Raw genomic sequence first — 177880 nt, 5'->3', positions numbered from 1 at the left:
CTCTCAAAGGCTTCGACAATTTCACGCTTAAATTCCTGCGAATACACCCGATGTGTACTGATTATTTTTCCTTGTGTTCTCATAATTTTTGTTCCCATTTTTGGGCAACTTATATCAGGGACATACATGCGCAGAACCCCACACCGTCATCCCCCCCTCTGGTCATTCGGAGCGTAGCGAAGAATCTAACAATGGATCCCGAGTCAAATCCTTCCGCCGCTCCGCTCTGTCTGGATGACTTTAAGGGGAACCACGAACCATGAATCATGAGTCAGGACCTGGGCGCAGAACCACTCATTGAGATTAAAGAAAAAAGAATAATGAAGAAAGACCGGTGCGCAGAACCCCACACCGTCATCCCCCCCTCTGGTCATTCAGAGCGCAGCGAAGAATCTAACAATGGATCCCGAGTCAGATCCTTCCGGCGCTCCGCTCTGTCTGGATGACTTTGAGGGGAACCATGAACCAGGAATCATGAGTCAGGACCTGGGCGCAGAACCCCTCAGTGAGACTAAAGAAAAAAGAAAAATGAGGAAAGACCTGGACGCAGAACCCCACACCGTCATCCCCCCCCTCTGGTCATTCAGAGCATAGCGAAGAATCTAACAAAAGATCGCAAGCCAGATCCTTCCGCCGCTCCGCTCTGTCTGGATGACTTCAAGGGGAACCAAGAGCCATGAATCATGAGTCAAGACCACTGCTGCCTAACCCCTCAAACGCCCTGTCCGGCTGAGGGGTTAGGCACCCTGTCTAAATACTAAATACGAATATCCATATACTATTCCAGGACTCAAATCTCATATCTCAAATCTCCACTAAATACGAACTACGAATATCTAAATACTATTGAACCAGCTAAATGTTGATTCAAGTAATCTATCCGCTTATCTTTGGTTAACTATCAACACTGACCAATGGGAGACAACCTGATTGAAACCGAACATTTCATTACACAAAGCGAAGTAAACAAATTGCTGCTGACCGTACTTTTGTGCGGCCTCATAGGTGCTGAACGTGAGTACCGCAGTAAATCTGCCGGCCTTAAAACTATGATCATGATTGGCCTCGGCTCCACCTTATTTACCATCCTTTCTGTTAAGATCGGTGTAAACAGCCATGACCGTATTGCGTCAAATATCGTGACCGGTATCGGTTTCCTCGGTGCCGGCGTGATCTTTAAAGAAGAGAACCGGGTTAAAGGACTGACAACCGCCTGTGTCATCTGGATCGTGGCGGCCATCGGCATGGCAGTCGGCTCCGGATTTTATGAACAGGGAATCGGCGTTACCGGCGCCGTGCTGCTCGCACTCTTCTTTTTTCCGTATTTCGAGGAAATCGGCGACCGCCGTTTCACCAAACGCGTTTACCGCATCGCGAAAAAGTATGAGCAGGAGAGCCTGGATACGTATGAAGAATACTTCAAACTGCACAAGCTTAAGCCAAGCCGCGGCAAGCAGGAACTGGCTAACGGGATAATCTCGGGTACCTGGTCCGCCACCGGCCGGCCAACCAACCATAAGAAATTCGTGGAACAGATGCTTCGCGACGAAGCCATCATTGAGTTCGAGTTCTAGAGATTTATCGCGAAAAACATCTTAGCTTTGTAAAATGCAAAGCGAACAAATTTCGGTTTTCGATATCTTTAAAATTGGCATCGGTCCATCAAGTTCCCACACGCTTGGTCCGTGGCGCGCTGCACAGCAGTTCACCGCTGCGGTTGCCGGACTGGGTGCTGCCGGGCAGGTTGTGCAGGTAAAGATCCTCCTGTATGGTTCGCTCGCAAAGACGGGGCGGGGCCATGGTACAGATGTAGCCGTGCTGCTCGGTTTGATCGGTGCAGACCCGGTTACCTTTGATGTTGGCGCCGTTACACCAACCGTTGATCAGATCCGTGCAACAGGAAAACTGAACTTCGGAGGCAGCCACCTGATCGATTTTGACTATGCCGAAGACCTGGTGTTTTTGTTCAATGAAAGCCTTCCTTTCCATCCAAACGCCGTAACATTCCAGGCTTTTCTGAATACCGGCAAAGCGTTCTCTGCAACCTATTACTCCATTGGCGGCGGTTTTGTTGTACGCGAAGGTGAGGCGGGCAGCGGTAAAGAAATGGCGGATCTTCCTTTCCCCATCGACAAGGCCCAGGACCTGCTTCACTGGTGCCGTAAAACAGGCCTGAAAGTCTCGGAGGTTGTTATGGAAAACGAACTCGCCTGGCGCAGCGAAGCAGAGACCCGGGCGGGCATGCTCCAGCTGTTTGCTGTGATGCGCGACTGTATTTACCGCGGATGCCATACTGCGGGATTTCTTCCCGGCGGACTTGATGTGGCGCGTCGTGCTGCCAGCCTGAACAAAAGACTGATTGGCGCGCGGAGTTACAATGACTATACCACCTGGATCGATGCCATCAGGCAGGGCGGAAACGGATTCAATTATATTCTCGACTGGGTAAGCTGTTTTGCGCTCGCCGTGAATGAAGAAAATGCATCGTTTGGCCGCGTTGTCACTGCACCAACCAATGGGGCCGCGGGCGTGATCCCCGCAGTACTTCAGTATTTTATTGTCTTCTGCGATGGCTTTTCTGAAGAGAAGATCCTGCAGTTCATCGCCTGCGCTTCAGAGATTGGCAGTATTTTCAAAAAGGGAGCAACCATTTCTGCAGCCATGGGCGGCTGCCAGGCAGAGATTGGCGTTTCGTCGGCAATGGCTGCTGCGGCGCTTACAGAATGCCTGGGCGGCTCGCAGCGGCAGGTCATGATGGCCGCCGAGATTGCTATGGAGCACCACCTCGGGCTCACCTGCGATCCTATTGGCGGCCTCGTTCAGATTCCATGCATAGAGCGCAATACGATGGGCGCAATAAAGGCCATCACGGCAAGTCAGCTGGCCTTACAAACCAATCCGGATAAAGCAAAGGTAAGCCTTGACGCGGTGGTCAATACCATGTGGGAAACCGCATTGGACATGAACGCCAAATACAAGGAAACTTCAGACGGCGGCCTGGCTACCAACATTCCAATCAGCCTGCCTGAATGTTAGATCCGGTTACGGGCTTTGATAGCCAGGTATTCATTAATAATATTGACCGTTAAATTTTGAGGTGCTGTCAGCAATGACAGAATGCCGTGCTGCTTCAGCTCCTGAACCATGAGTTTCTTTTCGTACAGGAATTTTTCGGCGATGGTCTGATTGTAAACCCCTTCTGTATCTGCACCTGGTTCAGAGGCCAGGCTTTTTAATTCAGAATTTTCAAAGAACACCACCAGCAGGAGGTGAAACGCTGACAGGCGGCGTAAATGCGGTAACTGTCTGCGCATGGCAGAAAGGCTTTCAAAATTTGTAAAGAAGACCAGCAGGCTGCGCTGTGTAAGGCGTGTACGGATGGTGGCGTAAAGCGCATCCAGGTTGTTTTCCAGGTAACGCGTTTTCTCGCGGTACAGCACCTGCAGGATGTTGTTTAGATGTCCGGCTTTCCTATCGGCCGGGACCATGGCGCCCATCTTTTCTGCAAGGGTGATCAGGCCGGCCTTGTCATCTTTCATCATGGCTACTTTCGCGAGTGCTACGGATGCATTGATAGCATAATCGAGCAGGCTGAGTCCGTCAAAAGGCATCCGCATGACCCGGCTTTTGTCAACAATACAATAAATGTGCTGAGCGCGTTCATCGATATAATTGTTCACCATCAGGTCGCCCTGCCGGGCAGATGCTTTCCAGTTTATCTTACGGATGTCATCACCATTCACATAACTTTTGATCTGCTCAAACTCCGAACTTTGACCGATTTTACGTACGCGTTTAATGCCCAGTTCGCTCAGGTGAGGCGAAATAGCCATCAGCTCATACTTCCGCATATGCAGGAAAGAGGGGTAAACGGGCAATACGCGGCTGCCTTCAAAATTGAAACGCCGTACAAGCAGTGCCAGCGGTGAGCGCACGAATACCCGCGTGTAGCCAAATTCGTATTCGCCTCTTTTTACAGGTCGCACTTTAAAATGAATGGACTGCAGGCCATATGCCGGTATGGTGGTACGAAAGTCCTTATCGCGCAGCTGGAACTGAAAAGGCAGCTCGTCAATTACCCGTACACCGGCGCGGAAAGGATAGTTATTCTGCAGCTGAATCACAACCGGGTTGTCATCGCCGTTGCTAAGCCTGCTGCCGGTTTCGCGCTGCGCTTCAAACGGTTGCCTGGTTCGGTACAGCAGCCAGAGATCAAGAGCAGTGAACAGTACAAAAACCCCAAATGCAATTTCAGGAATATCACCCAGCCAGCTGAAAAAGAACTTCAGCAGGAAAAGACACACCAGCAGGCCGAGACAGACGAAGAACCGGTCGCCGATAAAAAGATTGAGGTAAAAATGTCTGATCGATTTCAACTGCAGGCGCTTAACGTGGCACTTCTATCTTTTTTACGATCGCAGCAATTACTTCGCGCGCAGTGAGCCCTTCCATTTCTTTTTCCGGTGCTACAAGGATGCGATGGGCAAGAACGGGCTGGGCCACAGCGATGATATCGTCCGGCGTGATAAAATCCCTGCCCTGTATGGCTGCGAAGGCTTTTGATGCATGTACAATGGCCAGCGAGGCCCGCGGCGAAGCACCGAGGTAAACCGCCGGGTTATTGCGGGTCTCGTGAACAATGCGGGCAATAAATTCAAGCAGGTGGTCTTCCACATGAAAGTTTAAAATGGTTTTCCGGGCAGCAATAATTTCGTCGACAGACAGGACGGGTTCCAGCCCGTCCAACAGGCTTTTGGCATTGTTGTTATGCTGGGCCCGCAGAATGGCAGTCTCATCTTCAAGCGCCGGATAGGGTACCTCGATCTTGAACAGAAAACGGTCCAGCTGTGCTTCGGGAAGACGGTAGGTGCCTTCCTGTTCAATCGGGTTCTGTGTTGCCAGCACCATAAATGGCTCCTGCATCTGGTAGGTCTGCCCGTCTATGGTTACCTGGCGCTCTTCCATCACCTCAAAAAGTGCGGCCTGTGTTTTGGCGGGTGCACGGTTAATTTCATCGATCAGGATCATGTTTCCAAATACCGGTCCTTGTCTGAACTCAAAAGCAGTGGTTTTCGGATTAAAGATCGGTGTTCCAAGCACATCAGAAGGCATAAGGTCGGGCGTAAACTGGATGCGCGAGAAAACGGCATCAACAGATCTGGCCAGCAGTTTGGCACTCAGTGTTTTGGCAACGCCGGGCACGCCTTCTATCAGAACATGGCCGTCTGCAAGAAGGGCTACAATTAGAAAACTGATGGTTTCCTGCTGGCCGATCACAACCTGCGAAAGCGAAGTCCTGATCTTATTAACCGCGGCACTAAGCTGTCCAAGGTCTGTACGGGGCTCAAATTGTTCCTGCTCCATTATATTTTTCGTGTTTGTGTATAAAATTGGTCGACCGTTTCACTAAAGGCCAGCAGCTCACCCCCGGTCATTGCGGATGCCTGCTCGACATCCTGCATTCGTCTGAGCAATAGTTTGGCCGTGGCTGGTTTAACCCCGGTTTTTACTTCGAGGAGCTCTGATGTAAGTTGCTGTGTATCGATAAAGAACCGTGTACGCAGGTAATCTTTCAGATAAGTGAGCCTTTTCCTGGCAATGTCAAGATGGTTCGCTTCATGAAAGTACACCGAACCGACCACTTTGCTGAAAGCTACGGATGAATTTTCAAGCGGATCGTCGATCGGAATGATACGTTGCCTGCGTTTGGTCTCAAAAAGGACAAAAAGCAGGATGCCGGCAATGGCAAGGTAATACGCATGCCGCAACGGGGCGTATTTGAAGAAAACACGCATAGGGCTTGACTCGGCCTTAATTCCTTCGCTGTAATACGTGTCAAAAATAAGCGCGCGGCTTCCGGAAAGATAAGACAGGCTGCGGGCAGCATAGTCCGCACCGTCTTCTTTGAGCAGCTGGTAATTGCTGAAAAACGAGGGGTCGGGAAGCAGGTAAATTGAACCTTTCTTAATGGGGTACCGTACAAAATTCACTTTATTGTTTTCGGTTGTACCCAACACAACAGCCTGTGCAGAATCTATTTTTGAGAAAAACTGATCGCCGATGCGTTTGTCAAAATTGTAAGGCTGCGGGGCTCTCAGCGCGGGATTTGTAAAATTAACTGCGTCGCCCATGCCTGACAGGTCTACATTCAGGCGATATGAAGAGGTTATTTTCAGCTCTTTGTCCAGCACTTTACCGAAACTGTAACTGGCAATGAAAACCGTGTTGCCGGCGGCGGCAAAAGCTTTCAGCTCGCGCCAGTCCTCGCGGCTCAGCTCAATTGATCCGGCTACGATAAGGTATGAAGTATTCGATGAGTTTTTGTTTTTTAAGGTATTGTAAACCGGCGTATTGCTTTTTATGATCTGAGCACCGGGTACAATAGCCTTGAGCTCGCGCGATAAAATATAGGTGCCGAACGGAATCTTATCTACGGAAGAAAAACTTCTGGACCAATTTGTCGGAACGGGTTTGTTGTATTGCGCGACCAGGTAAATAACGAGCAAAACGATGCCGATGGCCATATAGATCCTGTATGCTCTCATTTGACCAGCCGGTTAAATTCATCAAAAGAGGACCTGATCGGCTCAAAACTCTGGGCATCGACGGGAAAATCACCATACCAGATATAATCAAACTTGCGCGTCAGCAGGCCAAAGGGATTTTTCAGCGCCGGATCTGCCAGTTCTTCCAGGTAGACCGAATTGGTTTTGCCCGGAGCCCAGTTGATCAGGCTTGCATCGGTAAGCCGTTTCAGGCTGCGCAGGTACAGCAGGCGCACAGCAAGGCGGTATCTGCCTTCATTGATCAGTTTGCTGATCTCAGTTTCATAGTCAATCTGGTGGATATCTTCATTCAAGACGTCGTAAGACAGGGCAGCACGCTCTGATTTTTTAGCAAACAACCGGTGGGAACCGAAAATTTTGATCGCCACATAAACAACCAGGGCAGCAAGCGCCGCAAGCAGGAGTGTTCTCACGAGTTGATTTGAACCGGCAGCGCCGAGTATCCTGGAAATCTGTTGCCAGAACCAGCCCCAAAACCGGCTCCAGAGACTCCGTTCCGTCTCGAGAACCTGCTCCCGGTATTGAAAGTCTTTCAGTTTTTTATATTGTGCCAGTTTTTGCTGATCAAATTGCCGGGGTTTTACTTTCACCGTATCGAGCGTGAGCGTTTTGACCTGCAGCTGGATGTTTGCAGCCGAGGCGTTTAATCTGCCCGCAGTAAATAAGATGAGCAACAGTATCCCGTAGAAACGCATGTTAATAGCTTTCAGGCCTTTCATCATGAGCGGTTTTATCGCTGAACTGGCTGATGCGCTCCATCAGACCTACGCCGTCTTTGCCTTCTGAAAGGCTGTAATAAGACAGGCAGCTTGCAATAACCGGCAGGATCAGGAAAACCTGGCAGAGGTACTGCAGCACTGTTGCAAGGATAGTAAAGGTTAATGAAAGCTCAGGTTTTCCCTTACTGAACAGTCCGATCATATTGATGATGGTAGCCGGCAGCGTGATGACCGTCGTGCTAAAGTAGGCCACGAGGTACATAATAAATAATACCCCGAAGGTAGTCCACCAGTTATTTTTGATCAGCCGGAACGACTTGTTCCATGCCTCCCCAAAGCTGGATTGTTCTATAACGAGCACTACATAAAACAGGCTGCAGACCGGAAACAGGTAAATACCCGGAATGACACACATTAAGGATCCGATTGCCAGCAGAATAAACCAGATAACGGAAGCGCCCAGTGTAGCCGTAAAAGTGTTCTTTACACGCAGCCACAGTTCTTCGTTACCCGGAACCACACGGCCTTTTTCCACATACAAACCGATGAAGGCGATTGTCGAGACAGTCATCAGTGTATACGTAAACCACATGCTGAGCAGCGCCCCGATATATTCCAGTCCGAACTGTGAGAATGAATCAAACACTCCCGGGCTATCTTTTTTGGTGATGATGTCGTTGTAATACTGAACGGCTTTGATCTGCTGAAAAATCATACTGATCATGCCGGCTACGACAAAGATGCCGCAATACATAAAAAACACGCGTACGAGCGCTCTGAAATTTTGCCTGATAAAGACAAAGGTGTCGTTTACGATCTCACCGAAATCGCGTGTTTTTTTTAACTCAACTCTTGGTGCCTGCATGCGTTTCAGTCAGATGATTTTTATAAAGCCGGGCAGGGTAGATGCCGGCATACCAAATAATAAATGCGGCTGAAGCGGCCAGAATGAGCACACTTAACCACATAGGCATCTCTGTGTGCCTTGTAACAAAACTTTCAAAAAAAGCCGCGAGGATAAAAATAGGGATAAGGCCTATGATGATCTTCATTCCATCCCGGGCACCGGCCTTCAGCGAATCCATGCGGCTGTATGTTTTCGGAAAGAGGAAACTGTTGCCCAGTATGAGCCCCGCTGCACCGGCAATCACAATGGCCGATATTTCAAGCGTTCCATGGATCCAGATGACCAGTACAGACTGAAGCCCAAGGCCCTTGCTGAAAAAATAATATTGAAATGAGCCCAGCATAATGCCGTTTCTGAAAAGTGAAAAGACTGTGCCCAGCGAAAAAAATGCACCCAGGGCAAACGTGTAGAAAGAAACGAAAATGTTGTTCAGTGCGATATAGGTGAACATCATCAGTTCGTTTTCCTGTTTGTATACGCCAAAAGGATCGCCTTTCGCAATGTTTTCATTCGTCATGTTGACGTACGCATTACCCATGATGAGGCGCACGAACGTATCATCATATTTTGCCGAAAGGGCGCCCATGGCACAGGCAATGACAAAAAAAACCAATGCGTATAACAACTGGCGGCGGTATTTGAAAAAGATAAATGGCAGTTCAGTTTGCCAGAAGTTTAAAAACCTTCCGCGGCGTTCTTTCCGGTTGCGGTAAAGGGACTGATGCAGCTTAAAGGCAAGCCCGTTCAGGTACGCGGTAGTTTTTGATTTAGGGTAAAATGTCTTTGAGAAAGCCAGATCATTTGTGATTTCGATGAAACGGTCTGCAAGTTCATCCGGAGATTGATGCGGAAGGGCATCATACCGTTGCCATTTTTCCGAGTTTTGCTTTACAAAGACCGCTTCGCGCATAGAGGTTAATTTCGAGCCCTTAAAATAATTACAAATTTTTTAAATGACCATTAAAAACAACAATATCTTTGAAGGGTATGCATACCGTTACCATCCAGACTGCACAAAATGTAGACATCGCTTATGATCTTGCCGGACTGGGCGAGCGTATCCTTGCCAGACTGATCGACTATGCTGTTTTTCTTGCGCTTTATCTCATTTTCATTATAACCGGCCTGGCCAGCGGCGTTGAGAACAGCACAGCCTTCATTGTGTTTATTGTGGTGGTGGCTGCAACCTACGTATTTTACGACCTGGCCTGCGAAGTGTTCTGGAACGGCCAAAGCCTTGGTAAAAGGGCTATGAAAATCAGGGTAATCAGTCTTGACGGAACCGCACCGCGGCTAAGCCAGTACCTGCTGCGCTGGGTGTTCAGGCTTGTTGATTTTACCCTTACCGGTCATATTTGCGCGCTGATTATGGTTGCGGTTTCAGACAAAAATCAAAGGCTTGGTGATCTCGTAGCAAACACGGCGGTTATTAAAACCACACCACGCACCGGCCTGGAACAGGTTGCTTTCCATCCCGTGGCAGATACCTATGAGCCGGTGTTCAGCGAGGCGGTGAACCTGAGCGATGAACAAATGGCGCTGATTCATGAAGTACTGACAAGTTTTTATAAAAACGGGAATGCCGCGCTTATCTATGCAATGGCCGGCGAAGTTCAGAAGTTTCTTCATGCAAATGTGCCGCAGGGCATGAATGAGCTTGTATTTCTGCAAACCATTCAAAGGGACTATAATGCGCTTGTAAACCGGATGGCTTAGTCTGAAGCCAGGTACTGGAAAGGGGTCAGGGGGATGTTGCGTAATATCCAGAACAATACGACGATAACAAAAATTATTCTGGCTGTCGCCGGATGCCCCACCACACGCCAGGAATAAGGTCTGCGGGTAATTCCGGATACCGTTTTGTGGTAATAATGCACAGCCAGAAATGGCAGGCTCATAACCAGCAGCAGGTTATTGTCTGCGGCCTGGCCAATGTTACCGTGAAGCAGCGCATGAATAGCGCGCTGTGACCCGCAGCCCGGACAATCGAGCCCGGTAAAGGTATGAAAAGGACATTTGGGAAAATAAACAGACCTTCCGGGATCATATCTGTAATAGACCACGGCAAGCGCGGCTACGACGATCAGTATTCCCGGAAGGTACCATTTCTTATATCGCATTAGCGGCCAAGCATTGCCCCGCCAACACCTAGGATAACGACAACTACGAAATACAGTATTCCTACAACCAGGCCGATAATAAAGCCGAGTTTGGTGTATTTCCAGGCATCTTTTGAAGCTGCCTGCGCACCCGCATAATCGCCTGCATCATACCGGCTGTTTACGTTTGCTGCGTTGACAATACCAGCAATGCCAAGGGGTAGACAGCATAAGATTGTAACCAGGATCGACTCTACAAGGTAGTTCTTTGGCCGCGGCGTAAGCGGGTTGTTAAAATTCGATTGTCCGAACGGCGGCTGTTGTCCGGGGGGCTGGCCGAAAGGTTGGTTTTCTTCCATAACAGTGGTTTAAGAGGTAAATGGTAATTTTCTGCCTAAGATAACAGAATAACTGATAAACTGTTCGAAAGAAGTTAAACTTAAAACTGCCGTAAAATTTTAGGAAAAACGGCTGCCACCCAGCTGCTGTACATCTTCTGTGAAGGATGAAGGCCATCTTCAGCAAGCAGCGTCCGGTCTGATGCAGCGTTTCGCGACGCGGGCGTGATATCGGTGAAATCAATACCGCGAATGGTACATTCTTTTTGTGCGATAGCGTTGTATGCATCAATTTCAGTCGCGATGGTTTCTTTGTTTCTTCCTGATGCTGCTGCAAAAGGCGTTACGCCCCAGTCGGGGATGGAAATAACAAAAACCCGCTCCTTCCGACCGCCGGCATAAGCAATCGCCTTTTGCAGGAGTTCGCTGAATTCTTTTTTATAGACATCCGGCGGGTAGCCGCGATACTGATTATTTACACCGATAAGCAGGGTTACGAGGTCATATTCGTTTCTTACAGGAGGCTTATGCAGTGCGCTGAGCAGTTCGCCGGTTGTCCAGCCGGTTTTTGCGATTACCTCGGGCGGGGCAAAACGCGCTGATCCGGAAGCAAGGCTGTCGCGAAGCTGGAAAGGGAAGGACTCTTCCGGTTTTACCGCTTCGCCGATTGTATATGAATCGCCTAGGGCCAGGTAGTAAAATTGTTCCTTAACGGGAGGAAGGGTTGCGTGTGTGCTCATAGATTGCCTGCAGTTTAGTGCCAGCAAACATAATAAACTCTGCAGGATCAGTTTCATACCTGCATGTACGAAACGGGCGGGTCAGGGGTTTTCTGTGATGATCTGCATGCCAAAGATCTCAGACAGGTGTTTTTTCATTGTTTCTTTCACCTCAGCAAGCGGGACCTGATAACCGAGTTCCTGCTCCATTGACGTTACAGCCTTGTCATCGATACCGCAGGGCACGATGTTATTAAAATAGCTTAAATCCGGATTTACGTTAAAGGCAAAGCCGTGCATGGTTACCCACCTGCTGCACCTGACGCCCATAGCGCAAATTTTCCGGGCGCGGTCTCCCTCGGGTTCTATCCACACGCCGGTATAGCCCGGGTAACGCCCGGCAGCAATGCCATAATCGGCCAGGGTGCGGATCACTGCTTCTTCCATCTCACGAAGGTACAGGTGGATATCGGTAAAGAAATTTTCCAGGTCGAGGATGGGGTAGCCGACCAGCTGTCCCGGTCCGTGATAGGTAATATCGCCGCCCCTGTTAATTTTGTAGAAGCTGGCCTGTTTAACGGCCAGGCCCTGCTCGTCGAGCAGCAGGTTTTCTGCTTTGCCGCTTTTACCAAGCGTATACACGTGCGGGTGTTCGCAAAAAATCAGGTAGTTTGGAGTAGGAAGTTCTGTCTGCTCAACCCGGTTCTGCGTTTTCAGCGAAACAATCTTGTTCAACAGCGCTTCCTGCCGGTCCCAGCCTTCCTGATAGTCGGTCAGGCCCCAATCTTCGAAACGTACCGAAGTGTTTTTCATCTTATCCAATTACATAACCGAGCATATAGCCGTCGGCTGTTTTAAAATAACTGACTTCCAGTTCACGGCGGCCCTGCTGAAGGTCGACTGCAATATCAAGTTTACCGCTGTCTGCGGCTTCAAACGGACTGATGTGCATATCTTTCCTGAATTCCAGGCCTTTAATGCCATTCCATTTATAGACCGCCTCTTTTGCGCACCAGCAGGCATACAGGGCATCTACATCCGTATCTACCTGCAGGTGCATAAGTTCATGCTCATTCAGGAATTTTTTTCTGATCAGCACGATCTTTTGTTTGATGAGCTCGATGTCGATACCCACCTTTCTGTCTTTGCCGATCATAACGGCAGCATAATCATATGAATGACTAAGCGAAATATGGTAATCGAAGTTTACAAGAAAGGGTTTTCCATGCTCATCCATACGGCAGTCGATGTATTCTTCGGTGTTCAGCATTTTGCGCAGCAGGACCCGTGTGCTCAGCCAGTGGATAAGGCGTTTGCTGTTGCCAAGGCTGTTAACCGTTTCCAGTTCATGTGGTTTGAGTTGCAGACTGCTGAGCAGTTCTGAAGCAGTTTCCTCTATCTTCCAGAGGGCTATGGCCGTTTGGGCATCGATTTCCTGCTGGTAAACTATGGGCATGTTCTAATTTGGAAATTCGGTACAAAACTATCTTAAATTAATCATAAATTCGTTGCCTGGTTCTCATAAAATGATACTTTCAGACAAACGGATACTTGAAGAAATTGAAAAAGGTACGATCATAATCGAGCCTTTCAGACCCGAATGCCTGGGTACCAATTCTTATGATGTGCACCTTGGTAAATACCTGGCAACTTACAACGACCGGGTGCTCGACGCGCGCAAGCACAACGAAATCGAGCATTTTGAAATTGGCAAAGACGGCTTCGTGCTTCAGCCGGGAACGCTGTATCTCGGCGTTACACTCGAATACACCGAAACACACGGTCATGTGCCGTTTCTGGAAGGCAAAAGCAGTACCGGCAGGCTTGGAATAGACATTCATGCTACAGCGGGTAAAGGTGATGTGGGCTTCTGCAACACCTGGACACTTGAAATTTCGGTAGCGCAGCCCGTTCGTGTTTACGCAGGCATGCCGATCGGGCAGCTGATCTATTTTGTAGTTGAAGGACAGATTGAAACGCTGTATAACTCAAAGGGAAATGCAAAATATAACCGCAAGACGACCAGGCCAGTAGAAAGCATGATGTGGAAAAATAAATTCTGAGAAATTTTGCTAACTTCATCGGAACTTTTCTCCAGCACATTTTATGAGAACCCGAATCTTATACCTGGCTGTCTCTTTACTGACGCTAGTAACGCTTGGTGCCGCTACGTTTATACAGGACGACCCCTTTGCCGCCATTCTAAAAAAACTTGAACAGTTTACCGCAAGTCATCCGCAGGAGAAAGTACACCTCCATCTTGATAAACCCTACTATGCCGTTGGCGATGACATCTGGTTTAAAGCCTATGTTGTAGATGCGCGCTCTGGCGAACCCACCATGCAAAGCCGTATTCTTTACGTTGAACTTATCAATGAACGCGATTCGCTCAAACAGCAGCTGAAGCTGCCCATGACAGCCGGAATTATCTGGGGAGATTTTAAACTTACCGATTCGCTCAGCGAAGGGAACTACCGGATCAGGGCCTACACGCAGTTGATGCGTAATGCCGGACCGGATTTTTTCTTTGACAAAACCATCCGTATAGCCAATTCATGGACCAATACCGTTTTTGTAGATACCCGTTTCGAGTATGGTAAAGGCGAAGGGGCGCAGAACCGCGCCATTGCCAGTTTTAAAAATAAGGCCGGCGAGCCGTATGCCAACCAGAATGTGAGTTATGATGTTCAGATCGATTACCGGAGTATCACAAAAGGGCGGACAAAAACAGATGCCAGCGGCAATGCGGTCATTCCGTTTGCCACACCGGGGCCCGGGGGGTTGAAAGCCGGGCGGATTGTATCCAGCCTGGCGCTTGAAGACGGCAAGCGGGTTACAAAGGTGATCCCAGTTCTGCCCAGGGCTGCCGAACTGGATGTGCAGTTTTTTCCTGAAGGTGGGTACCTGCTGCAGGACCTGCCCTGTAAAGTTGCCTTTAAGGTTTCTGATGCAAGTGGAAGGGGACAGGCTGCCAGGGGAGTTGTCCTCGATGAACAGGGCAGCCAGATCAGCAATTTTGAGAGTAATGCCCTCGGGTTCGGTAACTTTATCATTAACCCGCAGGCAGGAAAAAATTATAAAGCGCGTGTTACTTTCGCAGACGGTTCTGAAAAAACCATGAACCTTCCGGCAGCGAAATCCGCCGGGATTACCCTGGCTGTAAACAATAGCGATCCCGCGAAAATTACACTCAGACTGTATACAACAGCAGATGCTGTAAATGCGGGCGAAATAAAACTTGTTGGCCAAAGCGGCGGCGTGGTTTATTTGAGCCAGCGTATCAACATAAGTAAACAGCTGACCAATGTGACCATTAAAAAAGAGGACCTGCCAAACGGCATTCTCCAGCTCACGCTTTTCTCGGCAGACAACATGCCGCTGGCTGAGCGTCTGGTCTTCGTGCGCCGTGCCGACCAGGAAATAGCGCTCGATTTTGGCAGTCCGGCTCAAACAGCTGCCGCCAGACAGAAAATGAAGTTCGATTTTTCGGCAAGTGCGGCGGGTAAACCGGTGCAGGGAAGTTTTTCGGTTTCAGTAACAAACGCAGCAAAAGTTGCACCTGATCCGGATAATGAAACAAACATCTTCACATCGCTCCTGTTAAGCGGCGACCTTCCGGGTTATATTGAAAAACCGAATGCATATTTTAAAGACTCTTCCCCTGCGACTGTTGAGGCACTGGACAACCTGATGCTTACCCACGGATGGCGGCGGTTTGTGTGGAAAAATATCATAGCCGGCGTAAATGCGCCACTCGTATTCAAACCCGAAAAATCGATGCGCATCAGCGGTGTGGCGAAATCATACGGCGGAAAACCGGTTGTGAAAGGTAAAATCTCGCTGTTGGCCACACAAGGCGGATTGTTCATGTCTGATACACTTACAAATGACAAAGGCGAATTTGTTTTTGATGACCTTGTGTTTGGCGACAGTGTGAAATTTGTTGTGCAGGCACGTACAGACAAAAACCGTAAAAGTGTGGATATAACGCTTGACCAGCAGAACGGACAGCTTGTTACAAAAAATAAGAATACCGGCGATATTGAAGTGAATGTAAACACATCACTTGCCGGCTACCTGACTGCGAATGAACGGTACATACAGGAACTTGAGCGGTCCGGCAGGCTGCAGCGTACCATTACACTTGATCAGGTGAATATTGTTGAGAAGAAAAACCCTGCGAGAAATTCTGCAAACCTCAACGGACCGGGTCGGGCAGATTTTGTGCTTACCGCAGATAAACTAACGGCCTGTGCAACGCTGAGTCAGTGTCTTCAGGGCAGGCTGCCGTTCGTTTTGTTCAGAAACGGAATTCCGTACTCAACCCGGACCCCGAACACACCGATGCTGATTGTTCTGGATGGTATGCAGGTTGAAGGAGACTTTCTTGATAACATCAATCCGAATGATGTGGAAACCATCGAAGTATTGCGTACAATAGGGAACCTGGCAATTTATGGCAGCCGCGGCGGTGGCGGCATTCTCGTCATAACCACCAAACGCGGCGATGGCGCACGTACCAATACCTTCGTCCCCGGCATCGTAACCTTTACGCCGAAAGGATATTCTATGGTCAGGGAATTCTTTTCGCCTGATTATGACAAAACGAAAAACGAGCGTCCTGACCTGCGCAGCACGGTTTACTGGAACCCGCACGTGGTCACATCGGCCGAAGGCAAAGGCAGCTTTTCATTCTTTAATGCGGACGAAAAGGGAACTTACCGCGTTGTAGTAGAAGGCATCGATGCTTCAGGGCATCTGGCCAGAAAGGTATTTACATACGAGCTGAAATAATAATCACATGAACACCATAGTAGTAAATGTTAAAGACAGGCTGGCGACCATTACCCTTAACAGGCCGAAATCAAATGCGCTGAACGGGGAGATGATCGGCGAGATCAATGATATCCTGAACAGCATTGCGGCTGATGATCAGATTGGTGGGGTGATCATTACAGGAAAGGAACCTTTTTTCTCTGCCGGGCTGGACCTGGTAGAGCTGTATGGATATAATGAACAGGAGGCAGCCGGCTTCTGGCGGCAGTTTATGGATTTTGTACATACGCTGGTCGCTTTTCCAAAACCGATGGTGGCAGCTATAAGCGGGCATAGCCCCGCGGGAGGCTGCATCATTGCCCTTGCTGCCGATTACCGGATTATGGCTGAGGGAAAATTCATTATCGGGCTGAACGAGGTTCCGGTCGGCATTATTGTACCTGAAAGTATTTTTGAGCTGTATGCTTTCTGGATTGGTAAAGCCGCTGCCGCGCGAAGTTTGCTTGAAGGCCGTCTTTTCCAGCCTCAGGAAGCGCTTGCCGCCGGGCTTGTTGACGAAGTGGTAAGCCCTGCCGGACTTCTGACTGCTGCCGACCGCAGGATCAGAAAGTATATGCAGCTTGAGCGTAATACCTGGCAGCAAAGCAAACTGAATATCAGGCGCAAGCTGATCGCAGCCATGGCTGCAGACCAAAGCGATATGCTTGAAAAAATGCTTAAACAATGGTGGTCGCCGGCAACCCGGCACATTCTTGAAACCATCTTAAAGAATCTACAGAACAAATAAATCAGACCTTCCTGTATGATGTACAACCAGCCTATGCTTCGTGCAGATGCACTAAAAGATAAAACCGTAGTCATAACCGGTGGTGGCACCGGCCTGGGTAAAGCAATGGGTACCTATTTTCTTAAACTGGGCGCCAACCTGGTCATTACAAGCAGAAAATACGATGTTCTTGAAAAGGCTGCTGATGAAATGGAAAACAAGACCGGCGGGAAAGTATTGCCGCTGGTGTGCGATGTTCGTGATCCCGAACAGGTTGAAAAGGTTCTGCATCAAACTATTGAAAAGTTCGGTACACCCGATGTACTGCTGAACAATGCTGCAGGGAACTTTATTTCGCCCACAGAACGGCTTTCTGCAAATGCATTTTCATCTATCATCGATATCGTACTAAAGGGAACGGTGAACTGCACGCTTGCTTTTGGAAAACACTGGATAAAAGAAAAGCACTCCGGCACGGTGCTGAACATCATAACGACCTACGCCTTTACGGGCTCTGCCTATGTTGTGCCGTCTGCCTGCGCCAAAGGCGGTGTACTGGCACTTACCCGGTCGCTGGCCGTAGAATGGGGCAAATACGGCATCCGGACTAACGCCATTGCTCCGGGCCCTTTTCCTACAAAGGGCGCCTGGGAACGCTTGCTTCCCGGTGATCTGGCTAAAAAATTCGATTTTAAGAACCGTGTTCCGTTAAAAAGGGTGGGCGAACATCAGGAGCTTTGTAACCTTGCGGCCTTTCTGATAAGCGACTTTTCCGGTTATATAAACGGTGAGGTGATCAGTATTGACGGCGGCGAATGGCTGCAGGGTGCCGGTCAGTTTAACGGGCTCGAAGCCATTCCGGCTGAAATGTGGGACATGCTTGAGCAAATCACCCGCAATGCAAAAGGCAGTTAGATCTGTTTAATTTAATACCATGTTGCCCGCCGGCAAGCTTTACTGCCCTTTCCAAAACGCAATGAAGTCCTGGTAAGAGTCGCTTATCGGTAGTACATCGCCCGATGACAGCTCTGCTTTGCGGTTATTGATTGCCTTTACGCGGGCCACGGGCACGATAAAGCTGCGGTGAATGCGCCTGAACTGGTCTGCAGGCAATTTCTCGAGCATTTTTTTCATCGACATGAGTGTCATGAGGGTCGGACCGTTATCGAAGTGAATCTTGATGTAATCTTCAAGGCTCTCCATGTAAGTAACATGCGCAAGCTCAATCTTTGTCAGCTTGTACTCAACGTAGACAAAGATCTGTCCGCCATCAGCAAGCCCCTTTTGTTTCTGGTATTCTACATACTCAACCGCTTTTTGCACGGCTGTTTTGAACCTGGACTGGTCAATGGGTTTGAGCAGGTAGTCGATCGCGTTTAATTCGAAACCTTCAACGGCATAATTGCGGTAGGCGGTGGTAAAGATAACCATGGGCTTTTTCTCAAGCGCGTGCATCAGGTCGATGCCGCTGATGTCTGGCATGTCTATATCTAGAAAAAGAAGCTCGACATCATGCTTGCGGATAAATTCTGCAGCGGCAATGGCATCTTCGAAAGTCTGCAGAAGCTCGAGTTGCGGCAAGGCACCGATATAGTTGCGCATCAGCGCCAGTGCAAGCGGCTCATCGTCTACAGCCACGCATTTGATAGGCATAGGGTTTAAACTTTGATGGTTAAATTTACGGTAAAATATCCATCATCGGTTCTGATATTTAAAAAATGCCGGTCAGGGTACAGGTCTTCAAGGCGTTTGCGTATGCTGGCCAGGCTGATACCCGTTCCGCCAAGCGAGTGTTTATTATAAAAGATCTTGTGGCGCGTAGTAAACAGGATCTGGCCCTCCATAGCGGTCAGGTGGATATCAATATTGCTTTCTTCATGGTTGCTGACACCGTATTTGAATACGTTTTCGGCAAAAGCCATAAGCAGCAGCGGGGCAATCTTTTTGTTCAGTGTGTCGCCTTCAAAGCTGACGTTCAGTTTTGTCTTCCGGCTCAGACGCATGGCCTGGAGATCTGCATAATGCTGCAGACAGCTCAGTTCATCGTCAAGCCTGGCCTCGGTCAGCGCAGCCTCGTCAGTAAAATACCGCATAATGGACGATAGCTTCATGAGCATTTCGGCTGTGCGCGAATCATTGATGGTTGCCAGGGTGTAGATGTTATTAAGCGTATTATAAAGAAAATGGGGATTTACCTGCGCTTTCAGGAAGGAGAGTTCGGCCTCGGCGCGGTCTTTTTCGGCCTGCAACACACGGCGCATAGCCAGGTGCAGCTGCCGGTTCGTTTCAAATGCAATGCCGGTAGTAATGATCACGAAAAAGATAAACATGCTGATGATATCTACTTTCGGACGGATTACCGCCGGGCCGGAAACAGGGTGACCATAAGGCCTGATGGTTGTCCGCTGTGCCATTTCCCTGGCCGACTGTTTACGGTGCTGCTGGTTCAGCCTCCCAAAGGGCCGGATCCATAAAACAGCCAGCAAAAGCAACAGAACGCTTGCCGTGTACAACAAAAACCGGCGCCGCCTGAACAGGCCGGGCAGCAGCCACATGGTGTGCACATAATAAAGAACCAGAAAGGCGAGCACAAAACAACAGTAACCTGAAGACAAAAGAAGTGTTTCCGGCTTCACATCAAATATAAGCAGTGGCACAGCCATCAGGCCCAGCCATCCGGCCAGGTGCAGTGTAACGCGCAACTGCTTTATTCTTCTCATGATTTTTCGTGTCGTCTTTCACCAGCTTGCCGGGCAATATGCTTCATCTCCAGCGTAGTGTCCTGTTGACGGCTGCAAAAGAAGACCAAATTGAATCGCTGCCGGCGAATGTGCCGGCCATCTGCCCGAATGTATGGATGGATCAGGATTAATATCGAATGCAAGATAGTCGATATTAAAAATATATCTGTAATTTTAGCGGCTTAAACTGCCAAAAAGGCCGGTAAATTCCGGTGGCCTGGTTGTTGTAACACCCAGGTTTTGAATATAGAACACTAGACGAATAAAAAATATAATGTTAGAATTTTTAACCAAGATTTTCGGAAGCAAATCAGAACGGGATATAAAGGGGATACAACCGCTGGTCAATAAGACCAACGAGGAATATGCAAAACTTGGTTCCATCAGCAATGATGAATTGCGTGATAAAACGACATCATTTAAAACGCGGATTGCAGCGTTTCTTGAAGACATAGACAAGCAGGTAGCCACGTTAAGAACTGAGGCTGAAAGTGAGAGCCTCGATCTTCAGCAAAAAACAAATATTTACGATCAGATCGATAACCTTGGCAAGGAGCGCGATAAAGAACTTGAAAAAGTCCTTCTCGAGATCCTGCCTGAGGCTTTTGCTGTTGTGAAAGAGACCGCGCGCCGCTTTACGGAAAACCAGTTCATTGAAGTGACTGCAACCGACTTTGACCGTGAAATCGCAGCACGCAAAGACAATGTCAAAATTTCAGGCGATAAAGCGCAATGGGCAAACCACTGGAACGCAGCAGGTACAGATGTGGTCTGGAACATGGTTCATTATGATGTACAGCTGATTGGCGGTATTGTGCTGCACCAGGGCAAAATTGCGCAGATGGCTACCGGTGAGGGTAAAACCCTCGTGGGTACACTTCCTGCTTATCTCAATGCGCTTGCCGGACAAGGTGTGCACATTGTTACCGTGAACGATTACCTGGCACGCCGTGACTCGGAGTGGAACGGACCGCTGTTTGAATTCCACGGCTTAAGCGTGGACTGTATTGACAAACACGAACCGAATTCAGAGCAGCGCCGCAAAGCGTATCTTGCAGACATTACCTACGGTACGAATAACGAGTTTGGCTTCGATTATCTGCGTGATAACATGTCGCAGACGCCAGATCAGCTGGTGCAGCGTAAACTTCACTTTGCCATGGTCGATGAGGTTGACTCAGTGCTTATTGACGATGCCCGTACACCACTTATTATCTCAGGCCCGATTCCATTCGGCGATCAGCATGAATTTTACGACCTGAAGCCACGTATCGAACGTCTGGTAAATGCACAGAGAACATATGTTACCCAGGCGCTGAATGAAGCAAAAAAACTCATTAACGACGGCAAAGCCGGTCCGGAAGAAGGGCAGGGTGGTATTGCCCTGTTGCGTGCGCACCGCGGTTTGCCGAAAAACAAGGCACTGATCAAATTCCTGAGCGAGGGAAATGTGAAACAAACCCTGCTGAAGACAGAGAATCACTACATGCAGGACCAGTCGAAAAACATGCCTAAGGTAGATGAGCAGCTGTTTTTCCATATCGACGAAAAAAATAACCAGGTTGAACTGACCGAGAAAGGTATCGAGCTGATTACACAGTCAGGAGAAGATCCCGGATTTTTTGTGCTTCCGGACGTGGGTACGGAGATCGCCGAGCTTGAGAAATCAGACCTTTCGGGAGAAGAAAAAGTATTGCGTAAAGACGAGCTGATGCGCGATTACGCCGTGAAGGCAGAGCGTATTCACTCAGTTAACCAGTTACTGAAAGCCTATACCCTGTTTGAGAAAGATGTAGAATACATCATTGATGAAGGGAAGATCAAAATTGTAGACGAGCAAACCGGCCGTATCATGGAAGGCCGCCGTTATTCTGACGGACTTCACCAGGCTATCGAAGCAAAGGAAAACGTAAAGGTGGAAGATGCCACCCAGACCTACGCTACCATTACGCTGCAGAACTATTTCCGCATGTACCACAAGCTTTGTGGTATGACCGGTACGGCTACCACCGAGGCCGGTGAGTTCTGGCAGATCTATAAACTTGACGTTGTTGAAATCCCGACCAACCGGGCCATTTCGAGAAAAGACGAGCAGGATTTTGTTTACCGCACCATGCGTGAAAAATATAACGCCGTTGCAGACGAAATTGTAAAACTGACCGAAGCGGGCAGGCCGGTTCTGGTGGGTACGACTTCAGTGGAAATCTCCGAATTACTGAGCCGCATGCTTAAACTTCGCGGTATCAGGCATAACGTTTTGAACGCCAAATTGCACCAGCGTGAGGCCGACATTGTTGCCGAAGCAGGAAAGGCCGGTACGGTAACCATTGCCACCAACATGGCTGGTCGTGGTACCGACATTAAACTGGGGCCGGGTGTTAAGGAAGCCGGCGGTCTGGCGATTGTTGGTACCGAGCGTCATGAATCGCGCCGTGTAGACAGACAGCTGCGCGGACGTGCAGGCCGCCAGGGCGATCCGGGTTCATCGCAGTTCTTTGTATCGCTTGAGGATAACCTGATGCGTCTGTTCGGTTCTGAGCGAATTTCAAACATCATGGTACGCATGGGTATTGAAGAAGGTGAAGTGATCCAGCATTCAATGATCACAAAATCTATTGAACGTGCGCAGAAAAAAGTTGAGGAGAACAACTTCGGTATTCGTAAGAGACTTCTTGAGTACGATGACGTGATGAACTCTCAGCGTACCGTTATTTATGCCAAACGTAAGAATGCCCTTTTTGGCGAACGTCTTGACGTAGACATGAACAACATGGTTTTTGATGTGGCAGAAGATATTGTTAACGAATACAAAACCGAGGGCAACTTTGAAGGCTTTAAACTTGAAGTGATCAAAAACTTCTCTGTAGATACAGCCATTACCGAAAAAGAATTTTCTTCGCAGAACGTACAAAATTTGACCGAAAAACTTTTCGAAGAAGCCACTGCATTTTACGCCAGAAAATCTGATGCGGTCATTAACCAGTCTATGCCGGTGCTGACACAGGTGTTTGAAGAACGGGGCGCACAGATTGAGCAAATCATTGTTCCTTTTACAGATGGCATTCGTGGTATACAGGTTCCTGTATCACTGAAAAAGGCAATTGAGAATAAAGGCCGTGAGGTGGTAAAAAGCTTCGAAAAAACGATCGTCCTTGCACTGATCGACGATTCCTGGAAAGAACACCTGCGCGATATGGACGAGCTGAAACAATCGGTTCAGAACGCCGTTTACGAACAAAAAGATCCGCTGGTTATTTACAAGATGGAAGCCTTCACCTTGTTTAAGAACATGCTGAATGCAGTGAATAAAGAGGTTGTAAGTTTTCTCTTTAAAGGTGGTATCCCGGTTGCACAGGAGGCAGAAGACATCCGTCAGGCACCGGCGCCTAAACGCCAGCCGCAGCTTCAGACAACAAAACAGGAGTTTAGTCAGGAAGAACCGGGAGCAGAGTTCGCCGATACGCGCGAAGCAATTCCGCAGCAACCGGTACGCGTCGATCCGAAAGTCGGGCGCAACGATCCATGCCCTTGCGGAAGCGGCAAAAAATATAAAAACTGCCACGGTGCAAGCCTATAATTTGTAATCCAAGCACAGAATGCCGAATTTTGCAAAAAGTTCGGCATTCGTACTTTATAGCCCTGATGGAAAAAACAGCCTGTGTTCTTATAATGATCTTCTTTTGCTGTGCCGCGTTCGCACAGTCAGACCGCAGTAAGCAGGGAGAAGTTAAAGTGGTTAAAGATCCGCTTATTGATAGCCTGATAGCCAGGCGTGCAGAACTTTACCGGAAGAAAACGCCGGTATCGCCTGCAGTTACCCGCCCGCCCGTGGTCTCTTCTATGGGTTACCGCGTACAGATTTTTTACGGATCAGACCGCCGGCAGACATTCAATATGCAGTCCCGTTTCAGGGATGAGTATCCGACATACCGGACATACATTACATACCGCGAGCCCAATTATTACCTGCGCGTAGGCGACTTCAGGTCCAGGCTCGAAGCGCAAAGGTTTCTCAACCAGCTGCGGCCAAAATACCCCACGCTGTTTATTTTCAGGGAAAAGATCAATGCGCCAAATTTAGATACAGATGATCAAGGAGCAAATTAAGCAGCTTTCTGAATCGGTTTTTTCAGAAGTAGTCGGCTTTCGCCGCCACCTGCACGCAAACCCTGAACTTTCCTTCAAGGAGTTCGAAACATCGGCCTTTATTAAGGCGCAGCTGGACCGCTGGCAAATTCCTTATACCGCCTGCGCCAATACAGGCGTTGTCGGACTAATTAAGGGGAAGGGCAATTCAGAAAAGGTCATCGCCCTCCGGGCAGATATGGATGCGCTGCCCATCAACGAACTTAACGACAAACCATATACGTCAAAAAATGCGGGTGTAATGCATGCCTGCGGACATGATGTGCACAGTTCATCGCTGCTGGGAACGGCGTTCATCCTGAACGCTTTGAAAGATAAGTTTGAAGGAACAATAAAACTGATCTTCCAGCCAGCCGAAGAATTGCTGCCGGGCGGGGCAAGCATTATGATCAAAGAAGGCGTGCTGGAAAATCCGAAACCCGCTGCTATTATCGGTCAGCATGTCATGCCGCTGCTGAAGACAGGCACGGTTGGTTTCAGATCAGGGATCTATATGGCCTCGACAGACGAACTCTATGTAACCGTGACCGGTAAGGGCGGGCATGGCGCACAACCTCACCAGAACATCGACCCGGTTTTAATTGCCTCGCACATCATCATTGCCCTGCAGCAGATCGTAAGCCGGCATGCTGACCCGCGGCTGCCATCAGTGCTGTCGTTTGGAAAGGTAATTGCCAATGGCGCTACGAATGTCATTCCGAATGAAGTAAAAATTGAAGGCACATTCCGTACGCTGAACGAAGAATGGCGGGATGAAGCCCACAGGCGTATGAAAAAGATGGCTGAGGGTATTGCTGAAAGCATGGGCGGCAGTTGTGATTTTGATATTCACAGGGGTTACCCTTTCCTGGTGAACGAAGAAAAACTGACCGATGCCACCAGGCAGCATGCTGAGGACTACCTGGGTAAAGAGCAGGTTGTTGATCTTGATATCTGGATGGCTGCAGAAGACTTTGCGTTTTATTCGCAGGTTACTGATGCCTGTTTCTACAGGCTGGGTACCGGCAACGAAGAAAAACAGACCATGTATTCCGTCCATACGCCTACGTTTGATGTGGACGAAGATGCATTGAAAATTTCAACGGGACTCATGGCATACCTCGCATTAAAACAACTGGGCAACTGATGCGTGCCCTGCTCCGGATCATACTTGTATGTTGCTGTGCTTCCACATGCTTTTTCCATCGTGTAGCAGCACAGGAGATTGAACGGTTCAATCCGGATACGATCAAAACGATCACACTTGATTCAGTCGTTAACATCCGTTCCCACCGGCTAAACGTTGAAGATTTTATCAACGCCGTAATCAACGATACAAGTTTTTACAGGGCCTTTCAGAAAATGAAGGCATACAACTTTATTGCCGAGAACCGCCTTTACACCTATGACAAGAAGAACAGGGTGAACGGACGGATCTACCGCAAGATCAGGCACAGCAACAACGGCCCGCATAAAATGCAGTATCTGGTTAAACAGGACACAGGCAAGGTTTACAAAAAGAATGGCAAGTACCAGCTGTATACCGTAGAAATGTTCGACTACATTTTCATGAATGCATACAGCAGCGATTTTGTGCCCAATGCGCCGCTTGGCGATGGCAAGTCGGGCGGAACCAACGAAGGCTACAAAAGCAAACTCAAAACGCTGATCTTCGCACCCGGCAGGCCGGTAAAGGGTGTGCCGTTTATAGGAAGCAAGACCGAGATTTTTACCGCCAATATGCGGCAGTATTACGATTATTCATTTGCCAGCGCCACCTACCTTGATTCAATTCCTGTATACCGTTTTACCGTAGCCGTAAAACCAGATCTGAGCAGCTGGACCAAAAGCGGGATTATGATTCGCGAACTGGTAACCATCTTTGATAAACGGAATTTTAACATTCTGGGCCGCTATGTGGATATGAAATACAGCAATTTTCTGTTTGATTTCGATGTGCAGATGAATATTGAGATGAGTTATTTTAACGAAGACAAACTGCCTACCAAGATCAGCTACCAGGGCAACTGGAATATTCCTTTTAAGCGGGAGGAACGCGCCAGTTTCCTGATCGTACATAAAGACTACAAACTGGCCGGTTCGAAATAACAATAGCCGCCAAAGTCTTATCTTTAATATTTGATTTCCGTATGTTAAAAAAAGTATCATTTGGCCTGTTGCTTGGCTTGGCTTGTTTAAATCTGGGCGCTTCTGCACAGGTGCTCAACAGCCGGCAGATAGACAGCCTCGCAGAGAAGACCCTGCGCACGTTCAATGTGCCCGGAATTGCTGTTGGAATTGTAAAGGACGGTAAACTGATTCACGCCAAAGGATATGGTGTACGTTCTATAAAAACCGGCCGGAAGGTAGACGAGAACACCTTATTCGGCGTCGCATCAAACACAAAAGCTTTTACCGCAGCTGCGCTCGGTATGCTGGTTGACCAGAAAAAGATCAGCTGGGACAGCCGGGTAACCGATATTATCCCTGAATTTAAGCTTTACGATCCCTTCGTTACAAATGAGTTTACGATCAAAGACCTGCTTACCCACCGCAGCGGCCTGGGCCTGGGTGCCGGCGATCTGATGATCTGGCCAGACTCGAGCACGGTAACAAAAAAACAGATGATCCATAATCTGCGCTACCTGAAGCCTGTGTCGAGCTTTCGCACAAAGTATGATTATGACAACCTCCTTTATATTGTGGCCGGCGATGTGGTAGCACGCGTATCTGGCCTAACTTATGAAGATTTTATTGAAAGCCAAATAATCCGGCCGCTGGGGATGACAAAAACAGCGGCTTCCTGGTACAGACTGAAAGACAGGTCAAATATCATTGACGGGCATGCGCCGGCAGACGGGAAACTGGTCCCCGTCGGACTTAGTTTTACCGAGCTTGCCAATGCGGCAGGCGGCATGTACTCAAACATAACCGACATGAGCAAGTGGGTCATCGCGCAGATCGAACAGGGGAAATATGATGACGGCAAAAAACGCTTGTTCAGTGCCGAGGTACATCGTGAAATGTGGTCGCCGCAAACAATTATAAATGGCAGCTCGCCCTATAACACGCATTTTTCCGCTTACGGGCTTGGCTGGTTTCTCAGTGATGTAAACGGTTATTTCCAGGCAACGCACACGGGTGGCCTGGCGGGAATCGTAACCCAGGTTACCATTCTGCCCGAGCTGAAACTGGGTATTATTGTCCTTACCAACCAGCAATCAGGCGCAGCCTTTACCGCCATAAGTAACAGCATTAAAGACGGCTACTTTGGTATAAAAGGCAAAGACCGGATCAAACAATATAACGATGCCCGGCTGAAGAACGAACAGGAGGCAGCAGCCATAACCACGCGGGTACAGCAAGAGATTGCGGCTGCTGAAAAGACCGGGCAGCGAGCCGAACCGGCGGTATATGCAGGCAAATTCCGCGACAACTGGTTTGGCGATATAGAGATCAGTCAGAAGAGCGGCCACCTGTACTTTAAAAGTGTAAATTCGCCCAAGCTGCGGGGAGATATGTATTTTTACAAAGCGAATACCTGGCTGGTTAAATGGCAGGACCGCAGCCTCGATGCCGACGCGTTTGTAATCTACCAGCTTGATGCGCAGGGTAAGCCGTCGGGCATAAAAATGGAAGCGATTTCTCCGCTTACAGACTTTAGCTTTGACTTTCAGGATCTGGACTTTAAACCTCAAACCACAAATAAATAACAAGCAACCATGAAACTAAACAGCAGAACCATTCTCGCACTTTTGATGTTGATAACGACAACAGTGGCCATGACAGCAATGAAGCCAAAGCCAAAAAAAGTCGTCTTCTTTGGCGATTCCATTACGCAGGCGGGCGTACGCGAAAAGGGATATATCTCACTCATCAAAAAGCAGCTCGGCAACGCTGATTTTGAAATTGCCGGTGCAGGCATCGGCGGCAACAAAGTATACGATCTCTACCTCAGACTTGAGTCTGATGTGCTGAGCAAACAGCCTGACCTCGTCTTTATCTATGTTGGTATAAATGACGTGTGGCATAAAAAAACGTCGCAAACGGGAACCGATTACGACAAATACCTCAAATTCTATCAGGCGCTGATCAACAAGATCACGGCTGCTGGAAGTAAACTTGTTTTGTGCACACCTTCGGTAATCGGTGAAAAGAAAACCGGAGAGAACCCGCTTGATGCGGAGCTTGATAAATATGCCCAGGGTATACGTGAGCTGGCAGCAAAAAACAATATTCCGCTTTGCGACCTCCGTAAAGCATTTGCAGACTACGAGGCGGCAAACAATACAGCTAATGCAGAAAAGGGTGTACTGACAAGCGATGGCGTTCATATGAACGATGAAGGGAACAGCTTCCTTGCAAAACAAATGCTGCCGTTTGTAAAATAGCGGCGAGGCGGAACATAACAAAGGGTACAGACAGGCAGTAGAATGATTAAGCAGGATACGATAGACAAAATCATGGATACCGTGCGTATCGAGGAAGTGGTGGGCGATTTTGTTAACCTGAAAAAGCGCGGAACCAGCCTGATCGGAAACTGCCCGTTTCATAACGAAAAGACACCCTCGTTTAATGTATCGGTTTCAAAAGGCATCTACAAATGTTTTGGCTGCGGAGTAGCCGGCGATTCCGTTCGCTTTGTTATGGAGCACGAGAAATACTCGTACCCCGAAGCACTGAAGTACCTGGCTAATAAATACAGCATCGAGATTGAGGAGACCCGGGAGGTTCCGAGAGATACGGAAGCTTACCAGGCGCGTGAAAGCCTGTACGTGCTGTCGCAGTTTGCCGCCGGCTTTTTCAGGGAACAGCTCTGGGAAAGTGAAGAGGGCAGATCTGTCGGCCTGAGTTATTTCAGGGAGCGCGGCTTCAGAGAAGACGTGATCCGCAAATTTGAGCTGGGCTATTCGCCAGATGTATGGGACGCCCTCACGCAAAAGGCGCTCAATGAAGGTTACGCACAACAATATCTTGAGGCTACCGGTCTGAGCATCAAAAATGACAAGGGCCGTGTTTACGACCGTTTCCGCGGCCGCGTCATGTTCCCGATTCATAACTTTACAGGAAGGGTTATTGGTTTCGGCGGCCGGACACTGAAAACGGAGAAAAGTGTCCCGAAGTATGTAAACTCGCCTGAAAGCGACATTTATCACAAGTCGAATGTTCTTTACGGGCTCTTCCAGGCAAAAAAGGCCATCCGCGATGCAGACAACTGTTACCTGGTTGAGGGGTATGCCGATGTTCTTTCTGTGCACCAGGCCGGTGTAGAAAACGTCGTTGCCTCATCAGGGACCTCCCTTACTACAGAACAGATCAGGCTTATTTCAAGGTTTACAGAGAACGTCACCATTCTGTATGACGGTGACCCTGCAGGTATCAAAGCGTCACTTCGCGGGCTAGACATGATACTTGAAGAAGGCATGAACGTCAAGGTTGTTTCTTTTCCTGACAAACATGATCCCGACTCATATATGCATGCGGTTGGTGCGTCGGTATTTCGCACCTACATTGAGCAGAACCGCAAGGATTTTATCTTTTACAAAGCAGATGTGCTGCTGGCAGAAGCAGGCAATGATCCGATAAAGCGGGCGGGTATTATCCGCGATATTGTGGAAAGCATCTCGAAGATACCAGACAGCATCAAGGCATCGGTTTTTGTGCGCGAGTGCAGCCGCCTGCTTGAGGTAGAAGAGCGGATCCTGCTTACCGAGCTGAATAAAATGCGCGCCGCGCGTACAAAAAAGTCAGCCGGCACAGGCTACAGCGGACCATCAGCCTACAGCAACCAGCAGGGGCCGGGTTCATATGTTCCCGAGCCCTTGCCTATGCCGGATGAACTCGCAGCAGACTTTCTGGAGTCAGACACGGAAGAGGCAAATGAGCAGCGCCAGGAAAATGAGATTGTGCGGTTACTTTTGAATTTTGGTCATGAACTGGTAAATTGGGATGGGATTGATAACATGTACATTGGCTCTTTCGTCATTCAGAACCTGGCCGACGTAGAATTTACAGATGCGCTTTGTAAACGGATCATTGATCACTATAAAGCAGAGATCGAGCTTGGCCACCTTCCGGTTGCGAGCCAGTTTATTCAGCATAAGGATCCTGAAATTGCAAACCTGGCCATTACCTTGTCTACCTCGCCCTATCAACTGAGCGAAAACTGGGAGAAACGACACCAGATCTATGTGAAGGATGAAAGCATGAATCTGAAAAACACGATATTAGGAGGGATTTACCACCTGAAGAAACGTAAGATAGATCAGATCCTGTCTAACCTGCTTCGTGAGATACAGGAAGAAGCTACGGCTGAAAACCAGGAAATCCTGATGCAGCGGTACATCTATATAAAAAACGTGGAAAAGGAGATATCAAAATACCTGGGGTCAGTTATCGTAAAATAAAATGGCTGTTCACAATGACAGGGGGCGGGAAGGCGAAGCACAGGCGGCGGCGTACCTGGAACAGGCAGGGTATGAGATTATGGATGTGAACTGGACATCCGGACGCGAAGAAATAGACATTGTGGCTTACAAAGACCGTCAGATTATTTTCGTGGAAGTGAAGTGCCGCAGCAATCTCAGCTTTGGCGAACCCGAAGACTTTGTAACGCCGGCAAAACAAAAGCGACTGGCGCGGGCTGCCCGCGCCTATGTAGATACTATGGCACACCAGGGAGAAATACGGTTTGATATCATTTCTATTGTACTTCATCCTGACAGCGCACCGGTTATGAAACATATTGAAGATGCCTTCTGGCCAAGCTATCATGAATAAGATCTTTATATTTTTGCTTTCGGCAGCTGTTTTTGCAGGCTGTAAAGAGCGTGCAAAACTCATGGATTTCAGCACGCCTTTTCAGGGCGAAAATTTCCGGTCGGGAGAAACCATTAAAATGCAGCTTGATCTGCCCCGGGGATTTCAACCGGACTCTGTAATTTATCATGTAGACGGGCAACCGCTGGCGCGCAATACCGGAGGTAAGCCGTTTTCGCTGCCATCAGACCGCCTGGGTCTTGGCTTCAGGCAGCTGCGGGCGGTGGTGCATACGGCGGGAAAAACGGATACCGTACAAACAAATGTCGTGATCCGGTCGGGCAGGAAACCCGACAGGTATACCTACAAAGTTCTGAACGTGTTTCCTCATGATACGAGTGCCTACACCCAGGGCCTTGAGTTTCATGACGGTAAATTTCTGGAAAGCACGGGCAGAAAGGGTCAGTCCAGGCTGCGCTGGGTAGAGGCGGAAACCGGGAAGGTGCTGCAGGAGGTGAAGTTAGATGCAAAATATTTTGCTGAGGGGATTGCAAAAGTCGGCAACCGCATTCTGCAGCTCACCTGGCAGGACAAGATGGGCCTGATCTACGATGCACAAACCTTAAAACAAACCGGCACCTTTCCCTACCAGAAAAGTCCTGAAGGCTGGGGACTTTGTTATGACGGCACACGCCTGGTCAAGTCTGACGGCAGCAACCGCCTTTGGTTTCTAAATGGAGAAAACTATAAAGAAGAAGGCTTTATAGAGGTTTATGACGACAAGGGAGCAGTTGACCGGCTCAATGAGCTCGAATTTATTGATGGGAGCATTTATGCCAATGTTTATGGACAGGAAAGGATCATTATGGTTGATCCGAAAAGCGGCGCTGTAACCGGCGCCATTGACCTCACTGGCCTGTTTCCCAAAGATTATTTTAAGGATGATGCTGATGCATCTAACAACGTACTAAACGGAATCGCCTACGACCGTACCGGCAAGCGGCTGTTCGTAGGCGGTAAAAAATGGCCGAAACTGTTTGAGATCCGGCTGATAAAAAAATAGACTTTAATCTTTTCTAAGTTCGTCTATGGTGCCGTTAAAGGTAATAGCCTGCCTGTTATTGCTGTTTGCAATCAGCGTGGCATAACCTTTCTCAGAGACATCAAGCGTGAACCGGTGATTGTCCTTTACATCTTTCGTTGTAAAGGTGATGACCCATCCGCCCCGCTTCTTACGCGTTTCTTTCATTGTGAAGTTTGTCGACGTAAATTTGATGCCATTCTCATTCGGATTATAGGGTGCAACAAAAGCGCGGCCGAAATAGGGTAGATAGGCTTTCAGCGTGTCGCCGTTCAGCTGCAGGTCATATTGCATGCCATTCAGCTGAATCATACTGCCGCTGTTTACGCCCTGCATGCGGCTCATGATGCGGCTTACATCGAGGCTGTTCAATGGCAGCGCTGCACTCGCATTAAAAACGAATTTCTTCGATCTGATCAATCCGCTCAACGCTTCTTTATCTGTTACCTGTGCCTTTAGACCCGTAGTAACGAGCAGCAGGGCACATATCATTTTTAAAAGTTTCATTTGAATCTGTTTTGGGTGTTATATAGAACAGATGCACACGCGGCAAGTTTTCCATAAATATCAGCAAAAATGCGCAGGAAAAATACTGGTTTTATTGCGGGTTGCCGGCGTGCGGAAGGCAAAGGATTATAGGCCGGGGGCTTAGCCCGGCGGTTGGGCGTCGGGTGATCAGCCTCAAGGCCAGTTAACGGCATGGGTAAAAACAAAGCCCCTGTTGGTTTAGTCAGGGGCTTTGTTGAGTGCTATGCGTTTAGGGTTGCTTAACCTGTTCGATTGGAACCGCAAACTTGTCATATGCCTGCGTTTTTAAACCAAGGCGTTTCAGCCCGGCAGCAAACTGCTCCTGTTTGCCGACAATAATGACCCGCGTGTTATCGTGGTTGAAATACTTGTTTGCCACCCGCTGAATGTCATCGGCAGTAACCGCATTGATCTTTTGAAGATAGGTACGGTAAAAATCCTTCGGCAATCCGTTGATCAGAATGTTACTTGCAAACCCTGCTGTGCGTGCCGGGTTCTCAAGTCCGAGGGCAAATGAACCATTATACAGATTTTTTGCGTTCTGCAGCTCTTCTGCGCTCACCTTGTTTTTTCTCATACCATCAATTTCGCGAAGGAATTCGACAACAGCGCTGTCTGCTTTCTCGTTGCGAACAGATGCAGAAGCACTGAATGTGCTTTGGAAGCGGCCGGCACCCGTAGAGGAATAAGCACCATAGGTAAAACCATGTTTTTCACGAAGGTTCATAAACAAACGTGCCTCGGCTCCGCCGCCAAGAATCTGGTTGGCAAGCAGCACAGCGAAATAATCCGGATTGTTCATAGGCAGGTCTATCAGGTTGATCACCGTGATTTCAGACTGCACCGCGTTTGGCACATCAACAATGTTTATTTCTGTCTTCGCAGGATTATTTACCTTAGTCAACACAGGTAGTTTCAAAGCGCTCCCTTTCCAATCGCCGAAGGCTTTCTGGGCCAGAGCTTTTGCAGCTTCAGGTTTGATATCGCCGACAAAGGTCAGGTAACCGCGCGAAGGCGTAACATACTTCTGGTAGGCAGCCTTTACATCGTCGAGTGTCAGTGCGTTCAAACTTTGTTCGCTCACAAACTCACCGTAAGGGTGGTTGGTGCCATAACTGAGCGCATTAACCACACGCGATGAGATGGCTTTCGCGTTCCGTTCGTTTGACTTGAGGCCGGTAAGATTTTGCGATTTGAGTTTTTCGAATGAGGCCTGCGGAAAAGCCGGATGGCGAAGGCCTTCGGAAAACAGTTGAAAAGCCTGATCAAAATAACGTGTTAACGCAGATACGCTTCCGCCGGATGAACTGAGGCCGACATTCGCGCCAAGCATGTCGACAGCTTCGTCATACTGGGCCTTGGTTTTTGATGTGGTGCCTTCGCGCAGCATGGCGCCCATAATGCTCATGACGCCGGCTTTGCTGCCTTCTGTAACGGGTCCTGCATCAATTGAATAACTCGCCGTAACCCTGGGCAGCTTATGGTCTTCCACCACCAGGACAGTGATGCCGTTTGATAATTTATAAATGACCGGGTCGCCGATCTTGATCACCGGCGCCGGACCCGGCTTGGGTTTCTGGCTCCGGTCAATTTTTTGCGCAAATGCCAGCTGTCCGAAAAGAAGCGCAGCAGCAAAAATATATAGTTTTTTCATGTTGATCTGTTGTTTGGTATGAGGCTATTTCTTCGGCAGGTAATAAAGTACTACGCGCTGGTTTTTATTGAGGTATTTCTTAGCAACATCTCTGATGTCTTCGCGGGTTACCTTTCTGATCTGATCCAGCTCCTCATTGATGCTGTTGGTGTTCTTGTTGTGAAAAGTATAACCATTGGCCAGGTTTTCTGCCACACCAATCATTCTTGAGTTAGCACCGACATAGTTATTCTCAAACTTGTTCATTACCTTCTTGTATTCCGCCTCAGAGATAAGATCTGACTTTAATTTTGCCACCTCGGTATCGATATCCTTCAACAGCGAATCGAGCGGCGTGTTTCGGTTTGGCAGTGCCAGGGTAATGTACGCACCATAATCTTCGAGAGAGTAGTTGAAGGCCGCCACCTGCAGTGCGTTTTTCTTTTCATCTACCATTTTTCTGTTCAGCCGTGAACTTGCACCGCCGGAAAGAATTGAAGTGATCATCTGAAGTGCCTGCGCATCTTTATCAGCCATGCCGGGAACACGGTAAGCAGCAAAGATTGCCGGGATCTGGATGTTTGCGTCATAGGCTGTATCAATAATCTGTTTTGTGATCGGTTTCAGCGCTACCTTATTTCGTTCCACAGGTGCACCTTTTGGCACTTCGGCAAAATAGTTCTGCACAAGCGTTTTGGTTTTCGAAATGTCTATATCGCCGGCAATAACCAGTGCAGCATTATTCGGAACATAGAATTTTTTAAAGAAAGCTAAAAACTCATCGAGTTTGGCGGCGTCAAGATCTTCCATCGATCCGATCGGCTGCCAGCGGTATGGATGCCCGTCAAACAGGTGCGTAAAGATGCGTTCGGTAAATTTGCCATACGGCTGGTTGTCTACACGCAGGCGTTTCTCTTCTTTTACCACTTCATTCTGGGTGCGTACGCCTACCTCATTGATTACAGGGTGAAGCATGCGCTCGCTTTCCAGCCACAGGCCGAGCTCAAGCTGATTTGAAGGGAAAACCTCGAAATAAAAGGTGCGGTCCTGCGAAGTATTGGCGTTGTTCTGGCCGCCATTGCTGCTGACCGTTTTCATGAACTCTCCGCGTTTCATGTTTTTGGAGCCTTCAAAGAGGAGGTGCTCAAAGAAATGCGCAAAACCTGTTCTTCCGGTCTGCTCATCTTTTGAGCCTACGTGGTACATCACAGAAACGGCAACCACGGGGGCAGATTTATCCTGGTGCAGGATAACATGCAGGCCATTATCAAGATCGTATTCTGTAAACTGTACTTTTTGCGCAGCGGCAGTCAGGCACAGCGCCAGCATACCTCCTGTGAAAAGTAATTTTCTTTTCATGTTGTAAATAAATTAGTTAATGTAGAAGCGAAAGGTAAGAAATAATAAGAACAGCGAAAAATGTTTCGCAGAAGACCCGCCGGCGGGTTGGTGCCGGCGGGTTATAAATTATCTCCAGGATTTATACTGGTTTATTAGGCCATTTGTCGAGGCATCATGCGAAGAAACCATTTCATCATCTTTTAGCTCGGGAAGGATATTTTTTGCAAGCTGTTTGCCGAGCTCTACACCCCACTGGTCAAAGCTGAAAATGTTCCAGATTACACCCTGAACAAATATTTTGTGTTCATAAAAAGCAATGAGGCTGCCAAGTGTGTAAGGTGTTACCTTTTTCAGTAAAAATGAGTTTGTTGGCCGGTTGCCTTCAAATACCTTGAACGGGGCAAGCTTCGCGATCTCAGCATCACTTTTGCCTTCTTTTTTAAGTTCATCCGTTACCTGTTCATGCGTTTTGCCGTTCATGAGTGCTTCGGTTTGGGCAAAATAGTTCGAAAGGAGGATCGGGTGGTGCTCACCAAGCGGATTCAGGCTTTGCGCAGGTGCTATAAAATCGCAGGGAATTAATTTTGTTCCCTGGTGAATCAGCTGGTAAAAAGCATGCTGCCCATTGGTACCGGGTTCGCCCCAGATAACCGGACCGGTCTGATGCTCGACCTTCTTGCCATCGCGACCCACAAACTTACCGTTGCTCTCCATGTCCCCCTGCTGAAAATAGGCGGCGAAACGGTGCATATACTGGTCGTAAGGCAGAATGGCCTGGGTTTCAGCGCCCCAGAAGTTGATATACCAGATGCCCAGAAGCGCCTGAATTACAGGAATATTTTTTTCGAATGCGGTGCTGCGGAAATGGTTGTCTGCAGCATGGGCACCGTCAAGCAGCTCAATGAAGCGGTCAAAACCAATTGCTAGCGAAATGGACAGCCCGATGGCGCTCCATAACGAATAGCGGCCCCCAACCCAGTCCCAGAATTCAAACATATTTTCGGTGTCGATACCAAATGCAGAAACCTCTTTGGCATTTGTAGACAGCGCTGCAAAGTGTTTGGCAACATCGTCCTGCTTTGCCCCGCTATCAAGGAACCAACTGCGTGCACTGTGCGCATTGGTCATGGTCTCCTGCGTTGTGAACGTTTTTGAGGCGATCAGGAATAGAGTCGTTTCGGGGTTCAGGGCTTTCAGCGTTTCAGCCATGTGCGTGCCGTCGATATTTGAAACGAAGTGCAGATTCATGTGGTTTTTGTAGGCTTTAAGCGCCTCTGTTACCATGACAGGGCCAAGGTCAGAGCCGCCAATGCCAACATTCACCACGTCGGTGATTGTTTTACCGGTGTATCCCTTCCAGTCGCCGCTGATCACCGAATCGCTGAACTTTTTCATCTTCGCCAGAACAGCGTTCACCTCAGGCATTACATCTTTACCGTCAACTTCGATAGCGCTGTTGCTGCGGTTGCGTAATGCCACATGCAGTACAGGCCTGTTTTCGGTTTCATTGATCCGGCTTCCGCTAAACATAGCTTCAATGGCTTCATTGAGCTTACATTCCGCCGCCAGGCTGATCAGCAGCTTAAATGTTGTCTCGTCGATACGGTTTTTTGAAAAATCAAACAGGATATCTTCAAACTTAAGCGAAAACTTTTCGAAGCGCTGGGGGTCTGCCGAGAAGAGCTCTTTCAGATGGACGGTATGAACAGCGTTAAAATGTTCCTGAAGCGCACTGTACGCTTCTGTCCGGGTCAGATCGGTTTTTGGTAGCATCGTCTAAACTTTTTTTGTAAAGGTAATATTTTTGAATAAGCCGGCGTGGATGCATCGCGGCTGCAGTTGTGCAATTTATTTTACCTTTGCCTTTATGACCAAAGAACAAATTCAGGATTTAAGGGATAGAACAGCTTCCCTGAGGAGGCATCTTTGACGTCGATGCCCGCTTAAAAATCGTAACAGAAGAACAGGAAAAGACGCTCGCGCCAGATTTTTGGGATGACCCGAAAGCTGCCGAGGCGATATTGGCCAATATAAAGGCAAATAAAACCTGGACAGATGCCTGGCAGCAGGTCAATGCATCGGTCGAAGACAGCCAGGTCATGCTCGACTTTCTGCAGTCGGGCGATGCTTCAGAAAGCGAAATGCAGGACCAGTTTGCGCAGACGCTTACCCTTCTTGAAGACCTTGAGTTCAAAAACATGCTGAGCAGCAAGGAAGACCAGTTGCCGGCCGTCATGCAGATTACGGCAGGTGCCGGAGGTACCGAAAGCTGCGACTGGGCATATATGCTCATGCGTATGTACATGATGTGGGGGGAGAAAAACGGATACCGTATCACCGAGCAGGACTCGCAGGAAGGGGAGGTAACAGGCATTAAGTCTGTAACCCTCCAGTTTGAAGGCGATTTTGCCTATGGTTATCTGAAAGGGGAAAATGGCGTTCACCGTTTGGTGCGCATCTCACCATTCGACTCAAATGCGCGCAGACACACGTCTTTTGCCTCGGTATATGTTTACCCGCTCGTGGACGATACAATTGAGATAGACATTAACCCCGGTGATATAGAATTTGAAACGTTCCGTGCCGGCGGTGCCGGCGGGCAAAATGTAAATAAAGTTGAAACCGCTGTACGCCTGTATCACAAGCCTTCGGGTATTGTGATCAAAAACCAGGAGTCGCGCTCGCAGCTTCAGAACAAGGATAATGCAATGCGGCTTCTGCGGTCGCAGCTTTATGAAGTGGAGCTGAGAAAGCGTATGGAAACAGTGGCTGCGATAGAAGGCTCAAAGAAAAAAATCGAATGGGGTTCACAGATTAGAAATTATGTGCTGCATCCCTATAAGCTCGTCAAAGACCTTCGCACAAATCATGAAACCTCAAATGCCCAGGCAGTGCTGGACGGTGATCTGAATGATTTTTTGAAGGCATACCTGATGGAATTTTAAACTGTTATTACGCTTCTCACTCACATGAAAAAGGTTGCCATTCTTATTTTTTGCCTCAGCATGCTTAGTCAGCTTCAAGCCCAGGAAGTCATTCCCTTGTACCGAGGTCAGCTTCCCGGTTCCAGACCTGTACCGGCAGATTATGTCGAAAAGGCGGAGCCCGGCAAAGACGGTATTTTGCGCATCAGCAAAGTGTCAGTACCGACGCTTACCTGGTTCCCCGCACCAAAAGATAAGGCTAACGGAACAGCAGTGATCGTCTGTCCCGGTGGGGGATATAATATTCTCGCCTTTACCCATGAAGGTACGGATGTGGCGAAACGGTTAAATGAGGCGGGGATTAGTGCATTTGTGCTGAAATACAGGCTGCCTTCCGACCAGATCATGGAAGATAAACGTTTTGCTCTGCTGCAGGATGCACAGCAGGCGATATACCTGGTCCGTTCAAACGCCAGAAAGTACGGCATAAAAAAGAACCGCATCGGCATTATGGGCTTTTCGGCTGGCGGACATTTCGCTTCGACACTGACGGTGCATTATGCGGACAGGAAGATCCACCAACGGGAAAAGATCAGTTTCAGGCCTGATTTTTCTGTGCTCGTTTACCCGGTCATCAGCTTTTCAGAGTCAGTGCACACAGGAACTATGAAAAATTTGCTTGGTTCCAATCCTGCGGAAGCAGATAAACATTACTTCTCTTCAGATAAACAGGTCGACAGGCAGACACCGCCTGTGTTCCTGGTGCATGCGGAAGATGACAAAACAGTTGCGGTACAAAACAGTCGCCTGTTCAAAGCAGCGGCCGACCGTGCGGGAATAAAGAATGACCTGTTTCTCTACCACCTGGGTGGGCATGGTTTCGGTATGTATAACAAAAAAGAGGCTGGAGACTGGTTCGCTGCTATGCTGACCTGGTTGAAAAAAAACGGCCTGATTTGATAGCTATCTGCGCTTGTTTCAGCGTATCTGAAGCTATTTAAAGTGTCCCGATTAAAGGGACTTCACCTTAAAGTTGGTAACTTTCGTAAAGTTACCAACTTGGTTTTTATTTTCCTAAAAATTAAAAAAATTTCTTATTTATTCTGTTTCGCCGGTCAGAATATGCTGCAGTTCCTGTAATTCTTTCACCTTATCAGGTGCGCCTGCATTTTCATAGGCCGAAATGAGGTTGCGCAGCACCCGGCGGATGATCTCCGTATTGCTGCAGGGCCGGTAATAGCCTGGCAGCGGGTCCAGGTTCAACTGACGCAGGAACTGGTCTACATCATGTTTGCCGAATATGTTTCCTTTATTAAAGGCATTGATGTAAAACAACACGCCAAACTCCTGCTCATGTTCACGCTTTGTTTCATCCACATACCCCAAAATAAAATGCTGCGGTAAATTGATGCCGTAAATAGGTATGTCAAGCTTCTGGGCAAGGGTGGAATAAATGATGGCCAGCGATATCTGGTTCCCCTTCTTACTTTCCAACACCTGGCTGATGTACGAGTTTTGCGGATCGTGGTGGTTTTTTGTATTGCCCCCGAATCCATGCTGGTTATACAACACGTGGTTGATGAGTTTCACCTTTTCGATCGAACTCATTTCGTATTGCAGATTTACCCAGATATCACGCTTCATTTCCTCGATCTGAAAAATAAGTTTCTGCTCGTCCAGGTCAGGGTACTGATACCGGTTAACGATCAGGGCGCCCTGAAGAAGATCGAAGGCACCGCTCATATACCATAGGTTTAGATCTTCTTTAACAGAATTGAATTGTATGCGATGTACAATATTCTCTATCCGTTGCTGCATTAATGCATCAAACGATTGCTCCCATGCATTCTCAAGATAATCCACAACCTCATTCCCATACTCGAGCAGTTTTTTCTCTACATGACCATAAACTTCCTCATCGGGGTCATCTAAAAGTTTAACGAGTGCGCTGATTTCTCCAATATTTTCCATAAAACTTTATCCTGATGGCGCTGTTTAGCTACTTTTGCCCCATGAACACGCAATTTTTCGTCGATTACCTGAAGCACAGGCTCACCGCCAAAAGCCGTCACGGAACGCATTCTCCATTTGTTTATAAACTCGCTGACGAGGTAATTTACGATTTTGCCGCTACACAGGATTATCAAACAATAGAGAAGCAGCGAAAAAAACTTTTGAATGACGATCGGTTTATCACCGTGACCGATCTGGGTGCGGGATCGCACCTAAATAAAAACAACCGTAAACAGGTAAAGACGATAGCGCGGAATGCGTTGAAAAAGCCGTCGCTGGCACAGCTGCTTTACCGGCTGTCCCGCTACAGCCAGCCCAAAACGCTTATCGAGTTAGGTACCTGCCTTGGTATCACCACATCATATTTCTCCAAAGCATGCCCCGGCGCAGAAATAACTACCATAGAAGGATGCCCGCAGACCGCCGCTGTGGCGCAGGAAAACCTGAATGCACTTGGCTGTGGAAATGTTCAGCTTCTTACGGGAAACTTTGATCACATCTTTCCTGAGCTTGTTAAAACCACCCCCAGGCTGGACTTTGTTTATATAGACGGCAACCACCGTAAAGATGCCACGATAGCTTACTTTGAAACCTGTCTTCCCAAAGTGTATGAAGGCACCATGCTTGTTTTTGACGATATTTACTGGAGCGCCGGTATGAAAGAAGCCTGGGAGCAGATTAAAAGCCATCCCGATGTAACCGTTACCGTCGATCTTTTCTGGATCGGACTTGTATTTTTTAAAAAAGGCCAGGCTAAAGAGCACTTCAGGCTGAAAGTCTAAGCAGTGTACATGCTGTCTTTTATAAGGAGCGCAGTGCCACCACGCTGATCTGCGCCTGTTCCTGCTGTCCGCTGTAGCCCTCATGCTTCGGGGCTGCCGCTGCCATCAGGGCTGAACACAAAACCAGTTCCCAAACGTCCGTTTTCCCTTCAAATCCAATCCCTTCGGGAACCCAATTTTTCTGAAAACTGAATATTCCGTTAAATAACTTATAATTTAGTTGTATAACTGAAAAATAAGTTATAGCTTTAGTTTATGGAAGAATTAACAAAGGCTGAAGAACGCATTATGCAGGTAATCTGGAAATTGCAGCGTGCATTTGTAAAAGATATTCTGGAAGAACTGAACGACGATCCCAAACCACCTTATAACACGATTTCCTCAATCGTACGCCTGCTGGAAAAGAAAGGTTATGTAGGGTACAAGGCTTATGGTAAAACTTATGAGTACTTCCCGGTCATTGCCCGCGATGACTATGCAAAGACCACCTTCGGCAAACTATTTTCCGGCTATTTCGATAACTCTGCCGCAAGCCTGCTTTCTTTTATGGTGAAAGAAAAAGCGCTTAGCGATGATGACATTGCGGCCATCCAGGCGCTGATCAACAAACAACAACGATAACATGGAAATCCTGCTTTATCTGCTCAAGGTTAGCCTTTGCCTGTCGCTATTTTTCGGCCTTTATTTTTTCCTGCTCCGCGGAACGACATTCTTTTTATTGAACCGGGTATATCTGCTTACCGCGCTGCTGGCGAGTTTTATAATTCCGGCTATGCGGATCGTTATTGAACGCGAAACGCCCGCCGTCCCGGTCGTGCAGGCAACGCCAATCCCCGGCCACGATATCCTTACCACTGCAGAACCCCTTTTAATTGAAAGCGCAGAACAGAGCGCTGGCGCTGTATGGTCAGAACCCACTCGTCTGCTCCTGCCTGCCTATAGCCTGATGGTACTTATCTTTCTCTTGCCCCTGATCAGGCAGATATTCCTGTTGCTGCTGCAGCGCAGCAAGCCGTACCGCAGGATGGGCAGGCTGCGGATTATAAACAAACGGCAGGGTTTTACAAACTGCTCGTTTTTCAACCAGGTGTTTGTAAACCCCGACCAGCTAACCGACGAGCAGGAACTTTGCGTTTTCCTGCGGCATGAAACCGTGCACGTCACACAATGGCATTCTGCTGACAAGGTCCTGGCCAGGCTAGCCGCGGCCGTACTGTGGTTTAATCCGGTTGTCTGGTGGTATAACCGCGAGCTGGAACTGGTGCACGAATTTGAAGCCGACAGCAGTACCGCACAATATGGCGATGAGGCGGCTTACGCCAGCCTTTTGTTACGCATGGCAGGGCGGCCCCTTGCCCCGGCGCCGGTTCACCACTTTGTACGCCACCCCGTGCGTCAGCGGATTGAAATGCTTTTTACCAATCAATCAAATAAAATGAGAAAATTTATGTACCTCGCAGCACTGCCGGCAACGGCGCTGCTGCTCTGGGGCTTCTCGGTCAGCTATGTCGACGTGCCCGGGCAAGAAGCCGCCCAGTTAAAAATTCAGGATAGCAGCTGGCGCAGCGATCCGGGTTACCTGCGTGCGAAGGCCAAGATCGATTCCTTGCACGGCAAGCCGCTTAGCGGCAAAATAGGCGCCCTTTGGTCGGGAAGTTTTGCCGAAGGTTTTGTGCTTGAAACCGGAGGGGAAAAACTTCGTGTAGCCCTTTCGCACAAAAAGCTAACACAGGCCGGCTTAATGGCCGGACGCGGTGTCAACATTACACTCAGGGGTGTGCTGGTTGACCAGAACAGGGTGATTACCTTTGTGCCTACCGAGATCAAAAACGCGGCGGGAAAAACGGTCTATAGGGAGAAAATCGTAAATCATGCTTTTTTATATGAGGCTAACTGGGCCCGTTTTGCCCATAGCCGGATCAGCGGGCTTTCCAAAGATGCCGCAGGGAATATAACGAGCCTCGTGCTGTATGATGGTCACTTTACACTCAGGTTTAACCTGTCGGGTCAGCAGCTGGCAGCCGGTAACTTCCGCAAGGGCGATTCTGTGCTTGTCAAATTTTTCGGAGAGTCTAAAACCGGAAACCGGAGTTTTGCGTCAAGCAAACTCATAGCCTTATACAGCGAGCCAAAGGGTAAAGAATTGCGCAATCCGGCCCATCATGACAGGTTTTATGAGCAAGACGGAAAACAAAAACGTCCCTCAGGGTCAACAGGTTTGAGGTACCAGGGCGCAGTCCGGACCTCGCAAAGCAGTCAACCCGCGGCAGGTGCTGATGTCGGAACCGCCTGGGCCCGGCTTTTTGGACGCATGAGAATGAATTTTGCAACAATAGAGAAGAAGGGTAATCTTGTCCGTGTGAGCGATGCTTCAATTGTTTTTCCGAAAATTACGATAGATGCCCGGCAGGTTGTCATCAATACGTTAACGGACCAGCTTACCGCAACCGACTTCAACATGATGAAGGATGGGAAAGTCATTGAGCACCCGCCAGGCGCGCAGCTGATTTTAAATACCAGGACCGGCGCTTTTTCGATGAAACAAAGCTTGCAGAAGCAACATCCTGAACTGCAGGCAGAATATGCGGCACAGGATTCGACCATTGTAAATAAGAGCGCCTCGCGGATTGATCTGTTTGGCAAGGCCGAACTGAAGACACCTTTTTTTAAAATTGAAGGAAGTCATATCGAATACGATTATAAGGCCGAATCAGTCAGGGCACATAATTTCGCCTTTACGCACCTGCGCAAGCCGGAAGTCAGAACAACAGGCAGCCTGCTTACCGTAGATTTCAAAACCGGTACCTATTCCGTACAGGGCAAGCTCTTTTAGACAGTACGATTCAAAACTATATTAAAACGCTTCCGCCAGGCTGATGTAAAAACCGCCCTGGCGTTTTTCATTTGGCCGTTTTTCCCCGATGCCATAATCGAGGCGAAGGCTGAGGCCCTTTTCCGGGTCAAAGAAATAGCGAAAACCACCCCCGTAATTGGGCTTGAAGGCGTTGATGGCCAGCGAACTTTTTTCGCCAAATACCTGACCGGTGCCGATAAAGGCCGCTGCACCAAAACGGTGGTTGTACCTGAAGCGCAGCTCGCCCTGAAAGGCAAGCAAATTTTCATCGCGATACCTTCCGCTATAATACCCACGCATCATCTCGTCGTTGCCTAACTGCGGCAGGATCCAGAACGGGGTATTGCTGCTTTGTACGGTCTGATAGATTCCCTGAGCGGCAAAAATAAATTTGGGATGTAACCGCCAGAAACTGCTGGCATTGGCCAGGATCCGGCTCCCGCTGAAATTATCGCCGCCGAACAGGTCGGGGGCATACTGATAGGCTATCCGGCCGAAAAAGCCCGTGCTCGGATAATTGTTTGAATTTCTCGTATCATAACTCTGCGACACACCGACAAAAAATGCCTTGCCGCCGGGAACACCCCTTAAGCCCGGCTGACCGAAAATGCCGCCGTTCTCCTTATCAGTGAAATGATACTGCTCAAAGCCAAGCGATAGTCCTGTATACGCGTGCGGGAGCAAACGTTTCTCCAGGTCGAACGCAAGTTTTACCATATTCTGTACCAGCCGGTCCTTGTTTGATTCTAACGTGGAGTTCCCCGTGCCAAAAAAGTCAAACGGCATTTTCCGGATCTTTACATCGCCAATATAATGGAAGCGGTTTCCCGGCGTCCAGCCGTCGGCATTCAGACTGATGTTGAAAATCTTTTTGGTCGAGGTAGAAAAATTTCCTGAAAAATTAGAACTCCGGTTTGTCGTGTCTTTACGGTCGGCATAAAAGGAGTATAGTGCCCCAAGACCAAATTCAATACCGATTTCCTGTGAATAACCGAACACGGGCACCGGCATAAAACTCGGCGCGCGCGTGCTGTCTTTTTTATTTGAAAGGTATTTTTCAATCAGCTTGCGTTGCGCTGCAAGGGGCAAAGCTACCATTAAGATCGCGATCAGGGAGAGAAGAACTTTTTTCATGAAACGCAAAAGTAGTTGTTTTGTGTCCATAGTCGAGCCATGAGGGAGTGAAGTTTTAAGTTGTAGGTATGAGGTTGTAAGTCGGGGCGCATATCCCTGAATGAGACCAAAGAAAAAGGAAAAAGGAGGAAAGAACGCGACGCCTAACCCCTCAATGAGATTAAAGAAAAAAGAGAAAAGACTGAGCCACGAACCATGAATCAGTGAAGTTTTAAGTTGTAGGTATTAAGTTGTAAGTCTGGGCGCAGAGCCCCTCATTGCCGCTAGCCGAACCACGAACCATGAATCATGAGTCAGGACTGGGCGCAGAACCCCTCACGCGACCAAAGAAAATGGAAAAAAGACGAAAGACCACGGCGCAGAACAGGTCCTGCGTCATGCAGAGTATGCGCCACGTCTAAATACGAACTACGAATATCTATATACTATTAAGAGACTCAAATCTCACCTCTCAAATCCCGAAGCGACGTCTGGATACGAACTACGAATATCTATATACTATTAAGAGACTCAAATCTCACATCTCATATCCCGCAGCCACGTCTAAATACGAACTACGAATAACTATATACTATTAAAAGACTCACAACTCATTTCTAATCACCAATTGTCAATTCCCCTCATTTTCTTAATTTTGCAGCTTCAATTCAAAACACAATGAGCACGACAAGAGGACCTATCTCACAATTTATAGAAAAAAATTACCTGCATTTCAACTCGGCAGCGCTCGTAGATGCAGCGAAGGGTTACGAAACGCATTTGGAGGAGGGCGGTAAAATGATGATCACGCTTGCCGGCGCGATGAGTACCGCAGAACTTGGTATTTCACTTGCCGAGATGATCCGCCAGGACAAAGTCGGAATCATTTCCTGTACCGGCGCCAACCTCGAGGAAGACATCATGAACCTGGTTGCGCATTCACACTACAAACGTGTACCCAATTACCGCGACCTGAGTCCGCAGGACGAATGGGACCTGCTGGAAAACCACTACAACCGTGTTACCGATACCTGTATTCCTGAGGAAGAGGCTTTCCGCAGGCTGCAAAAGCATATTCACAAAATCTGGAAGGACGCTGACGACAGCGGAGAACGTTATTTCCCGCACGAGTTCATGTACAAAATCCTGCTGAGCGGCGAACTTGAGCAGTATTACGAAATTGATCCGAAAAACTCCTGGATGCTGGCTGCCGCAGAAAAAAATCTGCCAATCGTGGTACCCGGCTGGGAAGACTCGACCATGGGCAACATCTTTGCATCTTATGTAATTAAGGGCGAAATTAAAGCCACAACCATGAAAAGCGGTATTGAATATATGGCCTGGCTTGCAGACTGGTACGTGAAAAACAGCGAAGGAAAAGGAATTGGCTTTTTCCAGATCGGTGGTGGCATTGCGGGGGATTTCCCGATCTGTGTGGTCCCCATGTTATACCAGGATATGGAGATGGAAAATATTCCTTTCTGGAGCTATTTCTGCCAGATCTCTGACTCAACCACGTCTTACGGTTCTTATTCAGGCGCCGTTCCGAATGAGAAGATCACCTGGGGCAAACTTGACATCGATACGCCGAAGTTTATCGTTGAATCTGATGCAACGATCGTGGCACCGTTAATTTTTGCCTGGATCTTAAAACAATAATCCGGTTTAAACCCTTCTGATAATATCAAGCCCGGCAAAGCGTCTGATTTTGCCGGGCTTGTTGACTGAATAGAAGCGACATAAACGTGAGCCGGAGCGGGCCTTGAAGGCCGCTTATATATTGTAAAAAAAAGTTTTTTTCTTTCCAAAAATGGTCGTGTGAAGGAAGGCAGGAGACCAAAGCAAAAATGCCTTTTAAACCCATTTTAAGGCGGAAAATAGCATAGTTTAGAATGATTATAAATTGTATTTCACTGTCATTCCTTTGTCATTGGTATCTTAATAAATGATACTTTTGTGCAAGTTTTCGGCGAGGTGATTTAAGTCCTTTCTCCGGTAACATACACAACGAATTAACAATAAAGCATAAAATACTCATTATGAGGAATATCTCATTGATTTTTAAAAGAGCCTGGAGGTCAGTAGTGATGGTTTCCGCCTTCTCTGCTTTCGCGGTTTCGGCGGTGAATGCTCAGGATGCGGCAGAGGGTAGAACGATTTTTAAGCAAAAATGTTCTGCATGTCATGCTCTGGACCGTGATATGATTGGTCCAGCCCTGCAAAAAGTCGTTCCCACAAAAAAAGAAGAATTCCTGCTCAAATGGATCAAGAATGCACCTGCGCTGATTGCTTCAGGGGATCCTGAAGCTGTAGAGGCTTCAAAATTCAATCCTGGCCAGGACATGACGCCGTTTCCGACCATGACAGACGCACAAATTAAAAGTGTTCTGGCTTATGTAGCGGAAGGGGAAAAAAAACCTGCAGGCGCGACTACTACGGAAGCAGCAAGCGAAGAGGTTTCAGGTCTTTCAATTGCCGGTATCGTTGCCATTATCCTGGTTTCGATCCTGGTGCTGATCGTGCTGAGCCGCGCAATCAAAGCACTTGAGCGTTTGATTCTTCAGAAACAAGGCATTGCCATTGTAGAAGAAGAAAGTGTTCCGGTAAGTGTTGGTATCCGTAAGCTGTTCAGCAACAAGAAATTTGTATTGTTCTTTATCCTGTGCCTTGTTATCACACTCGGATCATTCGGTTGGATGGGTATGTGGAATACAGGTGTACATACGGGTTACCAGCCTGCGCAGCCTATTAAGTTCTCGCACGAACTGCATGCCGGAACAAACCAGATCGATTGTCAGTACTGTCACTCAGGGGCATTCAAATCTAAAAATGCATCGATCCCGTCGCTTAACGTTTGTATGAACTGCCACAAAGCGGTACAGGCACGTGACAATTATGACGGAAACATTTCTCCTGAAATCCAGAAGATCTATACCGCGCTTGGTTACGATCCAGAGAGCATGACCTTTGACAAAACAAAAGAGAAACCTGTTGAATGGGTTCGTGTACACAACCTTCCGGATTTTGCTTACTTCAACCACTCACAGCACGTTGTGGTAGGCGAGCAGGCTATCCGCAAGGAGAAAGGTCTGAAACCTGAAGAGCCGGTTTGTTTTGCTTGTCATGGTCCTGTTAATACCATGGAAGAAATCTACCAGTTCTCTCCGCTCACCATGAAATGGTGTATCAACTGCCACAAAGAGGCTGAAATCTCTGGCAAAGACAATGCCTTCTATACCAAAGTGATCGCCGCACACGAGAAGATCAAAAAAGGCGAGAAGATTACTCCTGCACTGCTTGGCGGTATGGAGTGTGCAAAATGCCACTATTAATAGAAGATTAGTTAAGAACGTTCGATAAACAGTAATATAGCTTAAATGGAAAGCAACAAGAAATACTGGAAGGGTTTAGAAGAGTATAACAACACAAGTGAATTTGTTGAAGCCAACAAAAGTGAATTCGCTGAACCCCTTCCAATTGAAGATGTTTTGAATGAAGCAGGCCTGAGTACTGTTACGCCCCGCCGCGACTTCCTGAAAGCCCTTGGCTTTGGTCTGGGTGCGGTGACGCTGGCAGCCTGTCAGACTGCTCCTCTGCATAAATCAATTCCATACCTGGTTAAACCTGAAGAGGTTATTCCCGGCATTCCGAATTTTTATGTATCCAGTTTCAAAGGTCAGAGCATCTTAGTTAAAACCCGGGAGGGTCGCCCGATCAAGATCGAGCCGAATCCCAATGCCGGTCCTTTCAGCCGGGGTACAGATCCGCAGGCACAGGCTTCCGTTCTTGACCTGTACGATGTTTCCAAGCTTAAAAAGCCGGTTGTAAACGGTAATAAAGATGCAAACTGGAAAGATGTAGACGCTTTTGTAAAAGGCGAACTGAATAAAGTTCAGGCTTCAGGCAAGAAAGTTAAAATCGTTTCATCAACAGTTCACAGTCCATCTACCAAAGCTGTGATTGCTGACTTTGCAACAGCTTACCCTACTACCAAACATGTTCAGTACGATCCGGTTTCTTACACCGGTATGATCAAAGCAAATGAAAACAGCTTTGGTAAAGCCGTACTGCCAAAATATAATTTTGACCGCACAGATGTAATCGTAAGTTTCGGTGCCGACTTCCTTGGTACCTGGCTGGGTTGTGAAGAAACAACAGCACAGTATGTTTCAAACCGCGATGCAAAAGCTCTGAAAGGCGGTAAGATGTCACGTCACATTCAGTTCGAGTCGGGCATGAGCCTTACAGGAACGAATGCAGACTCACGCATTACTATTAAATTGTCTGAAGAAGGTCCGGCGCTGATCGCCTTATACAACGCAGTTACCGGTCAGGCGTTATCAGGTGCCGCGCTTGGCAACAATGCGGTGGCTGACAAGGCAATCAAACTTGCAGCAAAAGAACTTGTAAACGCGAAAGGCAGATCACTTGTCCTTTCAGGAACAAACGACGTATCTACGCAGATCCTGGTTAACGCCATCAACGCTGCCCTGGGTAACTACGGTACAACGATCGATCTGGACAATCCATTCCAGAAATACGCAGGTAACGATGCTGAATTTGCTGAGCTGATCAACGAAATGAACCGTGGCGAAGTTGGTGCGGTCTTTTTCCTGGACAGCAACCCAGCTTACGATGCACCGGATACCAAAGCATTTGTTGAAGCTTTGAAAAAAGTTCCGTTAACGGTATCATTCGCTGACCGCGAAGACGAGACGGCTTCGATCTGTAAGGTAATTGCCATCAATAACAACTACCTCGAATCATGGGGAGATGCAAGTATGTACGCCGGTTATTTCTCGGTTGTTCAGCCTACCATCAACCCGGTTTTCAACACCCGTCAGGCAGAAGAAAGCCTCCTGAACTGGTCGAACAATCCGGTTAAAGAATACTACCAGTACGTTCGTAACTATTGGGAGAAAAATATCCTTCCTGCTTCAGGCAAAACCTGGAGAGACCTGCTTCAGACAGGCGTTGTAATGCTTCCAGCTAAAACCGCCGGAACGTACAGCTTTGGCCTGTCACTGGCAGCAGTCGTTCCTTCTATCGTAAACAGAGCTAAGGCGCTTGAAAAAGACGTGCAGTTGCATGTATATGAAAGCATTCCGATGCGCGACGGTAAACATGCCAATAACGCATTTCTGCAGGAGCTGCCTGATCCGGTAACAAAAGTTACCTGGGACAACTATGTATCGCTTTCGCCGAAGTTCGCCGAAGAACTCGGTTTCCAGGAATTTGACCTGGTACGCGTAAAAGCAGACAACGGTTATGAAGTGATCCTGCCTTTGCTTATCCAGCCCGGTCAGGCACGCGGAACTGCGTCTGTGGCATTAGGCTATGGCCGTACCAAAGTTGGTAAAGCGGGAGATAACGTTGGAAAGAACGCTTATCCGTTCGTTAAATATGTAAACGGTACACTGCAGTACGCCAATACAGTCAAGCTTGAAAAAGCGGGCGGACGTGAAGAACTTGCCCAGACACAAACTCACCACTCTTTCGAGGGCAGAAATGTGATCCGGGAAACTACACTGAAAGATTATCTGAAAAACCCTGCTTCAGGTTCAGGTAACGACCATGCGAAACACAAGACCTACGATCTGTGGGACAAATGGGAAACACCTGGCAATAAATGGGTAATGGCTATCGACCTGAACGCCTGTACCGGTTGCGGTTCATGTGTTGTAGCCTGTAACGTTGAGAACAACATTCCTGTTGTTGGTAAAGACGAGGTTCGCCGTCGCCGTGAAATGCACTGGATCCGTATTGACCGCTATTATAGCTTTAATCAGGACGGAGACGACAAAGAAGCACACGAAGGTGGTGCACACGGTACCGGAAGCGGCATCCGTTCGGTTACAAAAGAAACCGAAATTGCAGAGCTGGAAAATATGGACAACGTTTCTGTTGTGCACCAGCCGATGCTTTGCCAGCACTGTGACCACGCACCATGCGAGACGGTATGTCCTGTACTTGCAACCGTTCACTCATCAGACGGTCTGAACCAGATGGCTTACAACCGTTGTGTTGGTACCCGTTACTGCGCAAACAACTGTCCGTACAAAGTACGCCGTTTCAACTGGTTCAACTACTGGAACGACTCACGTTTCGATAACTACATGAACAATGAGTTTACACAACTGGTTCTGAACCCCGATGTAACTGCCCGTTCAAGAGGTGTCATGGAGAAATGTACGATGTGTATTCAGCGTATCCAGGGCGGTAAACTTGAGGCCAAACTCGAGAAACGTCCGCTGCGTGACGGCGACATCAAAATGGCTTGCCAGCAGGCATGTTCTGCAAATGCCATCATCTTCGGTGATGCGAACGATCCGGAATCGGAAGTATCGAAAGCACTGCGCAATGAGCGTGTATACTATGTGCTCGAAGAGATCAATACACAACCTGGTATTGGTTACATGACAAAAGTTAGGAACATAGACACAACTGTACAGGCATAAACCTGAAAAAAGAAAATATTATGTCAGGACATAACGAATCAATTTTAAGAGAACCCCTAATTACCGGTAAAGACATTACCTACGCCAGGATTACTGACGAGGTGTTGATGCCGGTAGAAAATAAGCCAAACAAAGCCTGGTGGATCGGCTTTATCGCAGCAGTGTGCGGCGCTTTGTTGTGGGTATTCGCAGTAAGCTACACCTTCTGGACCGGTATCGGCGCCTGGGGTCTGAACAAAACGGTAGGCTGGGCCTGGGACATCACCGGTTTCGTGTGGTGGGTAGGTATCGGTCACGCCGGAACGCTGATCTCAGCCGTACTCCTCCTGTTCCGTCAGAACTGGCGTAACTCGATCAACCGGTCGGCAGAGGCGATGACAATCTTCGCCGTAATTTGTGCCGCTACATACGTAGTTTCGCACATGGGCCGTCCATGGCTGGCATATTGGGTTCTTCCCCTTCCAAACCAGTTTGGTTCCCTATGGGTAAACTTTAACTCTCCGCTGGTTTGGGATATGTTTGCAATCTCGACTTACTTCTCTGTATCACTTCTTTTCTGGTATACAGGTTTATTACCGGACATTGCAACCATCCGCGACCGCGCTACAGGCCTGCGCAGAAAGATCTATTCGATCCTTTCATTCGGCTGGACCGGAAGCGTAAAGACCTGGCAGCGTTTTGAAGCCGTATCACTTATCCTTGCGGGTATCTCTACGCCACTGGTACTTTCGGTACACACCATTGTATCTATGGACTTTGCAACGTCTGTTATCCCGGGCTGGCACACCACGATCTTCCCTCCGTACTTCGTTGCGGGTGCGATTTTCTCCGGTTTTGCGATGGTACAGACGCTGCTGCTCGTGGCGCGTAAAGTACTCGGACTTGAGAACTACATCACCATGTTCCATATCGAGTCGATGAACAAGATCATCATCGTTACCGGCTCAATCGTGGGTGTCGCTTATCTTACAGAGCTTTTCATTGCCTGGTACTCGGGTTCAGAATACGAGTTGTACGCATTCCAAAACAGGATCTCAGGACCTTACTGGTGGGCATACTGGCTGATGATGACCTGTAACGTAATTTCGCCGCAGCTGTTCTGGTTCAAAAAGATCCGCGTAAGCATCCCGGCATCATGGGTACTTTCAATCGTGGTAAACATCGGTATGTGGTTCGAGCGTTTCGTAATTATCGTAACCTCGCTGCACCGTGACTATATTCCTTCCAGCTGGGTTATGTTCTACCCAACCTGGGTTGATATCAGTGTCTTCGTCGGTTCTATCGGTCTGTTCTTTACTTTATTCCTCCTTTTCCTCCGGGTATTGCCTTCAATTGCGATCGCAGAGGTTAAACTGCTGCTGAAATCAGCGAGTGAGCAGGAAAAGAGAAGACAAATCGAGAACAAAGAACACGATAAGGTTTATGTAGACTCTTATGTTGAGTCGCTCGAGAAATTTGACAGTGTTAAAAAAGAAGACTACGCAAAAGTATAACAATGAGTAATATCAAATATATTTTAGGCAGCTTTGGCGATCCTGATGAAATGATGCATGGCATCGAAAAACTTCAGGAGAATAACATCAAGATCTATGATGTGTACACACCTATGCCGATTCACGGAATCGAGGCTAAACTGGGTGTAAAACGTTCACGGATCGACGTGGCTGCATTCTGTTTCGGAATTACCGGCACCCTTTCTGCCTTTACGCTGATCTACCTGACCGCTGTCGTTGACTGGCGGGTAAACATTGGCGGTAAGCCGGCCTTCGCATTGCCGGACTTTATTCCGATCATGTTCGAATTAACCGTTCTCTTCTGTGCCTTCGGCATGGTTGGAACATATTACGCCTCCACCCACCTGTTTCCGGGCCGGGCGCCGAGAGTGATGGACCTGCGTGCAACAAACGACCGGTTTATCATTGCGATCGATGCGCAGCAGGGAGCAGAACATACCAAGGTAGATTCGCTTCTGAAAGAGGCAGGTGCCCTGGAAGTAAAGTATAACGAAAGGAAGTATATCAGCTATGAATAAGAATAAGATTGTTTTAGCAGCTTTTGTAGCTTTTGCTTTCGCTGCAACTATTTCAGCTTGTCGCGATAAACGCAGCATGGGCCTGGAGTATGCGAGAAACATGTATGATCCGCTGGGATACAACCCGGATCAGCCAAACAAGAATTTCAAGAACGGGCAGACTGCTCAGATGCCACCAAAAAATACAGTTCCGGTAGGTTTTGAACAAGATGAATTTTACCCGAACAGCAAAGAAGGTTATGAAGCCGCAGGTGCAAACATGGTTAATCCATTGCCTGCCGATAAAAAGAACCTGGCAGAAGGGCAGCACCTGTACAAAGTGTTTTGTTCACCATGCCATGGCGACAATGGCGACGGTCAGGGCCACCTGGTAAAGATCGAGAAGTTTACAGGCGTACCGGCTTATCACGGGCCTGATGCAAACTCATCGCGCGGCGGTCTCATGCAAGACCTTACCGCAGGCAAAATCTACCATACCATTACCTATGGTCTGAACAATATGGGGTCGCATGCATCGCAGATCACACCGCGTGAGCGCTGGAAAGTAGTGATGTATGTACAACAATTACAAAAAATAAAATAGAAAAAAGCTGAATATAAATGGGAACTCACAATTATAATTTATCAGAGCAGTTTGAGTTTGCAGGAAAGGCAAAAACCTTAAGCATAGTAGCGATCGTTATCGGTATTGCTGCGATTGTTTATGGTTTTCTCGACCATGCCTTACACGAGCGTACGTTCTCGAACCTGCTGCTGATGGCTTACTACTTTGCATGCGTCTGCATGTCGGGTGCTTTTTTCCTCGCTGTTCAATTCGTAGCGCAGGCTGGCTGGTCAGCGTCAATTCTTCGTGTACCACAGGCTATGGCCCGTACGCTTCCGCTGGCGGCAATCATCCTGATCGTTGTGTGCGGACTGGGTCTTTATACGCATGATCTTTATCACCATTGGAATGCTCCGGGTCTTACCGATGAGAGCAGTCCGAATTATGATAAACTGATTGCGGGTAAAGCCGTGTTTCTGAATGTACCTTTCTTCCTTGGTCGTCAGGTCGTATTCCTGGGCGTTTACAGCATTTTCGCGATGCTCCTGGTGAAACTTTCAGCAAATGAAGATCTTGCGGGCGGCTTGAATTCTTACAAAAAGAGCTTCAAGTACTCTTGTATCTTCCTCGTGATCTATGGTTTTACTACACCGATCTTTGCGTTTGATACGATCATGTCACTTGAAGCACACTGGTTCTCTACCATGTTCGGCTGGTACAACTTTGCCGCTATGTGGGTGAGCAGCCTTGCCATCATGGCGATCATCATTGTGCTGCTTAGAAAGAACGGTTATATGAGCTGGGTTAACAACAGCCACCTGCACAACCTTGGCCAGTTTATCTTCGGTTTCTCAATCTTCTGGACTTACGTTTGGTTTGCGCAGTTCCTGCTTATCTATTATGCGAACATTCCTGAAGAGACTGTTTACTTCTACAAACGTTTTGAAAGTTTCAAATTCTGGTTCTTCCTTAACCTGGTACTGAACTTCCTTTCGCCTGTGCTTCTGCTAATGGACCGTGACAACAAACGCAGCGACAACAAACTGATGTTTGTATCGATTCTCGTGCTCATCGGTCACTGGGTAGATTACTACCAGATGATCATGCCGGGTACAGTGGCTGAAGAAGCAGGTTTCGGTTTCATCGAAATTGGTACAGCAGTCGGTTTCGTGGGTCTGTTTACCTTTACAGTGTTGTCTAACCTGGCAAAGACACCGCTGGTTGCAAAGAACCACCCGTTCTTACAAGAAAGTTTACATCACCACCTGTAGGATACAGACTGGTCGAAATAGAATAAATAAATATCACACAAGAGTACATTGTACGGCTTTACGAAAATGAGTTTAATAAAGGTAATAGGTAATAAGAAAACAGTGGTCCTGACCGCACTGAGCACGGCTTTTGCCAGCGCAAGTGTGTTTGCGCAGGAGGCGGCTGTTTCGGCTACGACTACGGCTAATACGCCAGAGGCAAAGGTAGATATGGATGCGGTTTACAAATCGGTCATTTTTTACAGCCTTATATTTTTGTCGTTCTGTTTGTTCGTCGCCATTGTTGGCCGGGCCATCAAAGTTTATGAGCTGACCCGCGAGGTTCAGGGAAAACCTGCAGCAATCAACTGGAACAAAGTAAACGCAAGCCTCTTTGCGCTTTTCCTGCTGATCGGTCTGTATGGTGTGTATTGGGAGTATACCGTTCACGGCAGCATGCTCCTGCCTGATGCATCGTCAGAGCACGGCAGAAAGATCGACGAGATGTTCAATCTTACATTGATCATTACAACCATCGTCTTCATTGCTACCCACATTGCACTGTTTGCATTTGCTTATTTCTATAAACACTCCGCAAAAAGAAAAGCTTATTTCTATCCGCACAACAATACAATCGAAAAGATCTGGACCATTGCTCCTGCACTGGTACTGACTGTACTGGTATTGATGGGCTTCCTGACCTGGAGATCGATTTTCTACAAAACCGAGGATCCTAACAACAAAGCTCTTCAGGTTGAGGTAATCTCGGAGCAGTTTGCGTGGCAGATCCGTTATCCCGGTGCAGATGGTATCGTGGGCGACCGCAACTATAAACTGACTACCGGCGCAAACGTTCTGGGCATCGACTTCAAAGATAAGCGCTCGCGCGATGACCAAATGGCTGACGAATTGTGGCTTCCTGTTAACAAGCCCGTTAAAGTCATTCTTGGTAGTAAAGACGTTATCCACAGCTTTTACCTGCCACACTTCCGCGTTCAGCTGAACACCGTTCCTGGTATGCGTACATACTTTGAATTCACTCCAACTGCTACCACCCAGCAAATGCGTGAGAAGCTGAATGATCCGTCTTTTGAATACGTACTTTTGTGTTCGAAAATCTGTGGTCAGGGTCACTACAACATGCAGAAACGAGTTCGCGTTGTTACTGAAGAGGAGTATGCGGAATGGATTAAACAACAGCCTCAATGGTTAAATGACGACCTGAGAAAGGCATTCAACCTGCCGGTTTCGGCTACGCCTGCTGCAGCACCTGCGGCAGCCGCCGACACCACTGCCCAGGATTCAATGAAAGTGAACCCACAGGCACCTACAATTTAATATAAAGGAGAGAGCTAGAAAATTATGTCAACAATAGCAATACACGACACGCATCACGATCACCACGATCATGGGCACCATAAAGAGACCTTCCTGACGAAGTACATTTTCAGTCAGGATCACAAGATGATTGCCAAACAATTCCTGATCACAGGTATCATTATGGCTGTTATCGCAATGGGTCTTTCTATTCTTTTCCGTATACAACTTGCCTGGCCTGATAAAAGTTTTCCGTTTCTGGAGACCTTCCTGGGCAAATGGGCAGAAGGCGGTCGTATCAAACCCGATTTTTACCTGGCGCTGGTTACCATTCACGGTACCATCATGGTATTCTTTGTACTTACTGCAGGCCTAAGCGGTACTTTCAGTAACCTGCTTATTCCTTTGCAGGTTGGTGCAAGAGATATGGCTTCGCCTTTCCTGAACATGCTTTCATACTGGTTCTTTTTTATGGCCTGTGTGATCATGATGGGATCTTTCTTTGTCCAAACCGGTCCGGCCTCAGCAGGATGGACGGTGTATCCGCCGCTTTCAGCGCTTCCAAAAGCCGTAACCGGTTCAGGTTTCGGTATGACGCTCTGGCTGATCAGTATGGTGCTTTTCGTTGCATCTTCACTGATGGGCGGTATAAACTATGTGAGTACCATCCTGAACATGCGTACTAAAGGGATGGACCTTTGGAAAATGCCGCTTCCTATCTGGGCGTTTTTCCTCACGGCTATTCTGGGTATTCTTTCCTTCCCGGTACTGGTTGCAGGTGTGGTACTGCTGGTGTTTGACCGCAGTTTCGGTACCAGCTTCTATCTTTCTGATATCGTATTCGGTACGCAGATCCTGCCAAATGAAGGTGGTTCGCCGATCTTGTGGCAACACCTTTTCTGGTTCCTTGGTCACCCGGAAGTATATATTGTAATTATGCCTGCACTGGGTATCTCATCAGAGGTTATCTCGGTAAATGCAAGGAAGCCGATCTTCGGCTACCACGCGATGGTTTATTCATTGATTGGTATTACCGTTCTGTCATTTATCGTTTGGGGTCACCACATGTTTGTTACCGGTATGAATCCGCTGCTGGGTGGTGTGTTCATGATCACGACGCTCATCATCGCGGTACCTTCTGCCGTTAAGACCTTCAACTACCTTGCTACGCTGTGGCGCGGTAACATCAGGTTTACACCTGCAATGCTGTTCGCTATAGGTCTGGTTTCATTCTTCATCTCTGGCGGTCTGACCGGTATCTTCCTGGGTAACGCATCACTTGACATCAACCTGCACGATACTTATTTCGTCGTTGCGCACTTCCACCTGGTAATGGGTTCTGCTGCCATCTTTGGTATGCTTGCCGGTGTTTATCACTGGTATCCAAAAATGTTTGGAAGAATGATGAATGCAAAACTCGGATACCTGCACTTCTGGCTGACTTTTATCTCAGCCTACCTGGTATTCTTCCCGCTGCACTTCCTGGGACTGGACGGTGTTCCGCGTCGTTATTATGTATTTACCGAGTTTGAGTTCATGAGAAAATGGCTTACCGTAAATACATTTGTAACCTGGGCGGCGATTCTTGGTGCCCTGGCACAGGTAGCATTCCTTTGGAATTTCTTCTACTCGATCTTTAAAGGCAAAAGAGCACCACAGAACCCATGGGAAGCCAATACACTTGAATGGACCACGCCGGTTGAACACCTGCATGGCAACTGGCCGGGCGAAATCCCAACTGTTTACCGTTGGCCATATGATTACAGCAAACCTGGTCACGACGAGGACTTTATTCCTCAGACCATTCCTTTCTCTCAGACCATGAGCTCAAACCTGCCGCATGACTTTGAGGGTAACGAAGAGGCTGAGCGCATCCAGCGTGAGTGGGATGCTCAGAATCCTCCGGCAGAACAGAGAACACCGCAACACTAGATTGCAGAAAACATAACAATGGGGTATCTGCCGTAAGTTATCAACTTACAGATACCCCATTTTTCTAATAGAGCACAGGCGAAATGATCAGCAGATCAGACAAACATTTTATTGGTTTTAACTTCGTAACCATTATCGTTACGTTGTTGCTGATACTCGCCGGTGGCATCGTACGCAGTACAGGATCCGGAATGGGGTGCCCCGACTGGCCAAAATGTTTCGACCAGTACATCCCCCCGACCGATATAAGCCAGCTGCCTGCGCATTACAAAGAAAAATACGTTGCGCAACGGGTAAAAAAGAATGAGCGGTTTGCAAAGACGCTCGACAGGCTTGGTAAATATGAGCTGGCCAGCCGGATCAGAAGCGACAAATCCATCCTGGTCCCTGAAACGTTTAATGCAGCAAAGACCTGGACGGAATATGTAAACCGGCTGGTCGGCGCGCTGACAGGTGTATTGCTGCTTATTCTTGCGATATGGTCTTTCAGGTACAGGAAACGGGCAACCCGTATTACCGTACTTAGCGTAATAAACGTTTTCGTGGTGGTTTACCAGGCATGGCTGGGATCAATTGTGGTATCGACGAATCTGCTGGCCTGGGTGGTAACGGTTCACATGGTGCTTGCACTTGTTGTGATCGGTATCCTGATCTACACGTATCATCATGCCAGCAAATTAGATAAACCAAGGCAAGTGATCATGTGGCGGATCAACTGGCTGAAGGTGCTGGGCTTGATTACCATTCTGCTGAGTATTGTGCAGATCGTTCTTGGCACCGAAGTGCGTGAAGCAATAGACGCAGTGTCGAAGACCATGCTTGATCAAAGCAGGGCGGCCTGGGTCGAAAAGACAGGAAGCATCTTCAACTATCACCGGGATATGGCTATCCTCGTCGTAGTAGCCAATCTTATCGTCTATAAGATGGTGACAGACCGCTTTAACGGCAGGGCAGAGCCACTGCGGATGGTGAACCTGGTCATGTTGTCATTGGTGATACAGGCGGGAAGCGGGTTGGTTTTATCTTACCTGGCATTGCCTCCGGTGGCACAGGCGGTACATATTTTATTTTCGACGGTGCTTTTTAGCATTCAGTATTATCTCTACCTGTTGGTTTACAATACCGACACGTATAAACAAATAAAGGATTAAGGTTGAAACAGTTTTTTGCAGATTTTTCCAAGCTCATTAAGTTCCGGCTTACGTTTGTGGTCGTCTTTTCGGCGTCGATCGCATTTCTGATCGGCAGCAAGCAGCATGGAACCATCAACTGGTTAAACTGGTTGATTCTTATTGCAGGCGGCTTCCTGGTTACGGGCGCTGCCAACTGTTTTAATGAGCTTATTGAGAAAGATCTTGATAAACTCATGACCCGTACGAAAGACAGGCCCATGCCCGCCGGCAGGATGACTAACGGTCAGGGGCTGGTATCAGGACTGCTCATGGGCATGCTGGGAACCTGGCTGCTCGGCAAACTGAACATTGAAACAGGTTTGCTGTCGGTGTTTTCGATCCTGCTGTATGCTTTTGCTTATACACCGCTCAAGCAAAAATCGCCCATAGCGGTCTTTGTTGGTGCCATTCCCGGTGCCTTGCCTCCGCTTATCGGTTACCTGGCTGCGATGGGAGATTTTAAGGACTTTACAGATGCAGACTATCAGATTGCTGTGATTCTGTTTTTTATCCAGTTTGTATGGCAGTTCCCGCACTTCTGGTCTATCGCCTGGGTGCTGGATGATGATTACAAGAAAGCCGGCTTCAGGCTGCTTCCTACCACACGCCGCGACAAAGCTTCGGCAGCATTTGTGCTTTTCAGCGCGCTTCTTCTTATACCTGTTAGTTTATTACCAAACTTTTATGGCTTTGGCGGGTACTTTATAGGTGGAGCATCTTTACTGGCAGGCTTGTATTTTGCCTGGCTTTCATTCAGGCTTTTCAGAAACCTGGAATTGGCAGACGCCCGCAAGGTGATGTTTTTTTCGTTTTTTTACCTGCCGCTTGTGCAGTTGGTCTTGTTGTTTGATTTTATAGCGAAATAGATATGGTGACTACATTACCGAAACAGACCGGCAATTACGACATGAAACCCAAAAAGTTTATTGTCTGGTTGTTCGTTGTTTCATCGACAATTATGTTCGGGGGATGGACGAGTTATTACCTCGTATTCTCCGGATCAAAAGGTAAAGGCCACGGGTTGGTTCTTCCTGATGTTTTTATTTACAGTACCCTGGTGCTGGTTGCCAGCAGTATATGCCTTTTCCTGGCATCGCGGGCGCAACGGAAAAGCACGGCTTTACAGAAGCGCTACCTCGGGCTGACTTTTATCCTGGGTATCGTGTTTGCATACATGCAGTTCAGCGCGTGGTCACAGATGTCTTTGGGCGGCGCCTATTTCATCAATAACAATGCGGGCATATCAATGATTTATGTCTTCACATTCTTTCATTGTCTGCATATTATTGCTGGTCTTTGCCTGATAGCAAGCGCCTTTTTTGGTGCGGGAAAAGTGACCGCTGAACGCAACGCATACCGCATGGAGATCGCCTCCATTTTTTGGCATTTTATAGATATATTGTGGATATATCTCTATGTTTTTTTACTTTTGAACCGTTAGATTAATTAACAAAATTACATTCTTTCAAATGAATTCAGTTTCTCAGTTAGATCAGATTAAAACCGGCCCCTGGAGCGGCGGACGCTCTCCATGGTCGGTAGAATATGGTAAGATCATGATGTGGTTTTTCCTGCTGTCGGATGCGTTTACCTTTTCATCGTTATTGATCTACTACGGAGCACAACGCTTCTCAAAAATTACATGGCCTGATCCGGATCTGGTCTTCCAGTCAATTCCCGGTATCACCGACAGCGGCGCACCGCTCGTCTTTGTAGGTATCATGACTTTTATCCTGATCATGAGTTCTGTAACCATGGTACTTGCTGTAGAAGCGGGTCATCGCCGCAGCAAAAAAGAAGTGATCGGCTGGATGATTGCAACCATCATCGGTGGTTTCATGTTCCTAGGCTGTCAGGCTATGGAATGGACGCACCTGTTTCACGAGGGTTTCGGCTGGGGTAAAATTCCAGCTGAAGAGCACTTGAAGCACCTGTTTGATGGCGAAGTATCGCTGGTTTCGGCTCAGCAATTCTCAAACCTGTTCTTTACCATCACCGGTTTCCACGGTTTCCACGTATTCAGTGGGGTGGTGATCAATATCATTATCCTGATCATGACCATTAACGGAACGTTCGAAAAACGCGGACATTACCTGATGGTAGAAAAAGTAGGTTTGTACTGGCACTTCGTAGACCTGGTTTGGGTATTCGTATTTACATTCTTCTACCTGGTTTAATTATTCACGCATAGCATAACATTCACATGGCTGAACATCATTCACATACAGACGAGCATGCACACGAAGAGCATGCGGCATTAACCAAAGGCAAGATCTGGCAGGTTTTCGGAATTCTTCTGGTTATCACCGTTATCGAATTCATTATTGCACTCTGGATTATCCCACACGGATATATGTCTCAGGGAATCGGAAACATTGTATACATTGCTTTGACCCTTCTGAAGGCATTTTATATCGTAGCTTACTTCATGCACCTTAAGTTTGAAAAACTCGGACTGCAGTTGTCGCTTACCGTATCATTCATTTTTATCATTTACTTTATCGTACTGATGCTGATTGAAGGAGGGTTTTTAAATCTCCACATGATCAACCATTAATGAGATCGGGTTCTATAAAAAAAGTATTAATCCTGGTAACCATTTTAGCGGTACCAGGATTTTTATATTATTTACTGCAGGATAAGGGCAAAAACCGCTATCGGCCGCTGCCCGTTTTCGGACCGAAAACACTTTCGGGGACCTTCCATTCGCGCCGCGGAGAGAAGATTCCGGATACGGTCTTCCATGTGCTTTCAGATCTTACCCTGAAGAATCAAGCAGGTGCGCCGGTAAGTCTGAAAATGGCCGAACCGAAGGTTATCGTTGCCGGTTTGTTTTATACAGGAGGCGGGGAACCTGTAGGTATTTTTGGCAAGGCCCTCGAAGGTTTAAACCTCGTTTACGAGAGGAATCAACTTATTCGTTTTATAGGCATTTCGGTTGACCCCGCCGATGGTCCTGCAGCACTTAGCCGGTTTGGTGAGAAATATAAAGCCAGGGCCGGTAAATGGGATCTTGTTTCGGGAGACACGGCCACCGTTTACCCCTTTATCAGAAAGCAGCTTCTGCTGGACGTTGTTGCCCGGGCCGACAAAGGTTTTGTATACAGCAATAAACTGGTGCTGATAGATACCGAAAGACGTATAAGAGGTTTTTATGATGCGGCCAATGCCGAAGAAGTTGCAAAGTTGGATGATGAAATTAAGGTGTTGGTAGCTGAAACACTACGCAATGTGCGTGACGGTCGCTGATTCCTGAAAACGATATTTTATGAGTGATAAATTTTTTAAAAGGCTGGTTTGGGTTGTAACCGCTGTTGTTTTACTGGTCGTTGTCGGATTGAAGCTTGTTCCTCCGCCTGCAAAAACGCCTGAGTTTTTGTTCATCCTGCCGCATGTAATTGGTGGTATCAATGCCGCCTGTTCAATATTGCTGATCGTTTCACTTATTTTTATCAAACAAAAGAAGATTCAGGCCCATAAAATTACAAACGTCATCACGTTTATGCTGTCTGCCGTTTTTCTTATTTTTTACATTGTATTCCATTTTTATCATAAGGATACCGTTTTTGGTGATGTGGATCACGATGGGGTACTGTCACTTATTGAAAAAGAAGCAATTGGGAACACGCGGTACATCTATTATTTCATCCTCGCCACCCACATTATTCTTGCGGCAGGTGTGCTCCCGCTAATCCTGATCAGCTTTTACCGCGGACTGAACATGCAGGTAGCCAAACATAAAAAGATTGTGCGCTGGGCGTACCCGATCTGGCTGTATGTGGCGGTTACCGGGGTGGTTGTGTATCTGATGATTTCGCCTTATTATAATTTTTAGGCTCCGCGCCCGGTCCTGATTTAATTTCTGAAACAGTACTTTAGAATTGAGTCATCAGATTTTGATGGTATTTAGGTATGCGTATTTCGTATTTAGACGAGGCGCAGGACCCGGGAGTTTAGATCTGAGATTTGAGTCTCTTAATAGTATATCGATATTCGTAGTTCGTATCCAGACGTCGCTTCGGGATTTGAGATGTGAGATTTGAGTCTCTTAATAGTATATAGATATTCGTAGTTCGTATTTAGACGTGGCGCATACCCTGCATGACGCAGGACCTGTTCTGCGCCGTGGTCTTTCGTCTTTTGTCCATTTTCTTTGGTCGCGTGAGGGGTTCTGCGCCCAGTCCTGACTCATGATTCATGGTTCGTGGTTCGGCTAGCGACAATGAGGGGCTCTGCGCCCAGACTTACAACTTAATACCTACAACTTAATACTTTATGGATTCATGGCTCGTGGCTCAGTCTTTTTTCTTTTTCTTTGCTCTCCCGTCGCGAACGGTCGCTCCTGCCTCGTCGCAGGAGATTCCTCGCCGTTGCAATATCAAAAAAAGCGATTACGTAAACGCGCTTCGGGACGACGGCGTGGGGGGGACGGCAGCGGGGCTTGGCAAAGTGAGGGGTTAGGCGCCTGTGATCTTTCGTCTTGGTTCTTTTTTCTTTAATCTCATTGAGGGCCTCTGCGCCCAGGCTTTAAACTTTCCACTTTCTACTTTCCACTTAAACCGCTTTCGTCTTGTCAAAAGCGGCGTTGGTCGAGAAAGCCCGCTTGCTGGTATAAAGGAGCGTTTTTGCGTGCAACGTTTCGCCGGTCTTGTCGTCTTAATATCAAAACAACAACAATAAAATAAGACACTTAAAAATACAAGATCATGAAAACCTCAATCAAAACCTTCGCAATCGCTCTTTCAGTTATCGTTCTTTCAGGAACCGTTTCAAGCTCCTTCGCTGCTGATCCTAAAAAAGCAAAAGCCGCCAAAGTTCGCACCGTATCGGCACCATCAGGCGTGAAAAAAGTTGTAGCCAGCGGCAATGTAGAATTGATCCTGGTTCAGGACGGCGCAGAAAGCGTACAGATGCTGAACGATTACCCAACTGCATCGGTAACCCAGCGTGGCGACGTGCTCCGCATCAGCGCAGATGGCCGCGAAACACAGAAGGTCCGCGTATCGGTCAAAGACCTGTACCGCATCGAAGCTTCGGGTGATGTAAAGGTAAGCACCGGCTCAGCGCTCGATCTGAAATACCTGCAAATCATTTTGAAAGACAATGCAGAAGCGGTGATCGGTGCCAAAGTTGAAGGTCTCTATACCCTGCTGCAAGACCGATCAAACCTTACCCTGAGCGGTTCTGCAGATGAGCACTCCCTGCAAATGGGCAAAGTATCCAGCCTGACCATGGATAATTTCACTTCCCGGCAATCAAGCGTTAATCCGCAAGGCGCTGAGCAGATTGCCTCACGATAGATCAATCATAAATAACGCTTTAGAAACGGCCGGGAGAGATCCCGGCTTTTTTGCGTTGCGGTTGTTATCCAGCTAGTTCATCGTTGCAAAACGACCAGCCAATACGTATCTTTGCAACATGAAGCATCTCCGGATCCTGCTCTCTTTTTTTCTTCTCTCTTTTATGCTGACAACCTTCTGGCCGGCTGAAAGCAGGGCGCAATGTGCCATGTGTTCGATAAATGCCGAGCAGGGTACAAAAAACGGGAATACGCAAGGGAAGGGCCTGAACACGGGTGTACTTTATCTGCTGGCGATCCCTTATGTTCTTGTTACCGTTGTCGGTATCGTTTGGTATAAAAAATACCGCCGTAAAAATGAGACCAAGGTAGCCGTTAACTAGCATTTCCATCCCTTTATATGATTCAGTCAACAACCCTGGAATTCATCAGACAGGTTGCACAGAATAACCACCGGGAGTGGTTTATGGCGCATAAAGATGAATATGAAACTGCTAAACAGGATCTTCACGGCCTGATTTCGAAGATCATCCCGGTGCTTTCCCGTATTGATCCGCGGTATCCCGCTGATGCAGATCCTAAAAAATGCCTCATGCGCATTTACCGGGATATCCGCTTTAGCAAAGACAAAACCCCCTATAAAACGAATTACGGCATATCTTTCTCAGTAGCTGGCAAGGGTGTTAACGAACCCGGCTATTTTTTGCAGATTGAGCCGGGAAAGTCTTTCCTTGCTGGCGGATACTGGATGCCCGAAGCTGCGCATTTAAAGCTGATCAGGCAGGAAATTGACTATAACGGGACCGATTTCAGGCAGCTTGTCGAAAATAAAAACTTCAAAAAGTATATTGAATTAAGCCGCGAAGACAGTCTCAAAACCATGCCGAAGGGATATGACGTTAATCATCCTGAAATAGAATACCTGAAACTTAAAAGTTTTATCGGTGTGCATGATATTGACGATAAGACCCTTCTTGATCCCAAATTTGTGGATAAGTTGGAAAAAGTCTTCGAGAATTTATATCCCCTGGTTGTATTTTTGAGAAACGCACTTGCCTGAGTTTTGAAGCCAGGCCATGATGAAACCTCAAATCAAACAAATGAAAAAAACCTATTTCCTATTTCTTGCGCTGCTTTGTATTTCAGCGCTCAGTTCCTGCGTTATCCTGTCACCTAAAAAATATAAAGCCCTCCTGGCGGGAAAAGATTCGCTCTATAACGCGTATAACGAGGGTGCGGCGAAGATATCGAGCCTGGAAGATGAGCTGAAACGGCTGCGAAAAGACACCGCAGACCTGCATGAACAAATGTTCGACCTTCAGAAACGTTTTGGCGAAATGGATGCAAACTACGCGAAACTGCGCAGCAACAGTTCAACAGAGATCAGTAAACTGTCTGATGACCTTAAAAAACGTGAAGCCAGGCTGAAAGAAGTCGAAGAGATTTTGCGCAAACGTGATGCGGCAACTAATCAGCTGAAAGAAAAATTGCAGCAGGCCCTGCTTGGCTTTACAAAAAGCGGACTTACCGTCGAGATCAAAAACGGAAAGGTTTATGTATCGCTGACAGACAAACTCCTTTTCCCTTCAGGCAGTATCATCATCGATGAGAAAGGCAGGCAGGCGCTTGCTCAGCTGGCAAAGGTTCTGAAAGAACAGCCCGAAATAAACATTGCTGTAGAAGGCCATACCGATTCGCAGAAAATTACCAATCTGGGTCAGATCAAAGACAACTGGGACCTCAGCGTCCTGCGCGCAACCTCTGTAGTTCGTTTCCTGACGGAAAATGAAAAGGTAGAAAGTGTACGTATGACCGCCACCGGCAAAGGTGAGTTCCAGCCCCTTGGACCAAACACAAGCGCGGAGGGCCGAAGCAGGAACCGCCGCATTGAGATCGTTTTGTCGCCAAAACTCGATGAGCTGTACGACCTGATCAAACAGTAACGAGATTAAGTTTTTGAAGATCCCTGGCTAATAGCCGGGGATTTTTTATGATCAGCCTTTAAGGCCTACGATGAGCGGTGCACAGGAACATGCGCTTAACTGATCGCTCCTGATGCCTGCCATGCTCTGCCGCGACAGTAGAAGAAACTGAAGGCGCCTATTAACTGGCCAGTGCTTCTACGCGTTTCAGCAATTGATTGATGTCGAATGGTTTTGATATGAATCCATCAGCGCCACATTGATCACAGATATTGTCTTTTGCAGAGTACGCCGCAGACATCATAATAACCGGGATGTTTTTCCACTTTTTCTCGTGTTTGATTTTACTACAAACATCAATGCCATTCCCATCGGGCAGCATAATATCAAGAATAATCAGGTCGGGACTTTGCTCCTCAATATCAGAGCAGAAATCAGATACCCGAGCGGTAGCTTTTACACGGTAACCGCTGTTGTCAAGCACATATGCCAGGATATCACTGATATCCGGATCATCTTCAAGTAGAAAAATTGTTTTGTTCATCGCACGTTCCTTTAACATCGCCCACCACACTTTTCCTGCTTGCTGAGAGCTGCGTTATGGGGATAATTAATTGAGCAACATTATGATGCAGGCTTTGGTTTTAAAAAACAGGATCAGGCTGTATAAAAAATACATTCCCGTGTGGAATGAGTAAGCTTATCCCGCTCACCACTTGCAGGTCTTAGCTAAAATTCAGAGATTGTATATAAAACTAAAACAATGACATCCTCATCCCTCAATCAGATTTCGCGCATCCGCGGAATCGACTTTGCCCGCGGCATCGCCATGATCATCATGGCTTTAGACCATGTGCGCGACCTGTTTCATACAGACTCGCTGACCTCAGACCCGACCGATCTTGCCAAAACCAGCATATTGTTGTTTTTTACACGGTTCGTTACCCATTTCTGTGCCCCGACCTTTGTATTTCTTTCGGGTATTTCGGTTTATCTTTCTATACAGAAGCGCGCGGATGCAGCCGCGAAACGATCGTTTCTGGTCAGGCGCGGCCTTTTGCTTATCCTGCTTGAGTTTACACTGATCAACTTTGCGCTGTGGTTTGATATCAGGTTCAGACTCATGCTGCTGCAGGTCATCGCGGCCATTGGTTTTTCATTTATCTTCTTATCCGTTTTTCTTAAAACTGATAAACGGCTGCTTTTTACAATAGCCCTCGTGATCATTTTTGGTCATGATGCACTACTGCTGTTAAGCCGGCCGGAAAGCGCTGCCGGCCAGGCATTTTTCACGCTTGGATTAGCCCCGGGCACACTGCCAGTGGGCGCCGGCCATACGTTGCTGGTCGGGTATCCGCTTATACCGTGGTTCGGGATCATGCTGTTGGGCTACAGCGTAGCGCCTTTCTTCAACATCCGTGGTTGGAACACCGGTTTGCTGGTACGATCGGGTATACTGTTGCTGGGCTTGTTTGTGGTGCTTCGGTGGCTTAATGTGTATGGCGATCCGGCTCCATGGTCGCTACAGGCGCGTCCTGGATTTACGGTCTTATCATTCCTGAATGTAACGAAATACCCGCCCTCGCTAATGTACACACTGCTTTTCATTGGCTGTACGTTTTTTATTATCGCCTTAGGAAATAGGGTAGGTGAACGAACGGGCAAAATCGTATCCGTTTTTGGTCGGGTACCAATGTTCTATTACCTGCTTCATTTCTGGATCATCAGGCTTGGTGTGTTTATTATGGTTTTTTGCCAGGGCTTCCGCTGGACAGACCTTCGCTTCGGACCGTTTCAGTTCGGCCGCCCGGAGGCAGGTTCAGGAGTAGGTATTGGTTATGTTTACGTGATCTGGCTTGCGCTGGTCCTGATGCTGTTTCCTCTTTGCCGGTGGTATGGCCGGTACAGGAAAGAGCATCCCGAGAAGACATGGCTGCGGTACTTGTAACTATTTCTGTATCATGGAATTAGTCAGGCCGGGTCATCACTTGGGGAGGCAAGGGCGTCTGGCAGGTCTTCGTCTGACAGCCACTCTGAACTTGTATGGCGGGTCACGCTGGTAACGATATGGTCGAGCTCTTTGGCAGAGTCGCTGAGGTATTTTAACAGGCTTTCCATTTCCGGCGTGACCTCTTCATGTCCAAGCAGGTCAACAAGCGCCATTATACGAACCAGCGGAGCCCGTACGCCGTGCGACTGCAGCCACGCAATTTCGCGTAGTTTTTCATTCTGGGCCTTCACCGCATTCAGATAACGGATCTGCTCTGAAATATCACGCTGTATGGAGGTCCAATGCGTAACTGCACCATTTGCATTTGTAACCGGGCTGATCGTAATGCTTACATGGAAAGGAACACCCGCACGTGTATAATTGAGCAATTCGACATTGCAGGCTCTTTTTTCCCTGACAGCATCATTAATTTCCTGGACACCTTTCTGGCCCGTGTTCTGGCCATGGAAGATATCTGCCGGACTGCCGATCAGTTCTTCGCGCGTGTAGCCCGACATCTGAACAAGTGCATCATTTACATAGATAATCCGGGGGGGATCATCGAGGCCGGCATCCGTAATCATAACACCATCCGTTGTGTTGATAACGACGGTTTCGAGCAGTCTTGACCAGTGTTCTTCTTCTTTTCTCCGGGTGATGTCCTGCATGGCACCGATCATACGTACAGGCACGCCATTGTCGAGGCTTATAAAACCGCGGTCAAAAATATGCCTGACCTTACCATCTCCGCAGTAAAAACGGTACTCATCCTGCCAGCGCAGAATCCGTTTGTCCAGGTGTTCGCGAAAACGGGCAATGACCCGGTCCCGGTCATCTTCATGTATATGTTCTTCCCACCAGGTCAGCGTTGTGATATAGTCTTCCGGACTGTGCGCAAGGATACCTTTAACCCCTTTGTTCCAAAGAATTTTGCCTGTTTTAAGATTATAATCCCAGATTATATCGCTGGTAGCTTTCGATACAATGTTAAAGCGTTCAATATTTTCAAGCAGCGCCTTCTGACTGGCAATTGAATCGGTAATGTCTTTTGAGTTGCAGACAATGCCGCCCACGGCTTGTTTGCTGCTTAAGTTGGTAGCACGTGTTTCAAGCCATCGCCACTCACCCTTGCTGTTCTTAAACCGGAAGGGGCTGAATTTGATTTGCTGAACCTGCTTTAGCCGGTCAGCCTCTGCAAGCAGTCTTAGCCGGTCGTCTTCGTGAATGAAATCGAAGACATGGCGGCCCGCAATTTCGCTCGCCGGAATACCGAGAATTCTTTCTGACGTTGGACTTACGTACGTATAGTGAAGCCTGTCGTCAAGGATAACGATCAGGTCCGAACCTTCCTGAACCAATGCGCGGAACCGCTGCTCGCTCAATTCGAGTTCGTGTTCAGTTTCAACCCTTTTTGTAATGTCAGTTGCCAGAACAATGCGTGCTTTTTTTCCATTGAAATCGATCAGGTTGCTCTCTATGCTTACCCGGATTAAACTTCCGTCTTTTTTCAGGTGGCTGAAGCTGTTGCGATAAAAACGCGCGGTTTCGGCATTTTTCCTTACAAGTTTCGCAATAGCCGGGCCATCTTCCGCCGGGCGGATATCATTGATCGTCATGCTGAGAAACTCATCCCGCGAATATCCATAGTGTGCGGTTGCAGCATGATTGACATCTAAAAACCGTAGGGTTTCGACATCAAACAGCCACATGGGCAATGGGGATAACAAAAATAAGTTATAGTAACTTGACTGTGTCATGCGCTCCGGGCGGGTTCTCGTTCGTTTGCTAGTCAGGGATGAGGTTAGACGCAAATAAACATAGGGGTATTTGCGCGGAATTCAAAGCGCAGATGTGAACCTTTTGGGTACAATTTCGGTTTCCCGAATTGCAAAGAAGGGTCGGCGTGCGATAGCGGTAGTGCGCCCGGTTTTCGGGAGATCAGAAAGCAATCGGCGCAATGCCGTAAGGCATTGAAAATGACAGCACAGACTTTTAGCAACCTGTCGCTATGAAACAACTTTTCGTCGCTTCTAAAGTTTAGAACGGACTTTGAAAATCGGCAAAACGCGGCAAAACCGTGTCCTTGTCTGATAAAAGAAGTTCGTTTTCGGGCAGACCGCCCCATGAAATGTTCAGATCAGGATCGTTCCATATTACGCCCACTTCAGAATCCTTATCGTAAAAGTTGGTCACTTTGTAGGTAAAGATCGTATCATCTTCAAGCGTAAGAAAACCGTGCAAAAAGCCTGGGGGTACCCAAAGCTGTTTGTGGTTGTCGCCACTTAGTTCGAGCCCGAAGTGCTGTCCGTAAGTTGCTGAGTTTTCCCGGGCATCAACTGCTACATCAAATACGCGCCCCTGAATAACGCGCACCAGCTTACCCTGCGCAAAGGGCGCTTTCTGCGCATGGAGTCCGCGTAAGGTTCCTTTCTGTGAAAAAGATTGGTTATCCTGCACAAAGGCCGCAGTAACGCCTGCATCTGCAAGGATGCGGCTGTTGAAACTCTCATAAAAGTAACCGCGTGGGTCTTGCCATATTTTTGGCTCAATGATAAGGAGTCCCTCAAGCGGGGTGGTGGTAATCTGCATAAATTTAGTCGAGGTATTCCATTAAGGTCCGGTACGCAACGAAGCGGCCTTCGTAGCGGTCGTTCAGGCTTTTCTGAAGCGCGGGGGCGTGTGTATTTACATATTCCTGGTATGCGCCTATATTGTCAGCTACATATTGAGAGCAGAAGGTTACCCCCTCGTTAGGGGAGTCGACAACACGTAAGATACGGTTGGAAAGGAACATCCCGGTGGCCATGACCTCCGGTATATGTACCTCCTGCATCCAGGTAAGGAACTCTTCTGCAGCAGTGTCTTCAACGATCAGTGTTACATTATATAATAACATGGCGCAAAGATAAGGATTTGTTCAACCTTTAAAAGTTTTAAAGGGACGGCGGTTGTCCCTCATTGCCGGGTGGTAAATCACCCCTCAAAATTCTGTACCGTTTGCGTGCTTCGGCAATGAACATGCTGCCGGGGGCCTCTGTAATTAGTCTCTGATACCAGGTCTTTGCCTGTTCACGGTCGTCCAGTTTTGTCTCATACAGTGACGCTATATTAAATAGGGCATCATCAGCATAGATACTTTCTGGAAAATCTGCGGCAAGTGTTTTGTAGCTCGCGAGCGCTGAGCTGACATCGTTTTGTTCGAGCATAACCCGTGCCCGGGTCATCAGCACGGCATCGCGCAGGTTGTGCCCCGGGAAACGGATATCAATGCTGTCGAGTTTAATCATGCCCGCCCGGCCTTGATTTCTGAAGATAAGCAGTTCGGCATCTGCAAACATTTTCAAAGCGCTGCTGTCGTTCGGCTTTTGGATATGATCTGAAATAAGAAGGCTCAGATTCATGGCATCATTTGCAACAAGCTGCGAGGTTGCATTTTTTAAAATATCGGCCTGCGATTTAGCGTAGGTAAAATTTCCCTGGTAAAAAGACAACCTGGCGCTCCGGTAGCGGGCCTCGTTGCCAAGGTCCTGTCCCTCAAACTGTTTACTTACCTGTTCGTAAGTCAGAACCGCTTCCCAGGGTTCGTTGCTGAGCACATAAACATCACCAAGATCGAGCTTCAGATGACCAACCTCAATCTGCGCAATGCCGGGGATCTGAAGGGCAGACTCAAGCGTTTCTTCCGCCTGGTCAGGCTGGTTCAGGTAATGCGCCTGCAGGTCGGCCAGGTGTTTAAGCGCAAACAGAGTCTGGCTTGTGCGGCCATAGGCAGCGAGTATTTCACGGTACTCAGCGGCTAGCTTTTCGATAGCAGCAGGCGGTTGCCGGTCGCGCTTCAGCTTCTGGTATTTTGTGTTGATCAGCTCGATCCGGGCAGGCAGATAATAACGGTTCTCTCTGCCTTTACTTATCTGGTACTCATAAGCCTTGATTGCAGCATCGTAGGCACCTTCAGCAGCAAAATTATATGCTGTGTTGAGTAATTGCTGGCCCTCGGCTTTTGTGCGGCGGTCGTAAGCCATGAGCTGGCGCAGGGCGGCATCGTAATCTTTTTGCTGAATATACTGCCAGATCAGCAGCCGGGTATAACTTTCATTGTCGGGCTGTTTCTGAAGCTGAGCAATCAGCGCCGAAGCCAGCAGGCGATAATCGTCTTTACTTTCGAATACGGAAGCAAGAACATTTTCTGCCTGCGGAAGCAGCTGCGGCCTATCGCCCAGCGCATTTACATATTCCTGGGCAAGCATGTTTTTATCCTTTTTGAAGCGGTACATGCTTAGCAGTTCATTGGTGAACAGCTGCTCATTTTTGAGGACTTTTCTTCCATGCATCAATGTCCTGATGACCTGGTCGTAAGATTCGTACCGGTAGAAGGTGTTTGCGACATCGCGTATCCGGTTCTCATCTGCCGGCAGGGCTGCAATAAGATCGTTGTAAACCCGTTCAGACTTCTCGGCATTGCCCGTTTCGCTGTAGATACGGCCAAGCGCAATGCTGTAGTCTGCCGCCGACCATGTGCTGCGACCTTTCTTTTTCAAAAGTTTTTCGGCATCGTCGTATCGTTTGGTTTTTAAGAGACTATTAAAATACCCTTCGAACAGCTGAGGGTTAGCTTGTTGAGTGAATAACTTTTCATAGATAACCAGCGCTTTCTGGTACTCCCCCTGGCGGTAATATGCCGCAGCCACAGCTTCCTCGCTGGTTTGCGCTACGACCGGTTTACACAGAAAAAGTGCAATGATCAAAAGGAAAATCTGCATTCCGGAGTAACGTGAAAAATGGCACATAGGTCTACTAAAGTAACATTTTTCTAACAAAGAATCTCGCCGGGCATTCAGGGTCTAAAGTATTTTAAATGTTACGGTTTTTACGGAACTGCGCTTCCAAAAAGTACTTACTTTACAACCCTGGTTAGGTATTGGTTTAAGTAACATTGTTATCGAGATAAGCGATGCAGTTTCCTGTAATGCTTATTTTTGTAGCCTATTTGCCCGGTATGCGTGTGTTGAAGAATTTGTTCCTGCTTGTTTGCCTTTCATTGTTTTTTGCCTGTAAACCAGGTGTAAAGACAGGGGAGATTGCGGTTAATGATTTCTTCAAAAGCCAGGACCGTGCGTTGTACAAGGTATCGCCCGACGGGCGCACGTTGTCATACCTGAAACTGCAGGATAACCTGCAGAACCTCTTCGTAGAAGATATTGCAAGCGGGAAGGTTACGCAGGTTACCTCACTTGAAGGGCGCGGTGTCCGGTTTTATCTCTGGGTCAGTAAAAACGAACTGATTTTTTATCGCGATCAGCCCCTTCACAGCGGAGCTGAAATGTATATCGTGAATAAAAACGAGGGAAAGCCTAGAAAACTGTCCGGTGATCCGAAAGCAAAGATAAGGGTACTCGAAGATCAGCTGATTGATAATAAATTCTTGCTTGTAGCCTCGAATAAGCGCGATTCCACGGTCTTTGATGTCTATAAGCTTAATATTACCAATGGCTCGCTGGCACTGGCGGCGAAAAATCCGGGCAATATAGCGCACTGGATTGCCGACAGCGACGGCCGGCTGAAGCTTGCCATTGCCAGCGACGGTGTAAATGAAACACTGCTCTTCCGGGAGTCTGAAAATGCCCCGTTTAAACCGGTCATAAAAAGTAGCTTTAAGAACACGCTGGTTCCTATCGGCTTCGCCGGAAAAAAGGGGCTTACCATCTATGCCATTTCAAACATCAACCGGGATAAGAACGCACTGATCGAACTGGATATGACAACCGGGAAAGAAAAGCGCGTATTGTTTTACAGCGATACCCTTAACGTTGTTGAAGGGCAGTATTCAATGGCAAAGGCCCAGGTAGAATACGTGGTGGCCGAGACCTGGAAAAGGCAGAAACATTACCTCAATGCAGAAGCAAAGGCATTTTATGGCAAGCTGGATGAACTGCTGCCAAAAACCGAGCTGAAGATTATGGCGCGCGATAAGAATGAGAATGTGTTTGTCCTGCGCACGTTCACAGATCGCAATCCGGGATCATATTACCTGTACACTGCCGACCAGCACAAGCTGAAAAAACTTGCTGATATCAATTCTTCTATTCGCGAGGAAGAAATGTGCGAAATGAAACCTGTAAGTTTCGTTGCGCGCGACGGCCTTAAGGTAAATGGTTATCTGACACTGCCACAAGGTTCGAGGAAAGAAAAACTGCCCGTGGTCGTTCTTCCGCATAACGGACCGAGGTCAAGAAACGGGTGGGGCTACGATGCTGAAGTGCAATTTCTTGCAAACCGGGGTTATGCCGTTTTTCAGATCAATTACCGTGGTTCTGACGGATATGGCAAGCAGTTTATGACAGCAGGTTTTAAGGAGTGGGGTAAAAAGATCCGGGAAGACGTTATAGACGGCGTTAACTGGCTGGTTGCAAAAAAGGTTGCAGATAAAAAAAGGATAGCCATTTACGGTACGGGCTTCGGGGGTTTTATTGCATTAAACTGCATGGCCGACAATCCGGAACTCTTCGTTGCCGCTGCTTCAAATTCCGGTGTCGTCAACCTGTTCAGTTACCTGAAAAGTATTCCGCCATTCTGGAAAACTTCGCTTCAGATGTATTATGAGATTGTCGGAAACCCCGTTACTGACGTAGACTATATGCGCGCGGTATCGCCTGTTTTTCATTCCGACCGGTTTAACAAACCTTTGTTTATTGCGCAGAATGCAAAAGATCCGCGGGTAAGCCCGGGCGAGACCATTCAACTTGTTAAGGAGCTCAAAAAAAGAAATATTCCTGTAACTTACCTCGAAAAAGACGAAGGTTCATTTCTGGAGAAAAAGGAGGAAGGGCGTAAACGGTTTTATGCAGCCCTCGAACAATTTCTCAAAGAAAATTTAAAAAAGTAACGGGTTAAATGATTGCGGATAAGACGAGCGGATACCGGAAAAACTTTTTGCTGATCATCACCTTTATCGTGCTGATCTCGGTGCTGTTTATTCTTTCCCTGTTTCTAGCATTCAATTTCAGCAACAAGTATATAGAGAATGAATTCGGTTCTGCAAAGGTGAATGTGCTTGAGAAAACTATCGGTCCGTACAACGATTTTTTTCAGAACAAAATTCCTGAAGTTTCTTATTACAACGGTTTCCTTGATTCGGCAACCGCTTCAAAATTTACGGATACGGTATTGCTTAAATATCCGTTCGTATCAAAGGTGGTGTTTTATGATTCTGAGGTGAAAAACGAGCCCGTGCGCGACGGCATCAATGCCAGCCATTTTTCTTTCGGCCCCAAGGCCATCTATCAGTTCGGCAGCCTTGTTCCGCAAGATTCAATCAAGCTCTTTTCATACGATAATACGCGTTCTTTCAGCGTTGGCGACGACTTCAATGCCATCGGTTTTAAGCTTGTTTCCTTTGTGGAAAGCCTTGACACAGCGAAAGCGCCATCGCAGGATGAGCTTTTTGCAAATTTTTCTGCTATCCGTACCAACCGCATTACCTATCTGAACATCCCGCGGCGCGAAGATCTGAAAGTTTATAAGGAAATGATGAAGCGGAAACTCGCTTCGCTGCCGGTATATCAGCAGGATATGCTTACCTTCCAGCTTGATCCTTACAAGATCCGGATTGTCAACTCACGCCCGCTGTTGTACCAGCGCATCAGGATAGAACCGCTTACCTACGATCCTATCGATGCCTCAGACAATTACCTGATCACCGAAATAGCGCTGCCGGGACCTTTTTCAGATTACAAACTTTATTTCCAGTCATCACGATCCTTTATTAAAAAAGAAGTTTTTTCATACTTCCTGCCGATAGCGCTGATTCTGCTGCTTGTTTATGCGGTTCTGATGCTTGTTGCGATGCTTATTTACCGGAATTTAAATATCAACAGCAAGATGTTTAAGCTCCAGTATGATTTCATAACCAACTTCTCTCATGAGTTCAAGACGCCTGTCAGTGTCATAAAAATTGCGGGCAATAACATTCGCAGTGCCTCGAGCCTTACAGAAAGAGAACAGAAACATTACGGGAAAATCCTTGATGAGGAGGCTGATAAACTTAACGGCCTGATGAATAAGCTGTTGGCTTTTACGCAGATCGAGAACAAGTCGATCTCGCTCAATCAGGAAGAGGTTTCCATGCGCGAGTTTATCGAAAGTACCATCGAATCACACACGCTCAAGCACAGCGATTTTGAAATGAGTTATGAGGTAAGCGGTTTTGATAAGTTTATTACAGACCCGGTATTGCTGGGCAGTTTGTTTGATAACCTGGCAGAGAACGCTTATAAATATTCAAATCCGGGTAACAAAAAACTTCATATCAGTGCCAGGCTTGTCAGGGGGCGTATTGTGTTACGTTTCGCTGATAAGGGTATAGGAATTGCAGCACAGGATCTTGAACATGTTTTTAAGAAATTTTTCCGCATTCAGAACCAGTACAACCAGCAGGGCAGTGTGGGTCTGGGTTTGGCTTTCTGCAAAGAACTGGTTAATTTTATGGGTGGCGAGATCCGGGTAAAAAGTAAAGTAAACAGAGGGACGGAGTTCATCATTGTGCTTCCGTATATAAATACATAAGGTATGTCAAAAGGAGTAAAAATACTGATCGTTGAAGATGACGAAAACCTGAGGTTCCTGGTGGTACACCGTCTTCAGACTGAAGGATATGAAGTGCTTGAGGCAGCAGACGGTGAGCTTGCCGAGCAGCTGATCATGACGGCGCAGCCGGATATTGTGTTGCTCGACTGGATGCTGCCGGGCAAGCAGGGATCTGAAATTTGTGAGAACGTCAGAAAACAGGGTTTTGAGAACCTGGTTATCATGATGACTGCCAAAGCGCAGGATGTTGACAAAATCGATGCTTATAATTTTGGTGCATCAGATTATGTGACCAAACCATTTAATATGGATGTATTGGTTGCTATGCTTGACAGCAAAGTGAAATTTATCGTGAATAAAGACAGTTCGGAAATTCACCGCTTTGGCTCAATGGAGCACCACCCGAACATTCATACGCTTTTCAGAAACGGGAAAAAGATCGAGCTCACCATTCTTGAAAATCGTATTCTCCTGTATTTTCTGCGCCATCCAGGCAAGGTCATTAACCGCGATGAACTGATGATGGTTGTCTGGGGCTACAATTCTGATGTGAACACACGCACGCTCGATATGCACATTGTACGTCTTCGCAAAAAGATTGAACTTAATCCCGATAATCCGCAGCTGCTCCAGACCGTGCGTGGTGTAGGTTACCGGTTTAATGCGTCGCAAACAGCCTGAGTAACATGACGCGGTACATATCGGCCGACCAGGTTTTTCCGGTCTCGTCTGCCCCGCTGAGCGGCGGGGTGGTGGGCGTATCGGCAGACGGTACGGTTGCCGGGGTCTGGAGCCGGGCCGAGTTTGATTTCTCGAAGGGCCCTGTTGAGCACCACCAGGGGGCGCTTATCCCCGGGCTGATCAATACGCATTGCCATCTTGAACTTTCCCACCTGCGTGGGAAGTTTCCCACCCATACGGGACTGCCCGCATTTGTACAGCTTGTCATGTCGCAGCGCGAAGCCGGGGCCGATACGCTTGCCGAAGCCATGTCTGCGGCAGACCGCGAAATGTTTGAGCATGGTATTGTGGCCGTTGGCGATATTTCCAATACGATCGCGTCTAAAGGAGTAAAAGCCACAAGTAAGATCTACTACCATACATTTGTCGAAGCACTGGGCTTTAACCCGCTGCGTGCGGCAGAAATTTTCCAGCGTTCGCTGCAACTGGAACAGGAGTTTGCACCGCTGCCGGTTTCTATCGTTCCGCATGCGCCCTATTCGGTTTCTGCAGAACTTTTTAGTCTTATCAGCAGCCATGCCGCCGAAAGGAACACCCTGCTGAGTATTCATAACCAGGAAACGGCAGACGAAAACCGGTTTTTTATAAACGGCGAGGGTGGCTTTCCGGGACTTTATGAAAAGCTCGGTCTTGATATTGGATTTTTTAAACCGCCGGGCACAAACTCGCTGCCGGCATATATTGCACGCCTCCCAAAAGATCAGCGAAAGTTACTGGTCCATAACACTTTTACGTCAGCATCAGATTATCTAACCGCCACATCTGCTTACCGGAATATTTACTGGTGTCTCTGTCCGGGCGCAAACCGGTATATTGAAGACAGGCTGCCCGATGTGCGGATGCTTGCAGATTCAGGTGCCCTGATTACCCTGGGAACGGACAGCCTGGCAAGCAACACGACGCTGAACATATTTGCAGAGATGAAAATACTGCAGAATGAGCTGGGCATCCCGTTCGAAACGCTGCTGCGCTGGGCTACCCTGAACGGGGCTGAGTTTCTTGGAATAGATGAGCAGTTTGGCAGCATAACGCCGGGAAAAAAACCTGGACTCAATCTGGTTCGCATAGATGCCCGGGGGCATATTGGCGACAGCAGCGTACGCAGGCTTGTCTGATTGCTGCCTGACCATGGCCGTCGGCGGTTGGCGACTTTTGTTCCGGTCTTAATACATCTTCAAGATATGAATGCAATTACAAAACTCTTTGGCATCAGGTATCCCATTGTCCAGGCAGGCATGGTCTGGTGCAGCGGCTGGAAGCTTGCAGCCGCTGTTTCTGAAGCCGGCGGATTGGGTTTGATCGGGGCCGGATCGATGTACCCTGAGGTGCTTCGTACGCATATCCGCAAGTGCCGGGAGGCGACAAATCAACCCTTTGGTGTAAATGTCCCCTTGTTATACCCCGATATAGCCGGGCTTATGAAAGTCATTGTGGATGAAGGCGTCAGGATTGTGTTTACATCAGCAGGAAATCCGGCTACCTGGACGGGGGTGTTGAAAGAGCAGGGCCTAACGGTTGTTCATGTCGTGTCAAACAGCAAATTTGCTGTTAAGGCTGAGCATGCCGGTGTGGATGCGGTTGTAGCCGAAGGATTCGAGGCGGGTGGACATAACGGCCGGGAGGAAACCACAACGATGTGCCTGATCCCCATAGTCAGCGCAGCGGTAAACATACCGGTAATTGCAGCGGGCGGGATTGCTTCGGGCAAAGCCATGCTTGCTGCCCTTGCTTTGGGCGCAGGCGGCGTTCAGGTGGGCTCGGCTTTTGCCGTGGCGGCCGAATCTTCTGCCCATGAGGCCTTCAAGCAAAAGATCGTGGAAGCAGCCGAAGGTGACACACGCCTGAGCATGAAAAAGCTGGTCCCCGTGCGGCTCCTGCAGAATGACTTTGCCGCTGCCGTCAACGATGCGGAAGCCCGCGGCGCCGGCCGCGAAGAACTGGTTGAATTACTGGGAAAAGCCCGGGCAAAACGCGGTATGTTTGAGGGCGATATTGAAGAAGGCGAACTCGAGATCGGGCAGGTTGCGGCCTCCCTGCATGAAATCAAGCCTGCTGCGCAGATTGTCCGGGATATCTGGTCAGGCTTTCTGGAGGCCAGGCGCCGGCTTTGTGTCCTTAGCCAATAGTCCATGGTCCGACAGAAATCCCTAACTTTGCATTTCATGAAACATCTTAACATCGTAGTACGCGGAAAGGTACAGGGCGTATTTTTCAGGGCATCGACAAAAGCGGTTGCAGATCAGATGGGTATCAAGGGCTTTGTTAAAAATGAAAAAGACGGCTCGGTATACATCGAGGCAGAGGGCGATGACCTGATGCTTGATGCATTTACGGACTGGTGCCGCGAAGGACCGGAAAGATCGGAGGTAACCGATGTTGAAATTACAGACGGCGCGCTGCGTAACTTCAGAAATTTTGAAGTAGTGAAAAAGAATCTTTTATGGTAAAACTTCGCGCCTGAACATGTCTGTATATAAAAAATTTGCCGGACAAACGATCATCTATGGCGTCAGCACGGTTTTTTCACGGGTTCTCAACTTCTTCCTGACGCCTGTTTATACCAGCGTGTACCCGACCAGCATATACGGCATTTTTACCAACATGTACAGCTGGGCAGCACTGATCAATGCCGTATTGTCTTTTGGTATGGAGACAACATTTTTCCGGTACCTGAACAAATATGAAGACCGCAAACAGGAAGTGTACAATAATGCTTTCTGGACAGTCAGTTTCCTGGCGTTGCTGTTTTTTGCCACCGGGATGATCTTTTCATCAGACATCGCTGCATCGCTCGCCGACGGCGGCGTTGCTGCCACCGGGAACTACCGGCACTATATCCGATATTTCCTCTGGATTTTGCTGGTTGATGCGATCTGCGTCATTCCATTTGCCAAACTCCGCGCCGACGGACGGCCGCTTAAGTACGGAACTATTAAATTTCTGAACATCGGGAGCTTTATTGGCCTGAACCTGGTTTTTTTATTCCTGATTCCGGCTGTGATCCGCAATGACTGGCCCTTGTCAGACTGGCTTTCGTCCTGGTACCGTTCACAGTGGATCGGTTATGTATTTATAGCCAACCTGGCAGCCAGCCTGCTTACCATGATCATGCTGTTACCTGAGTTCAGGAGGATCCAGCTGCGTTTCGAGCCGCGGCTTTTTGCTGATATGTTGTCATACAGCTGGCCGATCCTGGTTGCCAATATATCGTTCGTTATTAATGAAAACCTGGATAAAATCGTGCTCAAGGAACTGGTCCCGGGCAATGGGAGGGGTTTTCAGGATACCGGGATTTACGGTGCGAGTGCCAAGATTGCAGTCTTTCTGAGTATTTTTATCCAGGCCTTTCGCCTTGGCGCCGAACCTTTCTTTTTTAGTCACGCGAAAGAAAAAAATGCGCGCGAAACCTATGCAACCATTCTGCAGTACTTTGTGGTGGTCGTGGCTTTTATCTTCGTTGCACTGGTAGCAAATATCGAAATCCTGAAATATTTTATACGGGGCAAGGACGCCGCACAACAGGCGCTATACTGGTCCGGACTTAAAGTTGTGCCGGTACTGCTGTTTGGTTATGTCTGCCTGGGCATTTATATGAACCTTTCAATCTGGTACCGGTTGTCAGATCAGACGCGCTTTGGTCTTTACATCTCCGGTTTTGGAGCTGTGCTGACCATCATTCTCAACATCATCCTTATACCGCGGTTCAGTTATGTCGGTGCTGCATGGGTATCGCTGCTTGCTTACCTGAGCATGATGGTGTTGTCTTACCTGCTGGGACAGAAACATTACCCTATTCCGTATCCGCTACTGCGTATGCTGGGCTATCTTTTGTTATCTGTTGTGATGGTTTACGCATCTTTTTATATTTTTAACAGAAACATTTACATCGGTAACCTGCTGCTCGTGGTATTCGCTGCGGTGGTCTGGTTTTTTGAGGGCGCAAAATTGAGATCAATGCTGCGTACGAAACAATAATCGTTATGAAAATCAAAGTCATCAATCATTCGGCGCACGAGCTGCCGAAATATGAAACTGCCCATGCCGCCGGCCTCGACCTTCGCGCCAATATCGAAACGCCGATCACAATTGGTCCGTTACAGCGGGTACTTGTTCCTACAGGGCTGCACATCGAACTGCCGGTAGGTTACGAAGCACAGATCAGGCCCCGCAGCGGATTGGCGTATAAACATGGTATCAGTATCGTAAATGCGCCTGGTACTATCGATGCCGACTACCGCGGCGAGATCAAGGTACTGCTTGTAAATCTTTCTGATACCGATTTCACGATCAATAATGGCGAACGGATCGCTCAGATGGTTGTTGCACGGCACGAAACTATTCAGTGGGAACCCGTAGCCGAGCTTGAAGAGACAGCCCGCGGGGCAGGGGGATACGGACATACCGGAAAATAACATACGCCGCCTTATCATTTTTCTTTCATGTCTGGCTGCGGGTGCGCAAGCGCAGATGCCGGTTACCCTGACAGACAGCAACAGCCTGAAGCAGGTTTATTTTGCAGGTCTGAGAAAAAAAATGATTGAGAACCTTCCTGAAGCCGCGAAAGATTTTACACGAATCACTGTTGCCGCTCCAAACCATCACGCGGCCTGGTATGAACTTGCCGGTATTGCGTTTAAGCAAAATAAACTTGAAGAGGCGGAGACTGCGGTGCGCAAGGCCTGCGAACTCCAGCCTGCAAATGAATGGTACTGGATTTTGCTTGCTGAAATTTACAAACGCAAGGGCGATATGGCTGCGCTTGCACCCGTATTTGAGAAATTGATTGCACTTCAGCCAGAGAAAGACGGGTACTACTTTGATCATGCCAACGCTCTTTTTCTCGGCGGAAAAAGCAGCGACGCGCTGAAAGCCTATGACCAGCTCGAGGCCCGATTTGGGAATTCGGAATCTCTTCAGCAGGCCAGGCAACGGATCAGCATGCACGACCGGCCGGCACCAAGTGACAGTGAACTGAAAGAGCTGATGACGAAATCAGGCGGCGATGCCAACAACTACCTTTACCTGAGTGGTATGCTTATGCAAAAAGGTAAGTCGGGTGCCGCCCTCAAGCTTTTGCAGCAGGCCCGGACACTTGATCCCGGCAATTACGAGATTGACCTGGCCATGGCCGATGCCTACCGCCTGGAAAAGGACGAGAAGGCATCCGAAGCTGCTCTCGCAAGAGCTTTCGGGCATGAGCAAATGCCGGTCGATGCCAAGCTGAAAACGCTTGCCGTCATGATCGGCTCTGCAAACAGTACCGAAAGGAAGATTCAGGTGGCCCGCTGGGCAGGCGTGGCAGCAGACCTCCATTTTCAGGAGCCCAGGTTACAAATGCTGTATGCCGATATCTTAGCGCGCACCGACCGGTACGCCGAAGCCGAAGTGCATTACAAGGCAGCACTTCAACTATCTGAAAACATGTACGCTGCCTGGGAACAGCTGGCTCAGGTACAACTGAGGCAGGAGAAGTATGCCGAAGCCATAAAAACTGCAGACAATGCATTGCTGCTTTACCCAAACCAGGGCAGCATGTACCTGCTCCTGGCGCGTGCGCAGGCCGGTGCGGGCAACGCCGCCGAAGCCCGTAAACTGCTTGAAACTGCAGAGCGTATGGCCCAGGGCAACCCCGAACTTACTGCAGACTGCCTTGCACTCAGTGCCGGTCTGCTCTTTTCAGAAAAAAACTATAAAGAAGCACGCAGACAAATCGAACTGGCGTTAAAAAACAATACCCCTAACACCCCTGTTTACCTCGAACAGTTTGGAGATATCCTGTTTATGCTCGGAGACAGGGCCGATGCGCTGATACAATGGGAAAAAGCACGGTCTGCAGGTAATGACACCAGTTTGTTAAAACGGAAGATAGATGAAAAAAAATATATTGGCAGGCCTTAGCCTTGTGCTGGTACTGCTTGGCGCAGGATGTAAAACAAGAAAAGCGGCGGTAACGCCGACCCCGGCGACCGAAGTGCCGGCTAAAACAAGCCATACGGTTGTAGACAAGATCAGCAAAACACAGGTTAACTTCAATACGCTCTCGCTAAGGGGAAAAGCGGCTATAGATATCGGCGGTAACGCGAACAATGCAGGGATCCAGATTCGTGTCGAGAACAATAAGCGCATCTGGGCCAGCGTAACCGCGGTTGGTTTCGAAGTTGCGCGTGCGCTGATCACGCCAGACAGTATCCAGGTTATAAACCGCCTGCAAAGCACTTATCTTAAAAAACCATTCAGCTTTGTACAGGGATTTGCCACAAAACAGGTAGACTTTCAAACGCTTCAGGATGTGCTTACGGGAAATGCCATCGGACAACTGCTGCAAAGCCAGCCTTCGGTTACATCGCAGGATGGAAAAACTGTTCTGAGCGGAAAAAATCAGGCGCTCGATTACAAGATGTTCTTCAATGAGCTGTTCAAACTCACAGAAACAAACCTGAACGATGCTTCGGCCGGCCGCGCGCTGAAGGTGACCTATGCAGCGCACCAGGAGCTTGCCGGCGGACTCTTTCCGGGCCAGGTAAATATCAACTCGATGGCCGGTGCAAAACGGGTTGCCATCGATCTTACCTTTACAAAAATTGAAGGTAACATTCCCCTTGATTTTCCCTTTACGGTACCCAAAAGGTATGAGGTAATCAACTAATTTTTATACTTTTGGCTTAATGAAGCTACACACAATTCTTTTAATTCTGTTCTTTACAGCAACAGCAGGCCTCGCGTACGGGCAAAGCAGTGCTGAATTGAAAAGGCAGAAAGAAGCCATTCAGCGTGAAATACAGCTTTTACAAAAAAACCTGGATAAAGCCGCCAGAAACAAACAGGCTACCCGTCAGCAGATCAATGCACTGAATGCGCAGATCCGGCTGCGGCAGGAAAAGATCGGAGTGATCAATTCTGAGATTAAAAATCTTGATAATCAAATCTCCGAGAACACAAATACCGTACATAACCTGCAGGGTCAGCTCGGAGAGCTGAAAAAGGACTATGCCGCTATGATCCGCTTTGCGCAGCGCAACCGGAATGCATATGATAAGATGATGTTTGTCTTTGCCGCTGCAGACTTTAATCAAGCCTATAAGCGTATCAAATATCTGCAGCAGTTTGGTCAATACCGTAAAAAGCAGGCCGATTATATTCAGGGTACGCAAAAACAGCTGAACGGGAAGATCGCTGAGCTTGACCGTACCAGGAGAGAAAAAAGCACACTGCTTCAGGACCAGGAACGTGAGCGTGAGAAACTTGGCAAAAACAAGAGCGAGCAGAGTACGGTACTGAATGATTACAGCAAGCAGGAAAGGCGCTTCCGTCAGGATATTGCCCAGCAGAAAAAAAAGCAGGCGGCTATAGACCGCTCGTTGCGTGCGGCAATTGCCCGCGAGATTGAAAAGGCAAAGCGTGAAGCTGAGGAACGTGAGCGCCGCGAGGCAGCGGCAGCTAAAGCGGCAAACAAACCTGCACCCGTTGCGTCGTCAAAAACAAAATCGACCAGCGATTATCTCAAGGCTACGCCTGAAGCAGCCCGGCTATCAGCAAACTTTGAGAACAACCGCGGAAGTCTTCCTTCGCCGGTTGCCGTCGGAACGATCACGGAACGTTTTGGCCGGCATATGGTTGACAAGGCAAGTATTGATAATGATGGGGTAACCTTTACAACCGGCGAAGGAGCCGCAGTGCGGGCGGTGTTCCAGGGCCAGGTATCGAATGTGGTCAATAACATGGGCCGTTATTTTGTACTGATCAAACACGGTGAATACTTTACCATTTACAGTAACCTTGCATCGGTAAGCGTTTCGCGGGGAGATAAAGTGGAAACAAAACAAACCATCGGGACGGTAGGCAGCTCGGATGGTTCAGGCGAACTTCAGTTCCAGATCAGGCGTGTAACCGTACCGCTAAATCCGGAAGCCTGGCTGGCCAGGTAAGCAGCCCGTTAAAAAATGCTTATATTTGTATAAAGATAGACTTGTGATGTATCCAGGAACAATAGCAGAATTTTTAAATATGGGCGGGGGCGAGATTACCCTCATCCTGGTCGTGGTACTTTTGTTATTTGGCGGTAAAAAATTGCCGGAATTGGCAAGAGGACTTGGAAAAGGTATTCGTGACTTCAAAGACGCTTCTGAAGGAGTTAAACGTGAGATTCACCGCAATATCAACGCAATGGATATTGACGACGAAGATAAGACCGAACCCGCTGCACACAGCCGCCGGCTTCACCCTGAAGAGGGCGAGGAGCACCCGGCTTCAGACTATGCGGCGGATCCGGCAAACCACAATCCTGTTGCAGGAACCGAACCTGTTGGAAAGAAAGAGCCGCAGGAAGATAAAATCTAATCGAATAAAGAATTTAAATCAAAATAGTATGTTACATTCAACATTGGCAGCTGGCGTTTTCGGAATGGGTGGAGGAGAGCTGATCGTAATCGCCCTTGTACTTTTGTTGCTGTTTGGCGGCAAAAAAATCCCTGAACTGATGAAAGGTCTGGGTAAAGGCGTAAAAGAATTTAAAGACGGCAAAGACGGACTTGAGAAAGAACCTGCTGAACAAGGCAAGGAAAGCAAGACCACTGTCTAGAGTTTACTGACCAGAATTATCGGATTGGAAAAATATACTTCTCTGTCGGAGATTCAGGGACTTATTGCGCAAGGCGCAACCACCCTGCCTGATCTGCTTGAGCATTATTTTCTCCGCATCAAGGAATATGAACACCTCAATGCTTTCAATGAGGTGTTTTTTTTGTCTGCCCGCGAACAGGCATCGGCCGTTCAGGCCAAAATGTCTGCAGGCCGAGCCGGGAAACTGGCAGGCATGGTGATTGGTATCAAAGACAATATCTGTTATAAAAACCATAAGGTTACGGCTTCTTCACGGATGCTTGAAAACTTTGTGTCGCCGTACTCGGCAACCGTTGTTGAACGGCTGCTTGCTGAAGATGCTGTGATTATCGGGCGCCTGAACTGCGATGAATTTGCTATGGGGGGCTCGAACGAAACCTCCTTCTTCGGGCCGGTAAGAAACGCTGCCGACGAAGACCGGGTAGCGGGCGGATCTTCAGGCGGTTCGGCGGTAGCTGTTCAGGCCGGTTTATGTCTTGCTGCACTCGGCACAGACACGGGCGGCTCAGTGAGACAACCGGCAGCATTCTGCGGCAATATCGGGCTTAAACCAACATATGGACGTATTTCGCGGTATGGCGTTATTGCATACGCATCGTCTTTCGACCAGGTTGGCACGATCACCTCGTCAGTTGATGATGCAGCGCTGCTGCTCGAGGTACTCGCCGGCGCCGATGCGTACGATAGCACCGTGTCCGCGTTACCCGCTGGTCCTTACCGGCAGATCCGGGAACCGGAAACAAAACGGCGAATTGCCGTCCTGAAAGAAACTATTGAGAGCGAGGCGCTCGATCCCGAGATACGTCAGGCCATCAGCAATTCGATCGAATTATTGAAAAATGCAGGCCATACGATCGACTATGTTTCGTTTGATCTTCTTGATTATCTTGTTCCAACGTATTATATCCTTACCACAGCTGAAAGCTCTTCTAACCTCTCCAGGTATGATGGTGTACATTATGGTTACCGCAATACCGAAGCGACCAGCCTGAATGAACTGTACAAACGCTCAAGGGCAGAAGGCTTCGGGGAAGAGGTTAAAAAACGCATCATGCTCGGAACCTTTGTGCTGAGTGCCGGCTATTATGATGCTTACTATCAGAAAGCCCAGCAGGTTCGACGGCTGATCAGGGAAAAAATTGACCTGGTGCTTTCAGCATATGATTTCATTTTATGCCCCGTAACGCCTACACCGGCGTTCAGGATCGGGGAAAACATCAAAGATCCGCTGGTCATGTACATGGAAGATATTTTCACCGTACTCGCCTCACTGGCAGGCACGCCTGCAATCGCACTACCGCTCGGCAATAATTCGGATAATTTGCCGTTAAGTGTTCAGTTTATAGCCAAACATTTTGACGAGGGAGGCCTTTTGTCTTTCTCCCGGCATTTTTTAGAGATTACAAAACAGTAACTGATTTTTTGACATCGTGGCATCAGCTGCATCAAAACAACCTGCTCATGCAAAAAAAATTACTTTTAAGTTTCTTCTCAGCCCTCTTTCTGACCGGCTTTTCAGGTGTGATTCCAAGTTATGCGCAGCAGTTTCTCAGAAAGGACTCTATTAAACCGGTAAGCGGCCTTACACCCTCTGTTTTCCTCCCTTCTAATGCCGATACCACTGCGGTGCCTGAGGTTGCCGAGACCCCGTTCGCCTTCGGATCGAACTATATCTACAAATTACGGCTCGATTCCATTCAAAAACTTATACCGCTTACGTATAACGAATACGTTCAGAAGTATATCGACATTTACAGCCAGCGAAAAGACATGATGGGACGCATGCTGGGGCTTTCAGAGTATTACTTCCCGATCTTTGAGCGTGCGCTTAAAGACATGAACATGCCTAACGAGCTGAAATACCTGCCCATCATTGAATCGTCTATGAATCCGCATGCCGTATCGCGCGTAGGTGCAACAGGTCTCTGGCAGTTTATGTTTGCTACAGCCAAAGCTTACGGCCTTGGCATTGATACCTATATTGACGAGCGGAAAGATCCGATCAGCGCAAGTTATGCGGCAGCCGCCTATTTCAGAGATTCTTATGAGGAACTGGGCGACTGGCTGCTGGCAATTGCGGCTTATAACTGCGGAAAAGGGAATGTAGACCGGGCCATCCGTCGTGCTGGCTCACGCGATTTCTGGGAGATCAGGCCGTTTCTGCCGCGCGAAACAAGAAATTATGTGCCGGCTTTTATTGCTGCCGTCTATGTAATGAACTATGCGCCGAAACACCAGATCAGCGCGCATAAGAACCCGATGCAATACAAGACGGATACCATGCTTGTCAACCGAATGGTATCACTCACTGCGCTGGCAAGGGCCATGGATTTTGACGAGGATGCGTTGTGGGCCCTAAACCCCTCATATCGTAAGAAACTGGTTAATGGCTCAGCCGACAATCCGAAACGTATCATTCTTCCTAAATTGGCGCAATACAATTATGCAAAAGTTTACGATGCTATAAACGCAGATGAATCTGTCTTAAAGCCGCAGATCAGGCTTGTTCGTAATGAACCGGTTATCAGAGCAGCGAGGGTATCTGAACCACAGGGCGAGCTGCAGCTTCATAAGGTAAAGTCCGGGCAAAACCTGGGGATCATTGCAGAACAATATGGCGTAGAGGTGCAGGATCTGAAAGCCTGGAATCACCTGCCGGGTAACACCATCGTACCGGCACAGACGCTAAAGATCTATGCTGCAAAGAAGGTTTCGAAACAGCAGACACCCGCCCCACGGTTCGTAACCTATAAAGTCAAGACCGGCGATACATTGTCCGGCATAGCCGAGAAATTTGAAGGCATTACCGTTTATGAGATCAAAAAAGCCAATGGTCTGAAAAAAAGTGCGCTTCAGCCCGGTATGGTTCTGAAAATTCAAAAAGGATAAGCCCTGTTTCAAATATTAAATAAATCGAAAGCTGAAATTGCTAAATTATTAAGGTAATGTAACAATATAGCTGGCGATCGAAATAATAACAAAGCCGTCGGGTGCTGATTGTCAGGAAAAGTCTAAACTTGTTTCAAATTGAGACAGCATGGACAGCCGCAGAGCATTCATCAAAAAATCCGTTTTACTTTCAGGTGCCGCAGGGCTTGGCAGCGTGGTACCCGGTTCGATACAACGTGCGCTGGCCATTGATCCTGCGGCGGGCAGCACCTACCTGGACGCAGAACATGTGGTTATCCTCATGCAGGAAAACCGATCTTTTGATCACTGCTTCGGGACCCTTCAGGGTGTGCGCGGTTTTAACGATCCCAGGGCAATAACACTGCCCGATCACAAACCCGTCTGGCTTCAGACCAGTGCCCTGGGTCAGACCTTCGCGCCTTTTCGCTTAAACATTAAGGATACGAAAGCAACGTGGATGGGCGACCTGCCCCATTCGCGGGCCAGCCAGGTAGACGCCTATAACGGCGGTAAACACGACAAGTGGCTCCCCGCCAAAGTGCCTTCAAATAAAAAATATGCGGAGATGCCTTTAACGCTTGGTTATTACACGCGGGAAGATCTTCCTTTCAATTACGCCATGGCGGATGCTTTTACGGTTTGCGACCAAAACTTTTGTTCTGCAATGACCAGCACCACGCCAAACCGGTCGTTTTTCTGGACCGGAAAAATCACTCATCCTGAAGCAGGGTTGCCAAAAGCACATATCCGCAATGATAACTATAGTCATGCTGGTCTGAAATGGCAAACCTTTCCCGAGCTGCTTGAGGAAAATGAAATTTCATGGAGCTTTTACCAGAATGAAATCAGCTGCGGCGGCGGCTTTGCAGGCGAAGAGCGTTCCTGGCTGGCCAATTTTGGTTGTAATCTGCTCGAGTTTTTTGCTGCATATAACGTCAAATTCGCGCCGAAATATCTCCAGAGTTTAAAGAAACAGGTAGAGACGCTGCCGGGTGAAATCGCTAACCTCGAAGCACGCAGTCCTTCAAGTGAGGAGGCGGCGCGTAAGATACGAACCGATCTCAGGAAGAAACAGCAGGTGCTCGATCATGCACAGGCTGAGCTGGGAAAATGGGGACAGGAAAATTACGAAAAGTTATCAGCCAGGGAGAAACAACTTTTTCAACGGGCATTTGTAACCAATAAGGCTGATCCAGCCTACCGCAGTATCAGTAAACTTACTTATCAGAGCGGCGGCGAAAAGCGTGAAGTAACCGTGCCTAAGGGTGATCTCCTCTACCAGTTTCGTAAGGATGTTAACGAGGGTAAACTCCCGACAGTGTCCTGGCTGGCGGGCCCGCAGAACGTCTCCGATCATCCAAGTGCACCCTGGTACGGAGCATGGTGGGTATCTGAAATATTAGACATCCTGACTAAAAACCCCGAAGTATGGAAAAAAACCATCTTCATCGTTACCTATGATGAAAACGACGGATACTATGATCATGTACCGCCGTATTCCATTCCTGATGCAAACAAGCCCGGTAGCGGAAAGGTGTCGGCAGGCATTGATACAGAAATTGAACATGTACGTCTTGAAAACGAGATCAAACAGGGCGTGCCCAAAAAACAGGCGCGTGAAGCACCGATTGGTCTCGGCTTCAGGGTGCCCATGCTTATCGCCTCGCCATGGAGCCGCGGCGGACGTGTCTGCTCGCAGTTATTTGACCATACATCGACGCTGCAGTTCTTGGAAACGTTTGTCAATAAAAAGTTCAACAAGAATATCCATATAGATAACATCAGTCAGTGGCGCAGAACGATTGCAGGAGATCTGACTTCGGCATTTGTTCCGTTCGACGCGAAAAAAGACCAGGTTGCTTTCCTTGAGCGGGATGCTTACGTGGAACGCATTCACGACGCAAAGTTTAAAACAGAACCCGCAGGTTTCAGGCAGCTTAGTGCAGAAGACATCAAAAAGATCAGTGCAGATCCGCTTTCATCAGCACTTGTTGCCGTTCAGGAAAAAGGTGTGCGGAAGTCGGCAGCATTGCCCTATCAGTTATATGCCGATGCGGAGCATAAAGGGAATGCCATTGTACTGACCTTTGAAGCCGGAAACGAAGTGTTTGGTTCAGGTGCTGCAGGTGCTCCCTTTAGTGTCTACTCGCCGGTCACCTTTAAAGAAAACGGCACAACGGAAGCCTTCCGGAACTGGTCTTTTGCAGTCCGGGCCGGCGACAGCCTGCAATACGAATGGCCACTGTCGGGTTTTGAGCAGGACTATCACCTGCGGGTGAATGCACCGAATGGATTTTTTCGCGAATTCAGGGGCAATGCCGGTGATCCGCAGGTTGATCTGAGCTGCGAATATGAAAAAGATAAAAGAACAGGAAAGCTAACGGGCAACGTGATCATTAAGGCTCGGAACAAGGAAAACAGGCCCGTTGCCTTGCAGGTTCGGGATTCGGTTTATCTGAAGAAAACGTTCCCCCTTAACCTTGCAGGTAGGGGCAGCGGACAGTTAGTACTCTCACTCAGCAAAAGCTTCGGTTGGTACGACTTTCATATATCCGCAGACAGCAACCCATCCTGGCTCAGGCATTACGCAGGACGGGTAGAGACCGGGAAGGAGAGTTTTTCTGATCCGAATATGGGACGCGCGGTGTTGTAACGCCCGCTCTTAGGCAACAATGACTTTGATGCCTTTTTCCTCAAGAAACTGGATAGTTTTATTGGGAGCCTTGCTGTCGGTAATGACATATTCAACCTGGTCAAAGGTACAGATGCGGCCAAGGCCCCGTTTGTTGAACTTCGAGCTGTCGGCCAGAATGACAACAGACTGGGAGGTTTCAATCATTTTTTGGTTCAGCGCAGCTTCAGCCAGGTTGGTAATGGAAAAGCCAAACTCCGGATCGATACCATCAACGCCGAGGAACACGAAGCGTGACGAGATTTCCGCAAGCACGCGCTCGGCATGAATGCCGGCCACCGACGATGAATTCGGACGTATAAGTCCGCCAAGCTGGAGCACTTCGACATTTGGCCTGGTACTCAGCTCGAGACCTACGCGGAGCGCCGGTGTAATAACCGTTAACTGATGTGCCGGGTGCAGGCAGCGCGCCAGCTCGAACATGGTTGTGCCTGAACCGATAATGATGGAATCATTTGAGCCGATGAGACCGGTAGCTGCGGCGGCGATCTTTTTCTTGTCTTCGGTGTTGATGAACTCTTTTTCGTTAATTGTTCGCTCGCTGGCGTAGGGATTGGTATTCGACCCGCCACCGCGCGTACGGAAGAGCAGGTTTTTATCTTCAAGCAGTTTAAGATCTTTCCGGATAGTAACCCCTGAAACCTTTAGCTGAGCGCTCAGTTCATTGATGTCTACACGGCCGTTTTCCTGAAGGATCTGTAAGATCATTCTATGCCTGTCTGTAATGTTCATGTGGATGCAGAGAATTTGGTTCTTATCGCAAAGCTAATAGAAAGATTTAAAAAACAAGCAGGGCAATATTTCTTAACATTCTGCTGATTTAACTTCAACCTGAAAAAAAGACTTCTAGAGTAAAGATCCGGTGGTATTTGCAGGAGAAACAGCTATTTAGAACAAATTTGTTAACATCAATTTTATATAATGGTATCCGTTTTAGCGGTACTTTGAAACGCAATTTGTACACAACACTTTCAAATGAAACCAGATAACCTGAATAGAAGAAACTTTCTTCAATGGACGGCATTAACCGGGGGAGCCCTCGGGCTCGGTCTGTCGCCGGTAGAAACAATTGCCGCTGCGGCCGGGCAAAATATTGAAACAAAAGGCCATGTCTTTTTAACAAAACCTTATCTCCAGGCTCCGGAGCCGGACGGCATGACGATTATGTGGCTTACCGGCAGACAATCCCAGAGCTGGGTCGAGTACCAGGCCGTTGGCGGGCAAAAGCTGCGTGCAGAGAGCAGTGTGAATGGCATGTTCCAGATCAATCCCCGCATACAGCGCATCAGGCTCAATGGTCTCAAACCGGGTACCGCTTACAGTTATACCGTGTTTTCTAAAGAGATTGTGGATTTTCAGCCGTATAAGATTACGTTTGGCGAAACGATTCAGTCCGGCCCTTACAGCTTTACAACACCGCCGGATGATAAAGAAAATGTTTCCTTTCTTATTCTGAATGATATACATGACCGTCCGGCTTCATACAGCCAGCTGATCGGATTAAACAAGGCCGAGCCCTATGATTTTGTTTTCCTGAACGGAGATATGTTTGACTACCAGACTGATGAGCAACAACTCATTGATCATATGATTGCACCCTGTACGGCAAGTTTTGCCAGCCTGAAACCTTTTATGTTTATTCGCGGCAACCACGAAACGCGCGGAAAATTTTCGCCGAATATCGGTCAGTATTTTGAGAACCCGGGCGGTCGCGCCTATTTTTCTTTTGATCGCGGCCCGGTACATTTCATCTGCCTGGACACCGGCGAAGACAAAGCTGATGACACACCTGTGTACGCCGGGCTGGCAGACTATGACCGTTTTCGGGAAGAACAGGCGGCCTGGCTTGCGCAGCATATGCAAAGCAAGGCCTATCGGAAAGCAAGGTTTAAAGTGGTTCTGATGCATATTCCGCACTACTACTCGGGCGACTGGCATGGTGCCATGCACTGCCGGCAGCTGTTTGGTCCGCTGTTTAATAAACATAAGATCGATATGCTGATCAGCGGCCATACGCACAGGTATGGTATTCATGAACCCCAGGAAGGGCATAACTTCCCTATCGTCATCGGCGGGGGGCCGCAGGCAGGCAAAAGAACCCTGATCCGGTTTAGGGCTAACCCGAGCAAATTGTCTGTAGAAATGATTCGCGACGACGGTCAGGCTGTCGGGACCTATTCAATAAACCGTTAATGTTGTCCAAATGAAAAGATCAATACTTCTGCTGCTGTTGCTGTTCTGCGCAGCACAGCTTGTTACCGCTCAAAGTATGCAGATACAGGCCATTCAGTACCGGCCCGCTGCCTCTTTGTATGTGGAAGGGAAATTTATGAAGACCAAAAAGCCCTATCAGCGCATTGATACGGCCAGTTATCCGGAACTTCCTTCTGCCGTCAAAAATCTGCTCACCACATCTGCGGGGATTGTTATCAGTTTCAAAACCAATAGTGACCTGGTTGCGGCGCGCTGGTGTGTAACTAAAAAAAAGACCGGTGTAAACATGACGGCTATTGCTTATAAAGGTCTCGACCTGTATATCAGGAGCGCCGGAAAGTGGCAGTATGCGGGTGCGGCTGGCCCTACGGGCGATTGCAGTGAAGCCGTACTGGCGCGAAATCTTGGTCATACAGAAAAAGAATGCCTGTTGTACCTGCCTCTGTACGATGAAGCTCTATCGCTCGAAGTCGGCGTTTTGCCGGGTGCGCTGCTTGAACCGCTTGGCAGTCAGTTTCGGAATCGCGTGCTGATCTACGGTTCAAGTATCGTTCATGGCGCATCAGCCAGCAGACCAGGTATGGCCTATCCGGCACGTCTGAGCCGGATGACGGGCATCAATTTTTTCAATATGGGGCTGAGTGGCAGCGCCAAAATGGAAAAAGCGGCGGCTGACCTGGTGGCCTCGATCCCGGCTGATGCCTATATCCTCGACTGCATACCCAACCCCTCGCCTGAACAAATCCGTGAGCGCAGCGCCTACCTGATCAGCACCCTCCGCACACGACAGCCCGGCAAACCCATTATCGTAATGCAAAGCATTATCAGGGAAAAAGGTTACCTGGATAAGGAGGCCGGCGCCCGGGTAACCGCTCAGAACAACGAGATAAGCAGGCAGGTAGACAGCCTGTTGCGTTCCGGTATAAAAGATCTTTATTTTATTAAAGCCGATGGCCTGCTGGGCGCCGATCATGAAGCTACGGTAGATGGGACGCATCCTACTGATCTGGGCTTCGACCGGATGTTAAGTATTCTGAGACCGCGAATTATGAAAATTTTGAGAAAATACCCCGCATTCAGGCAGGAAAAATAGTGTGCAAGTATTGACGAGCCCGTCCTTATGACCGTTTTCTGAGCTTATTAGTTGAAGCATGACTGCAGGCCGTGCTGGGAATAAGACCTGACTGGTTGTTTTTTTAGTAGCGTTTGTCATAGCCCCGAATGCATCCATTTTAAAGTGATTTGCTCTCAAATCGAGCACGACTAACTTATAAATTATTTCAAAAACTTAAATTCTGTTATATTTTGTTTATTATTGCTTTTCGTATTTATAACCAAATATAAACAAACTGAACATGCACGCTGTAAAAGCCGGCAGCACATCGGTCTTTGACCGGGCTGGTATTCCGAAAAATCTGGCTTGGGGTTACCTGGGCATTCTTATCTTCATGATGGGCGATGGTGTTGAACAGGGTTGGTTAAGTCCCTACCTGATAGACAGGGGGATGTCGATCCAGCAGAGCGCCTCTTTGTTTACGGTATATGGTGTAACCATTGCGATATCATCCTGGTTTTCGGGCGTGCTTGCAGAAGGTTTTGGACCAAAGAGGACCATGTTCATGGGTCTGATTCTTTACATTCTTGGAACAGTTGGGTTTGTAGCATATGGGATGCCCGATCTGAAGTTCAGTATCATGCTGGTTACGTACGCCATTCGTGGGTTCGGTTATCCGCTGTTTGCCTATTCGTTCCTGGTATGGATCACCTACCGGAGTCCGCAGCGTAAGCTGGGTACCGCAGTAGGGTGGTTTTGGTTTGTTTTTACCGGCGGACTTAACGTGTTTGGTGCTTACTATTCCAGCTGGGCCATACAAAATCTTGGTTATCTGAACACGTTATGGAGCTCGATCTTCTGGGTTGCTGTAGGTGCTTTTTTTGCACTGGTATTAAACAAAGACAAATTTGTGCCGGGTAGCGGGAGCAGCAAGGCAGAGGAGCTGGCTAAGGGTCTGACCATCATCCGCGAAGAGCCAAAGGTATTACTGGGCGGCATTGTAAGGATTATCAACACGACAGCACAATTTGCTTTTCCGGTGTTTCTGCCCACCTATATGGCTGCACACGGTTTCCCGACAACTGAATGGCTGCAGATCTGGGGCACAATCTTCACGGCAAATATCGCTTTTAACCTGATTTTTGGTTTCGTGGGCGACCGGCTTGGCTGGCGCAACACGGTAATGTGGTTTGGAGGTGTAGGGTGTGGCCTGACGACCCTGCTTTTTTACTATTCGCCCGATTTCTCAGGCGGCAGTTTCTGGATTGTGATGTTTTGTGGCGTGCTGTGGGGGGCTTTGCTTGCCGGCTATGTTCCACTATCAGCACTGGTTCCTTCGCTGGTGAAGAAAGACAAGGGTGCAGCGATGGCTATCCTGAACCTGGGTGCCGGTCTGGCCGTGTTTGCAGGTCCGGCAATTGTCGGCATTTTTATCGGTTCGGCAGGCAATGAAGGTGTAGTATGGATCCTGGCGGGACTTTATTTTGTCAGTGCCCTGCTTACACGCTTTATCCACCTGCCTGATGGCGCACGTACAGCAGTTACCGGCGAAACGCAGCTTCAGACGAGCCGCAGTTTAATAAATGATTCAAGTTTATAGCAGATACATGAGAATACTGATCACCGCGCCCTACAACCAGCAGGGGCAGAACGAACTGGGAAAATTCGCAGACATTATTTACAGGTCATGGAAACCGCAGGGAAGGGCATATAACGAGGAAGAATTGATTACACTGCTGCACGATACAGCTGCCGATGCCCTGATTACGGAACACGACGAGGTAACGGCAGAGGTTATTGAGCGCTTTCCTCAGCTGCGTTTTATCGGCGTTTGCCGCGGAACGCCTTCAAACGTCTCAATTGACACTGCGGCCCGCCTCGGTATACCGGTGTTCCATACACCCGCACGAAACGCTCAGGCTGTTGCAGAACTTTTTGTAGCAAATGTTATTACCCTGCTGCGAAAGACCATTTCTGCAAGGCAGTGGCTTGCAGAGGGGCGCTGGGATGAAGGTGCGCATACTTCTTACCTGGAATTTAAAGGCAATGAACTGGCCGGGAGATCTGTGGGCCTGGTGGGTTTCGGTGCCATCGGACGGCGTATTGCCAAAATGCTGGAGAATTTTCCGTGTAAAATTCATTTTTATGATCCATATGTAAGTGAATACGATCCGGCTTACGAGCGGATGGAGCTTGACGAACTGTTTCGTGAAAGCGACATCGTATCCATTCATCTGCCCGTAACTCCGGATACCCTGAACATGATTGACGGACGTCTCGTTTCCTTGATGAAAAGCGATGCAATTTTCGTCAACACGGCACGTGCTTCGGTAGTCAGGCGCGAAGCCCTGCTTGAGGCACTGGAGGGTGGCAGGATCCGCGGTGCCATACTTGATGTTTTTGATCACGAGCCACCTGATGAGACCGATTACCGGCTTATCCGCCATCCCCATGTACTGGCTACACCGCATACTGCCGGGGCGACCGATGAAGTCGAAGATCATCATGTAACGATCATGAATGCGCAGGTGCTTAAATACCTGGCCGAAAATGCCGAACACTTACAGCTCAAATAGAACGACATGACCGAACAACCAGCCTACCTGATTATCGATATCGGCACCGGAAACGTCAGGGTAGCCGTTGCAGCACCTGATGGAAACCTGTTTGCCGTAGAACGTGCGGACGTGATCTACCATAAAGATGAGCTTTACCCTGATGCACTTTTTTTTGAGCCTGCTGTGCTCTGGCAGCAAATCCTGCAGCTGGCACAAAAGGCTGTTGCGGCCTGCAAATATGTCGAAATCCGCGCTGTAACTGCATCTTCACAGCGGGAAGGCATTGTATTGCTTGGTAATGGAGGCGAACTGCTGACCGGCCTGCCGAATCACGACCACCGCGGCCGTGAATGGGAAGACCGCATTACCGGGAAAGACCGTATTTACGAATTAACGGGTCGATACCCATCTTCACTTTTCTCTGCAATGAAATTGACGGGCATTCGGGAGCGCAGGCCCGATCTGTATGCGCGGTGCAGGGAGGTGCTGAGCATCAGCGACTGGGCGCAATACATGTTATGCGGCATAGCCGGCTACGAGCATGCGCAGGCATCAGAAACACAACTGTATGATATAGAACAAATGGCCTGGTCAGATGAATTATGCGCTGCATTCGGCATTTCGACAGATCTACTGCCGCCGCTGCATCAGTCGGGCACTGTTCAGGCAACTATACTGCCGGCGGTGGCTTCGACCATAGGCATCCCTGAGTCGGCGGTTGTTGTGGTAGGCGGTGCAGACACACAGCTTGCTATTCAAAGTACCATGCCTGGCAGCGGCGATATCGTCATCGTGTCAGGAACCACTACGCCTATAGTACGCATAACAGCGCATTATGTCATTGATGCACACCAGCGGACATGGTCGGGAAGGCATACTGAAGCCGGCAGATTTGTCTTTGAGGCAAACGCGGGCGTAACGGGGCTGAACTACCAGCGGCTAAAGGAAATATTTTATCCAAATGAAGGTTATGAGGTGATTGAAGCGGAGCTGGCCAGAACAGGTCAGGTCCGATGCGTTGCGTCACTGGGCTCGTTGATTGCAGAAGAACATTCTCCCCTGCCGAAAGGCGGTTTTCTTTTTAATACACCTGTGAGTCATGAATTAACGCGGGCCGACTTTGTCAGGGCTACCCTTTGGGATATAGCCTGCTCTATCAGACAGAATTTCGATTGTCTGCTTGATGTGGCTCCTTACGGGCTGGATTACGTCTGGGCCTGCGGCGGCGGATTTCAAAGCCCTTTGCTGCGACAGTTTATTGCCGACCTGACCGGTAAAACGGTGCGCATCAGGAAGGGTTACCGGCAGGCCTCGGTAGCGGGCGGCGTAATCAGCTGTAACCTTGCGCTCGGCGTACCAGGAAACCAGATGAATGAAACAGAAGAAATACACCCGCAGGATACAGCAGATTGTGCAACCTGGTACCGGCAGTGGAAAGCGGCACGCGAGGACCTGAAAAGGCTCTATGTTCAACCGGCCGGAAAGACGCAGGCCATATGACCAATCCATATTTCATCGGGATAGATATCGGCACGCAGGGTGTCCGGCTGCTGGCGGTTGATGCTGCCGGCGTGACACTCGGCGCAGCGGAAGAGGCTTTTGCCCTGGATGACGAGCACAGGCGCGAGCAGGATCCGCTGATCTGGTGGTCAGCTTGCACACGCCTGATGGGTGGCCTGCTGCAGGAACTCGACCGTTCAGGACTTTCGGGCATTTCGGTTACATCAACTTCAGGTACGGTCATTCCGCTGGACGAAGCAGGAACGCCGCTGCATGCTGCTTTGATGTACAGCGACCCCCGTCCCGTCGAAGAAGCGGCCCAATGCCGGGAATTTTCGGAAGCATCCGGCGAAGAAAGTTTTGTGGTGTTTAATGCATCCTGCGGTCTGCCGAAAATGTGCTGGTTCATGAATACTCATCCTGAGAAGGCGAAGCATATCCGCTATTGGGCGCACGCCGCGGATTTTATAACCGGAAGGCTAACCGGTTTGTACGGGATATCTGACTACACCAATGTACTGAAGTCAGGTTACGATGTAGCGAACATGCACTGGCCCGCCTGGATAAGTCGGGATTTGTTTATAAACAAAGACTGCTTGCCGCATGTCGTTGCTCCCGGAACCGTGGTAGGAATGTTAACCGATCAGCTTTCCCGGCAGTTTGGTTTGCAGCAGCAGGTGCCGGTAGCAGCGGGGATGACAGACGGCTGTGCTTCGCAGGTAGCCTCGGGAGCGGTACAGCCGGGACAATGGAATACCACCATCGGGACAACGCTGGTGATAAAGGGGATTACCCGCCAGCCGGTTAAAGATGAGAAGGGGCGGCTGTACGCTCACCGCCACCCTGAAGGTTACTGGATGCCTGGCGGAGCAGCAAACATCGGGGCCGACTGGGTAGGCAGTGCCTTTGCAGGTGCAGATCTGAACCGGCTTACTGAGGCGGCGGCCCGGCTGGTGCCAACACGGCAATATGCGTACCCGTTAATCCAGCAAGGGGAACGTTTCCCGTTCATTTCGCCACAGGCACGGGGTTTTGCCCCTGAAGGCCTTGATGCCGAAATGCTTTTCGCTGCAAATATGGAAGGCCTGGCTTATGTTGAACGGTATGCACTTGAACTCGCGGCGATGTTATCCGGCGAAACCGTGACAGCTGTGTATTCTGCAGGAGGCGGCAGTAAAAATCCGGTTTGGTTGCAGATCAGAAGTAATGTGCTTAATTTGCCGGTGCATAAAATGAAAAATGTAAGCGGAGCCCTGGGTGCGGCCATCCTTGCTGCTTCAAAAACCCACTTCCGCACCTTAACCGAGGCCGCCGGTGCCATGACAGCTATTGAAAACACAACTTTCCCTCAGCCCGGACCTGCTGCCGTTTACGAAGAATCTTACCACACATTCATAGGTCTGCTCCGCGAAAAGGGTTACCTGCAAAATAACATAACACATGCTTGAAGTTTACCTGCTTAGACACGGAGAGACGGCATATAACGCCGATGGCAACCGGTATTGTGGCCGGACAGATATTGCGCTTACAGAAAAGGGCATAAATCAGGCCCATGGGGTGCATACGCAACTTGCCGGTTTACATTTCGATGCCGTTTTCTCTTCGCCCCTGCAACGTGCTTACCAGACCGCGCAGATCGCATCAGGCTTACCTGAAGGGGTGCAAAAAGATTCAAGGCTGATTGAGGCGGATTTTGGCCGGTGGGAAGGGAAGACGAAAGAGGAATTTATCCCCGAGAGCCCTGAACTTTGGGCCGACTGGTGCACAAATCCTGAACATACCCGCGCCGGCGGCACGGGTGAAACAGCTTTGCAGGTTGTGACGCGTTTGGACGATTTCTTTAATGAGCTGACTAAACGCTTCGCCCGGGGCCGTGTCATGGTCGTGGCACACAACGGTGTAAACCGCCTTTTTATGGCCTATAAACTTGAAATGCCGCTTAAAAACTACAGGAGGATTGTTCAGGAGAACTCTTCCATTACCCTGCTTGACTTTGATGAACAGGGCGATATGACATTAAAAAAGCTGAACAGCAAGATATGATCATGAGAAAATTTATCACAGCAGGTGCTCTCGTAGCAATGACGTTATTGGGCCAGGGTATTTACGCACAGAAAATGCACCGGCTCAACATTCGCAGCAGTAAGGATGCACGGGCATTTTTTAAGTATGAGGGCGATGGGACGGTGCTTGTCAGCGGGCACCGCGGCGGAATGGTCAGCGGTTTTCCGGAAAACTCTATCGAGACATTCGAGAACACGCTCAGGCATACACCGGCTTATTATGAAATCGACCCAAGGCTTACCAAAGACAGTATTCCTGTACTGATGCATGACGCAACGCTTGACCGCACAACCACCGGCAGCGGGAAGTTATCGGCATACACGCTGGCGGAGCTGCGTACCTTGCAATTGAAAGACCCCCAGGGAAATGTAACAGCATCGCGCATTCCAACCCTCGATGAAGCCATAAAATGGGCCAGGGGCAAGACGCTGATCAATCTCGACAAGAAAGACCTGCCGATGGAAAAGACCGCAGCCATTATTGAAAGACACAATGCCTGGGGCTGGGTGATGCTCACCGTGCACAACGCTCAGCAGGCGAAGTTTTATTATGCGAAAAGCAACAATGCGATTTTTTCTGCGCACATTCTTACAAAACAGGCTTTCGATGCCTACGATAAATCAGGCATTCCCTGGTCGCATTTTATGGCTTATGTGGGGCCGAAAATTACGCCTGAAAACCTGGAGCTTTGTAAGCTTCTGCATAGCCGGGGGGTAATGGTCATGATCGGTGCCGGACCAAGTGCAGATAAACTTCCGGACGCCGCCGCCCGGCGCATGGCATACCAGGAGATTGCGAAAGCGGGTTTTGATATTATTGAATCAGATCTGCCGATAGAAGTGGCGGAAGCACTGGCACCCCTGCAGCCCGCAAAAAGCAAGAAAGCAAGGTTCTTCAGATAATTTTATTCCCTGATTTTGCGGAAAAACTCGCTGCGGTAGGTTTCACCGACAGGCAGACAATTATCGCCAATGTAAACGGCATTGCCATCTACCATTCGAATTTTAGAAAAGGGAACAATGTACGATTTGTGGATGCGCATGAACAGGTTTTTTGGCAACTGCTCCTCAAATTCGCGGAGCGACTGATATGTTATAAGACGCTGGGTACCCGTGTATACAGAAACGTAGTTTTTGAGTCCTTCGAGGTACAGAATATCGTTGTATTCAACCCGGATGAATTTGTTTTTATTGTCCCCTTTAATAAACAGATAACCATTGTCCGTCACAGGGAGGTGGACCGGTGCAGGCGCCGCTGCAGGTGTGATCATCTGCCTGACCTTGACAGCGCTTTTATAAAAACGCTCATACGGTATAGGTTTCAGAAGATAATCGATTACGTCTAACTCAAAGCCTTCAAGCGCGTACTCAGGATAGGCCGTTGTAAGTACGACCTTACATTTGCCGCCGCAAATTTTCAAAAACTGGATGCCAGTTAACTCGGGCATCTGAATATCCAGAAAAACAAGGTCTACCTGATTGGCCTGCACAAGCCGAAGCGCTTCGAAAGGATCGCTTGTGGCCCCGACCAATTCAAGGAACGGTGTCTTGTTAATATATCCGGCTATAATTTCGGCAGCATAAGCCTCATCATCTACCGCCAGGCAGCGGATTGTTTGTTCAGCGTTACTCATTTCTTTTGTTAGTCGAGTTTGATAATCAGGGTAGCTTTGTACGTTTGTCCATTGTTTGAGATCAACAGATCGTGTTTCTCCGGGTAGATCAGATCGAGCCTGCGCTGGATGTTCGCCAGACCGATGCCACTTGATTTGTCTTTCTGTGCATGGCTGATGGTGTTGCTTACGGCAAATTCAAAACGCTTACCGGTAACTTTTACAGAAATTTTTACCGGCCTGGAAGCATCACGCACAACGCCATGTTTAAAAGCATTTTCAACAAAGGGGATGAGCAGGAGCGAGGCAATGCGCTCGGCGCCTATGCCTGACTGATCGAAACGCACATAAAATTCGGGTTCAAAACGCATCTTAAAAAGCGCTATATAACTTTCCAGGTATTCTATTTCCCGCGATAGCGGAAGCAGGCCATCGGGGCTCGTATTTAATGTATACCGCATCAGATCTGACATGCGCAGCACGGCATTAGCCAGCTTTTCTGAAACCGGCAGGGCCAGCGAATACATGTAATTCATGGTATTATAGAGAAAATGTGGATTGATCTGCGACTTCAGAAAAGCCAGTTCGGCTTTTTTCGCTTCCTCCCGGAGCCGGCTGTTGTTTTTCTCGCTTCTGAAGCTGTGTTCGACGCCCCAGACAGCGCCCGCAACTACGATAAATGATGAACCATAATAGAGATTATCCACAACATAACGCCAGACAGGTGTATCATCGCTGTAGTTGTGCATTCCGAAAACTGCGCGGTAAAAAACCTCTTCAATCAGGTAGCGCAATACAATGAAGGCAGCCATGGCAGCAACCAAACCCAGGACAAGCCTCATAATGCGATGTTTTTTTAAAAGCCCGGGAAATACCCAAAGATAACAGATATAAAATTCTATGATCTGAACAACCGTCATAGAGAGGTTGAAGGCGATAGCGTTGAAGCGAACTTCTTCTTTAAGCAGGAATTCTCCATGCCAGTAAAGAAGCAAGATTGCCCAGCAACCCAGGTGGGTAAGAAAAACAGCAGATTTTTTCATTTTATAAACGTATGACCCGAATCGATCTATCGCCGAAGCTACGAAAAGCAGCCGAACCGGCTGTTATCGTTATCCCAACCGCCTGCTGTTTTATACGAACCGGTTTTTTACCGGGGTAAACAGGAAAGCGGCTGCGTTTAACCGGTTGGGATAATAAACGGAGGGGTTGGTATCAATTTATTTTGCGGCCGAAGCGCTGAGGCGACATTTGTTCACAACAAAAACAAAATTATTATGAAAATCTCCACGCCATCTTTTCTGTTAGTCGTTCTTTGCAGCCTGTTTTTCGTAAATGCGTACAGCCAGCAAATCGAAATTGTAGTTGTAGGCAGTTCACACGATAATCCGCAAGGGTCTGAAAACTTTGCCCAGGTAGTTAGCAAGCTCAAAAAATTTAAACCAGATATGGTTTTCGGTGAATATTCGCCTGCCGGCGACTTCGTTCAGCTTGAATCTGATAACTGGGCCAGGAAAGCCTTTGCCAGGGGCCAAACATTTATGAACCGACAATTCGGCGATGCGCCTGGAAATCTGACAAAAAAAATCTCCGGGGCTAACCGGGAGCTTCGCAAATCGCCCAACGGGCAGGGCCGGCTGCGCATGGATCTTGCATCCTGGTATGCCGCTAACAATGACAGGGCAAATACTGAATACCAGGTTTTTGTTGTCGAAAATTATATGAAAAAGACCTTTGCGGAGGCAGAGCGTATGTACTACGATCAGCACTTCCTGCATCAGGACTCGCTAAAGAGTGCGCGTCTGTTCAGGCCAAAGAGCGAATATACGACCATCTTCTTTCCACTCGTGTACGAACTTGGTCTTGATGGCATAGATAGTATGGATTGCCAGAAATTTGATAAACCCTGGTCAAAGGCATGGGGAGAAACTGATTCCCTGATCCGGGTGCTTGAAAAGCAGGCCAAGGCAGATACAACTTCACAGTTGGCGCATACGCTTAAAGAGTTAGAGCGATTGAGCAACCTGACAGATGAAGACAAGAAAAATATGCATGCGTCTGAATACGCGAACATGAACACCGACCGCTATGCAGAACTTAATGATGCCTGGAATTTTTACGGTGGTCCGCAAGCGTTCGACCTTCCCGGATTTCCTGCTGCGAGCGCCAGAAGAATGTATGCCGAGTGGACAAACCGCAACGAAGGGATGTGCGCAAATGTGATAAGACAGGCCCGCGCTTCAAAAGCAAAACGCGTTGTAGTGGGGGTAGGTGCTGCACACCGCAAGATCATGGCCGATATGCTGGCCAGAAACCGGGATGTAAAAATTGTAAGCTATAACGATCTATAGGCTTATGTAGTAACAAGGCGCTGCCTGTGTACGAAAGTCGCACGGGCAGCGTTTCTTTGTTGGTTTACCTTCCGGAGTACCTTACCTTTGGCCGGGTTAACCGCGGGTATGGTTATTGCTGAATGCCCGTTAAAAATCCTGCCATACGAATGATGCCTAAAATTACCAGACACACCATCCTGATCCCCTTTATTGCCCTGTTCTGCTCCTGTTCCTCTGTTTATATGCCTAATGTTCCCAATACGCCCATGCTAAGCAGCCAGGGAGAGTTAAGCGCCGGCGGACACATTTCGCTGAAAGGGAACGTTAGTGTGAATGCCGCTTATGCCGCGGGTAACCATCTTGGTATTTTGCTCAACGGCTCGATTATGAATAACCGGGGCAGCAAAAGGGAATTTAACCATAATCTTGTCGAGGCCGGTGCCGGTTATTTTACGCCTTTTGGCGAGGGCGACCGGCAGATCTTTGAGGCCTATGCGGGCTTTGGGAAAGGTAGCAGCCTGACTACCTTCAAAGAGGCAACGCCAACGGGCGTAACTGTGACAGAACAGCAGGACGTCGGTTTCAGGAAGTTTTTTATGCAGGTAAACTACAGTGCCAAAGACAAGGACGGCTTTCAGCTTTTTGGTAAGCGGATTGAATTGAATTATGGCACCGCCCTTCGGCTCAGTTACGTTGATATGAACAGGTTTCTGCTCAATAACCAGTCGCACACGCCTGAAGACAATATCTTTTTTGAACCGGTGTTTTTTACCCGTACCGCACTGAGCAAAAATGTTCAGCTGCAATATACAGGAAGCACAAACATAGGTCTGCGCAACCGGAAGTATCTGAGCGCCGGCAATTCAATATTTACGCTGGGCATTGTAATCAATGTAGGCGGAAACAGGCCTTAATTATTTCAAAAGCTGATAGGCAATCAGCGCCGCAAAATAGGCCAGCGCTGTCATATACACCAGCTGAATGAGGGGCCATTTCCAGCTTTTCGTTTCGCGGTACACGATAGCAAACGTGCTCATGCACTGCATGGCGAAGGCATAAAAAAGCATAAGTGAAACGCCGGTAGCAAATGTGTAGACGGGTAAGCCCGTTATTGAATTTTTTGATGCGGCCATGCGGCTGCCGAGTGTGGCCGAGTCATCTTCGCCTCCATCTACGCTGTAGATCGTTGCCATGGTGCCTACAAATGCTTCACGCGCAGCGAAAGATGTGATCAGCGCGATGCCGATCTTCCAATCGTAGCCGAGCGGGCGGATTATCGGTTCAATTGCATGCCCGAGTATACCGACATAAGAGTTCTCCAGTTTTTCAGTACCCATCATGGTCTGGATATGCGCGGTGTCTGCACCGGGTTTGACAAGTTCCATCTGGTATTTCTGATCAATGCTGTCGAAACGATTTCCCGGTCCGAAGGAGGCCAGTACCCAAAGCACGATAGAAATGGCTACAATAACCTTACCGGCCTCAAGCACAAAAGTTTTTGACTTTTCGTACATCGTAAGCAGCACATTGCGCCACCTCGGTGCCCGGTACACCGGAAGTTCCATGATCAGGTAAGAACGCTCCCGGACCTTGATAATCACTTTCATGATCCAGGCAACCACTACTGCAGCCAGCATGCTGACCAGATAAAGAAGCATTAAAGCCAGACCCTGTGTATTAAAAAAGCCGAATAGCCGCTGTTCGGGAACAACGAGCGAAATAAGCAGCGTGTAGACAGGCAAACGTGCGGAACAGCTTACAAGCGGTGTGACCATAATGGTGATCATCCGGTCTTTCCAGTTCTCGATATTTCTTGCGGCCATGATAGATGGTACGGCGCAGGCAAGTCCACCAATCATGGGCACTACAGATTTTCCGTTCAAACCAACCTTGCGCATGAGTTTATCCATCATAAAGGTAACCCGACTCATGTAGCCGCTGTCTTCGAGCACGGATATGAAGGCAAACAGGATAGCGATCTGCGGAATAAAAACAAGTATTCCGCCAAGGCCGGCAAGTACACCGTCAATGAGCAGATCAGTTAGCATCCCCGGCGGCAGATAAGTGTGCCCGGCATCGCCAAGCCAGCCAAACCCCGTTTCGATCAGATCCATCGGATAGCCCGACCAGGCAAAGATGGCGTTGAAGATAAAAAACAGGATGGCAATGAAGATCAGGAAACCCCAGACCTTGTGCGTAAGTATACGGTCTACCTTATTTGTAAAGGCAAACTGGTCATGCGTAGGTTTGCTCTCAACGGTTGCAGACAGGATGTGGCTGATGTAGCGGTAGCGGTTAATGGTTTCAGCGGTCTGCAGCGAACCCGATTCAAACTTTTCCTGCCGGCTAATTTCATTCAGTCCTTCAATATGTTGTTTCTCGAGGAATGAAACCTGGTCTTTGCGGTGCAGCAACTGCAGGGCATAATAATCATTGTCTGCGCCCACGAGCTCTTTTACCCTTGCAACGGCAGGCATGCACATAAATTCTTCGGGCTTCAATACCTTTTTCTGGGTTGCAACCGGTGTGCAGTGCTGAATAGCCTTTTTCAGTTCATCAATCCCCTTGTTACGCCGCGCAGAGATGGGGACTACCTGAACACCGAGTTTTTCTGCAAGCAGATCGGTGTTGATACGAATGCCCGAACGGTCGGCCATATCGATCATATTTAAGGCAAGAATAACCGGGAAGCCAAGGTCTGCTACCTGGGTAAAAAGCAGCAGGTTACGTTTGAGGTTCGTTGCATCGGCAATGACAACGATAACGTCGGGACCGCCGGAAGCTGCCAGGGTGTCAAATACAATGTGTTCATCAAGACTTTTGGGGTAAAGGCTATAGGTTCCGGGGAGATCAATAACTTCTGCCGTCCGGCCATCATCAAACCGGATCGAACCAGTTTTTTTATCGACCGTTACCCCGGGAAAATTCCCGACCTTTTGGTTCAATCCTGTAAGCAGGTTGAACAGCGTAGACTTACCTGTATTCGGGTTACCCACTAGGGCAACCTTTAGCGACTTTCCCAAACTTATTGAATTAGAATAACTGCTGCCTCGCTTTTGCGAAGACACAACTGGTAACCTGCAACCCGGATCGCGATCGGATCGCCGAGCGGTGCAAAGCGTTCAACCTCGACGATCTCGCCGGGAAGGCAACCCATTTCCATCAGCTTGACAGACATCTCTGCATCGCTGAATGAGACGATGGTGGCTTTTTCCCCGGGATGCAATTCTGAAAGATTCATGAGGCCGCAAGTTAGGGTTTATTTAAAACTATTCCAAATAAGACCGTCAGCAGACCGTCAGTAGCGGCAGGTCAGACGGGTCTGGACTAGTTCCTTCTCCCGCCGCCGCCCTGTCTTCCTCCACCTGAATTCCGTGAGCCGCTTCGGTTTCCACGGTCAGGGCGCTCATTGCGCTCTGAACGTTCCAGACGCTCTCCGTTTCTTCTCCTTGGGCCGATTTGTCTGAGCGAATAGGTAAATGAGAACATAAAATACCGCTGAAGCACGTTGTAACTGACGTCCTGGATGGTGTTGTTATTTGCTGTGCGGCTAATGCCCTGGTTTTGGTTAAGTGCATCGTTAACAGAAGCCCGAACCGTTCCGCGCCCGTTGAAAAACTGGCGGCTGATAAAGCCATTCAGGAGGGTGAATTCGCGGTCGAAATTTTCCCCGCGACCGGTGTTTGCGTTATAGTCGATGTCGAGTCCGAGGCGAATGTCGCCGGGGAAGAGGTAACTCACATCCGCCGAGGGGCTGAACGTGTAAAAACGTGTATTTGCGTTTGGCTGGGCAGAATACGTGGCGCGGTTAATGGCGCCTGACAGAGATGCCGAAAGGTCCAGCCGGTCAAGGCTGGTTACCAGGCGGTATCCGTTTCTAAGCGACCAGCTATTGGTGATATTGCGGCGGGCATTGGTGAAATTGACATCCCGGTCATAGTTTCCCCCAATGTTGATGTGAAAGTTCAGCTTATTTTCAGGCAGGAAAGGAACGCTGAGGGACGTTGCAAGTGATCCCGAATAGACACCATTTACGTTAACGGGTGTAATGGCAAGTTTGCCCTGATGTTCTCCGGAAGTGATCAGTGTACTGCTGTTTGCAATGCGGTTCGATGTCTGTGTCAGGTTCAGGTTTACGAACAGCGAACGATTTCTGCCCTGGGTAAAAGAATTATAGGTGAAGCGCAGGTTGTTATTGAACTCGGGCCTCAGGTCAGGATTGCCGACGGGAATACTTTGTGTATTGGTGTTATCAGGTATAGGCTGTAATTGACTGATTGTAGGTTGACTGGTACTGCCCCGGTAATTGATAACCAGGCGTTTGCTGTTGCTGAAGTTATACCTGAACAGGGCAGAAGGTGTATAGTTGAAGACATTCTGCGTGAGGAGGGTATTTCTGGAAATATTCACATTCTTACGGTCACTGTTTTGCACTGCCAGACCGGCATTCCAGGTAAACTTTTTGCCGTTCTGATTAAAACTGAAACCGGCAGAATTGATCAGAATGGTGTTTTCGTAAAGATTTGTATAGGTCAGGTCGATCAGATCGTACTGGCCCGACAGTTCGTTGTAATTGTATGTATGACGTTCAGAATTGTTATAGTTATAGCTGTTGCGGTAGTTGAATTCGAGGCTCATTGTTCTTGATAAGGGCTCGGTATACACCAGTCTCGAAGTATGGTTCAGCGAGTGATTTGTGCGGTCGTTCAGCTGGTTTGTCAGGCGGTCCCTGCCGCCGCTGCCGCTCACAACTTCGTCATTGATGTAGTTAAAATTTTCTGAATCGTTGTTGCTGATGTTTGTTTCCAGGTTCAAAGAAACAGTACGGCCGCGGCGCATGAATTTATGCCGGAGCAGGATGTTGTTGTTAAATGTTGGCGATGTGCCCTCATTGCGCAATTCCTGCCTGCCGCTTGTTACGTAGGCCGCGAAATCGCGCGTGTAAATATTCTGGTTATTGCTGTTGTTGCTGGTATAACTGATGTTAGGCTGTACGCGAATGGAGGTCAGCGAATCGATTTTGGTGTCGACCATAAAATTAAGGCGGTGGTTCAGGCGGTCGGAGTTGTTCTGCTGCCTGTTGTTGAAGATGGTAGTTACATCGCCAAGCAGATTCTGGGTCAGGCTGTTCTGAAGGCGCAGGTTAGCTGTGTTATTGATAAAATAACTTGCGTTAATCTCGGTTTCATCTGCATAGGTGTCGGCAAAGTTCAGACCGCCCGCATTCGTTTGTGTAATGCCCGATCCGGACCTGCCTCCACCGCCACCAAGGCCGCCGCCGAATCCCTGCCGGTTTACGTTGTTGAACTGGCCAAGTACAGAAAGCTGCCGTTTTGCGTTGAAACGGTTCACATTCAGATTGACATCATACCGGTTATCACTGCCATAACCGGCTGTATTGTTTCCGAAGTAACCGTTATTTCTGCCTTTTTTTGTTGTGATGTTGATAATCTTTACCCGGTTACCGTCATCTATGCCGGTAAATTTAGCCTGCTCTGACTGTTCATCAATTACCTGGATCTTGTCTACCATATCGGCAGGAAGGTTTTTCGTAGCCAGGAGGGGGTCATTTCCGAAAAACTCCTTGCCATCGACCTTAACGCGGGTTACAGTTTCGCCCTGCGCCTTTACGGTACCCGTTTTATCTACTTCGAGGCCGGGCAGTTTTTTCAGCAGGTCTTCAACTACCGCATTTTCTATCGTCTTAAAGGAACTGGCATTAAATTCAAGCGTATCTTTTTTTACAACGACAGGGGGCGCGTCAGATTTGATTTCGACGGTTTGCAGATCGATGCTGTTATCGTCCATAAAGATATCACCGAGGTTTACCTGTGGTTTATCCGCCTGTATAATAAAATCCTTGTTGATCGTTTTAAGGCCCAGAAAGGCGACAAATAACCTGTAGTTTCCTGGTTGAAGATTGCTGAACGCAAACTTGCCATCGGCAGATGTGGTATTGGCGCTTACCACACTGGAGTCTTTGAGGTTTTTAAGCGCTATAGAGGCGAAATCGATCGGTCTTTTGTCCTTACTGCTCATCACCCGCCCGTTCACCGAGCCTTTTTTGTCCTGGGCATACAGCAGCATGGTGCATAACAAGAGCACAAGCGTAAAAATTTTCTTCATTGGTTACATTTGGTGTTGCCTGTCTGACAGAAAAACCAGGAAAAGGTTTGTTTCGTGTCAGCGCCTTCGATTGTAACAAATGAAATACAGATGCTGCGCTGTGATCTACAGCTGCGATAGACGGCGCCTGTGGCGGAATTGTTTAATGCCGGCAGATATCAGAATTACCGCACAAATGGCCAGAAAAATGGGCATGACCAGCGGACCACCAATGTCATAACATAATTTTTCTATCGAGTACATGCGGATTGTACCGCCGGTTATTTCCCAGTCGCGAAGATCATGATACCGCAGGTAAGCTACTACAAGCAGGGCAGCAGCGAGCAGAAAAGAAAAGATGAGTGGTGTCCATGGGCTTCGGGATGCGTTGCCGCTGTATTCATAATCGTCGTCCGTTGCACCGTACTTATCTGTTGTATGGTACTTGTTGTGTTTCATAAAGGCTGGTTAATGTTATTTTTCACTTCGTACGATTGAACTTATGGTCCCGGGGGTATCGCCCTCTTCTTTGATCAGGCGAGAAAAGTACCCATATTTTATCATTGATGCATGCGAAATGGCAATCTCTTTGGAGCCAAAGGCGGTCGTTTCTTTTTCAAGCTCATCCCAGAATCCATCTATATAGGGATTAACCGGATTTTCTGCCGTTCCTACACGCTGAGCGTTTCCCTGCACCACAAATACCGAGTCGCCCGAAACGCGCACCACCTTATAAAGTGCATAGATATTGTCTACTGTCGTGGCTGATGTTTCATCGATCTTATACATCCTGCCGCCATTATTTGCGCGATAGATATCACCCGGTGCCGGATTTGTAATATATTCCTGCTTTTCCTTCTCATCTGCGGCGGCTTTCGCCTGATGCCTGCTGCCGAAGAACAGGGCGGCCAGAACAATCGCAGCAAACAATGAGAAGATCACAATCATACCGCGCCACAGACGAAGGGGCGTTTTTGTGGTACTTCTGATTTCCTTATACCGCCGGGTTAGCTCGGGCGACCATTTTACGCCGAGTATACGGTCGCCGCAGCGTTCGCACCAGGCAATGCCGTACTTGCCTGAGGGTAACATCGGCCCAAGCCACCACACATAACGCTGACGCACGGTTATATGTACGCCACCCTGCTGGCTGCACATGGGGCACATGAGATCAGGGCAAGCTTCGGTTTTGTGCTCGAGAGAACGGATTTGATAGATAAAGATCATAGGTACAGATGGTAAATGAGAATCAGCTGATGCCATAACGAACGGGTATGTCATCATGTTTCAAAGAAAGTAAATTTCCGGGCAAAAGGTTACAAGGCTGTGTTCGATATAAATAAATCAGGCTATCCGTTAGGATAGCCTGATTCAATGTATATATTTTAACGCCGTTACTAAAAGCCGCCGCGGCGCATGCCGCCACCCATTCCGGGCATACCTTGCTGCGATGGTTCATTCTGTACCGTACGACCGCCGACCCGGTTCAGGTTGTACGTGAAGGTTAGCATATAATATCTTTTCAATACGAGGAAATTTGAGTCGGTAATCGTACTGCTTGTCGAGGTACGGGTTACACCCTGATTTTGGTTAAAAGCATCATTTACTGAAACCTTAAAGGTTCCTCTGTTTTTGAAGGCCTGCTTGCTCAGGTAAGAGTTGACCAGCGTATAACGGTTGTCAAACTGCGGTCCGCGGCCGGTGTTCTGGAAATAATCGATATCAAGGGCAAGCCGTACATCACCGGGGAAAAGGTAACTGATATCAACTGTCGGGTTCAGCGTATAGTAGGTGTTATTCTGACCGGGCTGCGCCGAATAGGTTGAACGGTTCAGCGTTCCGCGGATGCCGGCATTTACATCGAAACGGTCCATATTTGATATCAGGCTGTAGCCGTTTGTAACAGAAAATGTATTGCTGATATTTTTAATGGCCGTATTGAAATCCACATCACGCTGATAGCTGCCATTAATATTGATATTCAAATTCAGCTTGTTGTTGGGGATAATCGGCAAACCGAGGTTTGCAAAAGCGTTACCGCTGTAAACACCGTCTACGTTAATGGTACGTACACGGATCTTACCAAAATTGGTATCTGCGGGATTGGTGATCTGTACACGTTCACTGCTGAAGGCGTTGTTTGTCTGTGAAAGGTTGATAAAGGCAAACAGGGTACGGAATTTTGTAAAATTGAAGTTGTTGAAGCGGATGCGCAGGTTATTCGTAAATGCCGGGCGCAGGTCAGGATTTCCGACAGGAAGCGTGGTTGTATTGGTGTTGTCGACGATGGGCTGGATCTGGTTAATGCCAGGTTGCGACGTGCTTCCGCGGTAATCTACCTGCAGACGTTTGCTTCGGCTGAAATTATAACGCAGTTGCGCGGTAGGCGTCAGGTTATAAAAATTCTGGTTTATTGTTGAGTTTAACGTTTTGTTGATGTTTTCGCGATCTGTGTTTTGAACGGCCAGGCCGAGGTTCCAGTTGTATTTTTTCTGCGTAACGTTGTAACTCAGCCCCAGGGCATTGGTAATCGTCGTATTCTCGAATACGTTTGAATAGGTGGTGTTCAAGAGATCGTATGAAAGGGTCGCCGGGTTATAATCGTAGGCATAGCGTTCAGAAACATCATGATTATAGCCGTTCTGAAAATTAAATTCGAGGCTGGCCACTTTACTCAACGGCTCGGTATAGACCAGGCGGGCTGTGTTATTCAATGAACTGCTCTTGCTGTCATTCATCTGATCGGTAAGCTTCTGAATTGGTACGCCGTCTACGGTATTGTTGTCCAGAATGTAATTGTAGTTAATTCCGGAGTTATCATTCACATTGGTATTCACGTTCAGTGAAAGTGTCCGGCCGCGGCGCAGAAATTTCTTCCGCACAAGGATGTTGTTACTTAGTACCGGCGAAGTTGAATTTGTAGTAAGCCGCTGTTCACCGACTGTATTGAGATTGTTGTAGTTGCGCACATAGTTGCTCAGGTTGCTGTTTTCATCCTGAGAATAACTCAGGTTGGGCTGAACACGGATACTGGTTGTCGAGTCAAGTTTGGTGTCGATCAGAAAGTTGAGCCGGTGATTGTTGCGGTCTGAGTTATTGTCTGCCCGATTGCTGAATGTACTTGTTGCGTTACCGAGCAGGTTGGTTTGCAGTGTGTTTTGTGTATTGACAAAATCTGTTTTATTAAAGAAATAGTTCCCGGAAATTTCTGTTCCATCTTTGTATAGATCCTGGAAGTTAAGTCCGATCGCGTTAGTGGTTGTGATACCCGGCTGATTAGCTCCGCCGCCGCCGCGCCCGCTGAAACGGATACCGCCGCCGCCGCCACCGCCAAAGCCGCCCATATTACCGAAGTCCTGTTTATTGATGTTATTAAACTGTCCAACCAGCGTAACTTTTTGCTCATCATTGAAGGTGTTGACGAATACTTTGCCATCATAGCGGTCGTTTTCGCCATAAGCCGCATTGGCATTTGCGAAGTATCCTTTCTTCAGTCCGTTTTTAGTGGTGATGTTGATCACCTTGCTGCGGTTTCCGTCATCAACGCCGGTAAACCGCGACTGTTCAGACTGTTCGTCAATGACCTGGATGCGGTCAATCAGTTCTGCGGGGATATTTCGAGTAGCGATGAGTGGGTCATTGCCAAAGAATTCCTTTCCATCTACCTTCACTTTGGTAACCGTTTCACCCTGAGCCTTTACGGTACCGTCTTTTGCCACTTCAACCCCCGGAAGTTTTTTTAGAAGGTCTTCTGCAACGGCATTCTCACGAACTTTGAACGACTTTGCGTTAAACTCGATTGTATCTGTTTTGACAATAACCGGCGCTACTTCACCTTTTACTTCTACAGTCTTCAGGTCAACGCCGTCCTGCTGCAGTGTAAGGTCGCCGACATTTGCTGCAGGTTTATCCGCCGTGAGCGAGAAATCTTTTGTTACAGTTTTTAAACCTACGAAAGCAACATACAATTTATAGTTGCCCATGGCGAGACTTTTTACGAGAAAACCTCCGTTGTCTTCGGTTGTTGTGGTAGCCACAACGCTCGAATCTTTCAGGTTGCGGATTACAACCGTAGCGAAGCCGAGCGGCGTTTTTTCAGCGCCATCAACCGCTTTGCCGGTTACAGAGCCGTTTTTCGTCTGCGCGTGTACGTGTATAGAAGAAATTGAAACGAGAAGGGCCGCAATGAGCCAGGGTTTTCTTAAGAACGTTTGTAAGAGTTTTTTCATTATAATAATATGGTTCGCAAAATTATCTTATCAGACTGCGAAGCCGGCAAATGGTTTGTTAATGGTTGTTAAAAGATGGGTAACAAATTAAATACACCTAACTTTCCTGTTGCAAAGCCGGTTTTAGCTGATGGCGGAACTGCGTTTCTGAGCGTGGATCCAGTTGAGCAGCAGATAACCGAAGATACCCATGCCAACACCGAGGCAGTCGCAGGTAAGGTCCCACCAGTCTGCGGAGCGGTAGGTAAAAACTTTCCATTGCAGGACTTCGACACCTGCACCGATAAAGGAAGTAAGAAAGGTAATTTTGAAGAGTGTTGAGAACGAAAGTGCAGTGTTAGTTTTCTCCCTGATCTTTCCATATAACAGCAGGATGGTCAGGATAAAGAAGAAACCGAGATGAACAAGCTTGTCGAACCCTTCGAAGAAGAAGCCGGAAGAGCCGTCGTTGCTGAAGTGCCAGTTGCAAAGCACTAAAATAACAATGGTCCAGGCTATGGACCATGTTTGATACTTTAATGCTTTGCGAAAGGACATTAACTAAGCGCCTACTAAAGTTTGGTATGCATCTGCAGAAAGAAGCCCATCAATTTCAGAAAGGTCGCTTAATGAGATTTTCACCATCCATCCCTGGCCGTAAGGGTCAGAGTTCACCAGTTCGGGGCTGTTGTTTAATTCTGCGTTTACTTCCAGAACGGTACCGGATACAGGCATAAACAGGTCAGATACGGTTTTAACTGCTTCTACAGTTCCGAAAACGGCTTCTTTAGCAACTTCTTCTCCAACGGTGTTGATGTCGACATACACGATATCGCCGAGTTCGCGCTGAGCAAAATCGGTGATTCCGATTGTGGCTTCGTTTCCATCAACCTTTACCCATTCGTGGTCTTTGGTATACTTCAGTTCTGAGGGGAAATTCATCTTTCAAATATTTTTGCCAAATGTAGTCAATAATGAGTGAAACAGAAAGAACGGAAAAAGGTTGAGACGGGATGCAACAGCGTCAAAACGCATGAGGGCCAATGCGACTCCTGCAAAGTTGGTAGCTTTCGTAAAGATACCAACTTTAAGTTAAAAATATATCACAATTGGAAGAATATTATATTGAAATAAGATAAGAGGTAAGTTTTACCTATGAAACATCACGTTGGCTGCATACCCTACCTTATCAAGTCATGGTTAAAGTTAGAGATGAGATGCAATATTATTAAACAGATTAAAAACGTGTGGTGCCTGATACGACTCCTGCAAAGTTGGTAACTTTCGTAAAGTTACCAACTTTAAGTTAAAAAAATAAGCTATTTTAGAAATATCTAGTTCAAAGTTGCTCTCAGACTAAAGCCAAAATTACTGAAGGATGTGTTGAATGCCTGCGACGTGTATGGTTTTGTAATGTTTGAATCGTAAAACAAACGTACGTTAAACCGCTGGTTGATAATATAATCGATGTTTGGCCGCATCGTGATGTTCTTTGCACCGGCAGATACTTCCGCTTCTGCCACATCTGCACGGTAGATAACGGTCTTGTTGTCGCGCAGGGCTATATCCAGACGGAAATTTATATTATTGTCCATCTTTAGCTCCTTAAACAGCCCAAAAGGAAAACGAAACTTATTTGTCCGGTAGCCAAGTCCGAGGACAACATTGTTTTCCGAGAATTGTGCCAGCTGGCTGTTTGCAAGACTCAGACCGAGCAGGCGTTCCCGGTTCACTTCAAATGAAGCGCTGAGGTTGTTCCTGAGGCGGGTATCTATTCCAATCAGGGGCACAAAGCGTTCTGAGATGGCTACCTGCGAAAACTGATATTGTGGCAGAAAATTACGTGCCTCGTCCCTGGCGTTCGGGAAACCGCGCAATTCAGAATACCGCAACAAGGTGTTGAAGGATCCGATGCTGTACAACGAACTATAGCCGTGTTTGATGTCAAACGAAGTAAAGGTTTCGGCCAAAAGCGGGATCTTTGAGAGACCGCCATACGTAAGCGACCAATTCGGCAGCGGTATTTTTGGGAATGAATTGAGACGGGAAGAGCCGGCGTCTTTACCCGTATAGGCCGCAAGAAATGCACCTACCACAACGTCCTGCGCATTTTGGCCATAGCCATCGGCATAGCCGCCCGCCTGTCCGGCTGAATTCGGGTTCCCTGCGCCCAGGCGCCTCGAAATGACCGCCCGGTTCGCCATAAACTGGTTGAACAGGCTGGAAATTAAGCCACCTGGTTTTTCTCTGAAAGCGGTTCCCAAAGCGATAAATGAAATGCTGTAGTCGCCTGTTGTCTGGGCACCCAAATCACGGAAGGATGCTGCGTTCGGATCAAAGCGAAAATTTGACGAGAAATTCTGTGTTTTGTTCCGCGTTGCAGAAATCTGAATGCGGAGGTCGCGCAATGGCTCCACCTGTCCCGTAAGGCTGAAGTTTTCTTTAAGCGTATTCACGTATAATTGTGACTGCAAGGTATCACGGGTAAGCCAGCCGTTGTTTATGGCCATTGAACGGATGTCCCGCTGGCTTCCAAACACAAAACCGAGTCCGGGCGCACCCATATCATCAATACCAAAATATCGCGACTGTGGCAGATAACCAGGTAAAAATGTAGCCCGAACCTCTGTATAGGCCATGTTTACACTTTTGAGCGATGTTAGCAGACCCGCTAATAGACGTTTTAAAGGTTTTGCATCGGGGCCCGAAGCTTTTCTAAGCCCGGCAAATTTGTTATACAATTTGCTGAAGCCCAGGGTTGGATTTAGTTGGATGGTGCGTGAATTCTGAACGGTGTTACCCAGATCGATCTGCGGATCGCGCAGCGTAGAAAGCGGCTCAGTCTGCCAGTTGAAATTGGTTCCATAGCGGGTAGCAAGCTCTACCCAGTCCAGTCCCGGGATCTTACCTACAGGTACCTCATAAGTAACATTAAGCGTATGGTTATAATTGGTGGTCCGTCCCAGCCGCAGTAAATTCTGCCAGACTGTGTCCCGCTTTAATCCATTGATCCGGCCTTCAGGTTCGTCGATGATCGAATAGTTTGTTGCGTTGAAATCGAGGGTAAGCGATTTCGAAAGTTTCCAGCCAATACCATATACCCTGGTTACCTGAAAATTTTTGTTGAAGGTAGTCTGAATGGGGATGAAATTATTTGGGTCATTATTTCTGAGTGTATTTTCGGCATAGAAGCGATCCAGATCGACCCGGAAATTAATAAAATTCGGACGGAGGGTAAAGTTGAAATCCTTTAACAGGGAAAGAAGATTTGATTTTATGATCTTATTAAATGGCTGATAATTCCGGGCATCGGCAGTAAACGTGTAGGCAAGACTTCCGCGGAAGCTGTTTTCTATACTCCGTTCATTTATAAAGTCCCGGTGATGATACTTTGCGTACCCATAACTTACGCTCAGGTTCTCGATATCCCATAGCCTTGCTGGTTTATTCGGATTGGTACGTTCCTTATGCACATTTGTAAAACTCAGGCTCTGCCTGGTTGTGAAATCCTGCGAAAAGTTAAGAATTGAATCGCGCTGCCGTCGGTCCGCCCCTTCCAGGGCATTTTTCAGCTCGATATCAGGTGTGCGCGGGTTAAACTGCGGGGTGCTGATCTGGGAAGAATAGCTGACAAACATAGGTATGCTGATGCCTGATTTCTGAGGAAAAAACTTACCAAGTTCCATATTCGAATTGATGTCGAAAAACACGTTGTCGGCACGGTTTCGTTCACTTACACGTTTATCAATCGATCCGAAACCGATGGTCGTTTTGCTTCCCGAAACGTTCAGATCGCCCAGGTCGGCAAGTTTGGCGTTCATCCGCGCGGTTGCTGCCCAGCCACCACGTTCATCAAATTCCGTCAGACGTAGTTCGTTGAACCATACCTGGGCATTTTTGTCTAATCCATCATCGCCGCCCGGGCTTGCCGTATTACGCAAAGGGTTTTTCACGCCCAGCATAATGATACGCACTTTGCTCATGTCAGGCTGGCCCCTTACAATCACCGTTTGTCCGTCAGAAACATATCTGAAAGGCACATTGATCGGCCATGGCTGCCCGTTTTGCTGAACGGCGTTGTTTCTGGCTACCTTGGCCTTTTGAAACAGCTCGAGCTGCAGATCCATACGGTTTGCATCCGGCCAGATTGCTCCCGGATCACTCGTTCCCGGCCGGGTTACTTTTAATGGCAGACTGTATTCGTAATAGTTATCCTGATTGTCTGTTCCGATACGCAGGAATGCCCAGATGTCGTTATCGTTCAGCGGCGTGCTGCCGCTGGCTTCTGCGTGAATAAACATGGCAAGCCGCCGGTACGAACGGAAGTCATTAATGGCGGTTTTAAACGTTGCGCGGCCATACCCATCGCGCAGGTCGCGCACATTAAAGACAAGCGACTGTTCATTTTGCCGGGTATCTCCGCGGAAGTTGCTAAAATCCTGTTCACGCTCAATGCCGGGCGGAAGCACATAAGGTATCGGACTACGGCGCCCGTTTTCCTCGATGTTGATAGTGGCTACTTCGATGACAGAATTGTCGGGTCCTGAGCTTTGCAGAGCCGGATCGGTTATGACCTTGTCTGCCTCATTTTTTGAATTGTACTGACGCCAATCGCCGCGCACCAGTTGTAATTTCGCAAAACGAAGGATGGTGGTATCTGCAAAATTTGTCAGGAACATCCGGAAAAAGCGGATTGATTTAAAATCCTGGATATTGCCGACCTTTTGATCGTATTGTGCCAGCGGAACCCGGAACTGGTACCATGTAACCTGCTTGTTTTGTCCGTCTGGCGTTTGAACCCGCGTTACGAGCTTGTCTGTTACGTACCCATCGCCCACAGACATATTTGGTACAAGCGAAACCTTGTATTGAAAATATTCGTCAGACTGGGTCATGTTGTTGTCGCGGTTCACATCTTCGCCGTCGGGGAGGGCAGTAGCTGCGGCATTGTCTACACCAAGGTCCTGCTGCGCCTGTTGCGGGGTTTTTGAATTACCTTCAGTGCCATTGTATTTCTCATAGCGCTTGAGGATGTTTGCGCTGATCTGATCGAGGCCCGGGCCACGGTAGTACACAAAGTCATCAGACGATGGGTCATTATCAAGGCTTTGCGCAGCTCCCGGATTTAACTGAGCGCGAATCTGTGCCAGCGGACCGGAAAATTTCTGCAGTTCTGCAGCGTTGTTCATTCCGTCAAGGCCTACATCCTGTGCCCGCCGGGCGTCAGGATCATTGTCAAAAGCCTGTACAACGGGCTGAAGTTTAGGCACCCGCCCCCAGTTCGTCTCATCGTATCTTGTCGGATCGCCGTTTGCCGGCAGACCATTTTCGAGCGATTTCCTTCCGTCTTTCAGGATGTCTTCGGAGATATTGCCAAGATTAAAATACAGATCGCCACCCTGCGATGCCGGTTTATTCATGAACGGATCCATCAGCCAGAATTCGATGTACTCAATATTCTGCGACTCAAAATCGTTTGTTTCAATACGCCGGTACATCCCGCCCCAGCGCGACCGCGGATTGGTGAGTGTGCCATCGGGGTTAAAGCCGGTTGTGGTGTAGTTGTAAGGGCCGCGTATGGTAGGGTAAAAAGCTACGTCAAGCGTTGGCAGCTGCAGTGGCTGCCCGGTTGCGATCTGTTTGAAAGGGAAAACTTCATTCTCCCTTACTTCCCGTGTGTAGTGGTCTGAACGCAGTAATGCATTGGTACGGATGTTATCCGGAGTTAATGATGTCGGCGTGAAAAATATGGGATCAATATTGTAGAAAGCCAAACGGGCCCGGTTATACCCATAACTCAGGTCGTTTATACGCTGCGATTCAGGAAAAAGCTGCGGTGTGCCGGATATCTGCCAGCTGATCGCTGCTTTCAGGTCTATAAGCGATCGCGATGCTTCAAAATCGTCGAGGTAACTGGTTCCTCCCCGGTCTCCTGCCATGTTCAGTGCGCGCGAGTGCCCCGGAACCAATTGAGCAAACTCGCCTGAAAAGGTAATGCTTGAAGGGGCCTTAGTAGAAAGTAGTGGAAGCTTGTCAATCAGTTTTGTAAGGAAGCGTGAGGGCGAGTTGTAATTCACATCCAGACCCCAAATCGTATTTGATATCGGTTCTTCACCGATGTTAACTTTTGGCGTTATCGGTTTTTCGCTCAGGTTCATGATCGTTCCGCCCAGGTTCAGTTTGCTGTTCACCCTGTAATCGAGGCGTGTTCCAAAAAGACTTCGCTGCTGCACGCCGAATAATTCGTTATTTTCTGTTGTAATGCGGATCGGCTGGCCGGAAGTAAGCAGCGCCGTGTTCAGAATTTTTACGCGCCCGCCCATGTAGTCGACGGTAAAATCTGTTCCTTCCTGAAGCGGGATGTTTCCTGCAAAGACACGCACAGAACCCTGAGGAACGTTGAATGTGTTCAGGCTGAAGTCTGAGGAGACCTCAGACTGATATGTGCCACGAATAATGTAGCGGTTTTGCATCGGGAAAAGCTGTTTTGCAATAACCTGCGTCGAATCATACAAGGCCGGAAAAGTATAGCGCTGTATCAGAGCCTGCTCACCCGGCGCAAAACGCGCGGCCAGGTCTGCGCCGAAAGGTTCGATAACAGGAAAGATAAGTCTGCCATTCAACGGATCGATGGTCACATAACCTTTTACGGTATTATCGATCACCGGATTGCTGCCGGTTTGTCCTGCAGTACCGCCGCTGTAACTGCCACCGCTATAACTATTGCCGTAGGGCCCATATGTGTTACCCAGCGGGTTTGCCATTGCGATAAAGTCAAAGACGCCATCCGGTTTCTGTTCCTGCTGCTGGTTTAGCCGGTCAAGGCCGGTCAGGTTTATAAACTGTTTGTTGCTGGTATTCTGCCCTTCTGTTACAAGTGGTTTCTCGACACCGGACTGATCATCTATCCGGTAAATATCAAGTTTGAAGTTCTGGCTGCCTATTTGATAACCTCCCAGAAGATAGATGTTTTTCATCATCAGGTCCCAGGTTGGGAGGTTGATCTTCATTGTTTCGTTCTTCAGCATCTTTGTGTAGAGCACCCGGGGGTTGGCCTGGTCAAACGAGACATCGGTAGAAAATTCGCCTACCTGATATTCCACGCCGTTATAGGTATATCTGTAAGCAACTCCCAGCACCTCATCTGCGTTAAGCGGATTGTTCAGCGAGATGTAGCCGAGTTGGGGTTGCATAATATACTCACGTTCATTCAGCCGGCGTGCGTAGGTCAGCTTATTAAAATTGTCTGTTGCACCATTCGCCTGGAAATATGCGATTACGTCATTTGAATTCGTAAAACGGGCGCCTGGCGGCAGGTTAGCAAGCAGGTTGTTTGATTGTGGCGTGCCTGGAATCCCGCTAAAGCCGCTTGGTACGGCCGAATAACCCGCACCACCCTGAACCTGTGCGGTATTATACGGGCTGTTTTCGCCCAGATCGAGCAGGGCCAGCACATCTCTTGAATCCTGGGTCTGGCTGCTTTTGTTCGTAATCCAGACTTCAATTTTTGTAATGTTCACCGGTGAAAGAATGTTCGGGGCATTGGCCATCACCTTGTTATAGTTGTTTCTAAAGAACTGGGCAAGAAAGAAGTGTTTATTCGCTTCGTAGTTATCGCCGGTTATGCGAAATTCGTTTTGCTGAGCCCCGTTGGTGATCTGGATTTCTTTCGACTGTGATTTTTGCTGGCTAAATACACTCGTAATGCCCAGTCTGCCGAACTGCAGCTGCGTTTTGATGCCAAACAGCGCCTGGGTTCCCGAGATCAGGCTGCCATTCAGAGGCATGCTCACGTTTCCGGCTTCTATCTTTCTGATAATTTCATCCGGACTACCGGTATAATCAAGTTTGATTTGATTTTCGAAATCAAACTGCGCTTCTGTGTTGTAGTTGGTGAGCAGCTTCAGCTTTGTGCCAATGTTTCCAACCACATTCATTTGTATACGCTGATTGAAGTCAAAGTTCGTCTGAACGCGCTGGCGTTCGTTAAATAAGGGATTTTCATTGCGGTTAACCCGGCCAAGGAATGTAAGTTCGGCCTCGCCGCGCGGCTGGATATCGATGGTCGTTCCGCCAAATATCCGCTCGAACGATTTACTGTTGATACGAACCGCAGGGATAAGCCCGGTTTCTCTGACCTCATTGAGTGTCGAATCAGAAAAGTTACGCCAGTTGGCAGTCTTGATCTCGGCGGTCAGGAGGCGCTGGTATTGCTCGATTGTGAGGTATTGTGGCATGGCAATCTCGCGTTCGCCAAGCATTTGCCTGATTACGTATCGTTTGTTTTCGGCATCAAATTCAACAACACGGTTAATACTTGCAGGCAGGGGAGAGAAGCTGTTTGTTCTGCCAAAGCCAAATGATCTCCTTTCCCTTAAACTGAATGTGTTTTTAAGGGTGTCTGATGGTGTTTTCGTTTGCGCAACCTGCGCCTGCAACGTCTGGTTGCCAAAAACGAGAAGACACAGGATGACCAGGCAGGTAAAGATTCTTCTCAACGGCTTAAATTACAGACTACAGACTTTTCAATGCGGCTTTGATCAGTTGTTCGACAGACATTTCTTCATTGCTTTTAGTTATAATGGTTTCGAGCGCTTTATCGGCAGCGGTGCGAACAAAGCCAAGCATGACCAGGGCGGCCAGGGCTTCTTCCTTGCGGGAATGATGCTGCGGAATTGATATAAGGGCATCCGGACCTTCTTTTTTTAGTTTGTCCTGCAGTTCCAGAACCAGGCGCTGCGCATACTTTGCTCCTATACCCTTTATCCGCTGTATAAGCGGAAGGTCGCCCCTGATAATGGCGGCCTGAATTTCGGCAGGCGTTATAGAAGACAACATCATGCGCGCGGTGCCGGCACCTATACCTGATACCGAGATCAGGTGAAGGAATAATTTACGCTCGCCCTCATCAGCGAAACCATACAGGGTATGCGCATCTTCCTTCACCTGAAGCCAGGTATAGAGTTTCTGGCGCTCACTGTCTTTAAGCGCCGCATACGTATTCAGCGATATATTGATGTGGTAGCCAACGCCGCCTGCTTCAATTACAACGTGCGTTGCCGACTTATAAGTAAGTTTTCCATCAATATATGCGTACATGTTTTATGCTTTTTTTGTTGATTTTTTAAATAATCCGCCTTTGCCACGTTCCTGCGCGGCGGCTTCTTTGGCTTGTGCATCGACTACCGCAATGGTAACCATATTTACGATCTCCCGTACAGAACTGCCAAGCTGTACAATGTGAACGGGTTTTCTCAGACCGAGCAGGATCGGACCTACGGCTTCGGCACCGCCTAATTCCTGCAGTAGTTTATAGGCAATATTGCCCGACTCCAGGTTAGGGAAGACAAGTGTGTTGGCCGGGGCGTCTGCCAGCGCGCTGAAAGGGAAATTTTCTTTCATCATCGCGCTGTTGATAGCGAAGTTGCCCTGCATTTCGCCGTCTACCAGCACCTCCGGATGTTTTTCATGCAGGATGCTGGCAGTTCTGCGCACTTTTTCTGGCACAACACCTTCGTTAGAACCAAAGTTTGAGTACGACAGAAGCGCGATGCGTGGTTTGATGTTGAATTTCTTGACCGATTCATTGAGCATCAGCGTGATATCGACCAGCTCTTCGGCAGTTGGATTTACGTTTACTGTGGTGTCGCCAAAAAATACAGGGCCTTTCTTGGTCATCATCATATACATGCCTGCAACGCGGTTCACGCCTTCCTCTGTTCCGATGATCTGCAGGGCCGGTTTGATGGTCGATGCATAGTTTTTAGTAAGTCCGGAAATCATTGCATCAGCATCGCCAAATTCGACCATCGAAGCACCAAAGTAGTTCCGGTCGCGCATGAATTTAATCGCATCGTTCAACGAAACACCTTTGCGCTGACGTTTTTTATAAAGCGCCTCGGCGTACCGTTTCACCCGGTCGGTATCCAGCATCTGGTCAACGATTTCAACGCCTTCAAGATCCAACGCGCTGTCGGCAATGATCTGCTCAATTTTTTCGCGGTTGCCCAGCAACACAGGTACTGCGATATTTTCATCTTTAACGATCTGAGCAGCCTTCAAAATGCGGTACTCATCGGCTTCAGCAAAGACAACTTTTTTAGGTGCCGACCTGGCTTTCAAGGTCAGTGTGCGCATAATGGCATCGTCAAGACCCAGGCGGCGGTTCAGCTCATCAGTATAAGCGTCCCAGTCTGTGATCACCTTTCTGGCAACGCCAGATTCGATGGCGGCCTTAGCCACTGCTGTAGATACATTGGTCATCAGCCGCAGGTCTACCGGTTTCGGAATGATGTAATCCTTGCCGAATTTCAGGTTTTTCGCGTTATACGCCATGTTTACCGCTTCCGGGACCGATTCTTTCGCAAGCGCCGCAATGGCTTTAACCGCTGCGATTTTCATTTCTTCGTTAATCGCTGTTGCGCGCACATCAAGGGCGCCGCGGAAAATGTATGGAAAACCGAGAACGTTATTTACCTGGTTCGGATAATCTGACCGTCCGGTTGCCATAATGATGTCTTTGCGGGTGGCAATGGCCAGTTCGTAGGCAATCTCCGGATCCGGATTGGCCATGGCAAAAACGATGGGATTTTTAGCCATCGAGCTGAGCATGGCAGCTGTTACGCAGTTTGCCGAAGAGAGACCGATAAACACATCGGCACCTTCCATTGCTTCCTGAAGGCTGCTTAATTTCCTGTCGGTCGCAAATTCGGCTTTGATCGGGTCCAGGTTGCTGCGGTCACTGCGAATCACTCCGCTGCGGTCGCACATCACGATGTTTTCCTTTTTTGCGCCCATGGAGACGTATAGCCGGCTGCAGGAAATAGCCGCCGCACCTGCTCCGTTTACAACGATTTTTACCTTATCAAGCTTTTTCTTTTGCAGCTCACATGCATTGATCAGGGCCGCAGCAGAGATAATCGCTGTGCCATGCTGGTCATCATGCATGACCGGAATATTCATCTCTTCTTTAAGCCGGCGCTCAATTTCAAAGCACTCGGGTGCCTTAATATCTTCCAGGTTCACACCGCCAAAAGTCGGCTCAAGCGCCTTAACGATTTTTACAAAGTCGTCTACATTGGTTGTATCAAGCTCCAGGTCAAATACATCGATATCGGCAAAGATCTTAAAAAGAAGACCTTTACCCTCCATAACGGGCTTGCCTGCTTCCGGGCCAATGTTACCAAGGCCAAGTACCGCGGTACCATTACTGATTACTGCGACGAGATTGCCTTTGGCGGTGTATTTATATACGTCTTCCTTATGATCGGCTATTTGCAGACAGGGCTCTGCCACACCCGGCGAATAGGCCAGGGTCAGGTCGCGCTGCGACTGCGTAGGTTTTGTTGGGACTACCTGTATCTTGCCCGGGCGTCCTTGAGCGTGGTAATCAAGGGCGTCCTGCTTTCTGTTGGTCTTGCTCATTTTTTTCCTTTTGTAGCGGGCAAAGTTACGACTAAAGATACGACACGGAAAGGATAAGTTGAAGGTTATTAGGGACGTATTGATGTTAGGTTTTTTATAAAGTTGCCTCTTTTCGGGTATGGGCTAACCTGAGCCCCCCAATTAGATTAAAGAAGAAAGAATAAGCAGGAAACTCCAATCAAGACCTTATTGTGGTAGAAGAAGGATTAAGAGGAAAAGAGTTGCGAATGAAACCTGAATTGATGAGTAACGGGGCAGGACCAGGCGCTGACGCTTCTCAGAGTGATACAAACGGCTGCCTCCAAAGCGTAGCGCAGCAGCTGATCTGAGATCATGCTTCACTCGTTCGTCAGGTTGAGGGGACAGGCGCCCTGTCTCAGGACTCATCTCTCACATCTCAAATCTAAATTTCAGCAAGCATCAACCTTCACTGATCTGTTTCAGGATCTCATCCACGTATTTACGTTCGTTGGCCAGCCGGGGTACTTTATGCTGTCCGCCGAGTTTGCCGCATGCTTTAAGCCAGTTGTAAAAAGTGTTTTCAGGTGCATTATGTACGGTAGGCCGCCGCAGTGCCATGTCTTTGAAACGTTTGGCGTCATAGTCTGAATTTACCTCGCGCAATGTATCATCCAGCACGTCGATAAAGCGCTCAAATTCGTCGGGCTGTTTCTCAAATTCAATGATCCATTCGTGACCACCTGCATCGTTACCCTTGAAATAAATAGGGCAGGCCGTATAGTCGCGCACAATGGCCCCGGTTGCACCGCAAGCCTTAATGAGCGCCTTTTCGGCATTGTCAATAATCACTTCTTCACCAAAAGCGTTGATGAAATGTTTGGTCCGCCCTGAGATCTTGATCCGGTATGGCGACAGTGAGGTGAAGTGGATCGTATCACCGATCATATAACGCCATAATCCACCGTTGGTCGTAATTACGATCGCATAGTTTTTATTCAGCTCCACTTCATTGAGCAGGAGTGTCTCTGGCTGCTCGTCTTCCAGACGGTCAAGCGGAATGAATTCGTAGAAGATACCATAATCAAGCATCAGCAACATCTCGTCTGAGTTCGACTGGTCCTGAATACCAAAAAAACCTTCAGAGGCATTGTAGGTTTCCAGGTAATACATGTCTGCTGATGGTATTAGCTGCTTAAACTGTTCACGGTAAGGCGCAAAATTCACCGCGCCATGGAAATACAGCTCAAGGTTTGGCCATACCTCAAGCAGATTACGCTTGCCGGTTATTTCTAATACCTTTTTTGCAAGCACAATGGTCCAGGTAGGTACGCCTGAAATGTTGGTTACATTTTCTTGGATCGTCGCTTCGGCCATTTTATCCATTTTCTGCTCATAATTGTCCATCAGAGCGATAGACATATCAGGCGTGCGAAGGAATTCGGCCCAGACGGGGAGGTTTTTTATCAAAACGGCCGAAAGGTCACCATAAAATGAGTCTGTATTGAGCTGATTTATTTGGTGGCTTCCGCCGAGGACAAGACATTTGCCGGTAAAAATCTGCGTATTTGGCCGGTTATTGCAAAAAATGGAAATCAGATCTTTGCCGCCTTTGAAGTGGCACTCCTCGAGCGATTCCTGCGAAACCGGGATAAACTTGCTGCGGTCACTCGTGGTCCCTGAAGATTTTGCAAACCACCGGATTTCGGAAGGCCACAGGATGTTCTGCTCGCCCTGAAGCATCCGTTCAATATAGGGCTTTAGGGTGTCATAGTTTTGCAGCGGAACGCGCTCCCGGTATTGGTCGGGGGTAAGTATGGTTTTGTAGTCGTATTTTTTACCCCATTCGGTATTTTCGGCACTTGAAATAAGGTTGAGAAACCATTCTTCCTGAACTTCATGCGGATATTTTGTGAAAAGCTCAATCTGGTGGATTCGCTTTTTCATGATCCATGCGAAGATCGAATTAACAATAGCCATAGGTTAGAATTTTTTTCTCCGCAACACAAAGTTCGAGCCGAGGTATACCTTTTTCACCATTTCATTGGCCGCTAGTACCTCTGGTGTACCTGCTTCAAGTATTTTTCCTTCAAAAAGCAGGTAGGCGCGATCAGTAATAGACAGGGTTTCCTGGACATTGTGGTCGGTAATCAGGATGCCGATGTTTTTGTGTTTAAGTTTTGCTACGATAGACTGAATTTCTTCAACAGCGATGGGGTCGACACCCGCGAAAGGTTCGTCGAGGAGGATAAAGTTTGGATTTGCAGCAAGTGCGCGTGCGATTTCGGTACGCCGGCGTTCCCCGCCAGACAGCAGGTCGCCGCGGTTTTTTCGCACTTTATGAAGACTAAATTCATTAATCAGCTCTTCAAGCTTTTCAGATTGTTCTTCTTTACTCATTCCGCTCATCTCGAGAATGGCCAGGATGTTGTCCTCTACCGTCAGTTTCCTGAATACGGAAGCTTCCTGTGCAAGGTAACCGATGCCTTTCTGCGCGCGGCGGTACATGGGATCGGTTGTGATATCTTCATCTTCAAGGTAGATGGTGCCCTCATTCGGTTTGATCAGCCCCACAATCATATAGAATGATGTCGTCTTGCCGGCTCCGTTAGGTCCGAGCAGCCCCACAATCTCTCCCTGGCTTACATTGAATGATACGTTATTTACGACCGTTCTCTGTTTATATTTCTTTACGAGGTTTTCAGCTCTTAATATCATTTGGTGTTATCCGTTCTGCGGCCTGATAGCCTTAATATTGAGTTGCAGCCGTTTTTTATCTTTCCAGGAATTTTCTTCTATGGTATAACAGATTGAAAACGGAATGCCATTGCTTACCTGTGGCAACAACTCTGCCTGCCCGAAGGCAATGGCTTCAAAAATAAGCGAATTTTCCTGTTTTACGGACATTCTGAGGTGATTGGCCCCCACAAGCGATGGTTGAAACGCTGCGGTAACACCTGTACTAACAAAAACAGGCGCCATATTGTGTGGACCGAAAGGGCCCATTTGTGCCAGGATCCGGGTAAACTTTCCGGTAATCTGATCAAACCTGAGTTCGGCATCGATCGGTATGGCTGGTGTAAGCGATTCTTCGCTGATACTGGCGGCAACAACCTCCTCAAATTTTTCTCTGAAGGCTTCTATGTTTTCGGCACGCATGGTCAGGCCTGCCGCAAAGCGGTGCCCGCCAAACTGATCGAGCAGATGGGCGCAGCCCTGAAGGGCTTCATACAGGTCGAACCCGGCAACCGAACGCGCTGACCCGGCAACATGGCCATTCGCCGATGTAAGAACAATTGTAGGTCGATAGTATTTTTCAGTCAGGCGTGAAGCCACGATGCCGATCACACCTTTGTGCCAGCCGTCGCTATAAACGACCGTGCTCTTTTGCCTGAGCATAAGTTCGCTGCCTTCGATCTGCGCAAGCGCTTCGCGGGTAATGTCCTGATCGAAATTTTTGCGGGCAGCATTTTTGTCGTTGATAAGCAGGCTTTGGCTTTGTGCAAAGCCGTTTTCAGACGAAAGGAGCATCTCAACGGCATGACTGGCATGGTCCATGCGCCCGGCCGCATTAATTCGCGGGCCGATAGAGAATACAACATCCGTCAGGTTATAGCCCGATGTTTTACCGGCTACCTCCATCAAAGCATACAAACCGCGTGAAGGATTTTCGTTTAGCTTTTTCAGGCCGTGGTAGGCAAGTATCCGGTTCTCGCCAACTACCGGAACGATGTCTGAGGCAACAGCTACCATGACCAGATCGAGGTATTTCAGCGGTAACTCCTCTCCAAGGCCAAGTCTGCGGCTGAGCGCCTGGGTAAGTTTGAAGCCTATACCGCATCCGCAAAGTTCATCGAAAGGATAATTGCAGTCTCCACGTTTCGGATCAAGCAGCGCCACTGCATCAGGAAGCACCGGACCCGGCAGGTGGTGGTCGCAAACAATGAAATCAATACCCAATGTTTTTGCATATGCAACTTCAGCAACAGACTTGATGCCGCAATCAAGCGCAATGATCAGTCCTACGCCATGCTGCGCAGCTGTGTCAATGCCCTTTAAAGAAACACCATACCCCTCGGCATACCGGTCTGGAATATAGTATTCGACCTGCTGTGTAAGCTCGGCAAGAAAACTATACACAACCGTTACCGAGGTTGTGCCGTCTACATCATAGTCGCCGAAAACCATGATCCGTTCGCCTGCGGAGATAGCCCGCGTAATCCGCTCAACGGCAAGATCCATATCCTTCATCAGAAACGGATCATGCAGGTGACTGATCTGCGGGCGGAAAAAATCGCGCGCAGCGTCAAATGTGCAGATGCCGCGTTGTACAAGTATACGGGAAAGGGTCTGGTCAATGCCAAGCTCAAGGGCCAGTTTCCCGACCTGGTCTTCCGAACATTCCGGCACAGGCACCCATCTTTTTTCCATATCTTTGTCTTGAAGAATCGTAAATATACATTTTTTTAATAACCCATATTTCTGTGCAGGTTTTCACATTATACGAAGGTTCATACTCTGTCGATGCTACCAAGAAGTTCATTCCGTTTGATCCTCAAAAGGATAACCCGAAAGACAGACCTGCATCATTGTTTATCCATGTGCAGCCTTTTTTGATAAAAACTTCAAATAACCTGCTGCTTTGTGATACCGGTCTGGGTTATAGCAATGATCAGGGCGAGATGATCCTTCATCAGAATATCCGGAACGCGGGGTTTGACCCGGAAGATGTGGATATGGTATTGATGTCTCACCTGCATTTCGACCACTCGGGGGGCATGATTCACAACCTGAACGGCCAGACAAACCTGAGTTTTCCGCATGCAGAATACGTTGTGCAGCGGGGAGAGTGGGAAAACGCTTTCGCCGGTAAATCCTCCTCTTACCATGTTGACATTTTTGAATACCTGCAGCGGAATGCGCACCTCACGATAATTGAGGGGTCAGGAACGCTGGCACCGGGTATTACCTACGAACATACCGGCGCACATACGCCTCATCACCAGGTGTTTCTGTTTGAAGATGGCGGTGAGTATGTCTTTTTTGGTGGTGATGTTTTACCTGAACCGGAAGAGCTGCAGCGAAAGTTCATTGCCAAATATGATTTTGACGGGCGCAGGGCTATGGAACTGAGGGAGGAATTTGGCCGGAAGGCTGCCGCTGAGAACTGGCAATGCCTGTTCTACCACGGTAAATCAAAGGCTACGGGATATGTATCGTTGTCTGAGGGGGCGTTCAGAATCAGCTGATTACGCAGGCAGGATGGCCGTTTACTCTTCCAGCGCGTCGAAAAGCTCTTTCAGCCGGTCAATGGCCAGGGGTTTCGAAATAAATCCGTTTACAATTGAATAGGTTTTCGCTTTTTCGATGTCATTTTCATACACTGAAGACGACAGCAGGTACATGTCTGGATTTTTATCAATATTCAGCTTTTCGTAAGCTTCTATAAACTCCCAGCCATTCAGCACAGGCATATTGATATCGATGAGTATGAGATCAGGAAAGGGCCGATCAGAACCTAACGTTTCCTGAAGATAATCAATGGCCAGTTTTCCATTGGCCTGCGACACCATGTCTACGTCGTAGCCTGTTTTTTCAACAATTTTTTTGATGATAAAAATGTTGATGTCATCGTCATCAATTACAAGAAGGTTAATTTTTGACCGGGCCATTGCGTATGTGTGTTTAAACAAGAAAGCTCTAAAATGCAAAACAGCGCTGACACAATTGCGGTGTATCAAGCTTGTTGCAAAGAAAAGCAAATAAAAAAAGCCAGCAAAATCTTACTGGCTTTGCTCATTTATAAATCTAGTTATTTTTTTGCAACCAATTTCACTGCAAGCTCGAATTCGTCGTAAATAAATTTATCGCCCAGATCTGAGAAAAATGACTTTGAACCATATTTGATGTCATATTTCGTACGGTCAACAATCACTTTATCTGCGGTTGCAGTAACCGATCCGTCGCTACCCCAGGCAATTGTAGCCGGGAAGCTGATGCTGTTGGTTTTGCCTTTGATGGTCAGATCGCCGTTTACGTTTACTTTGCCTGCTCCTGCATCGCTCACTTTTTTTATCACAAAGGTAGAGGTTGGGTATTTTGCCGAACCAAAGAAGTCATCGGCTTTCAGGTGGCCTTCCAGACGGGCGCTTTTGTCTGCATCTTTGATGCTGGCCATGTCGATGGTGAAATTACCGCCGTTTAGCTTTTTACCGTTGAAGTTCAGGGAGCCGGACTGAAGAGCAATTGTGCCATTATGAGATCCGCTTACCTTCTTACCGATCCAGGTAAGGGTCGATTTTTGTGTGTCTACTTTGTAAACTACGGGCGCCGGCTTGAAGGCTGTCATCACTGCGATGAATGCCAGCATGAGAACTGTACTGATTGTTGATTTCATTTTATCTTTATTTAGACCAATGCAGCGAAGTACAGAAAAAAACAGCGTATTTCTGCCATGGAATTTTAATTTTTCTTTAAAGGTATTTTTATGATTACCTGCGGGGCGGGGCGGTAACAAAAAAAGCCTGGCTGCAACGTGCAACCAGGCTTCAGTGAACGGGTGGGTCTAAGCAACCGATTCTTCAATATAACTTTCTAGTGGTGGGCAGGCACACACGAGCGACCTGTCGCCATAACTATCGTTAACACGGCCAACGGAAGGCCAGAACTTACGTGAAGCCACGTAAGCCAGCGGGAATGCCGCCGACTGCCTGCTATACGTATGGTTCCAGTCATCGGCCGTAATCACAGCCTGGGTATGCGGTGCATTTTTCAGCGCATTGTCTTTTGCGTCTGCCTTTCCAGCTTCAACATCAGCGATTTCATTCCTGATGGCAATCAGCGCATCGCAGAAACGATCAAGCTCGTGTTTCGGTTCGCTTTCTGTAGGTTCTACCATCAGCGTGCCGGCAACCGGGAAGGAAACCGTTGGGGCATGGAATCCGTAATCCATAAGCCTTTTCGCAATATCTGTAACTTCGATTCCTGCATTTTTGAAGGAACGGCAATCGAGGATCATTTCATGCGCGCAACGGCCGTTTGCACCCGAATATAGAACCGGATAATGTTTCTCCAGGCGGGCCTTCATGTAATTGGCATTTAAAATGGCGTACCTGGTAGCGTTGGTAAGGCCTTCGGCTCCCATCATGGCGATGTAGGCGTGTGAAATGATCAGGATAGAAGCTGATCCCCATGGTGCCGAAGAGACTGCCGGAATCGATTTTTCCTGGTTGATGTCAATAACGGCATGACCAGGCAGGTAAGGAACCAGGTGTTTTGCTACGCCGATTGGTCCCATGCCGGGGCCGCCGCCGCCGTGAGGAATACAAAATGTTTTATGCAGGTTCAGGTGACATACGTCTGCACCGATGTTTGCCGGGCTGGTTAGTCCAACCTGCGCATTCATGTTGGCACCGTCCATATAAACCTGACCACCGTTTTCATGGATGATGTTGCAGATGTCGATGATGCTCTCTTCGAATACCCCGTGCGTCGACGGATAGGTGACCATGAGGCACGATAGTTCGTTTTTATATTGCTCTGCTTTGGCTTTGAGGTCTTCAACGTCAATGTTTCCGTTTTCCATCGACTTAACGACAACGATCTTCATTCCGGCCATTGCAGCTGAGGCGGGGTTGGTGCCATGCGCCGAAGCCGGAATGAGCGCCACATTGCGGTGGTGGTTGCCGCGGTCCTGGTGGTAGGCCCGGATAACCATCAAACCGGCATATTCTCCCTGCGCACCGGCATTTGGCTGCAGACTCATTGCTGCGAAACCAGTAATCTCACTCAGCCAGGCGTTCAGTTCGTTAAATACATTATAGTAACCAAGAACCTGATCTGACGGCGCAAAGGGGTGGATTCTGCCAAAGTGCGACCAGGTAACCGGAATCATTTCTGCAGTTGCGTTCAGTTTCATGGTACATGAGCCAAGCGCGATCATTGAGTGGCACAAAGAAAGATCTTTTGCCTCAAGCGACTTGATGTAACGCAGCATTTCATGCTCTGAATGATAAGAGTTGAAAACCGGGTGTGTCAGGTAAGCCGACTCACGCTGCAAATTTGCAGGAATAATCGTTTCTACCTCTGTAACGACCTCAACCTGGTCAGAAGCGACCGCTTTTACTTTTCCGAAGATACGGGCGAGCGTCTTTACATCCTCGAAGAGCGATGTTTCATCAAAAGAAATGGTAACGACAGATCCCTGATAGTTCAGGTTGATCTCATTATCAAGACACTCTTTGTGGATGGGGCCCGCAAGGTCGCCAAGGTCAAAGCGGATCGTATCAAAATAAACAGGATTGAGTTGCCTATAGCCAAGTTTAGTCAGGGTTTCGGCGAGAGAGATGGCCAGGCCATGTGTACGCTCAGCAATGGCTTTCAAGCCTGCCGGGCCATGGTAGGCAGCATAAAAGCCTGCCATAATAGCCAGAAGCGCCTGGGCGGTACAAATGTTAGATGTGGCTTTATCGCGGCGAATGTGTTGTTCGCGCGTTTGCAAGGCCATGCGCAGTGCATAGTCATTATTGCTGTCTATCGTAACGCCGATAATGCGTCCCGGAATCGAGCGCTTATATTCTTCTTTTGTAGCAAAGTAAGCAGCGTGCGGCCCGCCAAAGCCCATAGGAATACCAAAGCGCTGCGACGTGCCGACTACGATGTCTGCACCCCATTCACCTGGAGGGGTTAGAAGCGTGAGGCTAAGCAGGTCTGCGATAACAGTAAGCTTAATATTTTGCGCATGAAGCTGTGATGCAAAATCTGAGTAATCAAAAACCTCACCGTTACCGGCAGGATATTGAATGGCGGCGCCAAAAAACTCTGCTGTAGGTTCGAACGTCTGGTGGTCACCAAAAACAAGCTCAATTCCATACGGATTCGCGCGGGTTTTCAAGATGTCGATCGTTTGAGGGAAAACGAGATCGGAAACAAAAAACTTGTTTGCCTGCTGATTTTTGCGAAGGCTATACTGCATAAACATGGCTTCAGCAGCGGCTGTTCCTTCGTCGAGAAGTGAGGCGTTTGCAATTTCCATACCTGTCAGGTCGATAACCATGGTTTGAAAGTTCAGCAGCGCCTGCAACCTTCCCTGGGCAATTTCTGCCTGGTAGGGCGTATATTGTGTATACCAGCCCGGGTTTTCCATCACATTTCTGAGGATAACACCAGGTGTGTGTGTGTCATAATAGCCCTGACCAATAAAGGTTTTAAATACCTTATTAAGTAGGGATGTTTGTTTAAGGCCGGAAAGATAGGCGGTTTCTGATTTTGCCGCCGGTAAATTCAGCTGATTTTTTAGCCGGATCTTCTCCGGGATGGTCTGATCGATCAGTGTATCAACCGATTCTACCCCAATCACATTCAGCATCTCTGCTGTCTGTTCCTCGTTCGGCGCGATGTGCCTATTTTCAAATGCTTCCCTGTATTGGATATTCAAGCCCATGATTGCAATAAATTTGCGCAAAGGTAGGCATTTCAGACATTTTTTTTGATGTCTGCGGCTTAGATAAACGAATGGTTTTTAATGGTAAAAGGTCATTTTTTTACCGACCAGCCATTATCCTTGCTAAAGCGGAGCTTATAGGTCTTATTTACGAAAGTGCTGTTGAGGGCTTTGCTGTCTGCAATCGGTGCAAACGGCGTTGGAACCTTTTTTAATGAAAGTGTAACTTCGGCACGGCTGCTGCTCACATTTTTAAAACTGACAGGTTTGTCATCGGCGAGCTGGTATTGAAAAACCCGTACGGTTGCGCGGTCGCGCGCCTGCTCCATAACAAGTGGCCGGGCCTCGTCAGTCAGGCTTACCAGATACGTGTAGGCGCTGTCTTTGCTCAAAAACTTTTTCTTTTGCTCAAGTGGCTTAAGCTCGACCAGTCCGCCGGCTGCGAGATCCTGATAGATTTTAAGCATTTCCCGCTCTTTCTTTGAGCTGAACTTCATCTCGCCATAGTCAAACCTGCTCGTCTCATATTCCGGATTTCGAGCCAGGTAATCAGTAACGGCATCTGCCGCATCGCTTTCGCTGATTACAGCTTTATCTGCGCAGCCGGTTGCAGCAAACAGGGCCAGCAGGCAAAACAAAAAGAGCAGTTTTCTCATAGTTTCGTTTATAAAATAATTCTTGTACGTGTGTTAAAAAATCTGAAAGCCTGTTCCGGCAGCATTCGTAACACGACGGCAAGCATCGGGCCAGCTTTGAATATGACTAATGTTGGCTTTCGTGCAGCTGATGCAAATATTGCTGAATCGTATTTTCCAGACCAAGATACAGGGAATCACAGATCAATGCATGGCCGATCGATACCTCAAGCAGACCGGGCACCTGTTGCGCAAAGAAGCGCAGGTTATGGAGATCAAGGTCATGCCCTGCGTTCAGGCCAAGGCCCAGTTCGTGCGCCCGGCGTGCGGCAGCCGCATAAGGCAGAACAGCTTTCTCTCTTGATACGTAGTAGTTATGTGCGTACGCCTCGGTATACAGCTCGATGCGGTCTGTACCAGTTTCAGCAGCACCCTGTATCATTTCAACCACAGGATCTACGAAAATTGAGACGCGGATTCCAGCTTTCTTAAACACATCGACCATTTCCCGGAGGTAGTCGCCGTGTTTACTAGTATCCCAGCCGTGGTTGGAGGTAATTTGTCCTTCGGCATCGGGTACCAGCGTTACCTGGGCAGGCTTATTGGCTAAGACCAGGTCTACAAATTTCTTTTCACGGCAATTGCCTTCAATGTTGAATTCGGTTGAGATTGCTGCTTTCAGATCGTAAACATCCTGATAGCGGATATGGCGCTCGTCAGGACGCGGGTGCACGGTGATACCTTGTGCACCGAATGTTTCGCAGTCTAACGCGACTTTTACAAGATCGGGGTTGTTGCCTCCACGGCTGTTTCGCAGGGTAGCGATTTTATTGATGTTAACGGAGAGTTTCGTAGTCATATGCCAGAGTAGGGGCCTTAAATTTTGCTTCCGAGGTAATAGATAACGACGAGCCAGATCAGGCCTTTGATCAGAAAAAAAAGAAAACCGGCAATGCCGACCCTCTTGAACCAGAAAATGAGCTTTTCTTTGTTCATGATGCCGCTAAAGTTACAAAAATGAGCGGTTATATAGCTTTGCGTACATTAATTTCTGTTCCGTTAAAATTATGCTGATTTTTGGCCGATCAAATTCTTGCTATGCCTTCTGAAAAAGTAATGTTGTATTTGCTCGGACTGCTGATTCTGCTGGGCGCGGCGGGGATTGCCGGTCCGGTTATGGAGCCTGATGCAGCGCTTTATGCCTCAATTGCAAAAAACATCGTGCTCCGTAACGATTGGATAAACCTTTATGGCAATGGCGGCGACTGGCTGGATAAGCCGCATTTGCCATTCTGGCTTGCAGCTGCCTCATTCAAAGTATTTGGTATCAACGCGTTTTCTTATAAATTGCCATCGTTTCTGGTCGGTTTGCTGGGCCTTGGCTACCTTTACAAGCTAACTGCCGGGCTTTACAACAGGCAGACAGCATTACTTGCTGCACTGATTTATTTTTCTGCCCTGCATCTTATCTTATGTAATTTTGATGTCCGGGCCGAGGTCTACCTGACTACCTTTTGCCTGGCCGCTTTGTATCATTACTATCATGCTCAGGAAGGCAGATGGCTGACACATATTATAGCCGGTTCATTTATGGCGGCCCTGGCGGTCATGACAAAAGGCATATTTGTACTTATGCCGCTTTTTGGCGGATTTATTCTGTACTGGCTGTTTTCTGGCCATTGGCGTATGATACTCAAACTACGCTGGTGGCTGGCAATTGCACTGATCTTTATATTCATCGGACCTGAACTATGGTGTCTTTACCGGCAGTTCGATCTGCATCCTGAAAAAGTAGTTTTTGGCAAAACCGGCGTATCGGGCATCCGCTTCTTTTTTTGGGATAGTCAGTTTGGCCGCTTTTTTAACAGCGGTCCGATCAAAGGAAAGGGCGATATCTCATTTTTTATACATACCAGCCTCTGGGCATTTCTGCCCTGGTCATTATTGCTCTTTACTGCTGCAGGCTATTTTCTGCTGCGGGTTAAGCAGGGCATGTCGCGCAGCTCGGTCATTTTTATTGTCGCCGGACTTACCTTCCTGATCTTCTCGTTTTCGAAGTTTCAGTTGCCGCATTACATCATACTTGTTTTTCCCCAGTTTGCAATTCTTACTGCTGCATATCTTGGTCAATTAAATTATAAAGGGCTTTTGATCTGGCGAGCCGTTCAAATCAGCATATGTTTGCTGGCATCAGTTTTACTGGCAGTCATCATTTTCTTTTTCAAAGTACCAAATGCGGGAATTTTTTATGTTCTGACCGCACTCGCGATCATCCTGATGTGTTGGAAAGGAAGAGAACCAAGGCAAAGCAGTTTGGTGTGGTCGGCTGTAAGCTTTTCGCTTTTGTTCCTGGTGTTTGTCAATTTCTTTTTTTATCCGGCGCTGTTAAAATACCAGGCAGGAATGCAGGCTGCAAAGTGGAGTGCCGCAAAGGGCTTGAAGGGTCGGCCGGTTATTTACAGGCAATTGATGAATGCCTATGCTTTTGAGTTTTATCATCCCGGGCTTGTTGCGCGTGCTGAGACACCCGAAGCACTTGATGGGATGTTACAGAATGGTCCGCTGATTGTTTACGCTGATCAGGCGGCTGCTCAGGAACTCGAAGAACGTTTTGCTGCGGTGCCGTTGCAGACCTTTGAGAGGTATCACATTACCCGACTGAAACCAAAGTTTTTAAATGCTTCAACCAGGCCCGGTACGTTGGAGACGTTTGTGTTGTTAAAGATTACGCGTTAAATGGAGCAACTGTTTTACAAGATTCTCAAATTTGGGCTGGTAGGCTTCTCCGGATTGCTGATTGATTTTGGCACCACCTGGCTATTAAAAGACCGGTTGAAAGCAAATAAATACCTGGCAAATTGTACAGGTTTTTCCCTGGCGGTGATTAGTAATTTCATGCTGAACAGGGTCTGGACTTTTCAAAGTCACAATATCCACTGGGAGGGGGAATTTGCCAAATTTGTATTAATCAGCCTGATCGGGCTGGCACTGAATACAGGTTTCCTGTATCTGTTTCACCAATCAAGATTCAAACTTCCGTTTTACTTCGCCAAATTTCTGGCTACCTTGGTCGTGTTTATATGGAATTTCACGGCAAATTTTATTTTCACTTTCAGTTAAAAACTTAACTTAAAGTTGGTAACTTTACTAAAGTTACCAACTTTGCAGGAGTCGAACTATGTTTTGTCGTTGCGGCGGGTTTTTCGATTTTCCACTAGCCCTACCCGCGCAGACAGATTCTTCCGATAAGCCGCTCGCTCAGCACGATACATAATGAACCAAGTGCATAGGCAATTACATCGTTCCAGCTAAAAAAGGTACCCAGAGCAACCTCAATCAGCGGATAACGATCAGCGCCGAGTCTTTCTGAGAAATTGAAGTATTGGGCTGCTTCAATTGCACATGCGAAAAGAAACACACCTGTTGCCAGTGGCAGTGCCGGAAGATTTACAAATGTGCGAATGAATGCATAAATCAAAATCACAACCAGGAAATCGCCGGCATACGGTCGAATGAAAGCGTCGTTGATATAGACCGCGATCAGCACCTCTGTAAGAAAAAGCAGTGCCGCAATACAGCAGTACACGATGTTGAAGCGGAACTTCATACTGATCTATAATGGCGCAAAATAAAAAAGCCGCCCTGCGGATGGCATGGCGGCTTATTGTTTTAAGTTTATTAATAGCGGTACGCTTCCGGTTTGTAAGGTCCCTCTACCGCAACGCCGATGTAATCAGCCTGATGCTGATCAAGAACATCAAGCTCTACACCGATTTTTTCGAGGTGCAAACGCGCTACCTTCTCATCCAGGTGTTTTGGTAATGTGTAGACCTTATTTTCATAAGCACCACTGTTCGTCCACAACTCAAGTTGTGCAAGTGTCTGGTTTGTGAATGAGTTACTCATTACAAAGCTGGGGTGACCGGTGGCACAGCCAAGATTTACAAGACGGCCTTCTGCAAGAAGGATAATGTCTTTCCCGTCGATCGTGTATTTATCTACCTGAGGTTTGATCTCTACTTTTGTGCTTCCGTAATTATCGTTCAACCAGGCAACGTCAATCTCGTTATCGAAGTGACCGATATTACAAACGATAGCCTTGTCTTTCATAACTTTGAAGTGTTCGCCGCGCACAATGTCACAGTTGCCGGTCGTTGTAACGATGATATCAGCTTCTTTAACCGCTGTAGCAAATTTTTTCACTTCGTAACCTTCCATTGCAGCCTGAAGGGCGCAGATCGGGTCAATCTCAGTAACAATAACACGTACGCCCTGAGAACTGAGCGATTCTGCAGAACCTTTACCTACATCACCGTATCCTGCTACAACCGCAACTTTACCAGCCAGCATAATATCTGTTGCACGACGGATGGCGTCTACAAGCGATTCACGGCAGCCGTATTTATTGTCGAATTTAGATTTGGTAACCGAATCATTTACATTGATTGCAGGAAGATGCAAAGTTCCGTTTTTCATGCGCTCATACAGGCGGTGAACACCGGTTGTTGTTTCTTCAGAAAGCCCTTTGATACCGGCAATCAGTTCAGGATACTGGTCAAACACCATGTTGGTCAGGTCGCCACCATCGTCAAGTATCATGTTCAACGGTTTGCGGTCTTCACCGAAATGAAGTGTCTGCTCGATGCACCAGTCAAATTCTTCAGCATTCAAGCCTTTCCATGCGTAAACTGAGATGCCGGCGGCGGCAATCGCAGCGGCAGCGTGGTCCTGCGTAGAAAAGATATTGCATGATGACCAGGTTACTTCCGCGCCAAGCTCTACGAGTGTCTCGATCAGCACCGCGGTCTGAATGGTCATGTGCAGACAGCCCGCAATGCGTGCGCCCTGAAGGGGTTTTGAAGGTCCGAACTCTTTACGAAGGGACATCAGGCCGGGCATTTCTGCTTCTGCCAGTTCGATTTCTTTGCGGCCCCATTCCGCCAGTGAAATGTCCTTAACTTTGTAAGGAACATAGGTTGTCTCTACTGATGACATCTTTGTTGTTTTAATGATTTGATCAGCAGCCTAATGCTGCATATTTATTGCCTTCCCGCGAAAGGCGAAAAGGCGGTACAAATATCGGTGATAAATATGAGAAAGAGGAATGGCCCTGAAAAATGTTGCCTTAGTCTGATGAAGCAGGTCGGACCGTTCAATTCAACGATAAAAAGCCTTTCGGATTTACGAATTTTCCGTTCCGGTGCACCTCGTAATGCAGGTGCGGTCCGGTGCTGCGGCCTGTAGAACCGATACGGCCGATCAGTTGTCCGATTTTGATCCTATCACCTTCCTCCACGTTAATGCGCGACAAGTGCCCGTACAGGGTCTCGAAGCCATTCGCATGTTTGAGTACAATGCATTTCCCATACCCACCACGGTAACCGGCAAAGGTAACCCGCCCCTGGGCTGTGGCTTTAACCGGATCACCCGTGTTTCCCTTGATGTCGACTCCCTTATGCCGCTCGGCATTGCCAAATCCAAAAGGATTCTCACGCTGGCCGAATGTTGAAGTGATGCGTCCGGAATAGGGGAAGCCGATAGGTGTATGGGCAAGATTAAAGATCACCTTATTCAGGTATTCTTTGTAATAGTTATTAATCTGATCTTCAGAAAGAACCTTCACCTTCTCATCGCTGAAGGCAGGCTTTAATCCGCGGGCTTTTAAAAATCTGTTGATGGTCGTCAGCTTGTCGTCTATCTCGGCAAACCGGTCAGGTTCTTCCTCTTTTACAGTATCCTGGGCAAGTTGATCCATTTCAGACTGGACCTCTTCCAGCTGGCTGGCCAGCACCCGCCCTGATTCATATAACTCGTTCCGGCTAAAGGTCAGGTAGATAATTGCCGTAACCATTGAACAAAAGACCAGTACCGCAGCCAGCAGATATCGTTTCCAGTTGGTTACAAATTTGCTCGGCACCTCAATTGGCTGAATCGCGTTCTTCTTCTCGTTGACAATAATGATTGTCGTTTTCTCTCTCCGTCTCCGCATTAATCCTTTGCTTTTTGACAGGTGCAAATTTAACATTTTCAAAATAATACTTCATTTCGGACCGAATATCATCCGATTGTTAATAATGTTTGGCTAAATGTTTTTCCGGTTGGATTTAGCTAATTTTGTAATCTTGAATTGAAAAACGAAATAATTTAACAAAATGTATCCTGAATATTTAGTTGAACCAATGCGCAAGGAACTTACCGGCGCGGGTTTCGAAGAGTTAAAAGACGCCGCCGATGTTGACAGCGCACTGAAAGGCGAAGGAACCGTGTTACTGGTGGTGAATTCTGTTTGTGGTTGTGCAGCGGCAAATGCCCGTCCTGCAGCCAGAGCTGCTGCGGCTCATGAAAAACATCCGGATAAGCTCGTCACCGTTTTTGCCGGCATGGAAAAGGAAGCGGTTGACAAAGCCAGAAGTTATATGATTCCTTATCCGCCATCGTCACCAGCTATGGCCTTATTCAAAGATGGTAAACTTGTTCATATGATCGAGCGGCATCAGATTGAAGGCCGTCCTGCACAGATGATTGCCGATAACCTGATTGGTGCATTTGAGCAATATTGCTAAGCTCATTGTAAAATAAACTGAAGCCATCCGCGAACCGGGTGGCTTTTTTGTTAGAAGTCTTTGTTGAGCAGCTTTTCCAGTTCGCCGAACGATACATTCATCCGCACACGCCCCTGCTTGGCATAAGAAATTTCGCCCGTTTCTTCAGAAACGATCACCGCCACGGCATCGGTCGTTTCAGATACACCAATTCCTGCCCGGTGGCGCAAGCCAAACTGCGGCGGCAGCTGATCGTTATCAGTGAGCGGTAAAATGCAGCTAGCGCTTTTGATCTTATTTTCAGAGATGACAACGGCACCGTCATGCAGCGGACTGTTTTTCTGGAAAATAGCTTCAAGCAGGCGCTTCGAAATTTTCGCATTGACCTCCTCGCAGCTATTTGCAAAAAACTGCTCATCATAAAATTTTACGATCACGATCAGGGCACCCGTACGCGTTTTCTTCATGCTTTTACAGGCGTCGATAATCGGTTTGATGCGTGCAAGGTTGTTCCGCTCAATATCTTTTCGTCCGAAAAGATAGCCCCACCAGGCTTTGTTTTTTTGCAGGAAGGCATTCTTTCCAAGCAAAAGCAGGAACCGCCTGATCTCGGGCTGAAAGATGATCAGCAGGGCGATGATGCCTACGCTCATGAACTTGTTGATGATCGCAGAAAGCAGTTCCATCTTCAGCGAGTCGACCACAAACCAGAGGATGAGCACAATGAGCATGCCCAGCAACAGATTCACTGCGAGGGTATTTCTTATCAGGCTATATACGTAATAGATCAGTATGGCCACCAATACCACATCAACTACATCTGTAACACTTATTTTAAGAAAATCGAATTCAAAACCCTTCATAGCGGCAATTTAGAAAAACAAATCTACATAATAAACGCATCGCTGGTCAGCCTATCCGCGGTAAAGTTCGCTGATCCGGATGCATTCAACCGCCTCTCGCACATCATGTACCCGAAGAATTGACGCGCCCTGCTGCAGGGCGAAGGTATTCAGTACCGTCGTTGCGTTCAGGGCTTCACCGGCTTTAATGCCCAGCGGTTTCCACGACATGGATTTACGCGAAAGCCCCGCGAGAACAGGAAGACCAATGGCTGTGAACCGGCCTAGGCTGCGCAGCAGTTCATAATTCTGATCGATCGTTTTTGCAAAACCAAAACCGGGATCAAGGCAGATCTGCGTTATCCCTTTTTTTCTGAGGATGCCCACCCGATCTGCAAAAAAAACTTCGAGCTCAGCGCACAGGTCTGTATAAGACGTTAATGACTTCATGTTCTGCGGCGTTCCCCGCATGTGCATAAGGACATAGGGCACGCCGAGCCGGGCCACGGTATCAAACATGGCATCATCGAGCGTTCCGCCAGAAATGTCATTGATGATATGGGCACCCGCAGCAACCGCCGCACTGGCTACATCTGCCCGGAAAGTATCAACCGAAATCAGCGCATGCGGAAACTCTCTACTCACCGCCCCGATAACCGGAAGCAGCCGGGCCAGCTCATCTCCGATGCTGATATCAGCTGCGCCCGGCCGGGATGAATAAGCGCCGATATCAATAAATGTAGCGCCTTCTTCAAGAAATTGAGCGGTTTTGCGTAAGGCGGCGTCAATGTCCTGCTGGCGGCTGCCCGCATAAAAAGAATCCGGCGTAATATTGAGGATTCCCATGACATGCGGCCGACTAAAGTCTACGGTCTTCGAGGCAAACTGCCAGCTTGAAGCAGTCGGCGGGTTGGTTTTAATCATGCCGTTGACGGTTGAGGTTTACGTTCAAAAATGTATCTTTAGCCATTGTTTGCCCCGATGCAACAGTCTGCAGCCGGTTAAGCCCGGGCTGGTATATGACAACCTCTGCCCGGCAGCAAAAATACTTAAAACCTATTAATTCTTTTGGCACAACAAAATACAGCGACAGAGTTCGACGCAGTGATTGCGCACTGCCGCACCCTCTTTCTTAAAAAAACAAAAGACTATGGCACGGCATGGCGTATTCTCAGGCCCAGCTCGATTACCGACCAGATCTTTATAAAAGCACAGCGCATCCGTACGCTTGAAGAAAAAAAGATTTCTAAAGTTGGGGAGGGCGTGCTTCCTGAATACATCGGCATTATTAATTATTGCGTGATGGCTATGGTGCAGCTCGAATTGCCGGAAAATGCGCCGCTTGAACTGGATCCTTCAGATACTGAACGTTTTTATGACGAGAAGATCGCTGAAGTGAAAGACCTGCTGTTTGCAAAAAATCATGATTACGGTGAAGCCTGGCGTGATATGCGCGTCAGTTCGATCACAGATCTGATCCTTATGAAAGTACTGCGGGTAAAGCAGATCGAGGACAATCAGGGTCAGACGCTTGTCTCTGAAGGCATAAAGGCAAACTACCAGGATATGATCAATTATTCTGTTTTTGCCCTGATAAAGTTAAGTTTATAGCTATTCCGGTCGGCAGCGGCCGCTAACTTTCATGAACATGAAAAGAAATCTGCTTTTGTTTGCGCGCATTGTTGTAGGGGTACTGTTTATATTTTCAGGTCTTATTAAAGCAAATGATCCGCTGGGATTTGGTTATAAACTGCAGGAATACTTCGAAGTATTCCACATGGGATTTCTGAACGGCATAGCGACATTGCTTGCTATCCTGCTTTGCACCCTTGAGATCGTGCTGGGTGCGCTGCTTTTGCTTGGCATATCTGGCCGCCGCGTTGCATGGGGCTTGTTGCTTCTGATTATATTTTTCACCCTGCTCACGTTTGTTTCTGCTGCTTTCAAGGTTGTAACCTCATGCGGTTGTTTTGGCGACGCCATACCACTTACGCCCTGGCAGTCATTCACAAAAGATCTTGTGTTGCTGCTGCTTATTGTTTTTATATTCAGGAACCGGGGCCGGATTGTGCCTGCAACAACCAACAGCCGCTGGCAATCTGCGCTTGTTGCCGCAGTCTCCATCATATCGGTGCTCTTCGGATCGCTTACCTATAACTACGGGCCGGTGATTGATTTTCTGCCTTATAAGATTGGGGCAAACATTCCTGCACTGATGCGCGTGCCCGCCGGACAAAAACCAGACGAATACAGAATCATGTATCATCTGGAGAATCAGAAAACGCATGAAACACGCGACATGAGCGATGCGGAATACCTGAAAGAAGGGATATGGAAAGATGATAACTGGAAAATTGTTGGTGAACCGAAAAAGGAGCTTTGGAAAAAGGGATTCTCACCGCCCGTAAAAGACCTCTTTATTAACGACGCCTCAGGTACCGATTACACCAGGGAACTTCTCGAAAACCCCTACTATAACCTGGTTGTTGTTGCCTGGAACCTGAATACGGTAAATGAGCAGGCTATCGCCGAAATAAATGCACTGGCGTTGAATGCCAGCGAACAATTTAATATCCGTACCGTGCTGCTAACAGCAAATTCTGCCCGTGATGCAGAAAACTTTACACGCAGGCACAGGCTGTTTATGGAAATTTTTTATGCTGATGCCGTTCCGCTCAAAAGTATGGTCCGTGCCAATCCCGGTGTGTTATTGCTGAAGGAAGGTACGATCATAAATAAGTGGCACTACCATAGCCTGCCGGATTTCGAAACTTTTTCCAAAGCGTACTTCCCCAATTAACATGCTGCGTTACACAATTAAAAAACTGCTGTATGGTCTCATTGTCATGGGCGGTGTTGTTGTGGTTGTGTTTGTCTTGTTTAATATTTTACCCGGCGACCCGGCAAGAATGACCATGGGGCAACGGGCCGATGTTCAGTCTCTTGATGCGGTTCGCAAAGAATTTGGCCTCGACCAGCCGAAACACATCCAGTTCCTGCTTTATGTGAACGATTTGTCGCCGGTAAGCTGGCATGAGGATAACGCGGCTAACCGCCAGAAGTACCGTTATATCCGTTTGCTTCCGGCTGGAAGTCATGCGCTGGCACTCAAGTGGCCGTACCTGCGCAGCTCTTACCAGACCAGGCGGGATGTTACTGCTATCTTGTCTGAAACCGTTCCAAATACCTTTATCCTTGCCGCAAGCGCTATGATCTTTGCTACGCTGATCGGCATCTTTTTGGGGGTGCTCAGCGCTGTTCATAAGGATTCATGGATAGACAGACTGGCGAATTCCTTTGCCATACTGGGCATTTCGGCACCGTCGTTTTTCGCGGGTATTATCATTGCCTGGATTTTCGGTTTCTTACTTAGCGACATTACCGGATTGGCCATGTCGGGCAGTCTGTACAGTTATGACCCCTTTCGGGGAGAGATCCTCACCCTGCGGAATCTTTGGCTTCCCATGATCACCCTTGGCCTGAGGCCGCTGGCTATTATTGTACAACTTACACGCAGCGCTATGCTCGACGTACTTGCGCAGGACTATATCCGCACGGCACGGGCGAAGGGCTTGAGCCGCAATGCTATTATCTATAAACATGCGCTGAAAAACGCGTTGAATCCGGTTATTACGGCAATTTCAGGCTGGTTCGCCTCGCTGCTGGCCGGTTCATTTTTTGTGGAGTATATTTTCGGATATAACGGCCTCGGTCGTACTACGGTAACCGCACTTGAAATGTCAGATTTTCCGGTCGTGATGGGCTCCATTTTATTTATTGCCTTTGTCTTCGTGGTGATCAATATCCTGGTTGATATGCTGTACGCTGTGGTAGATCCGAGAGTGAAGCTGGGGTAGAATCGGTTTATCGGTTAGAGTCAGGAGCCATGAGCCATGAATCAGGAGCCATGAATCAGGAGTCAAGAATCATGAGCCATGAATCAGGAGCCATGACTAACGATCCGGCTACGAACTACGAGATACTACCTACTAACTACGAAATACTAGATACTAACTACGAACTATACATGTTAAGACAAAAAAAGGGAATCATCTTCTTAGTCGGTTTTATGGGATGCGGCAAGAGCACCAAAGCCAAACAACTGGCTCAGCGTCTTGGTTGTCCGGTAATAGACCTCGACGATGAGTTGGTCAGGCGAGCGGGGCAAAGCATTACTGAATACTTTGCGGCACACGGCGAGGCGGGTTTTCGCGAGCTTGAACGTGATACGCTGCGCCAGTTTGATTATCCGCAAACATGCGTTGTAGCAACCGGGGGCGGTTTGCCTTGCTTTCACGATAATATGAAGTGGATCAATGACCATGGTCACAGCGTATACCTCAAAATGGAGCCGGCCCAGCTGGTTTCCCGTCTTCAGAAACGTGAAAAGCGGCCGCTTATCAAAGATATGGACGATGCCACGCTGCTCAACTTCATCGCGCAAAAGCTTGAGGAGAGGAATCCGTTTTATAATCAGTCAAAAATCATTCTTAATGCATTCGACCTTAGTGCCGAGCAGCTGGAGCAGGCCGTATTTTCTTAACCCCTGACCTGGCCGCTGCCGCGGATCTGCCATTTGTAACTGGTCAGTTCCTCGAGTGCCATTGGTCCGCGGGCATGCAGTTTTTGCGTACTAATACCAATCTCGGCCCCCAGGCCAAACTGCGCACCATCGGTAAAGGCGGTAGAGGCATTAGCATAAACGGCGGCAGCATCAACCTCCTGTAAAAAGCGGTCCAGGTGTTCCGGCGTTTCTGATACGATGGCCTCACTGTGCTTCGAGCTGTACCCCGCAATATGGTGTAGTGCAGCATCAAGATCAGCTACCGTTTTTACGGCCAGTTTCGCCGACAGGAATTCGGTGCCAAAGTGTTCCGCTGTGGCCTGGTGCAGAAGAGCCGCCGGATATCTCCCGTCGAGGACTGTTTTAGCACGATTGTCAGCATAAACCTCAGCACCCGCAGCAGCAAGGTCTTTTAACAGCTCCGGCAGATCGCTCAGGCGGTTTTGATGGATAAGCAGACAATCTAATGCATTACACACGCTTACGCGGCGCATTTTGCTGTTCGTTACGATCTCCCTGCCTTTGTCCAGGTCTCCGCTTTCATCAAAATACGCATGTACAATGCCGGCACCGGTTTCAATAACAGGCACCTTGCTATGCTCGCGAACGTAATCGATAAGCTGCTGGCTACCTCTTGGTATCAGGACATCCACATACCTTCTTGCTGAAAGGAGGGCCGCTGTTGCTTCGCGGTCTGGTGGAAGCAGGACGGCCAGATTCTCATCCAGATTATGTTCTTTCAGAACCCTGTGAATAATGCTGATCAGCGCGGCATTTGAGAAAGCAGCATCACTACCACCCTTCAATACTGCTACATTGCCGGTTTTGAAGCACAAAGAAAACACATCAACCGTTACATTTGGCCTGGCCTCGTAGATAACCCCTACAACACCCAGCGGAACGCTCACCTTCAGCAACTCTAAGCCGTTTGGAAGCGTTTTCTCGCTGAGGCGTTTTCCCAGCGGGTCAGCAAGCGATGCCACCTGCAATACTTCTGCAGCGATACCTGCAATCCGGTCTTCAGTAAGTTTTAGCCGGTCATATTTCGGGTCCTGGGGAGACATCCTGTCCAGGTCACGCTGATTTTCGCGCAGAATCAGAGCCGTATGTTCATGCAGCGCCCCGGCCAGCCGGGTGAGTACGGATACTCTTCCTTCTGCTGTAAGGGCTGCTGTAAGGCGGCTTGCCGCAGCTGCCCGCTTAAAGTATTGTTCGAAATCCATGCTGTTAGTTCGAGATATAAAAATAATCGTAGTGCACCAGGGGGCGCTGGTTTTTCTGGCCGATCCGCTCTTTGGCCTTCTCCGCCCCATACTCGGCAATACCCAGGCCGATCATCTGACCTTCCTCATCAACCACGCGGATGATATCTCCTTTCTGAAAACTGCTCAGCACGGCAGTTACGCCAACGGGCAATAAACTGCTTGCACGGCCAGATGTCAGGGCAGTGCGCGCGCCATCATTTACCCGCACTGTGCCCCGTGCTGCTTTTTCTGAATGAGCAATCCATTTTTTCTTGTTTGAGGCGTTTTTGCCGGTTACAAAGCGGGTATGGGCAAGCTCGCCCGACAGCAGCGCTGGTAACACATTGTCCACTTTTCCGTTGGTAATGTGCACCGGTATGCCAAGGCTGGCTGTTTTGATGGCCATGCTGGCTTTTGTGAGCATACCCCCGCGCCCGAACTGGGATTTACCTGTTGTTACATACCCTGCAATTGAGGCAGCGTTACCGCTAATTTCTTCAATCAGGCTTGAGTCTGGATTTTTTGGGTCGCCGGTATAGATGCCGTTCACATTCGATAAGATGATCAGTGCATCTGCACCAAGCATAGACGCGACCAGTCCGGCGAGTTCATCATTGTCGGTAAACATCAGTTCTGTAACCGACACGACATCATTTTCATTGATAATCGGTACCACCTTATGCTGCAGCAGGATCTGAAGGCAGTTTTTCATATTCAAGTAATGCAGACGATCGCGAAAATCTTCTTTTGTAACCAGCACCTGCGCACAGGTCATTTCATGCGCTTCAAACAATGCTGCATAGGTATTGATCAGTTTTACCTGCCCGATCGAGGCAAGCAGCTGCCTTGCCGCTACTGCATTCTGTTTTTCGGGCACCCGGATGATACTTCGGCCGGAGGCCACCGCCCCTGATGACACAAGCACCACCTCGATGCCCTTGTGTTTAAGGGCAGCAATCTGGTCTGTAATTTTCTTTATACGGCTGTGATCTGGAAGGCCGTCATCCTGCGTAATAACGTTTGAGCCGATCTTGACAACGATCTTCCGGTAAGGAAATTTCATCTTAAAGTTTTTTGGTTAGCGACAAAGGGCCGTCGCCAAATTTAGAAATAAATGGGAAATTGCCTAGATACAGTCAGTTGCGATCTTAGCTGAAAGCAATGCAAGCGGAATTCCGCCACCGGGATGCACACTCCCGCCACAGAAATAAAGGCCGCCGATACGCCGGCTGAAGTTTGAATGGCGTAAAAAAGCTGCAAAACGGTTGTTCGAGCTGTTTCCGTAAAGTGAGCCCTGGTATGAGCCCGTACGGCTTTCAATGGTTAGCGGGTCAAGAACCTGCTCGTACACAATATGTTTCTCCAACCGAACGCCCAGTAACCTATTAAGTTTAGTGATGATGTTTTTGCGTGCTTCTGCGATCAGCATTTCCCAGTCCTGACCATTCGCGGCAGGCACATTGATCATCACAAACCAATTTTCGCTACCTGGCGGTGCATCTGCCGGAAGCAATTTTGAACTGATGTTCACATAAACCGTCGGGTCAGCGGTAATGCGCCCGTCATTCCAGATGGCCTCAAATTCAGCTCTGTAATCTGCAGAAAAGAAGATGTTATGAAGGCCGGTTGTATCAAACTGCCGGTTAATGCCCCAGTAAAAGATCAGAGCAGAGCTGCTTCGCTGCTGGGATAGCAGTTTTTCGGGGGCGGGCGTGTTCTTTAACAGTTTTCTGTATGTAAACCAGATATCAAGATTTGATATTACCGCCTCCGCGCGATGAAATCCCGTACCGGTAGAAACCCCAGCTACTTTATTTTTTTTCAGGACAATTTCCGATACGGCTTCATTGTAACGCAGCCGGGTGCCCAGCTCAGTGGCCAGCTGCTCCAGGGCGCGTACAATACTGTACATGCCTCCTTCAGGAAAGTATGCGCCGAAATGATTTTCGAAATGAGGAATTACATTTAGCGTTGCCGGAGCCTGGTAGGGGTCTGAGCCGTTGTATGTGGCATAGCGGTTAAACAGCTGTACCAGCCGCGGATCAGCAAAAAAAGATTCATTGGCCTCGTTTTGGGTGCGGAAGGCATCAATTCCGCCAAATTGCATCATGGACCGCAAGGTATCCATATGAAGGTAGCTCGAAACTTTGTGCAGGCTCCTTTCGAGGAATACACGGTGCGTAATGTTGTAGATCTTTGCACTTTTGTCCAGAAACCGTGCAATGTCACTTGCGCTGGTCCCGGTCCTGGTGCTGAATTCGGCGATCAGTTTGTCCCTGTCAGCCCAGGCGGTGAGCTTAAGTCCATCTTCGTAGAAATACCGGCAAACTTCGTCAAGTTTCTGATAGCGGAAGTAAGCAACGGGGTCTTTGCCGGCCAGACGGAACAACTCATCGATATACTGCGGCATGGTAAACAGGCTCGGACCAGCATCAAATCTGAAACCGTTATCACTTATTTCAGCAAGCTTGCCTCCGGCAGCCGATGCTGCCTCAAAAACCGTAACCTGATAGCCTTTAAGCGACAAGCGGATAGCGCTTGCCAGGCCGCCAATGCCTGCGCCGATTACGATCGCTTCCGCTTTTGCTGCCATCAATTACAGTTGTTGCAGCATAGCTGCGGTTTCCTTTTCCAGGGAAAGAACGGCAACCTTGATCGATGACCCAAGGCGTGTTGTTTCCTGTTTAACCGGCAGTTGCCCGATACTTGTCAGTGCGGCATTGTACCAGGCGGCCCAGCTTTCAATAATGTGTTTTTCTGTCTTCGGTTCCTTGCCTGCGGCAATTGCGGCCTTACTGAGCCTGAATTCAGCCTGCATGCGTTTCGTGGCGGCTTGGTTTACCAGCTGCAAGACTTCCAGCGCCGTTTTTTCATCCGCACTACAGAGGGTAAGTCCGGCGGCCAGTGCGCACACACCTACATTCTTCATCGTAGCAGAAGAAACTTTATCAAGCCTGTCGTTGTCGGTATGGTAAAAGACATCGGTAAAATGCCACATGAGCAAGCCGGGAATTCGATTCTGCAGGAAGGGCGTATGGTCGCTTCCGCCTTCAAACGGGTTGCTGCTTACCTGCCATCCCGCGTAGCGGCCCTGGTCGTTGCATACTGAAAGGATAAAGTCGTTATAATAATGAGGAAAAAGATCTTTTTCTGTAACCGACCCTGCGCCCCATTCGCTGTGTTTGTCATCGCCGCGGGTCCAGATGGCAGAAGGATCGGGCATCCTTTCAATCAGAAATGTCCCGCCTGTCTTTCGCGTATCTTCGCCCACCATGTCAAGGCTCATTCCCCACTGAATCCCCTTCGCGCGCAGCGAGTCATCTTTGATGAAACGGCGGGTTGAAGTGATTTCATCGCCCCATAAAAAGGTCAGCGTGCGCCCTGGCTGTGCCTTGCCCGACTTTTGTAATTCTGCCGCCAGCCGGGCCATTTCTGCGAGCGTAGCCACACCGGTAGCATTGTCGTTGGCTCCTGGCTCCTGTACGTGTGCACTGTAAACAAAGCGCTCATTGGGTTTTTCGCTGCCGCGGATTTCCGCAACAAGGGTCAGTTCTTCTGCCCTGTAAGATTTGGTCTGAACCGTAACGTCGAGTTTAACCGGACCATGGGACAGCGCTTCCTGAAGACGTTTCCTGGCCGCAAACGAAAGGTTGATCGCAAACCCACGGTCTGCCGGGTTGCTGATCCCTGAAAACTGGATGGATGTTACATGTTTCTCTGGCTGTGTGTAAGCAGGCATTGCATAGCCGAGCACACCGGCTGCGCCGGCTTTCATAGCAGCATTAAAAAACGTCCCCGGCGATTGGTCAATGTACACGATTTTGCCTGAAACCTCTGCCGTAGCGATGTCGGTAACCGATTTCAACCGGATAACCTCGGCAGTAAGCCCTTTAGCAGGTGTAGATGCCGAATTTATGGCCAGCATATTTCTATTTGTCCTGAAGTCAAGCAGGTTTTCCTTATCTCCTGATATACGAAGGTGCGCGCTAAGGGGTTCCCAGGTGACGCCGCTCATCGGCCTGCGTTCAATGCGGTACGACAGAACAGCATTTTCACCGGGCTTTTGAACCTTGTAACCCGCTTTCGCAAGCAGGTCGGCTACATAACCAATACTTTCGTTAAAGCCGGTATTGCCCGGCAAACGCCACCGCTGTTCAACAAAAGCAGTTGTCTGAAGTGCGTTATTTTCAATAAATCCGCTCCTTGCCAGGTCAAGGTATCGGGCCGCCGGTTGTTGTGCTAACATACAGAACGGCAAAAGCATCATGCTGAGCAGCACGAACCGGAATTTAATCATCATCAGGGTTTCTTATGGGAAAACAGCCAGGAGAGAAGTCCGGGCTCTGCAAATGCAGGATCCCAGCTGTTGTGGTTCGCCTGCGGATATAGCGTAAACTTAACTTCTGCCCCCAGCGCTTTAAGCCGGTCGGCAATAGCAATTGAATAGGCTGGATCAACAATGTCATCTTTCGCTCCATGGAAAATCCATAGTGGCACATGTTTGTAACGTTCGATATTGCGTGTATTATCTCCCCCGCAGATAGCAAATGCAGCTGCAAACGTACGACGCTTTCTTCTGAGCAGTTCATAGGTGCCCATTCCGCCCATAGACAGACCGCCTACATAAATTTCCTTCTTTGAGACATAAGGCTTGTGCGCAAACTGTTTTACCAGCCCCAGCAGTCCTTTCATGGCGCCGGTTGGTTTCCCGCCTTCCTGAAAACTAAAACTGCGTTTACCCTTGTTGTTGGTTGTGATATTCACATTTGCCCAATAGCTGTTTTGGCTGCATTGCGGAAAGATGACGATAGCTGGAAATTTTTTCCTGACATCTTCACGCAGAAATAATTTTGCTCCGTGCGTAAGCTGCTTCTCGTTATCGCTGCCGCTTTCGCCGCGGCCGTGAAGTACGAACAGCAAGGGATATTTTTTCTTCGGATCAAAGTTTTCCGGCCACAGAATACGATATGGAATCGTATCGTTTCTTTTCAGATACTCACCGCGCTGGTAGCGCTCCAGGTTTTGTGCACGCAAACCGCCGGCACAGAGCAGAAGGGCAAACAGCAAAAAGGTCAGACATCTCTTCATCGTTGTTCTTTTTCAGCGCAGGGTCCCGGAAAACATATGCCCATGCACAACCCGGACGGCACCTGCAGTCAGGCCGTAAAAATAGAAAAAGCCTGACTGTTTCACAACAATCAGGCTTTGATTAGGATGCATAAGAACTGTCTATTTCGAGAAGCGGAAGTCAGCAGACTTCACATCACGGGAGTTGGCACCGATGAAGACTTTGAAATCGCCGGGCTCTGCGGCATATTTCAGGTTTGCATCGTAAAATTTCAGCATCGCTTCATCGATACGGAAACTGACCTCACGGCTTTCACCGGGCTTCAGGCTGATTTTCATAAAGCCCTTGAGCTCTTTTACCGGGCGGGTAATACTGCCCACCATGTCACGGACGTACAGCTGAACAACTTCTTCGCCGGTCGCTGATCCTGTATTCGTCACCGTTACGCTCGCCATTAAGGCTTGTCCCGGCCTTACCGCCGGCCCGCTTAGTTTAATAGGGGAGTAACTGAAAGTAGTATAACTCAGGCCGTAACCAAAGGGATACAGGGGGTCATTGCTTACGTCAAGATAGTTGGAACGGAATTTCTGGAACCACTGTCCTTCTGCCAGCGGCCGGCCGGTATTTTTATGTGCATGGTAGAGCGGGATTTGGCCGACATTCTGCGGAAAAGTAGCGCTGAGTTTTCCGGAAGGGTTCACCGCTCCGAACAGCACATCGCCGATAGCTGTTGCCGCCTCTGTACCCCCGAACCAGGCGTTCAGGATGGCTGGCACATGCTGGTTCTCCCAGGTAAGCACAAGCGGGCGTCCCGTAAACAATACCATAACGACCGGCTTTCCGGTTTTAAGCAGGGCTTCGAGCAGCCTGCGCTGCACATCGGGGATCTCAAGATTGGTGCGGCTGGACGCTTCCCCGCTCATTTCAGATGATTCGCCTAAGGCAGCGACTACCACGTCGGCCTTTTTTGCCGTATTTACCGCTTCGCGGATCATGTCTTCCTCGCTGCGGTTATCGCGCGGAATCTCGCGTCCAAACATGGTAGCACGCTGTTGATAAGCAGCATCGCTGAGCAGGTTGGAGCCCATGCTGTGCAGAATCTTTACATCATTTCCCGCTACCTCGGTAAGGCCCTGAAGCAGCGATTTGGTGTTCTTCAGGTCTGAATTCACGCTCCAGGTACCCGGCATATTGCTGCCGGTATTGGCCAGTGGACCGATCAGCGCAATTGTGCCGGATTTTTTCAGCGGCAATACATTGCCTTCGTTTTTTAAGAGAACAAAAGATTTTGTTGCCGCTTCGCGCGCAGCTTTCAGGTGCTCGGGGGTGAGTATCTCGTTTTTCGCCCGCTCTTCACTGCAATACCGGAAAGGATCATCAAAGAGTCCGAGTTTGTATTTAGCTTCGAGAACAAGACGACAGGCATTATCAATCTGCGCAGCTGTCACTTTGCCTTCCTTCAGCGACTTCTTCAAGGTGGTCAGAAAGCCTTCGCCAACCATGTCCATTTCTACCCCGGCTTTAAGAGATAATGCAGAGACCTGCTGCAGATCGCCCAATCCATGGTCAATCAGCTCGTTGACAGCGGTGTAATCGGTAACGACGAATCCTTTAAAACCCCATTGTTTACGGAGCAGATCTGTCATAAGCCATTTATTAGCCGTTGCCGGCACACCGTTTATATCGTTGAACGAGGTCATGACACTGCCGGCACCTGCGTCTATAGCAGCTTTATATGGCGGAAGGTACTCATTGTACATCCGGTTCAGGCTCATGTCTGTGGTGTTGTAATCGCGGCCCGCTTCTGCGGCGCCATACAATGCAAAGTGTTTTACACAGGCCATGATCGTATTGTTTCTGCTCAGGTCGTCTCCCTGGTAGCCTTTCACCATAGCCGCAGCAATACGGGAACCAAGGTAAGTGTCTTCTCCGCTGCCCTCAGAAATACGGCCCCATCGTGGATCGCGCGAAATATCGACCATAGGCGAAAAGGTCCAGTTCAGACCGTCGGCACTCGCTTCGATGGCTGCAATGCGGGCTGTGCGTTCAATAAGCGACATATCCCAGCTGCAGGACAAAGCAAGCGGAATAGGGAAAGTCGTTTTATAGCCATGAATAACGTCCTGGCCAAAAATGATCGGGATTTTTAGCCGGCTTTGGTTCACCGCAATTTCCTGTGCCTTTCGAATACGTGCAGGCGTGGTCAGGCTGAAAATTCCGCCTACCTTGCCCTCTTTGATCTTCGTTTCCACCCCCGTACTAACGACTGAGCCGGTTGTTGCCTCGCCACCTGTTAGCAGGTTAAGCTGACCGATCTTTTCATCGACGGTCATTTTTGCCATAAGTTTGCTGATGAATGTATTCATCTTTGTCTGTGCGGGTGTCTGCCCGGGCTTCTGCTGCGCGGTTACAGCGAGCGAAGCGAGCGCAAGCGACAGAAAGAGATATTTTGTCTTGTTCATATCGTGTGTTGTTATTTTAATAAATAGGGCGTCAGTTCACGCGCCCAGATTTCATAGCCTGCCGGTTTCATGTGCAGCATGTCATCCTTAAAAAGCTCGGGTCGCAATTTGCCGTTGGCTGTCTTCATTTTGCTGTTTACTTCGACAAACCGGGTATTGGGATAGTGACTCATGTATTCTTTGATCAGAGCATTGGTATGCAAAACCGCCGCACCGATTTTGGTGCGCGACGGACTTTCTTTGATCGAAATAAAAATGACCGGGACATCCGGCTGGTTGTTGCGGATATTGGTAAAAAAGGCAGCAAAGCGGTTCAGCGTTTCGTAAGCAGATGCGCCGGCAGCAAGATCATTTTCGCCGGAGTAAATTACCACCTGCCGGGGTCGGTACACCGATACGAGCTCTTTTGTGTAAAAAGCCGCATCTTTCAGGGTTGAACCGCCGAAGCCGCGGTTGATGGCATTGTATGCTTTGTATCTGTTCTCCAGATCGCTCCACATGCGAACAGATGAACTGCCTACAAAAACGATTCCCCCAGCGGCAGGCCGGTGGGTACTGTCTTTCTTTTTGAAGGCCTGAACTTCATCAAAGAAAGGCGGACGTGAACCCTGGGCATGAACATTTACTGCCATAAATGTGGTCAGCAATAAAAAGAGAAGGCTTCCGGTAAGGTTTTTTTTCATCTTGGTTAATCGACTTTTATAACTTTAGATCGTTTTGAAATACCATTTTCGTTGATGGCTTCTATGCAAAAATAGTAGGTCTTTGTATTGTCCATCCCTTTGTACCAATATTCATTTTGGTTGTGTACCATGATGCAATTGTACAGTTTGTCTGGTGCTATGCCCGTATAGATGTTGTAGGCATATGCATCGTCGGCGGGTTTCCACCTGATCCAGGCGCTTCTTTTGTCTTTCTCGGTTCGGAGCACAACAAAGTCTTCAGGCACCGCAGCCGCTTTGCCGGCCCCTTTTCCAAACACCCTGAACCCGCTGATAGCAAATTTGCCTGTAGGCATATGCACATTTTCCAGGCGGATATAGCGGGCCTGTACGGGCGTCTTAAGTTCAATATAATCGTGGGGTACGTCACGCCGGTTGTTGCTTTTGTCTTCCAGAACTTTCCAGTTTTTTCCATCAGATGAATATCTTAAGATATACTGATGATAGATGCTGGTTTGTTTGCCGAGAAATTCGACATCCTGGTCCGCATAATTGATCTGCACCGCGTTTATTGTTGATACCTCGCCGAGATCACTTTCTATCCACTCATTTTTTTCCGCAGTTTTAGCGCTCCAATAAGTTTTAATGTCCTCATCGACCGAATTGTTCGCGGTGTAGCCGCCCAGCGTGGAAGAAACACGGACGGGCTTGTTGTAGTTAAGCAGCATCCAGCCGGTAAATGTGCCAGGTTTGCCCTTCCCGGGGAGGAAATGCGGATAATCGCCGAACGCTGCATTCATATACATGACATCGTCGCGGTCAAAGCCGGCAGGCCAGATGCCTATGCGGCGTTCAAAATTATTTTTTGCGGAGAGAACGATCGTCGAAACGTGCCAGTAGTTTTTGTTATTGTCCTGAAAGGTAGCACCGTGCCCCGCACCGCGGGCAAAACCGCCGGGTTTGTATGAAAAGGGAATGCTCTGTTGTTCAAAAGGCCCCAGGGGGTTGCTGGAAACAGCCACGCCGTCTGCATAACCGCTGAATTCTGTGCCAGGCGCACCGTACTGGAGGTAATACTTTTTGTTGTGTTTGGTTACCCACGCACCTTCTACAAAAGGATCAAGAAAAGTATTATCCAGGTGCTCGCCAAAGCGTTGCCAGCCAAACCGGTCGGGTTTCAAAACCAGCAGCTCTTTTCGTGTGCCCTGCGGCTGAAAAGTCTTGCGGTCCAGCTCAATGCCATACAAGGGGTAGGTGTTGCTGCTGCCATTGTACATGTACAGCCGGCCATCGTCGTCAACGAAGTGAGCCGGGTCCCAACCACCAATATCAAATTTGTGCACAGCCTCCTTCCACTCATTTGCTTTCGGGTTTGTGCTCATCCAGATCGGGAAGTTCCTTGCGTAAGTAGATCCGAATACCAGCATCGTATCACCCTGCACCCAGACCGAAGGCGCGCAAAGATCGTCGTAAACCTTGTGTTCCGGCCGCAGGAAGTGACGCTTGACAAATGTCCAGTTGCTCATATCACTGCTGTGCCAATAACCCCACTGGTTAGTAGAAAACAGGTAATAGTCACCCTTATAGTTTACAATTACGGGGTCTGCCGTGGCCCGGTGTTTCCCCCAGTTAGTGAAATTTGGTATGGGCGTGTAGCCATAATCTACGTTGATGGGATTGCAGTAGGTCTTTTGCGCGGCGGCCGGGCTGCCCGACACGAGGGCAAATAAAATCGCCACTGCAAAACTGAAAAAATGTTTAGCTACCATAATCGTTAATTAAAAATAGTGATCCGGGCGCAGCTCTCGCATCCGAGGGCCATTCCAGTTACACTTAGTCCGGTTACGTGGCTCTGGTGCTCCCAGTAAACCCACATGTCATGCGCGCCACCGGTCGAACTCAGGCTGACCGTATAGAGATCACCATTCGCCGGCAGTTGGCCGAGAACTGTGCCTGCAGGCGTGTGCGGTGGAATATAATACGTTGTACTCCCACCGCTGGCATTGTTTTGAATAACGGCATAAACACCGTCGCTCGTGGAGTTGGAGGCGGTAAGATTTACGGTTGCAAGGTTTTTGGAGCTTACAGTCGGTTTAGCGGAAATAAAGCCGGAATGAATAAAAGCAACCGCCAGCAGGGCGATCACAGAAAATAAGGAAATGATTTTTTTCATGATGATGATTTTAATAGGGTGAAAAGATGATATCCTGTAGCTAAACATTCATTCCGTTTCGAATTACTTTGATACAGTGAATCCGAGTTTACTCAAGCCTGCCTGCACGTCTTTATTTTGCATAAAAAGTTTCCAGAGCAAACCGCTGCGGTAATTTTCAATCATGACAACCATTGGCCCCTGATCGATACCGAGGTAGCGCTGCGGGTAATAATTATCTGTTTCAGAATAAGCATCATAAAAGCCAAACTCGCCCCAGATCTTGTCGCCCAGCGTTTCATACATATACCGCATAGTGCGGATGGATTCTTTTGGCGTATAGGGCAGAGATGATATCGCTGCTGTTGGTGAAATAACCCCGAAGTCTTCCTGCGGACTGTGTGCAGCGTACCCTTTTACGGAGTAACTGGCCGTTAAGCCCCACGAGTCAGCGCTGTAGCCTTTCCATCCTTTCGGGTTGCGCACGCAATAGTCATGAATGGCGCGCGTATGGTTTACATTGTTCTGCCAGTAATCACCATACTGGTCCCTGAGGCCTTTCGGATTCAGACCAAGATAAGAGTAGTGAGCCCAGAACAACGGTCCGACGCTGTTTTTTGCGCCCTGAAAATCAAATGGCACTTCATGTCCCTCTACTTTATGCGGTGCATGTATGGCGCCGCTCCGGGCCCAGCCTTCATGGTAAACCGCTGCGGGAACGGTATGGGTAGGCGAAGAGGCTGCCAGCACGTACATGATAAGGCATTCATTGTAACCTTTTACCGGAAAGTTCATTTCCCAGCCATACTCCGGAGACCAGTGCCAGTAAAGTACGTTCTGACCTCCGTTTCGGTACCAGTTGAAATCAATACCCCGCCAAAGATCATCTGCCTTTTTTGCAACTGCCTTTTCTGCGGCCGAACCATTTTTGTAGTATTCATTGATACAGATCAGCGACTGAGCGATAAATGAAGTCTCCACAAGATCACCTCCATTGTCTTTCCGGCCAAAAGGTTTTACTTTTCCGGTTTCACCAACCATCCAGTGCGGCCATGCACCATGAAAGCGATCGGCCTTTTCAAGCCAGTTGAGAATTTTGCTAAGGCGTTCCAGGCCGTCTTTTTTACTTACGTAACCACGGTCAATGCCACTGAGGATAGCCATCAGCCCAAATCCGGTTGCTCCCGTAGCCACGATGTTTTTATCATTCTCAGGGTACACGTTATCTGAATGATAGCGCTCGCGTGCAGCTCCTGACACAGGTTCAGCACCTTCCCAGAAATATTTGAAGGTTTGTTTCTGTACCAGGTCGAGCAGTTGTTCGTCTGAAAGACCTTTTTTAATGGCAAGGCCGGTCTGGGCCGCATTGTTTTTTTGATCTTTCTGCGCCGGCGACTGGCAGGCACAGGCGATCAGCAAAATAAGGGGGACAAGAATCTTTTTATGCATAGCTGTCATTGAAGCAAGTGGCGGCTGGTGCCAGCTTGATTAAGGTAATCATTTATGTTCATTACTGCAGCGCTGCATGCATGCAGGCACACCGCAATGGTTATATGGATTGCTAAAATAGCCGTACCCGGCATGCAGGTACGGCTATGTCTTAATAGTTTTTGTCCTGGACGGCTTATTAAAGCGACATCCAGACAGGACACGGACTAGTAGCCTGGGTTCTGCGTAAGCAGGCTGCCGCTCAGATCTATTTCCTGTTGAGGAATAGGCCAAACTTCGTTTTTGTTGGCTTTCCAGCCTTTGGGGCCGAAAACTTCGGCAGCTCTGCCCTGACGTACCACATCAAAATAACGGTCACTTTCCAGGGCAAGTTCAGACTGACGTTCTCTCCAGATCGCTGCGCGAAGTGCAGCCTTGTCTGTCGTTGTTACATCAGGCAATACCCCCGTTGCGGTACCGCGCGCCCTGGCACGTACCCGGTTAAGCGATGTTAAGGCCTGCGTCGTGTTACCCAACTCGTTCGCTGCTTCCGCATTCATCAGCAGGATCTCGGCAAATCTGAGCACACGGATGTTTTGCTCCGCTCCCTGGTTGCCAGATACAAATCTGCTGAAAGGAACATATGATTTTTGGTTGTAACCGATATTGGGAACTGTAGTAGGAATAAGATCGCCCTGGGGTGTTCTTTCACCGGGGAAGAGAATGGTCGCATCGCGACGCGGATCCCCGGGTTCGAAAGAGTTAATGAGTGATGCAGATGGGGTATTAAAGCCCCAGCCTCCTGCAGGCACACCTGCAACCCCTTGTACCTGGCTATATTGAGAGTTATTGGCAGCGTTGTTTCCTGCAACAAATTCCGCCTGGATTTCGAATACAGATTCTACACTGTTTTCATTTTCTACACGGAACAGTTTTTCGAAATCGGGGAAAAGGTTGTAACCGAGCCCCATCACCTGATTGGTATAGTTTTGTACTTCCGTCCATTTTTGCTGGTACATAGAAACCTTTGCCAATAGACCCAATGCTGCGCCTTTTGTGGCGCGGCCTACATCTGTAGCAGGATACGAGGCAGGCAGTATAGCTGCAGCTTCAGTAAGATCCTTTTCGATCTGAGCATATACTTCCTGACGGGTAGCCCGCGGAAGGTTGTATTCGGAGTTGTCTTTGGGAATGTGCAGCCTTAGAGGAACACCGCCATAAGCACGTACAAGTCTGAAGTAGGAATATGCACGCACAAATTTTGCTTCACCCAGGTAGCGGCTTTTTAGACCCTCATTCATCGTGATTCCCGGAATATTATCCAGGACCTGGTTACAGAAGTTAATGTTTCTGTATTGCCCGGTCCAGAAGCTCTGTAAAGATCCTTCGGTCGAACCGACCGTGAACTGATCAAACAGATTGAAAAATGTTGCATCTGTTGGGGTACTGCCCTTATCAGCCTCATCAGAAGGTGTGCTCTCTATTACAAGTGCCGGAAAGGCGACGTTTTCCCAGCTGCGCAGGTTGGCATAGATCGCGTTCACCGCTTTGGTTGCATCAGCTTCGGTTTTCCAGAATTCAGTTGCCACCTGTTGGCCCTGCGGGTCAACATCAAGAAAACTGTCTTTACAGGAAGATGCGCCTAATATAATTGTAAATAAGCATGCGGCACCTAATTTCTGCCAGCTTATCGAGTGAGTTGTTTTCATGTTTTGTTCGTTAGAAAGTTACGTTCAAGCCAATGTTGTAAGTAGCGTACAAAGGATAAACCCTGAAATCGACACCGGTGCTGGTTGGAGCGCCACCAACTTCCGGAGTAAATCCGCGATAGCTGAAGAAATTGAATGCGTTCTGCGCATTTGCAAAGACGCGCAGGCGCTGCATTTTCCATTTAGTTACGAGCGCAGATGGCAGATTGTAACCGAGTTGAAGATTTCTTACACGCAGGTAGTCACCACTTTCTACATAAAACGAATTTGTCTGATTGTTTTGGCCGCCTGCAAGGCTGGTAGACGGATAGGTGTTGGAAGATCCGCCTCCTGTCCACCGATTATCGAAGAACTCTTTTGTGTAGTTTTCGTTACCAAAGCGATTGCCCAGGTTGGCATTAAACAGTTCTACTCCGGCAACACCCTGAAGGTCGACCGTCAGATCAAAGTTCTTATAGGTAAAATTGGTGTTCAGACCGTAGTTAAAACGCGGGTTTGGGTTGCCAAGGAAAGTTTTGTCTTTAGCATCGATACGGCCGTCTCCGTTGAGGTCAGCATACCTGAAGTCGCCGGGCCGTGCACCGGTGATGCCAGATGCCGCTGCTTCTGCCGCGGTCTGAATAATGCCGGTAACCTGATAGCCGTAGAATGAACCTATTGGCTGACCAACAACGGTCCGTGTCGGCAATACAGCGTTATTCAAGCCATCACCGCCAGCGTCGATCGGGTTCGAGCCAGACGTTACGTTCAGTACAACGTTGTCGTTGTAACCAACGTTTCCGCTGATTGTGTAACCAAATCCTGTAGAGGTTTTATCAGCCCAGGTAGCCACCAGTTCGACGCCACGGTTTCTGAAATCTGCCTGGTTGCCAAGTAATCGGCTGTTTGACGTTCCCAGTGAGCCCAGGATCGGAATGTTGAAAATGGCCTGTTCGGTTTTTCTGCTGTAATAATCAGCCTCTACATTCAATTTTCCTTCAAAAAAGCCCATTTCCAAACCTACATCGAGCCCGGCACTGCGTTCCCAGAAAAGGGCAGGAGGTACAAGAGTGTTAATACTCGCACCGGTGTTTTGAATTCCGCCGTAGAAGGCAATCAGTGCCGGAATCTGGGTGACGGTAAGTGTTGTCGGGTTGATCGGAACACCTGCGTTACCGACTTTACCCCAGCTTGCGCGTAATTTCAAATTGCTGAAAATAGTCTGATCTTTCATGAAGTCTTCGTTGGAGACCACCCAGCCACCGCCGATTGAGGGGAAGTAACCCCAAAGATTGTTGCCTCCATAAAACTGTGATGCACCGTCTGCACGCAGAGAAGCGTTCAGGAGATATTTGTTTTTAAAGGAATAATTTACACGGCCAAAATATGACGCAGCAGTGCTCAGGGAGCCCGAGTCTTCGATAGTCCGTCCGGCTGAATTACCCAGGCTAAGATACAAATCGCTTTCTCTGTTGAACGGAACATTTTGCGCTGTTCCGGTCATTGTATAACTTCTGAAACGCTGTGCCGTCTGACCTGCCAATACGGTCAGGTTGTGATCTTCCCAGGTGTTGTTATAGGTAAGCGTATTTTCAATGATCCAGTTACGCGTAGCAACCCGGCCAACAGACAGCGTGCTGATGTTTGTGTTTTGACCTCTGGTAGCAAAATACTGAGGCGTGTAGTTACGTATATCGTCCTGGCCAAAGTCCCCACCGAAGCTTGTTCTGAATGTGAAGTTCTTCAGGAATTTAAGTTCAGCAAACACGTTGCCGGTAACGCGATACCGGTCGGTGCGGCTATTGTTGAAATCAAGTGTAGCCTGCGGGTTTACATTACTTCCATTGCCAAGGTTGAAATCACTTGGATCACCGTATGCTCCCGGCGCTTTAAATACCGGTACTACCGGAGATGCTGTGTAAAGTGCTCTGAAGATCGAGTTCGGAACGTTGGCTGACCTGCTGGCCGTCCCCGTTACGTTATAACCAACCTTCAACGCCTCCATGAGTTGGAAATCGTTCGAAAGTTTAGCGGTGTATCTCTTGAAGTTATTCGTCGATATGATGCCGTCCTGATCAAGGAAACCAAGGGAGAGGTTATAACTTGATTTGTCTGTGCCGCCATTGACAGATAACTGATGGTTGTTAATCATGGCAGTTCTCAATACCTGGTCATACCAGTCAGTACCTTCGCCGAGATTCGTGTTTGCGAAGAGTGGCGCCGCTCCCTGAATGGCATAGGCTTCATTGACAGCGGTAGCATACTCAGAAGCATTGGTCATCTCCACCGGGTTTGTAACATGCTGCGCCCCAACGGTACCATTATAGTTAATGGTCGGTTTGCCGTTTTTGCCTCGCACTGTAGTAACAAGTACAACACCGTTCGCCGCACGGATACCATAGATAGACTGACTCGATGCATCTTTCAACACGCTGATACTGGCCACATCGGCTGGGTTAAGGAATGAAATGTCATCATACCAAACGCCGTCTACTACATACAGTACGCCGGTATTACCATAAATCGTTCCCGTACCGCGAATGGTGATCTGCGGAGAAGCCCCAGGCGTAGCATTATTTGCGATTGATACACCTGCCACCCGGCCCTGCAACGCCGAAATAGGGTTGGTTGACGGCTGTTTTGTAATGTCTTCACCTTTTACTGTTGCCACAGAACCGGTTACATCAAGCTTGCGTTGTGTGCCATATCCAACCACAACCACTTGTTCCAATTCCTGTGAGCTTGAAGTCAACGTAATGTTCAAAGTTGTTTGCGCATTGATTGCTGCCTCTTTTGATGCATATCCCACAAAGGAGAAAACCAACGTGCCGGTTCCCGGGGCGCTGATCGAATAATTTCCATTTGCGTCAGATTGAACCGCTGTTTGAGTGCCTTTAAGAACAACGCTTACACCCGGAAGGGCTGTACCGTCGGCAGCGTCTGTAACCCGTCCCTGGACGGTTACGTTCTGCGCGAAGGCCACATTCAAAGACAGCAAACAGAACACAACCCATACAGATAGATTCGTAAAGATTTTTTTCATAATTGCTTTAATCGTTTTCGTTAATTACTGAAGTAAAAGTCCACCAGTTTTGCGGCATACACAAATGAGCAAGCCACATCATTATTACATCATCAGTAACCATATAGTTTAGGCCTGGAGGGGATAAATTTTGTAAAATCGGCTCGAATAGCGGTTAAGCCTTAGGTAAAACCTTTTAACGGCTTTAGGTAAGTGTATTTTTTACACTTAGCATTATCCGGGGCTGGGGAAATGGGGTATGAGAGGTAATGATGTAGTGCTACATCTCGATGAGAAACTCTGTTAAGTTCTTATCATGGGCTATATTCAGCTTTTTTCGTAGCCTGTAGCGCCTTATTTCAACCCCGCGAAGCGAGATGTTGAGCAGTGATGCAATTTCCTTGCTGCTCATGTTCAGGCGCAGGTAGGCACATAACTTCAGGTCGTTTGGTACCAGGTCAGGATGATTTACCTTTAACTTTTTGAAGAAACTCTCATGCGCTTCGTTAAAACTTGTTTCGAATAAATTCCAGTCGCGCTCATCGTTCATTCCTTCGTCAATTACTTTCTGGATTTTTCGCAGCTGGTCTTCAGGTAATTTTTGTCCGCTGCTGTCACGGATCTTAATAATTTCCTGGCTAAGCTTCTGAAGCAACTCATTTTTGTAGACAAGACTCATTGCCGAATTAGCAAGCTCGCGATTTTTTCCGGCCAGTTCTGCCTGCAGCTTTTCTGTCTGTAGCCTGATAATCTGTTTTTCGTTCGCCTCGGCTTCACGCTGCAGATATTCTTCCTGCTCACGTTGCAGCTGCGCGGTGATCTTTTGCTGATCGCGCTTTAATTTTCTCTCATAGATCAGCTTGCCTGCGTATAAAGCGACCGCTGCTAAAATAGCGTAAACGATAAAAGCGATCGTACCTCCATACCAGGGTGGAAGCACACGGAATTCGAAACGCGTAATTGGTCCGGGCTTACCATTGTTAATCATGGCCCGTACCGAAAATACATAGGTCCCGCTGCCCAAGTTTGTAAAATCTTTTTCGGTTGCCGTACTCCAGTCAGACCATTTCTGAGAGTAGCCATCCAGATAATACTGATAACGAATGTTTGCCTGACGGTAATACGGGAGCGCATAGGTGATCCGGATGTTGTTCCGGCTATTTTCCAATTCAAGAAAACGATCCGTTTCACCATGTTCGGTGAGGGTGGCGTAGGTGTCTGTAATGTCTTCAACGCCCCGAATCAGTACGCTGCTGTTTTGCGGCGCAGCTTGTATGGTGCGTGCGTTATTAAAGATTGCGAAACCGTCGTCCACGCTGATCAGATAAAGCTCGGTGTTGATTCGGCTTATGTTCTCATAATACTGAACCATGCGGCCGTCAAGAATACTAAAACGGGTAGAATCCAGGCGGATACGGCCGCCATCGGGCAGTTCGCCCAGTGCCACTCGCCCGCGGCTTATAAACCAATACCTGCGATCGCCGGCAGGGATAATCTTATTCGAAGCCGCGAAGCTTCCTAAAGATTTATTAAGCGCATCATAAGATGAAAAACGATTGCTGATCTCATCAAATGTGAAAAAACCTGTATCTGTCGAAAAAACTGTTTTCCGCTCCAGGTTAAAGATACTTACATTGTAGGTGCCCGGAAGGCCGTCGCGGTCGCTGTACGATCGTTGGGAAATGACGCGGCGCAGATCGGGACTGAGCTTCAGCTTGTACAAACCTTTGTAAGCATGGCCAACCCAGATATCGCCTCTCGAGTCCTGCTCGACATAACGCGCAGGTTCCCGAAAACCACTTACCTTGTGAGAGAAAATCCAGTTACCGGCCAGGTCTTTCTTATAAATGACGAGACCCGTATAGGTGCCCTGGATAAGTTTGTCGGGATGGGTTTGCAGGCGATTGATGGTCCAGCCACCATTTTCTGAAGAAATTTGTTCCAGCCCACCGTTCCTGATCCGGAATGTTCCATCATTGTGGCCGCAGAGCAACTGACCGTCAATCCGACTCAGATCCCAGACCTGCCCCTGGGAATTAGGCACAAGTCTGAAATTGAAGCTGGTATAGACGCTTCCGTTTTCCGGTTTCCAGTTGCTGTAAAATAGTCCCTGGTTAGTACCCAGGTAAATCTTATCACCATCGATTATCGATGAATACACGGTTCCGAACTGACCGGCCTTGTCAAAATAGAAATAAAGGGCAGAATTGAGCTCAACCCGGTCTATGCCATTGTCGAGCCCTGTCCAAAGGTTCTGTTCCTCATCTGTATAAAGACTCAGTACCGTATTGTTCTGCAGTCCGCTCGATTTATTTATCTTCTGAACAATATAACCGTTGCGGTCAAGGATAATAATTCCGTTCAGGATGGTGCCGTATGCATAGTAGTCTCCTTTCAGTTTTACCCCGTTATTCAACTGATAGGTCATCAGGAAATTATTGGCGGGACTGGCAAACGGGCTGAATTTTTTCCCGTCGTATAGAAAAAGTCCGTTCCGGTTTGTCCCTATGAGGAAGCGGTCGCCACTATACGGAAGGATAGAAAGAACGCCAGACTTACTTATCGCTTTACCATCAGGGAGCGGATGCAGCGTTTTGCCTTTAAGTTCATATAATCCGAATCCGATAACCTCTGCGAAAAAACGTGATCCTGCTTTATGCAGAAAGAGAAAGGGTTCGGGCGACTTGACGATGTCTATGTGCTGATCTTTATAGATATAAATGCTTGAAAATGATTGAAACAGAATCCTGTCTCCGTCAATATAAATTTTCCAGATCTCGTCTGTCACCTTAAGCCCCTGGGGGATCAGTTTGGTGAGCGACTGGTAAACAAGCCTGCCGTTGCGATAGCTCCAGTAGCCGAATTCGCCAAAGCTGCCAACATAGATTCGTCCTTTGCGATCGGCGGCCACAGCACGAACGATCTGTCGCTGCGGCATAGTGTACTTTTGCCAGTATCGCCCGTCGAAAGAGAGAAGGCCTTCGGCATTGCCGAAATACATAATTCCATGCTCATCCTTTGTAACAGACCAGTTCTGATTTCCCGACCGGTATGCTGTTTTTGCATAATTCTGAACATACGGTACACCCATTCCGTGAATATTTCCCGGATCCTGAACAGCGTGTGCAGACAGGGAGAGAAGAAATAAAGATGTGTAGATAAGTACTTTTAGCATGCGGTTGCGCTCCGGCTGCAAAGGTAATGACTTTGCGCTATTCGTCCATGCGTCGTTGTCCATGGTCTGTCGTTTCTATTCCCTCAGCGTTTCGGTTTCAATGATAACTTCAAGCGCGGGTCATTTTAGCTAGTTTTTATGCCGGACATACAAATTATTGAATGCTGATATCGGGATGTGTGTCCGGCCAAGCGCTATAAAAAACAGTACGTCTTTCAGCCGGGAAGGGGAACAGGGCAAGAATCGCCGGAACCGGATTGCTGTCTCCCTGGCAAGGTTCTGCAAAATCCACATGCCGAATCTGAGGCTTTCCCAATTTGTAAATCTAGACTGGACAGTTCAACTTCCGGAAAGGAATCGTAAGTCTGTCAATCTCATTACTTAATTACGGAAATACCTTCCAAATCATCACGTGTTCAAACTCAAAAGCAGGGACTTTCAACACAAGGAAAACTTTGGTACAGATTAATCGCGGAGCGCCATTGACCATCGACCATGTTGCATCGTCTGTCACCAACCGTCAGCCGGGCGTTTCTATACAGGCACCTTCACGTAATAACCTGTGCCATCGTAAGGGCGTTTTCTTGGGTGCGCCTGACAGGATGTTGAGCAGGCGCCCTGCAATTGTTCTCCACATGCATCGCACTGGGTAATGTGCTCATTACACTCCGGATTGGCACAATTGATCATTTTTGCACTGATCGTGCCGCAGTTATAGCAGGTAGACACAACTGTCGGGTTTACGCTGTTTACATCGACTGCAATGCGGTTATCAAATACGTAACATTTTCCTTCAAAATCTTTGCCGCCCGCTTCTTTGCCATATTTAATAATGCCACCATGCAATTGGTAAACATCATTAAATCCGTGGTGAAGGAGCAGTGCCGAAGCTTTTTCGCATTTGATGCCCCCTGTGCAATACGTCAGGATTTTCTTGTCTTTATATTGGGCGAGTTCGTTGATCTTCTCGGGGAAATCGCGAAAGTTTTCAATATCAAGCGTTACCGCATTTTTGAATTTGCCCAGGTTGTGCTCATAATTTGAGCGTACGTCCAGGATAACCACATCATCTGAATCTTTCATTTTCATGAAGTCGGCAGGTTCCAGGTGTTTACCCGTACGCAAGGTTGGGTCAATGATGCTTGTATCACGCAGCCCCGAATGCACAATCTCTGCTTTGTAACGGCAATGCATTTTTACAAAGGAAGGTGTCTCAACATCATCAATCTTGAATTCGGTATGCGCAAACCGGCTGTCAGCATGAATGGCTTCCATGTATTTGCTGCAGGCTTCAGGCGTACCGGAAACAGTGCCGTTCAGCCCTTCATCGGCAACGATGATACGGCCGGTCAGGCCAAGCGACTTACAAAATGTTAGGTGAGCTGCGGCAAACTGTTCCGCATTTTCGATTCGGCTGTAGCAATAGTACAGCAAGGTCTGGTATTTCGTCATATCCATTGATACCGCTGCAAACGGCGTTTAATGCGGTGCAAAGATAGGGAAAAGGACTCTAAATTCTAAGGTCCATACACGACTTGTTCATTGTTTAAACTTAGAATCCGTAGCTCAGTCTGAAGCCCTGCGATACTTTTCTCCGGCCGTCGTATGCAAAGCCATAGCTGGCACGAAATACGAGCCGCTGCAGCCCAAAATAGAACTCCTTGTAATTGTGTTTAAGCGGCTGGGTCAGGTAACTTCCGCCTATAAACTCTTCAAGTTTCAGTTTCCTGATCAGGGGAATCTTATTGGTAAAGAACCCGGCAAAACTGTGTTCCAAATGGGCTTCGAAGTACTCCCGGTCAGTACTGAAGATGTAAAAATCGAGGTAGGAGAACCGGCGCAGGTTCGGAGGAAAGATCAATGCATTGTTCCCCCAGAAATGTTTGAACTCAGGATAATAAACTGCCCGGTTGTTCAGGAATTTGCCGGCACCAACCACGAAAGAGGTGTAACCTAACATACCAGCGCTGATCCGGTCCTGCGAGATCTCCATGCTGATCAGGTCATAATCAACATCGCTTCCTAATACGCCTTTGATACCCTTTCGGTAGCTTAATTCGATCTTCGGATATTTTGGCGATTCATAAATTTTCATGTCCGGCCGGGTAATGAACTTCTGGCCAAATGTGTAAGCCAGGCTGGCGTGCAGGTTCAGTGAACGGTAGGTTGGGAACAGCGGACTTTCGGAATCTGGTGTAAACGGATTATTGGAGCTGAATTGCTTGTCGTCATAATCTATGAAGGTATAATCCGTGTTGTTGCGCAGTATGTTGTTTCGCGAGTAACTTACTTTCAGATTTGCAAATAACCCGTTTAATAACTCTCTTCCTGTAGAGAGATCCACAAAACGTTTCTCATAAAATTTGGGATAGTTGGTTTCATAAACCAATGAGTTAAATGAGTTTGTAAGCAGGCTCATGGAACCAAAACTGTTTAGGTCGAAGATTCCTGAGCCAAATGAAACTCCCAGCCATCCGCGTTTAACCGGGTCGTAGGTATAACCTGCAGACAGACTGCCCGTCAGTTTTTCATTCGCCAGTCCATAGCGGACTTCGGGGCGTATGGTCAGGCTTTTGCGGTCGGCAAAGGTTTTCCGGTACGTCAGGCCGTATCTGATGCCGAAACCTTCTACCGTATTATAGAACAGGGAAGGGAGTATAGGGTCTAAGCTCAGGCTCTTTTTCTTATATCGATCATGAATGGTATATCCCGTCAGCGCCAGCTTTCCCGGACCGAACGTATTGTTTGCTTTTTCTACAGAATCAAGGTAGGCCTTCGACTCTTTCCGTTTCGCCAGGCTGTCTTTACGCACATAGTTAACCGACTCCTCGTTTGTGAGCGGAACCGGGCGTCTTTCATCCCAGTAAGACGCCGGTTTTTGATTTACCGTGTCTGCAACACGGAGAATTTCAGCATTAAACCATTTTTTCGGGAAATTTGGCCGCGTGTTGTAGTTGTTATAGACCCCGATATAATAACCTTCAAACTTAAAGCCCAGGACATTGCCATTGAAGCGGTAGGTTACGGTACCCGGAACATAAGCACTTTCTGTCTTTAAGAATTGCTGATCAATATGCAGTGTATCCAGTAAGTTGATGCCCGTGCTGCGGGTCAGGTAAAGTGCTGTGGTATAAATTCGCCAGCTTCCCTCTGTGATGTAAATCTGACCGCGGAAAACCGGATCATTGCTGCGGCGGGGAGTAACCTCGATCTTGTGCACCGTTTCCCCGTTTTCCTCTGTACTGCCCAACAGCTTATAGCGATAATAAAAGAGGGCGTTTTCTGAAACCGGCGAGATAAAACCTCGGGAACTCAACGTGTTTTCAAGCACGATGTTGTCATAAAAATTCAGCATCAGGTCAGATGCCTTATTAAAGCTGAACGCATTATTGCGACCAGCTACGCGCGAAGAGATCATTTCCTCTTTCACCTGTCCCGGTCGCCTGTAGTTGAATTTTGATTCTGACTCGCTCTGATAAATAATTCCCTTACGGTTGGTGTCAAGTTCCAGTACCTTTTGAATATCGCGGCCAAAGAATTTCTTCGGTGCACCTACCAGTTTCTGAACACCTTTTATATATACATTACAGCTGTATTCATACAGCTCATCACGATGTTTTTTCCTGTTTTTTATCGCCTTTCGTATAATAGCATACGCCGGATCCTCACCTCCTGCGCTGATACGTACGCTGCCGAGGTCAAACGCTTCGGGATCCATGGTGACTGAGAGTTCCATGTCGCGGCTTATACCGACCGGTTTCTCAAGCGGTTTGAAGCCTACCGCCCTGAACAAAACCACGTGTTTGCCCGCAGGCATGTTTAGTGTGTACCGGCCATCCACATTGGCAGATGTCCCGTTACTTGTATTTTTCAGGTAAACAGAAGCAAAAGGGACCGCCTCACCCCGGGCATCCTTAACCTGGCCTGAAAGTTTAAACTGCTGTGCGTGGACATTGATAAAGGTAAAGAAGAGGATGAGTGAGGCGTACAGGTTTTTCATGCAGGTAAAGATCGTATTTGTCCGGACAGAAAACAGGAATCAATCGTTAAAGTTTGTTAAGGGAGCGTTTGGTTTAGCAGATAGTGAGTAGATGATATTTTCATACCTTTGGTGGCAAGTCTTCACTCAAATAAAAACAGTATGTACAAAACATTGCAACCCGTTCTGCAACAGGAACTGCAAGAAATAGAAAATGCCGGCTTATATAAGCGCGAACGGATCATTACCACGCCGCAGGGCGCCGATATCAGGGTAAGCAGCGGTGCAGAAGTGATAAACTTTTGTGCCAACAACTACCTGGGTTTGTCTTCGCACCCGAAGGTACTGGAGGCAGCCAAAGCTGCGGTAGATAAATATGGTTACGGAATGTCGTCAGTACGCTTTATCTGCGGTACGCAGGATGTGCACAAAGAACTTGAAGCCAAACTTTCACAGTTTCTGGGTACTGAAGATACCATTTTGTATGCTGCCGCATTTGATGCAAATGGTGGCGTTTTTGAACCCCTCTTCAATGATCAGGATGCGATTATCTCAGATGAACTGAACCATGCTTCGATCATTGATGGCGTGCGGCTGTGTAAAGCAAAGCGCTTCCGGTATAAACATAATGATATGGCCGATTTGGAAGTTCAGCTTCAGGCAGCAAAAGATGCCCGTCACCGCATCATTGTTACCGATGGTGCCTTTTCCATGGATGGTACGGTAGCCCAGCTCGATAAGATTTGTGATCTGGCAGACAAGTATGAGGCACTGGTGATGATAGACGAGTCGCACTGTTCGGGCTTTATGGGAAAAACCGGCCGCGGAACCCATGAACATTGTGGCGTGATGGACCGCGTGGATATCATTACCGGTACACTTGGCAAAGCACTTGGCGGTGCTTCAGGCGGATTTACTGCCGGTAAACGTGAAATTATCGATATGCTGCGTCAGCGTTCGCGGCCGTATCTGTTTTCCAATACGCTTGCACCCGCAATTGCCGGGGCTTCAGTTGCAGTTCTGGATATGCTGAGCGAAACGACCGAACTTCGCGACAAGCTGGAAAACAACACCCGTTACTTCAGGGAAAAGATGACAGCGGCGGGTTTTGATATCAAGGAAGGCGTACACCCCATTGTTCCGGTCATGTTGTATGATGCGAAATTATCGCAGGAATTTGCCGCCCGCATGCTCGACGAAGGTATTTATGTGATCGGCTTCTATTATCCTGTAGTCCCGCAGGGCAAAGCCCGTATACGTGTCCAGCTGTCGGCCGCCCATGAACAGCACCATCTTGACAAAGCGATTGCCGCCTTTACCAAAGTTGGTAAGGAGCTGGGCGTAATCTGATAAATAAGCCTGCGGTAGGGAATTGTTCGTGCCCGGTCGCAGGCTTTTTGCTGTCATTTTCAGGCTTCAGGCGTGGTATTTGAACCGCGTGACAGTAAAAATTCCAGAGATTATGCCGTATATTTGCCAGATGTTACAAGAGCAGATCAAACAGCATAGCGAAGAAATTCAGGCTTTCAGCACCGATAACCCGGAGGTGCTGGAGCAGTTCCGTATCAGATACCTTGGTACAAAGGGCATTGTCAAAGATCTGTTCGATGCATTTAAGCAGGTCGGACCGGAAGAGAAGCGTGTTCTTGGAAAGGTTTTGAATGAATTTAAGCAACTGGCAGAAGCAAAGCACCAGCAGCTTAAAGAACAACTCACCGATGCGGACCCCCAGGCAGTAAAAAGTGATGCAGACCTTACCCTTCCGGGTGAAGGCTTTGCATTGGGTTCACGCCATCCGCTGGCGCTTGTTCGCCGGGAGATTGCCGGTATCTTTGGCCGTCTTGGCTTCACCATTGAGGAAGGACCGGAAATCGAAGACGACTGGCATAACTTTTCCGCCCTGAACTTTCCTGAAGAGCACCCTGCCCGCGATATGCAGGATACGTTCTTTATCCGCAAGGGAGGCGAGAACGGCGACATAGCTTTACGTACCCACACATCATCCGTACAGGTGCGGATGATGGAGCAGGGCAGACCGCCCTTCAGGGCTATCATGCCGGGACGCGTGTACCGGAACGAGGCCATTTCGGCCAGGGCACATTGTTTCTTTCACCAGATTGAAGGCTTGTATGTAGATGAAAATGTTTCATTCGCTGATCTGAAGCAAACCTTGTTTTATTTCGTACAGGAACTTTTCGGCGAAGGCACGAAGGTGCGTTTTCGTCCTTCGTATTTCCCTTTCACGGAGCCTTCGGCGGAAATGGATATTTCATGTACCATTTGCAAAGGTTCTGGTTGCCAGCTTTGCAAACACAGCGGCTGGGTTGAGATTCTGGGTTGTGGAATGGTTGATCCGAACGTACTTGAGAACTGTGGCATAGACAGTACAAAGTATAGTGGTTTCGCTTTTGGTATGGGCATAGAGCGGATCACCAATCTTAAATATGAGATTCGCGATCTGCGTTTGTTTTCTGAAAACGATGTCCGGTTCCTTAAACAGTTTTCTTCTGCACTGATTTGATCTGCTGATGTTAAAAAGGGTTTGCAGCGGTTTTCTGGTTGCGCTGGTCGTGATGCTGGCCGCATGCGGGAAGGAACGCCTGTTTATCCCTGAGGTGCCGGTCAATTTTATCCGGCCCCTGACAGATCCCAGCCTTTCGGCGCTAAATACCGGCGGGTCGGTAATTGTTAAAGGTTACGGCGTAGCGGGTTTGCTGATTAGCCGCTCTGGACAGAACTATGTGGCATTTGATTGCTGCAGCACTGTCAACCCTGATCAGAAATGTGCGGTTCAGCTTGCAGATCCTTTTGATCCGTTTGTTACCGACCCCTGCTCGAACGCTCGGTTTTTAACACGCGACGGTTCTCCCGGAAGATTTCCCGCGGAGGTTTCTCTAAAACAATACAACGTAGTCATTACGGCTGGAAACGTATTACAGGTACAAAATTAAATGGAAGTAGAAAAAATCAAGGAGAGCGTCAAAAAAGCGGCGCGTGAACTTTTCCGCAAGTACGGTTACCACAAGACCAGCGTAAATGAAATAGCTAAAAAGGCGCGGATTGCGAAGGCGACTATATATAAGTATTTCGATAGCAAGGAACACATCCTGGATGCGATCCTGATGGACTACCTGCACACAAACGTAAATGAGATTGTAAACAGTAAGGCGGCTTTTGCTAATGAGGAAGAACACCTTAAAACGCTGGTTATGCGTACCTGCCGCTTATCATTTACTGTCTGTAATGAATTTATCGGGTGGGAGTTTGTGCGCGAGAACACCAATTCGCAGGAGTTCCTGAAACATCTTTCAGACGAACTCGAATCCCTGCTTTTGTCTGCCTATCTGCAGCTGGATACATTTAAAAATAATCCCGGCAGGCGCGAAGGGCTGGCATTTCTGCTTAAGGCCAGCAAAAGTATCGTCTTCTCATTCGCTTTTACATCTGTCAGTGACTCAGATGTTCGCAAAAACTTTGTGAGTTTTCAAAAGGAAATTCTTCCCTTTTTGGTTAAGGCAGCGTTGTAATTAGCAATGTTCCGGATCATATTCCGGAAAATGAACCCATGGAAGGGCCAGACGGCATACCAGTACAAACGCCCCCAGACGCCGAGCGGACGGAAGGTTGCGGTCTGGTGCAAAACATGATCTTTGTCGAGACAGAATTCCAGCCAGGCTTCGCCGGGTAATTTCATTTCCGC

General features: G+C 48.2%; 147 protein-coding genes (1 of these 147 running past the window's edge). 80 read left to right on the top strand and 67 right to left on the bottom strand.

All coding sequences use genetic code 11. The annotated features are described in order from the left end of the window. Positions 1–914 precede the first annotated feature (914 nt). Both EJV45_RS19380 and EJV45_RS19375 read left to right on the top strand, forming a co-directional pair. Positions 915–1574: an MgtC/SapB family protein gene (locus tag EJV45_RS19380; protein ID WP_129718396.1), complete on the top strand. Its 660-nt coding sequence runs from the start codon at positions 915–917 to the stop codon at positions 1572–1574. 34 nt (positions 1575–1608) lie between these two features. Beyond that, on the top strand, positions 1609–3036 hold the full coding sequence (locus EJV45_RS19375; RefSeq protein ID WP_129718394.1) for an L-serine ammonia-lyase: 1428 nt from the start codon (positions 1609–1611) through the stop codon (positions 3034–3036). Here EJV45_RS19375 and EJV45_RS19370 read toward each other — a convergent pair. Genes EJV45_RS19370 through EJV45_RS19345 form a run of 6 tightly spaced genes read right to left on the bottom strand, consistent with a single transcriptional unit; the run spans position 3033 to position 9102 of the window. Continuing rightward, complete coding sequence (locus tag EJV45_RS19370; RefSeq protein ID WP_129718392.1) at positions 3033–4376, bottom strand: DUF58 domain-containing protein; 1344 nt, start codon at positions 4374–4376, stop codon at positions 3033–3035. The genes EJV45_RS19375 and EJV45_RS19370 overlap by 4 nt on opposite strands. Positions 4377–4386: 10 nt before the next feature. After that, entirely contained in the window at positions 4387–5364 is a 978-nt protein-coding gene (locus EJV45_RS19365) for a MoxR family ATPase (RefSeq protein WP_129718390.1), read from the bottom strand. Continuing rightward, positions 5364–6545, bottom strand: a complete 1182-nt coding sequence (locus tag EJV45_RS19360; RefSeq protein ID WP_129718388.1) for a DUF4350 domain-containing protein — start codon at positions 6543–6545, stop codon at positions 5364–5366. The genes EJV45_RS19365 and EJV45_RS19360 overlap by 1 nt, the downstream gene beginning before the upstream one ends. After that, positions 6542–7288, bottom strand: coding sequence for a DUF4129 domain-containing protein (locus tag EJV45_RS19355; protein ID WP_129718386.1), 747 nt, complete (start codon positions 7286–7288; stop codon positions 6542–6544). Before EJV45_RS19355 ends, EJV45_RS19360 begins: the two co-directional genes overlap by 4 nt. Further along, on the bottom strand, positions 7263–8150 hold the full coding sequence (locus EJV45_RS19350) for a hypothetical protein (RefSeq protein ID WP_129718384.1): 888 nt from the start codon (positions 8148–8150) through the stop codon (positions 7263–7265). The genes EJV45_RS19355 and EJV45_RS19350 overlap by 26 nt, the downstream gene beginning before the upstream one ends. Continuing rightward, complete coding sequence (locus tag EJV45_RS19345; RefSeq protein WP_129718382.1) at positions 8131–9102, bottom strand: stage II sporulation protein M; 972 nt, start codon at positions 9100–9102, stop codon at positions 8131–8133. The genes EJV45_RS19350 and EJV45_RS19345 overlap by 20 nt, the downstream gene beginning before the upstream one ends. 77 nt (positions 9103–9179) lie before the next feature. On the opposite strand from EJV45_RS19345, the gene EJV45_RS19340 reads away from it, so the two are divergent. Beyond that, positions 9180–9908, top strand: a complete 729-nt coding sequence (locus tag EJV45_RS19340) for an RDD family protein (RefSeq protein WP_129718380.1) — start codon at positions 9180–9182, stop codon at positions 9906–9908. Here EJV45_RS19340 and EJV45_RS19335 read toward each other — a convergent pair. From EJV45_RS19335 to EJV45_RS19315, 5 genes are all read right to left on the bottom strand, one after another. Continuing rightward, positions 9905–10312, bottom strand: coding sequence for a DUF2752 domain-containing protein (locus EJV45_RS19335; protein ID WP_129718378.1), 408 nt, complete (start codon positions 10310–10312; stop codon positions 9905–9907). The two genes, EJV45_RS19340 and EJV45_RS19335, sit on opposite strands and share 4 nt — an antisense overlap. Further along, positions 10312–10650: a CD225/dispanin family protein gene (locus EJV45_RS19330; RefSeq protein ID WP_129718376.1), complete on the bottom strand. Its 339-nt coding sequence runs from the start codon at positions 10648–10650 to the stop codon at positions 10312–10314. Before EJV45_RS19330 ends, EJV45_RS19335 begins: the two co-directional genes overlap by 1 nt. 80 nt (positions 10651–10730) lie before the next feature. Next, complete coding sequence (locus EJV45_RS19325; protein ID WP_240755356.1) at positions 10731–11369, bottom strand: SGNH/GDSL hydrolase family protein; 639 nt, start codon at positions 11367–11369, stop codon at positions 10731–10733. An 81-nt stretch (positions 11370–11450) separates the two neighbouring features. Next, complete coding sequence (gene lipB, locus EJV45_RS19320) at positions 11451–12161, bottom strand: lipoyl(octanoyl) transferase LipB (protein WP_129718372.1); 711 nt, start codon at positions 12159–12161, stop codon at positions 11451–11453. Position 12162: 1 nt separating this feature from the next. After that, the gene (locus tag EJV45_RS19315) at positions 12163–12804 is read right to left on the bottom strand and encodes a 4'-phosphopantetheinyl transferase superfamily protein (protein ID WP_129718370.1); all 642 of its coding nucleotides are present in this window, start codon (positions 12802–12804) and stop codon (positions 12163–12165) included. 70 nt (positions 12805–12874) lie between these two features. Between EJV45_RS19315 and dcd the strand changes: the two genes are divergently transcribed. From dcd to EJV45_RS19295, 4 genes are read left to right on the top strand one after another with little or no spacing between them, the layout of a single operon-like run. Further along, the gene (gene dcd / locus EJV45_RS19310) at positions 12875–13411 is read left to right on the top strand and encodes a dCTP deaminase (RefSeq protein ID WP_129718368.1); all 537 of its coding nucleotides are present in this window, start codon (positions 12875–12877) and stop codon (positions 13409–13411) included. A 43-nt stretch (positions 13412–13454) separates the two neighbouring features. Then, a complete protein-coding gene (locus EJV45_RS19305; protein ID WP_129718366.1) occupies positions 13455–16142 on the top strand; it encodes a TonB-dependent receptor plug domain-containing protein in 2688 nt (895 codons plus the stop codon). A 7-nt stretch (positions 16143–16149) separates the two neighbouring features. Then, the gene (locus EJV45_RS19300; protein WP_129718364.1) at positions 16150–16911 is read left to right on the top strand and encodes an enoyl-CoA hydratase/isomerase family protein; all 762 of its coding nucleotides are present in this window, start codon (positions 16150–16152) and stop codon (positions 16909–16911) included. An 18-nt stretch (positions 16912–16929) separates the two neighbouring features. Further along, a complete protein-coding gene (locus EJV45_RS19295; protein WP_129718428.1) occupies positions 16930–17805 on the top strand; it encodes an SDR family oxidoreductase in 876 nt (291 codons plus the stop codon). 39 nt (positions 17806–17844) lie between these two features. On the opposite strand, the gene EJV45_RS19290 is transcribed toward EJV45_RS19295, so the two are convergent. Both EJV45_RS19290 and EJV45_RS19285 read right to left on the bottom strand, forming a co-directional pair. Further along, positions 17845–18543: a LytTR family DNA-binding domain-containing protein gene (locus tag EJV45_RS19290; RefSeq protein WP_129718362.1), complete on the bottom strand. Its 699-nt coding sequence runs from the start codon at positions 18541–18543 to the stop codon at positions 17845–17847. 5 nt (positions 18544–18548) lie between these two features. Next, the gene (locus tag EJV45_RS19285; protein WP_129718360.1) at positions 18549–19610 is read right to left on the bottom strand and encodes a sensor histidine kinase; all 1062 of its coding nucleotides are present in this window, start codon (positions 19608–19610) and stop codon (positions 18549–18551) included. Positions 19611–19905: 295 nt separating this feature from the next. On the opposite strand from EJV45_RS19285, the gene secA reads away from it, so the two are divergent. The 9 genes from secA (at position 19906) to EJV45_RS19240 (ending at position 31578) form a co-directional block, all read left to right on the top strand. Further along, a complete protein-coding gene (secA, locus tag EJV45_RS19280; protein WP_129718358.1) occupies positions 19906–23208 on the top strand; it encodes a preprotein translocase subunit SecA in 3303 nt (1100 codons plus the stop codon). 65 nt (positions 23209–23273) lie between these two features. Continuing rightward, complete coding sequence (locus EJV45_RS19275) at positions 23274–23738, top strand: SPOR domain-containing protein (protein WP_129718356.1); 465 nt, start codon at positions 23274–23276, stop codon at positions 23736–23738. Further along, positions 23719–24903, top strand: coding sequence for a M20 family metallopeptidase (locus EJV45_RS19270; RefSeq protein ID WP_129718354.1), 1185 nt, complete (start codon positions 23719–23721; stop codon positions 24901–24903). The genes EJV45_RS19275 and EJV45_RS19270 overlap by 20 nt, the downstream gene beginning before the upstream one ends. Beyond that, entirely contained in the window at positions 24903–25865 is a 963-nt protein-coding gene (locus EJV45_RS19265) for a hypothetical protein (protein ID WP_240755355.1), read from the top strand. Before EJV45_RS19270 ends, EJV45_RS19265 begins: the two co-directional genes overlap by 1 nt. A 41-nt stretch (positions 25866–25906) precedes the next feature. Next, on the top strand, positions 25907–27469 hold the full coding sequence (locus EJV45_RS19260) for a serine hydrolase (protein ID WP_129718352.1): 1563 nt from the start codon (positions 25907–25909) through the stop codon (positions 27467–27469). 9 nt (positions 27470–27478) lie between these two features. Next, complete coding sequence (locus tag EJV45_RS19255) at positions 27479–28147, top strand: SGNH/GDSL hydrolase family protein (protein ID WP_129718350.1); 669 nt, start codon at positions 27479–27481, stop codon at positions 28145–28147. 42 nt (positions 28148–28189) lie between these two features. Then, complete coding sequence (gene dnaG / locus EJV45_RS19250; protein ID WP_129718348.1) at positions 28190–30163, top strand: DNA primase; 1974 nt, start codon at positions 28190–28192, stop codon at positions 30161–30163. Position 30164: 1 nt separating this feature from the next. Beyond that, entirely contained in the window at positions 30165–30536 is a 372-nt protein-coding gene (locus EJV45_RS19245) for a YraN family protein (RefSeq protein ID WP_129718347.1), read from the top strand. After that, positions 30529–31578: a glutaminyl-peptide cyclotransferase gene (locus EJV45_RS19240; RefSeq protein ID WP_240755354.1), complete on the top strand. Its 1050-nt coding sequence runs from the start codon at positions 30529–30531 to the stop codon at positions 31576–31578. The genes EJV45_RS19245 and EJV45_RS19240 overlap by 8 nt, the downstream gene beginning before the upstream one ends. Positions 31579–31581: 3 nt before the next feature. On the opposite strand, the gene EJV45_RS19235 is transcribed toward EJV45_RS19240, so the two are convergent. From EJV45_RS19235 to pgi, 4 genes are all read right to left on the bottom strand, one after another. Next, positions 31582–32103, bottom strand: a complete 522-nt coding sequence (locus tag EJV45_RS19235) for a DUF4251 domain-containing protein (protein ID WP_129718343.1) — start codon at positions 32101–32103, stop codon at positions 31582–31584. 250 nt (positions 32104–32353) lie between these two features. Continuing rightward, complete coding sequence (locus EJV45_RS19230) at positions 32354–33778, bottom strand: pitrilysin family protein (RefSeq protein WP_129718341.1); 1425 nt, start codon at positions 33776–33778, stop codon at positions 32354–32356. 24 nt (positions 33779–33802) lie between these two features. Beyond that, complete coding sequence (locus EJV45_RS19225; protein ID WP_129718339.1) at positions 33803–35116, bottom strand: pitrilysin family protein; 1314 nt, start codon at positions 35114–35116, stop codon at positions 33803–33805. A 108-nt stretch (positions 35117–35224) separates the two neighbouring features. After that, positions 35225–36871: a glucose-6-phosphate isomerase gene (gene pgi, locus EJV45_RS19220; protein ID WP_129718337.1), complete on the bottom strand. Its 1647-nt coding sequence runs from the start codon at positions 36869–36871 to the stop codon at positions 35225–35227. Between the two features lie 94 nt (positions 36872–36965). Here pgi and prfB point away from each other — a divergent pair. After that, a protein-coding gene (gene prfB, locus EJV45_RS19215; RefSeq protein ID WP_129718335.1) for a peptide chain release factor 2 occupies positions 36966–38043 on the top strand; the annotation gives its coding sequence in 2 pieces (ribosomal slippage) (positions 36966–37025 and positions 37027–38043; 1077 coding nt in all). A gap of 24 nt (positions 38044–38067) precedes the next feature. Continuing rightward, positions 38068–38982 (top strand): alpha/beta hydrolase, encoded by a 915-nt coding sequence (locus EJV45_RS19210; protein WP_129718333.1) that lies wholly within the window; start codon positions 38068–38070, stop codon positions 38980–38982. A 138-nt stretch (positions 38983–39120) separates the two neighbouring features. Here the strand turns inward: EJV45_RS19210 and EJV45_RS19205 are convergent, their stop codons facing one another. Then, entirely contained in the window at positions 39121–39993 is an 873-nt protein-coding gene (locus EJV45_RS19205) for a transglutaminase-like domain-containing protein (protein WP_129718331.1), read from the bottom strand. A 41-nt stretch (positions 39994–40034) separates the two neighbouring features. On the opposite strand from EJV45_RS19205, the gene EJV45_RS19200 reads away from it, so the two are divergent. The 3 genes from EJV45_RS19200 to EJV45_RS19190 all read left to right on the top strand — a co-directional run bounded on the left by EJV45_RS19200 (position 40035) and on the right by EJV45_RS19190 (position 43650). After that, a complete protein-coding gene (locus EJV45_RS19200) occupies positions 40035–40817 on the top strand; it encodes an O-methyltransferase (protein ID WP_129718329.1) in 783 nt (260 codons plus the stop codon). 255 nt (positions 40818–41072) lie between these two features. Further along, positions 41073–41438 carry a BlaI/MecI/CopY family transcriptional regulator gene (locus tag EJV45_RS19195; protein ID WP_129718327.1) on the top strand — a complete coding sequence of 122 codons (366 nt, stop codon included), beginning with the start codon at positions 41073–41075 and terminating at the stop codon, positions 41436–41438. 1 nt (position 41439) lies between these two features. Then, positions 41440–43650, top strand: coding sequence for a hypothetical protein (locus tag EJV45_RS19190; protein ID WP_129718325.1), 2211 nt, complete (start codon positions 41440–41442; stop codon positions 43648–43650). 21 nt (positions 43651–43671) lie between these two features. On the opposite strand, the gene EJV45_RS19185 is transcribed toward EJV45_RS19190, so the two are convergent. Beyond that, positions 43672–44805, bottom strand: a complete 1134-nt coding sequence (locus tag EJV45_RS19185; RefSeq protein ID WP_129718323.1) for a BamA/TamA family outer membrane protein — start codon at positions 44803–44805, stop codon at positions 43672–43674. Positions 44806–45462: 657 nt separating this feature from the next. Here EJV45_RS19185 and EJV45_RS19180 point away from each other — a divergent pair. From EJV45_RS19180 to EJV45_RS19085, 20 genes are all read left to right on the top strand, one after another. Beyond that, entirely contained in the window at positions 45463–46443 is a 981-nt protein-coding gene (locus tag EJV45_RS19180) for a deoxyhypusine synthase family protein (protein ID WP_129718321.1), read from the top strand. A gap of 380 nt (positions 46444–46823) precedes the next feature. After that, entirely contained in the window at positions 46824–48116 is a 1293-nt protein-coding gene (locus EJV45_RS19175; protein WP_129718319.1) for a c-type cytochrome, read from the top strand. Positions 48117–48161: 45 nt separating this feature from the next. Next, positions 48162–51242, top strand: a complete 3081-nt coding sequence (locus tag EJV45_RS19170) for a TAT-variant-translocated molybdopterin oxidoreductase (protein WP_129718317.1) — start codon at positions 48162–48164, stop codon at positions 51240–51242. 20 nt (positions 51243–51262) lie between these two features. Continuing rightward, positions 51263–52735: an NrfD/PsrC family molybdoenzyme membrane anchor subunit gene (gene nrfD, locus EJV45_RS19165; RefSeq protein WP_129718316.1), complete on the top strand. Its 1473-nt coding sequence runs from the start codon at positions 51263–51265 to the stop codon at positions 52733–52735. Between the two features lie 2 nt (positions 52736–52737). After that, positions 52738–53274 (top strand): DUF3341 domain-containing protein, encoded by a 537-nt coding sequence (locus EJV45_RS19160; protein WP_129718314.1) that lies wholly within the window; start codon positions 52738–52740, stop codon positions 53272–53274. Further along, positions 53267–53857 (top strand): cytochrome c, encoded by a 591-nt coding sequence (locus EJV45_RS19155; RefSeq protein ID WP_129718312.1) that lies wholly within the window; start codon positions 53267–53269, stop codon positions 53855–53857. The genes EJV45_RS19160 and EJV45_RS19155 overlap by 8 nt, the downstream gene beginning before the upstream one ends. Before the next feature lie 17 nt (positions 53858–53874). Continuing rightward, positions 53875–55089: a quinol:cytochrome C oxidoreductase gene (locus EJV45_RS19150; RefSeq protein ID WP_129718310.1), complete on the top strand. Its 1215-nt coding sequence runs from the start codon at positions 53875–53877 to the stop codon at positions 55087–55089. A 66-nt stretch (positions 55090–55155) separates the two neighbouring features. Next, on the top strand, positions 55156–56406 hold the full coding sequence (locus EJV45_RS19145) for a cytochrome c oxidase subunit II (protein WP_129718308.1): 1251 nt from the start codon (positions 55156–55158) through the stop codon (positions 56404–56406). A 24-nt stretch (positions 56407–56430) separates the two neighbouring features. Beyond that, positions 56431–58317, top strand: a complete 1887-nt coding sequence (locus EJV45_RS19140) for a cbb3-type cytochrome c oxidase subunit I (RefSeq protein ID WP_205942435.1) — start codon at positions 56431–56433, stop codon at positions 58315–58317. Between the two features lie 83 nt (positions 58318–58400). After that, a complete protein-coding gene (locus tag EJV45_RS19135; protein WP_129718306.1) occupies positions 58401–59468 on the top strand; it encodes a heme A synthase in 1068 nt (355 codons plus the stop codon). A gap of 2 nt (positions 59469–59470) precedes the next feature. After that, the gene (gene cyoE, locus EJV45_RS19130) at positions 59471–60355 is read left to right on the top strand and encodes a heme o synthase (RefSeq protein WP_129718304.1); all 885 of its coding nucleotides are present in this window, start codon (positions 59471–59473) and stop codon (positions 60353–60355) included. Between the two features lie 2 nt (positions 60356–60357). Further along, complete coding sequence (locus tag EJV45_RS19125; RefSeq protein ID WP_129718302.1) at positions 60358–60930, top strand: cytochrome c oxidase subunit 3; 573 nt, start codon at positions 60358–60360, stop codon at positions 60928–60930. A gap of 28 nt (positions 60931–60958) precedes the next feature. After that, complete coding sequence (locus EJV45_RS19120) at positions 60959–61666, top strand: cytochrome c oxidase subunit 3 (RefSeq protein WP_129718300.1); 708 nt, start codon at positions 60959–60961, stop codon at positions 61664–61666. 26 nt (positions 61667–61692) lie between these two features. Then, positions 61693–62046 (top strand): cytochrome C oxidase subunit IV family protein, encoded by a 354-nt coding sequence (locus tag EJV45_RS19115; protein WP_129718298.1) that lies wholly within the window; start codon positions 61693–61695, stop codon positions 62044–62046. Further along, positions 62046–62738, top strand: a complete 693-nt coding sequence (locus tag EJV45_RS19110; RefSeq protein WP_129718296.1) for an SCO family protein — start codon at positions 62046–62048, stop codon at positions 62736–62738. Before EJV45_RS19115 ends, EJV45_RS19110 begins: the two co-directional genes overlap by 1 nt. A 19-nt stretch (positions 62739–62757) precedes the next feature. Next, complete coding sequence (locus EJV45_RS19105) at positions 62758–63324, top strand: DUF420 domain-containing protein (protein ID WP_129718294.1); 567 nt, start codon at positions 62758–62760, stop codon at positions 63322–63324. Positions 63325–64195: 871 nt separating this feature from the next. Further along, complete coding sequence (locus EJV45_RS19100) at positions 64196–64789, top strand: GIN domain-containing protein (RefSeq protein ID WP_129718292.1); 594 nt, start codon at positions 64196–64198, stop codon at positions 64787–64789. A gap of 118 nt (positions 64790–64907) precedes the next feature. Beyond that, complete coding sequence (locus EJV45_RS19095; RefSeq protein WP_129718290.1) at positions 64908–65171, top strand: hypothetical protein; 264 nt, start codon at positions 64908–64910, stop codon at positions 65169–65171. A 17-nt stretch (positions 65172–65188) separates the two neighbouring features. Further along, positions 65189–65848: a DUF2461 domain-containing protein gene (locus EJV45_RS19090; protein ID WP_129718287.1), complete on the top strand. Its 660-nt coding sequence runs from the start codon at positions 65189–65191 to the stop codon at positions 65846–65848. Between the two features lie 40 nt (positions 65849–65888). After that, on the top strand, positions 65889–66731 hold the full coding sequence (locus tag EJV45_RS19085; RefSeq protein WP_129718286.1) for a flagellar motor protein MotB: 843 nt from the start codon (positions 65889–65891) through the stop codon (positions 66729–66731). A gap of 160 nt (positions 66732–66891) precedes the next feature. Here the strand turns inward: EJV45_RS19085 and EJV45_RS19080 are convergent, their stop codons facing one another. After that, positions 66892–67254: a response regulator transcription factor gene (locus EJV45_RS19080; protein ID WP_165305110.1), complete on the bottom strand. Its 363-nt coding sequence runs from the start codon at positions 67252–67254 to the stop codon at positions 66892–66894. A 219-nt stretch (positions 67255–67473) separates the two neighbouring features. Between EJV45_RS19080 and EJV45_RS19075 the strand changes: the two genes are divergently transcribed. Then, positions 67474–68658, top strand: a complete 1185-nt coding sequence (locus EJV45_RS19075; protein ID WP_205942434.1) for a DUF1624 domain-containing protein — start codon at positions 67474–67476, stop codon at positions 68656–68658. A gap of 23 nt (positions 68659–68681) precedes the next feature. Here the strand turns inward: EJV45_RS19075 and EJV45_RS19070 are convergent, their stop codons facing one another. The 4 genes from EJV45_RS19070 to EJV45_RS19055 form a co-directional block, all read right to left on the bottom strand. Then, positions 68682–70457, bottom strand: a complete 1776-nt coding sequence (locus EJV45_RS19070) for a PAS domain S-box protein (RefSeq protein WP_129718282.1) — start codon at positions 70455–70457, stop codon at positions 68682–68684. 280 nt (positions 70458–70737) lie between these two features. After that, positions 70738–71289 carry a dTDP-4-dehydrorhamnose 3,5-epimerase gene (gene rfbC / locus EJV45_RS19065; RefSeq protein ID WP_129718280.1) on the bottom strand — a complete coding sequence of 184 codons (552 nt, stop codon included), beginning with the start codon at positions 71287–71289 and terminating at the stop codon, positions 70738–70740. Positions 71290–71293: 4 nt separating this feature from the next. Then, positions 71294–71596, bottom strand: a complete 303-nt coding sequence (locus EJV45_RS19060) for a DUF4286 family protein (RefSeq protein ID WP_129718278.1) — start codon at positions 71594–71596, stop codon at positions 71294–71296. 37 nt (positions 71597–71633) lie between these two features. After that, entirely contained in the window at positions 71634–73460 is a 1827-nt protein-coding gene (locus EJV45_RS19055; RefSeq protein WP_129718276.1) for a tetratricopeptide repeat protein, read from the bottom strand. Between the two features lie 191 nt (positions 73461–73651). Here EJV45_RS19055 and EJV45_RS19050 point away from each other — a divergent pair, with 191 nt between their 5' ends. From EJV45_RS19050 to EJV45_RS18975, 16 genes are all read left to right on the top strand, one after another. Continuing rightward, complete coding sequence (locus EJV45_RS19050) at positions 73652–75583, top strand: S9 family peptidase (RefSeq protein ID WP_240755353.1); 1932 nt, start codon at positions 73652–73654, stop codon at positions 75581–75583. An 8-nt stretch (positions 75584–75591) separates the two neighbouring features. Further along, entirely contained in the window at positions 75592–77262 is a 1671-nt protein-coding gene (locus EJV45_RS19045) for a sensor histidine kinase KdpD (RefSeq protein WP_129718275.1), read from the top strand. Positions 77263–77265: 3 nt separating this feature from the next. After that, positions 77266–77964: a response regulator transcription factor gene (locus EJV45_RS19040; RefSeq protein WP_129718274.1), complete on the top strand. Its 699-nt coding sequence runs from the start codon at positions 77266–77268 to the stop codon at positions 77962–77964. Between the two features lie 5 nt (positions 77965–77969). Further along, on the top strand, positions 77970–79139 hold the full coding sequence (locus tag EJV45_RS19035; RefSeq protein WP_129718273.1) for an amidohydrolase family protein: 1170 nt from the start codon (positions 77970–77972) through the stop codon (positions 79137–79139). Positions 79140–79205: 66 nt separating this feature from the next. Next, complete coding sequence (locus EJV45_RS19030) at positions 79206–80150, top strand: nitronate monooxygenase family protein (RefSeq protein ID WP_129718272.1); 945 nt, start codon at positions 79206–79208, stop codon at positions 80148–80150. Between the two features lie 36 nt (positions 80151–80186). Next, positions 80187–80471, top strand: a complete 285-nt coding sequence (locus EJV45_RS19025; RefSeq protein ID WP_129718271.1) for an acylphosphatase — start codon at positions 80187–80189, stop codon at positions 80469–80471. Between the two features lie 16 nt (positions 80472–80487). After that, entirely contained in the window at positions 80488–81999 is a 1512-nt protein-coding gene (locus EJV45_RS19020) for a lipopolysaccharide biosynthesis protein (protein WP_205942433.1), read from the top strand. 5 nt (positions 82000–82004) lie between these two features. Beyond that, a complete protein-coding gene (gene dut / locus EJV45_RS19015) occupies positions 82005–82436 on the top strand; it encodes a dUTP diphosphatase (protein WP_129718270.1) in 432 nt (143 codons plus the stop codon). Next, complete coding sequence (locus EJV45_RS19010) at positions 82387–83922, top strand: tetratricopeptide repeat protein (RefSeq protein WP_165305109.1); 1536 nt, start codon at positions 82387–82389, stop codon at positions 83920–83922. Before dut ends, EJV45_RS19010 begins: the two co-directional genes overlap by 50 nt. Then, positions 83894–84670, top strand: a complete 777-nt coding sequence (locus EJV45_RS19005) for a DUF4292 domain-containing protein (RefSeq protein WP_129718268.1) — start codon at positions 83894–83896, stop codon at positions 84668–84670. The genes EJV45_RS19010 and EJV45_RS19005 overlap by 29 nt, the downstream gene beginning before the upstream one ends. A 19-nt stretch (positions 84671–84689) precedes the next feature. Next, entirely contained in the window at positions 84690–85949 is a 1260-nt protein-coding gene (locus EJV45_RS19000; protein WP_129718267.1) for a murein hydrolase activator EnvC, read from the top strand. A 25-nt stretch (positions 85950–85974) separates the two neighbouring features. Beyond that, the gene (locus EJV45_RS18995; protein WP_240755352.1) at positions 85975–86361 is read left to right on the top strand and encodes a twin-arginine translocase TatA/TatE family subunit; all 387 of its coding nucleotides are present in this window, start codon (positions 85975–85977) and stop codon (positions 86359–86361) included. A gap of 28 nt (positions 86362–86389) precedes the next feature. Beyond that, a complete protein-coding gene (locus EJV45_RS18990; RefSeq protein ID WP_129718266.1) occupies positions 86390–86602 on the top strand; it encodes a twin-arginine translocase TatA/TatE family subunit in 213 nt (70 codons plus the stop codon). Positions 86603–86626: 24 nt separating this feature from the next. Beyond that, positions 86627–88057: an Asp-tRNA(Asn)/Glu-tRNA(Gln) amidotransferase subunit GatA gene (gene gatA / locus EJV45_RS18985; protein ID WP_129718264.1), complete on the top strand. Its 1431-nt coding sequence runs from the start codon at positions 86627–86629 to the stop codon at positions 88055–88057. 47 nt (positions 88058–88104) lie between these two features. Further along, positions 88105–89532 (top strand): lytic transglycosylase domain-containing protein, encoded by a 1428-nt coding sequence (locus tag EJV45_RS18980; RefSeq protein ID WP_129718261.1) that lies wholly within the window; start codon positions 88105–88107, stop codon positions 89530–89532. 148 nt (positions 89533–89680) lie between these two features. Beyond that, entirely contained in the window at positions 89681–92206 is a 2526-nt protein-coding gene (locus tag EJV45_RS18975) for a phosphocholine-specific phospholipase C (RefSeq protein WP_129718259.1), read from the top strand. A gap of 9 nt (positions 92207–92215) precedes the next feature. On the opposite strand, the gene EJV45_RS18970 is transcribed toward EJV45_RS18975, so the two are convergent. Beyond that, the gene (locus EJV45_RS18970) at positions 92216–92953 is read right to left on the bottom strand and encodes a DeoR/GlpR family DNA-binding transcription regulator (protein WP_240755351.1); all 738 of its coding nucleotides are present in this window, start codon (positions 92951–92953) and stop codon (positions 92216–92218) included. 267 nt (positions 92954–93220) lie between these two features. Here EJV45_RS18970 and EJV45_RS18965 point away from each other — a divergent pair, with 267 nt between their 5' ends. The 8 genes from EJV45_RS18965 to EJV45_RS18930 all read left to right on the top strand — a co-directional run bounded on the left by EJV45_RS18965 (position 93221) and on the right by EJV45_RS18930 (position 102537). Continuing rightward, the gene (locus tag EJV45_RS18965) at positions 93221–94438 is read left to right on the top strand and encodes a metallophosphoesterase family protein (RefSeq protein WP_129718255.1); all 1218 of its coding nucleotides are present in this window, start codon (positions 93221–93223) and stop codon (positions 94436–94438) included. 10 nt (positions 94439–94448) lie between these two features. After that, positions 94449–95552 carry an SGNH/GDSL hydrolase family protein gene (locus EJV45_RS18960; protein WP_205942432.1) on the top strand — a complete coding sequence of 368 codons (1104 nt, stop codon included), beginning with the start codon at positions 94449–94451 and terminating at the stop codon, positions 95550–95552. A 262-nt stretch (positions 95553–95814) separates the two neighbouring features. Continuing rightward, positions 95815–97113, top strand: a complete 1299-nt coding sequence (locus tag EJV45_RS18955) for an MFS transporter (protein WP_129718253.1) — start codon at positions 95815–95817, stop codon at positions 97111–97113. Between the two features lie 7 nt (positions 97114–97120). Next, complete coding sequence (locus EJV45_RS18950) at positions 97121–98089, top strand: 2-hydroxyacid dehydrogenase (RefSeq protein WP_129718251.1); 969 nt, start codon at positions 97121–97123, stop codon at positions 98087–98089. 6 nt (positions 98090–98095) lie between these two features. Next, positions 98096–99571, top strand: coding sequence for an FGGY-family carbohydrate kinase (locus EJV45_RS18945; protein ID WP_129718249.1), 1476 nt, complete (start codon positions 98096–98098; stop codon positions 99569–99571). Further along, positions 99568–101019, top strand: coding sequence for an FGGY-family carbohydrate kinase (locus tag EJV45_RS18940; protein ID WP_129718247.1), 1452 nt, complete (start codon positions 99568–99570; stop codon positions 101017–101019). Before EJV45_RS18945 ends, EJV45_RS18940 begins: the two co-directional genes overlap by 4 nt. After that, positions 101012–101614, top strand: coding sequence for a histidine phosphatase family protein (locus EJV45_RS18935; RefSeq protein WP_129718245.1), 603 nt, complete (start codon positions 101012–101014; stop codon positions 101612–101614). The genes EJV45_RS18940 and EJV45_RS18935 overlap by 8 nt, the downstream gene beginning before the upstream one ends. Positions 101615–101616: 2 nt before the next feature. After that, positions 101617–102537 carry a glycerophosphodiester phosphodiesterase family protein gene (locus EJV45_RS18930; RefSeq protein WP_205942431.1) on the top strand — a complete coding sequence of 307 codons (921 nt, stop codon included), beginning with the start codon at positions 101617–101619 and terminating at the stop codon, positions 102535–102537. A gap of 2 nt (positions 102538–102539) precedes the next feature. Here EJV45_RS18930 and EJV45_RS18925 read toward each other — a convergent pair whose 3' ends face one another. Both EJV45_RS18925 and EJV45_RS18920 read right to left on the bottom strand, forming a co-directional pair. Next, complete coding sequence (locus tag EJV45_RS18925; RefSeq protein ID WP_129718241.1) at positions 102540–103268, bottom strand: LytTR family DNA-binding domain-containing protein; 729 nt, start codon at positions 103266–103268, stop codon at positions 102540–102542. Between the two features lie 8 nt (positions 103269–103276). Next, entirely contained in the window at positions 103277–104290 is a 1014-nt protein-coding gene (locus tag EJV45_RS18920; protein ID WP_129718239.1) for a sensor histidine kinase, read from the bottom strand. A 234-nt stretch (positions 104291–104524) separates the two neighbouring features. Here EJV45_RS18920 and EJV45_RS18915 point away from each other — a divergent pair, with 234 nt between their 5' ends. Continuing rightward, the gene (locus EJV45_RS18915; RefSeq protein WP_129718237.1) at positions 104525–105598 is read left to right on the top strand and encodes a DUF5694 domain-containing protein; all 1074 of its coding nucleotides are present in this window, start codon (positions 104525–104527) and stop codon (positions 105596–105598) included. 149 nt (positions 105599–105747) lie between these two features. Further along, positions 105748–106494: a hypothetical protein gene (locus tag EJV45_RS18910; RefSeq protein ID WP_129718235.1), complete on the top strand. Its 747-nt coding sequence runs from the start codon at positions 105748–105750 to the stop codon at positions 106492–106494. Here EJV45_RS18910 and feoB read toward each other — a convergent pair whose 3' ends face one another. From feoB to recJ, 14 genes are all read right to left on the bottom strand, one after another. Further along, positions 106495–108603, bottom strand: a complete 2109-nt coding sequence (gene feoB, locus EJV45_RS18905) for a ferrous iron transport protein B (protein WP_129718233.1) — start codon at positions 108601–108603, stop codon at positions 106495–106497. A gap of 2 nt (positions 108604–108605) precedes the next feature. Further along, positions 108606–108821 carry a FeoA family protein gene (locus EJV45_RS18900; protein WP_129718232.1) on the bottom strand — a complete coding sequence of 72 codons (216 nt, stop codon included), beginning with the start codon at positions 108819–108821 and terminating at the stop codon, positions 108606–108608. Positions 108822–108907: 86 nt separating this feature from the next. After that, complete coding sequence (locus EJV45_RS18895; RefSeq protein ID WP_129718230.1) at positions 108908–111706, bottom strand: outer membrane beta-barrel family protein; 2799 nt, start codon at positions 111704–111706, stop codon at positions 108908–108910. A 105-nt stretch (positions 111707–111811) separates the two neighbouring features. Then, positions 111812–112144, bottom strand: a complete 333-nt coding sequence (locus EJV45_RS18890; protein ID WP_129718228.1) for a hypothetical protein — start codon at positions 112142–112144, stop codon at positions 111812–111814. A 15-nt stretch (positions 112145–112159) separates the two neighbouring features. Then, positions 112160–112948, bottom strand: coding sequence for a hypothetical protein (locus tag EJV45_RS18885; protein WP_129718226.1), 789 nt, complete (start codon positions 112946–112948; stop codon positions 112160–112162). 134 nt (positions 112949–113082) lie between these two features. Then, positions 113083–115914, bottom strand: coding sequence for a TonB-dependent receptor (locus EJV45_RS18880; RefSeq protein ID WP_129718224.1), 2832 nt, complete (start codon positions 115912–115914; stop codon positions 113083–113085). 123 nt (positions 115915–116037) lie between these two features. After that, positions 116038–116451, bottom strand: coding sequence for a VanZ family protein (locus tag EJV45_RS18875; RefSeq protein WP_129718222.1), 414 nt, complete (start codon positions 116449–116451; stop codon positions 116038–116040). Between the two features lie 3 nt (positions 116452–116454). Next, a complete protein-coding gene (gcvH, locus tag EJV45_RS18870; RefSeq protein WP_129718220.1) occupies positions 116455–116835 on the bottom strand; it encodes a glycine cleavage system protein GcvH in 381 nt (126 codons plus the stop codon). A 392-nt stretch (positions 116836–117227) separates the two neighbouring features. Then, positions 117228–124391: a cell surface protein SprA gene (gene sprA / locus EJV45_RS18865; protein WP_129718218.1), complete on the bottom strand. Its 7164-nt coding sequence runs from the start codon at positions 124389–124391 to the stop codon at positions 117228–117230. Between the two features lie 16 nt (positions 124392–124407). After that, positions 124408–124992, bottom strand: coding sequence for a Holliday junction branch migration protein RuvA (gene ruvA, locus EJV45_RS18860; protein WP_129718216.1), 585 nt, complete (start codon positions 124990–124992; stop codon positions 124408–124410). Positions 124993–124995: 3 nt separating this feature from the next. After that, positions 124996–127317, bottom strand: coding sequence for an NADP-dependent malic enzyme (locus EJV45_RS18855; RefSeq protein ID WP_129718214.1), 2322 nt, complete (start codon positions 127315–127317; stop codon positions 124996–124998). Positions 127318–127737: 420 nt separating this feature from the next. Further along, a complete protein-coding gene (locus tag EJV45_RS18850) occupies positions 127738–129255 on the bottom strand; it encodes a GH3 auxin-responsive promoter family protein (protein ID WP_129718212.1) in 1518 nt (505 codons plus the stop codon). 3 nt (positions 129256–129258) lie between these two features. Beyond that, positions 129259–129993: an LPS export ABC transporter ATP-binding protein gene (gene lptB / locus EJV45_RS18845; protein WP_129718210.1), complete on the bottom strand. Its 735-nt coding sequence runs from the start codon at positions 129991–129993 to the stop codon at positions 129259–129261. 6 nt (positions 129994–129999) lie between these two features. Beyond that, positions 130000–131706 carry a single-stranded-DNA-specific exonuclease RecJ gene (gene recJ / locus EJV45_RS18840; protein ID WP_129718208.1) on the bottom strand — a complete coding sequence of 569 codons (1707 nt, stop codon included), beginning with the start codon at positions 131704–131706 and terminating at the stop codon, positions 130000–130002. Between the two features lie 53 nt (positions 131707–131759). On the opposite strand from recJ, the gene EJV45_RS18835 reads away from it, so the two are divergent. Next, on the top strand, positions 131760–132524 hold the full coding sequence (locus EJV45_RS18835; protein ID WP_129718206.1) for an MBL fold metallo-hydrolase: 765 nt from the start codon (positions 131760–131762) through the stop codon (positions 132522–132524). Between the two features lie 21 nt (positions 132525–132545). Here EJV45_RS18835 and EJV45_RS18830 read toward each other — a convergent pair whose 3' ends face one another. From EJV45_RS18830 to EJV45_RS18810, 5 genes are all read right to left on the bottom strand, one after another. After that, on the bottom strand, positions 132546–132947 hold the full coding sequence (locus EJV45_RS18830; protein ID WP_129718204.1) for a response regulator: 402 nt from the start codon (positions 132945–132947) through the stop codon (positions 132546–132548). A gap of 140 nt (positions 132948–133087) precedes the next feature. Next, positions 133088–133672, bottom strand: a complete 585-nt coding sequence (locus EJV45_RS18825) for a YceI family protein (RefSeq protein WP_129718202.1) — start codon at positions 133670–133672, stop codon at positions 133088–133090. A 168-nt stretch (positions 133673–133840) separates the two neighbouring features. Further along, complete coding sequence (gcvP, locus tag EJV45_RS18820) at positions 133841–136717, bottom strand: aminomethyl-transferring glycine dehydrogenase (RefSeq protein WP_129718200.1); 2877 nt, start codon at positions 136715–136717, stop codon at positions 133841–133843. A gap of 92 nt (positions 136718–136809) precedes the next feature. Continuing rightward, the gene (locus EJV45_RS18815) at positions 136810–137373 is read right to left on the bottom strand and encodes a hypothetical protein (protein ID WP_129718198.1); all 564 of its coding nucleotides are present in this window, start codon (positions 137371–137373) and stop codon (positions 136810–136812) included. Between the two features lie 106 nt (positions 137374–137479). Then, positions 137480–138211: a pyridoxine 5'-phosphate synthase gene (locus tag EJV45_RS18810; RefSeq protein WP_129718196.1), complete on the bottom strand. Its 732-nt coding sequence runs from the start codon at positions 138209–138211 to the stop codon at positions 137480–137482. Positions 138212–138450: 239 nt separating this feature from the next. On the opposite strand from EJV45_RS18810, the gene EJV45_RS18805 reads away from it, so the two are divergent. Then, a complete protein-coding gene (locus EJV45_RS18805; RefSeq protein WP_129718194.1) occupies positions 138451–140088 on the top strand; it encodes a glycosyltransferase family 39 protein in 1638 nt (545 codons plus the stop codon). Beyond that, a complete protein-coding gene (locus tag EJV45_RS18800) occupies positions 140089–140472 on the top strand; it encodes a GtrA family protein (RefSeq protein ID WP_129718192.1) in 384 nt (127 codons plus the stop codon). A 100-nt stretch (positions 140473–140572) separates the two neighbouring features. Here the strand turns inward: EJV45_RS18800 and EJV45_RS18795 are convergent, their stop codons facing one another. The 3 genes from EJV45_RS18795 to EJV45_RS18785 all read right to left on the bottom strand — a co-directional run bounded on the left by EJV45_RS18795 (position 140573) and on the right by EJV45_RS18785 (position 143341). Next, positions 140573–140959, bottom strand: coding sequence for a DUF2809 domain-containing protein (locus tag EJV45_RS18795; RefSeq protein WP_129718190.1), 387 nt, complete (start codon positions 140957–140959; stop codon positions 140573–140575). Positions 140960–141030: 71 nt separating this feature from the next. Next, complete coding sequence (gene ahcY / locus EJV45_RS18790; protein WP_129718188.1) at positions 141031–142347, bottom strand: adenosylhomocysteinase; 1317 nt, start codon at positions 142345–142347, stop codon at positions 141031–141033. A 157-nt stretch (positions 142348–142504) separates the two neighbouring features. After that, positions 142505–143341 carry a peptidoglycan DD-metalloendopeptidase family protein gene (locus EJV45_RS18785; RefSeq protein ID WP_165305108.1) on the bottom strand — a complete coding sequence of 279 codons (837 nt, stop codon included), beginning with the start codon at positions 143339–143341 and terminating at the stop codon, positions 142505–142507. Between the two features lie 163 nt (positions 143342–143504). On the opposite strand from EJV45_RS18785, the gene EJV45_RS18780 reads away from it, so the two are divergent. Then, positions 143505–143915: a BrxA/BrxB family bacilliredoxin gene (locus EJV45_RS18780; RefSeq protein ID WP_129718184.1), complete on the top strand. Its 411-nt coding sequence runs from the start codon at positions 143505–143507 to the stop codon at positions 143913–143915. A gap of 50 nt (positions 143916–143965) precedes the next feature. On the opposite strand, the gene cdaA is transcribed toward EJV45_RS18780, so the two are convergent. Next, positions 143966–144757, bottom strand: a complete 792-nt coding sequence (gene cdaA, locus EJV45_RS18775; RefSeq protein ID WP_129718182.1) for a diadenylate cyclase CdaA — start codon at positions 144755–144757, stop codon at positions 143966–143968. 51 nt (positions 144758–144808) lie between these two features. Then, positions 144809–145660 (bottom strand): dihydropteroate synthase, encoded by an 852-nt coding sequence (gene folP / locus EJV45_RS18770; protein WP_129718180.1) that lies wholly within the window; start codon positions 145658–145660, stop codon positions 144809–144811. Positions 145661–145804: 144 nt separating this feature from the next. On the opposite strand from folP, the gene EJV45_RS18765 reads away from it, so the two are divergent. The 4 genes from EJV45_RS18765 to EJV45_RS18750 are packed head-to-tail and all read left to right on the top strand — an operon-like array spanning position 145805 to position 149279. After that, positions 145805–146347 (top strand): DUF1599 domain-containing protein, encoded by a 543-nt coding sequence (locus tag EJV45_RS18765; protein ID WP_129718178.1) that lies wholly within the window; start codon positions 145805–145807, stop codon positions 146345–146347. Between the two features lie 37 nt (positions 146348–146384). Then, positions 146385–147536, top strand: coding sequence for a BT_3928 family protein (locus EJV45_RS18760; protein ID WP_129718176.1), 1152 nt, complete (start codon positions 146385–146387; stop codon positions 147534–147536). Position 147537: 1 nt separating this feature from the next. Beyond that, positions 147538–148593, top strand: coding sequence for an ABC transporter permease (locus tag EJV45_RS18755; RefSeq protein WP_129718174.1), 1056 nt, complete (start codon positions 147538–147540; stop codon positions 148591–148593). A gap of 29 nt (positions 148594–148622) precedes the next feature. After that, complete coding sequence (locus EJV45_RS18750; protein ID WP_240755350.1) at positions 148623–149279, top strand: shikimate kinase; 657 nt, start codon at positions 148623–148625, stop codon at positions 149277–149279. Here the strand turns inward: EJV45_RS18750 and EJV45_RS18745 are convergent. The 15 genes from EJV45_RS18745 to EJV45_RS18675 all read right to left on the bottom strand — a co-directional run bounded on the left by EJV45_RS18745 (position 149276) and on the right by EJV45_RS18675 (position 174201). Further along, positions 149276–150523 carry a glutamate-5-semialdehyde dehydrogenase gene (locus EJV45_RS18745; protein ID WP_240755349.1) on the bottom strand — a complete coding sequence of 416 codons (1248 nt, stop codon included), beginning with the start codon at positions 150521–150523 and terminating at the stop codon, positions 149276–149278. The two genes, EJV45_RS18750 and EJV45_RS18745, sit on opposite strands and share 4 nt — an antisense overlap. A gap of 4 nt (positions 150524–150527) precedes the next feature. Then, a complete protein-coding gene (proB, locus tag EJV45_RS18740) occupies positions 150528–151607 on the bottom strand; it encodes a glutamate 5-kinase (protein ID WP_129718170.1) in 1080 nt (359 codons plus the stop codon). 63 nt (positions 151608–151670) lie between these two features. Beyond that, positions 151671–153137: a 1-hydroxycarotenoid 3,4-desaturase CrtD gene (gene crtD, locus EJV45_RS18735; protein ID WP_129718168.1), complete on the bottom strand. Its 1467-nt coding sequence runs from the start codon at positions 153135–153137 to the stop codon at positions 151671–151673. A gap of 3 nt (positions 153138–153140) precedes the next feature. Continuing rightward, positions 153141–154844, bottom strand: coding sequence for a M28 family peptidase (locus EJV45_RS18730; protein WP_240755348.1), 1704 nt, complete (start codon positions 154842–154844; stop codon positions 153141–153143). Then, complete coding sequence (locus EJV45_RS18725) at positions 154844–155632, bottom strand: prolyl oligopeptidase family serine peptidase (protein WP_129718167.1); 789 nt, start codon at positions 155630–155632, stop codon at positions 154844–154846. Before EJV45_RS18725 ends, EJV45_RS18730 begins: the two co-directional genes overlap by 1 nt. A 141-nt stretch (positions 155633–155773) precedes the next feature. Continuing rightward, on the bottom strand, positions 155774–158074 hold the full coding sequence (gene bglX / locus EJV45_RS18720) for a beta-glucosidase BglX (protein ID WP_129718165.1): 2301 nt from the start codon (positions 158072–158074) through the stop codon (positions 155774–155776). Positions 158075–158085: 11 nt separating this feature from the next. Next, entirely contained in the window at positions 158086–158757 is a 672-nt protein-coding gene (locus tag EJV45_RS18715; RefSeq protein WP_240755347.1) for a GDSL-type esterase/lipase family protein, read from the bottom strand. A gap of 5 nt (positions 158758–158762) precedes the next feature. Further along, positions 158763–160505 (bottom strand): family 43 glycosylhydrolase, encoded by a 1743-nt coding sequence (locus EJV45_RS18710; RefSeq protein ID WP_129718164.1) that lies wholly within the window; start codon positions 160503–160505, stop codon positions 158763–158765. 5 nt (positions 160506–160510) lie between these two features. Next, positions 160511–160909: a hypothetical protein gene (locus tag EJV45_RS18705; protein ID WP_129718163.1), complete on the bottom strand. Its 399-nt coding sequence runs from the start codon at positions 160907–160909 to the stop codon at positions 160511–160513. A gap of 63 nt (positions 160910–160972) precedes the next feature. Then, entirely contained in the window at positions 160973–162337 is a 1365-nt protein-coding gene (locus EJV45_RS18700; protein WP_205942430.1) for a glucoamylase family protein, read from the bottom strand. A gap of 206 nt (positions 162338–162543) precedes the next feature. Next, positions 162544–164025, bottom strand: coding sequence for a RagB/SusD family nutrient uptake outer membrane protein (locus tag EJV45_RS18695; protein WP_129718161.1), 1482 nt, complete (start codon positions 164023–164025; stop codon positions 162544–162546). 10 nt (positions 164026–164035) lie between these two features. Next, a complete protein-coding gene (locus EJV45_RS18690; RefSeq protein ID WP_129718160.1) occupies positions 164036–167047 on the bottom strand; it encodes a TonB-dependent receptor in 3012 nt (1003 codons plus the stop codon). Positions 167048–167306: 259 nt separating this feature from the next. Then, complete coding sequence (locus EJV45_RS18685) at positions 167307–170264, bottom strand: triple tyrosine motif-containing protein (protein ID WP_240755346.1); 2958 nt, start codon at positions 170262–170264, stop codon at positions 167307–167309. Between the two features lie 471 nt (positions 170265–170735). Further along, positions 170736–171653, bottom strand: a complete 918-nt coding sequence (locus EJV45_RS18680) for a rhodanese-related sulfurtransferase (RefSeq protein ID WP_129718159.1) — start codon at positions 171651–171653, stop codon at positions 170736–170738. A 100-nt stretch (positions 171654–171753) separates the two neighbouring features. Next, positions 171754–174201, bottom strand: a complete 2448-nt coding sequence (locus EJV45_RS18675) for a DUF5686 and carboxypeptidase regulatory-like domain-containing protein (protein WP_129718158.1) — start codon at positions 174199–174201, stop codon at positions 171754–171756. 141 nt (positions 174202–174342) lie between these two features. On the opposite strand from EJV45_RS18675, the gene kbl reads away from it, so the two are divergent. The 4 genes from kbl to EJV45_RS18655 all read left to right on the top strand — a co-directional run bounded on the left by kbl (position 174343) and on the right by EJV45_RS18655 (position 177707). After that, positions 174343–175530: a glycine C-acetyltransferase gene (kbl, locus tag EJV45_RS18670; protein WP_129718157.1), complete on the top strand. Its 1188-nt coding sequence runs from the start codon at positions 174343–174345 to the stop codon at positions 175528–175530. 130 nt (positions 175531–175660) lie between these two features. Further along, positions 175661–176701 carry a phenylalanine--tRNA ligase subunit alpha gene (pheS, locus tag EJV45_RS18665; RefSeq protein WP_129718156.1) on the top strand — a complete coding sequence of 347 codons (1041 nt, stop codon included), beginning with the start codon at positions 175661–175663 and terminating at the stop codon, positions 176699–176701. 7 nt (positions 176702–176708) lie between these two features. Continuing rightward, positions 176709–177131 carry a hypothetical protein gene (locus tag EJV45_RS18660; protein WP_129718155.1) on the top strand — a complete coding sequence of 141 codons (423 nt, stop codon included), beginning with the start codon at positions 176709–176711 and terminating at the stop codon, positions 177129–177131. Next, entirely contained in the window at positions 177132–177707 is a 576-nt protein-coding gene (locus EJV45_RS18655; protein WP_129718154.1) for a TetR/AcrR family transcriptional regulator, read from the top strand. It begins immediately after the preceding gene. Here the strand turns inward: EJV45_RS18655 and EJV45_RS18650 are convergent. Next, positions 177665–177880 carry the 3' end of an SDR family oxidoreductase gene (locus tag EJV45_RS18650; RefSeq protein ID WP_129718153.1) on the bottom strand. The gene runs 1242 nt beyond the window's last position, so only the last 216 of its 1458 coding nucleotides appear in the window; its start codon lies beyond the right edge, outside the window — the gene reads right to left on this strand; it ends in the stop codon at positions 177665–177667. The genes EJV45_RS18655 and EJV45_RS18650 overlap by 43 nt on opposite strands.

The sequence above is a fragment of the Pedobacter sp. SYP-B3415 genome, from assembly GCF_004138205.1.
Classification (GTDB): Bacteria; Bacteroidota; Bacteroidia; order Sphingobacteriales; family Sphingobacteriaceae; genus Pedobacter.
This window is presented reverse-complemented; position numbering and strand designations above follow the sequence as displayed.

What these genes read in the sequence shown, in the direction of transcription:
- EJV45_RS19380 (WP_129718396.1), top strand. Translation starts at nt 915, where the DNA reads ATGGGAGACAACCTGATTGAAACCGAACATTTCATTACACAAAGCGAA.
- EJV45_RS19375 (WP_129718394.1), top strand. Translation starts at nt 1,609, where the DNA reads ATGCAAAGCGAACAAATTTCGGTTTTCGATATCTTTAAAATTGGCATC.
- EJV45_RS19365 (WP_129718390.1), bottom strand. Translation starts at nt 5,364, where the DNA reads ATGGAGCAGGAACAATTTGAGCCCCGTACAGACCTTGGACAGCTTAGT.
- EJV45_RS19360 (WP_129718388.1), bottom strand. Translation starts at nt 6,545, where the DNA reads ATGAGAGCATACAGGATCTATATGGCCATCGGCATCGTTTTGCTCGTT.
- EJV45_RS19355 (WP_129718386.1), bottom strand. Translation starts at nt 7,288, where the DNA reads ATGATGAAAGGCCTGAAAGCTATTAACATGCGTTTCTACGGGATACTG.
- EJV45_RS19350 (WP_129718384.1), bottom strand. Translation starts at nt 8,150, where the DNA reads ATGCAGGCACCAAGAGTTGAGTTAAAAAAAACACGCGATTTCGGTGAG.
- EJV45_RS19345 (WP_129718382.1), bottom strand. Translation starts at nt 9,102, where the DNA reads ATGCGCGAAGCGGTCTTTGTAAAGCAAAACTCGGAAAAATGGCAACGG.
- EJV45_RS19340 (WP_129718380.1), top strand. Translation starts at nt 9,180, where the DNA reads ATGCATACCGTTACCATCCAGACTGCACAAAATGTAGACATCGCTTAT.
- EJV45_RS19335 (WP_129718378.1), bottom strand. Translation starts at nt 10,312, where the DNA reads ATGCGATATAAGAAATGGTACCTTCCGGGAATACTGATCGTCGTAGCC.
- EJV45_RS19330 (WP_129718376.1), bottom strand. Translation starts at nt 10,650, where the DNA reads ATGGAAGAAAACCAACCTTTCGGCCAGCCCCCCGGACAACAGCCGCCG.
- EJV45_RS19325 (WP_240755356.1), bottom strand. Translation starts at nt 11,369, where the DNA reads ATGAGCACACACGCAACCCTTCCTCCCGTTAAGGAACAATTTTACTAC.
- lipB (WP_129718372.1), bottom strand. Translation starts at nt 12,161, where the DNA reads ATGAAAAACACTTCGGTACGTTTCGAAGATTGGGGCCTGACCGACTAT.
- EJV45_RS19315 (WP_129718370.1), bottom strand. Translation starts at nt 12,804, where the DNA reads ATGCCCATAGTTTACCAGCAGGAAATCGATGCCCAAACGGCCATAGCC.
- dcd (WP_129718368.1), top strand. Translation starts at nt 12,875, where the DNA reads ATGATACTTTCAGACAAACGGATACTTGAAGAAATTGAAAAAGGTACG.
- EJV45_RS19305 (WP_129718366.1), top strand. Translation starts at nt 13,455, where the DNA reads ATGAGAACCCGAATCTTATACCTGGCTGTCTCTTTACTGACGCTAGTA.
- EJV45_RS19300 (WP_129718364.1), top strand. Translation starts at nt 16,150, where the DNA reads ATGAACACCATAGTAGTAAATGTTAAAGACAGGCTGGCGACCATTACC.
- EJV45_RS19295 (WP_129718428.1), top strand. Translation starts at nt 16,930, where the DNA reads ATGTACAACCAGCCTATGCTTCGTGCAGATGCACTAAAAGATAAAACC.
- EJV45_RS19290 (WP_129718362.1), bottom strand. Translation starts at nt 18,543, where the DNA reads ATGCCTATCAAATGCGTGGCTGTAGACGATGAGCCGCTTGCACTGGCG.
- EJV45_RS19285 (WP_129718360.1), bottom strand. Translation starts at nt 19,610, where the DNA reads ATGAGAAGAATAAAGCAGTTGCGCGTTACACTGCACCTGGCCGGATGG.
- secA (WP_129718358.1), top strand. Translation starts at nt 19,906, where the DNA reads ATGTTAGAATTTTTAACCAAGATTTTCGGAAGCAAATCAGAACGGGAT.
- EJV45_RS19275 (WP_129718356.1), top strand. Translation starts at nt 23,274, where the DNA reads ATGGAAAAAACAGCCTGTGTTCTTATAATGATCTTCTTTTGCTGTGCC.
- EJV45_RS19270 (WP_129718354.1), top strand. Translation starts at nt 23,719, where the DNA reads ATGATCAAGGAGCAAATTAAGCAGCTTTCTGAATCGGTTTTTTCAGAA.
- EJV45_RS19265 (WP_240755355.1), top strand. Translation starts at nt 24,903, where the DNA reads ATGCGTGCCCTGCTCCGGATCATACTTGTATGTTGCTGTGCTTCCACA.
- EJV45_RS19260 (WP_129718352.1), top strand. Translation starts at nt 25,907, where the DNA reads ATGTTAAAAAAAGTATCATTTGGCCTGTTGCTTGGCTTGGCTTGTTTA.
- EJV45_RS19255 (WP_129718350.1), top strand. Translation starts at nt 27,479, where the DNA reads ATGAAACTAAACAGCAGAACCATTCTCGCACTTTTGATGTTGATAACG.
- dnaG (WP_129718348.1), top strand. Translation starts at nt 28,190, where the DNA reads ATGATTAAGCAGGATACGATAGACAAAATCATGGATACCGTGCGTATC.
- EJV45_RS19245 (WP_129718347.1), top strand. Translation starts at nt 30,165, where the DNA reads ATGGCTGTTCACAATGACAGGGGGCGGGAAGGCGAAGCACAGGCGGCG.
- EJV45_RS19240 (WP_240755354.1), top strand. Translation starts at nt 30,529, where the DNA reads ATGAATAAGATCTTTATATTTTTGCTTTCGGCAGCTGTTTTTGCAGGC.
- EJV45_RS19235 (WP_129718343.1), bottom strand. Translation starts at nt 32,103, where the DNA reads ATGAAACTTTTAAAAATGATATGTGCCCTGCTGCTCGTTACTACGGGT.
- EJV45_RS19230 (WP_129718341.1), bottom strand. Translation starts at nt 33,778, where the DNA reads ATGAAAAAACTATATATTTTTGCTGCTGCGCTTCTTTTCGGACAGCTG.
- EJV45_RS19225 (WP_129718339.1), bottom strand. Translation starts at nt 35,116, where the DNA reads ATGAAAAGAAAATTACTTTTCACAGGAGGTATGCTGGCGCTGTGCCTG.
- pgi (WP_129718337.1), bottom strand. Translation starts at nt 36,871, where the DNA reads ATGCTACCAAAAACCGATCTGACCCGGACAGAAGCGTACAGTGCGCTT.
- EJV45_RS19210 (WP_129718333.1), top strand. Translation starts at nt 38,068, where the DNA reads ATGAAAAAGGTTGCCATTCTTATTTTTTGCCTCAGCATGCTTAGTCAG.
- EJV45_RS19205 (WP_129718331.1), bottom strand. Translation starts at nt 39,993, where the DNA reads ATGGAAAATATTGGAGAAATCAGCGCACTCGTTAAACTTTTAGATGAC.
- EJV45_RS19200 (WP_129718329.1), top strand. Translation starts at nt 40,035, where the DNA reads ATGAACACGCAATTTTTCGTCGATTACCTGAAGCACAGGCTCACCGCC.
- EJV45_RS19195 (WP_129718327.1), top strand. Translation starts at nt 41,073, where the DNA reads ATGGAAGAATTAACAAAGGCTGAAGAACGCATTATGCAGGTAATCTGG.
- EJV45_RS19190 (WP_129718325.1), top strand. Translation starts at nt 41,440, where the DNA reads ATGGAAATCCTGCTTTATCTGCTCAAGGTTAGCCTTTGCCTGTCGCTA.
- EJV45_RS19185 (WP_129718323.1), bottom strand. Translation starts at nt 44,805, where the DNA reads ATGAAAAAAGTTCTTCTCTCCCTGATCGCGATCTTAATGGTAGCTTTG.
- EJV45_RS19180 (WP_129718321.1), top strand. Translation starts at nt 45,463, where the DNA reads ATGAGCACGACAAGAGGACCTATCTCACAATTTATAGAAAAAAATTAC.
- EJV45_RS19175 (WP_129718319.1), top strand. Translation starts at nt 46,824, where the DNA reads ATGAGGAATATCTCATTGATTTTTAAAAGAGCCTGGAGGTCAGTAGTG.
- EJV45_RS19170 (WP_129718317.1), top strand. Translation starts at nt 48,162, where the DNA reads ATGGAAAGCAACAAGAAATACTGGAAGGGTTTAGAAGAGTATAACAAC.
- nrfD (WP_129718316.1), top strand. Translation starts at nt 51,263, where the DNA reads ATGTCAGGACATAACGAATCAATTTTAAGAGAACCCCTAATTACCGGT.
- EJV45_RS19160 (WP_129718314.1), top strand. Translation starts at nt 52,738, where the DNA reads ATGAGTAATATCAAATATATTTTAGGCAGCTTTGGCGATCCTGATGAA.
- EJV45_RS19155 (WP_129718312.1), top strand. Translation starts at nt 53,267, where the DNA reads ATGAATAAGAATAAGATTGTTTTAGCAGCTTTTGTAGCTTTTGCTTTC.
- EJV45_RS19150 (WP_129718310.1), top strand. Translation starts at nt 53,875, where the DNA reads ATGGGAACTCACAATTATAATTTATCAGAGCAGTTTGAGTTTGCAGGA.
- EJV45_RS19145 (WP_129718308.1), top strand. Translation starts at nt 55,156, where the DNA reads ATGAGTTTAATAAAGGTAATAGGTAATAAGAAAACAGTGGTCCTGACC.
- EJV45_RS19140 (WP_205942435.1), top strand. Translation starts at nt 56,431, where the DNA reads ATGTCAACAATAGCAATACACGACACGCATCACGATCACCACGATCAT.
- EJV45_RS19135 (WP_129718306.1), top strand. Translation starts at nt 58,401, where the DNA reads ATGATCAGCAGATCAGACAAACATTTTATTGGTTTTAACTTCGTAACC.
- EJV45_RS19125 (WP_129718302.1), top strand. Translation starts at nt 60,358, where the DNA reads ATGGTGACTACATTACCGAAACAGACCGGCAATTACGACATGAAACCC.
- EJV45_RS19120 (WP_129718300.1), top strand. Translation starts at nt 60,959, where the DNA reads ATGAATTCAGTTTCTCAGTTAGATCAGATTAAAACCGGCCCCTGGAGC.
- EJV45_RS19115 (WP_129718298.1), top strand. Translation starts at nt 61,693, where the DNA reads ATGGCTGAACATCATTCACATACAGACGAGCATGCACACGAAGAGCAT.
- EJV45_RS19110 (WP_129718296.1), top strand. Translation starts at nt 62,046, where the DNA reads ATGAGATCGGGTTCTATAAAAAAAGTATTAATCCTGGTAACCATTTTA.
- EJV45_RS19105 (WP_129718294.1), top strand. Translation starts at nt 62,758, where the DNA reads ATGAGTGATAAATTTTTTAAAAGGCTGGTTTGGGTTGTAACCGCTGTT.
- EJV45_RS19100 (WP_129718292.1), top strand. Translation starts at nt 64,196, where the DNA reads ATGAAAACCTCAATCAAAACCTTCGCAATCGCTCTTTCAGTTATCGTT.
- EJV45_RS19095 (WP_129718290.1), top strand. Translation starts at nt 64,908, where the DNA reads ATGAAGCATCTCCGGATCCTGCTCTCTTTTTTTCTTCTCTCTTTTATG.
- EJV45_RS19090 (WP_129718287.1), top strand. Translation starts at nt 65,189, where the DNA reads ATGATTCAGTCAACAACCCTGGAATTCATCAGACAGGTTGCACAGAAT.
- EJV45_RS19085 (WP_129718286.1), top strand. Translation starts at nt 65,889, where the DNA reads ATGAAAAAAACCTATTTCCTATTTCTTGCGCTGCTTTGTATTTCAGCG.
- EJV45_RS19080 (WP_165305110.1), bottom strand. Translation starts at nt 67,254, where the DNA reads ATGAACAAAACAATTTTTCTACTTGAAGATGATCCGGATATCAGTGAT.
- EJV45_RS19075 (WP_205942434.1), top strand. Translation starts at nt 67,474, where the DNA reads ATGACATCCTCATCCCTCAATCAGATTTCGCGCATCCGCGGAATCGAC.
- EJV45_RS19070 (WP_129718282.1), bottom strand. Translation starts at nt 70,457, where the DNA reads ATGACACAGTCAAGTTACTATAACTTATTTTTGTTATCCCCATTGCCC.
- rfbC (WP_129718280.1), bottom strand. Translation starts at nt 71,289, where the DNA reads ATGCAGATTACCACCACCCCGCTTGAGGGACTCCTTATCATTGAGCCA.
- EJV45_RS19060 (WP_129718278.1), bottom strand. Translation starts at nt 71,596, where the DNA reads ATGTTATTATATAATGTAACACTGATCGTTGAAGACACTGCTGCAGAA.
- EJV45_RS19055 (WP_129718276.1), bottom strand. Translation starts at nt 73,460, where the DNA reads ATGCAGATTTTCCTTTTGATCATTGCACTTTTTCTGTGTAAACCGGTC.
- EJV45_RS19050 (WP_240755353.1), top strand. Translation starts at nt 73,652, where the DNA reads ATGCAGTTTCCTGTAATGCTTATTTTTGTAGCCTATTTGCCCGGTATG.
- EJV45_RS19045 (WP_129718275.1), top strand. Translation starts at nt 75,592, where the DNA reads ATGATTGCGGATAAGACGAGCGGATACCGGAAAAACTTTTTGCTGATC.
- EJV45_RS19040 (WP_129718274.1), top strand. Translation starts at nt 77,266, where the DNA reads ATGTCAAAAGGAGTAAAAATACTGATCGTTGAAGATGACGAAAACCTG.
- EJV45_RS19035 (WP_129718273.1), top strand. Translation starts at nt 77,970, where the DNA reads ATGACGCGGTACATATCGGCCGACCAGGTTTTTCCGGTCTCGTCTGCC.
- EJV45_RS19030 (WP_129718272.1), top strand. Translation starts at nt 79,206, where the DNA reads ATGAATGCAATTACAAAACTCTTTGGCATCAGGTATCCCATTGTCCAG.
- EJV45_RS19025 (WP_129718271.1), top strand. Translation starts at nt 80,187, where the DNA reads ATGAAACATCTTAACATCGTAGTACGCGGAAAGGTACAGGGCGTATTT.
- EJV45_RS19020 (WP_205942433.1), top strand. Translation starts at nt 80,488, where the DNA reads ATGTCTGTATATAAAAAATTTGCCGGACAAACGATCATCTATGGCGTC.
- dut (WP_129718270.1), top strand. Translation starts at nt 82,005, where the DNA reads ATGAAAATCAAAGTCATCAATCATTCGGCGCACGAGCTGCCGAAATAT.
- EJV45_RS19005 (WP_129718268.1), top strand. Translation starts at nt 83,894, where the DNA reads ATGAAAAAAAATATATTGGCAGGCCTTAGCCTTGTGCTGGTACTGCTT.
- EJV45_RS19000 (WP_129718267.1), top strand. Translation starts at nt 84,690, where the DNA reads ATGAAGCTACACACAATTCTTTTAATTCTGTTCTTTACAGCAACAGCA.
- EJV45_RS18990 (WP_129718266.1), top strand. Translation starts at nt 86,390, where the DNA reads ATGTTACATTCAACATTGGCAGCTGGCGTTTTCGGAATGGGTGGAGGA.
- EJV45_RS18980 (WP_129718261.1), top strand. Translation starts at nt 88,105, where the DNA reads ATGCAAAAAAAATTACTTTTAAGTTTCTTCTCAGCCCTCTTTCTGACC.
- EJV45_RS18975 (WP_129718259.1), top strand. Translation starts at nt 89,681, where the DNA reads ATGGACAGCCGCAGAGCATTCATCAAAAAATCCGTTTTACTTTCAGGT.
- EJV45_RS18970 (WP_240755351.1), bottom strand. Translation starts at nt 92,953, where the DNA reads ATGATCTTACAGATCCTTCAGGAAAACGGCCGTGTAGACATCAATGAA.
- EJV45_RS18965 (WP_129718255.1), top strand. Translation starts at nt 93,221, where the DNA reads ATGAAACCAGATAACCTGAATAGAAGAAACTTTCTTCAATGGACGGCA.
- EJV45_RS18960 (WP_205942432.1), top strand. Translation starts at nt 94,449, where the DNA reads ATGAAAAGATCAATACTTCTGCTGCTGTTGCTGTTCTGCGCAGCACAG.
- EJV45_RS18955 (WP_129718253.1), top strand. Translation starts at nt 95,815, where the DNA reads ATGCACGCTGTAAAAGCCGGCAGCACATCGGTCTTTGACCGGGCTGGT.
- EJV45_RS18950 (WP_129718251.1), top strand. Translation starts at nt 97,121, where the DNA reads ATGAGAATACTGATCACCGCGCCCTACAACCAGCAGGGGCAGAACGAA.
- EJV45_RS18945 (WP_129718249.1), top strand. Translation starts at nt 98,096, where the DNA reads ATGACCGAACAACCAGCCTACCTGATTATCGATATCGGCACCGGAAAC.
- EJV45_RS18940 (WP_129718247.1), top strand. Translation starts at nt 99,568, where the DNA reads ATGACCAATCCATATTTCATCGGGATAGATATCGGCACGCAGGGTGTC.
- EJV45_RS18935 (WP_129718245.1), top strand. Translation starts at nt 101,012, where the DNA reads ATGCTTGAAGTTTACCTGCTTAGACACGGAGAGACGGCATATAACGCC.
- EJV45_RS18930 (WP_205942431.1), top strand. Translation starts at nt 101,617, where the DNA reads ATGAGAAAATTTATCACAGCAGGTGCTCTCGTAGCAATGACGTTATTG.
- EJV45_RS18925 (WP_129718241.1), bottom strand. Translation starts at nt 103,268, where the DNA reads ATGAGTAACGCTGAACAAACAATCCGCTGCCTGGCGGTAGATGATGAG.
- EJV45_RS18920 (WP_129718239.1), bottom strand. Translation starts at nt 104,290, where the DNA reads ATGAAAAAATCTGCTGTTTTTCTTACCCACCTGGGTTGCTGGGCAATC.
- EJV45_RS18915 (WP_129718237.1), top strand. Translation starts at nt 104,525, where the DNA reads ATGAAAATCTCCACGCCATCTTTTCTGTTAGTCGTTCTTTGCAGCCTG.
- EJV45_RS18910 (WP_129718235.1), top strand. Translation starts at nt 105,748, where the DNA reads ATGATGCCTAAAATTACCAGACACACCATCCTGATCCCCTTTATTGCC.
- EJV45_RS18900 (WP_129718232.1), bottom strand. Translation starts at nt 108,821, where the DNA reads ATGAATCTTTCAGAATTGCATCCCGGGGAAAAAGCCACCATCGTCTCA.
- EJV45_RS18895 (WP_129718230.1), bottom strand. Translation starts at nt 111,706, where the DNA reads ATGAAGAAAATTTTTACGCTTGTGCTCTTGTTATGCACCATGCTGCTG.
- EJV45_RS18890 (WP_129718228.1), bottom strand. Translation starts at nt 112,144, where the DNA reads ATGAAACACAACAAGTACCATACAACAGATAAGTACGGTGCAACGGAC.
- EJV45_RS18885 (WP_129718226.1), bottom strand. Translation starts at nt 112,948, where the DNA reads ATGGCATCAGCTGATTCTCATTTACCATCTGTACCTATGATCTTTATC.
- EJV45_RS18880 (WP_129718224.1), bottom strand. Translation starts at nt 115,914, where the DNA reads ATGAAAAAACTCTTACAAACGTTCTTAAGAAAACCCTGGCTCATTGCG.
- EJV45_RS18875 (WP_129718222.1), bottom strand. Translation starts at nt 116,451, where the DNA reads ATGTCCTTTCGCAAAGCATTAAAGTATCAAACATGGTCCATAGCCTGG.
- gcvH (WP_129718220.1), bottom strand. Translation starts at nt 116,835, where the DNA reads ATGAATTTCCCCTCAGAACTGAAGTATACCAAAGACCACGAATGGGTA.
- ruvA (WP_129718216.1), bottom strand. Translation starts at nt 124,992, where the DNA reads ATGTACGCATATATTGATGGAAAACTTACTTATAAGTCGGCAACGCAC.
- EJV45_RS18855 (WP_129718214.1), bottom strand. Translation starts at nt 127,317, where the DNA reads ATGAGCAAGACCAACAGAAAGCAGGACGCCCTTGATTACCACGCTCAA.
- EJV45_RS18850 (WP_129718212.1), bottom strand. Translation starts at nt 129,255, where the DNA reads ATGGCTATTGTTAATTCGATCTTCGCATGGATCATGAAAAAGCGAATC.
- lptB (WP_129718210.1), bottom strand. Translation starts at nt 129,993, where the DNA reads ATGATATTAAGAGCTGAAAACCTCGTAAAGAAATATAAACAGAGAACG.
- recJ (WP_129718208.1), bottom strand. Translation starts at nt 131,706, where the DNA reads ATGGAAAAAAGATGGGTGCCTGTGCCGGAATGTTCGGAAGACCAGGTC.
- EJV45_RS18830 (WP_129718204.1), bottom strand. Translation starts at nt 132,947, where the DNA reads ATGGCCCGGTCAAAAATTAACCTTCTTGTAATTGATGACGATGACATC.
- EJV45_RS18825 (WP_129718202.1), bottom strand. Translation starts at nt 133,672, where the DNA reads ATGAAATCAACAATCAGTACAGTTCTCATGCTGGCATTCATCGCAGTG.
- gcvP (WP_129718200.1), bottom strand. Translation starts at nt 136,717, where the DNA reads ATGGGCTTGAATATCCAATACAGGGAAGCATTTGAAAATAGGCACATC.
- EJV45_RS18815 (WP_129718198.1), bottom strand. Translation starts at nt 137,373, where the DNA reads ATGAGAAAACTGCTCTTTTTGTTTTGCCTGCTGGCCCTGTTTGCTGCA.
- EJV45_RS18810 (WP_129718196.1), bottom strand. Translation starts at nt 138,211, where the DNA reads ATGACTACGAAACTCTCCGTTAACATCAATAAAATCGCTACCCTGCGA.
- EJV45_RS18805 (WP_129718194.1), top strand. Translation starts at nt 138,451, where the DNA reads ATGCCTTCTGAAAAAGTAATGTTGTATTTGCTCGGACTGCTGATTCTG.
- EJV45_RS18800 (WP_129718192.1), top strand. Translation starts at nt 140,089, where the DNA reads ATGGAGCAACTGTTTTACAAGATTCTCAAATTTGGGCTGGTAGGCTTC.
- EJV45_RS18795 (WP_129718190.1), bottom strand. Translation starts at nt 140,959, where the DNA reads ATGAAGTTCCGCTTCAACATCGTGTACTGCTGTATTGCGGCACTGCTT.
- ahcY (WP_129718188.1), bottom strand. Translation starts at nt 142,347, where the DNA reads ATGTCATCAGTAGAGACAACCTATGTTCCTTACAAAGTTAAGGACATT.
- EJV45_RS18785 (WP_165305108.1), bottom strand. Translation starts at nt 143,341, where the DNA reads ATGCGGAGACGGAGAGAGAAAACGACAATCATTATTGTCAACGAGAAG.
- EJV45_RS18780 (WP_129718184.1), top strand. Translation starts at nt 143,505, where the DNA reads ATGTATCCTGAATATTTAGTTGAACCAATGCGCAAGGAACTTACCGGC.
- cdaA (WP_129718182.1), bottom strand. Translation starts at nt 144,757, where the DNA reads ATGAAGGGTTTTGAATTCGATTTTCTTAAAATAAGTGTTACAGATGTA.
- folP (WP_129718180.1), bottom strand. Translation starts at nt 145,660, where the DNA reads ATGATTAAAACCAACCCGCCGACTGCTTCAAGCTGGCAGTTTGCCTCG.
- EJV45_RS18760 (WP_129718176.1), top strand. Translation starts at nt 146,385, where the DNA reads ATGAAAAGAAATCTGCTTTTGTTTGCGCGCATTGTTGTAGGGGTACTG.
- EJV45_RS18755 (WP_129718174.1), top strand. Translation starts at nt 147,538, where the DNA reads ATGCTGCGTTACACAATTAAAAAACTGCTGTATGGTCTCATTGTCATG.
- EJV45_RS18750 (WP_240755350.1), top strand. Translation starts at nt 148,623, where the DNA reads ATGAGCCATGAATCAGGAGCCATGAATCAGGAGTCAAGAATCATGAGC.
- EJV45_RS18745 (WP_240755349.1), bottom strand. Translation starts at nt 150,523, where the DNA reads ATGGATTTCGAACAATACTTTAAGCGGGCAGCTGCGGCAAGCCGCCTT.
- proB (WP_129718170.1), bottom strand. Translation starts at nt 151,607, where the DNA reads ATGAAATTTCCTTACCGGAAGATCGTTGTCAAGATCGGCTCAAACGTT.
- crtD (WP_129718168.1), bottom strand. Translation starts at nt 153,137, where the DNA reads ATGGCAGCAAAAGCGGAAGCGATCGTAATCGGCGCAGGCATTGGCGGC.
- EJV45_RS18730 (WP_240755348.1), bottom strand. Translation starts at nt 154,844, where the DNA reads ATGATGATTAAATTCCGGTTCGTGCTGCTCAGCATGATGCTTTTGCCG.
- EJV45_RS18725 (WP_129718167.1), bottom strand. Translation starts at nt 155,632, where the DNA reads ATGAAGAGATGTCTGACCTTTTTGCTGTTTGCCCTTCTGCTCTGTGCC.
- bglX (WP_129718165.1), bottom strand. Translation starts at nt 158,074, where the DNA reads ATGAACAAGACAAAATATCTCTTTCTGTCGCTTGCGCTCGCTTCGCTC.
- EJV45_RS18715 (WP_240755347.1), bottom strand. Translation starts at nt 158,757, where the DNA reads ATGAAAAAAAACCTTACCGGAAGCCTTCTCTTTTTATTGCTGACCACA.
- EJV45_RS18710 (WP_129718164.1), bottom strand. Translation starts at nt 160,505, where the DNA reads ATGGTAGCTAAACATTTTTTCAGTTTTGCAGTGGCGATTTTATTTGCC.
- EJV45_RS18705 (WP_129718163.1), bottom strand. Translation starts at nt 160,909, where the DNA reads ATGAAAAAAATCATTTCCTTATTTTCTGTGATCGCCCTGCTGGCGGTT.
- EJV45_RS18700 (WP_205942430.1), bottom strand. Translation starts at nt 162,337, where the DNA reads ATGCATAAAAAGATTCTTGTCCCCCTTATTTTGCTGATCGCCTGTGCC.
- EJV45_RS18695 (WP_129718161.1), bottom strand. Translation starts at nt 164,025, where the DNA reads ATGAAAACAACTCACTCGATAAGCTGGCAGAAATTAGGTGCCGCATGC.
- EJV45_RS18690 (WP_129718160.1), bottom strand. Translation starts at nt 167,047, where the DNA reads ATGAAAAAAATCTTTACGAATCTATCTGTATGGGTTGTGTTCTGTTTG.
- EJV45_RS18685 (WP_240755346.1), bottom strand. Translation starts at nt 170,264, where the DNA reads ATGGACAACGACGCATGGACGAATAGCGCAAAGTCATTACCTTTGCAG.
- EJV45_RS18680 (WP_129718159.1), bottom strand. Translation starts at nt 171,653, where the DNA reads ATGACGAAATACCAGACCTTGCTGTACTATTGCTACAGCCGAATCGAA.
- EJV45_RS18675 (WP_129718158.1), bottom strand. Translation starts at nt 174,201, where the DNA reads ATGAAAAACCTGTACGCCTCACTCATCCTCTTCTTTACCTTTATCAAT.
- kbl (WP_129718157.1), top strand. Translation starts at nt 174,343, where the DNA reads ATGTACAAAACATTGCAACCCGTTCTGCAACAGGAACTGCAAGAAATA.
- pheS (WP_129718156.1), top strand. Translation starts at nt 175,661, where the DNA reads ATGTTACAAGAGCAGATCAAACAGCATAGCGAAGAAATTCAGGCTTTC.
- EJV45_RS18660 (WP_129718155.1), top strand. Translation starts at nt 176,709, where the DNA reads ATGTTAAAAAGGGTTTGCAGCGGTTTTCTGGTTGCGCTGGTCGTGATG.
- EJV45_RS18655 (WP_129718154.1), top strand. Translation starts at nt 177,132, where the DNA reads ATGGAAGTAGAAAAAATCAAGGAGAGCGTCAAAAAAGCGGCGCGTGAA.